This is a genomic window from Stappia sp. ICDLI1TA098, assembly GCF_054880955.1.
On the sequence record NZ_JBTZBT010000005.1, the window covers coordinates 1 to 217,736 of the forward strand.

190 protein-coding genes, 1 tRNA gene, 1 pseudogene and 3 riboswitches are annotated in these 217,736 nt (G+C 65.2%); of the genes and pseudogenes, 100 read left to right on the plus strand and 92 right to left on the minus strand.

The genetic code is table 11. From position 1 onward, the window contains the following. A protein-coding gene (locus tag ACSLUQ_RS19365) for an IS3 family transposase (protein ID WP_461809469.1) occupies nucleotides 1–1,112 on the minus strand; the annotation gives its coding sequence in 2 pieces (ribosomal slippage) (nucleotides 1–860 and nucleotides 860–1,112; 1,113 coding nt annotated over the 2 pieces). This gene is flagged as partial in the annotation. Nucleotides 1,113–1,177: 65 nt separating this feature from the next. Here ACSLUQ_RS19365 and ACSLUQ_RS19370 point away from each other — a divergent pair. Continuing rightward, nucleotides 1,178–1,483 carry a potassium channel family protein gene (locus ACSLUQ_RS19370; protein ID WP_461809470.1) on the plus strand — a complete coding sequence of 102 codons (306 nt, stop codon included), beginning with the start codon at nucleotides 1,178–1,180 and terminating at the stop codon, nucleotides 1,481–1,483. A gap of 518 nt (nucleotides 1,484–2,001) precedes the next feature. Then, nucleotides 2,002–9,135, plus strand: a complete 7,134-nt coding sequence (locus ACSLUQ_RS19375; protein ID WP_461809471.1) for a hypothetical protein — start codon at nucleotides 2,002–2,004, stop codon at nucleotides 9,133–9,135. A gap of 94 nt (nucleotides 9,136–9,229) precedes the next feature. On the opposite strand, the gene ACSLUQ_RS19380 is transcribed toward ACSLUQ_RS19375, so the two are convergent. The 3 genes from ACSLUQ_RS19380 to ACSLUQ_RS19390 are packed head-to-tail and all read right to left on the minus strand — an operon-like array spanning nucleotide 9,230 to nucleotide 12,407. Further along, complete coding sequence (locus ACSLUQ_RS19380) at nucleotides 9,230–10,270, minus strand: ABC transporter substrate-binding protein (RefSeq protein ID WP_461809472.1); 1,041 nt, start codon at nucleotides 10,268–10,270, stop codon at nucleotides 9,230–9,232. Nucleotides 10,271–10,311: 41 nt separating this feature from the next. Continuing rightward, a complete protein-coding gene (locus ACSLUQ_RS19385; protein ID WP_461809473.1) occupies nucleotides 10,312–11,733 on the minus strand; it encodes a sensor histidine kinase N-terminal domain-containing protein in 1,422 nt (473 codons plus the stop codon). 2 nt (nucleotides 11,734–11,735) lie between these two features. After that, nucleotides 11,736–12,407, minus strand: coding sequence for a response regulator transcription factor (locus tag ACSLUQ_RS19390; protein WP_417773697.1), 672 nt, complete (start codon nucleotides 12,405–12,407; stop codon nucleotides 11,736–11,738). A gap of 176 nt (nucleotides 12,408–12,583) precedes the next feature. Between ACSLUQ_RS19390 and ACSLUQ_RS19395 the strand changes: the two genes are divergently transcribed. The 13 genes from ACSLUQ_RS19395 (at nucleotide 12,584) to ACSLUQ_RS19455 (ending at nucleotide 26,912) form a co-directional block, all read left to right on the plus strand. Next, nucleotides 12,584–13,552, plus strand: coding sequence for a tripartite tricarboxylate transporter substrate binding protein (locus ACSLUQ_RS19395; RefSeq protein WP_417773593.1), 969 nt, complete (start codon nucleotides 12,584–12,586; stop codon nucleotides 13,550–13,552). Between the two features lie 96 nt (nucleotides 13,553–13,648). Beyond that, nucleotides 13,649–14,089, plus strand: a complete 441-nt coding sequence (locus tag ACSLUQ_RS19400) for a tripartite tricarboxylate transporter TctB family protein (protein WP_417773594.1) — start codon at nucleotides 13,649–13,651, stop codon at nucleotides 14,087–14,089. Nucleotides 14,090–14,096: 7 nt separating this feature from the next. Next, nucleotides 14,097–15,590, plus strand: coding sequence for a tripartite tricarboxylate transporter permease (locus ACSLUQ_RS19405; protein ID WP_417773595.1), 1,494 nt, complete (start codon nucleotides 14,097–14,099; stop codon nucleotides 15,588–15,590). After that, nucleotides 15,587–16,618: an AbrB family transcriptional regulator gene (locus ACSLUQ_RS19410; RefSeq protein WP_461809474.1), complete on the plus strand. Its 1,032-nt coding sequence runs from the start codon at nucleotides 15,587–15,589 to the stop codon at nucleotides 16,616–16,618. The genes ACSLUQ_RS19405 and ACSLUQ_RS19410 overlap by 4 nt, the downstream gene beginning before the upstream one ends. A gap of 178 nt (nucleotides 16,619–16,796) precedes the next feature. Beyond that, nucleotides 16,797–17,843, plus strand: coding sequence for a LacI family DNA-binding transcriptional regulator (locus ACSLUQ_RS19415; RefSeq protein ID WP_417773597.1), 1,047 nt, complete (start codon nucleotides 16,797–16,799; stop codon nucleotides 17,841–17,843). 104 nt (nucleotides 17,844–17,947) lie between these two features. Continuing rightward, nucleotides 17,948–19,405, plus strand: coding sequence for an FAD-binding oxidoreductase (locus ACSLUQ_RS19420; RefSeq protein WP_417773598.1), 1,458 nt, complete (start codon nucleotides 17,948–17,950; stop codon nucleotides 19,403–19,405). After that, nucleotides 19,398–20,894 carry a xylulokinase gene (locus tag ACSLUQ_RS19425; RefSeq protein WP_461809475.1) on the plus strand — a complete coding sequence of 499 codons (1,497 nt, stop codon included), beginning with the start codon at nucleotides 19,398–19,400 and terminating at the stop codon, nucleotides 20,892–20,894. Before ACSLUQ_RS19420 ends, ACSLUQ_RS19425 begins: the two co-directional genes overlap by 8 nt. Next, nucleotides 20,894–21,976, plus strand: a complete 1,083-nt coding sequence (locus ACSLUQ_RS19430) for an ABC transporter ATP-binding protein (protein ID WP_417773600.1) — start codon at nucleotides 20,894–20,896, stop codon at nucleotides 21,974–21,976. The genes ACSLUQ_RS19425 and ACSLUQ_RS19430 overlap by 1 nt, the downstream gene beginning before the upstream one ends. 46 nt (nucleotides 21,977–22,022) lie before the next feature. After that, a complete protein-coding gene (locus ACSLUQ_RS19435) occupies nucleotides 22,023–23,348 on the plus strand; it encodes an ABC transporter substrate-binding protein (RefSeq protein WP_417773601.1) in 1,326 nt (441 codons plus the stop codon). A gap of 81 nt (nucleotides 23,349–23,429) precedes the next feature. Beyond that, nucleotides 23,430–24,290: a carbohydrate ABC transporter permease gene (locus ACSLUQ_RS19440; RefSeq protein ID WP_417773602.1), complete on the plus strand. Its 861-nt coding sequence runs from the start codon at nucleotides 23,430–23,432 to the stop codon at nucleotides 24,288–24,290. Continuing rightward, on the plus strand, nucleotides 24,287–25,123 hold the full coding sequence (locus ACSLUQ_RS19445; protein ID WP_417773603.1) for a carbohydrate ABC transporter permease: 837 nt from the start codon (nucleotides 24,287–24,289) through the stop codon (nucleotides 25,121–25,123). The genes ACSLUQ_RS19440 and ACSLUQ_RS19445 overlap by 4 nt, the downstream gene beginning before the upstream one ends. Before the next feature lie 3 nt (nucleotides 25,124–25,126). Beyond that, nucleotides 25,127–26,182: a glycerol dehydrogenase gene (locus ACSLUQ_RS19450; protein WP_461809476.1), complete on the plus strand. Its 1,056-nt coding sequence runs from the start codon at nucleotides 25,127–25,129 to the stop codon at nucleotides 26,180–26,182. 40 nt (nucleotides 26,183–26,222) lie between these two features. Further along, complete coding sequence (locus ACSLUQ_RS19455) at nucleotides 26,223–26,912, plus strand: SDR family NAD(P)-dependent oxidoreductase (protein ID WP_417773605.1); 690 nt, start codon at nucleotides 26,223–26,225, stop codon at nucleotides 26,910–26,912. 17 nt (nucleotides 26,913–26,929) lie between these two features. On the opposite strand, the gene ACSLUQ_RS19460 is transcribed toward ACSLUQ_RS19455, so the two are convergent. The 11 genes from ACSLUQ_RS19460 to ACSLUQ_RS19510 all read right to left on the minus strand — a co-directional run bounded on the left by ACSLUQ_RS19460 (nucleotide 26,930) and on the right by ACSLUQ_RS19510 (nucleotide 36,420). Beyond that, a complete protein-coding gene (locus ACSLUQ_RS19460; protein ID WP_461809477.1) occupies nucleotides 26,930–27,415 on the minus strand; it encodes an L-2-amino-thiazoline-4-carboxylic acid hydrolase in 486 nt (161 codons plus the stop codon). Between the two features lie 77 nt (nucleotides 27,416–27,492). After that, entirely contained in the window at nucleotides 27,493–28,203 is a 711-nt protein-coding gene (locus tag ACSLUQ_RS19465; RefSeq protein ID WP_417773607.1) for an ABC transporter ATP-binding protein, read from the minus strand. Next, nucleotides 28,200–28,946 carry an ABC transporter ATP-binding protein gene (locus tag ACSLUQ_RS19470; RefSeq protein ID WP_417773608.1) on the minus strand — a complete coding sequence of 249 codons (747 nt, stop codon included), beginning with the start codon at nucleotides 28,944–28,946 and terminating at the stop codon, nucleotides 28,200–28,202. The genes ACSLUQ_RS19465 and ACSLUQ_RS19470 overlap by 4 nt, the downstream gene beginning before the upstream one ends. A 5-nt stretch (nucleotides 28,947–28,951) precedes the next feature. Then, entirely contained in the window at nucleotides 28,952–29,962 is a 1,011-nt protein-coding gene (locus tag ACSLUQ_RS19475) for a branched-chain amino acid ABC transporter permease (RefSeq protein WP_461809478.1), read from the minus strand. Beyond that, nucleotides 29,955–30,869, minus strand: a complete 915-nt coding sequence (locus ACSLUQ_RS19480) for a branched-chain amino acid ABC transporter permease (RefSeq protein ID WP_417773610.1) — start codon at nucleotides 30,867–30,869, stop codon at nucleotides 29,955–29,957. The genes ACSLUQ_RS19475 and ACSLUQ_RS19480 overlap by 8 nt, the downstream gene beginning before the upstream one ends. Nucleotides 30,870–31,016: 147 nt before the next feature. Next, on the minus strand, nucleotides 31,017–32,141 hold the full coding sequence (locus ACSLUQ_RS19485; protein WP_417773611.1) for an ABC transporter substrate-binding protein: 1,125 nt from the start codon (nucleotides 32,139–32,141) through the stop codon (nucleotides 31,017–31,019). Nucleotides 32,142–32,223: 82 nt separating this feature from the next. After that, complete coding sequence (locus ACSLUQ_RS19490; RefSeq protein WP_417773612.1) at nucleotides 32,224–32,733, minus strand: L-2-amino-thiazoline-4-carboxylic acid hydrolase; 510 nt, start codon at nucleotides 32,731–32,733, stop codon at nucleotides 32,224–32,226. Nucleotides 32,734–32,767: 34 nt separating this feature from the next. Further along, nucleotides 32,768–34,069: an NAD(P)/FAD-dependent oxidoreductase gene (locus ACSLUQ_RS19495; RefSeq protein ID WP_461809479.1), complete on the minus strand. Its 1,302-nt coding sequence runs from the start codon at nucleotides 34,067–34,069 to the stop codon at nucleotides 32,768–32,770. Nucleotides 34,070–34,160: 91 nt separating this feature from the next. Continuing rightward, nucleotides 34,161–34,637, minus strand: coding sequence for an Lrp/AsnC family transcriptional regulator (locus ACSLUQ_RS19500; protein ID WP_417773614.1), 477 nt, complete (start codon nucleotides 34,635–34,637; stop codon nucleotides 34,161–34,163). 259 nt (nucleotides 34,638–34,896) lie between these two features. Continuing rightward, complete coding sequence (locus ACSLUQ_RS19505; RefSeq protein WP_461809480.1) at nucleotides 34,897–36,030, minus strand: MFS transporter; 1,134 nt, start codon at nucleotides 36,028–36,030, stop codon at nucleotides 34,897–34,899. A gap of 87 nt (nucleotides 36,031–36,117) precedes the next feature. Continuing rightward, entirely contained in the window at nucleotides 36,118–36,420 is a 303-nt protein-coding gene (locus ACSLUQ_RS19510) for a hypothetical protein (RefSeq protein ID WP_461809481.1), read from the minus strand. A gap of 264 nt (nucleotides 36,421–36,684) precedes the next feature. On the opposite strand from ACSLUQ_RS19510, the gene ACSLUQ_RS19515 reads away from it, so the two are divergent. Both ACSLUQ_RS19515 and ACSLUQ_RS19520 read left to right on the plus strand, forming a co-directional pair. After that, on the plus strand, nucleotides 36,685–37,209 hold the full coding sequence (locus tag ACSLUQ_RS19515) for a putative pterin-binding protein (protein WP_461809482.1): 525 nt from the start codon (nucleotides 36,685–36,687) through the stop codon (nucleotides 37,207–37,209). A 4-nt stretch (nucleotides 37,210–37,213) separates the two neighbouring features. Beyond that, the gene (locus ACSLUQ_RS19520) at nucleotides 37,214–39,184 is read left to right on the plus strand and encodes a putative bifunctional diguanylate cyclase/phosphodiesterase (protein ID WP_461809483.1); all 1,971 of its coding nucleotides are present in this window, start codon (nucleotides 37,214–37,216) and stop codon (nucleotides 39,182–39,184) included. A 66-nt stretch (nucleotides 39,185–39,250) separates the two neighbouring features. Here ACSLUQ_RS19520 and ACSLUQ_RS19525 read toward each other — a convergent pair whose 3' ends face one another. The 3 genes from ACSLUQ_RS19525 to ACSLUQ_RS19535 form a co-directional block, all read right to left on the minus strand. After that, the gene (locus ACSLUQ_RS19525; RefSeq protein WP_461809484.1) at nucleotides 39,251–40,903 is read right to left on the minus strand and encodes a GMC family oxidoreductase; all 1,653 of its coding nucleotides are present in this window, start codon (nucleotides 40,901–40,903) and stop codon (nucleotides 39,251–39,253) included. Between the two features lie 59 nt (nucleotides 40,904–40,962). Continuing rightward, nucleotides 40,963–42,369, minus strand: a complete 1,407-nt coding sequence (locus ACSLUQ_RS19530; protein ID WP_461809485.1) for an aldehyde dehydrogenase family protein — start codon at nucleotides 42,367–42,369, stop codon at nucleotides 40,963–40,965. A 134-nt stretch (nucleotides 42,370–42,503) separates the two neighbouring features. Beyond that, nucleotides 42,504–43,472, minus strand: coding sequence for a helix-turn-helix domain-containing protein (locus tag ACSLUQ_RS19535; protein WP_461809486.1), 969 nt, complete (start codon nucleotides 43,470–43,472; stop codon nucleotides 42,504–42,506). 315 nt (nucleotides 43,473–43,787) lie between these two features. On the opposite strand from ACSLUQ_RS19535, the gene ACSLUQ_RS19540 reads away from it, so the two are divergent. The 6 genes from ACSLUQ_RS19540 (at nucleotide 43,788) to ACSLUQ_RS19565 (ending at nucleotide 53,039) form a co-directional block, all read left to right on the plus strand. Beyond that, complete coding sequence (locus ACSLUQ_RS19540) at nucleotides 43,788–45,170, plus strand: ABC transporter substrate-binding protein (RefSeq protein ID WP_461809487.1); 1,383 nt, start codon at nucleotides 43,788–43,790, stop codon at nucleotides 45,168–45,170. Continuing rightward, nucleotides 45,167–47,170, plus strand: a complete 2,004-nt coding sequence (locus tag ACSLUQ_RS19545; RefSeq protein WP_461809488.1) for an ATP-binding protein — start codon at nucleotides 45,167–45,169, stop codon at nucleotides 47,168–47,170. The genes ACSLUQ_RS19540 and ACSLUQ_RS19545 overlap by 4 nt, the downstream gene beginning before the upstream one ends. Beyond that, nucleotides 47,167–48,531, plus strand: coding sequence for a sigma-54-dependent transcriptional regulator (locus tag ACSLUQ_RS19550; RefSeq protein WP_461809489.1), 1,365 nt, complete (start codon nucleotides 47,167–47,169; stop codon nucleotides 48,529–48,531). The genes ACSLUQ_RS19545 and ACSLUQ_RS19550 overlap by 4 nt, the downstream gene beginning before the upstream one ends. A 171-nt stretch (nucleotides 48,532–48,702) precedes the next feature. Further along, nucleotides 48,703–50,058: an ABC transporter substrate-binding protein gene (locus ACSLUQ_RS19555; RefSeq protein ID WP_417773624.1), complete on the plus strand. Its 1,356-nt coding sequence runs from the start codon at nucleotides 48,703–48,705 to the stop codon at nucleotides 50,056–50,058. Between the two features lie 127 nt (nucleotides 50,059–50,185). Next, nucleotides 50,186–51,913, plus strand: a complete 1,728-nt coding sequence (locus ACSLUQ_RS19560) for an ABC transporter permease (protein ID WP_417773625.1) — start codon at nucleotides 50,186–50,188, stop codon at nucleotides 51,911–51,913. 7 nt (nucleotides 51,914–51,920) lie between these two features. Further along, nucleotides 51,921–53,039, plus strand: a complete 1,119-nt coding sequence (locus ACSLUQ_RS19565; protein ID WP_461809572.1) for an ABC transporter ATP-binding protein — start codon at nucleotides 51,921–51,923, stop codon at nucleotides 53,037–53,039. An 86-nt stretch (nucleotides 53,040–53,125) separates the two neighbouring features. Here ACSLUQ_RS19565 and ACSLUQ_RS19570 read toward each other — a convergent pair whose 3' ends face one another. From ACSLUQ_RS19570 to fmdA, 3 genes are all read right to left on the minus strand, one after another. Further along, nucleotides 53,126–53,428 (minus strand): FmdB family zinc ribbon protein, encoded by a 303-nt coding sequence (locus ACSLUQ_RS19570; RefSeq protein ID WP_417773627.1) that lies wholly within the window; start codon nucleotides 53,426–53,428, stop codon nucleotides 53,126–53,128. 72 nt (nucleotides 53,429–53,500) lie between these two features. Further along, a complete protein-coding gene (locus tag ACSLUQ_RS19575) occupies nucleotides 53,501–54,013 on the minus strand; it encodes an AmiS/UreI family transporter (RefSeq protein ID WP_417773628.1) in 513 nt (170 codons plus the stop codon). An 87-nt stretch (nucleotides 54,014–54,100) separates the two neighbouring features. Next, nucleotides 54,101–55,327: a formamidase gene (gene fmdA / locus ACSLUQ_RS19580; RefSeq protein ID WP_417773629.1), complete on the minus strand. Its 1,227-nt coding sequence runs from the start codon at nucleotides 55,325–55,327 to the stop codon at nucleotides 54,101–54,103. Nucleotides 55,328–55,693: 366 nt separating this feature from the next. On the opposite strand from fmdA, the gene ACSLUQ_RS19585 reads away from it, so the two are divergent. Further along, nucleotides 55,694–56,446 carry a response regulator gene (locus ACSLUQ_RS19585; protein ID WP_417773630.1) on the plus strand — a complete coding sequence of 251 codons (753 nt, stop codon included), beginning with the start codon at nucleotides 55,694–55,696 and terminating at the stop codon, nucleotides 56,444–56,446. Here the strand turns inward: ACSLUQ_RS19585 and ACSLUQ_RS19590 are convergent. Both ACSLUQ_RS19590 and ACSLUQ_RS19595 read right to left on the minus strand, forming a co-directional pair. Continuing rightward, on the minus strand, nucleotides 56,398–57,591 hold the full coding sequence (locus ACSLUQ_RS19590; RefSeq protein ID WP_461809490.1) for a sensor histidine kinase: 1,194 nt from the start codon (nucleotides 57,589–57,591) through the stop codon (nucleotides 56,398–56,400). The genes ACSLUQ_RS19585 and ACSLUQ_RS19590 overlap by 49 nt on opposite strands. Further along, nucleotides 57,588–60,215: an ATP-binding protein gene (locus ACSLUQ_RS19595; RefSeq protein ID WP_417773632.1), complete on the minus strand. Its 2,628-nt coding sequence runs from the start codon at nucleotides 60,213–60,215 to the stop codon at nucleotides 57,588–57,590. Before ACSLUQ_RS19595 ends, ACSLUQ_RS19590 begins: the two co-directional genes overlap by 4 nt. A gap of 264 nt (nucleotides 60,216–60,479) precedes the next feature. Between ACSLUQ_RS19595 and ACSLUQ_RS19600 the strand changes: the two genes are divergently transcribed. Continuing rightward, nucleotides 60,480–61,373: a LysR family transcriptional regulator gene (locus ACSLUQ_RS19600; RefSeq protein ID WP_417773633.1), complete on the plus strand. Its 894-nt coding sequence runs from the start codon at nucleotides 60,480–60,482 to the stop codon at nucleotides 61,371–61,373. A gap of 5 nt (nucleotides 61,374–61,378) precedes the next feature. Here ACSLUQ_RS19600 and ACSLUQ_RS19605 read toward each other — a convergent pair whose 3' ends face one another. The 7 genes from ACSLUQ_RS19605 to ACSLUQ_RS19635 form a co-directional block, all read right to left on the minus strand. Then, entirely contained in the window at nucleotides 61,379–62,827 is a 1,449-nt protein-coding gene (locus tag ACSLUQ_RS19605) for an N-acyl-D-amino-acid deacylase family protein (protein ID WP_461809491.1), read from the minus strand. Nucleotides 62,828–62,861: 34 nt separating this feature from the next. After that, on the minus strand, nucleotides 62,862–64,262 hold the full coding sequence (locus ACSLUQ_RS19610) for an amidase (RefSeq protein ID WP_461809492.1): 1,401 nt from the start codon (nucleotides 64,260–64,262) through the stop codon (nucleotides 62,862–62,864). A 67-nt stretch (nucleotides 64,263–64,329) separates the two neighbouring features. After that, nucleotides 64,330–65,562 carry an amino acid ABC transporter substrate-binding protein gene (locus tag ACSLUQ_RS19615; protein ID WP_417773636.1) on the minus strand — a complete coding sequence of 411 codons (1,233 nt, stop codon included), beginning with the start codon at nucleotides 65,560–65,562 and terminating at the stop codon, nucleotides 64,330–64,332. A 41-nt stretch (nucleotides 65,563–65,603) separates the two neighbouring features. Then, nucleotides 65,604–66,347 (minus strand): ABC transporter ATP-binding protein, encoded by a 744-nt coding sequence (locus ACSLUQ_RS19620; RefSeq protein WP_461809493.1) that lies wholly within the window; start codon nucleotides 66,345–66,347, stop codon nucleotides 65,604–65,606. A 2-nt stretch (nucleotides 66,348–66,349) separates the two neighbouring features. Beyond that, nucleotides 66,350–67,057, minus strand: coding sequence for an ABC transporter ATP-binding protein (locus ACSLUQ_RS19625; protein ID WP_417773638.1), 708 nt, complete (start codon nucleotides 67,055–67,057; stop codon nucleotides 66,350–66,352). 4 nt (nucleotides 67,058–67,061) lie between these two features. Next, nucleotides 67,062–67,943 carry a branched-chain amino acid ABC transporter permease gene (locus ACSLUQ_RS19630; RefSeq protein WP_417773639.1) on the minus strand — a complete coding sequence of 294 codons (882 nt, stop codon included), beginning with the start codon at nucleotides 67,941–67,943 and terminating at the stop codon, nucleotides 67,062–67,064. A 20-nt stretch (nucleotides 67,944–67,963) separates the two neighbouring features. Continuing rightward, a complete protein-coding gene (locus tag ACSLUQ_RS19635; RefSeq protein WP_417773640.1) occupies nucleotides 67,964–68,971 on the minus strand; it encodes a branched-chain amino acid ABC transporter permease in 1,008 nt (335 codons plus the stop codon). A 204-nt stretch (nucleotides 68,972–69,175) separates the two neighbouring features. Then, a riboswitch (cobalamin riboswitch) is annotated at nucleotides 69,176–69,399 on the plus strand. Nucleotides 69,400–69,512: 113 nt separating this feature from the next. On the opposite strand from ACSLUQ_RS19635, the gene metE reads away from it, so the two are divergent. Then, nucleotides 69,513–71,867 carry a 5-methyltetrahydropteroyltriglutamate--homocysteine S-methyltransferase gene (gene metE / locus ACSLUQ_RS19640; protein WP_461809494.1) on the plus strand — a complete coding sequence of 785 codons (2,355 nt, stop codon included), beginning with the start codon at nucleotides 69,513–69,515 and terminating at the stop codon, nucleotides 71,865–71,867. Between the two features lie 101 nt (nucleotides 71,868–71,968). Here the strand turns inward: metE and ACSLUQ_RS19645 are convergent, their stop codons facing one another. The 7 genes from ACSLUQ_RS19645 to ACSLUQ_RS19675 form a co-directional block, all read right to left on the minus strand. Beyond that, on the minus strand, nucleotides 71,969–73,090 hold the full coding sequence (locus ACSLUQ_RS19645) for a ribonucleotide-diphosphate reductase subunit beta (protein WP_417773642.1): 1,122 nt from the start codon (nucleotides 73,088–73,090) through the stop codon (nucleotides 71,969–71,971). A gap of 36 nt (nucleotides 73,091–73,126) precedes the next feature. Then, nucleotides 73,127–75,991 (minus strand): ribonucleoside-diphosphate reductase subunit alpha, encoded by a 2,865-nt coding sequence (locus ACSLUQ_RS19650; protein WP_461809495.1) that lies wholly within the window; start codon nucleotides 75,989–75,991, stop codon nucleotides 73,127–73,129. A 114-nt stretch (nucleotides 75,992–76,105) separates the two neighbouring features. After that, nucleotides 76,106–76,326: riboswitch (cobalamin riboswitch) on the minus strand. A gap of 154 nt (nucleotides 76,327–76,480) precedes the next feature. Beyond that, complete coding sequence (locus tag ACSLUQ_RS19655; RefSeq protein WP_417773644.1) at nucleotides 76,481–77,731, minus strand: ABC transporter substrate-binding protein; 1,251 nt, start codon at nucleotides 77,729–77,731, stop codon at nucleotides 76,481–76,483. Between the two features lie 67 nt (nucleotides 77,732–77,798). Next, on the minus strand, nucleotides 77,799–78,626 hold the full coding sequence (locus tag ACSLUQ_RS19660) for a carbohydrate ABC transporter permease (protein WP_417773645.1): 828 nt from the start codon (nucleotides 78,624–78,626) through the stop codon (nucleotides 77,799–77,801). After that, nucleotides 78,623–79,525 carry a carbohydrate ABC transporter permease gene (locus ACSLUQ_RS19665; protein ID WP_417773646.1) on the minus strand — a complete coding sequence of 301 codons (903 nt, stop codon included), beginning with the start codon at nucleotides 79,523–79,525 and terminating at the stop codon, nucleotides 78,623–78,625. The genes ACSLUQ_RS19660 and ACSLUQ_RS19665 overlap by 4 nt, the downstream gene beginning before the upstream one ends. Continuing rightward, nucleotides 79,522–80,613 (minus strand): ABC transporter ATP-binding protein, encoded by a 1,092-nt coding sequence (locus tag ACSLUQ_RS19670; protein WP_461809496.1) that lies wholly within the window; start codon nucleotides 80,611–80,613, stop codon nucleotides 79,522–79,524. Before ACSLUQ_RS19670 ends, ACSLUQ_RS19665 begins: the two co-directional genes overlap by 4 nt. Nucleotides 80,614–80,668: 55 nt before the next feature. Continuing rightward, nucleotides 80,669–81,301, minus strand: a complete 633-nt coding sequence (locus ACSLUQ_RS19675) for a TIGR00725 family protein (protein ID WP_461809497.1) — start codon at nucleotides 81,299–81,301, stop codon at nucleotides 80,669–80,671. A gap of 62 nt (nucleotides 81,302–81,363) precedes the next feature. Between ACSLUQ_RS19675 and ACSLUQ_RS19680 the strand changes: the two genes are divergently transcribed. Further along, a complete protein-coding gene (locus ACSLUQ_RS19680) occupies nucleotides 81,364–82,101 on the plus strand; it encodes a DeoR/GlpR family DNA-binding transcription regulator (protein ID WP_417773649.1) in 738 nt (245 codons plus the stop codon). Here ACSLUQ_RS19680 and ACSLUQ_RS19685 read toward each other — a convergent pair. From ACSLUQ_RS19685 to ACSLUQ_RS19715, 7 genes are read right to left on the minus strand one after another with little or no spacing between them, the layout of a single operon-like run. After that, the gene (locus ACSLUQ_RS19685; protein WP_461809498.1) at nucleotides 82,098–82,883 is read right to left on the minus strand and encodes an iron ABC transporter ATP-binding protein; all 786 of its coding nucleotides are present in this window, start codon (nucleotides 82,881–82,883) and stop codon (nucleotides 82,098–82,100) included. The two genes, ACSLUQ_RS19680 and ACSLUQ_RS19685, sit on opposite strands and share 4 nt — an antisense overlap. Continuing rightward, on the minus strand, nucleotides 82,880–83,851 hold the full coding sequence (locus ACSLUQ_RS19690) for an iron chelate uptake ABC transporter family permease subunit (protein WP_461809573.1): 972 nt from the start codon (nucleotides 83,849–83,851) through the stop codon (nucleotides 82,880–82,882). Before ACSLUQ_RS19690 ends, ACSLUQ_RS19685 begins: the two co-directional genes overlap by 4 nt. 19 nt (nucleotides 83,852–83,870) lie before the next feature. Continuing rightward, a complete protein-coding gene (locus ACSLUQ_RS19695; protein ID WP_461809499.1) occupies nucleotides 83,871–84,869 on the minus strand; it encodes an ABC transporter permease in 999 nt (332 codons plus the stop codon). A gap of 33 nt (nucleotides 84,870–84,902) precedes the next feature. Next, nucleotides 84,903–85,823 (minus strand): siderophore ABC transporter substrate-binding protein, encoded by a 921-nt coding sequence (locus ACSLUQ_RS19700; RefSeq protein WP_461809500.1) that lies wholly within the window; start codon nucleotides 85,821–85,823, stop codon nucleotides 84,903–84,905. A gap of 13 nt (nucleotides 85,824–85,836) precedes the next feature. Further along, a complete protein-coding gene (locus ACSLUQ_RS19705) occupies nucleotides 85,837–86,805 on the minus strand; it encodes an alpha/beta hydrolase (protein ID WP_461809501.1) in 969 nt (322 codons plus the stop codon). Further along, entirely contained in the window at nucleotides 86,802–87,095 is a 294-nt protein-coding gene (locus ACSLUQ_RS19710; RefSeq protein ID WP_461809502.1) for a DUF2218 domain-containing protein, read from the minus strand. The genes ACSLUQ_RS19705 and ACSLUQ_RS19710 overlap by 4 nt, the downstream gene beginning before the upstream one ends. An 8-nt stretch (nucleotides 87,096–87,103) precedes the next feature. Next, entirely contained in the window at nucleotides 87,104–89,284 is a 2,181-nt protein-coding gene (locus ACSLUQ_RS19715; protein WP_461809503.1) for a TonB-dependent siderophore receptor, read from the minus strand. 140 nt (nucleotides 89,285–89,424) lie between these two features. Between ACSLUQ_RS19715 and ACSLUQ_RS19720 the strand changes: the two genes are divergently transcribed. Further along, nucleotides 89,425–90,450 carry a helix-turn-helix domain-containing protein gene (locus tag ACSLUQ_RS19720; protein ID WP_461809504.1) on the plus strand — a complete coding sequence of 342 codons (1,026 nt, stop codon included), beginning with the start codon at nucleotides 89,425–89,427 and terminating at the stop codon, nucleotides 90,448–90,450. 13 nt (nucleotides 90,451–90,463) lie between these two features. Here the strand turns inward: ACSLUQ_RS19720 and ACSLUQ_RS19725 are convergent, their stop codons facing one another. Beyond that, nucleotides 90,464–91,492, minus strand: a complete 1,029-nt coding sequence (locus ACSLUQ_RS19725; RefSeq protein WP_461809505.1) for a glycosyltransferase — start codon at nucleotides 91,490–91,492, stop codon at nucleotides 90,464–90,466. A gap of 251 nt (nucleotides 91,493–91,743) precedes the next feature. Between ACSLUQ_RS19725 and ACSLUQ_RS19730 the strand changes: the two genes are divergently transcribed. The 11 genes from ACSLUQ_RS19730 (at nucleotide 91,744) to ACSLUQ_RS19780 (ending at nucleotide 103,926) form a co-directional block, all read left to right on the plus strand. Beyond that, nucleotides 91,744–93,282: a B12-binding domain-containing radical SAM protein gene (locus ACSLUQ_RS19730; RefSeq protein ID WP_461809506.1), complete on the plus strand. Its 1,539-nt coding sequence runs from the start codon at nucleotides 91,744–91,746 to the stop codon at nucleotides 93,280–93,282. 8 nt (nucleotides 93,283–93,290) lie between these two features. Beyond that, nucleotides 93,291–94,310, plus strand: a complete 1,020-nt coding sequence (locus ACSLUQ_RS19735; RefSeq protein ID WP_461809507.1) for a GHMP family kinase ATP-binding protein — start codon at nucleotides 93,291–93,293, stop codon at nucleotides 94,308–94,310. Nucleotides 94,311–94,326: 16 nt separating this feature from the next. Next, nucleotides 94,327–95,145 carry a transketolase gene (locus ACSLUQ_RS19740; protein WP_417773660.1) on the plus strand — a complete coding sequence of 273 codons (819 nt, stop codon included), beginning with the start codon at nucleotides 94,327–94,329 and terminating at the stop codon, nucleotides 95,143–95,145. After that, nucleotides 95,142–96,119, plus strand: coding sequence for a transketolase family protein (locus ACSLUQ_RS19745; protein WP_461809508.1), 978 nt, complete (start codon nucleotides 95,142–95,144; stop codon nucleotides 96,117–96,119). Before ACSLUQ_RS19740 ends, ACSLUQ_RS19745 begins: the two co-directional genes overlap by 4 nt. Nucleotides 96,120–96,137: 18 nt before the next feature. Next, on the plus strand, nucleotides 96,138–97,307 hold the full coding sequence (locus ACSLUQ_RS19750) for a DegT/DnrJ/EryC1/StrS family aminotransferase (RefSeq protein WP_461809509.1): 1,170 nt from the start codon (nucleotides 96,138–96,140) through the stop codon (nucleotides 97,305–97,307). A 53-nt stretch (nucleotides 97,308–97,360) separates the two neighbouring features. Then, on the plus strand, nucleotides 97,361–98,299 hold the full coding sequence (locus tag ACSLUQ_RS19755) for an NAD-dependent epimerase/dehydratase family protein (RefSeq protein ID WP_417773663.1): 939 nt from the start codon (nucleotides 97,361–97,363) through the stop codon (nucleotides 98,297–98,299). Nucleotides 98,300–98,347: 48 nt separating this feature from the next. Beyond that, nucleotides 98,348–99,550: an HAD-IIIA family hydrolase gene (locus ACSLUQ_RS19760; RefSeq protein ID WP_461809510.1), complete on the plus strand. Its 1,203-nt coding sequence runs from the start codon at nucleotides 98,348–98,350 to the stop codon at nucleotides 99,548–99,550. Continuing rightward, complete coding sequence (locus tag ACSLUQ_RS19765) at nucleotides 99,519–100,436, plus strand: class I SAM-dependent methyltransferase (protein WP_417773665.1); 918 nt, start codon at nucleotides 99,519–99,521, stop codon at nucleotides 100,434–100,436. The genes ACSLUQ_RS19760 and ACSLUQ_RS19765 overlap by 32 nt, the downstream gene beginning before the upstream one ends. Nucleotides 100,437–100,561: 125 nt before the next feature. Next, nucleotides 100,562–101,743, plus strand: coding sequence for an acyl-CoA dehydrogenase family protein (locus ACSLUQ_RS19770; protein ID WP_417773666.1), 1,182 nt, complete (start codon nucleotides 100,562–100,564; stop codon nucleotides 101,741–101,743). A gap of 32 nt (nucleotides 101,744–101,775) precedes the next feature. Next, on the plus strand, nucleotides 101,776–103,089 hold the full coding sequence (locus ACSLUQ_RS19775) for an MmgE/PrpD family protein (protein ID WP_461809511.1): 1,314 nt from the start codon (nucleotides 101,776–101,778) through the stop codon (nucleotides 103,087–103,089). A gap of 15 nt (nucleotides 103,090–103,104) precedes the next feature. After that, nucleotides 103,105–103,926 (plus strand): HTD2 family dehydratase, encoded by an 822-nt coding sequence (locus tag ACSLUQ_RS19780; protein WP_461809512.1) that lies wholly within the window; start codon nucleotides 103,105–103,107, stop codon nucleotides 103,924–103,926. Between the two features lie 32 nt (nucleotides 103,927–103,958). On the opposite strand, the gene ACSLUQ_RS19785 is transcribed toward ACSLUQ_RS19780, so the two are convergent. Together ACSLUQ_RS19785 and ACSLUQ_RS19790 are read right to left on the minus strand one after the other, a co-directional pair. Beyond that, nucleotides 103,959–104,897, minus strand: a complete 939-nt coding sequence (locus ACSLUQ_RS19785; protein ID WP_417773669.1) for a LysR family transcriptional regulator — start codon at nucleotides 104,895–104,897, stop codon at nucleotides 103,959–103,961. 148 nt (nucleotides 104,898–105,045) lie between these two features. Further along, a complete protein-coding gene (locus ACSLUQ_RS19790) occupies nucleotides 105,046–106,170 on the minus strand; it encodes a zinc-binding dehydrogenase (protein WP_461809513.1) in 1,125 nt (374 codons plus the stop codon). Nucleotides 106,171–106,366: 196 nt separating this feature from the next. Here ACSLUQ_RS19790 and ACSLUQ_RS19795 point away from each other — a divergent pair, with 196 nt between their 5' ends. From ACSLUQ_RS19795 to ACSLUQ_RS19830, 8 genes are all read left to right on the plus strand, one after another. Next, entirely contained in the window at nucleotides 106,367–107,329 is a 963-nt protein-coding gene (locus tag ACSLUQ_RS19795; RefSeq protein ID WP_417773671.1) for a cyclase family protein, read from the plus strand. Nucleotides 107,330–107,401: 72 nt separating this feature from the next. Next, nucleotides 107,402–108,691 carry an ABC transporter substrate-binding protein gene (locus ACSLUQ_RS19800; RefSeq protein ID WP_461809514.1) on the plus strand — a complete coding sequence of 430 codons (1,290 nt, stop codon included), beginning with the start codon at nucleotides 107,402–107,404 and terminating at the stop codon, nucleotides 108,689–108,691. 151 nt (nucleotides 108,692–108,842) lie between these two features. Next, nucleotides 108,843–109,748: a branched-chain amino acid ABC transporter permease gene (locus ACSLUQ_RS19805; protein WP_417773673.1), complete on the plus strand. Its 906-nt coding sequence runs from the start codon at nucleotides 108,843–108,845 to the stop codon at nucleotides 109,746–109,748. Nucleotides 109,749–109,759: 11 nt separating this feature from the next. Continuing rightward, on the plus strand, nucleotides 109,760–110,713 hold the full coding sequence (locus ACSLUQ_RS19810; protein ID WP_417773674.1) for a branched-chain amino acid ABC transporter permease: 954 nt from the start codon (nucleotides 109,760–109,762) through the stop codon (nucleotides 110,711–110,713). Then, nucleotides 110,710–111,459 carry an ABC transporter ATP-binding protein gene (locus ACSLUQ_RS19815; protein ID WP_417773675.1) on the plus strand — a complete coding sequence of 250 codons (750 nt, stop codon included), beginning with the start codon at nucleotides 110,710–110,712 and terminating at the stop codon, nucleotides 111,457–111,459. The genes ACSLUQ_RS19810 and ACSLUQ_RS19815 overlap by 4 nt, the downstream gene beginning before the upstream one ends. Next, nucleotides 111,459–112,133, plus strand: coding sequence for an ABC transporter ATP-binding protein (locus tag ACSLUQ_RS19820; protein ID WP_417773676.1), 675 nt, complete (start codon nucleotides 111,459–111,461; stop codon nucleotides 112,131–112,133). Before ACSLUQ_RS19815 ends, ACSLUQ_RS19820 begins: the two co-directional genes overlap by 1 nt. A gap of 4 nt (nucleotides 112,134–112,137) precedes the next feature. Next, entirely contained in the window at nucleotides 112,138–113,595 is a 1,458-nt protein-coding gene (locus ACSLUQ_RS19825; protein ID WP_461809515.1) for an aldehyde dehydrogenase family protein, read from the plus strand. A 10-nt stretch (nucleotides 113,596–113,605) separates the two neighbouring features. After that, on the plus strand, nucleotides 113,606–114,355 hold the full coding sequence (locus ACSLUQ_RS19830) for an SDR family oxidoreductase (protein ID WP_461809516.1): 750 nt from the start codon (nucleotides 113,606–113,608) through the stop codon (nucleotides 114,353–114,355). Nucleotides 114,356–114,479: 124 nt separating this feature from the next. Here ACSLUQ_RS19830 and ACSLUQ_RS19835 read toward each other — a convergent pair whose 3' ends face one another. After that, nucleotides 114,480–115,331 (minus strand): HpcH/HpaI aldolase/citrate lyase family protein, encoded by an 852-nt coding sequence (locus ACSLUQ_RS19835; protein ID WP_461809517.1) that lies wholly within the window; start codon nucleotides 115,329–115,331, stop codon nucleotides 114,480–114,482. A gap of 214 nt (nucleotides 115,332–115,545) precedes the next feature. Between ACSLUQ_RS19835 and ACSLUQ_RS19840 the strand changes: the two genes are divergently transcribed. The 16 genes from ACSLUQ_RS19840 (at nucleotide 115,546) to ACSLUQ_RS19915 (ending at nucleotide 130,521) form a co-directional block, all read left to right on the plus strand. Next, nucleotides 115,546–116,691, plus strand: coding sequence for a CaiB/BaiF CoA transferase family protein (locus ACSLUQ_RS19840; protein WP_417773680.1), 1,146 nt, complete (start codon nucleotides 115,546–115,548; stop codon nucleotides 116,689–116,691). Nucleotides 116,692–116,711: 20 nt separating this feature from the next. Continuing rightward, a complete protein-coding gene (locus ACSLUQ_RS19845; RefSeq protein ID WP_417773681.1) occupies nucleotides 116,712–117,449 on the plus strand; it encodes a class I SAM-dependent methyltransferase in 738 nt (245 codons plus the stop codon). A 111-nt stretch (nucleotides 117,450–117,560) separates the two neighbouring features. Further along, on the plus strand, nucleotides 117,561–118,004 hold the full coding sequence (locus tag ACSLUQ_RS19850; RefSeq protein ID WP_417773682.1) for a DUF2948 family protein: 444 nt from the start codon (nucleotides 117,561–117,563) through the stop codon (nucleotides 118,002–118,004). A 69-nt stretch (nucleotides 118,005–118,073) separates the two neighbouring features. Further along, a complete protein-coding gene (hisD, locus tag ACSLUQ_RS19855) occupies nucleotides 118,074–119,369 on the plus strand; it encodes a histidinol dehydrogenase (protein ID WP_417773683.1) in 1,296 nt (431 codons plus the stop codon). A gap of 128 nt (nucleotides 119,370–119,497) precedes the next feature. Then, nucleotides 119,498–119,974 (plus strand): UPF0262 family protein, encoded by a 477-nt coding sequence (locus tag ACSLUQ_RS19860; RefSeq protein ID WP_461809518.1) that lies wholly within the window; start codon nucleotides 119,498–119,500, stop codon nucleotides 119,972–119,974. Between the two features lie 8 nt (nucleotides 119,975–119,982). Continuing rightward, nucleotides 119,983–120,432 (plus strand): arsenate-mycothiol transferase ArsC, encoded by a 450-nt coding sequence (locus ACSLUQ_RS19865; RefSeq protein WP_417773685.1) that lies wholly within the window; start codon nucleotides 119,983–119,985, stop codon nucleotides 120,430–120,432. A gap of 114 nt (nucleotides 120,433–120,546) precedes the next feature. Beyond that, on the plus strand, nucleotides 120,547–120,765 hold the full coding sequence (gene infA / locus ACSLUQ_RS19870) for a translation initiation factor IF-1 (RefSeq protein ID WP_013653834.1): 219 nt from the start codon (nucleotides 120,547–120,549) through the stop codon (nucleotides 120,763–120,765). Nucleotides 120,766–120,840: 75 nt separating this feature from the next. Further along, nucleotides 120,841–121,479 carry a Maf-like protein gene (locus ACSLUQ_RS19875; protein ID WP_417773686.1) on the plus strand — a complete coding sequence of 213 codons (639 nt, stop codon included), beginning with the start codon at nucleotides 120,841–120,843 and terminating at the stop codon, nucleotides 121,477–121,479. 148 nt (nucleotides 121,480–121,627) lie between these two features. Next, nucleotides 121,628–122,434 (plus strand): SDR family NAD(P)-dependent oxidoreductase, encoded by an 807-nt coding sequence (locus ACSLUQ_RS19880; protein WP_461809519.1) that lies wholly within the window; start codon nucleotides 121,628–121,630, stop codon nucleotides 122,432–122,434. A 50-nt stretch (nucleotides 122,435–122,484) separates the two neighbouring features. Next, on the plus strand, nucleotides 122,485–122,721 hold the full coding sequence (yacG, locus tag ACSLUQ_RS19885; protein WP_417773688.1) for a DNA gyrase inhibitor YacG: 237 nt from the start codon (nucleotides 122,485–122,487) through the stop codon (nucleotides 122,719–122,721). A 131-nt stretch (nucleotides 122,722–122,852) separates the two neighbouring features. Continuing rightward, entirely contained in the window at nucleotides 122,853–123,683 is an 831-nt protein-coding gene (locus ACSLUQ_RS19890) for a FecR family protein (protein ID WP_461809574.1), read from the plus strand. A 172-nt stretch (nucleotides 123,684–123,855) separates the two neighbouring features. Beyond that, nucleotides 123,856–125,481, plus strand: a complete 1,626-nt coding sequence (locus tag ACSLUQ_RS19895; protein ID WP_461809520.1) for a bifunctional metallophosphatase/5'-nucleotidase — start codon at nucleotides 123,856–123,858, stop codon at nucleotides 125,479–125,481. Between the two features lie 230 nt (nucleotides 125,482–125,711). After that, nucleotides 125,712–127,112: a tetratricopeptide repeat protein gene (locus tag ACSLUQ_RS19900; protein ID WP_417773690.1), complete on the plus strand. Its 1,401-nt coding sequence runs from the start codon at nucleotides 125,712–125,714 to the stop codon at nucleotides 127,110–127,112. Between the two features lie 78 nt (nucleotides 127,113–127,190). Continuing rightward, nucleotides 127,191–129,971, plus strand: coding sequence for a FecR family protein (locus ACSLUQ_RS19905; RefSeq protein WP_461809521.1), 2,781 nt, complete (start codon nucleotides 127,191–127,193; stop codon nucleotides 129,969–129,971). Between the two features lie 188 nt (nucleotides 129,972–130,159). Further along, nucleotides 130,160–130,235 (plus strand) — tRNA-Phe (locus tag ACSLUQ_RS19910). 127 nt (nucleotides 130,236–130,362) lie between these two features. Continuing rightward, nucleotides 130,363–130,521 carry an integrase core domain-containing protein gene (locus tag ACSLUQ_RS19915; RefSeq protein ID WP_461809575.1) on the plus strand — a complete coding sequence of 53 codons (159 nt, stop codon included), beginning with the start codon at nucleotides 130,363–130,365 and terminating at the stop codon, nucleotides 130,519–130,521. 10 nt (nucleotides 130,522–130,531) lie between these two features. Here the strand turns inward: ACSLUQ_RS19915 and ACSLUQ_RS19920 are convergent, their stop codons facing one another. The 4 genes and pseudogenes from ACSLUQ_RS19920 to ACSLUQ_RS19935 all read right to left on the minus strand — a co-directional run bounded on the left by ACSLUQ_RS19920 (nucleotide 130,532) and on the right by ACSLUQ_RS19935 (nucleotide 133,812). Continuing rightward, a complete protein-coding gene (locus ACSLUQ_RS19920; RefSeq protein ID WP_461809522.1) occupies nucleotides 130,532–130,957 on the minus strand; it encodes a pseudoazurin in 426 nt (141 codons plus the stop codon). Nucleotides 130,958–130,970: 13 nt separating this feature from the next. Continuing rightward, a pseudogene (locus ACSLUQ_RS19925) lies at nucleotides 130,971–131,672 on the minus strand (ABC transporter ATP-binding protein); the annotation flags it as partial. Between the two features lie 59 nt (nucleotides 131,673–131,731). Further along, nucleotides 131,732–132,796: a FecCD family ABC transporter permease gene (locus ACSLUQ_RS19930; protein WP_417773834.1), complete on the minus strand. Its 1,065-nt coding sequence runs from the start codon at nucleotides 132,794–132,796 to the stop codon at nucleotides 131,732–131,734. Next, nucleotides 132,793–133,812: an ABC transporter substrate-binding protein gene (locus tag ACSLUQ_RS19935; RefSeq protein ID WP_417773833.1), complete on the minus strand. Its 1,020-nt coding sequence runs from the start codon at nucleotides 133,810–133,812 to the stop codon at nucleotides 132,793–132,795. The genes ACSLUQ_RS19930 and ACSLUQ_RS19935 overlap by 4 nt, the downstream gene beginning before the upstream one ends. Nucleotides 133,813–133,949: 137 nt before the next feature. Beyond that, a riboswitch (cobalamin riboswitch) is annotated at nucleotides 133,950–134,145 on the minus strand. A 233-nt stretch (nucleotides 134,146–134,378) separates the two neighbouring features. On the opposite strand from ACSLUQ_RS19935, the gene ACSLUQ_RS19940 reads away from it, so the two are divergent. Next, a complete protein-coding gene (locus ACSLUQ_RS19940; RefSeq protein ID WP_461809523.1) occupies nucleotides 134,379–135,557 on the plus strand; it encodes a GGDEF domain-containing protein in 1,179 nt (392 codons plus the stop codon). Between the two features lie 210 nt (nucleotides 135,558–135,767). Here the strand turns inward: ACSLUQ_RS19940 and ACSLUQ_RS19945 are convergent, their stop codons facing one another. The 11 genes from ACSLUQ_RS19945 to ACSLUQ_RS19995 all read right to left on the minus strand — a co-directional run bounded on the left by ACSLUQ_RS19945 (nucleotide 135,768) and on the right by ACSLUQ_RS19995 (nucleotide 148,082). Continuing rightward, complete coding sequence (locus tag ACSLUQ_RS19945; RefSeq protein WP_461809524.1) at nucleotides 135,768–137,342, minus strand: ABC transporter substrate-binding protein; 1,575 nt, start codon at nucleotides 137,340–137,342, stop codon at nucleotides 135,768–135,770. A 41-nt stretch (nucleotides 137,343–137,383) separates the two neighbouring features. Next, on the minus strand, nucleotides 137,384–138,472 hold the full coding sequence (locus ACSLUQ_RS19950) for a DUF917 domain-containing protein (RefSeq protein WP_461809525.1): 1,089 nt from the start codon (nucleotides 138,470–138,472) through the stop codon (nucleotides 137,384–137,386). Continuing rightward, on the minus strand, nucleotides 138,469–139,587 hold the full coding sequence (locus ACSLUQ_RS19955; protein ID WP_417773829.1) for a DUF917 domain-containing protein: 1,119 nt from the start codon (nucleotides 139,585–139,587) through the stop codon (nucleotides 138,469–138,471). The genes ACSLUQ_RS19950 and ACSLUQ_RS19955 overlap by 4 nt, the downstream gene beginning before the upstream one ends. Further along, nucleotides 139,580–141,142, minus strand: a complete 1,563-nt coding sequence (locus ACSLUQ_RS19960; protein ID WP_461809526.1) for a hydantoinase/oxoprolinase N-terminal domain-containing protein — start codon at nucleotides 141,140–141,142, stop codon at nucleotides 139,580–139,582. Before ACSLUQ_RS19960 ends, ACSLUQ_RS19955 begins: the two co-directional genes overlap by 8 nt. 31 nt (nucleotides 141,143–141,173) lie before the next feature. Beyond that, nucleotides 141,174–142,850, minus strand: a complete 1,677-nt coding sequence (nikE, locus tag ACSLUQ_RS19965) for a nickel ABC transporter ATP-binding protein NikE (RefSeq protein ID WP_417773827.1) — start codon at nucleotides 142,848–142,850, stop codon at nucleotides 141,174–141,176. 3 nt (nucleotides 142,851–142,853) lie between these two features. Next, nucleotides 142,854–143,726 (minus strand): ABC transporter permease, encoded by an 873-nt coding sequence (locus ACSLUQ_RS19970; RefSeq protein WP_417773826.1) that lies wholly within the window; start codon nucleotides 143,724–143,726, stop codon nucleotides 142,854–142,856. Further along, nucleotides 143,726–144,754, minus strand: a complete 1,029-nt coding sequence (locus ACSLUQ_RS19975) for an ABC transporter permease (RefSeq protein WP_461809527.1) — start codon at nucleotides 144,752–144,754, stop codon at nucleotides 143,726–143,728. The genes ACSLUQ_RS19970 and ACSLUQ_RS19975 overlap by 1 nt, the downstream gene beginning before the upstream one ends. A gap of 259 nt (nucleotides 144,755–145,013) precedes the next feature. Beyond that, nucleotides 145,014–146,906, minus strand: a complete 1,893-nt coding sequence (locus ACSLUQ_RS19980) for a helix-turn-helix transcriptional regulator (protein WP_461809528.1) — start codon at nucleotides 146,904–146,906, stop codon at nucleotides 145,014–145,016. 67 nt (nucleotides 146,907–146,973) lie between these two features. After that, nucleotides 146,974–147,591, minus strand: coding sequence for a tripartite tricarboxylate transporter permease (locus tag ACSLUQ_RS19985; protein ID WP_461809529.1), 618 nt, complete (start codon nucleotides 147,589–147,591; stop codon nucleotides 146,974–146,976). After that, nucleotides 147,531–147,887, minus strand: coding sequence for a hypothetical protein (locus ACSLUQ_RS19990; RefSeq protein ID WP_461809530.1), 357 nt, complete (start codon nucleotides 147,885–147,887; stop codon nucleotides 147,531–147,533). The genes ACSLUQ_RS19985 and ACSLUQ_RS19990 overlap by 61 nt, the downstream gene beginning before the upstream one ends. A 21-nt stretch (nucleotides 147,888–147,908) precedes the next feature. Beyond that, nucleotides 147,909–148,082, minus strand: coding sequence for a hypothetical protein (locus tag ACSLUQ_RS19995; protein WP_461809531.1), 174 nt, complete (start codon nucleotides 148,080–148,082; stop codon nucleotides 147,909–147,911). Nucleotides 148,083–148,086: 4 nt separating this feature from the next. Here ACSLUQ_RS19995 and ACSLUQ_RS20000 point away from each other — a divergent pair, with 4 nt between their 5' ends. After that, entirely contained in the window at nucleotides 148,087–148,236 is a 150-nt protein-coding gene (locus ACSLUQ_RS20000) for a hypothetical protein (protein WP_461809532.1), read from the plus strand. A 42-nt stretch (nucleotides 148,237–148,278) separates the two neighbouring features. Here the strand turns inward: ACSLUQ_RS20000 and ACSLUQ_RS20005 are convergent, their stop codons facing one another. Further along, nucleotides 148,279–149,058 carry an IclR family transcriptional regulator gene (locus ACSLUQ_RS20005; RefSeq protein WP_461809533.1) on the minus strand — a complete coding sequence of 260 codons (780 nt, stop codon included), beginning with the start codon at nucleotides 149,056–149,058 and terminating at the stop codon, nucleotides 148,279–148,281. 154 nt (nucleotides 149,059–149,212) lie between these two features. Here ACSLUQ_RS20005 and ACSLUQ_RS20010 point away from each other — a divergent pair, with 154 nt between their 5' ends. The 11 genes from ACSLUQ_RS20010 to ACSLUQ_RS20060 all read left to right on the plus strand — a co-directional run bounded on the left by ACSLUQ_RS20010 (nucleotide 149,213) and on the right by ACSLUQ_RS20060 (nucleotide 160,926). Beyond that, nucleotides 149,213–150,751, plus strand: a complete 1,539-nt coding sequence (locus tag ACSLUQ_RS20010) for an ABC transporter substrate-binding protein (RefSeq protein ID WP_417773821.1) — start codon at nucleotides 149,213–149,215, stop codon at nucleotides 150,749–150,751. 106 nt (nucleotides 150,752–150,857) lie between these two features. Then, nucleotides 150,858–151,775, plus strand: coding sequence for an ABC transporter permease (locus tag ACSLUQ_RS20015; RefSeq protein WP_461809534.1), 918 nt, complete (start codon nucleotides 150,858–150,860; stop codon nucleotides 151,773–151,775). A gap of 3 nt (nucleotides 151,776–151,778) precedes the next feature. Continuing rightward, the gene (locus ACSLUQ_RS20020; protein ID WP_417773819.1) at nucleotides 151,779–152,663 is read left to right on the plus strand and encodes an ABC transporter permease; all 885 of its coding nucleotides are present in this window, start codon (nucleotides 151,779–151,781) and stop codon (nucleotides 152,661–152,663) included. Beyond that, nucleotides 152,660–153,535: an ABC transporter ATP-binding protein gene (locus ACSLUQ_RS20025; RefSeq protein WP_417773818.1), complete on the plus strand. Its 876-nt coding sequence runs from the start codon at nucleotides 152,660–152,662 to the stop codon at nucleotides 153,533–153,535. The genes ACSLUQ_RS20020 and ACSLUQ_RS20025 overlap by 4 nt, the downstream gene beginning before the upstream one ends. Next, complete coding sequence (locus ACSLUQ_RS20030; protein WP_417773817.1) at nucleotides 153,532–154,332, plus strand: ATP-binding cassette domain-containing protein; 801 nt, start codon at nucleotides 153,532–153,534, stop codon at nucleotides 154,330–154,332. The genes ACSLUQ_RS20025 and ACSLUQ_RS20030 overlap by 4 nt, the downstream gene beginning before the upstream one ends. Nucleotides 154,333–154,386: 54 nt before the next feature. Beyond that, entirely contained in the window at nucleotides 154,387–155,520 is a 1,134-nt protein-coding gene (gene menC / locus ACSLUQ_RS20035; RefSeq protein WP_461809535.1) for an o-succinylbenzoate synthase, read from the plus strand. A 327-nt stretch (nucleotides 155,521–155,847) separates the two neighbouring features. Next, on the plus strand, nucleotides 155,848–157,152 hold the full coding sequence (locus ACSLUQ_RS20040) for an ABC transporter substrate-binding protein (RefSeq protein WP_461809536.1): 1,305 nt from the start codon (nucleotides 155,848–155,850) through the stop codon (nucleotides 157,150–157,152). A gap of 109 nt (nucleotides 157,153–157,261) precedes the next feature. Further along, nucleotides 157,262–158,164, plus strand: coding sequence for a carbohydrate ABC transporter permease (locus tag ACSLUQ_RS20045; protein WP_417773814.1), 903 nt, complete (start codon nucleotides 157,262–157,264; stop codon nucleotides 158,162–158,164). Next, entirely contained in the window at nucleotides 158,164–159,048 is an 885-nt protein-coding gene (locus ACSLUQ_RS20050) for a carbohydrate ABC transporter permease (RefSeq protein ID WP_461809537.1), read from the plus strand. The genes ACSLUQ_RS20045 and ACSLUQ_RS20050 overlap by 1 nt, the downstream gene beginning before the upstream one ends. Nucleotides 159,049–159,070: 22 nt before the next feature. Next, complete coding sequence (locus ACSLUQ_RS20055; protein WP_461809538.1) at nucleotides 159,071–160,141, plus strand: ABC transporter ATP-binding protein; 1,071 nt, start codon at nucleotides 159,071–159,073, stop codon at nucleotides 160,139–160,141. A gap of 17 nt (nucleotides 160,142–160,158) precedes the next feature. Continuing rightward, on the plus strand, nucleotides 160,159–160,926 hold the full coding sequence (locus ACSLUQ_RS20060; RefSeq protein ID WP_461809539.1) for a DeoR/GlpR family DNA-binding transcription regulator: 768 nt from the start codon (nucleotides 160,159–160,161) through the stop codon (nucleotides 160,924–160,926). 69 nt (nucleotides 160,927–160,995) lie between these two features. Here the strand turns inward: ACSLUQ_RS20060 and ACSLUQ_RS20065 are convergent, their stop codons facing one another. The 15 genes from ACSLUQ_RS20065 to leuC all read right to left on the minus strand — a co-directional run bounded on the left by ACSLUQ_RS20065 (nucleotide 160,996) and on the right by leuC (nucleotide 176,786). After that, nucleotides 160,996–161,652 (minus strand): aspartate/glutamate racemase family protein, encoded by a 657-nt coding sequence (locus ACSLUQ_RS20065; RefSeq protein ID WP_417773810.1) that lies wholly within the window; start codon nucleotides 161,650–161,652, stop codon nucleotides 160,996–160,998. Further along, a complete protein-coding gene (locus tag ACSLUQ_RS20070) occupies nucleotides 161,649–162,422 on the minus strand; it encodes an aspartate/glutamate racemase family protein (protein WP_461809540.1) in 774 nt (257 codons plus the stop codon). The genes ACSLUQ_RS20065 and ACSLUQ_RS20070 overlap by 4 nt, the downstream gene beginning before the upstream one ends. Before the next feature lie 29 nt (nucleotides 162,423–162,451). Next, nucleotides 162,452–163,063: a cysteine hydrolase family protein gene (locus tag ACSLUQ_RS20075; protein WP_461809541.1), complete on the minus strand. Its 612-nt coding sequence runs from the start codon at nucleotides 163,061–163,063 to the stop codon at nucleotides 162,452–162,454. Next, nucleotides 163,060–165,132 carry a hydantoinase/oxoprolinase family protein gene (locus ACSLUQ_RS20080; protein ID WP_461809542.1) on the minus strand — a complete coding sequence of 691 codons (2,073 nt, stop codon included), beginning with the start codon at nucleotides 165,130–165,132 and terminating at the stop codon, nucleotides 163,060–163,062. Before ACSLUQ_RS20080 ends, ACSLUQ_RS20075 begins: the two co-directional genes overlap by 4 nt. Beyond that, nucleotides 165,129–166,865: a hydantoinase B/oxoprolinase family protein gene (locus tag ACSLUQ_RS20085; RefSeq protein WP_417773806.1), complete on the minus strand. Its 1,737-nt coding sequence runs from the start codon at nucleotides 166,863–166,865 to the stop codon at nucleotides 165,129–165,131. Before ACSLUQ_RS20085 ends, ACSLUQ_RS20080 begins: the two co-directional genes overlap by 4 nt. After that, nucleotides 166,862–167,761 (minus strand): isocitrate lyase/PEP mutase family protein, encoded by a 900-nt coding sequence (locus ACSLUQ_RS20090; RefSeq protein ID WP_417773805.1) that lies wholly within the window; start codon nucleotides 167,759–167,761, stop codon nucleotides 166,862–166,864. Before ACSLUQ_RS20090 ends, ACSLUQ_RS20085 begins: the two co-directional genes overlap by 4 nt. Nucleotides 167,762–167,764: 3 nt before the next feature. Next, nucleotides 167,765–169,180, minus strand: a complete 1,416-nt coding sequence (locus ACSLUQ_RS20095; protein WP_461809543.1) for an MmgE/PrpD family protein — start codon at nucleotides 169,178–169,180, stop codon at nucleotides 167,765–167,767. 12 nt (nucleotides 169,181–169,192) lie between these two features. Next, complete coding sequence (locus tag ACSLUQ_RS20100; protein WP_461809544.1) at nucleotides 169,193–169,891, minus strand: ABC transporter ATP-binding protein; 699 nt, start codon at nucleotides 169,889–169,891, stop codon at nucleotides 169,193–169,195. Continuing rightward, nucleotides 169,884–170,630, minus strand: coding sequence for an ABC transporter ATP-binding protein (locus tag ACSLUQ_RS20105; RefSeq protein ID WP_417773841.1), 747 nt, complete (start codon nucleotides 170,628–170,630; stop codon nucleotides 169,884–169,886). Before ACSLUQ_RS20105 ends, ACSLUQ_RS20100 begins: the two co-directional genes overlap by 8 nt. After that, nucleotides 170,630–171,598: a branched-chain amino acid ABC transporter permease gene (locus tag ACSLUQ_RS20110; RefSeq protein WP_417773802.1), complete on the minus strand. Its 969-nt coding sequence runs from the start codon at nucleotides 171,596–171,598 to the stop codon at nucleotides 170,630–170,632. The genes ACSLUQ_RS20105 and ACSLUQ_RS20110 overlap by 1 nt, the downstream gene beginning before the upstream one ends. Continuing rightward, a complete protein-coding gene (locus ACSLUQ_RS20115) occupies nucleotides 171,595–172,467 on the minus strand; it encodes a branched-chain amino acid ABC transporter permease (protein ID WP_461809545.1) in 873 nt (290 codons plus the stop codon). The genes ACSLUQ_RS20110 and ACSLUQ_RS20115 overlap by 4 nt, the downstream gene beginning before the upstream one ends. 78 nt (nucleotides 172,468–172,545) lie before the next feature. Further along, nucleotides 172,546–173,769, minus strand: a complete 1,224-nt coding sequence (locus ACSLUQ_RS20120) for an ABC transporter substrate-binding protein (RefSeq protein ID WP_417773800.1) — start codon at nucleotides 173,767–173,769, stop codon at nucleotides 172,546–172,548. Next, nucleotides 173,766–174,623 carry a GntR family transcriptional regulator gene (locus tag ACSLUQ_RS20125; RefSeq protein WP_417773799.1) on the minus strand — a complete coding sequence of 286 codons (858 nt, stop codon included), beginning with the start codon at nucleotides 174,621–174,623 and terminating at the stop codon, nucleotides 173,766–173,768. Before ACSLUQ_RS20125 ends, ACSLUQ_RS20120 begins: the two co-directional genes overlap by 4 nt. Nucleotides 174,624–174,713: 90 nt before the next feature. Beyond that, nucleotides 174,714–175,337, minus strand: a complete 624-nt coding sequence (gene leuD / locus ACSLUQ_RS20130) for a 3-isopropylmalate dehydratase small subunit (protein WP_461809546.1) — start codon at nucleotides 175,335–175,337, stop codon at nucleotides 174,714–174,716. Between the two features lie 12 nt (nucleotides 175,338–175,349). Beyond that, nucleotides 175,350–176,786: a 3-isopropylmalate dehydratase large subunit gene (gene leuC, locus ACSLUQ_RS20135; RefSeq protein ID WP_461809547.1), complete on the minus strand. Its 1,437-nt coding sequence runs from the start codon at nucleotides 176,784–176,786 to the stop codon at nucleotides 175,350–175,352. 134 nt (nucleotides 176,787–176,920) lie between these two features. Here leuC and ACSLUQ_RS20140 point away from each other — a divergent pair, with 134 nt between their 5' ends. Together ACSLUQ_RS20140 and ACSLUQ_RS20145 are read left to right on the plus strand one after the other, a co-directional pair. Then, nucleotides 176,921–178,315 carry an FAD-dependent oxidoreductase gene (locus ACSLUQ_RS20140; protein WP_461809548.1) on the plus strand — a complete coding sequence of 465 codons (1,395 nt, stop codon included), beginning with the start codon at nucleotides 176,921–176,923 and terminating at the stop codon, nucleotides 178,313–178,315. A 93-nt stretch (nucleotides 178,316–178,408) separates the two neighbouring features. Then, a complete protein-coding gene (locus tag ACSLUQ_RS20145) occupies nucleotides 178,409–180,280 on the plus strand; it encodes a glucosamine inositolphosphorylceramide transferase family protein (protein ID WP_461809549.1) in 1,872 nt (623 codons plus the stop codon). Here the strand turns inward: ACSLUQ_RS20145 and ACSLUQ_RS20150 are convergent. Together ACSLUQ_RS20150 and ACSLUQ_RS20155 are read right to left on the minus strand one after the other, a co-directional pair. Further along, nucleotides 180,168–181,196, minus strand: a complete 1,029-nt coding sequence (locus tag ACSLUQ_RS20150; RefSeq protein WP_461809550.1) for a hypothetical protein — start codon at nucleotides 181,194–181,196, stop codon at nucleotides 180,168–180,170. The two genes, ACSLUQ_RS20145 and ACSLUQ_RS20150, sit on opposite strands and share 113 nt — an antisense overlap. Before the next feature lie 99 nt (nucleotides 181,197–181,295). After that, nucleotides 181,296–181,871 (minus strand): DUF2585 domain-containing protein, encoded by a 576-nt coding sequence (locus tag ACSLUQ_RS20155; protein ID WP_461809551.1) that lies wholly within the window; start codon nucleotides 181,869–181,871, stop codon nucleotides 181,296–181,298. 192 nt (nucleotides 181,872–182,063) lie between these two features. Between ACSLUQ_RS20155 and ACSLUQ_RS20160 the strand changes: the two genes are divergently transcribed. The 5 genes from ACSLUQ_RS20160 (at nucleotide 182,064) to ACSLUQ_RS20180 (ending at nucleotide 187,926) form a co-directional block, all read left to right on the plus strand. Then, nucleotides 182,064–183,698: a peptide chain release factor 3 gene (locus tag ACSLUQ_RS20160; RefSeq protein ID WP_461809552.1), complete on the plus strand. Its 1,635-nt coding sequence runs from the start codon at nucleotides 182,064–182,066 to the stop codon at nucleotides 183,696–183,698. Nucleotides 183,699–183,873: 175 nt separating this feature from the next. After that, a complete protein-coding gene (locus ACSLUQ_RS20165) occupies nucleotides 183,874–184,383 on the plus strand; it encodes an NUDIX hydrolase (protein ID WP_461809553.1) in 510 nt (169 codons plus the stop codon). A gap of 64 nt (nucleotides 184,384–184,447) precedes the next feature. Further along, complete coding sequence (locus tag ACSLUQ_RS20170; protein WP_461809554.1) at nucleotides 184,448–185,935, plus strand: inorganic phosphate transporter; 1,488 nt, start codon at nucleotides 184,448–184,450, stop codon at nucleotides 185,933–185,935. Nucleotides 185,936–186,028: 93 nt separating this feature from the next. Continuing rightward, the gene (locus ACSLUQ_RS20175; protein WP_461809576.1) at nucleotides 186,029–187,360 is read left to right on the plus strand and encodes a DUF2157 domain-containing protein; all 1,332 of its coding nucleotides are present in this window, start codon (nucleotides 186,029–186,031) and stop codon (nucleotides 187,358–187,360) included. Beyond that, on the plus strand, nucleotides 187,357–187,926 hold the full coding sequence (locus tag ACSLUQ_RS20180; RefSeq protein WP_461809555.1) for a GDYXXLXY domain-containing protein: 570 nt from the start codon (nucleotides 187,357–187,359) through the stop codon (nucleotides 187,924–187,926). Before ACSLUQ_RS20175 ends, ACSLUQ_RS20180 begins: the two co-directional genes overlap by 4 nt. Nucleotides 187,927–187,958: 32 nt before the next feature. Here the strand turns inward: ACSLUQ_RS20180 and ACSLUQ_RS20185 are convergent, their stop codons facing one another. Together ACSLUQ_RS20185 and ACSLUQ_RS20190 are read right to left on the minus strand one after the other, a co-directional pair. Further along, complete coding sequence (locus ACSLUQ_RS20185; protein WP_417773788.1) at nucleotides 187,959–189,779, minus strand: ABC-F family ATP-binding cassette domain-containing protein; 1,821 nt, start codon at nucleotides 189,777–189,779, stop codon at nucleotides 187,959–187,961. A 149-nt stretch (nucleotides 189,780–189,928) separates the two neighbouring features. Further along, nucleotides 189,929–190,657: a FadR/GntR family transcriptional regulator gene (locus ACSLUQ_RS20190; RefSeq protein ID WP_417773787.1), complete on the minus strand. Its 729-nt coding sequence runs from the start codon at nucleotides 190,655–190,657 to the stop codon at nucleotides 189,929–189,931. 264 nt (nucleotides 190,658–190,921) lie between these two features. Between ACSLUQ_RS20190 and ACSLUQ_RS20195 the strand changes: the two genes are divergently transcribed. Continuing rightward, complete coding sequence (locus ACSLUQ_RS20195) at nucleotides 190,922–191,641, plus strand: L,D-transpeptidase (RefSeq protein WP_461809556.1); 720 nt, start codon at nucleotides 190,922–190,924, stop codon at nucleotides 191,639–191,641. 101 nt (nucleotides 191,642–191,742) lie between these two features. Here ACSLUQ_RS20195 and ACSLUQ_RS20200 read toward each other — a convergent pair whose 3' ends face one another. Next, on the minus strand, nucleotides 191,743–192,444 hold the full coding sequence (locus tag ACSLUQ_RS20200) for a GntR family transcriptional regulator (RefSeq protein WP_417773785.1): 702 nt from the start codon (nucleotides 192,442–192,444) through the stop codon (nucleotides 191,743–191,745). Between the two features lie 184 nt (nucleotides 192,445–192,628). Between ACSLUQ_RS20200 and dctP the strand changes: the two genes are divergently transcribed. The 5 genes from dctP (at nucleotide 192,629) to ACSLUQ_RS20225 (ending at nucleotide 198,497) form a co-directional block, all read left to right on the plus strand. After that, nucleotides 192,629–193,633 carry a TRAP transporter substrate-binding protein DctP gene (dctP, locus tag ACSLUQ_RS20205; RefSeq protein ID WP_417773784.1) on the plus strand — a complete coding sequence of 335 codons (1,005 nt, stop codon included), beginning with the start codon at nucleotides 192,629–192,631 and terminating at the stop codon, nucleotides 193,631–193,633. 154 nt (nucleotides 193,634–193,787) lie between these two features. Then, entirely contained in the window at nucleotides 193,788–194,276 is a 489-nt protein-coding gene (locus tag ACSLUQ_RS20210) for a TRAP transporter small permease subunit (protein WP_461809557.1), read from the plus strand. Beyond that, nucleotides 194,273–195,589 (plus strand): TRAP transporter large permease, encoded by a 1,317-nt coding sequence (locus ACSLUQ_RS20215; protein WP_417773782.1) that lies wholly within the window; start codon nucleotides 194,273–194,275, stop codon nucleotides 195,587–195,589. Before ACSLUQ_RS20210 ends, ACSLUQ_RS20215 begins: the two co-directional genes overlap by 4 nt. Beyond that, nucleotides 195,586–196,977 (plus strand): malonyl-CoA decarboxylase, encoded by a 1,392-nt coding sequence (locus tag ACSLUQ_RS20220; protein WP_461809558.1) that lies wholly within the window; start codon nucleotides 195,586–195,588, stop codon nucleotides 196,975–196,977. Before ACSLUQ_RS20215 ends, ACSLUQ_RS20220 begins: the two co-directional genes overlap by 4 nt. Next, nucleotides 196,974–198,497: a malonate--CoA ligase gene (locus ACSLUQ_RS20225; RefSeq protein WP_417773780.1), complete on the plus strand. Its 1,524-nt coding sequence runs from the start codon at nucleotides 196,974–196,976 to the stop codon at nucleotides 198,495–198,497. Before ACSLUQ_RS20220 ends, ACSLUQ_RS20225 begins: the two co-directional genes overlap by 4 nt. Nucleotides 198,498–198,584: 87 nt before the next feature. Here the strand turns inward: ACSLUQ_RS20225 and ACSLUQ_RS20230 are convergent, their stop codons facing one another. Together ACSLUQ_RS20230 and ACSLUQ_RS20235 are read right to left on the minus strand one after the other, a co-directional pair. Further along, the gene (locus ACSLUQ_RS20230) at nucleotides 198,585–199,187 is read right to left on the minus strand and encodes a rhodanese-like domain-containing protein (protein ID WP_417773779.1); all 603 of its coding nucleotides are present in this window, start codon (nucleotides 199,185–199,187) and stop codon (nucleotides 198,585–198,587) included. Nucleotides 199,188–199,310: 123 nt separating this feature from the next. Beyond that, entirely contained in the window at nucleotides 199,311–201,143 is a 1,833-nt protein-coding gene (locus tag ACSLUQ_RS20235; protein WP_461809559.1) for a methyl-accepting chemotaxis protein, read from the minus strand. Between the two features lie 292 nt (nucleotides 201,144–201,435). Here ACSLUQ_RS20235 and ACSLUQ_RS20240 point away from each other — a divergent pair, with 292 nt between their 5' ends. After that, nucleotides 201,436–202,920, plus strand: a complete 1,485-nt coding sequence (locus tag ACSLUQ_RS20240; protein WP_417773777.1) for a helicase HerA domain-containing protein — start codon at nucleotides 201,436–201,438, stop codon at nucleotides 202,918–202,920. A gap of 30 nt (nucleotides 202,921–202,950) precedes the next feature. Here ACSLUQ_RS20240 and ACSLUQ_RS20245 read toward each other — a convergent pair whose 3' ends face one another. Both ACSLUQ_RS20245 and ACSLUQ_RS20250 read right to left on the minus strand, forming a co-directional pair. Continuing rightward, entirely contained in the window at nucleotides 202,951–203,151 is a 201-nt protein-coding gene (locus ACSLUQ_RS20245; protein WP_417773776.1) for a hypothetical protein, read from the minus strand. After that, the gene (locus ACSLUQ_RS20250; RefSeq protein ID WP_461809560.1) at nucleotides 203,148–203,720 is read right to left on the minus strand and encodes an Lrp/AsnC family transcriptional regulator; all 573 of its coding nucleotides are present in this window, start codon (nucleotides 203,718–203,720) and stop codon (nucleotides 203,148–203,150) included. Before ACSLUQ_RS20250 ends, ACSLUQ_RS20245 begins: the two co-directional genes overlap by 4 nt. 351 nt (nucleotides 203,721–204,071) lie before the next feature. Between ACSLUQ_RS20250 and ACSLUQ_RS20255 the strand changes: the two genes are divergently transcribed. Both ACSLUQ_RS20255 and ACSLUQ_RS20260 read left to right on the plus strand, forming a co-directional pair. Beyond that, on the plus strand, nucleotides 204,072–205,349 hold the full coding sequence (locus ACSLUQ_RS20255) for an APC family permease (RefSeq protein ID WP_461809561.1): 1,278 nt from the start codon (nucleotides 204,072–204,074) through the stop codon (nucleotides 205,347–205,349). A gap of 119 nt (nucleotides 205,350–205,468) precedes the next feature. Beyond that, nucleotides 205,469–206,599, plus strand: coding sequence for a calcium:cation antiporter (locus tag ACSLUQ_RS20260; RefSeq protein ID WP_417773773.1), 1,131 nt, complete (start codon nucleotides 205,469–205,471; stop codon nucleotides 206,597–206,599). A gap of 67 nt (nucleotides 206,600–206,666) precedes the next feature. Here the strand turns inward: ACSLUQ_RS20260 and ACSLUQ_RS20265 are convergent, their stop codons facing one another. Next, a complete protein-coding gene (locus ACSLUQ_RS20265; RefSeq protein WP_461809562.1) occupies nucleotides 206,667–207,842 on the minus strand; it encodes an NnrS family protein in 1,176 nt (391 codons plus the stop codon). Nucleotides 207,843–207,998: 156 nt separating this feature from the next. Between ACSLUQ_RS20265 and ACSLUQ_RS20270 the strand changes: the two genes are divergently transcribed. Together ACSLUQ_RS20270 and ACSLUQ_RS20275 are read left to right on the plus strand one after the other, a co-directional pair. After that, nucleotides 207,999–208,229 carry a DUF1858 domain-containing protein gene (locus tag ACSLUQ_RS20270; RefSeq protein WP_461809563.1) on the plus strand — a complete coding sequence of 77 codons (231 nt, stop codon included), beginning with the start codon at nucleotides 207,999–208,001 and terminating at the stop codon, nucleotides 208,227–208,229. A gap of 111 nt (nucleotides 208,230–208,340) precedes the next feature. Next, nucleotides 208,341–208,655 carry a DMT family transporter gene (locus tag ACSLUQ_RS20275; protein WP_461809564.1) on the plus strand — a complete coding sequence of 105 codons (315 nt, stop codon included), beginning with the start codon at nucleotides 208,341–208,343 and terminating at the stop codon, nucleotides 208,653–208,655. Nucleotides 208,656–208,680: 25 nt separating this feature from the next. Here ACSLUQ_RS20275 and ACSLUQ_RS20280 read toward each other — a convergent pair whose 3' ends face one another. Then, nucleotides 208,681–209,382 (minus strand): Crp/Fnr family transcriptional regulator, encoded by a 702-nt coding sequence (locus ACSLUQ_RS20280; protein ID WP_417773769.1) that lies wholly within the window; start codon nucleotides 209,380–209,382, stop codon nucleotides 208,681–208,683. A 168-nt stretch (nucleotides 209,383–209,550) separates the two neighbouring features. Between ACSLUQ_RS20280 and nirK the strand changes: the two genes are divergently transcribed. The 5 genes from nirK (at nucleotide 209,551) to ACSLUQ_RS20305 (ending at nucleotide 215,163) form a co-directional block, all read left to right on the plus strand. Further along, the gene (gene nirK, locus ACSLUQ_RS20285; protein ID WP_417773768.1) at nucleotides 209,551–210,672 is read left to right on the plus strand and encodes a copper-containing nitrite reductase; all 1,122 of its coding nucleotides are present in this window, start codon (nucleotides 209,551–209,553) and stop codon (nucleotides 210,670–210,672) included. Between the two features lie 75 nt (nucleotides 210,673–210,747). Then, entirely contained in the window at nucleotides 210,748–211,581 is an 834-nt protein-coding gene (locus ACSLUQ_RS20290) for an SUMF1/EgtB/PvdO family nonheme iron enzyme (protein WP_461809565.1), read from the plus strand. A gap of 177 nt (nucleotides 211,582–211,758) precedes the next feature. Next, the gene (ccoG, locus tag ACSLUQ_RS20295) at nucleotides 211,759–213,273 is read left to right on the plus strand and encodes a cytochrome c oxidase accessory protein CcoG (protein ID WP_461809566.1); all 1,515 of its coding nucleotides are present in this window, start codon (nucleotides 211,759–211,761) and stop codon (nucleotides 213,271–213,273) included. 132 nt (nucleotides 213,274–213,405) lie between these two features. After that, on the plus strand, nucleotides 213,406–213,843 hold the full coding sequence (locus ACSLUQ_RS20300; RefSeq protein ID WP_461809567.1) for a pseudoazurin: 438 nt from the start codon (nucleotides 213,406–213,408) through the stop codon (nucleotides 213,841–213,843). A 117-nt stretch (nucleotides 213,844–213,960) separates the two neighbouring features. Further along, a complete protein-coding gene (locus ACSLUQ_RS20305; RefSeq protein WP_461809568.1) occupies nucleotides 213,961–215,163 on the plus strand; it encodes an NnrS family protein in 1,203 nt (400 codons plus the stop codon). Between the two features lie 48 nt (nucleotides 215,164–215,211). On the opposite strand, the gene ACSLUQ_RS20310 is transcribed toward ACSLUQ_RS20305, so the two are convergent. Beyond that, nucleotides 215,212–215,706 (minus strand): Rrf2 family transcriptional regulator, encoded by a 495-nt coding sequence (locus tag ACSLUQ_RS20310; protein ID WP_461809569.1) that lies wholly within the window; start codon nucleotides 215,704–215,706, stop codon nucleotides 215,212–215,214. 101 nt (nucleotides 215,707–215,807) lie between these two features. Between ACSLUQ_RS20310 and ACSLUQ_RS20315 the strand changes: the two genes are divergently transcribed. Continuing rightward, nucleotides 215,808–216,272, plus strand: a complete 465-nt coding sequence (locus tag ACSLUQ_RS20315) for a carboxymuconolactone decarboxylase family protein (protein WP_461809570.1) — start codon at nucleotides 215,808–215,810, stop codon at nucleotides 216,270–216,272. Nucleotides 216,273–216,482: 210 nt separating this feature from the next. Here ACSLUQ_RS20315 and ACSLUQ_RS20320 read toward each other — a convergent pair. Further along, a protein-coding gene (locus ACSLUQ_RS20320) for an IS3 family transposase (RefSeq protein WP_461809571.1) occupies nucleotides 216,483–217,672 on the minus strand; the annotation gives its coding sequence in 2 pieces (ribosomal slippage) (nucleotides 216,483–217,414 and nucleotides 217,414–217,672; 1,191 coding nt in all). Between the last annotated feature and the right edge of the window lie 64 nt (nucleotides 217,673–217,736).

Consider the following 217,736-nt stretch of genomic DNA (forward strand, 5'->3'; position numbering starts at 1 on the left):
CGCGAGCGAGCGGAGCGGCAGATCCCGTTTCGGGTTCAAGGTGTCGGCATATTCGGTCGGGGTCAGCCAACCGAGCCGGGAATGTGGGCGGTTGAGGTTGTAGTCGTTCCTCCAGGCCTGAAGAGTTGCTCGGGCGTGCGAGAGCGACGGGAACAGCGTTTCGTTCAGCAGTTCGTCCCTCAGCCGGCCGTTGAAGCTCTCGATGAAGCCGTTTCGCATGGGCTTTCCCGGCGCAATGTAGTGCCAGTCGATCTGCATTCGATCAGCGAAGCTCAGGATGGCGTTCGAGGTGAACTCGGTCCCGTTATCGCTGACCACCATCTTCGGCTTGCCGCGCCGCGCCAGGAGCGCTTCCAGTTCGCGGGCTACGCGAAGACCCGAGAGCGATGTGTCGGCGACCAAGGCCAGACACTCGCGGGTGCAGTCATCCACGATTGTCAGGACCCGAAAGCGCCGGCTGTCGGTCAACTGGTCCGAGACGAAGTCGAGCGACCATCTCTCGTTCGGGGCCATGGGGATCAGCATCGGCCGCCTTGTGCCCATTGCCCGCTTCCCGCCACCTCGTCGACGTACCGACAGCTTCTCTTCCCGGTAGATGCGGAACAGGCGCTTATGATTGACCACATGCCCTTCGCGGCGCAGCAGGACGTGTAGCCGTCGATAGCCGAACCGTCGCCGCTCATGGGCAATCGCCTTCATCCGCTCGCGCAGAACCACGTCGTCGGTTCTCCTGGTCTGATAGCGCATCGTCATGCGGCAACAGCCAAGGATCTTGCACGCCCGCCGCTCGCTCATTCCAAACGCGATCTGGAGATGTGCGACGGCCTCTCGCTCGACGGCGGGCGTCACCATTTCTTTGACAGAAGGTCTTTCAGCGCAGCGTTGTCGAGCATGCTGTCAGCAAGGAGCCTCTTCAGCTTCGCATTCTCATCTTCCAGCGTCTTCAGCCGCTTCGCCTCGCTGACGTCCATGCCGCCATACTTGGCTTTCCACTTGTAGATGCTGGCGTTGCTGACGCCGTGCTTGCGGCACAAATCCGCAACCGGAACACCGGCCTCGTGCTCCTTCAATATGCCTATGATCTGTTCTTCGGAAAACCGGTTGCGCTTCATCTCTGGTCCTTCTCGTCGGGCCAGAGCCTAATTCAAACTGGATTAATTCACTGGGGCAACGTCACTTGCTGCTGGTATCGTCGACGCTGCTGTATATGGTCGAGGCCGCTGGCCAGCCGGAAGCGTTCGGGAGTATTCCGCGGGCGATGTGGTGGTCGATCGCGACGCTGACGACTGTCGGATATGGCGACGTCGCGCCGCAAACCGCTCTTGGGCAGGTCCTTGCGGGCATTACCGCGATCACCGGCATCGGTCTGATCGCCATGCCGACAGGTATTCTCGCAGCCGCATTCTCGGACGCCATTCAGGCGCGGCGGCGGCAGTCGGCGGTCTCCGACGAGGGGCGGGAGGAGCGCGAGCGGCTGTCGTGAAGCTGTCGTTGGAGCAGCGGATTTTGGCGAGACATCGGCAAGCACCTGCGCGGGCACCGCAGCCCCTGAGGGCACTCCAGGAAATCGACGCTGGAGCGCTGTGTTCATAGCCGGAAATGTCCGGACTTGTTGTGGTTCAATAAGGTTTTACGCTACGTCGGATTGTTAATATTTCATATACTATGTTTATTTTTATAATATATCTTTCAGTATCACGAGCAACTGAAAGATATATTTCATTGCGCGAATCATCTGATCATTTAGTGATGATATGGGGTGCGTGAGGTTGCGTTCAGCGACGCGCGGACCTGGGGCAGTTGGGCATCACATCGGGTCGTTCTTCCGAGGCGCCTCGCCACGGCCGCCGGCCATCCGGCTGGCTGCGAAGCGAGGCCGCGGGGCGGGCGGGCGTGTTTGCGCTGCCGGCTCGAGATGTTCAGATCAGGGGTTCAGTCATGCCGTTTTTTGCTCGCCTCCCGCGCTCCCTCTCCGCCGGAAGGGCCGCCTCGGGCATTGGCTTGCCGCTTGCGGTCGCACTGCTCTCGGCAACGGCGCTGACGCCGGCCGAAGCCCACTGCCACAGCTCAAACGAGGTCGAGACCTGCACCGGCGATCTCAACACCGGTCCCATCAAGCACACCGACGGCGGTGTCGAGAACTTGACTGTCAGCGGACTGACGGTCGACTACCTCGCGCCATCGGGGACAACCGATCCGCTGATCTGGCTCGATATTCCGGCGGTCACGCCGGAAAACAAGAAGGACTGGTGGGGCAAGGACGGCCCCGACGGTCACGCGCTTCAGGCGACCATCAGCCTCGACAACGGCTATTCGATTAAAGCGGTTTCCGGCATCGAGACGCTGAGCCACGGCTCGACCGGCAATGACGGCGAATATGTCGAGCATTTCGACAAGCACACGACCGGTGGCAACGCCGGCGACGGCGGTAAGGGCGGCGCCGTGACGCTGACGCTGAAGTCGGCCGGCGGCGGCGGCAAGATCGGTGCGCTGGAGGTCTCCGGGGGCGATAGCGACTCCTTCGCTATCAAGGCCGGGTCGTTTGGCGGAACCGGCGGCGACGGTGGCAAGGCGCGTGCCAAGGGCGGTCTGAAGGACGCGCAGGGCGGCGAGGGCGGCCGTGGCGGCGATGCTGGCACGGTGTCCGTCACGCTCACGGACGATCATTATTTCACCTATGACGGTGCCGGCATCGGCATGATCGTGCTGTCGCACGGCGGCATGGGCGGAGACGGCGGCGAGGCCGAGCTGGACACCTGGGGCGATCAGGACAACGCCCACGGCGGCGTCGCCGGCAATGGCGGCAATGGCGGCACGGTGACCGTCGCGGCCGACTCCGAGAACAACTCGATCACCACCAGCGGCACCTATGGCGTTTTCATCGCCAGCGTCGGCGGCGATGGCGGAACCGGCGGCGCGGCCGAGGACGGGCACACCTATCCGGGCGCAGGCGGCGATGCCGGCAATGGCGGCACGGTAAACGTGACCCTCAGCACAACGGTCAAGAACACCAAGGTTGGCGAGACCTACGGCGTCTATGTCAAGAGCGCCGGCGGCTTCGCCGGCGACAGCGGCGACGGCTCGGGCGGCATCACCAGTCATTCCGGCAAGCCGGGCGAGCCAGGTGCAGCGGGCGATGCGTCGCTCACGATGACGAATTCCTCGATCGAAAATGCGTCCACGGGCAGCTCGGCGAGTTCGGACGATCAGTCCTACGGCATTCTGGTGCAGAGTGTCGGCGGCATGGGCGGTGACAGCGGCAAGGCCACAGGTGGCGTCGCCACCTATGGCGCCAAGGGCGGCAGCGGTGGCGCGGGGGCGAGCGCGACGGTCGATCTGACGTCCACGACCATCACCATGCATGGCGACTACGGCACCGGCGTGCTGGTGCAGAGCGTGGGCGGCGGCGGCGGTGTCGCGGGCAAGACCGGCGGCGTGGTGGCCATGGCGGCGTCCGGCGGTGCCGGCGGTGTCGGCGGCAAGGCTGGCGGCTCGCTCAAGAATACCACGATCAATACCGACGGCGATCATGCCTACGGCGTCCAAATCCAGAGCATCGGCGGTGGCGGCGGGGCGTCGGGGTCGGCGGCCGGCGTGGTGGCGGTCGGTGGCACTTCGGGTGGCCTCGGCGGCGACGCCGGTGATGTTTCGATCACCGTCGACAACGGCATGGTGACGACCAAGGGCGATCACTCCGACGGCTTTTCTCTTGCCAGCATCGGCGGCGGCGGCGGACAGGCCTCGTCCTCCTCCGGTCCCATGGCGATTGGCGCCGATGGCGGCGGAGCCGGCAACGGTGGCGCCGTGACGCTGACGGGGGCGGGTTTCGGCGTCAAGTCGAGCACCTCCGGCCGCCATTCGGATGCGGTGTCGCTGAAGTCCATCGGTGGCGGCGGCGGTGATGGCGCCGGCACGTTCGAGCTGTTCGGGAACTTCTCGTCCCATGTCGGAAGCAGTGGCGGCTCGGGCGGTTCCGGTGGCGATATCTCCTACACCGGTACGGAGTTCGACGACCTCTCCACCACGGGGGATCATTCGAACGGCTTGTCCCTGCTCTCGATTGGCGGCGGCGGCGGCAAGGGCGGCAACATCGTCACCATCAGCCTGGGCGCGGAGCTGAACAACGTCCAGTCTGTCAGCGTCGGCGGTTCGAGCGGCAACCTGAACCATGGTGGGAACATCACCAACACGACCGTCGCCGGCAGCATCCACACCAGCGGGGCTTCGGCTTCCGGCGTGCTTGCGGCCTCCGTCGGCGGCGGTGGCGGCTCGGTCGGCTCCAGCTATGACTTCACCGTCGGCACCAAGTTCGGCTCGAGCTCGAACCTGGGCTCGTCGCTCGGTTCGGGCGAGGACACGGGCGGCGATGGCGGCACGGTGACACTCACCTCCAACGCCGACATCACCACCGAGGGGGATCATTCCGACGGCATCCTGGCCGCCTCGATCGGCGGCGGCGGCGGCAAGGTCGGCAACATCGTCGATGGCACGGTCGGCATGGACTTGCCGAACTTCAGCTCCAGCACCGGCGCCAGCGCAGGCGGGGGCGGCAACAGCGGAGCGGTCAACGTGACGCTGGCGCATGTGGCCAGCTCGGCCGACGGCAGCCCGATCGGCGACATCGTCACCAAGGGTCACCATTCGGCCGGCGTGCTGGCGATGAGCCTGTCGGGCGGCGGCGGCAAGACCGGCAACACGATCACCGGCGGCGTCGACACCAATATCGGCGTGGCGAGCTACGGCCAGAACGGCGGCGCGGCTGGCAAGGCCGGCGCGGTGACGGTCACGACGGCGGTCAACGTGTCGACGGAGGGGGACTTCTCGTCCGTGATCGAGGCGCTCAGCGTCGGCAATTCCGGTGGCCATGGCGGCCTGGTCGTCAACGGCAACATCTCGCTCGTCGAGGCCAATTTCACCCAGGGTGGGGCGGGCGGCAAAAGCGGCACGGCCGGCACGGTCGATGTCACCAACACCGGCACGCTCAAGAGCACCGGCGGCTGGTCGGCGGGTGTTCTGGCGCTCAGCGTCGCCGGCTCCGGCGGCGCGGGCGGCACGACCATCGCTGGCAACGTCTCCATGGGCAACATTTCTGCCGCCGTCGGCGGTGGCGGAGGCGATGGCGGGAACGCATCGAAGGTCACCGTGACCAACGAGGGCACGATCTCGACCGCTGGTGAATATTCGGCCGGCATTCTCGCCGCCTCCATCGGCGGTCATGGCGGCGCGGCGGGCACCACGGTCAATGGAACCATCACGGCCGGCGAGGTCGCTGTCGGCGGCAATATCACCATCGGCGGCGACGGCGGCGAGGGCGGCGTGGCCGGGGCGATCCAGATCAACAACAAGAAGGGCGCGGTGATCGTGACGGCGGAGAAGGCCGCCACGGGCATTCTCGGCCTGTCGCTTGGCGGCAGCGGCGGCGTCGGCGGCTCCAACTACTCCATTGCCGGCTCGGGCGGTGAGTATTCGGCCACCATCAGCGGGTCCATCGGCGGCTCGGGTGGCGACGGCGGCAAGGCCAACACGGTCACCATCCAGAATGACGGCACGATCGTCACGCAGAAGGTCTTCTCCGACGCGATCCTGGCGCTGTCGATCGGCGGCAATGGCGGCAAGGGCGGCGACAGCTACGCGATCTCCGCCGACTATTCGAGCGCGGGCAGCTTCAATGCGTCGCTGAGCATGGGCGGTGATGGTGGGTCCGGCGCCGTCGGCAACAACGTCAGCGTCACCAACACGGGCGTCATCGCCGTTGGCGCGTCCTCGGCGGCGGGTATTCGCGCCTTGTCCGTCGGCGGCAATGGTGGTGTCGGCGGCGGCGGTGTCGCGGCCTTCGGTACGGTTGCCAACAACTCCGGCGGAGACAGCAAGTCGCTTTCGGTCAAGAGCGAGGTCGGTGGCCATGGCGGCACCGGCATGGATGCCGGGACGGTGACGGTCACCAACAGCGGCACCATCACCGCCGACATCTGCTCGGTCGTCAAGCTCTCCTCCTGCGCGTCGACGCCGAGTTCTGCCCCGGGCGCGTCCGGGTCCGGCGACGATGACGACGACAAGAAGTTCGACCCGACCAAGTTCTTCACCTCGGTCGGCATCTCCGCGCAGTCGGTGGGCGGCGGCGGCGGCGCTGGCGGCGATGCCGGCTCCTATGCGGTCGGCTACACCTACACGCCGAAGAACATCGAGGAAGCCAAGAAGTTCTCGCTCGAGATCACCATCGGCGGCTCCGGCGGGGCGGGCGGCGACGGCAACACGGTCAATGTCGGCAACACCGGCACGATCCGCACGGCGGGTCTGGCCAGCTACGGCATCTTCGCCCAGTCGGTGGGCGGCGGCGGCGGCTCGGGCGGCAACGGTTCGCCCGGTCTCGAGGGCTGGCTCGCGGAGATCTACGAGGACTACGAGAAGATCAATCAGGTTCTCGAGAGCTACGAGACGATCAAGAACATCTACAAAAAAGAATGGAAAGAGATCTTCCTGGAGTCCTGGAAGTTCGATATGGGCGGCGAGGGCGGCGGCGCCGGCAAGGGCGGCGACGTGATCGTCTCCAACAGCGGAACGATCATCACCGACGGTGATTCCGCGACCGCCATCTACGCCCATTCGGTGGGCGGCGGCGGCGGCGCCGGTGGCGATGGCTCGATGGGCGGCATCACCTCGATCGCGCTCTCGGGCTCGGCCGATGCCGGCAGCCATGGCGGCAAGGTCACTGTCGACAATTACGGCCAGATCACCACCAGCGGTGACGGCGCGATGGGCATCTATGCCCAGTCGGTCGGCGGCGGCGGCGGCACGGCCGGCGATGTCGAGGGCTCGATCATTGAGAATATGGATTCGATCGTCGAGGTCCTGGGCTACAACATCTTCGGCGGCACCGGCGCCGGCGCTGGCAAGGGCGGCGATGGCGGCGATGTGACCGTGACGCTCCACAAGGGCAGTTCCATCACCACGACCGGCGAGAACGCCCATGCGGTCTGGGTGCAGTCGGTCGGCGGCGGCGGCGGTGCGGCCAGCTGGTACGGGCTCGGCGACGACAAGTCGACCGACGTTGTCGGCAGCAACGGCGCGGACGGCAAGGGCGGCCTGGCCAAGGTCACCGTCGATGGCACGATCGACGTCAGCGGCGAGGGCGCGCACGGCGTCTTCGTGCAGTCGGTCGCAGGCGGTGTTGCCGACTATGGATCCGGTGGTGCCGAGATCAACGTGAGCGGCACCATCACGGCCAAGGGCAAGAACTCGCGCGCGATCCTCGTTCACACCGCGGACGCGGCAAGCGACGAAGACGAGATGGGGGTCGCCAACATCACCATCGAATCCGGTGGCTACGTCGGGGTTACCGACGAGGGCGCCTATTCGGCAATCGGTTTTGTTGGCGGTCATTCGATCTACAATTCCGACCACTCACTCAAGATCTCGAACAAGCTGACCAACCACGGCACGCTCTCCTCGACCAACGTGGCGCTGCAGACCGATGGCAAGCACTCTCTGCAGTTCGAAAATGACGGAACATTCTATGGCCGGATGGATTTCGGCTCCTCCAGCACCATGCGCAATGCGGTCACCAACTTGGCCGGCGGCGTGATCAATCTCGGCAACTCGCAACTGGGCACAAGCGAGTACTCGACCTTCGTCAACTCGGGCACGCTGAAATCGGGCTGGAACAATGACACCCGCCGCATGACGGTGCATTCCGGCGGCAGCTTCACCCAGACCTCGACCGGCACGCTGCTGTTCGACGTCTCCAAGGACGAGACCCAGGCGGGCGCCTTCACCCTGGACTTTGCCAAGGGCGGCGCGCTCGACGGACAGCTTGCCTTCAACTTCGGCAACACGCTCGCCAACGGCGCGAGCGGCTCCTTCGATGTGGCGACGCTGACGGCCGGCAGCGGGTCCAGCTTCGACACCTCCAAGCTCGGCGTGCAGTCGGGTGGCGCGGTTGCCTACACCTGGTCGAAGGCGACCAAGTCCGACGGCGACCACCTGACTCTCGGCTATTCGGTCGACTATTCCGGCGATGCCACCGGTGCCACGCTGACCCAGAACGCGCGCACCTTCGGGCAGTTCTTCGCCGGCGTGAGCCAGCAGGTGGGGAGCCTCTCGACCGAACAGCAGGAGATCCTGGATGCGCTGGGCGCGCGCATCCTCAACGCAAGCAGTTCGGCCGAACTGTCGTCGGTTTACGAGGAGCATCTCCTCGACGAGGCCGCGACGGGTGTGACCAAGGCGCTGTCGACCACCCAGGCTGTGCACACGCTGCTGCAGAGCTGCCCGGTGCTTGATCCTGCCGATCCAATGGGCTTCTACCGCCAGCGCGATTGCGCCTGGTTCGAGGCGCTGGGCAGCATCTCGCATCAGGACGGCACCTCGTCGCGCCCGAAGACGGATGAATCCACGCACGGTTTCGCCGGTGCGATCCAGAAGGAGATCGCCGACGGCCTGTTCCTGGAGATCGGCGGCCAGCTCGAGAAGGTCTATCTCAGTGGCGCCAACTTCAAGCAGGACGGCACCCGCGTGAGCGGCGGCTTCGCGCTGAAGCAGGAAGTCGGCAACCTGACCTTCGCCACCAGCTTCGCCGGCGGCTTCTATGATCTCGACCACGCGCGCGTCTACAATGGCGGCGGCGGACTGGCCACGGCGACGGCCGACGTCAAGGGCGGCTTCGTCTCGGCCGAGGCGCGCATCGAGGCGGTGTTCGAGGCTCATGGCTTCTACGCCAAGCCCAAGGTCGGCCTCGGCGTGTCGCATGTCTGGCAGGACGCCTTTACCGAACAGGGGGCAGGCGGCCTTAACTGGCACACCAACGCGATCCGCCATACCGCCGTGCACACGCGGCCGTCGCTTGAGGTCGGAAAGGCGTTCCAGTGGGGCTCGTCCTCGGCGGTGGCCTATCTGCGCGCCGGCCTGACGGCTGAGTTGACCAATCCGGACGTGAATGTGCGCACACGGCTTGCCGATGGCGCGGCGCTCGGCAACCTGGATCTCACCGTCGGCAATGACCGCTTCGTGGCGGACCTTGCCGCCGGGCTCTCGGTCGACGTCAACGAACGGCTGAACCTGTCGCTGCTCGGGCAGACCAGCTTCACGTCCTCGTCCTACGGGGTGGGTGGCTACGCGCGGGCCAGCTTCAAGTTCTGAGGCCCGTGCCCGGATCTGGCACACCTGGACAAAAACCCCCGCCCGGCCTCCTGCCGGGCGGGGGTTTTCTTTGCCGGGCGCCGCAAGGGCTGGGTCAGCGGGATGGGCTCTCGATCTGCATGGAGGCGCTCCAGTCCGCGAGGAAGGACGCCTTCTTGAGGGTGTCGAGGTAGGTCAGCAGCCCGGGACCGATGCGGATCGGCAGCAGCGGCCGCCCCTCGGTCCGTAAGAGCCAATCCTGCGTTTCCGCGCCGGGTGCGCCGGCGAGAAGCGGCAGCATCGATGGCGAGGCGGCAATCGCCGCTTGCCCCTCCGGCGACAGCAGGAAGTTGATGAAGGCGACCGCCGCGCGCTTGTTCGGAGCGGTTTCCGGGATGAAGGCGGTGCGCGTCATCACCAGCGTGTAGTCGTCGAGCAGATAGAGGCCGAGCCGCTTGTCCTCCCGCGCCTTTCCAAGCGCGTAGGAGCCGATCATGTTGTAGCCGTAGACCAGTTCCCCGCTCGCCACGCGTTCAAGGACCTCGTTGGTGCAGCAGAAGGTGCGAACCCGCGCCCGGCCAAGGGATTCAGCCAGACGGGAGAACTGATACCCGCGCTGCGCGTCCTGGGTGGCGAAGAGATAGCCGACGCCCGACAGGCTGACATCGTAGGTACCGATGCGCCCGCGAAAGAACTCCGGATCGTCGCGGATCATGCCGGCGAGTTCCGAGCGGGTGTGCGGCAGGGGCCGGTTGGCGAAGGCGCGCTTGTTGTAGGTCATCACCACCGGCTCCCAGGTGAAGCCATAGAGCTCGCCGCGCCACTGTGCCCAGTCGGGCAGGGTGTCGGCGTTGGGCGGGCGAAAGGCGAAGGCCATGCCGCTGTTCACCAGCTTGGCCTGCAGATCCATCGATGAACTGATGACGACGTCGGCGGCTGCACTTCCCGTGGCGATGGCCGCGTAGAGTTCGCTGGTGTTGAACTCGACATACTCGACCCGGACGCCCGGGTAGGCGGCCTCGAAGCGTGAGATCACCTCGGTGACCGCCGTGGTGTCGGTGGCGCTGTAGATGCGCAGCACCGTCTCGGCGTCTACGGGCGCTGCCGTCAGAACGGCGGCGCAAGCCCCCAGAATGAGGGCTGCGATGGCTTTCATGCGGGTCTCCTCCCCCGTGCACCGGTCTTTTTTGCCGGTTTTTAGTCCGGCCCTTCGGCCGGCATGTCCAGTTCGACGCGCAATCCGCCGAGCCGGCTCTCCCCCAGCGTCAGCCGTCCGCCGTGGCTGCGGGCGACCGCGCTGACGATGCTGAGGCCGATGCCGGATCCTCCCCCGGCCCGGTTCAGCGAATAGAAGCGTTCGACGACCTTCTCCCGTTCCTCCTCGGGAATTCCCGGCCCGGAATCGTCCACTGATATTCGCACCGCCGGCCTGCCGTCGAGGTGCGTCGGCGCCATGCCGATGTCGATCCGGCTTTCCGCCGGTCCGTGCCGGGCGGCGTTGTCCAGCAGGTTGCGCAGCGCCTCGCGCAGCGCGACCGGGTCGGCGACCAGCGTGGCACTGCCGGCAGGCAGTTCGTCGTGCAGCACGGCGATGTCGATCCCGCCAGTCTGCGGGTTGCGCAGGAATTCCTCGACCGCCGCGCGGATCAACGGCATCAACTCGATGCGCTCGACCGGACCGTCGATGCCGCGATGCGTGACCATGGCGTGGGACAGGAGCTGGTTGGTGAGGCGGATGGTCCGCGTCGCCTGCTCCGAGGCCCGCTCGAGGCGCTGGCGCATCCGCTCCGGGTCGTCCTGTTCGGCGGCCATCTGAAGCTGCCCCTGCAAGGCGGCGAGGGAGGTTCGCATCTGGTGGGCAACATCGGCGATGAACGACTGCGCGTGCTCCTTGCTGGCGACGAGACGCAGCATGAAGTCGTTGATGGCGCCGATCAGACCCTCCACCTCGCGTGGTGGCTGGGCGTCGAGCGGTGTCATGTCGGCGGGCTCGCGGCCACGGATATCCGCCTCGATGCCGGACAGCGGAGCCATCGCCCGGTTGATGCCAAGGCGCATGAAGAACAGGCCGATGGCGGCGATGGCGACCAGTCCGGCCACCCCCTTGGAGAACAGGTCAAGCTGCATCTCGTCGCGGGCGATGCGGGTGTGGCCGAGCTGGAGCAGGATCCAGTCCGGCCCGGTCGGCTCGATGATGAGCTTGCCCTGGAGGATGAAGCGGGCGGTCTCGCCGCTGTAGGGCGCGTCGAAGAACCGGGGCTCGTCGGCGGTTCGCGCGCCTGAGGGAAGCGGCAGGTCGGGCGCGCCGGTCAGCGTCTGTCCGCCAAGGCGGAAGATCCGGTAGAAGACACGGTCCTCCTTGGCGAGGCCGACGATCTCCAGCGCGGAGGAGGGGATGTCGATGGTCAGGCCTTCGGGCGTCGGCGAGACACGCTCCAGGATGGCGATGGCCGAGCCGGCGAGAAGCAGGTCATAGGTCTGGTTGGCGGCGTTGCGGGCATAGCTCCATAGGCCGATGGACAGCACCGCCAGGATGACGAGAAACCCCGCGGTCATGCCGATCGTCAGCCGTCGGCGCAGGGAATAGGGCGCCGTGCGCACCTCGCTCGCGCCCGGCATCGTCAGTCGTCCCGCGCATTCGCGATATAGCCCAGCCCGCGGATGGTCCGGATCGTGAAGTCGGCGCCGTCGAGCTTGCGGCGCAACCGCGTCATCGTCTGTTCGACGGCGTTCAGCGTCGGCGCCTCGTCAAAGGTGTAGAGCTTGTCGGCGACCTCCTCCTTCGACAGCACGCGGCCGATGTTGCCGATCATCACCTCGAGCAATTGCACTTCGCGATGGCGCAGGTCGACATCGGCGCCGTCGACGGTCGCCCGCTTGGCGGCGCGGTCGAAGGCGAAATTTCCGGCCAGGAAGAGGTTGCTCGATTCCCCGGCGCGACGCCGTGCGAGGGCGCGGCAGCGCGCGGCGAGCTCGCGCAGGTCGAAGGGCTTGACGATGTAGTCGTCGGCGCCCGCATCGAGGCCGACCACGCGGTCGTCGATCTCCGAGCGCGCGGTGAGCAGCAGGACCGGGGTGTGATCGCCGTTCAACCTGAGCTGGCGCAGGATCTCGAAGCCGTTGCGGCCGGGCAGATTGACGTCGAGAAGGATCAGGTCGAAGGACTTGTAGCGGAGCAGCTCGCCAGCCTGGGTGCCGTCGGACTCGCGGTCAATGGCATGCCCCTCGCCGCGAAAGCGATCGATGATCGCTTCGGCCAGTTCGTCATTGTCCTCCACAAGAACGATCCGCATGGACATTGATTAGTCCATCGCCGGAAGCGCGGGAAGCAAAACCCGCCTGCAACCGGCCCTTGTCAGCGTCGCGTCAGCGACGGGTCAAGCTCCGGTCAGCCGCGCCGCATAGTCTCATGCTCCACGCCAGCCGCCGGCCTTGTCGGCAGCTTGCGTGCGATCATTGGGAGGAACACATGAATCTCGTAAAAACCGCGGCCGCGGCGCTTGTCGTCGCCGGCCTGAGCGCTCCTGCGTTCGCCTTCGACATCGAGAAGCCCGAGTGCATCGCGCCGGCGCAGCCGGGCGGCGGCTTCGACCTGACCTGCCGTGTCGCGCAGACCGGCCTGAAGGCGGAATTCGACAAGCCGATGCAGGTCAGCTTCATGCCCGGCGGCATTGGCGCCGTCGCCATCAATCTGTTCAACACCACCCGCACCGACGATCCGAACGCCATTGTCGCCTTCTCGTCCGGCTCGCTGCTCAACATCGCCACCGGAAAATACGGCGAGTGGACCGAGAACGACGTGCGCTTCCTTGCGACGGCCGGCGCGGACTTCGGCGCCGTGGTGGTGCGCGCGGACAGCCCCTTCAAACAGCTTTCCGACCTGATGGATGCGGTCAAGGGGGATGCTTCGTCCGTCGTCTTCGGCGCCGGTGGTTCGGTCGGTTCGCAGGACTGGATGAAGGCGGCGCTGCTGCTGCGCTCCATCGAGCAGGACCCGAAGAAGATGCGCTACGTCGCCTTCGACGGCGGTGGCGAGTCCATCGCGGCGCTGCTTGGCGGCAGCATCCAGGTTTACATGGGCGACGTCGGCGAGATGGTTCCGCATCTGGATGCCGGCAAGCTGCGCATCCTTGCGGTGATGTCGGACGAGCGTCTGCCGGAGCCCTTCGCCGAGATCGCGACCGTCAAGGAGCTTGGCTATGACGCCGAGTGGACCATCCTGCGCGGGTTCTACATGGGCAAGAATGTCTCCGACGAGGCCTATGACGCCTGGGTCGCGAAATTCAAGGCCGCCTACGCGAGCGAGGAGTTCGCCAAGCTGCAGCACGAGAAGGGTCTTCTGCCGTTGAATCTTGCCGGCGCCGAGCTCGACGCCTCGGTCAAGCAGCGCATCGCGACGCTGCGCGAGATCGCCCGCGACGCCGGCCTGATCCAGTAGTCGGCCGGTTACTACGGCACGTCCCGACGACAGGCCGGTGGCGGCAGGCGCATCGCGCGCCGCCGCCGGCCGCTCGCGCGGGGAAGGGAGGACACCATGGCAGACCGCGTCTTCGCGGGCGCGTTCCTCGTGATCGCGCTGCTCTACACCTACATCGCCTTCACCATCATCAAAGCGCCTTTCCAGTACGATCCGCTGGGGCCGGAATCCTGGCCGCGTATCATCGGCCTGGCTGCCTGTCTGTGCGCGCTCTACCTGATCCTTCGCCCCGACGTGGAGAAGCTGTCGACATCGCTGTCCACGGTCGGCCGCCTGGCACTGGTCGTGGTGCTGCTGCTCGCCTATGCGCGGCTTTACGAGCCGCTCGGCTTCCTCGTCGCCACCTGGGTGTTCGCAGCCGTCTTCGGATGGCGGCTCGGGGCGACGCCGGGCAGGGCGATCGCCTTTGGCGGCGTCACCGGCGTTGTCGGCTATTTCGTCTGCACCCGGCTTCTCGAGCTGAACCTGCCTGCCGGCCTGCTCAACCACATTCTGTGAGGCACCCATGGACGCTGTCATCTCCGGGCTCTCGGCGGGCTTTGCCGTTGCCTTGCAACCCTTCAACCTGTCCCTCGTGCTGATCGGCTGCTTCGCCGGCACGCTGATCGGATCGCTGCCGGGCATTGGCCCGATCAATGGCGTGGCGATCCTTCTGCCGATCGCCTACGGCCTTGGCTTTCCCCCCGAATCCGCACTGATCCTGCTGGCTGGCATCTATTATGGTGCCGAATACGGCGGGCGGATCTCCTCTATCCTGCTGAATGTTCCAGGCGACGCCGGCGCGGTGATGACGACGCTCGACGGAAATCCCATGGCCAAGCGCGGCGAGGCCGGGCGGGCGCTGTCGCTGTCGGCCGTCGCCTCCTTCATCGGCGGCACCTTCGCCGTCGTTCTGATGTCGCTGAGCGGGCCGGCGCTGGCCGCCTACGCCGTGACCTTCTCGCCGTCGGACTATGTGGCGCTGATGGTCTTCGCCTTCGCCAGCCTCGCCTCGCTGGTTGGCAGCAATCCGGTCAAGACCCTGCTTGCCGCCCTGATGGGTCTGATGCTCGCATCCATCGGCATCGATGCGAACACCGGCATCGCGCGCTACACCTTCGGCATCCCCGACATTCTCGCCGGCATCGACTTCCTGGTGGTCGTCATCGGCCTGTTCGGCATGGCCGAGCTCATCCATCTGGTCGAGCAGCAGGTGACCGGGCGGCTGAAGCCGCTTGCCATAGACAAGAGCTTCGTCTCGCTGAAGGATCTTGCCTTCACGAAGTGGACCATCCTGCGCGCGTCGATGATCGGCTTCTTCATCGGCATCCTGCCGGGCACGGGTGCTTCGGTCGCTTCCGCGGTCGCCTATGGCGCGGAAAAGCGGGTGGCGAAGAACTCGGAGAACTTCGGCAAGGGCGACCTGCGCGGCCTGGCCGCGCCGGAGGCGGCCAACAATGCAGCGGCCGGCGGGGCGATGGTGCCGATGCTCACCCTCGGCATCCCCGGTTCGGGCACGACGGCGATCCTGCTCGGGGCGCTGCTGCTGTTCAATGTCACGCCGGGGCCGATGATGTTCGAGCAACGCCCGGAGATCGCATGGGGCCTGGTCGCCTCCATGTACATCGGCAATCTGGCGCTGCTGGTCATCAACCTGCCGCTGGTCGGGCTCTTCGCCCGCATGCTGACGATCCCGCAGCAATACCTGACGCCGCTGATCGCGGTGCTGGCCTTCATCGGCGTCTACTCGGTCGTCAGCAATCCGCACGATCTCTACATGATCACGCTGCTCGGCGTGTTCGGCTGGATCCTGCGCAAGCTGGACTTCTCGCTGGCACCGGTGATCCTCGGCTTCGTGCTCGGCAGTCTCTTCGAGGACAACCTGCGCCGGGCGCTTTCGATCTCCGCCGGAGACTGGTCGATCCTGCTCAACTCGTGGAACAGCATCGTGCTCTACATGCTGGCCGCGCTGGTAGTGATCCTGCCGCTGTGGCTCGGCCGGCGGAAAGCGCGCTCGTGACGCGGGACGGTGCCCGCGGCCTCGCCGTCGCCCTCGCCGCCGGCCTTGCCGGCGCCGGGGGCGCGACGCTGGTCGGGGTGCCGGCCGCAGCGCTGATCGGCAGCACAGTCGCGGTCACACTGGCGGCGTTTCTGCGGCTTCGTCCCGCGATACCCGGGATGCTGCGCAATGTGGCGTTCCTGGTGATCGGCGTGACACTGGGGGCGGGCGTCACGCCGCATTTCCTGTCGGATATCGCCAACTGGCCAGTGAGCCTTGCCATGCTGGCGGTTACCATGGCCGGGGTGATGGTCGTCTCCGGCGCGCTGCTACAACGGGGCTACGGGCTCGATCCGGTGACCGCACGGCTTGCCACGTCGCCGGGCGCGCTCAGCTACTGCCTGTCGCTCGCAGCCTCCGGCATCGGCGACCTGCGGGCCGTGATGGTGCTGCAGAGCCTGCGCCTGCTGGTGATCACGCTGCTCTTGCCGCCGATCATCGCGGTGGTCGGTGCCGGTCCCGACGCGGCCGGCCTTCACAGCCTTGGCGAGATCGGATATGGCGCGTCCGCACTGATCCTTGCCGTTGCCTTCGTCGCCGGCCTGGTTGGCGAGCGGGTCAACCTGCCGGCGGCCTATCTTCTCGTCGGCCTGACGATCAGCGCCGCGACCCATGCCGCCGGCCTCGTCGAAGGCCGGTTGCCGGTGCCGCTCACCTTCCTCGGCTTCACGGTCACCGGGGCGGTGATCGGGGCGCGGTTCAGCGGGCTGACGCGCCAGGAGCTGTCCCGGCTCGGCAGTGCCGGCCTCGCTGCCGCGTCGGCCGCGCTGGCCATTTCGGCCGTCGCAAGTCTGCTCACCGCCTGGATCGTCGGTCTGCCGTTCGGCCAGGTGTGGGTGGCCTTCGCGCCGGGGGGCGTCGAGGCGATGTCCTCGATGGCGCTTTCGCTCGGCTACGATCCGGTCTTCGTGGCGACGCATCACGTCTTTCGCATCGTGGTGCTGATCGCCGTCATGCCCCTCCTGCTGCGTTTCGGCACCGGCAAGTGATCTTGCCGGCCCCGCGCGCCGTCGGTCGGTCGGGGGCGCCGACGGCAGCATTCGCGGTTTAGCTTGCCCGGCGGCGGGCGATTGGGCAATTTCGTCGCTTCGATGACGGCGGCGTGTCGTGCGGTCGGACCGCCGCGACAGCCGTCACCAGACCAGATCTCGATCAAGACCGGACGGAATGACCAAGGAAACGCCTGTTGCGCCGCGTTCGCGCAACACCACCTTGCGGGACGTGGCGAAGGCGGCGGGCGTGGATGTGTCCACCGTGTCGCGTGTCCTGAAGAACGACAAGGACGTGCGGACCAGCGCGGAGACGCGCCAGCGCATCATCGACGCGGCCGAGAGGCTGCAGTACCGGGCCAATCCGCTTGCGCGCGCGCTGAAGACGGCGCGTTCGCGCACGCTGCTCATCGTCGTGCCGCAGATCGAGAACCCGGTTTTCGCCTCCGCCATCCTCGGTGCGGAGGCCGAGGCGCGGGAGAGGGGCTATGTCCTGCTCGCCGCCTATGAACAGAACGGGCCGGCGGCGAACGTGCTGGAACGGGTCTCCCAGTCCAGCCTCATCGAAGGCGTGATCATTGCCAGCTTCGACGAGGATGACGGCCTGCGCCAGAGCATCGCGGCGATCAACCGCCCCTATGTGGTGATCAACCGCATCCTGCCGGGCGACGTGCATTGCGTCGCGGTCGACACCTGCGCGGCCAGCGCCATCGGTGTGCGCCACCTGCTCGAATTGGGGCACCGCCGGATCGGTCATCTCGCCGGCCGGCTGGGGCGGTTCAACGGCAACGCCCGCCGCCAGGGCTGGGAACAGGCGATGACCGCCGCCGGGCTGGTCGCAGATCCCGACCTTGTGGCGGAGGCCGGCTATGATCCGGCGCGGGTGCCGGCCGCCGTCGAGGCGCTGCTGGCGCAAGGGGCGACGGCCATCCACGCCGCCACGCTGCTGACCGGCGCGGCGACCATCGCGCATCTGCACCGCCTCGGCCTCGACGTGCCGGGCGACATTTCCGTGGTCACCCTGCATGACGACCTGCTGGCCCGCGTCGTCTTCCCCGAAATCACCACGGTCGGGCTGCCAACCCATGAAATGGGACGCGAGGCGGTTCGAACCCTTCTGGCGCAGCTCGAGCCCGAGACGGCCGATGCCGCTGCGTCTCCCGCGCTTTTGCTCGCCCCCGGCGACCTTGTGGTCCGAGGCTCCGCCGCTCCCCTGTCAATTTAGGTATTGACGCCACCCCGGTATTGCGTTTTCTATCTGAACAAACGTTTGCTCAATTGGCTGGTCGCGCTGGTTTGCGCCGCCGAAGTCGGGAAGGGAGGACCATTGTGAGCAGTGAAACGCGGTTCGCGGAGTTTGCGGACATTGTCGGGGCGGACAACATCCTTGCGGGCGAGGACGACCGCAGGCGCTATGCCCACGATAAACTGCCCTATGCGAATTTCCGGGCTCGCGCCGGTGCTCTGGTCGGCACATTGCCGGGCGTGGTGCTGCGCCCGGGATCGGCTGAGGAAGTGCAGAAGATCGTGCGTACGGCCGGCGAAGCGGGTGTCGCGCTCATTCCTTACGGCAGCGGATCGGGTGTCCTTGGCGGCACCATCCCGCTCGGGGAAGAGGTGATGATCGACATGCAGCGCATGGACCGGATCCTCGAGATCGACCATGAGAACGCGCTCGTCACCGTCGAGGCCGGCATGAACGGCGAGGCTTTCGAGGCGGAACTCAACGAAAAGGGCTACACGGCCGGCCATCTGCCCCAGTCGCTGACCATCTCCACCATCGGCGGCTGGGCCGCCTGCCGCGGCGGCGGTCAGGAATCGAGCCGCTACGGCAAGATCGAGGACATCGTCGTCGGCATGAAGGCCGTCCTGCCGGACGGGCGCATGCTCGAGGTGCGTCCGCTGCCCAAGCGTGCCACCGGCCCCTCGATCCGCGATCTTGTCGTCGGCAATGAGGGCACGCTCGCGATCATCACCGAACTGACCTTGCGCCTGTGGAAGCTGCCCGAGGCGGAGGAGATCATCGTGCTGGCCCTTCCAGACCGGCAGGCGGCGCTGGGCCTCGCCCGCCGGATCATGCAGGCGGGCCTGCATCCGCGCATCGTGCGGCTTTACGACGAGCGGGAAACCGCGTCGCGCACCGAGGGCATCGCGGCTTTCGCCGACCGGCCGGTGATGGCCAACATCGTGGTCTGCGGCGAGCCCGGAGTGGTGGCGGCCGAGGCGGCACTGGTGCGCTCCTTCGCTGCCGAGGCGGGCGCCGTGGAAACGGAAACCCGGCCCTTCGACGACTGGCGGGCCAGTCGCTACAAGTCCATCAGCCAGCAATGGCAGGACAAGGGCTTCTACAACGACACGATCGAGGTGACCGTGAACTGGTCGCGCGCCTCTGCACTCTATGAGGCGATCCGCGAGCAGGTGCCGGCGATCCATCCCGAGGCGCATTTCAGCGCCCACTGGTCCCACGTCTATCCGGAGGGCGTGTGCCAGTACATGACCATCCGCCTGCCGCAGATGCCGCAGGAAGAAGCGCTTCCGCTCCATGCCAGGCTCTGGAAACTCCTTGAGGGCGAGACGCTTGCCCATGGCGGCTCCATTGCCCACCACCACGGCAGCGGCCTGTTCCGCGGCCCCTGGATGGACGGCGAGCTGGGCGTCGGCATGGACATCCTGCGTGCGGTAAAGCAGGCCATCGATCCGCAGAACCTGTTCAATCCGGGCAAGCTCGGCCTGCCGGCGCGCGACGGTTCCATCGACCCCTATCGCGACAGGGGGGATCATGCCTGATCCTTTGCTGCTGGGCATCGACCTTGGCGCGGGTTCGCTGAAATCGACGATCACGGATGGCGCCGGCAGGGTGCATGGCGCCGCCTCCGCCGCCGTCGAGACGCTCGCCCCGCACGCCGGCTTCAGCGAGCAGGACCCGCTTGGCTGGCGCGCCGCGATGATCGGCACCCTGTCTCAGCTTTGGCGGCAGGGCATCGATCCGGCGCGCATCGCCGGCATCGCCTTCACGGCGGGCGCGCATACCCACGTTCTGGAGGATGGCGAGGGCCGCATCCTGCGGCCGGCGATCATGTGGAACGATCAGCGCTCGGGGCGGCAGGTCGCTGCCCTGCGCCAGTCGCACGGGCCCCGGATCCTGGAGCTCTCGGGCAATCTGGTCAGCGCCACATGGACGCTGCCGCAACTTGTCTGGGTGCGCGAGAACGAGCCGGACGTCTTCGCCCGGATCCGGCGCGTGCGTCCGGCCAAGGACTGGCTGCGCCGGCAGGTCGACGGCAGCGACGCGACCGACATCACCGACGCATGGGGGCTGATGCTGGCCGATGCCGTCGGTGGTGGCTGGTCGGAGGAGCTCTGCTGCCTTGCCGGGATCGATCCGTCCGTGCTGCCGCCGGTGGTCGCCTCGAGCGCGGTGACCGGCGCGGTCACGGCGGCGGCGGCCGAGGCGACCGGGCTTCGGCAGGGAACGCCGGTCATCTGCGGCACCTCCGATACCAACGCCGAGACCTTTTGCGGCGGCATGACCCGGCCCGGCCTCGGCTCGCTGAAACTGGCCACGGCGGGAACCGTGTCGACCCTGACGCCAGCACCGGCCTTTTCCGAAAAGGTCATCCACTATCCCCATCTCGTGCCGGGGCACTGCTACACGATCCTGGGCACCAACTCCTGCGCCTCGGCGCACCGCTGGCTGCGCGACACCCTGTTCGGCGCCATCGGCTTCGACGGCATGGACCAGGCGGCGCGCGCGGTGCCGCCGGGCAGCGACGGGCTGCTCTTCCATCCCTATCTGAACGGCGAGCGGAGCCCTTACTGGGATCCGGATCTCAGGGCGTCCTACGTCGGCCTGGGCTTTGCGCATGGGCCGGGACATTTCGTGCGCGCGCTCTATGAGGGCATCGCCTTCAGCTTGCGCGACTGCCTGGAGGTGCTGCGCGGCCTCGACATGGGCTTCGAGACGGCGCGCCTCGTCGGCGGCGGCACGCGCAGCGAGCTCTGGCAGCAGATCATCGCGGATGTGACCGGACTGGTGATCGAGATCCCGCGCGAGGGAGACGCCTCCTTCGGCGCGGCGCTGATCGCCGGGCTCGGGGCCGGCGTTTTCGCCGACACGCAGGCGGCAGCCGCGGTGATCGATGTCGCCGCCACGCGCCGTCCGCAGGCGGATGCGGCCGCGCGCTACGAGGAAGGGTTCGCGCTCTACCGGGAAACGAAGGAAGCGCTGACGGCCGTCAACCACCGCATCGCGGCGGCCGGCAGGGGAGGGAACTGATGGCGGAAGTGAGCCTGCGCGGCCTGCGCAAGACCTACGGCTCCGTGACGGCGGTCGAGGGCGTCGACCTGGACATCGCCAAGGGCGAGCTGATCGTGCTGCTTGGTCCTTCGGGCTGCGGCAAGTCGACGACCCTGCGCATGGTCGCGGGTCTGGAGAGCATCTCGGGGGGGAAGCTCTTCATCGGCACGCGCGACGTGACGCAACTGGAGCCGAAGGATCGCGACATCGCGATGGTGTTCCAGAACTACGCCCTGTATCCGCACAAGACGATCCGCGCCAACCTCGGCTTCGGCCTGAAGATGCGCGGCATCGACACGCAGGGGACGCAGCAGCGGGTCGAGGCGGTCGCCGAGATGCTGGGGATCACGCATCTGCTCGAGCGCAAGCCGCGCCAGCTCTCCGGCGGCCAGATGCAGCGCGTTGCCCTCGGCCGGGCGCTGGTGCGCGACCCGGCCGTGTTTCTTCTCGACGAACCGCTGTCGAACCTGGACGCCAAGCTGCGCGTGCGCATGCGCGAGGAGATCGCGCTGCTCCAGAAGCGGATCGGCAAGGCGATGATCTACGTCACCCACGACCAGACCGAGGCGATGACCCTTGCGGACCGCATCGTCATCATGCGCGACGGCCACGTCCAGCAGATCGGCGCCCCGCTCGAGGTCTACGACCGGCCGCAGAACGTCTTCGTGGCCGGCTTCATCGGCTCGCCCGAAATGAACATCTTCCCGGCGGAGGTCCGGGACGGACGCCTGTGCATGGGGCCGTCGGCGGACATGTCGCTTGCCGCGCCGTCCGCGGCGCCGCGCGGGCCGGTCATCGCCGGGGTGCGGCCGGAGGCGCTGCGCGTCGCCGACCAGGGGCTGCCCTTCGTCGTGCGGGCGGTCGAGCAACTGGGATCCCAGACCCTGCTGATCGGCCGCGTCGGGGACCTGCAGCTTCGCGTCATGGAGGAACGACGCGACGACATCCGCGCGGGAGACACGGTGGCGGTATCGGGAGACGTCGCCGCGATCCATCTCTTCGACCGGGAGACAGAACAGCGACTGGCATTGTCCGCCTCTGCGGAGCCGGCGCGGAACTGACTGCAACCACCGCGGCGGAGGACGCGGGGCAACTTGGGAGGAGACTATGAAGAACTCGGGGAATTCACGGCTTATCACCCGGCGTCAGACCCTGCGCGGTGCGGGCGCTCTCGGTCTTGGAATGGCGCTGTCCGGCCTCGCCGCGCCCGCAATTCGCGCCCAGGGCCGAAAGGAGATCCGCTTCCTGAACTGCGAGACGGGCAAGGACACGCTCGCCTTCTTCGACAGGATCGCCAAGGAGTATCAGGAGAAGACCGGCATCGAGGTGCGGATCGATTCCGTGCCTCTTGGCGAGAGCTTCACCAAGATCACCAACGGCATTCGCAGCGGCACGCCCTATGATATCGCCAATGTCGGCTTCATTGGCCATGTGCTGCTGCTGGCGGACCAGGGCCAGATCGTTCCGCTGAACGAACTCACCGACCCGTACGAATGGGGAAACAACATCCTCTTTCCGATGGACGGCAAGGTCTACTGGTATCCCTTCGACTACAACCTTTCGGTGATCTACTACCGCAAGGACCTCTACGAGCAGAACGGCCTGTCGATGCCGAACACCTGGGACGAGTTCGTCGCCAACTGCCAGGCGACGATGGCAGGCCGGCGCAAGGGCTGCCTGTTCCCCATCGGTTCGAATGGCGCGACCAACTGGATGTCGCTGGCCTTCATGTGGGCCGAGGGCGTCAAGCTGTTCGACGACCAGTGGAATGTTGTTCTCGACGCCGAAGGCATGAAGTCGAAGGCCGCCGCCTATCTCGACTTCATGGAGCAGCTCTATCCGACCATGCCGCCGGGGGCCATCCAGGCCGACTATGCGACCGTTCTGTCGAATGTCGTCGGCGGCAGCGTCGCCCATGGCCCCTATGCCGGGCGTGTGCTCGAGGTGGCCGAACGCGACAATCCGACGGTCGCCGAGAACCTCGGCATCATGCCCTACATGGACAGCACCGGCCGCAACAAGGCGGTCAGCCACGGCTACGACGGCTGGGTGGTCCTCAAGACCGACAACACCGACCCGGCCATGGAGTTCATGCGCTGGCTGACCACGGAGCGCCTGATCGACTTCCTGCACACCGCGCCTGTCCACTTCCAGCCGACGCGGCTGGACATCTACGACAATGACCGCTGGCGGGACAACGCGCTCATCCGCAAGTACGCCGACCAGATCGAGGTCATGCGCAAGATGGTCACCGACGAAGCCATGCTGGTTACCTCCGTCGACACCCAGGGGCCGCGGCCGGACATTCGTCCGGGCAAGGTCTTCGAGGCCTTCGTCATGCCGGAGATGATCCAGGACAAGCTCATCAAGGGCATGTCGTCGACGGAAGCGGTCGAGCGCGCGGCGGCGCGGATGCGCGAACTGGTGAACTGATCCACGGCCTTTCGCCGATGCCATCGCGAAGGCGGCGCGCGTTGCCGCCTTCGCTTTCCCGATTGCGAGAAGGGTGGACGAATGACCCGCTGGATGCTGCCGGCCTTTTTGGCCGTGGGCGTGATCGTGACCTTGACGCTGATCGTCGGCCCGGCGCTTTACGCCGTGTCGCTCAGCTTCTTCGACATGCCGTCGCTGACCTCCGACCCGGTCTGGGTGGGGTTGGCGAAATACCATGCCGTGCTGATGAGCGCGGAATTCTGGAACGCCCTGTGGAACGGCATCGTCTACGCCGGCCTGGCGATCGTGCTCCAGGTGGTGCTCGGCATCGGCTTCGCGCTTATCCTGCATCAGCCGTTCCGTGGCCGGGCGCTGGTGCGAGGGCTGGCGTTTCTTCCCTATCTGCTGCCGACGGTGATCGCGGTACTGACCTTCAAGTGGATGGTCGACGGATCGCTCGGCATCGTCACCATCCTCATGGACGACTGGGGCCTGCCGCCGATCTACTGGTTCGAGACCGAGCAGGCCGCGATGATCTCGGTGATCCTCGTGTCGGTATGGCTGTGGACGCCGTTCGTCACCACGACCTTCCTTGCGGGACTGCAGACCGTGCCGACGCAGCTCTACGAGGCGGCGCGTGTCGACGGGGCCGGTCCGATCCGCCGCTTCTTCCACATCACGTTGCCGATGCTGCGGCCGATCCTGACGGTCATCGTGCTGTTGCGCGGCGTGTGGATGTTCAACAAGTTCGATGTCATCTGGCTGACCACGGGCGGCGGGCCGCTCGGGGCGACGGAGCATCTGCCGATCCTGTCCTATCGCACCGCCTTCGCGCTCTATGACATCGGCAGCGGCGCCGCCATCGCGACGATCTCCTTTCTGTTCCTGTCGCTCGCCGTCTTCCTCTACTTCCGCGCCTTTCCCATGGAGGACGATGCATGACATCCGCAGCTCCCCGGCCGGTCGCGCGCATCGGCCTCTATATTGCGGCGTTCGCCATCGCGATCTACAGCGCCTTTCCGATCTACTGGATGGTGTCCTCTTCCCTGCGCCCGACGCAGGAGATGCTCACCAATCCGACGCTCGTGCCCTCCGAGCTGACCTTGCGCTACTACTATAGCCTGCTCGCGCAGACCGATTATCCGCGCCAGTTCCTCAACAGCCTGATCGTCGCCGTCTCCACCGTGGTGTTGACCATGGTCCTGTCGGTGATGATCGCCTATGGCGTCACGCGCCAGAGGATCAGGGGCAAGAAGGCGATCATCGCCGGCATGCTCTATGCCTACATGTTCCCGCCGCTGCTGCTTGCCATCCCGCTCTATGCGATGTTCACCAAGGTCGGGCTCAACGACACGCTGTTTTCGCTGGTCGTGTCGCATCTGACCATGACCATGCCGCTCGGCGTCTGGTTCCTCTGGGGCTTCTTCAAGGCGATGCCCTTCGAGCTGGAGGAGGCGGCGATGGTCGACGGCTGCACCAGGCTCGGCGCGTTCCTGCGGGTGGTGCTGCCGCTGTCGGTTCCCGGCCTGGTCACGGTGGCGATCTTCGCCTTCCTGCTGTCGTGGACGGATTACACCTTCGCGCTGGTGATGATCGGCTCGGATGTGAACAAGACGGTTCCTCTCGGGCTTGCGTCTATGATCGGCGCCTTCGACCTGCGCTGGGGCGATATCATGGCCGGGTCGACGCTGATCGCGATGCCCCTGTTCGTCGCCTTCATTCTGCTTTCCCGGTATTTCGTGCAGGGCCTGACGGCCGGCGCGGTGAAAGGATAGGTCATGGCCTTGCGTATTCTCGGAGCCCCGCAACGCTATGTTCAGGGGCCCGGCGCGATCGACACGCTCGGTGCCGAGGTCGAACGCCTGGGGGGCGGCCAGGTCGCCATCGTCATCGATCCGGTCGCAGCCGATCTGCTCGGTGCGCGCATCGCGCGGTGTCTGCCGCGGGCGCGGCTGCTGCCTTTCGGCGGCGAGTGCACGGCGGCCGAGATCGAGGCCCAGGCGGCGGAAATCGGCGACGCCCGCCTGATCCTCGGCATCGGCGGCGGCAAGGCCATCGATACCGCCAAGGGGGCGGCGATCCTGCGCGACCTGCCCGTCGGAATCGTCCCCACGATCGCCTCCAACGACAGCCCGACAAGCCACATCGCCGTGGTCTACAGCGCCGATCACGTCGTTGAGGGTGTGCGCCACATGCGGGCGAACCCGGCGCTCGTGCTGGTCGACACCGCCGTCATCGCCTCAGCGCCCCGCCGCTTTCTGGCAGCCGGCATCGGTGATGCCATGTCGAAGCCCTACGAGCTTGCCGGGGCGCTTGCCGGCGGCGGTCTCAACTTCTTTGCCGGGACGCCGACGGAGCTGACGCGGGCCATTGTCGCGCGCGCAGGCGCCATCCTCCTGGAGGATGGCGCGCAGGCGATGGCGGCGACGGAGCCCGATGCCGCCTTCGAGCGGGTGGTCGAGGCGACGATCCTGCTCAGCGGGCTCGCATTCGAAAGCGGCGGGCTGTCCATCGCCCATTCCATGGTGCGCGGCTTCTCGGTCATGCCGCAGCTGGCGCATCTGCTGCATGGCGAGATGGTGGCGCTCGGCACGCTGACGCAGCTTGCTGCCGGGCAGGGGGACACGGCGGAGATCCGCCGTCTCGCGGTCTTCTTCCGGCGCATCGGGCTGCCGGTGTCGCTCGCCGCCTTCGGGTTGGGCGAGGCAGCGGATCTGCGACGCATCGCCGAGGTTTCGCTGACCGCTCCCTATGCCGGCAACTACATGCGCCAGCTCGGGCCGGACGACCTGGTCGCGGCGATGCGCGACCTCGAGGCCCATGTCGGAGGCTAGACGGCGGCACGCCGCGACAACGGACGGGAAAGGCTGCGGAATGCGCAAGGTGATCGTGACCGGCGGGGGAACCGGCATCGGGCGGGCGACGGCCGAGTGCCTCGCCGCGCGCGGCTGGGACGTGATCGCGGCGGGGCTGGAGCGGGACGATGCGTTGTCGCCGGACGTCTCCTTCGTCGAGTGCGACATCACCGATGAGGCGGCCCGCGACAGGCTGTTCGTTTCCACGCCCGCTTTGCACGGCCTGGTCAATTGCGCCGGCGTGATCCGCTTCGATGCGGAATGGGACGCGGCGACCTTCGAGAAGGTGATGGCGATCAATGTCGGCGGCAGCTTCGCCGCCGCGACGGCGGCGTTGCCGGCGCTGGAGCGAACCGGCGGCGCCGTTGTCAACATCGCGTCGATGTGGAGCTGGTTCGGCAATGGTGCCGCTCCGGCCTATTCGGCCAGCAAGGGAGCGGTGTCGTCGCTGACCCGCTCGCTCGCGGTCGCCTGGGGCGGACGCGGCGTCCGGGTGAACGCTGTTGCACCGGGCTGGGTCGACACCCGGCTCTCGGCGCGGGCGAAGGCGGACCCGGTTCGCGGCCCCCGGATCGCCGCGCGCATTCCGCTCGGGCGCTGGGCTCAGCCGGGCGAAGTCGCCGCCGTGATCGCCTTCCTGCTGTCCCCGGACGCGTCCTATGTGCACGGTGCCATCGTACCGGTCGACGGCGGCTATTTGGCCGCCTGAGCGCCTGGCCCCGGGTCTCAGTCGGCCGCTGCTTTCAGCCGGTAGCGGAAGTCGCAGTGACTGGCGCCCTTCATGATGGTCTGGGTGCGCGTCAGCTCCATCTTCGGATTGTAGCCGATGCAGAAGTCGCCATCACGGTTGCACGACAGCAGGTGCCCGATGTCGCCGAGACCCATCTCCTTGTACATTTCCGAGTAGCGACAGCGGGTGACGTTGAAGTCGAGCTTGTCCGTGCCCTCGTCGAGCACGTCCATCTCGAGCGCTCCGTCCATCTTCCAGAGCGGCAGCAGATCGGCGAAGTCCTTGAGGTTCGGCTCATGGTCTTCCTTCTCCCGGAAGTCCTTGCCCTGGGCGATGGCCGAGTTCGATACCGCCTCGCCGATCACGGCCTCCGCCTCGGCACGGCCGTGCCGCTCGACGAGGACGTCGAACACGCATTTGAGGATCTGCGCCTCGATGCGGCGCTTCTCGATCATCGGAAGGGGCGCTGGGGTCTGTGTCATGGTGTCGTCCTTTCGCATCTGGGTGTCGCGTCGCGCGGCGGCCTGGCGCGGGGTGTCGGCGGGCAGGGTTCGGCGCCTCAGGCGCCAGCGACATGCCCGCCCAGATAGGCGTCGGCGACGCGGCTGTCGTTGGCAAGCTCGCTTGCCGTGCCTTCCATCAGGATCCGCCCTCCCTCGATGACGGCGGCCCGGTCGGCGATCCGCAGCGCCGCCTTGGCATTCTGCTCCACGATCAGGATCGCGTAGCCCTCGGAGCGGATCTGCTCGACAAGATCGAAGATGAAGCGGACCAGCAGCGGGGCAAGGCCCAGCGACGGCTCGTCGAGAAGGAGCACCTTGGGCTTGCGCATCAGCGCACGGCCAATGCACAGCATCTGCTGTTCGCCGCCCGAGAGTGATCCCGCACCCTGCCGCAATCGCTCCTTCAGCTTGGGAAACAGCGTCAGCACGTGGTCGAGCTCCTGGGTTCCCAGAGGCCCGCCGCCGATCGTCAGGTTCTCCAGCACGCTCATGTTGGAAAAGATCTGGCGGCCTTCGGGCGCCTGCAGGATGCCGCGCTCGACGATCTGGTTGCTCTTCAGGCCGACGATGTTTTCCCCGTCGTAGCGGATCTCGCCGCCGGTCGGGTGGTAGATGCCGGAGATGCAGCGCATCAGGCTGGTCTTGCCGACGCCGTTGGCGCCGAGGATCGCCAGGATCCCCTTGTCCGGCAGGGCCAGCGTGATGTCGTGCAGGATGTCCTGGACACCGATCCTCAGCGACAGGTTTCTGATCTCGAGAACGTTCACGCGTCCACTCCCAGATATGCTTCCAGGACCTCCTGGTTCTGCCGCACGAGCGCGGGCTCGGCGTCGGCGATCTTCTTGCCCGAGGCCAGCACCACGATCCGCTCGCAGATGCTCATGACAAGGCCCATGTCGTGTTCCACGAGCATGACCGTGAGGCCCTCGCCGTGCAGGTCCTTGACGAAGGTGGCAAGCTCGGCCGTCTCTGAATCGTTGAGCCCCGCCGCCGGTTCGTCGAGGATCAGCAGGTCCGGCTTCATCGCCAGCGCGCGCGCGATCTCCAGATACTTGCGCTTGCCGTAGGCGAGGTTCGCCGCCAGCTCGTTGGCGTATTCGGTGAGGCCGACCTTTTCCAGCGCTTCCCAGCTGCGCTCGGAGATCTGCTTCGCCCGCTTCGATCCGGCGGTGATCGCCTGCCAGGGGCTCTGGCCGATGGCCCCGACGGCCCCGACCGAGACATTGTCGAACACGGACATGTTGGGGAACACGCGCAGGTTCTGGAACGTGCGGGAGATGCCGCGATGGGCGATGGCGGCCGGCTTCAGCCCGCTGATCTTCTCGCCCCGGTAGCGGATTTCTCCCGAGGAGACCGGGGTGAATCCGGAGATCAGGTTGAAGAGCGTCGTCTTGCCGGCGCCGTTCGGGCCGATCAGGCCGATGAGCTCGCCCTCGCCGACGTGCGTGGTGACGCTGTCGACGGCCATCAGGCCGCCGAAGCGCCGGGACACGTTGTCCACTTCCAGCATGGCCGTCATTTCCAGCCCACCTTCTGCTTGTCGGGCGCGCTCTGCCAGGAGCCGTTCAGCCGGCGGCGGACGAAGTCGAGCGCCGGCACTTCGCCGAAGAGGCCCTTCGGCAGATACAGGATCGAGCAGAACAGCACGACGCCGACGATGATGTTGCGGATGTCGCCGACCGAGCGCAGCGCCTCGGGCAGCAGGATCAGCAGCAGTGCGCCGATGATCGCGCCGGGAATGGAGCCGAGCCCGCCGACCACCACCATCGCCAGGATCAGGATCGATTCCGAGAAGTCGAAGTCGACCGGCGAGATGTAGCCCGTCGTATAGGCCCAAAGCGCCCCCGCGATCCCGGCGAAGAAGGACGAGATCATGAAGGCCTCGATCTTCAGCCGCACGGTGTCGATGCCCATGGCGTCGGCGCACTGGTCGTCCTCGCGCAGGCTGCGCAGGGCGTTGCCGTAGTAGGAGTGGCTGAGCCTGTGGATCACCCAGATCGAGGCGGCGACGATGACGGCGACGACGAAATAGGTGCCCGTCTCGCTGTCGATGGCATAGCCGAAGAGGTCGATGCCGGTGAACATGATCACGCCGTTCGGGCCCTTGGTGACGGCCACCCAGTTCTGCAGGACCAGGAAGATCATCTGCCCGATGCCGAGCGTCGCGACGGCGAAGTAGATGCTCACGAGCCGCATGGTCGGTAGCGCCACCACGAAGGCGACGGCCGCCGCGCCGATCCCGGCCATCGGCAGGCCGATGGCGAAGCCGATGCCGTGGTCGGCACCCGCGAGTGCGGCGATATAGGCGCCGATGCCGTAGAAGGCGGCGTGGCCGAGATGCAGCAGGCCGGCGATGCCGGTGACGAGCTGCAGCGACACGGCAAGCAGCGAGAAGATCAGCGCCAGCGTCGCGATCTGGTAGAGATACCCTTGGCCAAGCCAGGCGAGCAGGGCGGGCAGGGCGGCGAAAACCACCGCCAGGATGACGAGCTTCAGGCCCGCCGATTGGAAGTTGATCCTAGACACGTTCCCTCCTTGCTCCGAAGAGCCCCTGCGGGAAGAACACCAGGGTGACGATGAGGAACAGATAGGCCACCATGTCCGCCCAGACGGACGACACGAAGGTGGTCGACATGCTCTCGGCGATGCCGAGCACGAGCGCCGAGATCACCGCGCCGGGGATCGAGCTCAAGCCGCCCATGACCATTGCGACGAAGGCCTTGATGCCCGGGATGAAGCCCATCGCCGGGAACACCGCGCCATAGTAGAGGCCGACCAGGATGCCGGCGAGCGCACCCATCATCGAGCCGATCACGAAGGTGATGACGATGGTCCGGTCGGTGTTGATGCCGACGTATTTCGCGCCGAGCGGGTTGTTGGAGACGGCGCGGATCGACAGGCCGATGGCGCTGTAGCGCAACAGGTACTGAAGACCGCCCAGCATCAGCGCCGACACGACGAAGATGATGATGTCGCCGTTGACGATGGTGATCGGTCCGAGCTCGATCGGCTTGTTGATCAGATAGGCGATGTCGATGGTCTGGAACTCCGAGCCGAACAGGAGCTCCATCGCCTCGCGGGCGATGATCGACATGGCGAGCGAGGACATCAGCGTCGCCTCGCGCATGGCGCGTGACTTGAGCGAGGCCTCGTCGGAGAATCTTCGGAAGGGCCGGAAGGCGAGCCGCTCCAGCCCGAAGCCGGCGAAGGCACCGACCGCCAGGACGATGAAGACCACGATCAGGAACGGCGGGCCGAAGGCGGCGATCGCCATGATGCCGGCGAAAGCGCCGATCGTGTAGACCTCGCCATGGGCGAAGTTGACGACGTTGAGCACGCCGAAGATCAGCGTGAAGCCGATGGCCATGAGGGCGTAGACCATGCCCAGCGACACGCCGATCGTCAGCTGTTGCAGATAGTATGGATCAAGCACGGGGTCTGTCCTGGCAAGCGAGGAACACGGGAACCTTGCGCTGCGGGCACACATCGTGCGTGCCCGCGAATGCGTGTCGGTCTGCGAAGTTCGGCGCGCGGCCCAACTCCCGGGCGGCAGGATTGCCCGCCCGGGAGCGCGTCGGGCTTACTTGACCGGGACGAAGGTGCCGTCGGAGACGGTCGCCTTGGTCAGCTGCTTGATGGCCTCGCCGTCGGCGTCGAAGGAGGTCACGCCGGTGACGCCGGGATAGTCCTTGGTCTTGGCCAGCTCGTCGCGCACGTTCTGGCGGCTGACGTCGGGATAGGCGCGGGCGACCGCCTCGAGCATGATGTTGACCGCGTCGAAGGCCTGGGCCGGGAACTGCCCGGGCTCGGCTCCGTTGCGCGCCGCCTTCCACTCGCTGACGAACTTCTGGACGTTCTCGTCATCGCTGTTGGGCAGGAAGGTCGCCGTCAGGTACAGCCCCTCGGCGGCCGGGCCGGCGAGCTCGACGAGCTTCTGGTTGTAGGCGGCCGAGGTCGAATAGACCGGGGTGTCGACGCCAAGCTGCTGCATCTGCTTCAGGAACTGGGCGCCGTCCTCATAGAAGAAGCCGGTGTAGATGGCGTCGGGCTTGGCGCGCTCGATCTTCGTGATGATCGAGCGGAAGTCCGGCAGGCCGCGGTTGAAGAACTCGGTGAACACCACCTCGCCGCCGTTGGCCTTCACCTTGTCGGCGAAATCCTTGACCACCGACTGGCCCCAGTCGGTCTGCTCGGCGATCACCGCGATCTTCTTGTAGCCCTGCTCGTTCATCCAGTCGGCGTTGAAGACGCCTTCCTGGGCCTGGGTGGTGATGTTGCGGAACTGCCATTCGGAGATCTTGGCGAAGTCCGGGTGCGAGGCGGTCTGGCTGAGCTGGGCCATTCCGGCGCGCTTGTAGACCTGGGCGGCGGCCATCGACACGGTCGAGGTGAAGTCGCCGAGCGCTGCGACGATGCGCTTGTCGTCGACGAACTTGCGGGCGATCGTGACGCCTTCCTTGGCGTCGGACCGCGAGTCCTCGAAGATGATCTCCACCGGAACCTTCAGCTTGCCGGAGGCGGCGAAATCCTTGAGCGCGATCTCCGCGGCGGTCTTGAAGTCCTGGCCGTACTGGGCGGTGTTTCCGGTCAATGGCAACTGGTAGCCGAGATAGATCGTGTCCTGGGCATGGGCCTTGACGGGCAGGGCGGCAAGTCCGGCAGCGCCGAGGACCAGTGCGAGCCAGTTTCTGCGTGTCACGTTCATGTGATCATCTCCGTTGTCTGGACGAATGTGTTGTTGTCGTTCGTGAGACCGGCCGGCCCCGCGCCGGGGCCGCCCCTTTTTGTCAGCCCGCCGCCGGGCCCGGCTCCACCTTCAGCAGGCAGCAGCCGATCTTTCCCTTGGACCAGGTCTCGCCCTTGAAGGTGAACCCGGCCTCGGTGAAGAGCCCGCCGTCGATGGCGCCGGCGGCCTTGCACAGGTGCTCCAGATCTTCCTCGTTGCGGCCGTCCGCCGCCCAGGTGTCCTTGAGCGGACAGCGATGGAACTGGATCTCCAGGCCGTCGTCGTCGCACTTGCGGATTTCGGGGGCGAACATCTCGGGCGCGCAGGGAATGCCGCCGATGAACGCCTCCTTGAGGCCGGGCAGATTGTCCGGGCCGAGGTGGGCGAACTTGCCGCCCATGTCCTTGCCGAGGCGACGGGTCGATTCCCCGATCAGCTCGACAGCGCGTTCCGCACCGAAGGCCTCGCGCAGCACGTCGAACATGTGCGCATAGGCGCGGGCGCGCATCGCGAAGGCGCCCTTCAGCATCTCCAGGGTGACGACCGGCTCGCTGGAAGTGTTCTTTGTCATTGGATGGGGTCCTCTTGCTTGTCGTTGTTTGCGGTCAGTCGCGCCCGTCGCGCCAGCGGTACAGCGGAAGCATGACCGGAGGAGCGACGGACTTGATCAGGCCGTGAAACGGGATTGGCTTGGGGTCGGACATGGGCAGGGCGAGTTCGGACGCCGGACGACCGGCGATGGCCTCGGCGAGTTCCCGCCCGAGCGAGATCGACAGGGCGACGCCGCGCCCGTTGCAGCCCGCCCAGCACCAGAAGTCGGGGCCGAGCTGCGAAATGAAGGGGAAGCGGTCCTCGGTCATGCCGATGAAGCCGTTCCAGACGAAATCGAACTTCGGCGTGCCGAGGACGGGAAAGGCCTCGGCGAGCCTGCTGCCGACCAGAGCCTTGAGCCGCTCCGGGCCGTTGAGGGTGCACACCAGCGCGCCGCCGGTGACGAGGCGGTTGCGTTTGTCGAAGCGGAAGAAGCGCAGGTCGCCATGGGTGTCGGAGACCGCTTCGCGGCCGGGGATCACGACCTTGCGCTGCTCCTCGTCGAGCGGTTGCGTCGCCATCTGCCAGGAAAGCACCGGCACCACAGAGCGCGCCACCCTGGGCGAGAGCGTCGGCTCGAGTTGCCCGGTATAGGCATTGCTCGCCAGCATCACGGAGCGGGCGACCAGCGTCGCGCCGTCCTTCGTGCGCAGGTGCCACTTGCCATCCTTGCGCTCCACGGTCGAAACCGGGCTGTGCTCGTGGAGCGTCGCGCCGTGCTTCTCGCAGGCCGCGGCGAGCCCGCGCGCCAGCGCCAGCGGGTTGATGTGGCCGCCGGTCGGATTGTACATGCCGCCGAACCACTGGTCCGACCCGACCACGCGCGCGGATTCCGCGCGGTCCAGCAGCCGGCAGGGAGAGCCGCGCTTTGCCCAGGCTTCGACGCGCCTGGCACTGAGCCGCATGCGGCTTTCCCGGTGGGCGGGCTGGAACCAGCCGGTCTGCTCGCCCTCGCAGTCGATGCCTTCGGCGCGGGCGGTGTCGAAGAGATAGGAGGCACTGTCGCGGATCAGCGCGACGAAACGCTCGCCGGTCTCGCCGAATCTCTCCTCGATCGCGTCCGGCTCGGCCGCCGTCATCGTCGGGATCACCTGGCCGTTGTTGCGTCCCGAACCGCCGTAGCCGACCTCCATTCCTTCCAGCACGGTGACCTTCTGGCCCGCGCGCGCCAGATGCAGCGCCGTCGACAGGCCGGAGAAGCCGCCGCCGATCACCGCGACGTCCGTCTCCGCCCGGCCCCGCAGCGCCGGCGCCGCCGTTCTGGCGGGGGCCGTTGCGGCCCAGAGTGAGGTCGAGATCTGCTTGCTGGAAAACATTCGCGGCGTCCGGTTTGGAAAGTGTCGGGTGAGACGGGCATTCGGTGGCGCGGCGCGGGGCTATCCGGGCTTCCGGGTGCGCGCCTTTTCTTCAGCGGGTCGGGTCTCCCGCCTCGAGCGGCAGCTTCGCGCTTCGCTTGATCTGTTCCATGGAGAAGCAGGAGGTGACATCGTTCAGTTCGATAAGGTTGATGAACTTCTTGTAGAAGGCGTCGTAGGAGGAATTGTTCCTCGTCACGACCTTCAGGATGTAGTCGTATTCGCCCGCCAGCCGGTTTACTTCGACAATCTCGGGGAACAGACCCACGACCTCGTTGAATTTCTCAAGCCATGCCGTGTTGTGCTGATTGGTCCGGACCATCACGAAAACCGTCAGGTCGAGGCCGATCTTGCTCTGGTTGAGAAGCGTTACCCGGCCATCTATATATCCCTCCCGCTCCAGCTTCTGCAGACGACGCCAGCAGGGGGTCGACGACAGCCCGATCCGCTCCGATATCTGAGCTACTGATAGGCTAGCATCATCCTGAATGACAGAAAGTATTTTTCTATCAAACTCGTCAATTTGCATATTTCGTACCCCATCTGATTATTTTTTTAGTATGGGCATCCTACAAAATCGCGAATTTATGTCTATTGGAGAATGTGCTTCCTAAAGTTCGCCTGCTGCGCAACCCGCCCGCAACCGCTTTCCGGCCGGTTGTGTCTGCCTCGCAAGTGAGCATGCCGTGAAATGCGGCATCTGGTAAGAACTCGCAGGGATACACCGCGGCTGCACATTGGCACCTTTCCCGAGGTGGGGCGGGCCTGCGCGGCGTTGGTCCGCGCCGTCAGGCCCGGGTGGCGGTGCGCGCCAGGAGGGGCACTGCCAGCATCAGGACGGCGATGATCCAGAATGCCGTCGGCAGATCGGCTGAGCGGGAGACGAGGCCGACGGCCGCTGGCCCGAGCAATACGCCGGCATAGCCGGTGGTGGTGACGGCCGCGACGGCGAGACCCGAGGGCATGACCTTCTGGTGTCCGGCGATGCTGAAGAGCACCGGCACGATGTTCGAGGCGCCGAGGCCGATCAGGGCGAAGCCGGCCATCGCCAGCGCCGGCCAAGGCGCGGTCAGGAGCAGGGCGATGCCGGCAACGGTCGTCAGGCCGCCGCCAAGCAGGATCCTGCGGTTTCCGGCGCGCGCGACGATGCGATCGCCGGTGAGGCGACCAAGCGTCATGGCGCTGGCGAAGAGCATGTAGCCGAGCCCGCCCTCGGACTTGTCGACGAGCCCCATGCCGACCGCGAGCAGCGCGCTCCAGTCGAGGATCGCGCCTTCGACGAGGAAGGTGATGCCGGCCAGCGCGGCGACGAGCAGGACGATGCCGCGCGGGGCGACGAAGGTCGGCGCGTCTCCGCCGCGTGCCCTGAGCAGACGCGGTCCGGCAAGCACCATCGCCGCCAGGGTGAGCACGCTGCAGCAAAGCGACGCCGTGAAGGGCGTGAGCCCTTGCGAGAGCAGCAGCGTCATGCCGCCCGCGCCAACGAAGCCGCCGACGCTGAACATCGCGTGGAAGCCGGACATCAGCGGCCGGTCGGCATCCCGTTCGACCTCGACCGCATGCACGTTCATCGCCACGTCGATGGCTCCCAGCGCCGCGCCGAAGGCGAAGAGCGTGATGCCAAGCAGACGCGGGTCGGCAACGAGGGCGAGCAGCGGCAGGATGGCGACAAGGGCGAAGCCGCCGGTGAGGATTATCGGCCGGCTGCCGAAGCGGGCGCTGACCCATCCCGTCACCGGCATGGCGACGATGGAGCCGATGCCCAGGCAGAGCAGCAGGAGGCCGAGCGCGCCATCGTCGACCCCCGCGTTTGCCTTTGCGAAGGGCACGAGCGGCGCCCAGCAGGCGACGGCGAAGCCGGCCGCGAAGAAGGCAAGGCGGGTGGCGAGCCGAGTTTCCGGCCGGTTGGACGAGGTCTGCATGGAGGTGCCTTGAGGAAGAGGGAGATCAGTCGTCGGCGGGGACGGCCATCAGGACACGGTTCCCCGCGGCGACCGGAATGGGGTTCGTCACGACGCGCCGGCCTTGTTCGCCGGCAGGCATTCGGCAAGACACAGGTTGGTGCCGCCGGTGTCGAGGAACGGCGTCTCGTGTGCGCTGGCGGGGATGCGCATGGCGGGCGCCATCGCCCGCTTGCGCTCTGTGGTCTCGTCGTTTCGCCTCCCAAACGGCCTCGATGCCGGCCAAAGCGGCAGCGCGCCGCCGTAGGCACGCTGGCGGATGCCCGTCTGCGCAAGTGCGCGCAGATCGCGCCGGAGCCGGTTGGCGATGGCGTTGCGGCGGTCTGGCGGGAGGGGAAATGAAACACGCATAATCGTGCATGATCACGAAAAACCATGCGATGTCCAGCCCTCGGAACGGGGCTTGCCAGTGCGAGCGCGCGCCTTGCGTGCTATGGCGGAGCCAATCGCCGGGGAGGCATGAAGTTTGAGTGCCGTTGCGTCATTATGCGGTATTCGCCGGTGATGAATCAGGTTTATTAAACCTGATCGCCGACAGTGGATCGCAGGGGGCTTGTCCTCCCTCTTGAAGCGGCGCCCGCAGCGCCCGCCCGCACGCAGAAAAGGAGACGTATCGTGACTCAATTTCGAATTCTTGTCGCGATCTTGTCCGTTTTTGCAGTCTTCGCGGGCGTGGTTCGCGCGCCCGCCGCCGGGCTTCCCGCCTACAGCCCCCCGGCGGAGGCGGCGCAGGAGCAGATGAAGGCAACCATTCGCGTCGTCGGGAACGGGGCAACGCGCGATATTACGATCCGGGAAATCGAGCAGCTTCCAATGGTCGAGATCGAGGGCAGGGCAACCGCGGAAGAGGCGGTGTCCCGGTTCCAGGGGGTGCTTCTGTCCGATCTTCTGAAGGCGCTTGGCGGCGGCGACGCCCCGGCCGTGACCTTGCGTGCCTCGGACGGATATGCCGAGGAGGTGCCGCGCGGCGACTGGGAGCGCTGGCCTCTGGTGGTTGCGACCCGGCTCGACGGCAAGCCGTTGAGCGTGCGCAGCCGGGGACCGGCGCGGCTGATCTATCCCACTGTCATTTATCAGGAGCTCTACGATCACGTCTATGTTGATCGCAGCGTCTGGCTGCTTTCCGAAATCGGCTGGTGAGGCGATGATGAGGGCATCTGCCAAGCTGGTTCTCCGCCACCGGCGATATTCCTGGATACTTGGCATCATCTTTCTGTGTTTCGGATTTCTTGCCTCCCTTATCGTGATCAGGGGCGTCGAGACGCTGAAGAGCCCGCCGCCAGCCAACGGGCAGCAGCTTATTCGCCACATGCGATACACCTATGCAGAGATCGCGCGGGTCGAGACCTTTCTTGAATCCTTGAAATTCAACCCCTCTTCGGTGGACGCGCACCGGATGCTGTCCGATACGGCGGATCATCTGTATGTGCGCCTGGAGATGCTGCGCGGTCTGGCACGCGGTCCGATGGCCGATCCCCTGTCGAATGTTTCGGGCCTGACGGATACGCTGATGACCGGCCTCGACAAGCTGGTGAAGGCGGGGCGACCGATCGACGTCGGCACGGTCGACGAGCTGAGAGTCGTCAGTTCCCGGCTTTTGCGCGAGATCGGGGACTTCACGCGCAGCGTCGAGGCCGAGATCGACACGCTGTACCGTCAGCAGATCGAACAGTCCGCCAAGGCGCGCTATGAGGTGGTCGGCGGCGTTGCCCTTCTGCTTGTCCTCACCTCTATCTCGCTCGGCCTGTTCTATCGCAACCGGCTTGTCATGGAGGAGCTGCGCAAGGCAAACGGCCGTGACAGCCTGACCGGGCTTGCCAACAGGCGCGGCTTCGCCGAATGGGCGCATGAACTCGAGGCGCGGCCCGCTCCCCGACCCCACGCCCTGATGGTGTTCGATCTCGATCGCTTCAAGGCGGCGAACGACCGGTTCGGCCATGCCGCCGGCGATGCGGCGCTTGTCTCGGTGGCGGACTGGCTGGTCGCCGAATTCGCAGGGCGTGGCATCGTCGCCCGCTGGGGCGGAGACGAGTTCGTGGTCGCGGCGGAACTGTGCCCCGATGATCCCGCAGCGCTCGACACCCTGCTTGCCAGAAGCATTTCGGAGCCGACCGTCGTTGAATTCCAGGGAGAGGCCGTGGCGGTTGGCGTGAGCTGCGGCGTTGCCATGTGGCCCGCCGACGGGGCGACGATCGACGACGTCATGACGAACGCCGACGCCGCACTCTACGAGGCAAAGGACGCCGGGCGCGGCCGACTGGTGTTCTATGATGCTGCGATGGCGGGACGGCGCAGCCGCTCGGAAGCCCTGAGCCGGCGGCTTGAAAGCGCCATCGCCGGGCGCGAGCTTTTCCTTGAGTTCCAGCCGCAGTTGCGGATCTCGGACGGACGGCTTGTCGGTGCGGAGGCGCTGGTGCGCTGGCGGTGCGGCGAGACCGGCCGGGTGATCCCGCCCGACGAGTTCATTCCCGTCGCCGAGGAAAGCGGACAGATCTCCCAGATCGACAGGTTCGTGCTCGATGAAGCCTGCCGGATGGCGAAGGACCTGGCTCGCGATCCCGATGGCCCGCTCCGTATCGCGGTGAACATCTCCCCACAGAGCTTTCGCCGCGTCGATCTCGTCGATCAGGTGGCGGAAGCGCTGAGGCTCACGGGATTGCCGAGCCGCCTGCTCGAGGTCGAGATTACGGAACGGCTGCTGCTCAGCGACTGCGATCAGGTCATGAGCAACCTGGCGAAACTGGCCGAGCTCGGCGTTCGCCTCGCCCTCGACGACTTCGGCACCGGCTACTCGAACATCGCCTATCTGGCCCGCCTCAAGCCGGACGTGCTCAAGATCGACCGCTCATTCCTGCGCGAGGGCGACGAGCACACGCGGCGCAGCATTGTCACGGGCATCGTTCGTCTTGCGGAAACGCTCGGCGCGGAGACGGTCGTGGAGGGGGTCGAGACGGAGGACGATCTGAGCTTCGCGGCGGAGGCCGGTTGTCCCCTCGCGCAAGGCTTTCACATCGGCCGGCCGATGGTTGGCGACCTGCTTTTCGAGTTTCGCCGTAGCTTTGTCTATGCCTCCGACGATGACGGCCAGGTCCTGCGACTGAACAGCCATACCTGAGGGGCAGGCGAGGAGGGCGGGCGAGTTCGCCGCCCTCCTTGTTCTTCTCTTGCTTGCGGGCGCGCGTCAGCCCGCCAGGATCATGTCGGCGGCCTTTTCCGCGATCATGATCACCGGTGCGTTGGTGTTGCCCGAAGTCACAGAGGGCATGATCGAGGCATCGACCACGCGCAGCCCTTCGACGCCACGCACCTTCAGCCGGTCGTCGACGACAGCCATGTCGTCCTGGCCCATTTTGCAGGTGCCGCACTGGTGGTGGTAGGACATCACCGCGCTGCGGGCGTAGTCGGCAAGCTCCGCGTCGCTCTGCTTGTCCTCGCCCGGGTAGATCTCCCGGCCCTTCCAGTCGGCGAGCGCCGATTGCGCGGCGATCTCGCGGTTGCGGCGGATCGAGGTGACAAGCGTTGCCACGTCGTAGTCCGTCGAAAGCACCTTCGGGTCGATCTCCATCGCGGCTTCCGGATCGGCGCTGGTCAGGCGGATCTCGCCGCGGCTGGTCGGGTTGATGCCGGCGGCATTCAGCGTGAAGGCGTTCGGCGTCACGGCCTCCTGCTCGGGCGCATAATAGGGCACATGGAAGAACAGCGGCTGGATGTCCGGTCCCGGCCTGGCGTCGCTCGACTTCATGAACGCGTGGCCATGCAGCGGCTGGATCGACATGTCGGAGGGTGGCGGGATCTCCTTTGCGCCTTCCCAGATGACCGGAAGCAGCGTGTGGTCGTGCAGGTTCTTGCCGACGCCGGGAAGATCGAGCACGACGGGAACGCCGATGGCCTCGAGCTGATCCTTCTCGCCGATGCCGGACAGCATCAGGATGCGCGGGCTCTCGAGCGCTCCTCCGCTCAGGATGACCTCCTTGTTCGCCTTCACGGTGACGGTCTTGCCGGCCTGCATGTAGGTGACGCCGGAGGCGCGGCCGCCCTCGATCTCCGCCCGGTGCACCCGCGCGTTGGTGATCAGCGTCAGGTTCTCCCGCTCCAGCGCCGGCTGAAGGAAGGCGACGGCCGTTGAATGGCGCTTGCCGTCCTTCGTCGTCAGGTCGGTGTAGGCCACGCCCAACTGCGTCTCGCCGTTGGTGTCCTCGTTGAGCGGATAGCCGGCCTCGACGGCCGCCTCGACGATGGCCCTGGTCACCGGATGCGGCTCGAACTCGGAGGTGACATGCAGCAGGCCGCCAGCGCCGTGATAGGCGTTGGCGCCCTTGTCGTAGTCCTCTGACTTCTTGAAGTAGGGCAGAACGCTCTCGTAGTCCCAGCCCTCGTTGCCGAGCGCGGCCCAGCCGTCGTAGTCGCTCCGGTCGCCGCGCACGTAGATCATGCCGTTGAGCGAGGAGGAGCCGCCGAGCACCTTGCCGCGCGGCCAGAACAGCTTGCGGTCGTGGGCATGCTCCTGCGGCACGGTCTCATACGCCCAGTCGTATTCCGTGCGCCACAGCTCGATGAGGCGCATCGGCGTGGTGATCAGCTCGCTGGTGTCGGGACCGCCGGCCTCGATCAAGAGCACCGAGGCACCATCGGCCGACAGGCGGTTGGCGAGCACGCAGCCGGCCGAGCCGGCGCCGCAGACGATGTAGTCGTAGCTCTGCTCGTTGGCCCTGGCGGGGTTGATCGAGGCGCCCAGCAGCCCGTTGCCGAGCGAGAGCACGCCCGAGGCGACGATGGTGTGGCCGATGAACGACCGGCGCGTGAGCCCGGTCGGCGATTTCCGTTCTTTCTTCATGCGTTCCTCCCTTGAACGACGGTCGTTGTGCGAGGCCGCTTCCCCGGCGGCCCTCGCGGTCAGCTGAAGACGACCTGGATGTCGGTGTATTCGGCGAGGCCTTCCTCGCCGAACTCCACGCCGATCCCCGAGCCCTTGACGCCGCCGAAGGGCGCGTTGGGCTGGATCATGCCGTGTTTGTTGATCCACACGGACCCGCATTCCAGCCTCAGCGCCAGCTTGCGCGCGGCTTCGATGTCGCTGCTCCACACAGAGCCACCGAGACCGTTCGGGCTGTCGTTCGCGGCCGCGATGGCCTCTTCCACATCCGTGTAGCGGATCACCGGGAGGGCGGGGCCGAACTGCTCCTCATCGACGAGCGGATCGCCGTTCGCGAGCCCGCTGACAATGGTCGGCGGGAAGAACAGACCCTCGCCGGGCGTTCCGCCGATGAGCACCTCGCCGCGGCCTTTCGCGTCCTCCACGAGCCGCTTCACCTTGTCGAACTGCATCCGGTTCTGCACCGGCCCGAGGATGGAGCCCTCCGCCAGACCGTCGCCAACGGGCACGTTGCGGGCGTAGTCGACGAGCGCCTCGCACACCGCGTCGTGGATGCTGTCGTGAACATAGAGGCGCTTCATCGCCGCGCAGGTCTGGCCGTTGTTGAGGAAGGCGCCCCAGAAGAGCCCCTCGGCGATCTGCTTCGGATCGGCGTCGGGAAGCACGATGCCGGCGTCATTGCCGCCAAGCTCCAGCGTCAGGCGCTTCAGCGTGGCGGCGGCCGACTGCATGACCCTGGTGCCGGTCGGCCCGGAGCCGGTGAAGACGATCTTGCCGATGTCCGGGTGGGCCGACATCGCGCCGCCGAGGTTCGTCTCGCCGTCGTCGCCGGTGACGATGTTGACGACGCCGGCCGGCAGCACCTCGTTCATCAGCTCGACAAGCCGAAGCGTGGAAAGGGGCGTGTGTGGCGAGGGCTTGATGACGACCGTGTTGCCGGTGCGCAGGGCCGGCAGGATGTGCCACACGGCGATCATGACGGGGAAGTTCCACGGCGTGATGGAGCCGACGACGCCGATCGGCTTGCGGTGCAGTTCGACCCGGCCGGTGTTGTCGTCCTGGAGCAGCTTGACCGGCAGCGAGAGGGAGGCCGTATGCGCCGCCCAGGCCTGCGCGCCGCCGATCTCCCAGCGCGAGCCGAGACCGTTGAGCGGCTTTCCCTGCTCGAGCGTCAGCAGGCGGGCGAGCTCCTCGGCGTGTTCGCCGATCTTCGCCGTCACGGCCTCGCAGGCGGCTCTCAACTCGGCATCGGGAGTTTGCGACCAGGAGACGAAGGCCTGCTTCGCGGCGGCCACCGCCTCGTCGAGATCGGCGAGAGAGGCGTTCGGTGCACGTCCGGCGAGCGCGCCTGTCGACGGGTTGAACACATCGAAACGGGCGTCGACGGGATGCGGCTTTCCGGCGATGGTCAGGGTCGGTTCTGTCACGGGGTCGTCTCCTCCTGCTTGTGCGGCGCGGACCGGTGCGCAGGGTCCACGACACGCTTTCCCGTGACTATGGGGGCGGTGTTCCGGCAGGTCTTGGCGGATTGTGACAGCCGGATTGGACTATCGCGTCACGCTCAGGCACGACGGAGCAGGTCGCCGGGGGCCAGGCCGAAGCGGGCGCGGAAGACGCGGTAGAAATAGGAGAGGTCGTTGAAGCCGCAGTCGAAGGCGAGCATGGCGATCGAGGCGCGGCGGTTGTCGGCAGGAAGCGACTGAAGGCGCGACCACGCCACCTCGAGCCGCGCGGCGAGAAGCCGACCCGAGACCGTGTCGCCATTGCGGCCGAAAAGGCGCTGCAGCGTGCGCCGCGAGACGCCCAGGTCGCCGGCCAGTTCGTCCAGGCCGAACCGTGGGTCTGCGGCGCGCGTCGCGATGGCCCTGAGTGCGGCCTCATACATCGTGTCGTCACGCCGGTCGGTCGGTTTCTCCCTGGCGCTGAAATAGGCGCCCAGCAGGTTGAACAGGGCTTCGCTCAGCGGCGCCTCGGCCGCCTCGCCGCCCTGGACCATGCGTCCGATAACGAGCCGGAGCGCCTGGAACAGCGGATCCTTGCGGTCGATGCCGACACCGGTGGTGCAGGCCTCGCCCAGGCGGCGGACGGCCTCGTCTCGTGGAAGGTGCAGGGAAATCTGGCGCGAGCGAACGCCGGAGAAGATGAAGTCGGAGGGGTGCGTCGAATCCACGATGAACATGTCGCCGGTGGCGAGCCGGGTGCGGCTGTCGCCCTGGAGGATTTCGCAGTCGCCTTCTTCCTGAACCAGCAGGAAGAGGTGTTCCCCCGGATCCTGCCGGATCATGCGCGCGTCGCGCAGGATGCGGCGCGCATCGAGTGAGACGAAGGCGGTGTCGAAGCGACCGACGCGCCCCTGGCTCACGGCGCCATGGACAACCCCCGAGGAATGCGGCGACGGCTCGACGCTGAAGGCGCCGCATACATCGAAGAGCTGCCGGTTGTAGCTGTCGACCGGCAATGCGGCGTCCGCGAGGGGGCGGGCGCTGCTCCCGCCGGCGACGGCATGCAGGCGTGGGTCGTACTGCAACATTGGACTCCTCCCAAACCCCAATGATCGAGTCTGGCGATGGGAAAGCGAGCTCCCGAATTCACCGACCAGACGGTCGACTATAGTCTTGGGCCGGTTGGCGTCAAAGGGCAATCGGCGGTTGTTCGCGCGACGGGGCGGCGGATGTGCACGGCAGAGGGGAGCGGCTGGGCAGCCTATGGCGCTGACGCACCACCGCCGCTATTGTCTGCCCGCAGAAGCGGGGATATGCGCGCCGGGAGGCAAAGGGGCGCGGCCCTCGCAAGCACCAGCAAGGAAACTCGGGGGCTGCTGCATCCCGGGTTTCGGGAGGATGTCGTGCGGCGACCGCTGCTTTTCCGGCTTGCGGCCTTGTGCCTTGCCATGCTCGCCGCCGCGCCGGCGGACGCTGCCGGCGGGGACGCCTGCGGCCTGCATGTGCTGACCTCCTATCCCGAGAGTTTCTATGCACCCTTCGTCGAGGCCTTCTCGGCGCAGAGCAATGCCCGGGTCTGCGTCACCAACAAGAACACCATCGCCCTGATCCGGCATGTGCGCGAGCGCCGCAGGCCGGTCGCCGACGTGATCTGGGCAAGCTCGCCGGTTGCCTTTTCCGTGCTCGACACGCAGGGCCTGCTTGCGCGCCGTCTCGACCTGGTCGAACCGGCCGAGGCCTTCGGCGGCATCGCCGTCGATGCGCCCAACGGCACGCGCTTCGGCTTCGCGCTCTCCGAACTCGGCGTCATGTGGAAGCCGGAGCGGGTGGACCAGCCCGCGCCCGACGATCTGGCGGCACTGGCGCAGGGCCGGTTTCGCGGCCGCATCGGCATGTCCTCTCCGGCCCGCAGCGGCACGACCCACCTCTTCGTCGAAACCGTGCTGCAGAGGTTGGGCTGGCGCGACGGATGGGCGCTTCTTTCAAGGCTCGGAGGCAATCTGGCGACGGTTACGGCGCGCAGTTTCGGCGTTCGCGACGGCGTCGCCAACGACCGTTTCGCCTTCGGCGTGGGGATCGACTTTCTCGCCAAGGCGCGCGAACACGGGCAGGCGCCCATCGCCTTTCGCGCGCTCGTTCCGGGTCTGCTGTTTCCCGCGAGCGCGGCCCTTACCCTTGCTGGCGCGGACAACCCGCGCGCCTCCGGCTTCGTGGTCTTCCTGCGTTCCGAGATCGGCCAGAACCTGCTTCTGCGTCCGGCGATCGCGCGCATCCCCGTTCGCACCGGCCTGCGGGAGCGCGCGATGGGCGAGCGCGGGGCCGACGCCAGCACTGCCGAGGCACGGGCGGATGCCGTGCCGGTCTTCGACGCCGATCTTGCCGCCCGCAGGCTGCCGGTGGTCGCCGCGCTCTTCGACGAGATGATCACCTACCGGCATCTGGAGCTTGCCGAGCTCTGGTCGCAGATCGACCGATTGGAGGCGGATCCACGGTTCAAGACGATGGCCGAGGCCCGGGCGCTGGCCGGCGCGGCGCGGGGCCAGCTCGAGGCCGTTCCCGTTGCCTCCTTCATGTCGGACGCGGTCGAGCTTGCCGGCGAACTGGGACGCGGCGGCGGGCTCGGCACGCTTGCCTATTCCGGCGAGGGCAGCAATCTGCGGGACAGCTGGTCGCGCGATTTCGCCAGCCGTTTCCTCAAGGCGCGGGAGCTGGTCGCCAGGGCGGGCGCGCGTCTGGATGAAGGCGCGAGCGCCGACGAAGCCGAAACCGGAACATCCAGACCGTGACGCCGGATTTCACCTCGCTGAAGTCGAAGCTTCTGGCGGCGCTGGCTGCGGCGGCCGGGCTCGCGGTCGTGGCGACGCTGATCACCAATGTGACGCTGGGCAGCGTCGGGCGCACGGTCGCCGACCTTGCCTCCGACACCCTTGCGACATCGGCCGGCAGCGCCCGGCTTGCGGAAATCGGCCAGGCGATCCGTGTCGATGTGCCCGCGCTCGGCGATGCACGCACAAGATTCGACCGCGAGAACGCGATGCGCCGCCTCGATGGCCACTTCGCGGCCCTGCGCGACCAGCTTGCCGCTGGCGCCGGGCCGGCCGGCGGGTTTCCCGGCCTGACGCAGGTGCTAGCGGGGGTCGAGGCGAACGTCCTCGAGCTTGACCGCAACGTCTCGCGCCGCTTCCGCCTGGCCGAGGCACGCAAGGAGAGCACGGCCCGTCTCAACCGGCTGCATGGCGACTTCCTGCTGGAAATCGACCCGCTGCTGGTCGACGCGCAGTTCAACGTCCAGAGCGCGCTGGAGACCGGCGACGGGGCCGCCGTCGAGGAGCCTTGGCGACGCGGGCGCGTCGCGCGGGAAGTGCGCATGACCGAGGCCCTCGGACGGCTGCACGCAAGTGCCAACCTTGCCGTCGGCATGATGCTGCGCGGCGTCGGCGAGACCGACTTCCGGATGATCGAGAACCTGCGCGGCCGGCTCTCCGAGGCGGTGGAGGAGGGCAACACCAGTGCCGAACTCCTGACCGGGAACGCCAGCACCATCACGCTGCGCCAGATCTGGAGCGACATCGCCGGCTTCGCGTCCGGGCCGGACAGCCTGCTCGACCGTCGTCTCGCCGAAAGCGGCCTGCTGGCGCAGAGCATCCAGTTGCAGGAGACCAACAGCGCCCTGCTGAAGGAACTCGGCGACATCGTCGCCGGCGCGGTGCGCGAAACCGGCCGCAGGTCGAGCGCGGCCTCCCAGAGGATCGGCGAGATCATCGTCGGCGGCAGGCTCTTCAACGCCCTCGGCACGGCGGTGCTGCTGGCGCTGTTGGTGCTGTTTTCCTATGTCTTTGTGCGTGGCCGGCTGTTTCGCCGCCTGATGCAGGTGCTCTCCTCCATGCGCCGGATCGCCGCCGGCGAGACGGGGATCGAGGTGGCGGTCTCCGGGCGCGACGAGATCGGCCAGCTTGCCGATGCGGTGCGGCTGTTCCGCGACCGGTCGCACGCGCTCGACCTGCGCGCGCGGGAACTGCGGGAGACCAATGCCACGCTGACACATGAGGTCGCGCGCCGCCGGCAGGCGGAAACGGACCTGCGCGAGACCCAGGCGGAACTCGTTCAGGCAGCAAAGCTCGCAGCCCTTGGCCAGCTTTCCGCCGGCATCGCCCATGAGTTCAACCAGCCGCTGACCGCGATGCGCTCCTATGCCCACAACGCCATCCGCTATCTCGACCGCGAGGATGTGGAGAAATGCCGCGAGAAGCTTGGCGACATCGAGCGGCTGATCAAGCGCCTGTCGGCGTCGTCCAATCACCTGAAGACCTTCGCGCGCCGGCCGCAGGAGGTGCTGAGCCGGCATGACGCGATGGAGGTCCTGACAAACGCCCTGTCGCTGTTCGGCGAGCGCATTGCGCGCGAGGGCGTGCGCGTCGATATCCGCCACCCCGACCACAGCGTTCATGTGATGACCGAGCCTGCCCTACTTGAGCAGGTGCTTGTCAATCTCGTCAGCAACGCGCTCGACGCGATGGGCGATACGCCCGCGCCGGTGCTGAAGCTGAGGGTCAGCGAGACGGCCAAGCTTGCCCGCATCCGTGTCGAGGACAATGGCGTGGGGCTCGACGAGGCGACGCTGGGAAAACTGTTCGATCCGTTCTTCACGACGAAGCCCCCGGGCGAGGGGCTGGGTCTTGGACTTTCCATTTCCTACAATGTGATACGCGACCTGGGAGGGCGGCTGGACGTGAGGGCGAGAAAGGGAGGAGGCGTGATGGCGACCGTGGAGCTGTTCAAGTCATGAGTGCGGCGCAGGTGATCCTCGTCGACGACGAGGCGGAAATTCGCAACGCCTGGGCGGAAACGCTGGCGCTGGACGTCTATGAGCCGCGCGCCTTTGCCGACGGACGCGCCGCGCTTGCTGCGCTCGACGCCAATTGGCCGGGCGTTGTCGTCACCGATCTGCGGATGCCGGGCATGGACGGCATGACGCTTCTGGCCGCGGTTCAGGCGGTGGACGCGGACATCCCCGTCATCATCGTCACGGGGCATGGCGACGTGCCGATGGCGGTCGCCGCCGTGCGCAAGGGGGCCTATGACTTCATCGAGAAGCCGGCCGAGCCGGAGGCGCTTCTGGCCGTGGTCGAACGCGCCATGCGGATGCGTGCGCTGGTGCTGGAGAACCGGCGGCTGTCGCGCAAGGCCGGCGAGGCCTATGCCATCGACAAGCACCTGATCGGCAACAGCGAGGCGATGCGCCGGCTGCGCCAGCGGATCACGGCAATCGCGGCGGCCGACGTGAACACGGTCATCTATGGCGAGACCGGGTCTGGCAAGGAGGTCGTCGCTCAGGCGCTGCATCGGCTCGGTCCCCGGCAGGGCGGGCCTTTCGTTGCGCTCAACTGCGGAGCCTTGCCCGACACGCTGATCGCCAGCGAGCTTTTCGGCCACGAGCCGGGCTCCTTCACCGGTGCCGACCGGCGGCGCATCGGACGGCTGGAACAGGCCAGCGGTGGCACGCTGTTTCTCGACGAGATCGAGAGCATGCCCGTCGCCCATCAGACGCAGCTTCTGCGCGCGCTCCAGTCGCAGACCATCGAGCGACTTGGCGGCAAGGACGAGATCCCCATCGACGTGCGGGTGGTGGCGGCCTCCAAGGTGGACCTGGAAGCCGCATCTGCGGATGGTGGCTTCAGGGCCGACCTCTACTACCGCATCGCGGTCGCCAGTGTGTCGTTGCCGCCGCTTCGCGAGCGCGCCGAGGACATTCCCGTCCTCTTCATGCACTACGCGAGCCGCATGAGCCGGAAGATGAACGCGAAGCTGGCGGAGCCGGATCCGGGCTTTCTCGACGGGCTGCGCGAGAGGCGCTGGAAGGGCAACGTGCGTGAGCTTATCAACTTCGCCGACCGCTATGCGCTGGGCATTGGCGCGGAACCCGCCGCCGACGCCTTCGGCGCGGTTTCGACGCGCAGCCTGCCCGAGCAGATGGATGCCTTCGAGAAGCGGGTGCTGTGCGAGACGCTGGCGCGCACGAAGGGGCGCATCCAGGAAGCCGCCGATGCGCTCGGCATTCCCCGCAAGAAGCTCTATCTGCGCATGCAGCGCCACGGCATGGGGCGGGAGGAGTTTCTTGAGGAGGATCGCGTCGAAAGTGACACGTAATATCTCATGATTGGGTCAAAAATGACCCGCGAAACGCAAGCCGTCTCTCGTGAAACCTAACGAAAATCAATGATTTGGGCGAAATTGTGCGGGACGGCGCCACTTGGCGCGAAGGTTGCTCTGCTGTCAATGCGACACATTGGTCGCGACAGGCTTATTGGGAGGATCTTTATGCCTGAGAAAAAGACAAGCCGGCTGCGCAAGTTCGGTTTCGGTGCCGCGATGGCGGCGCTTCTGGCGTCCACGCCACTGCATGCGGCGGACGACAAGCTGGTCATCGTCACCTCGTTTCCCTCGGATCTGACGGACGTCTTCAAGACGGCCTTCATGAAGGAGAATCCGTCGGTCACCGTCGAGGTCGTCAACAAGAGCACGTCTTCGGGCGTGAAGTTTCTGATCGAGACCGCGCAGAACAACCAGACGGACATTTTCTGGGCTTCGGCGCCGGATGCGTTCGAGGTGCTGAAGGGGCAGAACCTGCTCACCAGCTACTCGAAAGAAGTGGAGGGCATCCCGGCGGACCTGAACGGCTATCCGATCAACGATCCGGACGGCAAGTATCTCGGTTTCGCGCTCTCCGGATACGGCTTCATGTGGAATACGCGCTACATGGAGGCCTATGGCCTTCCGGCGCCCAAGGAGTGGAGCGATCTCGAAAAGCCGATCTACCACGGTCATGTCGGCATCTCGGCTCCCTCGCGCTCCGGGACGACCCACCTGACCGTCGAGACCCTTCTCCAGGGCGAAGGCTGGGATGAGGGCTGGAAGACGCTGAAGGCCATCTCCGGCAACGCCAAGACGATCACCGAGCGCAGCTTCGGCGTGCCGGACGGCGTCAACAGCGGTTCCTTCGGCATCGGCATCGTCATCGACTTCTTCGGCTTCTCGTCGAAGGCGTCGGGCTTCCCGGTCGACTTCCACTACCCGAGCGTGACAGCGCTGGTGCCGGCGAACATCGGCATTGTCGCCAACTCGCCCAATGAGGGGCCGGCGCAGAAGTTCATCGACTTCCTGCTGTCGGAGAAGGGGCAGGCTCTGCTGTTCGATCCGAAGATCATGCGTCTTCCGGTCAACAAGAACGCCTATGGCAGCGCTCCCGAGGGACTGCCGAACCCGTTCGACGGATCGATCAAGACCGAAGTCAACTTCGACAGCGACATCTCCGAGAAGCGCTACAACGTCGTCAACTCGCTCTTCGACGTGATGATCACCTATCGTCTCGACGGCCTGCAGCAGGCGACGGCCGCCATCCAGGCGGCGGAAGCCGCCCTCGCGGATGCCGGCGGTGAGAACGCCGAGGCCAAGGCCCTGATCGAGCAGGCCCGCGGTCTTGTCGACGAGCTTCCGGTGAGCGCCGAGCAGGCGAGCGATCCGGAATTCAACGCGATCTTCAAGGTCAAGCGCAAGAAGGCCGACACCAAGGTCGAGGGCCGTCAGGCCGAGGTCGAGCAGCAGTGGGACGAAATGGTGGTGAACAACTACCGCAAGGCGATCGAACTCGCCGAACAGGCCCGCTCGATGCTCTGAGCAAGGCTCAGCCTGCCGCAGAAAACCCGTGAAAGAGGTGCCCCGCAAAGGGGCGCCTCCAGCCTGCCCGCTCCCGCGGGCAGGCGCGGGTGGCCTGCATGCTATCTCACCCGATGGAGCATCCCTCATGTCGTCCGCAGCTCTCCGGCGACCGGTGTTCAGCGTTTCCCTTGGCCCTTATGTCGTCGCGGGCCTTGTGTTGCTGTTCCTCGGAGCCTTTCTTGCCGTCCCGGTCCTGAAGGTCATCCAGGTCGCCTTTCAGGATCCGGCTTCCGGTGGCTTCACCCTGGTCAACTTCCAGGACTTCTTCGCCAGTTCGCTGTTCCGCCAGTCGTTCTTCAACTCGATATATGTGGCGTCGGTCTCGGTGGTCATCGCCACCGCGATTGCCCTGCCGCTTGCCTATTTCACGACGCGGTTCAATTTTTCCGGCTCGGTGATCATCCAGACGCTGGCCTTCGTGCCGCTGATCATGCCTCCGTTCATCGGCGCGGTCGCGATGCAGCTGCTCTTCGGTGCCAACGGCAGCGTCAATCTGCTTCTGCGCCAGTATTTCGGGATCACGATCCCCTTCATGGAAGGCCTGAACGGCGTCATCTTCGTTCAGAGCATCCACTATTTTCCCTTCATCCTGATCAACCTGTCGGCAAGCCTGCAGAACATCGACCGGTCGATGGAAGAGGCGGCGCAGATGCTCGGGTCGAGTGGGGTGCGCATGTTCCGCCGCATCGTCTTTCCGCTCGCCATGCCTGGCTACATCGCCGGTGCGTCGCTGGTCTTCGTCAAGGTGTTTGACGATCTGGGTACGCCGCTGCTGCTCAACGTCAACACGATGCTGGCGCCGCAGGCCTATCTGCGAATCTCCTCCGTCGGCATCTCCGATCCGATGGGCTACGTCATCTCCTGCATCCTGATCGTCTTCTCGATCTTCGCGATGTGGGTCTCCTTCCTGGGGATGCGCGGCAAGGATTACTCCACGACCCAGAAGGGCGGCGGCGGCCTGTCGAAGCGCGACCTGAGCACCCATGAGGCGGTGCTGTGCTACATCGTCGTGCTGTCGCTGCTCGCCATCGTGCTGGCACCGCATCTCGGCCTGCTGTTGCTGTCCTTCGGCACCGTGTGGTCCTTCGGCGTCCTTCCCGACGGCTACACCCTGGCCCACTACGAGACGGCGCTGACCTCGGCCTGGGGCTTCATCCAGAACACGCTGCTCTACGCCGGCCTTGCCGGGCTCATCGACATCCTGCTCGGCACGGCGATTGCCTATGTGGTTATGCGGACCAATGTCATTGGCCGCAAGTGGCTGGACTACATGGCTATCTCGGCCCTTGCCGTGCCCGGTGTGGTGCTCGGCATCGGCTATCTTCGGGTCTTCTACGGCGTCGAGATGCCGGTGACGGGCCAACCGCTCGCCACCTGGTGGGGCATCATCGTCATCGCGCTCGCCGTGCGGCGGCTGCCCTATGCGTTGCGTTCGTGCACCGCCGCGCTCCAGCAGATCTCGCCATCGCTCGAAGAGGCGGCGGAGAATCTTGGCGCGCCGAAGCTGCGCACCGTCCGGCGCATCGTCGTGCCGCTGATGGCGAGCGGCCTTGTCGCCGGCTTCGTCACCAGCTTCGCGACCGCCGCGGTCGAGCTGTCGGCGACGATCATGCTGGTGGCGAGCGAGCGCGACGCGCCGCTGGCCTATGGCCTCTATCTCTTCATGCAGTCGGCCGCCGGCCGTGGCCCGGGTGCCGCGCTCGGCATCATCGCCGTCATCATCGTCGGACTGGCGACCTATCTGTCGCATCGCCTCGTGGACAATGCACGCCGCAACCAGACGGCCTCGGGGAACAACGGGGGAGGACACTGAAATGAGCATGACAAAGACCGAGGCGGCTTCGACCGGCGGGGAGATCGGCAGCCGTGTCGAGCCGGTCGCCATCGACATTCGCGACCTGTCGCTTTCCTTCGGAAGCACCGAGGTGCTCAAGGGCATCGACCTGAAGGTCGAGCCGGGTGAGTTCTTCGCCTTTCTCGGCCCCTCGGGATCGGGCAAGTCGACGCTGCTGCGCGCCATCGCGGGCTTCGGCCCGACACCGCGCGGCAGCATCCTGCTCGGCGACCAGGATGTCGTCGGCCAGGCTCCCTGGAAGCGCAACGTGGGCATGGTGTTCCAGAGCTACGCGCTCTGGCCGCACATGACGGTCGCACGCAATGTGGCCTTCGGCCTCGATGAGCGTCGCGTGCCCAAGGCGGAAAGCACGGAGCGGGTGAAGGCGGCGCTGGAGCTCGTCGGCATGAGCCAGTACGCCGACCGCTATCCCTCCCAGCTTTCAGGCGGGCAGCAGCAGCGTGTCGCCCTTGCCCGAACGATCGTGGTTGAGCCGCGCGTGCTGCTGCTCGATGAGCCGCTGTCCAACCTCGACGCCAATCTGCGGGTGCAGATGCGCCAGGATCTGCTGAAGCTGCAACGCCGGCTCGGCATCACCACCATCTTCGTGACCCACGATCAGGAAGAGGCCAACACCATCTGCGACCGCATTGCGGTCATGGCGGATGGCGTGGTTCAGCAGGTGGGCAGGCCCGACGATGTCTACGACAATCCGACCAACGCCTTCGTCGCCAACTTCCTCGGCACCGCCAACGTGCTCGAAGGAACGGTGGAACGCGCTGGGAAGGGCGCCGTGTTTCGCGGAACGGGTGGTGTCTCGCTGCCCTGCGCCGACGACGCAAAGGCCGGCCCGGCGAAGCTCGTCGTGCGTCCGCAGAGCATCTCCATCGTCGAGGGCGGCGCGCCGTCCGGAGAGGATGCCGTGCTTGAGGGCGTGGTCAGCGCGGCCGAGTTCCTTGGCGGCATGATCCGCTACATGGTGGACGTCGCCGGCCAGACGCTGCTGGTCGATGAGCTTCACACCAAGGGCAGCGGGCGTCGCGAACAGGGCGAGCCGGTGCGCCTTAGGGTTCGCCACCGGGAAGCGGTGCTGATCAGGGGCTGAACAAAAAACGGCCGGGGCGTCCTGCGGGAGCGCCCCGGCCTGGCCGGTCCGGGAGGAGTTGGGGCCGGCGACCGGCGGGGATCGGGCTAGTGGCCGATCATCCATTTGTGCCGGGTCGGCGTGGGCTTCTTCGGTCCCACCTTGCACAGCGCGCAGCCGCAGCCGGCGAGATGCTTGCGGTTCACCACCTTGGGCTCGCTGGTGCTGGCATCGGAGCTGTTCAGCGCCCGGCGAAGTTTGGAATTCATCATGTTGAGCCGGGGAGCGGCCACATCGCGGGCGCTCGGTGCGCTGCAATCAGGACAGGCGCAGGCCTCGCCCGCGTTGCTCATCTTTTCCCAGCTGTCGAACGGTCCGCATTCTTCGCAGACGTAGTTGTAGAGAGGCATGGCTCGATCCAGGTCGTTTGTCCGTTGATGGGCAGCGGACGGAGAGCGACGTGTCCCCCCGTCCGCCAAGGGTCACATCATTCCGTCGAGAAGCAGGTAGCCTGGCATCCACCCCGTGACGATGCCCGCCACGAGGGTCAGCAGGGCGGTGGCCCTGAGGACCGGCTTCTGCAGGCCGAGCAGCAGGAAGTACATGAACCAGAGCACGGCCCAGATGGCCCAGTTAAGCCCGAGCCAGACCTCGCCGAAGGTCTGGGCGGAGGCAAGGCTCTGGGCGGCCACCGGCACCACGGTGATGGCCACGAACAGGCTGAACCAGCCAAGTCCGCGCCCGTCGACCGAGACGATGCGGTTGTAGGCCACCCAGAGATAGGTGGTGGTGAAGAGCAGCGTCAGCGCGCCGGCCTTCACGGAGGTCGCGTCGGCATTGGCGCCGAAGGCGGAACTCAGCGCGACGCCGAAGGTGACGACGCCGGAGACGACGTTGATGACGACGATTTCCCGATCCTGGATCTTGCCCATCAGCCAGAGGCCGTTGAGGAAGAGGACCGCGCCGACATAGAGCAGAGCGAAGCCGAGCAACATGGCTCATTCCTCCGAGTGAGGGTCCCGACCGGGGCGCTTGCGCCCCGGTCGGGACACCGGGATGGAACGGTGGTTCGCGGCCGAGCGTCAGCTCGTTTTCGCGACGTCGGCTCCAATTGCCTGCTTTATCGGACCCGACGCATTTGGCCGGATATCGAAGTCGAAGATGGCCGTCGGGATGGCGAGCGTCGCGCATACATTGGGGATGTCGACAATGCCGGCGATGCGTCCTTCGACTGGCGCGGTGCCCAGGATCATGTAGGCCTGCTCGCCCGAGTAGCCGAATTTCTTCAGGTATTCGATGGCGTTGAGACAGGCGCGCCGATAGGCGACATGGGCGTCGAGATAATACTGCTCGCCCGTGTGCTCATCGACCGAGATGCCCTCGAAGATCAGGTAGTCGTCGAAATGCGGATCGATCGGGCTCGGCTTGAAGATGGGGTTGATGACCCCGTATTTCGCCATGCCGCCCTTGATCACGTCGACGCTGATGTCGATCCAGCCGGCCATCTCGATGGCGCCGCAGAAGGTGATCTCGCCATCGCCCTGGGAGAAGTGGATGTCGCCCATGGAAAGGCCGCCACCCTTCACGTAGACGGGGAAATAGACCTTCGAGCCGCGCGACAGGTTCTTGATGTCGCAGTTGCCGCCATGCTCGCGCGGGGGAACCGTGCGCCATGCCTCGGCCGCCGCCTTGCGGGCCGCATCGCCCTTCATCTGCCCCATCAGCGCCGTGTCCGAATACGGAAGCGCGGCAAGCGGGGGCACCCGGTTCGGGTCTGTCGCGACGAGTTCCGCCTCGCGGCGGTTCGCCTCGGCGAGCAGCTTGTGGTCCGGCAGGCAGCCGATCAGGCCGGGGTGGATGATGCCGGGATAGCGCACGCCGGGAATGTGGCGCGAGGTGGTGTAGATGCCCTGGAAGTCCCAGCAGGACTTGCTGGCCTCGGGGTAATGTTCGGTCAGGAAGCCGCCGCCGTTCTCCTTGGCGAAGAGGCCGTTGAAGCCCCACTCGGAATCGGGCTTCGCACCGATATCGAGAATGTCGACGACAAGCAGGTCGCCCGGTTCCACGCCCTCGAAGCCGAACGGACCGCTCAGATAGTGGACGCGGGTAAGGTCGACATCTCGCACGTCATTGGCGCTGTTGTTGTTGCCGATCTGGCCACCGGTCCAGTCGTGGCACTCGACGCGGATCACCTCGTTGCGCTTGAAGGTGTCGATCATTGGAATGTCGGGATGCCAACGATTGTGCGTCTTGATCTCGTGGTCTTCCGGCGCCTTGTTCAGGTCGACCGAGAATACTGTCTTGGGCATGGTTTCCTCCGGTTATGCAGGCAGGGACGAGCAGGGGATGCTCTCCCGCTAGCGCGTGTCCCGTCTTCGGGCGGGCGCACGGCTGCACTTGCGGAGGTTAGGTGGCCATTGTAATTCCAGCGGCTCCGAACAGGGGCTTTCCTGTAATTTTTTGTAACTGGCGCGTGGTCGGACGTCGTGTGTCTGCACGGTCGCCGGAACCGGCTTGTCGCTTGAGATGCAAGGGAAAACCTTGCTTCCTGTGACGTTGGAGCCTGCAGACGCGCCCCGCGACGCATCGTCACTCCTCACCGGCCGCGCGTAAAGCGGCTGCGACTTTATCCGGGGTGCTCGACCCCCGTGCGCGAATGCGGCTATCGTTGTTTCATGCAGAGTGATGACACACGATCCCGCATTCTCGTGGTCGACGACGACCGGCTGCTTTGCAACTTCCTCCTCAAGTTCCTGACGGGGGAGGGTTTCGTCGTCGATTGCGCCAACGAGGGGCGCGAGATGCGCCGTGCGCTTGCCGACCGTCCCTTCGATCTCGTCATTCTGGACCTGACCTTTCCCTCCGGCGAGGACGGCGTGACACTCGCGCGCAACCTCAGGTCCCAGCACGACGTACCGGTCATCGTGCTGTCGGGAAAAAACTCCACCATCGACAAGGTCGTCTGCCTCGAGCTTGGTGCCGACGACTATGTAACGAAGCCCTTCGAGCCGCGCGAACTGCTGGCGCGGGTCAGGACGGTGCTCAGGCGCAGCCTGCGCCAGATCGACGTCGCCGCCGTCGAGGAGGCCTCGGAGGCGATCTATTGTTTCGCCGGCTGGCGGCTCGACCCGGCAAGCTATCAGTTGAGCTCTCCCGAGGGCGAGCCGATCCGGCTCACGAGCCAGGAGTTTCAGGTGCTGGCGGCGCTCGTGCAGCGGCGTGGACGCATCCTGTCGCGCGAGCAGATCCTGGAAATCGTCGCCAACCGGAACTGGACGCCCTACGACCGCAGCATAGACGTGCTGATCGGCAAGATCCGCCGCAAGCTCAACGACAATGTACGCGAAATGCAGTTCATCAAGACGGTCCGGGGCGTCGGCTACGTCTTTGCTCCCCCGGAGGGTGGCGTTGAAACAAGGGGCAGGTAGAGGCTCACTGTCGTTCCCGCGCCGGGGGCGCTGTCGATGCCGAGCCGCCCTCCGACATGGCGCAGGAAATTGTCGACCATCGGCAGGCCCAGGCCGCAGCCGGCTCCGGCGGGTTTCGTCGTGAACAGCGGGTCGAGTGCGCGCATCCGTACCGCCGGCGTCATGCCTTCGCCTGTATCCCTGATCGAGAGAACGCAGTAGTCCCCCGGCATCAGGCCCGCGGTGGCGGTCTCGGCATGCCGCCCGAGGTGCCTGCGTTCCAGCCGAAAGACGATCGTGCCGCCCTCCGGCATCGCGTCGCGGGCATTGAAGGCGAGGTTGAGCAGGCCGGTCTCGAGCTGTCCGTGGAGGATCTCGGCCGGGAAGGGCCCATCCTCCATCTCAAGCCGGATGTCGATCCGCTCTCCGAGCGTGCGCTCCAGCACGCGCACGATGCCCGGGAGTTCACGCGAAAGATCGACGCGTACGACGCTTTCCTCCGGCGGTTGACCAAACCGCAGCAGTCGGGTCGTCAGGTCCGTGCCGTTCGACACGGCGGCGAGCGCGTCGGAAACGAGGTCGGTGAGATCCTCATCGGATGAGACCCGCTCTTCCAGTAGCCGCAGGTTGCTCAGGAGAACGGCAAGTACGTTGTTAAAATCATGAGCGATGCCGCTGGTGAGCTGGCCCATGGCCTGCATGCGCTGCGCCTGGCCGAGGCGTTCCGCCGACCGCGCCTTGTCGCGCAGGAGCTGGATGCGTTCGAAACAGCGGTTCAGTGTGGCGAGCAGATCCTCGCTGTGAAAGGGCTTCATCAGGTAGTCGTAGGCACCGGCCTGAAGCGCCTCGACCGCCGTCTCGACCGATGCGTAGGCGGTGATCATGACGCAGACGAGGTCGGGATCGCTCTTGCGGAGCCGCCGCACCACATCGATGCCGTCGCCGGTGCCGAGGCGCACGTCGACAAGCGCCACCGCGACCGGCTCGCGCGCGAGACAGGCCAGCGCCGTGTCGCCGTCATGCGCCTCCACCACCCGATATCCCTCGAGTACGAGCAGGCCGGCCAGGCTTGCCGCGAAATCGGCGTCGTCGTCGACGATCAGGATGCTGCGTTCGACCGCAGGGGAAAGCGGCGTCGCCGCGCTGTCGCTGCCGGGCGCGTTCATGCTGCCTCCTCCGGCAGGATCAGGGTAATGCAGGATCCTTCGCCAGGCGCGGTTTCGAGCATCACCTCGCCGCCATGAGCCTCGACGATGCGCTTGACCAGCGGCATGCCGAGGCCGACGCCGAATGCCTTGGTGCTGAACAGCGGCTCGAAGACCCGCCCGATCACCTCATCATCCATGCCCGCGCCATTGTCGCTCACCGATAGCAGGACGCGGCGATGCGCGCGCCGTGTCGCCACGGTGATCCGCGTGTCGTGCCCGGGCATCGCCTCGCAGGCCTGAATGGCGTTGGTCAGGACATTCGAAAACGCCTGGCGCAGCCTTTCGCCGTCGGCCGTGACACGGCAGTCGGCGGCAAGGTCGAGCGCGATGGTGGCACGGGTCTTCTCGCTGAGTTCCGAGATCTGGGTTGCGACCCAGCGGTCGATCGAGAGCGGGGACGGGTTGAAGCTGTGTCGGCGCGAGAAGTCGAGCAGGTCCTCGATGATGCGCACGCAGCGCCATACGTTGCGCTGCAGGCGCTCCAGTTCGCCGGCGACGGGTTCGCCGCTGTCCTTGAGCGAGCGGCGCAGGATCTCGGTCGAGGTGGCGAGCGTGCCCAGCGGGTTGCGCAACTCGTGGCTGACGGTGGCCGTCACCTTGCCGATGGCGGCGAGCCGTTCGCTGTTGGCGAGTTCAAGTTGCGCCTGCTGGAGCTTTTCCATGGAGGCCATCAGGTCGCGCTCGGCCAGTTCCCGACTTTCCTGCGACAGCACGATCCACCAGGCGCCGATGCCCAGCAGCGGCAGCAGCGCCAGGAAGAGGTCGATCAGAAGGTTCTCGCTCTTGAGGTGGGGCTGTCCGGTGCCGGGCTCGATGAGCCGATAGGTCAGGAGCATGGCCGCCGCCGTGACGATGGCGAGCGAAAACAGCACGCCGCCGACCTTGAGCAGACGCTGGCGCGTGTGCGGGGCGATCTTGTCGCGCAGGCTGCGACCGACATAGTTCGCCCGGGACTCCTCCAGCGTGATGCCGGATGACTTGCAGACGTCATGGCAGTGGGAATCGAGGCTGCAGCACAACGAGCAGATCGGCCGCTGGTAGAACGTGCAGCGGACCATGTCCGGCCGCTCGTAGTCGACGCCACAGAGCTCGCAGCGCACCTCCAGCGCGCCCGCCTTGGCGACCGGCTCGGCCGGGCGGGCGATATAGGTGCGTCCGCGCGTGCCCACGCCGATGGCGATGGCACTGAGCAGCGACGAGACGAAGGCGACCGGAGCCGCATAGGCCTGCGCGATCTCGCCGAGCTCGCCGGTGAAGCAGATCACCGCGACCAGCGAGCCGAACGCCATCGAGCCGCAGCCGACGGGATTGAAATTCGGCAGGTAGGCGCGGCGGAACTCGGGGTAGGGCGGGCTGATGCCGATGGGCTTGAGGACGGCAAGGTCGGCGAAGATGGCACCGACCCAGGCTGCGGCGATGACCGAATAGACCGCGAGCACCAGCTCCAGCGTCTGGAAGATGCCGAGCAGCATCAGCAGCAGCGAGATCAGGATGTTGAACACAAGCCAGACCACCCGGCCCGGGTGGTAGTGGGTGACGCGGGAAAAGAAGTTCGACCAGGCAAGTGAGCCGGCATAGGCGTTTGTGACGTTGATCTTCACCTGCGAGATCAGCACGAAGACCGCCGCAGCCGCCAGCACGATGGCCTGGTCCGAGCTGACGTAGCCATAGGCCAGGATATACATGTGGATCGGCTCGAGCGCGGTTTCGCTCGACAGGCCGCTGGTGATGGCGACGGCCGCGAGGAAGCTGCCGCACAGGATCTTGAAGCCGCCGATGAAGATCCAGCCCGGGCCGGCGGAAATGACGGCGGCCCACCAGCGCACCCGGTTTTCGGGCGTCTTGTCGGGCAGGAAGCGGAGATAGTCGACCTGCTCGCCGATCTGGATGGACAGGGCGAAAAGTACGCCGAGCGCGGCGCCAAAGGACAGCACGTCGAAACCGCCGCCGGCATTGTGGAGGCCGGCGAAGGAAACCCACTCGCTCGCCGTTTCCGGATGTCCCAGCGCGATGGCGACAAAGGGCAGAAGCAGCATCGCGATCCAGATCGGCTGCGTGATCATTTGCAGTCGGCTGATCATCGTGATCCCCATGAAGGTGATCGGGATGATGACGAGCGAGGAGAGGATGTAGCCGAGCACGAGCGGCACATCGGCGAAGAGCTTCAGCGCCTGCGCCATGATCGCCCCTTCGAGGGCGAAAAAGATGAAGGTGAAGGTGGCGTAGATCAGCGACGTGATGGTCGAGCCGATGTAGCCGAAGCCGGCGCCGCGCGTCAGCAGGTCCATGTCGATGTTGTGCCGGCTCGAATAATAGGCGATCGGCAGGCCGGTGACGAAGACGAAGAGACAGGTGACGAGCACCGCCGGCAGGGCATTGGCAAAGCCGTAGCTCAGCGTGATCGCCCCGCCGATCGCCTCTAGCGCAAGGAAGGAAATGCCGCCAAGCGCGGTATTGGCGATGACAAACGGAGACCAGCGCCGAAAGGACCGTGCCGCGTAGCGCAGCGAGTAGTCCTCGAGCGTCTCGTTGGCGATCCAGGAATGGTAGGATCGCAAGGCTGGCAGATGCGGCAGGTCCATCAGCCGGTCAGAGGCGTGATGGGGTGCCGTCGTGCAGGTGTGATCCGTGTCATGGGACCGAGCGTCTCCCCCCGATGAGCTGCGCCGGTTGCGTGCTTTCTTGTTTTGCCGGGATCATAGCAGCATCCGGGGGCTCCGCTCCAGAGCGCGTATCTATCTCTGCACGGAGGAAACGGTCGCGCCGGGCGCACTCGCCGGTGTAGTGTGCCGCCGCGCCGTGCGCAGCCGCAATCCCGCCCGCACTCCGACGAACGTTCCGGCCCCATGAACCTGCGTCATATCGAGGTCTTCCACGCGATCCGGCTTGCCGGGTCGATCAACGCCGCCGCCGTCCGGCTCAATGTTTCCCAGCCGGCGCTCAGCCGCACGCTGAAACACGCCGAATCCCTGCTCGGTTTCAAGCTCTTCGACCGCGTGAAGCAGCGTCTCGTCCCGACCAAGGAGGCCGAGTTGCTGTTCGAGGAGGCGAAGGACGTGCAGGTCGCGCTTGACCGGTTCCGCGCGCTTGCCCGCAATCTCGGCCGCAATCCGGACAATGTCCTGCGCGTCGGCTTCCTGCCGAGCCTTGGTGTCGGGCTCGCGCCCCGCGTCATCTCGCGCCTGCCGCTGCATTGGGAAGGCTTCGAGCTGGAGGTGTTCACCCACCACTACGATGTGCTTGTCGAGCGGCTTCTGGCCTTCGACCTCGATCTCGCCGTCGCCTTCTCGATCGCGGAAATTCCGGGGGTGAACATCATGACGGTGGGCAAGATGCAGCTCACCTTTCTGGAGACCGATGATCCCGCCGTGCCGGTCGAAACGTCGGCGAAGCACCTGCGCGACATCGACATGGCGGACCTTGTCGGCCTGGAGCGGGAATCGCCGGTGGGCGTGTTCCTGCGCGCCGCCTTCGAGGGTGTTGGCGTGCCATATGAGCCGAGACTGTCGGTCCACACCTATTCCGTCGCCGCCGCGTGTGTCAGCGAGGGCATCGGCTGCGCCATCGTCGATGAGTTCTCGGCCCGCTTCACACGGGGCGTGCGGCTTCGCCCGCTCGAGCCGCCGCTCGAATTCACGATCACCGCGCTGACGGCGGAAAACCGCCCTCTGTCCAACGCCGAGGAAGTGTTCCTCAAGGTGCTGAAGGTCGCCTGCCGGGAACTCAATCCGTCCGCTTGATCTGCTCAGGCGGCGCCGCGCCGCAGGAAGCGGCCGCCGCGAGCACCCGTCACCTTGCCATCCTCGAGCACGGCAGTGCCGTTGACGAAGACATGGGCGATGCCGGCGGACGGACGGTCCGGTGTGTCGTAGTCGGCAAGGTCCAGCACCTCTTCCCGGTCGAAGGCGACAAGGTCGGCGGCGAAACCGCTTTGCAGCCGGCCGCGTCGGGCGATGCCGAAGACCTGCGCCGGCAGAGAGGTCATCTTGCGGATCGCCTCCTCCAGCGGCAGCACGTTGTCCTCGCGCACGTAGCGCCCGAGAACGCGCGGGAAAGTGCCCCACAGGCGCGGGTGCGACTGCGGCCCGGGAATGCCGTCGGAGCCGATCATGGTGCGCGGATGCGTCATGATGCGGCGGATGTCCTCCGGCGACATCTGGAAATAGACGCCCATGGCCGGGGCAAGACGGCGCGCGGCCTCTTCCTCGTCGCAGCCCATCTGCTCCGCCGCATGGGAGAGCTCCTTGCCGTTGAACTCGGGATGACTGCGGGAGTTGATGACGAGAATGCGCTCCGCGTGCCGCGTCAGCTCCGGCAGCAGCACGGTCGAGCTTGCCTCGTAGGGATAGACATCCATGGCGATGTCCTGATGGCGCAGCGCCTTGTCGATCATCGAGAGCGTGCGTTGCGAGCGGCCGTAGTTGTGCCGGCCGATGCACTTGTGGTGCGAAATCACGACCGGGACGCCGGCCTGGCGGCCGATGTCGATGGTCTCGCCGACGGCCTCCTCGACCTTGTCGCGCTCGTCGCGCATGTGGGTGACGTAGAGCGCGCCGGGAAAGGCCGCCAGCTCGCGCGACAGCGTCACGATCTCGTCCGTGGGAGCCGAGCGCGCGACCGGATAGGCAAGCCCCGTGCTGAGGCCGAGAACGCCGGCCTCGAGCGCCTCGCGCAGCAGCGCGCGCATTTTCTCGATCTCGGCCTGGCTCGCCGGAGCCTCCGTGTCCTCCATCGACATGGCGCGCAGCGTGCCGTGGCCGGCAAGGGCGGCGACATTGACGGCAACATTCGCCGCATCCACGGCCTGCCCGTACGCGGCGAAGCTGTCGAAACGATAGTCCTGAGGATCGCCGAGCAGGCCGAGCGGGGGCACCAGTCGCGGCGGGTTCTTGTAGGGAGCGAGGCTGATGCCGCAATTGCCGACGATGACGCTGGTCACGCCCTGCGTGATCTTCGGCTCCATGCCGCTGTCGTCGAGGACGGCCCGGTCGTCATGGGTGTGCACGTCGATGAAGCCGGGTGCGAGGCAGAGACCGCCAAGATCGCGGATCTCCTGGGCGTGCCAGTCGGAAACGTCGCCGACCGCGAGGATATGCCCGTCGCCGATTGCGACACCGCCGCGGACAGGCGGGCGGCCAAGACCGTCGTGGATCTCGGCGTTGGCAAGCAGCAGGTCGCAGGTGTTCTGGGGCATGAGGTTTCCTCCCGGTCGGGCGCGTGGTCGGATATCAGGCGGCAAGCCCCTCGGGCCGGCGCTTGTCCGCTGCAAGCAGCGGCTCCAGGGCCGAACCGAGCGCGAGCAGGCTTTCCTCGCCAAAGGGCTGGCCCATCAACTGGATGGCGAGCGGCAATCCCGCCTCGTTGAAGCCGGCGGGCAGCGACAGCGCACAGGCTCCGACGTAATTCGCCGGGCGGCCGAAGAGCGCCAGCGGCACGGTGGTCTCGTCGACCTCCGCAACCGGGACCGCCGCGAACGGCAGCATCGGGGTCAGCAGGCCGGCGAACGGGCGCATGAACTCGGCGTAGCGCCGCTTGGTCTCGCGGTAGTGGGCGAGCGTGGCGATATAGGTGTCCGCGCCGATGCCTTCGCCGGCGAGAATGCGCTTGCGGACATGGGGGCCGAACGGCCGCGCTTCGTCATGGATGTAGTCGCGGTGAACGGCAAAGGCTTCGGCGGCGATGATCTCGCCGTTGCGGCGGGTGAGGTCGTCGAAGTTGAAGGGCAGGGAGACCGGGACGAGCCTGACCCCGAGCGCGACGAGCGCCTCCTTGGCCCGTTCGAATGCGGCCTGCATGTCCGGCGAGAGCGCGATGGGGAAGTCATCCTCGCGCATGACCGCCACATGGAGGCCGTCGACCGACTGGCGCCGCCAGGCGCCTGCCTCGAGCAGGGGGGCGGCAAGCGTAGCGGGATCGTCCGGGTCGGGGCCGCTAAGGGCTTCCAGCAGCAAAGCCGCGTCTTCCGAGGTGCGTGTCATCGGCCCGACGGAATCGAGCGTGCCGGAGAGCGGGAAGCAGCCCTTGAGGCTGATGCGACCGTAAGTCGGCTTCAGGCCCGCAAGGCCGGTGAGGGCTGCGGGAATACGGACGGAACCACCTGTGTCGCTGCCGATCGCGGCCGGCGCAAGGCCGGCCGCGACGGCAACACCCGATCCGCTGGAAGAGCCGCCGGGAATGCGATGTGTTTCGCGATCCCAGGGGTTCCAGGGGGTTCCGCAGATCGGATTGGTGCCCCAGCCGCCAAAGGCGAATTCGACCATGGCGGTGCGGCCGATGGGGATCATTCCTGCAGCGAGAAGACGCTTCATGACCGTTGCATCGGTCGTGGAGCGCCGGCCGGACCACGCGGCGCTGCCCACGGTGCAGGTCTCGTCGCGCCAGTCGACGAGATCCTTCACCGCAATGGGCAGGCCGTGCAGCGGACCGTAGACAACGCCGGCGGCACGAAGCCGGTCGTGGCCTTCGGCCATGGCCATCGCCTTGTCAGCATCGACATGGACAAAGGCTCCCAGCGCCGCATCGTGGGCGGTGATCCGATCCAGGAAATGCGCAGTGATCCTGGTTGCGGTGAGCGACCCTTCTGTGAGGGCCTTGGAAAGCTCCGCAAGGGAGGCGAATGACAGGTCCATGTCCACTACTTCTTCTTTTGGGGGAGAGCTCCAGGCCCGGCGGCGAACCGCCGGGCCGGGCGCGTGATTACTTCCGCTCGGTCCAGGCCGGGATCGGGTAGATCGGCTCGGAGACCGCGACTTCCTTCGGCCACACGGTGACGAGACCCTTGCCCGGCTGAAGCTGGACAACGGGGAACGGCATCTTGAGCTGCATGCCGGTCTCGTCGATGGCGTAGGGGCCGGCGAGAACGGTGACGTTGTCGCTGAGCTCCATGGCTGCCTTCTTCAGGTCGGCTGCCTCGAGGCTGTTGGCCTTTTCGATGATCTCGCCGGCGATGACGCCCGCGCCATAGGCGAGGACGGTCTGGAAGTCCGGCTCATAGGAGACGTCCGGGAACAGTCGCGCATAGGCCTTGAGGAAGCCCTCGCGGTCGAGACCGGCCGTCACCTCCCAGTTGATCGTCGGGTGGAAGTTGGTGTGGCTGTAGATGTACTGGGCATCGTCGCCGATCTCGATGAACTGCGGCGTCGAGGCGTAGACCATGAACGTGAAGGGGAAATTCACGTTCATCTGGCGCATCTGGCGCACCATGGAGATGAGGTCGCCCTCATAGCTCGTCGGGAAGAACACGTCGGCGCCGGCGGCGCGCGCCTTCTGCAGCAGCAGGCTGAAGTCCTTGGTACCCTTGGGATAATCTTCCTTGAGCACGACTTCCATGCCGAGCTTCTTGGCAATGGCCTCTGCACCGTCGGCAAGGCCGGCGGGGAACGGCTCGTCGACGTTGACGATCGCGACCTTCTTGCCGCCAAGCGCGTGGGCGGCCTCGAGGCCGGCGCTCGGCATGCGCGACACCGGCATCTGGGTGGCGGAGACGATGTTCTTGAAGCCCTGGGCATAAAGGGCATCGGAGGCGGCCGACCAGATCACCATGAACTTGTCGAGGCGCTCGGTCACCGTCGCCGCCGCGGCACTCAGCGTCGAGCCGAAGGGCGCCATCAGCAGGTCGACGTTCTCGTTGGCGATCAGATCCTCGTAGACGCGGGCGACCATCTGCTTGTCGCTGCGGTCGTCGCGCTTGACCAACTCGACGAGACGCTTCTCGCCGTTGACGGTGAGGCCGCCATTGGCGTTGACCTCGTCCACCCAGATCTCGACGCCACGCACGCCCGACTGGGAGGCGAGGGCGAAGTTGCCGGAGGAGGAGACGGTCATGCCGATGCGGATCGGATCCGCGGCCTTGGCGGCGGTCATCGGCAGGACAAGGCTTGCGGCAAGCAGCGTGCCTGCCAGGAAACTACGCTTGGTGATGGTCCACATGATTGTCCTCTCTGGTTTTTTTGAGTTGGCGGATGGCGTCTTCAGACGTCGATCCGGTAGTTCATCCACTCGGCGACCATCTCCTTGAGCTGGCCGTCGGTGGCAAAATCCTCCCGGGTTCCCTCGGCTTTGTTGCGACCGAGCTCCAGGACGTGGAGACGGTCGGAGACGGCCGCGCATTGGCGGACGTTCTGGTCGACAAGGATGATGGTCGCGCCCTGGTCGGCCAGTGAGCGGGTCAGGGCGTAGATGTCCTTCGAGATCTTCGGTGCGATCATCGCCGTGGGCTCGTCGAGAAGGATCACCTTCGGATCGGTGACGAGCGCGCGGGCGATTTCCAGGAAGCGCTGCTGGCCGCCACTCATGGCGCTGGCCGGGCTGGAGCGGCGTTCCTTGAGGATCGGAAAGCGGTCGAAGATGCCGTCGATCGCCCGCTCGATGCGGGCCTTGTCCTTTCGGAAGGGCCAGCAGCCGAGCAGCAGGTTGTCGTGGACGGAAAGGTCCGCGAAGACACTGCGGTTCTGAGGAACGAAGGAGATGCCGGCGAGCGCGCGCTGAAAGGCCTTGAGGCCGGTGATATCGCGGTCGCCGAGCCGGATGCTGCCCGTGCGGGTCGACAGGAGACCGAAGATGGTCTTGAGAACCGTCGACTTGCCGGCGCCGTTCGGCCCGATGATGCCGGTCACCTCGCCGGGGCGGGCGTGCAGTGCCACGCCGTTGAGAACCGTGATGTCGCCATTGTAGGCGACGCTGATGTTCTCCATGCTGAGTTCAACGCCATCCATGATCAGGCTCCCAGATAGGCTTCGATGACGTCGGGGTTCTTCTGGATGGCGGCGGCGTCGCCTTCGGCGAGCACCTTGCCTTCGTGCATGACCAGAATGTTGTCGGACAGTTCGTAGACGGAGGTGAGGTCGTGGCTGACCAGCAGGACGGAACATCCGACCTCCTGGGGCATCTCGCGGATGATGCCGATCAGCAGCAGCGCAAGGCTCGGGTTGACGCCGGCGAAGGGCTCGTCGAGCAGCACAAGCTTCGGCTCCGCGACCATGATGCGGGCGAGTTCCAGCAGCTTCTGCTGGCCGCCGGACAACTCCTCCGCGTAGTTGTGGCGCAGCCGGTAGAGCTCGACCTTGTTCAGCCAGTGGGCGCTGAGCTCGGCGACCTCGGCGTTGCCGAGCCCCTTGCTCAGCAGGGCGACCGAGAGGTTTTCCAGCAGCGACATCTGCGGAAAGATGCGCGGCACCTGGAACGTGCGGCCAACGCCCTCGGCGAAGACGGCGTGGGGCTCCTTGCCGATCAGGCTCTTGCCGTCGAGCTCGATGGTGCCGGAGGTCGCCTGGTAGATGCCGTTGACGCAGTTGAGCATCGTCGTCTTGCCCGAGCCGTTCATGCCGAGCACGCCAAGGATGGAGCGGTCGGGGACGGTGAGGCTGATGCCGGCGAGAGCCGTTACGCCGCCGAAAGTCTTGATGAGGTTTTCGATTCTGAGCATGTCCTCACCTCTGCTTCTGGATGCCGAACAGGCCGGCGGGGCGGATGAGGATGACGGCGATCAGCAGCACGAAGCCGAGCAGCATCGCCACGGTTCCGCTGAAGAAGACCATCGCGGTCTGCTCCGCCAGGCCGAACAGGATGCCGCCGGCGACCGCGCCGATGGGGTGGCCGAGGCCGCCGAGAACGATCACGATGAAGCCGATCAGCGTGTAGTCCTGTCCGATGAAGGGGGAGAAGGAGGGGAAGATCATCGACACAAGGATGCCGGTGATGCCCGCCAGCCCCAGCCCGAGCCCGAAGGTCAGCGCCGAGAGATGATCGAGATCGACGCCGACGATCTGCACCGCGTCCCGGTTCATGATGATGGCGCGCAGCGCCTTTCCGGGCATGGTGCGATAGAGGAAGAAGGCGAGTGCCGCGGTGATGACGATGCTGACGGCGAGGCCGAGCAGCTTGGTCGTCGGCAGGATGACGTTGCCGAACATCAGGAACGGCGGCTCGAGCGAATAGTTGAGTGAGCGCGCGTCCGCCTCGAAGACGAGCAGCATCAGCGCGCCGAGCACGAGCGACAGGCCGAACATGACGAGCAGCGAGGCGTGCTCGGGGTCATTGGAGCGCGCGAGACGTTTCACGAGGATGAAATAAAGGCCGTAGCCGGCGGCGCCGAAAACGGCGAACACGAGCGGCATGGCCATCAGCGGCGAGAGGCCGAGCCAGGTCTGGGCGAAGAAGGCGCCATAGGCACCGAGCACGATGAACTCGCCATGGGCGAAGTTGACGACGCGCAGCACGCCGAAGATGACATTGAGGCTGACACCGATCAGCGCGTAGATCAGCCCGACGACGATGCCGTTCACAAGGCCTTGAAGCAGAAGGTCATTCATCTTTTTCAATCCTGTCAGGCTTACGGGATGAAGCGGCGGAAGCGCGAGAAGCGCTGCGCGAAGGCACCGACGATGCCGCGCGGCAGGAGCAGCATCAGGCCGATGATCACGAGCCCGAGAATGAGCAGGTTGAGGGTCGGGAACTGGCGCCAGATGAGCTGGTCGATGCCATAAAGCGCGCCCGCGCCGATAATCGGTCCGACGAGGAAGCCGAGCCCGCCCGCCATGGCATAGACGATGCTCTTGGCCGTCACGAGCAGGTTGAAGGAGGAGTCGAGGTCGATCGCGTTGGTGTACCAGGCCTCCACCCCGCCTACGAGCGCGGGGAACATGGCGGCCATCAGCCAGGCCTTGAGGCGGGTGCGCACGACGTTGACGCCGACAACCTCGGCTGCCTCGCTGTCATCGCGGATGGCGCGGAGCGCGACACCGAGGCGCGACATGGAAAGCCATGTGCCGGCGGCCAGCGCGCCGAGGAGAACGGCGAACATGGCGTAATAGGCGGCGACCGGATCATTGGCGCTGGACAGGATGAGGCCGAGGCTGCCGCCGGTGATCTCCGAAGGCATCAGCGAGATCGTCAGTTTCAGCGCCATCGCCAGAGCCAGGCTGACGATGCCGAAGTAGACGCCGCGCAGCTTCAGGGTCGGCGCGAGCAGCAGACCGAAGGCAAGCCCGGCGAGCGCAGCGCCGGCAAGAGCAACCGGAATCGGCAGGCCGAAACTCTTGTAGAGAGCACCGGTCGCATAGGCGCCAATACCGTAGAATGCGACATAACCAAAAGGCATATATCCGGCCATGCCGGCCACGAAGTTGAACGATGTGGCCATCGTAAGCCAGAGCATCATGTAGAACATGAAGGAGAGATTGTCCGTAAACATCGGCGCGGGCAGAAACGCGACGATGATTGCGGCAACGACTCCGGCCCAGATCAGGCGTTTGGTCCGGTTGGTGTTTTCCGGAAGCGATGAGGCGGCAATAGGCGGCCGTTCGGCCGCGATTTGCGGATCCGCTGACTGTTCTGACACTGTTGACCTCTGTCGATATTGCTTTTTTTTGAAGCGTATCCCGGTGCCCGGGTCCTGTCCTATCGCAATTACGCGAAACCTCATAACCTGATGACATAACTTTCCGGGGTTTGTGATGCTTCATGCGGCAGCTGGTGGTGCATTTCACGTCATATCAAGACATAAGCATGTCTTTATATCGCTTGACTTTGGCTGTCGCGAGGCCCACTCTTCGGGCGTCGTGGTTCTCTGGTCGTCGCGATGACGCCGGAGCTAAGAGGGAATCCGGTGCGCCTGTCCACGCGACAGGCAAGACCGGAGCTGCCCCCGCAACTGTGAGCGGCGAGCCGAAGTCCAATTCGCGTCACTGGAACCGCAGGGGTTCCGGGAAGGCCGGACGGAAGCGTTGACCCGTGAGCCAGGAGACCTGCCGCGACAAGATAGTCGTCCCTGGGCGGGGTGTCCCGGTGGTGCGCTTGCGCTTCCGTCGGCGACCTGTCGCGGAAGGTCATGGCATGCGTCCGCTCGGCCTTTGCCCCCAACACATTGGGGTTTGAAGCCGATGTCTCTACTTTCTCTCGCAGTCAGCACTCTTGGAGCGCCGCGGATCGGCCCGCGGCGGGAGCTGAAGTTCGCACTCGAATCCTATTGGTCCGGCAGGTCTGACGCGGCATCGCTGCAAGACGCGGCGGCCGGTCTGCGCGCCGCCAACTGGGCCCGCCAGCAAGCGCTTGGCGTGACCAATATTCCTTCCAACGATTTCTCGCTCTACGACCATGTCCTCGACACCAGCGTGATGGTCGGCGCGATTCCGGACGTCTATGGCTGGGAGGGCGGCGAGGTGCCGCTCGATACCTATTTCGCCATGGCGCGGGGCAGCCAGGGAGCAGGCGATCAGGCCTCCTGCGGTCATGGGCAGCGATCCGCAGGGACCGGCGTTCCCGCGCTCGAGATGACCAAGTGGTTCGACACCAACTATCACTACATGGTTCCGGAGTTCGCGGCCGGCCAGAAATTCACGCTCGCCTCGACCAAGCCGCTCGACGAGTATCTCGAGGCAAGGTCGCTGGGGTTTCAGACGCGGCCGGTCCTGCTTGGTCCCGTGACCTTTCTGAAGCTCGGCAAGAGCGCCGATCCGGGGCTCGATCCGCTGTCGCTTCTCGACGGCCTGCTCGATGTCTATGTGGAGCTTCTCGCCCGGCTCGCCGAGGCCGGCGCGGACTGGGTGCAGATCGACGAGCCATGCCTTGCGACCGACCTCGAGCCAGCGGCGCAGGACGCTTTTCGCCGCGCCTATGCCCGGATCGCCGGAGAGGTGCGGGGCCTCAAGGTGATGCTCGCCACCTATTTCGGCGCGCTTGGCGACAATCTTCCGCTTGCCGCGTCGCTCCCGGTCGCCGGTCTGCATGTCGACCTAGCGCGCGCGCCGGAACAGCTCGACCAGGTGCTGGAGAGCGTGCCAGCGGACACGGTCCTGTCGCTCGGTGCGATTGACGGACGCAACATCTGGCGCGCCAATCTGCCGGCGCTTCTCGACCGGCTCGAGCCGGTGGTCGAGGCGCGCGGTCTCGACCGGATCGAGATCGCCCCGTCGTGCTCGCTGCTGCATGTGCCGATCGATCTTGATCTTGAAACCGGTCTCGATGCCGACCTGAGGGACTGGCTTGCCTTTGCCGTGCAGAAGATGGACGAGCTGTCGACGCTCGGAAAGGCGCTGGTGAACGGACGCGACGCGGTTGCCGAGCGGCTCGCTGCATCCGCATCCGCCGTGGCGCGGCGCGCCTCGTCCGCCAAGGTGCACGATCCGGTGGTGAAGGAGCGGCTCGCCGCGATTCCCGCTTCGGCCAGCCGCAGGGCCAGCGCCTATGCGTCGCGGGCACGCCTGCAGCATTCGCAGTTCGGGCTGCCGTTGTTCCCGACGACGACCATCGGCTCCTTCCCGCAGACCGCGGACGTGCGCAAGGCGCGTGCCGCCCATGCCAAGGGTACGCTCGATTCCACCGGCTACGAAGGGTTCCTGCGCGAGGAGACCCGGCGCGTCATCCGCTGGCAGGAGGACATCGGTCTCGATGTGCTCGTCCACGGTGAATTCGAGCGCAACGACATGGTGCAGTATTTCGGCGAGCGCCTGTCGGGTTTCGCCTTCACGAAACACGCCTGGGTGCAAAGCTACGGCTCGCGCTATGTCCGGCCGCCGATCCTCTTCGGCGACGTCTCGCGGCCGAAGCCGATGACGGTTGGCTGGTGGCGCTACGCGCAGTCGCTGACGCAACGACCGGTCAAGGGGATGCTGACCGGTCCGGTCACCATCCTCAACTGGTCCTTCGTACGCGATGACATCCCCCGCAGCGAAACCTGCCGCCAGGTCGCGCTTGCGATCCGCGACGAAGTCGCCGATCTCGAGACGGCCGGCGCGCGGATGATCCAGATCGACGAGGCGGCATTACGCGAAGGATTGCCACTGCGGCATGCGGACTGGAAAGCCTATCTCGACTGGGCTGTCGGCTGTTTCCGCCTGGCGTCTTCGGGCGTCGAGGACGAGACCCAGATCCATACGCACATGTGCTACTCGGAGTTCAACGACATCATCGAGGCCATCGCGGCGATGGATGCGGATGTGATTTCCATCGAGACCTCGCGCTCGAAAATGGAGCTGCTCGATGCGTTCCAGGGGTACAGCTATCCGAACGAGATCGGGCCGGGTGTCTACGACATCCACTCGCCGCGCGTGCCGACGGTGCGGGAAATGACGAACCTGCTGATGCTCGCGCGCGAGCGGCTTTCCGATGCACAGCTCTGGGTCAATCCCGACTGCGGCCTGAAGACCCGCAAGTGGGACGAGGTGCGCCCGGCACTCGTGAACATGGTCGAGGCCGCCCGCCAGTTGCGCTCGCTTGCCCGGGAGGCGGCGGAATGATGGCCAAAGCGCCGCTCGCGGGACGTGCCGCCACCGCCTGACCGGCGATATCGCATGAACAGGGCCCGTGCCGGAGCGATCCGGCACGGGTTTTCGCTGTCTCAGTCCCAGGCGAGCGCGCCGCCGTTCTGGTACTCGATCACGCGGGTCTCGAAGAAGTTCTTCTCCTTTTTCAAGTCCATCGCCTCGCTCATCCAGGGGAAGGGATTGTCCGTCTCCGCAAAAACCGGAGAGAGGCCGAGCTGCGCGCAGCGCCGGTTGGCGATGAACTGCATGTACTGCTCGCAGGCAGCGGCATTCAGACCCAGGAAACCGCGCGGCATCGTGTCCCGTCCGTAGGACGCCTCCAGGTCGGCCGCCCGTTTCACCATGTCGCGCAATTCGTCCTGGAACGCCGGTGTCCAAAGATGCGGGTTCTCATGCCGGATCTGGTTGATCACGTCGATTCCGAAGTTCAGGTGAATGCTCTCATCGCGCAGGATGTATTGATACTGCTCGGCGATGCCGACCATCTTGTTGCGCCGTCCAAGCGAGAGGATCTGCGCGAAGCCGGTGTAGAACCACATCCCCTCGAAGACGACGTAGAAGGCGACGAGATCGCGCAGAAACGCCTGATCCGCCTCCGGCGTGCCCGTCTCGAACGAGGGGTCGTCGAGATGACGTGTGTACTCCAGCGCCCAGGCGGCCTTGTCGGTGATCGAGGGCACTTCCCGGTACATGTTGAACAGCTCGCCTTCGTCGAGGCCGAGGCTCTCCACGATGTACTGGAACGTATGGGTGTGCACCGCCTCCTCGAAAGCCTGGCGCAGCAGGTACTGCCGGCACTCCGGGTTGGTGAGGTGGCGGTAGATCGCCAGCACGATGTTGTTGGCGACAAGGCTCTCCGATGCGGCGAAGAAGCCAAGGTTGCGCTTCACCATCCGCCGCTCGTCCTCCGTGAGGCCGTCGCGCGACTTCCACAAGGCGATATCGGCCTGCATGGAAACCTCGGTGGGCATCCAGTGATTGTTGCAGCCGGAGAGATATTTCTCCCAGGCCCATCGGTACTTGAGCGGCAGAAGCTGGTTCACGTCGGCGCGCGCGTTGATCATGCGCTTTTCGTCCACCGTGACGCGGGCGGCCCCGCGATCGATGGCGCCAAGACCTGTGGCATCCGCTGCGGGAAGCGGCGAGGACGGGGCGGCGGGCGCGGCCGCCGTGCCGTTGTCTGACCAGTCGAGCATGTCTGTCTCCGTTGTCCGGTGTGTCTTGAGGGCCGCTTACTGGCAGGCTTCGCAGTCGGGATCGTCGATGGCGCAGGCCTGCACCTGTGTTGCCGGGACGGGGTCAAGCGGGGCGGACGCCGGGCCGCCGGCGGAGACGGCGTTGAGCTTGCCGTCCGTGCCCTTGAGGGTCGACTTCTCGACGTGAGTCGCGGAGCTGGAACGCAGGTAATAGGTGGTCTTCAGCCCGCGCTGCCATGCGAGCCGATAGGTCTCGTCGAGCTTTCGGCCCGACGGATTGGCGACATAGAGATTGAGCGACTGCGCCTGGTCGATCCACTTCTGTCGACGCGCGGCGGCCTCGATCAGCCATGATGCCTCGACTTCGAAGGCCGTTGCGTAGAGAGCCTTGAGATCATCGGGGATACGGTCGATCCTGCCGACGCTGCCGTCGTAGTACTTCAGGTCCGAGACCATGACCTCGTCCCACAGACCGCGTGCCTTGAGGTCGCGAACCAGTGCCGCGTTCACCACGGTGAAGTCGCCGGACATGTTCGATTTGACGAAGAGGTTCTGATAGGCCGGCTCGATCGACTGGGAGACGCCGCAGATGTTGGAGATCGTTGCCGTCGGCGCGATCGCCATGCAGTTGGAATTGCGCATGCCGACGCGCCTGACGCGCTCACGCAGGGAGTCCCAGTCGAGCCGGGAGGTGCGGTCGGGCACGAACCCGTCGCGCGCCTCCGCCAAGAGATCGAGGCTGTCGACGGGCAGGATGCCCTTCGACCACAGCGAGCCTTCGAAGCTTGCATAACGACCGCGCTCGGCGGCAAGCGCCACCGAGGCCGAGATCGCGTGGAAGCTCACGGCCTCCATGCTCCGGTCGGCGAAGTCGACGGCCTCCGGCGAGGCATAGGCGATGTGCTGGGCCTGGAGCGCGTCCTGGAAGCCCATGATGCCGAGGCCGACCGGGCGGTGGCGCAGGTTGGAGCGCCGGGCCTCCGGGATCGTGTAGAAATTGATGTCGATGACATTGTCGAGCATCCGCATCGCGGTGGCGACCGTGCGCGCCAGCCGGTCGTGGTCGAGACCGTCCGCGGTGACATGGGCGGCAAGGTTGACCGAGCCGAGATTGCAGACGGCGACCTCGTCCTCCGCCGTGTTCAGCGTGATCTCCGTGCAGAGGTTGGAGGAATGCACGACGCCGACGTGTCCCTGCGGAGAACGGATGTTGCAGGGATCCTTGAACGTGATCCAGGGGTGCCCCGTCTCGAACAGCATGGTCAGCATCCGCCGCCACAGGTCGACGGCCCGCACCTGCCTGAACACCTTGATCTCGCCGCGCGCTGCGCGCGCCTCATGGGCCTCGTAGGCGGTCTTGAAGGCAGGGCCGTAGAGATCGTGAAGCTCCGGCGTCTCGTCGGGCGAGAACAATGTCCAGGCCGCGTCGGCCTCGACACGCTCCATGAACAGGTCCGGCACCCAGTTGGCGGTGTTCATGTCGTGGGTGCGCCGGCGGTCGTCGCCGGTGTTCTTGCGAAGGTCGAGGAATTCCTCGATGTCGATGTGCCAGGTCTCGAGATACGCGCAGACCGCGCCCTTGCGCTTGCCGCCCTGATTGACGGCGATGGCTGTGTCGTTGGCGACCTTCAGGAAGGGAACGACACCCTGGCTCTCGCCGTTGGTGCCCTTGATATGAGCGCCGAGCCCGCGCACCTGCGTCCAGTCGTTGCCAAGTCCGCCGGAGTATTTGGCGAGCAGCGCATTGTCCCGGATCGCCTTGAAGATGCCGTCGAGATCGTCCGAGACGGTGGTCAGGAAGCAGGACGAGAGCTGCGGGTGGCGGGTGCCGGAGTTGAAGAGTGTCGGCGTCGAGGTCATGAAGTCGAAGGAGGAAAGAAGCCGGTAGAACTCGATGGCGCGGGCTTCCCGGTCTATCTCGTGCACGGCGAGCCCCATGGCGACGCGCATGAAGAATGCCTGCGGCAGTTCGATGCGGGTGCCGCGCGCATGCAGGAAATAGCGGTCGTAAAGCGTCTGCAGGCCGAGGTAGTCGAATTGCATGTCGCGCTCGGGCGCGAGTGCGGCGGCAAGAGTGGCGAGATCGAAGCGGGCGAGCTCCGGATCGAGAAGTTCCTCCTCGATGCCGCGTCGCACATAGGCGGTGAAATAGGCGCCGTAGCGTTCCGCCATCTCCGCCTGCGTCGCCTGGTCAGGGCGTCCGGCAAGGAACGACAACGCCTCGCGGCGCAGCTTGTCGTTGAGCAGGCGGGCGGAGACCTTGGCGTAGTTCGGCTCACGCTCGATCAGCGTGCGCGCGGCGAGGATCGGTGCCAGTGCCAGCTCGTCGGCGCTGATGCCGTCATAGAGATTGCGTCGCGTTTCGGCGAGGACCGTCTCGCTCGACACGTCGGCGAGTCCGCCGGTCGCTTCGCGGATGACGGTTTCGAGCCGGGCGTCGTCAAGGGCGACAAGGGTTCCGTCCGCCGAAGTCATGCGCAGGGCGGGCGGCGTGGTCATGGCCGGAGCCGTCGCGGCGCGCTCGCGCTCGCGTTCCCGCGCGCGCTCCTCGCGGTAGAGAACATAGGCGCGGGCGACCTTGTGGTGACCGCCACGCATCAGCGCCAGTTCCACCTGGTCCTGGACGTCCTCGATGTGGAAGGTGCGACCGGCCTCGCCACCGCGCGTCAGGCCGGCGACGACCTGCTCCGTCAGTCCCTCGACGATGTCGTGCACGCGGTGCGAGGCCGCGGAGCCGCTGCCCTCGATGGCGAGGAAGGCCTTCGACAGCGCCAGCGTGATCTTGGAGGCGTCGAAGGGCGTCACGGTGCCGTTGCGGCGGATCACCCGGCAGCCGGGATCGGCGGCCGGAACGGATTGAGCCCGGAGATCCGGACGTTCGGTTGCGATGGTCAGAGACATCGGCTTCAAACCCCAATTTATTGGGGGCAAAGGCCGAGCGGATGCAGGAGGAGGCCGCCGCGTGATGCAGCGACGATTGATCCATGCGATCCACCGGGACACCCCGCCCAGGGACGATACGTTGGTGTCACGGCAGGTCTCCTGGCTCGCGGGTCACAGCTTCCGTCCGGCCTTCCCGAAACCCTCAGGTTCCAGTGACGCGATAGGGACGTTGGCTCGTCGCTTACAGTTGCGGGGGCAGCTTCGGCCTTGCCGTCCCGATTCAGGACGGCGCACCGAATTCCCTCTTAGCTCTCGATCCTGAGAATCGAGAGACCATGACTACAAGATATGGTGGTTGAAGCCGGATCTTCCGTCAATTGATTGTGTTCGACCATCCAAGAGATTTTCTCGGTGGGAGCCTGGCGTGACGAAGCGTTGCCATAAGAAAAGGCCACGGCCGCTTGCGCGACCGTGGCCCCGTGATGCCGGGTCAGGGAGACCCCGGCCTCACTTCATGCCGAGCTGGACGCGCAGCGTTTCGGCAAGCTCCTTGATCGTCGCCTCGGGGTCGGCACCTTCGGTGACCTCGACCAGCGCGGCCGAGATAAGGTCGGTCACGGCGACGCCCTCGGTGCCCGGATAGGCGTACCAGGGGCCGGCGTAGTTCGCGATCTGGGTGTGGGCGACAAGCGCGTTCGGGTTCTTTTCATAGAACGAGCCGAGATAGGCCTTGTCCTCGATCACGATGGAGTTGGCCGGGGCATAGCCGGTCGATTCCACGATGATCTTCTGGCCTTCGGGGCCGGTCACGAAGGAGATGTACTCCCAGGCGGCCTTCTGCTTGGCCGCATCCTTGGTCAGCATGACGATGCCGGAGCCGCCGGTGGGGAAGTAGACCTTCTCCTTGTCCTCGGTGGCGATCGGCAGCGGCTTCACCGCGAGCGTGAAGGCATCTCCGGCGCCCTGCTCGAAGCGCGTCTGCAGCGAGGAGCTCTCGAACATGATGCCAAGCGTACCGGCCGGCAGCGCCTGGCGGGCGTCGCTGTCGGCGTAGGACTTCATGCCGCCTTCCTTGGCGAAGCGCTGGTAGAGGCGCGCAGCCTCGATGCCGGCTTCGCTGTCGAGGGTGATGTCGGTCTCGTCCTCGTTCATCGGGCGCCCGCCATAGGCGCCGAGCAGCGACTGGTAGCGCCAGTCGTGGCGGTCGATCCATACGCCGTCGATGTTGTCGCCAAGCGCGTTGATCTTGGCGGCGAGCTCGATCACCCCGTCATACGTGGTGGGGAAATCGTCCATCGAGCCGCCGGCTTGCTCGACCAGCTTGGGGTTGACGTACATCACCAGCGTCGAGGCGGACGTTGCAAGCGCGTGCTGCTGGCCCTTGAAGCTGCCGAGCGAGAGCAGGGCGGGCGTGTAGCCGGCCTTTGCGGGATCCTCGCCGAGGAAACCCTCCAGCGGCTGCGTCAGGCCGCGCTCCTGCAGGATGCGCCAGCGGTTGAGGCCGACATAGGCGACGTCCGGCGCGGTGCCGGCGACAGCCTCGCGCAGCAGGCGCTGGACGCCTTCCGGATAGCCCTCGGCGGCGCCGTCGAGGGTGACCTTGATGTCGGGATGCTTGGCCATGAAGGCATCGGCGAGCACCTTCTGCGTGTCCGCCCAGATGGTCGGAATCGCATAGTGCACGCGGATTTCGGTTTCCTGCGCGGTCGCGGCGGTGGCGGTGAGCGCGAAGGCGGCGGCGAATAGGGCACGTCTCATGCTTGACACTCCTTGTTGACGTTTCTGCACGCGCGGTTTTTCCCGCGTCTTTCGTGGTTCCCGCGTTTCAGCCCTTGAGCCCGCTTGCCGCGAGGCCCTGGGTGAACTTCCGCTGCGCCACCAGAAAGGCGATGACCAGCGGAGCGGTGATGATCACGGCCGCTGCCATCAGCGGGCCGACGTCGTCACCGGATTCCTCGTCCCGGAAGTAGAGAATGCCGCGCGGCGGAGTGGCGAGATGCGGATCGGTCGTGGCGATCAGCGGCCAGAACAGGTCGTTCCAGTGCGCGGTGACGGAGAAGATCGCAAAGGCGGTGGCCGCCGGCATGACAAGCGGGAAGGCGATGCGCCAGACGATGGCGGTCTCGCTCAGCCCGTCGACCCGGGCGGCCTCGAAGAGCTCCACCGGAAGCTGCGAGAAGGCCTGGCGAAACAGGAAGATGCCGAAGGCTGTGGGGACGAACGGCAGGATCAGCGCCCAGTAGGAGTTGAGGATGCCAGCCTGCGCGAAACCCAGGAAGATTGGGATCGCGGTGACGTGGAACGGCACCAGCAGTGCGGCCAGAACCAGCGCGAAGACGAGGCCGCGCGCCTTGAAGTGGCGCTGGGCGAGCGCATAGGCGCAAGGCACGGCGAAAAGGACCTGGAAGATCAGGATGCCGGACACCACGACCAGCCCGTTCCACAGGAACAGCGGCACGTCGGTGCTCGTCAGCGCGACCCAGAAGTTCTGCCATTCGATGCGCGACGGCAGGAGTTGCAGCTCGGCGGTAAAGATTTCGTCCCGGGGCTTGATCGACAGCAGCAGCATCCAGGCGAAGGGAAGCAGGATCGCAGCAGCGCCGAGAAGCAGAAGCAGTGTCGAGACGGCATGGCCTGTGAGCTTTCGGATCATCTGTAGTGCACCTTCTTTTCGACGACCCGGAGCTGGACGAAGGTCAGGATCAGCAGGAAGGCGAAAAAGACCATGGTGATCGAGCTCGCATAGCCTGCCTTGAAGTAGACGAAGCCTTCCCGGTAGAGCGCATAGACGAGGGTGTCGGATGCAAATGCCGGACCGCCCTTGGTCAGGGTCGCGACAGTCTCGAAGACCCGGAACGCATTGGTCGCGGTGACAACCAGGACGAAGAGCGTGGTCGGGCCGAGCATGGGCCACGTCACCGTCCAGAAGCGCGACCAGCCGCCGCCCGCGCCGTCGACTTCGGCTGCGTCATAGAGCTCCGGCGGAATGGCGACGAGCCCGGCCAGGAACAGAACCATGTTGTAGCCGACGGTCTGCCAGATGCCGATCGTGGCCAGCGTGTAGAGCACCAGGCCGCGGTCGCTGAGCCAGTTCTGCGGCTCGCCGCCAAGCGCGACGATGGCGTGGTTGACGACGCCGAGCGAGGGGTGAAGAACCATCTGCCAGGCGACCGACATGGCAACGAGCGTTGCCGCCACGGGCAGGAAGTAGATGGCCCGCAGCGCATGGGCGAGGCCGGGCGCCCAGCCGGTCATCCGGTGCAGCCCGAGAGCGACGAGCAGGCCAAGCCCGACCGAGGCCGGAATGACGATGGCCACATAGATCAGCGTGTTGGTGATGGCGCGGCGCCCGAGCGTCGAGCCGAAGAGCTTCGCGTAGTTCTCCAGGCCGACCCAGTTCAGGCTGGGCGCGCCGAACTGATAGTCGGAGAAGGACAGAAATGCGACGATGGCGACCGGCACGAAGATGAACACCACCATCGCAAGCGTCGCAGGCCCGGCAAGCCACAGATCGGTGAGCGCCTCGCGTCGGGCGATGGAAAGGCGGCTCATTGTCCTGCCTCGCGCCGTTTGCCGGAGGCGGCATCGAAGAGATGCACGCGCTTGTCGTCGAACCCGAGCCGTACGGTGGCTCCAGGAACTGGGATCTCGTAATCGCCGGGCGCCAGCGCGCGAAGCTCGGCTCCGCTTTCCGCCCGCAGCCCGAGGACGATCTCGGAACCGAGATACTCGGCCGTCTCGAGCCGCGCCTCTATCCTCCCGTCCGCCAGGGGCGAGAGATGTTCGGGGCGCAGGCCGACCAGCATTTCGCCGGCCGCCGGATGCAGCCCCGCCGGAGCCGTTCCCGGCTCGAAGAGGTTGATCGCGTTGGTGCCGATGAAGGCGGCGACGTCACGCGAGGCCGGCCGGTCGTAGAGGTCGCGAGGGCTGCCCGCCTGAGCGACCTGGCCGGCGATCATCACCACGATCTGGTCGGCCATTGCCATCGCCTCGGACTGGTCGTGGGTGACATAGACGAAGGGTCGTCCCGTGCGCTTGTGCAGGGCGACGAGTTCCGTCCGCATCTTGACGCGAAGGCGGGCGTCGAGATTCGACAGCGGCTCGTCGAGCAGGAAGAGAACGGGATCGCGCACCAGCGCCCGACCGAGGGCCACGCGCTGCTTCTGGCCGCCGGAGAGCTGCGCCGGCTTGCGCGCAAGCAGGGCTTCGAGCCCGAGCATGTCGGCCACGTCGGAGACCGCCTTGCGAATGCGCTCGCGCGCCGCGCCGCTCCCCGGTGCGAACCGGCCGAGGAACGGTGTGCGGCCGAGCGTCGTCAGATGGCGCATGGCAAGGGGGAGGGCGATGTTCTGCGCCACGGTGAGGTGCGGGTAGAGGGCGTAGGACTGGAAGACCATCGCCACGTTGCGCTCGTGCGCGGTCTTTCCGGCGACGTCGGTGCCTTCGAGCAGCACCTCCCCCGTGGTCGGACGGTCGAGCCCGGCCATGATCCGCAAGGTTGTCGACTTGCCGCAGCCCGACGCGCCCAGCAGCGCCGTGAAGCTGCCGGCCGGGATCGAGACGTCGATCCCGTCGAGGACCGTCTGGGGGCCGAAACGACGCGTGACGCCGCGCAGTTCCAGTGTCGTGGGTGTGACCATTGTGTTCGCCAGGTTTGTAAAGTTTCTTACATTATGCGGAGCGCGCGTGTAACTTTTATGACGAGGTCGCCATAGCCATCACATGTCCGGCGAGCCGCTCGACTGCGTCCTGCGGATCGCGTGCCATTTCAAGCCCTTCCACATCCGGCGCGCCCAGCAGGCCGATGACTGGCTTGGAGAAATGCAGGCCGTAGGCGATCTCCGAGAGCGTGCCGTAGGAACCGCCGACGGCGACCAGAACCGCGCAGGACTTGGCGATGATCATGTTGCGCGCCTCGCTCAGGCCAGTGGCGATGGGCAGGGCGATATAGTCGTTGGCACAACGCCAGTCATGGTCCGGAACCAGACCGACCGAAAGTCCTCCCGCCCCAAGGCAACCCTTGGCTGCAGCTTCCATCACGCCGCTCTTGCCGCCGCACATGACGGTGAGGCCGAGAGCGCCGAGCGCGGCGCCGATCTCTTCCGCGCCGGCGTATTGAGCATCCGTTGCCGCGCGTGGGCCGATAATGCCGACGGGCACCCGGCGCGCCTTGCCGCCGCGCGTCGCGGCAGCCAGCGCCTCGCGCGCCGAGACGTCCTTCGCCCCCGCTGGGAGATCGGCCGGCTCCCAGCGCCACTGCCAGGGATCCAGTCGCCCGGCGTCGCTGTGGACCGTGTCACCGGAAAGAAAATATCGCGTGTTACCCATTGGCCAGCTCCGATCGTTGATGTAAACTTTTTTACATTCAAATAGCGAAGCAGGACAAGACCATGAATCGCGGCGCCCCGCACTCGACCCTCAGCGCGCGGCAGCGGAAGATCCTGTCGCTGACGGAGCAGAACGGCTTCGTCACCATCGAGAGCCTTGCTGAGGAGTTCGGCGTTTCGGCGCAGACGATCCGCCGCGATATCATCGCGCTTGCCGACGCGGGCCGGCTGCAGCGGTTCCATGGCGGTGCGGGGCCCACCGAGACGTTACGGCTCGATCATGGTCAGAAGGAGCAGCTTTCCGTCGAGGACAAGGTGCAGGTCGCGCAGACGGCGGCGGCGCTGGTTCCCGACGGCGCAAGCGTCTTCCTCGATGTCGGCACGACGGTGGAAATGGCGGCCAAGGCTCTGAACGCGCGCGCGGGCTTTCGTGTCTTCACCAACAGCATGCGTGCCGCGCTCGCCTTCGATCCCTCCCGGCACGACGTCAATGTGCTCGGTCGCCGAGTCGCCGGTCGGGACGGCTCGCTTGTCGGTGAGGAGATCATGCTGGCTCTTCAGGGCCTGCGTCTCGACTATGCTCTGATCGGCTGTTCCGCGGTGGATGGCGAAGGGCGCGTGATGGACTTCGATCTGTCGAAGATCGCCGTCAAGAAGGCCGCGATGCAGGCGGCCGAAAAATCCCTGCTGCTCGCCGCATCGAGCAAGTTCGGCCGTTCCGCCCTGTCCACGATCGCCATGCTTTCCGACTTCGACATGGTGGTCGACAGCGGTCGCGAGCTCGAGGCCGGCACAGGCTAGGCGCGCAGCGTGTCGCTGTCCTGCGCCATGGAGTAGGTTGTCACCAACTGACCGCTCACCCGGTGAACTTCAATGGGCAGCCCGTAGATCGCTGAGAGCCTTTCGCCGGTGATCACGGCTTCGGGCGCGCCGTGGCAGGCGACGCGAGCGTCCTTCATGGCAATGATCGTATCGGAGAAATTGGCGGCGAGATTGATGTCGTGCAGCACGATGACGACCGTCTTGCCGTTTTCCCGCGCGGCCTTGCGCAGGAGATGCATCATCGAGACCGCGTGGCGGATGTCGAGGCTCGCCAGCGGCTCGTCGAAGAGCATGTAATCCGTGTCCTGACACAGCGCCATGGCCACGAAGGCGCGTTGACGCTGCCCTCCCGAGAGCTCGTCGAGATGGCGTTCGGCGAGCGCGCCGAGTTCCAGATGGGCGAGGGCCCGTTCGATGTGGGCATGATCATCCGGCCCGAGGCGGCCGCGCGAATGGGGGAAGCGGCCAAAGCCAACCAGATCGCGCACGGTGAGGCGGGTTGCGACGTGGTTGTCCTGCTTGAGAACGGACATGTGCCTGGAAAGCTCTTCACCGGGCGTTCGCGCCACATCGAGGCCGCCGACGCGGACCGTGCCCGTGTCCGCCGCCAGCAGCCGTGAAATGAGACCCAGCAGGGTCGATTTTCCCGCCCCGTTCGGGCCGATGATGCCGGTGACGCCTCCGCGCGGCAGTGTCAGCGTGACGTCGTCGACGACGGGCGTTCCGTCGTAGGCCTTGCTCAGCCCCTTGATCTCGATCACCGCGCAAGTCCTCTCAAAAGCAAGACAATGAAGAGCAGTCCGCCGGCGAACTCGATGACGATGCCGACAACGGCCTCGAGTCCGAGGATCCGTTCAAGCACGAGCTGCCCGCCGAGCAGGATGATGATCCCCACAAGGGCTGCTGCCGGCACGACATGCCGGTGCCGGAAGCCGGGGACCAGAAGGTAGGTCAGGTTCGCCACCAGCAACCCGAAGAAGCTCACCGGTTCGAAGGCGTTGAGCGGTCCGACGAGCGCGGTCGCGACGGAAACCTGGAGCGACACCAGCACGAGCACCAGCGCCACCTCGCGGCGGTGGTTCAGCCCGAGGTTGATCGCCACGTCGCGGCCGAGCAGCAACACGTCGAGACGGTCGCGCATGCGCCACAGCACCAGCGACACGAGGCCGATCAGCACGGCCGCTATGACAAGCAGGTCCGGCGCGACGCTGTTGAAGCTCGCGAAGAGCCGGTCCTGCAGCACGACGAATTCATTGGGATCGATCACCCGTTGCAGGAGCACGGTGATGCTTCGAAAAAGCAGGCCGAAGACGACGCCGACAAGCAGCAGGAGATGCAGGCTGCGGCGCTCACCGAGGAAAAGCCACCGGTAGAGCGCGAGCGAGAAGACAAGCATGACCACCGTCTCGACGGCGAACATCAGGCGCGGCTCGACGGTGGAGAGCCGATGCGCGCCGATGGCGAAGACGAGGCCGGTCTGCAAGAGGGCATAGAGCGCGTCGAAGCCCATGATCGAGGGCGTCAGGATGCGGTTGTTGGCAATGGTCTGGAAGATCACCGTCGAGATGGCGGTCGCCGTGGCGACGAAGCAGATCGCGGCCAGCTTGCGCCCGCGCAGAGCCAGAACGAACTCCCAGTTTCCGCGCACGCCAATGGTCATGAAGCCGACCGCGGCCACGGCCGCGAGGGCGGCGAGCAGCGCGATAACGACAACGGGGCGGGTCGTCAGGGCGGTCCGCAAGCCGGTCTCATGCCGCACGGGTCGCGTGCCTCAGCAGGAGGTGGAGGAAGATGGCGCTGCCAACGACTCCGAAGACCGTGCCGACCGGGATCTCGTAAGGGGCGACGATCAGACGGCCGATCATGTCGCAGGCAAGGACCAGTGCCGCGCCGGTCATGGCGATAACGGGCAGCGTGCGGCGCAGGTTGTCGCCCATGATCTGGCTGACGAGGTTCGGCACCACGAGCCCCAGAAACGGGATGGAGCCGACGGTGGTGACGACGATGGCCGAAACCATCGACACGATGACGAGGCCGGCGGACATGGTCTGCCGATGGTTGAGACCGAGGTTGCGGCTCATGTCGCCGCCGAGCCCGGCGATGGTGAAGCGGTCGGCGGCAAGATAGGCGAGCGCGGCCAGCGCGAAGGTCAGCCACAGCAGCTCATAGCGTCCGGCAATGACGACGGAGAAGTCGCCATGCCGCCAGGCGCCAAGTGACTGCATCATGTCGAAGCGGAAGGCGATGAAGGCGGTCAGCGATCCGATGATGCCGCCGAGCATGATCCCGGTAAGCGGCACCAGCAGCGGCGCATGAGGCGGAACCCGTCGCAGGAGCCGCAGGAAGAGCGCTGTGCCGGCCAGTGCGAAGAGCGCTGCGACCAGCGACTTGACGACGACCGGAGCACCAGGAAACACCATAAGCATGAGGAGCATGCCGAGCCCGGCGGATTCGACGGTGCCCGCCGTCGACGGCTCGACGAAGCGGTTGCGGGCAAGCAACTGCATGATCACGCCGGAGACAGCCAGGCTCGATCCGGCGAGAATGAGCGCGAAGGTGCGCGGAACGCGGCTGTCGAACAGCGCCTCCAGTGCGACCGCGCGCGTTTGCGGGTCGAGCAGGCTTTGCGGGGAAACGTCGGCGACGCCGATGAACAGGCTGGCGAGGGCCAGAAGCCCCAGCAGCGCCAGCCCGATTGCCAGGCGTTGCGTTGCCCGCCGCCGCTCCGCATTTCTTGGTTCACTCATGTCTTATGCCGTCAGGAGGGAATGCCACGGCCCTCAGTCGAGAGCGGCGGAGACCTCGTCCACCATGGTCTGCATCGCGGTGAGGCCGGTGCCGCCGAGGTACCAGGTGTCCGGCTGGAGATAGGTTACCTTGCCCTCCTTCCACGCCTTCGTCCGCCGCACGATGTCGTTGTCGAGCATCGCCTGAGCTGCCTGTCCCTTTTGTCCGATGGCGGCGTCGCGATCAACGACGAAGAGATGCTCTGGGTCGGCCTTCAGGATGAACTCGTAGGAGATCGCCTGCCCGTGGGTCGCCACGGCGAGATCCTTGACCGCCGGCTCCAGGCCGAACGCGGTATGGAGAATGCCGAAACGCGATCCCGGGCCATAGGCGCTCATGCGCCCGCCGGTCGTCAGGATGACGAGAGACGTGCCGGCGTCCTTCGCCTTCTCCCGCAGCGCGGCGACCGAGGTGTTCAGAGCCTCCAGCCGCTGCGAGGCTTCCGCTTCCTTGTCGAAGACCCGCGCGAGCGTCAGGACCCGCTCCTCGGCGCTTTCCAGATAGTGGTCGAGATCGGCGGAGACGTCGATGGTCGGGGCTATGGCCGACAGTTCGCGATACTTCGCGGCGGAACGGCCGCCAATGATGATCAGGTCCGGCGCCAGGGCCGCCACGGTCTCGAGATCCGGCTCGAACAGGGAGCCGATCTTTTCGTAGCGGTCCTCGTTGAATTTTCGCAGGTGCGCCGGCTTTACGCCGCTGGGCACGCCCTGAGGGTCGATGCCAAGCGCATCGAGCGTGTCGAGGGCTGCAAGATCGAAGACGAGCACGGTCTTCGGCGTGTCGGGCAGCGTGGCGACCCCCTGGGCGTGCTCAACGCGCAACTCCTCGGCCCGGAGCGTTCCCGGGATCATGGCAAGGACGCAGGCGGCGAGCGTCAGTGCCGCAGCGTGTCGTGCAAGCAGGGAGGTCATGTCTGTCTTCCGTTCATGGTCGAAGCGGTTGGTTCGCGGAGCAACCGAGTGCCGTTTCCACGGCATCAAGCGCCGCGACGATCCGGGCGGTCTGGTGGTTGCGTCCGGCGTATTCGCGGTAGGTCAGGCGCAGCTTGTCCGCGCCGGCGGCCTTCACGATGTTTGCCAGGGTCCTGGCGTTGGTGACCATCGCGTTGCCGGTCACCCATTTTCGGCGCGCCTCGATGCCGTCCTTCTGGCGCAGGTCCAGGGGGCTGAGGTCCTGCTCGGCGCCCCCGACCGAGAGGGAGAGGTGCGGCGGCACCGTGTCGGGGACACGGGAAGCCTGCAGGGAGGCTTTCATCTCCAAGAGCATGCGGCGGTCATTGACCCAGAGGGACGGGCTGCTCGCCACATAGCAGTCGAATGCGCCGGGAGCCGTGCGCAGTCTCTCGAGCACCATGAGCCCGCCCAGCGAGTGCCCGAACAGCGTCTCGCTTGCCACTGTGCCTCCTGCGATCTCTCGCACAAGCGGCTTGGCATCGCGCTCCAGCATCTCGAGGAACGCGTCGCCGCCTCCAAGCTCCGGCCAGGGCTCGCCGTTCGGTCGTTCGGGCATGACATGGGTCTCCGCCGCCGGCGTCATGTCATGGACCCGGCGCGCGATGGACGCGCGCCCGGGCGGATAGGCGATGGCGGCGACCATAACCGGCGGCAGTCCGGCCCTGGCCGCCGCCGCGTTGAGCGACCTGGCGATGTCGGTGAGAAGGGCGAAGCTCTCCTCGCCGTCGAAGCTGTAGAGGATCGCATAGCCCGCCGGCCCCGCCGGCTGGTCGGGCGACCAGACGAGCAGGCGAAGCGTTTCGCCGGAAACGGAGGAGGTCAGCGGGAGCTCGATCCCGCCTTCGATCCGCACGGGTTCTTGCGCATGACCGCCGACGGCCGCGGCGAGAAACGCCGCGGCCGCGAGGGCAAGGCCCGCGATGGGGTGTCTTGTGCTCATTCACGATCCGTTGGCTGCCAGACGATCTCGGGCTTTTCGCGCCAGGCGAACCGCTCGAGATGGTCGTGGACGACGAACTGGGTCCGGCGAAGCGTGTCCTGGGTGTCCGACGCGCATTCGATGTGCAGCACGTCATCCCCGGCCTTCAGGCGGCAGTCACCGAAGGGAAAGTCGACGGAGCCCTCGCTGGCGTCGAATGTGACCGAGACCTTGTGCGCGAAGTGCTTGCAGAGCTGCTGCAGGTAGCGCGACGCGTGCTGGGTCTCGACCCTGGCTTGCGATCCTGGCATGGGCGATCCTAGAACCTTGCCGACAGGCGGAATTTTGCCGCACGCGGCTCGCCGTAGAAGTTGAAGACCGAGGTGCCGCCGACGCGCGAGTAGTACTTCTGGTCGAAGACGTTGGTCACGTTGAGCGTGGCCTTCAGGTTGTCGTTGATGTTGTAGCCGGCCATCACGTCCGCCGTGGCATAGCCGGGCGCCTCGATGGTGACGCCCTGCGATACGCTCGAGAACGAGCTGAAGGCGCTGACGCCCGCGCCGACAAAGGCCCCCTCGAGTGCGCCGAAGCGGTCGTCGAAGGAGTATTTCGCCCAGAGCTGCAGCATGTGCTTCGGCGTGTAGGTGCTGAAGGTCTCGCCGGCGGAGGCGGCGTTCAGATACTGGCTGTAGGTGTAGGTGTAACCGGCCGTGACCTCGAGACCCGGAAGCGGAGAGCCGAAGGCCTGAAGCTCCACGCCCTGCACCTCGACCTCGCCCTGGGCGATGGAAGAACCCGGGTTCAGCGGATCGGAAATGGCGCGGTTGTTGTCGCGAAGATTGAAGTAGGAGAGCGACGTGGTGACATTGCCGTCGAAGAACTCGCCTTTCAGCCCGACCTCGTACTGACGTCCCTCGCGCGGGTCGAGGAGATTGCCGGATACATCCGTTGCCGACTGCGGCTGGAAGATCTCCGTGTAGCTCGAATAGGCCGACAGGAGGTCGTTGATGTCGAAGACGATGCCGGCATAGGGGGTCACATGGGCGTTGACCGACTGCTTGTTGGTAACGGCTCCGGTCGCCAGGTTCTTCGTCGTCGCGCCATACCACGTCAGCCGGCCGCCGCCGATCAGGGTCAGGCGCTCGATCGGCTTGACGCGCAACTGGCCGTAGACGCCGAGCTGGTCGGTCTGGGTGCCTGTGTTGACGGTGTAATTGACCACCGGATACGGCAGGTTGGTCTGCCAGTTGTAGATGTTCTGGTCGACCGTGATCGTTCCTGCACCCTGGTGCAGAGTGGCGTCCTGGTTGCGGTAGTCGGCGCCGAGGATGACATTGTGCTCCTGGCCGAAAAGCTCGAACGGCTTGCTCACGTGGGCATCGACCGAAAGCGCGTCCGACTTGTACTTGCGGGCGAGCCAGCGCGAGTCCGATGTGTCGCCGCCGCCGGAAACAATGTCGCCGTTCGAGGCGACATAGCCATTGGCCCAAGCGTACATGAAGTCGACGTCCGTGACCTGATAACGGGCGGAAACCTTGGCGTGCCCGCCGTCATCGAACTTGTGCTCGACCTCGCCGATGTAGTCGGTGACGCTGTTGTCGAAATTGTTCCAGTCGGCGCCCGTGAAGGTCGAGCGGTCGAGGTTCAGCAAGGTGCCGTCCTGTGCGGTCGGCAGTCCGTTGAACGGGGTGATATCGCGGACCTGATGGCTGATCGAAAGCGTCGCCGTGGTGTTTGTGCCGATATCGGCCTGTATCGTGCCATAGGCGACGCCGACGCCGTTCGTCACTGTGTCGACGAAGCCGTCCTCGCTCTCGAGCACACCGACGAACCGGCCGCGCACGGAGCCGGATTCATTGAGCGGCCCGGTGATGTCGATTTCACCGCGCTTGTCGGCCCAGGACCCGAAGGCGCCGTCGAAACGCGCCTCAAAGTCGCGTTTGGCCTGCTTCAGGCGCATGTTGATCGTGCCCGCCGGTTCCCCCGTTCCGCCGAACAGGCCGGAGGGACCATGCAGGATCTCCACGTGATCGACGATGGCCATGTCCGGCTGGGTGCCATAGACGCTCGAAAGCGGTGCTGACAGGCCGTTGAAGTAGAGAGAGTCGAATTCGAAGCCGCGGGAGAACAGGCTTGAGCGGCCATTGTCATTGTTCAGAACGACGATGCCGGGCGTGTCGCGGAGTGCCGTGTCGAGTGAGGTGTAGCCGCCATCGTCCAGCCTCTCCCGTGTCAGGACTGTCGTCGTCTGCGGGATCTCGCGAACCGACATCACGTCCTTTTCGCCAACGCTGATGAGGTTCGTCGTGTAGCTGTTGCTGTCGTCTGTCTCGTAGCTCGCGCCCTCGATCACGATGCGGTCAAGTGTCGTCGCTCCGCCATCCTGGGCGAACGCTGGGCCGGCAAGCCAGACGCCAATGAAGGTGGACGCCAGCAGGGCGCTGCTGGAGCGCACCAGCACACCGCCCGGACGCATCCGGCAGGTCTTTCTCGTAGCCATCTGTACCCCCATACACCGTTCGGCCCTGTTCGCCGAACGTAAACTTGATGAAAACATTCATGTTTGTTAGTGAAGGCGGGAACGACGCGCCAGCGCCCTTTCTTTGAGGAGGCGTCAAAGATGTTTGCAGGAGCGGCGGCGTGCACGAAAGGCGGCTTCAGGTGGCGACCGGTTTCAACATCAAGGACAGCGACGTGCTGGCGACGGACCTCAGCGAACATGCGACGCTGACCGGTCCGGGCTTTCAGCTCCTGCGTCCTCTCATGGCCTCTCCGCAGGCGATCCTGCACGGCGATCACCGTATCGCGCGGCTGCGCTCGGGGCTCAGCATCCACACGTCGGATACCGTTACACTTCAAGATGTTACCACGGTCGTCGAGCAGCCGGCCGGCCTGACGGTGATGGTCTTTCTGTCCGGGACCGTCGACGCCACGATCGGTGGGGTGCCGCTCGACGTGGGGCGGCGCGCGGACGAGCCCGTGCGCGGGGTGATGATCTCGAGGGCGCGGGCGGATCGATTCGTCCGCCACGCCCGCAAGGGCGACCGTATGCGCAAGGTGACCGTCACCGTCTCTCCTGCCTGGCTGGGCGAGAGCGGCTTCGACGGCACGGCGGATCGGCAGACCCTTCAGGCGTTCTGTCGCACCCATCTGGCGCGTGTCGACTGGGTGGCGAGCCCGGCGTTGATCGCCATCGCGGAGCAGATGCTGCATCCGCCGGAGAACGGTATTTATCCCGAGCATCTCTATCTGGAGAGCCGGGCCCTAGATCTTTTGGCGGAGGCTTTTGCGGCGTTGGCGGCGCGTGGGCGGGCGAAACCGCTGGCGCAGCTTTCACCGGTGGACGCGCGACGTCTTCAGGCAATCGAGGAGAACATGCAGGCGGCCGATGCCGAGGGCCTGTCGATCGAGCAGCTCGCGCGGCTCAGCGGTGTCAGCGTCAGCAAGATGCAGCGGCTGTTCCGGCTCGCGCATGACATGACGGCCTCGGAGTTCATTCGCCGTCGCCATCTGTTGCGCGCGCGCCAGTTGCTCGAGCGGGAGGGCGTGAGCGTTGCCGTTGCCGCCGACGTGGCGGGTTACGCAAGCGCCGCGAATTTTGCCACGGCCTTCCGTCGAGAGTTCGGCCTGTCTCCGCGCGAGGCGCGCAAGAGCGCGAAGGGGTGAGGCGCGACCCTCTTCAGGGCTTTATAAACAGCCCCAGTGCGCGGGAAAGCAACGGCTGAAGCGGCTTCAGGCGGAAAAGACGGGTGAGTGCGATCATCGCCTTGAGCCGTGTGCTGCCGATACGCCCGATCTCCCTGCCTTCGGCGTCTCGCCAGATATGCGCCTGTCCGGACGCAAGCAGCCTGCGACGGTAATCCTTGCGCGCCTCATTGTAGACGTCGACCCAGGAGCCGACCTGGTTGCTGACCTGGTGCTGACCAGGATGCTTGCGGCCGAAGTTGGCGAGTTCATTGAGATACAGCGGCAGATAGCCTTGCTTGATGAATTCGAAATGAAAGTCGAGGACAGGGTCGATCCCTTCCAGCAGCGGCTCCTTTTTCTCTCCAAGCATGATCGAGCGGAAGACATCGGCGCGCACGACATAGCTCAGTTCGGAAAAGTAGGAGATCCATTTTCCGTCGTCCGTGATCCACGGCAGGAGCCACTGCCGCTTCTGGGCGATGGGGTATTTCTTGCGAAAGTTCGGCGGATAGAACGAGCGGCGCAAGGTGCCGTCCGTCTCCATGTTGGCGCTCGCTCCCCAGATCAGGGACGTCTCCGGATCGGCTTTCAGCGCCGCCACCGCATGGGACAGCCAGTGCGGTCCGAGATAGCCGTCGGTCGACGTCATGAAGGCGATGTATTTGCCTCTGGCCGCGCGGGTCGCCCGCTTGACGCCGTCGGCACGTGACCGATCCGCTCCCTCAAGAACCGTGAGCTCGGGATATCGAGCCATGATTTCCAGGGATCCATCGGTCGAACCGCCATCGGCGACGATCACCTCGATATTGACATCGCTCTGGAGCAGGATTGTCTTGATGGCCGTTTCCAGATGATCGGCGTTGTTTTTGTTGAGGAACAGGATCGAGATCAGCTCGGAAGACATGTTGCTGCTTTCTTGGCTTCCCGAGCGCCGCACGTGCTCAAGCCGACTCTGGAACGGGGCAATCGATAAAAAGGCCGGTGCAAATTCAATTCGCCATGAGGGGAATGTGCAATTCACCGAGCTCTTGGTTGCACGATCAACGCGTCACCTGCAAGCACGATCCGTGCTATCTGAAGGCGCTTGTGCAGCGATGCCGACAGGGACGGAAGTGTATGACTTCATTGCTGACGGGCTCGCACACCGGCGGTTTTGCCGCCGTCTGGTGGGTTGACTGTGCAGCTGGTTGTTGCGACACGCTAGCTGTCCGACGCCTGATTTGCCGCAACGGTCACCGGATCGTGGGGAGCGGTGCCGAGAAGGAAGATTGAATGAACAGAAAGCTCGACCTGCTGATCGTCAATCCGAGTTCTGCCGCCAAGGCTTATCAGGATCTGGCCAAGGTCTATGCAGCGATCGAGCCTCCGACCTGGGCTCTGTTGCTGGCCCAGTCGATGCGGAGCAAGGGACACGGCGTCGCCATACTCGACTGCGACGCGGAGAGACTGTCCCTTGAAGAGGCGGCCGAGCGTATTGGCGATGCCGACCCCCGCGTGGTGCTCTTCTGCGTCTATGGCCAGAATCCGAATTCCGGCACCACGAGCATGATTGGCGCCACCCTGCTGGCCGAGGCGGCGAAGAACGAAGCACCGGAGCGGACCGTTGCTTTCGTCGGCTCTCACACAAGCGCGCTTCCGCGCGAGGTGTTGGCCTATCCCTTTGTGGATGTGGTGCTCCTCAATGAGGGCGTTTACGCGCTCGACAATCTGCTGAAATCGGATCTTGGGAGCGACCTGCCCGCCATTCGCGGCATCGGCTGGAAGTTGCGCGACGGTGGTGGCGCGGCGCGCCAGGTCATCAACCCGGCGGAGCGGGTGGTGCCCAATGAGCTGATGGATCAGGACCTTCCCGGCTATGCCTGGGACCTGTTGCCCTATCGCGAGAAGCCTCTGGATCTCTATCGTGCGCATTTCTGGCACGCCGGCTTCGATCACGACAAGCGAACGCCATTCGCCGCGATCTACACCTCCCTGGGGTGCCAGTTCGCCTGCAATTTCTGCATGATCAACATCGTGAACCGCACCGACGCGGACGACGATGTCGACGCATCGCACTCCAGGGGCATGCGGTTCTGGAGCCCTGAGTTCATGCTTGCCGAGATCGAGAAGCTGGCGGGCATGGGGGTCGAGACGCTGCGCCTGTCGGACGAGATGTTCTTTCTCAACCGGCGCTACTACCATCCGCTGCTGACCGGCATCATCGAGCGCGGGCTGGACCTCAACATGTGGGCGTATTCACGTGTCGACACGGTGCGCAAGGATCGCCTCGAACTGTTCAAGAAGGCGGGCGTGAACTGGCTGGCGCTCGGGATCGAGGCAGGGAACCAGGTCGTGCGCCAGGAGGTGTCGAAGGGCAGCTTCAAGGATGTGAACATCCGCGAGATCTGCGGCACGATCCAGGACAGCGACATCAATATCATCAGCAACTACATCTTCGGCTTTCCCGAGGATACGCAGGAGACGATGCAGGAGACGCTGGATCTCGCCCTCGAACTCAACACCGAGATGGCGAACATGTATCCGTGTCAGGCGCTGCCCGGCAGCCCGCTCTACACGCAAGCGCGGCGGGAAGGGTGGGACCTGCCCGACAGTTACGAGGCCTTTGCGTTCCTGTCCTATGATGCAAAGCCCCTTGCGACCCGCCACTGCAGCGCGGCAGAAGTGCTGCGGTTCCGCGACGATGCCTGGCAGACCTATTTCACCAATCCCGACTATCTCGATGTCGTCGAACGCCGCTTCGGCGCGCAGCAACGGGCCAACGTCGAGGACATGACGAAGATTCGCCTTAAGCGCAAACTGCTGGGGGATTGAGCCGCGGCATGATCATCACCCGCACGCCCTTCCGGATTTCCTTCTTTGGAGGAGGTACCGATTTCCCGCCCTGGTTCATCGAGAATGGCGGTGCGGTGATCTCGACCACAATCGACAAGTATTGCTATATCACCTGTCGATATCTGCCGCCGTTCTTCGAGCATCGGCACCGGATCGTCTATTCGAAGATCGAGAACGTCCAGCGGATCGAGGAAATCCAGCATCCCGCGGTTCGCGGCGTTCTCTCCGATCTCGGCGTGGTCGAGGGCATCGAGATCCACCACGACGGCGACCTGCCCGCCCGTTCGGGGCTGGGCTCCAGTTCGTCCTTCACCGTCGGTCTGTTGCACGCCATCAATGCGCTCGAGGGCCGCATGTCGAGCAAGCAGGGGCTGGCCGAGAGCGCGATCCGCATCGAGCAGGACGTTCTCGCGGAGAATGTCGGTTGCCAGGACCAGATCGCCGTCGCCCATGGCGGCTTCAACCGCATCGATTTTCTCAAGGGCGGAGGGCACGAGGTTCGGCCTGTGGTCTGCACGCAGGACCGGCTCGCAGCGCTCGAAGGTCGCCTCATGCTTTTCTTCACCGGCGTGAGCCGCTTCGGATCGCAGGTCGCCGCCAAGCAGGTCGCCAACATCGGCAAGAGCGGCGCCAATCTGGAGCGCATGCGGGAGCAGGTCGACACGGCCGTTGGCATTCTCTCCAACCCGTCCGCCGACATGGATGACTTCGGCCGCCTTCTGCATGAAGCCTGGCAGCTCAAGAAGGGGCTCTCCGACAGCATCAGCACCGCCATGATCGACGAGATCTATGCCCGGGCGATGACCGCAGGCGCCATTGGCGGCAAGATTCTCGGGGCCGGCGGCGGAGGTTTCATTCTCTTCTTCGTGCCGCCGGAAAGGCGTCGCGACGTTGCCAGGGCACTCGACGGCCTGACCCATGTCCCCTTCCATTTCGAGCGAGACGGAAGCCAGGTCGTGTACTACAAGCCCTCTGACGGGCCGTTGCGCCCCGGTCATGCCGGTTGATGCGAGGAACAGCCACATGCTCAACGACCTGACACATCTGGCCGACAAGGCCGCCTGGGTCTGGCGTCAGACGCTGGAGATCCATGCGCGCGCGCCGGAAACGCGCATTGCCTCATCGCTCTCGCCCATCGAGCTTTTCGTCACCCTCTACTACGGCGAGGTTCTGAAGCAGTTCCCCAAGGATCCGCTGAACCCGGAGCGCGACCGGCTGATCATCAGCAAGGGGCATGGCTCGATCTGCATGTATCCGATCCTCGCCGATCTCGGCTTCTTTCCGGTCGAGGAACTGCAGAGGGTGTGCAAGGCCGGGGGCTTTCTCGGCGGCATTCCCGATCCGGTGATCCCCGGCTACGAGACGGTGAACGGCTCGCTCGGTCACGGGCTCGGCGTGGGGACCGGCATGGCGCTGGGTTCGAAGCGCGGGGCAACCGATCGCAACGTCTTCGTGCTCTGCGGCGACGGCGAGTTGCACGAGGGATCGAACTGGGAAGCGATCATGTTCGCCGGCCATCATGGCCTCGACAACATGCATCTCCTCGTCGACGACAACGCCATCGCGATGCTTGGCCGCACCCATCAGATCGTGGGGCATGGAGACCTCGCCTCCAGGCTGGAGAGCTTCGGCTGGGAGACGGTTGTGGTCGACGATGGCCACGACGTGACGAAACTCTATCCCGCGCTCATGGACATGAAGGCCCGGCGCAAGGGAAAACCCAAGGCGCTTGTTGCCAAGACAATCAAGGGACGCGGCGTGCCGGGCGTGGAGGACATGCCGCTTGCTCACGTCATGGCGCCGCGGCCCGAGGTCCTTGCCAGCCTGTTGGAGAGAGAATGACCCTCGCAGCAGTAAAGCCGATGGCCATGCGCGATGCGCTTTTGTCGCGCATTCGCGACGCCATGGCGGATGATCCGACGATTTTCTTCGTGACTGCCGATTTCGGCTCGCCCGTCATCGACGATATCAGCACGCGTTTCGCGGACCGCTTCGTCAATGTGGGCGTCGCGGAGCAGAACCTGATCAATGTGAGCGCCGGCCTGGCGCTCGAAGGCTACAACGTCTTCGCCTATGCGATCGCCCCCTTCATCACGATGCGCTGTCTCGAGCAGATCCGCGTCAATCTTTGCCTGCTCTCGCAGGTGCGCAGCATGTCCGTGACGCTGATCGGCGTCGGCGCGGGCTACAGCTATGTCGTCTCGGGTCCGACGCACCAGTGCTACGAAGACATCTCGATCATGCGCTCGCTGCCTGTGGTGGGACTGTATTCGCCAAGCGACCATCTGGAGGCGGCGGCAACGTTCGATACGTGCCGCGAGCCCGGTATTCGCTACCTGCGGCTCGACGCACAGGTGCTGCCGCCGCTCGACGAGAATGGCGCCGCGTGGCGCGCCGACGGTTTCCGGCTGTTGCGTGACGGGGCCGCGGTGTCCAGCGGCGGCAAGACCGTCGCCCTGGTTGCCACCGGCTACATGACCCACACCGCTCTTGCCGTCGCCGATGCGCTGGCTCAGCGGGGTGTCGGTGCGGTGCTGGTCGATCTGGTCGATATCACGGGTGTCGACCGCGATGCGCTTGCGCGCAAGCTCGCAGGGGGCGACCTGATCGTGTCGATGGAAGAGGGCTTCGCCGGTCGCGGCGGCGTCGATGCGGTTATCAGCGGGCTGATCCGCGAGGCGGCCATCGAAACGCGCTTCCTGCCCATCGGCGTGCCGCCTGAATACAGTTTCGAGCTCGGCACCCGCGTCGAGCTTCATGATCGCATCGGCATCGGTGCGGACGCCTGCCTGAGGCGTATTCTCGAGCTTCTCTAACGCGAGATCGTTACAGCCATGAAATACCCCCTGATGCGGAACAACTTCGAGCGGGAAGACCTCGATCTTGTCATCGAGCACCTGCGGCAGGACGATCCGAAGCTCACGCACGGCCCCAACGTCAAGGCATTCGAGGAGGAGTGGTCGGACTGGCTTGGGGTGAAATACAGCACCTTCGTCAACTCCGGGTCCTCGGCCAATCTCCTGACGCTCTCGATCTTGAGGACGAAACATCCGGAAGCGGGCGAAATCATCGTTCCGACGCTGACCTGGATCTCCGACATCGCGGCCGTGCTGCAGTGCGGTTTCACGCCGGTCTTTGTCGATGTCGATCCCAGGACGCTGTCCATGTCGACGCAGGGCATTCTCGACAAGATCACCGAGAGGACCCGCGCGGTGTTCCTGACCCACGCGCAGGGCTTCAACGGGCTCACCGACGCGCTGCTGGTCGAACTCGAGCGACGTGGCATTCCGCTTATCGAGGATGTGTGCGAGTCCCACGGCGCCACGCACAAGGGGCGTCGCGTCGGCTCCCTTGGCTGGGTGTCGAACTTCTCCTTCTATTACGCGCACCACATGAGCACGATCGAGGGCGGGATGATCTGCACCGACGATCCCGAGGTGCATCGGGCGGCGCGGATGTTCCGTTCGCACGGCATGCTGCGTGAAGTGGGCAACGACACCTATCGTGACGAGATCGTCGCCAGCGAGCCGGAACTCAACCCGGACTTCATCTTCATGTATCCGGCATACAACTGCCGGAATACGGAGATCGGCGGCATCCTGGGGCGCAGCCAGCTCAAACGTCTTGATGCCAACAATCTTCGCAGGACGGAGAACTTCCTCCGTTTCCTCGATCGCATCGATGCCACGCGGTTCCGCACCGACTTCGAGACCGAGGGGTCTTCTAACTACGCCTTCAACCTCATCCAGACGGACGCGGACCGGGAGTTTTCCGGACGGCTGATGGGACGGATGCGCGAGGAGGGGATCGAGTTCCGGCGTGGGAGCGCCGGCGGCGGCAACCAGCTTCGCCAACCCTACCTGCGCGGCATCGTGCCCGAGGGGGCGTACAAGGATTATCCGCAGACCGAGCACATCCATTTCTTCGGCTATTACATCGGCAACTTCCCCCAACTTTCGCTTGCCGAAGTCGACGATATCACCCGCATCCTCAATGCTGTCTGAGGTTATTGGCGGACGGCCGCGCAGCGGCAACAAGATGATGAAAGGCTGATCCCTTGGCTGAACATATTCTCGTCACCGGCGGTGCCGGATATCTCGGCTCGACCATGGTCCCCATGCTGCTTGACGCCGGCTACAAGGTTACCGTTGTCGACAACTTCATGTTTCGACAGTCGAGCCTGAACCAGCTTTGCCACAACCCGAATTTCGAGGTGGTGCGCGCCGATATCCGCAGCGAGGAGGAGATGCGTCCACTCTATGCGTCGGCGGATATCATCATCCCGCTTGCCGCCTATGTCGGCGCTCCGCTGTGCAAGGCGGATCCGGTCGGCGCCACGACGGTCAACCACGATGCTGTGCTGATGATGCTGGACAATGTGTCGCCAGACCAGGCGGTCCTGATGCCGACGACCAACAGCGCCTACGGCACCGGCGACGAGAACAACTTCTGCACCGAGGAATCCCCGCTGCGGCCGATCTCGTCCTATGCCATCGACAAGGTGGCGGTCGAAAAGCGCCTCATGGAGCGGACGAACTCGATCAGCTTCCGCCTTGCCACCGTCTTCGGCATGTCGCCTCGGATGCGGCTGGACCTGCTCGTCAACGACTTCGTCTGGCGCGCTGTCAACGACCGGTTCCTGGTGCTGTTCGAGGGGCACTTCAAGCGCAACTATATCAACGTGCGTGATGTAGCCCGTGCCTTCCTGCACGGCCTGTCGAATTTCGAGTCCATGAAGGGTGAGATCTACAATGTCGGCATGTCCGACGCCAACCTGTCCAAGATCGAGCTCTGCCAGGCGATCAAGCGGCATTTGCCGGACTTCTATTTTGTAGAGGCCGATATCGGCAAGGACCCGGACCAGCGCAACTACATCGTCTCTAACGAGAAGATCGAGCGCACGGGATATCGCCCCGAAGTGTCGATCGACGCCGGCATCGAAGAGCTGATGAAAGGCTTCCGGATGATCCGCAACTCGGTCCACGGCAACGTCTGATCGGTGACCGCAGGGCCTTGTGAGGGCCCCCAAATGGACGAGGCTTGGATGGCGAAGGCACCGACACAGGCCGTGATTTTGGCGGGCGGGCTCGGCACCCGGCTTGGCGAGGTGACGAAGGTCACTCCCAAGCCTCTCGTGCCGGTGCTCGATGTGCCGTTCCTCCATCACCTGATCGGCAATGTCGTCCGCCATGGCTTTACCGATATCGTGCTGCTGTGCGGCTACATGGCCGAGAAGTTCGACGTTCTGACCGAGCCTGGCGTCTTCGGGGAGGCGACGGTTCGGCTGTCGATCGAACCGCCCGGCCTGCTCGGAACGGGCGGGGCGGTGCGGCACGCCGCGCCGCTGCTCGATGAGCGATTTCTGCTCATGAACGGCGACACGTTCTTCGACATCAACCTGCTCGATCTGTGCACCGAGCCCGGCGATGGCGCCTGGATGCGCATGGCGCTGCGGCGAGAGCCGGCCGCCGGCCGCTACGGCTCCGTTGCGCTCGAAGATGGTCGTGTCACGGGGTTCGACGCATCTGCGCAGGATGGCGACGGGCTTATCAACGGCGGCGTCTACTGTATGGACCGCCGGGTGCTCGGCGAGATCGGGCCTGGCGCGTGCTCCATCGAACGCGATGTGTTTCCCGTGCTGGCCAGGGCGGGGCGGGTCGAGGGGCGTGTCTACGAGGGCAGGTTTCTCGACATCGGCGTTCCCCTGGACCTGGCGCGCGCCGATGGCTTCGTCGAGGCCGTTCGGACCCGTCCGGCGGCCTTTTTCGACCGCGACGGTGTTCTCAACATCGACCACGGCTATGTGCACAGCGCCGACCGTCTTGATTGGGTCGATGGCGCGCGCGAGGCGGTGAAGGCGCTCAATGATGCCGGTTACTACGTCTTCGTCGTCACAAACCAGGCGGGCGTTGCCCGCGGGTACTACGGGCGCGAGCAAGTCGAAGCCTTCCATCGACACCTGAACGAGGACCTCAGGAATATTGGTGCGCATATCGATGCGTTCGAGTATTGTCCATTTCATCCTGAGGGGATTGTTGAGGAATTTTCTTTCCCGTCTCGGCGACGGAAGCCAGAGCCGGGGATGTTGCTTGATTTGATTGAATGTTGGCCAGTTAAAAAGTCCGGTAGTTTTCTGATTGGAGACAGGGAAACGGACCTGGAGGCGGCGCGTGCCGCAGGTGTGAAGGACTTTCTTTTCCCAGGCGGAGACCTTTTTGCTTTCTGCAAAAATCTGCGGTTGGTGTGACGAGCTATCCTCTCGGTGTTTAGGGCTGCTGTCCGTCAAGCTTTTGCGTGACGTATGGAAACTGCGTGCGCTTCAGGCATTGAAAGAGGGTGGAATGGGCGGCATCAATATGCGTTGGTTGAAGCGGGGAGGTGCGCTTCGCGTTGCAAGCTGGATTGCCTCTATCCGGGTTCCTCATTCCCTGCTGCGGGCAGCAAGGATCAGCGTCAATCAGGCGAATCCGGAACGCGACGCGGCAATGCGCGCGATGATCGGGCAATATTTCTCCAGTTCCGCGTCGTTGCTCGAGATCGGATCGTGGTTTGGCGAAGGGTCGACGCGCATCTGGCTCGACGAACTGCCCTCCGGCTCCGATCTGATTTTGCTCGATCGCTGGGACTCTTATGTTTCCGCGGAGGACCTGGGCAAGGGCAGTGCCGGCTATGCCGGTATGGACCGGTTCCATCGGCCGGCCTTGATCAACACCGTCGATGTCGTGGACGCTCATCCGCGCCGGCACGAGATCGACGTCTCGATCATTCGATCCGAAACACGCCGGATAGGCAGGTTTCTCGAGAACGCGGCATTCGACGTGATCTATATCGATGGCTCGCACTATCACGATGATGTGGTCGCCGACATCGAGTTCGCCAAGAAGGCGATCAAGACCGGGTTCGGCATCATCTGCGGCGACGATCTCGAGATCCTGCCTGATGCGGAGGTCATCGAACATGCCCGGCGGTTCAAGGAACGCGATTTCGTTGCCTATGGAGACCGGCATTTTCACCCGGGCGTCGCTCTTGCCGTTGCCGAGCAGTTCGGACGCGTGAACATGAAGGACGGGTTCTGGTGGGTGTTCTGCCGCAATGGCGTGTTTGAGGCGGATGGCCCCGATCGGCAAGTCTGACGTGCCTGGGCTATAGCCCGGGCTTTCAGCCATAGCTCTGCGTGATACCCTCAAGAAGCAAAAGACATTTCCCCCGGACGGCGAGACCTGCGATTTTGCCGCCATGACAATTTCCGGGGACCAACATGGAAGCTTTTGATCCGACCGCCGAATATGCCTCCATCCGCGAGGGTGTGGCCAAGGTCTGTGCCGCATTTCCCGGCGAATACTGGCGCGATCTCGATGCGCGCCGTGCCTATCCGAAGGATTTCGTCGACGCGCTCATTCGCGAGGGGTATCTCGCCGCCATGATTCCGGAGGAATATGGCGGCTCGGGCCTCAATCTTTCGGCTGCCGCGGTCATCCTCGAGGAAATCCATCGCAACGGCTGCAACGCCGCCGCCTGCCACGCGCAGATGTACACGATGGGCACCGTGCTGCGGCACGGCAATCCCGAGCAGAAGCAGAAGTACCTGCCCGGCATCGCTGACGGATCGCTCCGCCTGCAGGCCTTCGGCGTCACCGAGCCGACCAGCGGCACGGACACGCTCTCCCTGCGCACGACCGCGCGGCGCGACGGTGACGACTATGTCGTCAACGGCCAGAAGATCTGGATTTCGCGCGCCGAGCACTCAGACCTCATGGTTCTGCTGGCCCGCACGACGCCGCGCGATCAGGCAAAATCGCGCACCGACGGTCTTTCGGTGTTTCTCATCGACCTGCGTGAGCTCAAGGGCAATGGTGTCGAGATCCGCCCGATCCGCACCATGATCAACCATGCGACGACGGAGATCTTCTTCGACAACGCGCGCATTCCCGCCTCCAGCCTGATCGGCGAGGAAGGCAAGGGCTTCCGTTACATCCTCTCCGGCATGAACTCGGAGCGGATCCTGATCGCCGCGGAATGCATCGGCGACGCCAAGTGGTTCATCGAGACCGGCTCCGCCTATGCCAAGGAAAGGGTCGTCTTCGGTACGCCGATCGGCCAGAACCAGGGCATTCAGTTCCCGCTGGCGCGGTCCTACGCGCATATGCTCGCCGCCGAGGCCATCGTCTATCGCGCGGCTGCCATGTATGACGCCGGGCACAATCCGGGGGTCGAGGCGAACGCGGCGAAGATGCTTGCCGCCGATGCGAGCTGGGAGGCGGCCGAAGCCTGCCTCCAGACCCACGGCGGCTTCGGGTTCGCCGAAGAGTACGATGTCGAGCGCAAGTTCCGCGAGGCGCGCCTCTATCAGGTTGCTCCGATTTCCACCAACCTCATTCTCTGCTTCATCGCCGAGCAGGTGCTGGGGCTGCCCAAGTCCTATGGTCCGACCAAGGGCTGAGACCCGCAGATAAACGGCGACTGGGAGGAGACATGAGCGCCATCGACCGGATACTCGATCTTGCGGCCATGGAGCGCGGGGACATTCGCGACTCCGCGCTCGCCATGGCCCGCCTGTCGCTCTTCGACTGGCTCGCCTGCGGTCTCGCCGGCGTCAATGAGCCGCTGGCGGAAAAGCTCCGGGAACTTGCCGCGGCGGAGGGCGGTCGCGCCTGTGCCACGCTGTTCGGTGGCGGCCGCGTGCCCGCCCGCATGGCAGCGCTGGTCAATGGCGCCACCAGCCATGCGCTCGACTATGACGACACCCATTTCGCCCACGTCGGTCATCCATCCGTCGCCATCTATCCGGCGGCGATGGCGGTGGCGGAGGAGCGCGGGCTGTCGGGTGCGGCGCTGGCGGAGGCCTTCCTGATCGGCGCGGAGGCCTCGGTGCGGATCGGACTGGCGCTGGGGGCCGCGCATTACAACCGTGGCTTTCACCAGACGGCGACGGCCGGCGCCTTCGGTGCAACGGTCGCCGCCGGCCGCCTCATGGGCCTGTCGCGCGATGCCATGCGGGTCGCCATCGGCCTTTGCGCCACGCGCGCCTCGGGCCTCAAGTCCCAGTTCGGCACAATGGGCAAGCCCTATAACGCCGGTATCGCCGCCTCGAACGGCGTCGAATGCGCGACCCTTGCCGCGCTCGGCTTTACCTCCTGCGACGATGGCCTGATGGACCCCCAGGGTTTTGTTGCAACCCATTCCGACACGCCCGACGGCGATGCGATATCGAGCGCGCCGCCGCAGACGCGGTTCCTCTTCGAGGACATCAAGTACAAGCTCCATGCCTGCTGCCACGGTACCCACGCGATGATCGAGGCTCTGGCACGCGCGCGCCGTGAGGAGGGGGTAGGGCTTGGCGACGTCGCCGCCTTCCGCCTGCGCACCAATCCGCGCTGGCTGTCGGTCTGTGATATCGCTCATCCGCGCACCGGTCTTGAGGTCAAGTTCAGCTACCGCTGGCTGGCCGGCATGACCCTGCGTGGCGACGAAACGGCAAGCGACAAGGCCTATCGGGATGCGCTTTCGGCCGATCCCGAGCTGATTGCCTTTGGCGAAAAGGTCACGGTTGCGGGTGATGACAGCGTGAGCGACATGCAGGCGGACGGGGTTCTCGTGCTGAGCAACGGCCGCGAGGTTACTGTCTCCCACGATCTTGCCGCACCCATCCCGCCGGACATTCTGGAGGCCGGGCTGAGGGCCAAGGCGGCGGCGCTTGTCGGCGTGCGCGGTGAGCATCTCTGGCGGGCCGTTTCCGGGCTCGACGACATCGGCGCGCGCGACCTTGCCCGCACCATTGCGAACTGAAACGAAGAGGTCGGCATGAGCGACTACGCCGAGTGGATCGGCCGTGCCATCGAGCGCAGCGAGCCTGTTACCGAACGCATGATCGAGCATTTCCGGGTGACCCTTGCGGGTACGCGCGCGTCACTCGATGTGTTGCCCGGGTTTCACTGGTGCCTGGCACCGGATGCGGTCGAGCCACAGGACTTCGGCCGCGACGGTCACCCGCGCACCGGCATCTTCCTCCCTGCGCTGCCGCTGCCCCGACGCATGTGGGCGGGCGGCGAAGTGGTCTGGCACGGCAATCTGGCGCAGGGCGAGATCGTCAAGCGCATATCGACGATCCGCGATGTGACCTTCAAGCAAGGGAGAAGTGGCCAGCTTGGCTTCGTCACCGTCGACCATGCCTATGAGGTGGATGGCGAGGTGCGGATCAGCGACCGGCAGGACATTGTCTACCGCGACGACCCCAAGCCCGGCGCTGCACCCGCGGCGGCACCCGCAGAGGTATGGCAGGCGCTTCGAAGCTGGCGGATCACCCCGACGCCGACACTGCTCTTCCGCTATTCCGCTCTGACCTTCAACGGCCACCGCATTCACTACGACCAGCCTTATGTGACCAAGGTGGAAGGCTATGACGGTCTTGTGGTGCATGGCCCTCTGCAATCGACCTGGATGCAGAATCTGGCGACCGACATTCTCGGCCGGTTGCCGGCATCCTTTGCCTATCGCGGTCTGTCGCCGCTCACGGTCGGGCGTCCTGTCACTGTCGAGGCGCGCGAGGTCGAGGGCGGCCTGGAGATGCGGGTCCGGCGCGATGAGGACGGCGTCGTCACCATGCAGGGAATGATCACGGCCTGACGTGTCGGCGTGGGAGGCCGGCCGGCACCGTTTCAGGCGTCGACCAGCCGGCCTTCCCATATGCCGCGCCGCACCAGGTCGCGGGCAACTTCCAGAGTGATCTTTTCCACGGCGCGGCAGGCCCGGCTCATGGCGCGCGCCGGCTTGGAGACCAGATAGACCGGCCGCGAGATCGTCGGCTCGACGATCGGCGCCTTCAGAAGCTCGCCGCGCGCGACGAAATCATGCACCGCGGCGGGCGCGAAGATCGTGTGGCCGGAGCCGCGCGCGGCCAGCTCCTTGATCTGCGTCATCGCATCCATCTCTATGACGACATTCAGCGAAACGTCGCAGGCCGAGGCGTGCCGCTCGATGGTCTTGCGCAACCCGTGCGAGGGGCCTGGCAGGATCATTTCCAGACCTTCCAGCGCGCGCATGGGCACCGGCGCCCCCGGCGGCGTGTCGAGTGGCCAGGTATCGGGCGCGGAAAAGAAGAAGAGCTGCTCGTCGAGCATGTGGATCACGCGGAAATGCTCGACCTTCTCCAGATCGTAGAGAAAGCCCATGTCGACGGTCTCGTCCTCGATCCAGCTCTTGATGTAGCCGCTCATGGCCTCGATGGCGCGCAGCCGCACCTCCGGCAATTCGACGCGCACGGTCTCCGCCAGCGGCACGGACATGACCATCGACACCGAAGGCGGCATGCCGAAGCTGACCTTTCCGCGCGTTGCGCCGCTCAGGTCGCGCATCTCCGCGACGCAGCGCTCCATGCTGGCGCAGATCTCGCGGGCGTGGGCAACGAGCAGGTGTCCCTCGTGGGTCAGCACCGTGCCGCGTGGCGAGCGCTCGACAAGCTGGACACCGAGCTCATGTTCCATCCGCTGCACATATTGCGAAAGCGATGGTTGCGCGACGCCGATAGCCTGGGCCGCGGCTGAAAGCGACGGGGCCTCGGAGATGGCGATGAAATAGCGTAGGTGGCGGATATCCATTGTCGCCGGCATGTCTGGAGGATGGGGCGATCTCGTTCGGGCAGTCTGCCCGTGCGAACCGTGTCACGGGCCTTTCGTGATGAAAGGCAGGAAGCCGCATCCGGCAGCCGTGCGGGAGGATGCCCGCTGACTGCCGGATGCGGGCGGGTCAATCGAACTCGACGATCTGGCGGATGGCGGTGCCATTGTCGAGCCTGTCCATGGCGAGGTTGATGTCGCCGAGCTTCAGCCTATGGCTCAGCATCTTTTCGACTGGCAGAAGGCCGCGCTTGTGCAGGGCGAACATGCGCGGCAGGTCGCGCTGGGGGACACAGGAGCCGATGAAGCTTCCCTTGAGCGAGCGTTCCTCTGCGGTCAGTTTCAGCGCATTGAGCGGCATGCGGTCGGTCGGGGAGGGCAGTCCGGCCGTGACCGTTGTGCCGCCGCGGCGGGTGATCTCGAAGGCTGTTTCCAGCGCCCGAACCGACCCGGCCAGCTCGAAGGCATAGTCGACGCCGCCGCCGGTCAGGTCGCGGACGGCTTCGACGGTGTCTCCATCCGCCTTGATCGTATGGGTCGCGCCCATCGTCAGGGCCGTGTCGAGCTTGTTCTGGAAGGGATCGACCGCGACGATCTGGCCGGCGCCCGCAGCCGCCGCCCCCAGGATCGCGGCAAGTCCGACCCCGCCGAGGCCGACGACGGCGACCTTGGACCCCGGCTTGATGTGGGCCGTGTTGAAGACGGCTCCCGCTCCCGTGAGCATGGCGCAGGAAAAGAGGGCCGACAGATGCGGCGAGATGTCCGCGTCGGCCTTCACCAGTGAGGGGCGCGCCACGACGGCATGGGTTGCAAAGGCGGAGACGCCGACGTGGTGGTTGACCGGCCTTCCGTCGATCGACAGGCGGCGGCTGCCGGTCATCAGTTCGCCCACGGCATGGTGCTTGGCCGCGGCCTCGCAGAGGGCGGGCCGGCCTTCGGCACAGGGCGTGCAGTGCCCGCAACCGGGTGCGAAGATGCAGACGACGTGGTCGCCGGGCGCAAGATCGTTGACGCCTGCGCCGACTTCCTCGACGAAGCCGGAGGCTTCGTGGCCCAGAACCATCGGAACCGGACGTGGGCGGGTGCCGTTGATCACGGAAAGATCGGAATGGCAGACGCCGGCGGCGGCGATGCGGATGAGCACCTCGCCCGGGCCGGGAGGTGCAAGATCCACCTCGCGCACGCTGAGCGCGCGTGCTTCGGCGAAGTTCTCCTTGATTCCGTCCCGTTCAAGGACTGCGGCTGTAATCTTCATTCGGTTCCTCCCGTACCCGGTTTCCCGCGTCTGAGCGCGGCTCCCTCTGCATTTCTTAGGATGGATAGCCATTTTCGGTCTATCGAAACCATGTTGATATAGGAATATGTTATAGCCGGGTGCTTCGCAAATTATTGGTGCGGGGACAGGCGAGTTCATAGGCTCCACGTATCCGAAATGCTCTGGGAGGAAGCAGATGGATACTCTTAAAAGCACGGTGGTTGCGGTCGGCTTGTTGATCGCCTCGACCTGTCTCGCGCAGGCCGACGGAGCTGCTGCGGACTGGACCAGCTCCAAATGGGGCAAGGACGACCAGATCGGCGCGGCGAACCTGATGACGCCGGAGCGCGTCAAGGCCGCATCGCGGCTCGTCGACAAGGGCAAGGTCTACAGCCTCGGCATGATCGTCGGCAGCGACACGCCGGCCTTTCCGCCGCGCAGTCTGTCCGTCACCGTTCTCCAGCCCAACCAGATCTCCAACAGCGGCATGGGCGAGAACGCCTTTACCTACAACGATGACATCTTCATGGGTTGGCTGGGCATCGGCCCGCAGATCGACGGTCTTGGCCATGCCGGGATCGATCACACCTACTATAACGGTCACAAGGACAGCGACTTCGCCAAGGCCGCCGGCCTGACCGAACTCGGCCTGCACAACCTGCCGGGCCTCGTCGGACGTGGCGTCATGCTCGACATGGCGAAATTCTACGGCGTCGATATGGTCGCGGAGGGCAAGGCCTATACCGCGGACGACATCAAGGCCGCCGCGCAGAAGCAGGGCGTCGAGCTGCGCGAGGGCGACGTCGTGCTCTTCAACTCCAACTGGATGAACCTACTCGACGGCGACAATCCGGATGCCAAGCGTTTCGGCGCGGCCGAGCCGGGCGTCGGCGTGAGCGGCGCGGAATATCTCGCCGACATCGGCGTGATGGCGGTCGGCGCCGATACCTGGGGCATGGAAGTCGTACCGGCGGAGAAGGAGGGCGAGGCGTTTCGTGCGCATCAGATCCTCCAGCCGCAGAACGGCATCTACATCCTGGAGAACATGGACACCCGCGAACTGGCGAAGGACGGGGTGCACGAGTTCCTGTTCGTGCTCGGCCAGGCCCGCCTGAAGGGGGCCGTGCAGATGATCATCAATCCGATTGCAATCCGCTGACGGCAGAGGCCGCAGCGAAACGGAAGATGCGGGCGAGGAGGTGTCGCCTGCGTCATTCTTGGGAGGAAATCCATGAAAAAGCTTCTTCTTGCCACCGCGGCGATGGTTGCCGTGCCGTTCGCGGCTCTTGCCGCCGAAAAGCCGGCCGAGCTCAAGGTCGGCGTCACCACGTTCCTGACGGGCCCGGCGTCCGTCTTCGGCGTTCCGGCGCGCGATGCCGCCGAGATCCTCGTCGAGAAAATCAATGCCGAGGGGGGCATTGCCGGCGTGCCGGTGAAGCTCTCCTTCATTGACGAGGGGGCCGGCGCCGAGGCGCTGACCTCCGAATACCGCCGCCAGGTGGAAAGCGAGGGTGCTCACGCCATGCTCGCCTCGATCTCGTCTGGCAACTGCCAGACGCTGGCCCCGCTCGCCGAGGATCTCAAGGTCGTCAATCTGATGTGGGATTGCGGAACGCAGAAGATTTTCGAGGAAAACAAGTACAACTATGTCTTCCGCACCCAGGCGAACGCAACGCCTGAGATGCTTGCGACGGTTGTTTACCTTCTCAAGACCCATCCGGACTTCAAGACTATCGCCGTTGTGAACCAGGACTACGCCTGGGGTCGCGACAGCTGGCAGATCTTCTCCACGGCGCTGAAGGCGATGAAGCCGGACGTCGAGATTGTCGGCGAGTTCTTCCCCAAATTCGGCGCGCCGGATTTCTCCACCGAGATCTCGCGTCTTCAGGCTCTGCAGCCGGACGTGATCCTGTCGACCTCCTGGGGCGGCGATCTCGACACGTTCATCCAGCAGGCGGCACAGCGTGGCCTGATGAACACCTCGACCTTCGTCATCCCGCTCGCCGAGAGCTCGCTTGAGCGCCTCGGATCGACGCTTCCGGCCGGTCATATCGTCGGCGCGCGTGGCGACCATTATTTCCTGCATCCCGAGCGTCGCGACGACGCGGACTTCAAGGAGTTCATGGCCACGTTCGAGAAGAAGACGGGGGCACACGCGATCTATCCGGTCTTCCACATGTCGCAGGCCATCGCGGCCCTGAAGACCGCTTACGAGAAGGCCGCGGACGCCAAGGGCGGGGAATGGCCGGGTGAGGACGAGGTGATCACGGCGCTTGAGGGGCTGACCTTCCAGGGCCTGGGTCGCGAGGTCACCATTCGCGAGGATCATCAGGGCATCGAGGCGCAGCTTCTCGGCACCAGCGTCCAGAGTGGTGACTATCCCTTCGCCACCCTTGGAAACATCATGATCTTCGACGGTGAGGGCCTCACGGCGCCGGTCGGCGAGGAGTCGGTCGCCTGGGTCAGCAAGCTGACGCCCGACTTCATCAACGGCGTCAAGGTCGACACCTACGAGAAGTAAGCGATGACGACCGGGGGCGGGACATCGTGTGCCGCCCCCGATCCAGCATCCAGGCGATGCCTCGCGCCGCGGCGGCGCAGGCAGATGGCGCCGAATACCGTCCGTCCCGAAACCCGCGCCGAACGGCACCTCTCGCGCTGAATGGACACACATGAATCCGACCCTGTTCCTTCTGGCCCTGTTCGACGGCGTCGCCTATGCGGCGCTTGTCTTCATCGTGGCCGTCGGGCTCACGCTGATCTTCGGCGTGATGCGCATCCTCAACGTCGCTCACGGATCGCTCTACGCGGTTGGCGCCTATCTCACCGTGTCGCTGACCGGTTACATGCTGGCGCTCGGCTTCGCGCCGGTCTTCGCCTTTCCGCTGATGCTGGTCTCCGCCATCCTTGTCGGCGTCCTCATCGGTGGGCCGATCGAGTGGCTGTTGCTGCGGCGGATCTACAACAAGCCGGAAGTGCTCCAGCTTCTCGTGACCTTCGCCGTCTTCATGATCCTTGAGGACGTGCAGCGCTTGGTTTGGGGCACGCAGCCCTATTTCCAGGCCGCTGTGCTTCAGGAACTGGGGCGGGTCACGATCTTCGGCGTCACCTACATGGCCTATCAGCTCATCCTGCTACCCGTGCTGGCGCTGGTGCTTCTCTTCGGGCTGCGCTTCTTCCTGCGCCACACCATCGTTGGAAAGCTGATCCTGGCGACGACCGAGGACCGGGAGGCGGCCCAGTCCATCGGCATCGATGCGGACAAGGTGTTCCTGCTCACCTTCATTGTCGGCGCGTCGCTCGCCGGCCTCGGCGGTGCGCTGGCCTCGCCAACGACGTCGATCCTGCCTGGAATGGGCGCCGACATGATCGTGCTGTCCTTCGCGGTGGTCGCCACCGCCGGACTGGGCCAGATCGAGGGCGCGGCCTTCACCGCGCTGCTGATCGGGCTCGGCCGGTCCTTCGCGGTCTACGTCTGGCCCGAGACCGCGGTTCTCGTGCCCTATCTCATCATGCTCCTCGTTCTGCTGGTGCGCCCGGAAGGGCTCTTCGGCAGCCCGACGGCGCGCAAGATCTGAGGCCGGGACGCATGTCGCTTCGCAAACTCCTGCCGCTCCTCGCGGTCATCGTGGTGGCGCTGGTGCCTTTCGCCGCGCCGTCCATGCAGCTTCTCGTAAACCTTGCACTTGCCAAGGGGCTGGCCGTCGTCGGTGTCACCGTTCTGTTGCGCGCCGGCCAGGTCTCCTTCGGTCACGCGCTCTACTTCGCCATCGCAGCCTACGGCGGGGCTTTCCTGTCGGCGACGATGAACGGCGCTGATCTCTTTCTCGTGCTGCTCGTCTCGGTCGCCGGCGCAGCCCTGTCCGGCCTGATCGTCGGCCTGTTCGTGGTCCGCTACCGGGGCATCTTCTTCGGGATGCTCAATCTCGCGTTCTCCATGATCTTCTGGTCGATCCTGGAGAAATTCTACCATGTGACGGGAGGTGCCGACGGCATCCGCCTGCCGCGACCGACGGTGCTCGGCATGGCAATGGAGCGCGGGCCCTTCGAACTCCTGCTCTTCTATCTGACGCTGGTTCTGGCCATCCTGCTCGGCTGGTTCACCATTCGCTGGTTCGCCTCGCCGCTCGGTCAGCTTTTCCAGACAGTCAAGACCAACGAGACGCGGCTCCAGTATCTCGGCGTGTCACCTCAGCGCACCCTTCTTGTCGGGTATGTCCTGTCGGCCGTGCTGTGCGGTACCGGCGGCGTGCTGATGGGGATTGCCCAGGGCGTTGTCACGCCTGAGTTCTCATGGTGGATCCGTTCCGGCGAGATGGTCTTCGTCGCCGTGCTCGGGGGAGCCGGCTCGGTGCCGGGCGCCTTCATCGGGGCGCTCATCTATGAGATCGTGCGCACCTATGCCTCCGCCTTTGCCGGCGATATCTGGCAGCTTCTGCTCGGCGGCTTCCTGCTTCTCATCATTCTGTTCGCCCCCGGCGGCGTCATTGGCATCTATGAAAGCGCGCTGAACCGCCTCACCGGCAAAGGGAGGACCCAATGAGCGCACCTCTTCTCGAAGCCCGCGATCTCCAGATCCGGTTCGGCGGCGTTGTCGCCGCCGACGGCGTCTCGCTGACGGTGGAGCGCGGCAAGAACCTTGCGATCATCGGCCCCAATGGTGCCGGCAAGACCACCTTCCTCAACATCTGCACGGGCTGGATCAAGCCGAGCCGCGGCAAGGTGTTCTTCGAGGGCAAGGATGTCACGCCCCTGCCGCCGCGCCGGATCGTTCGTCTCGGTGTGGCGCGCGCTTTCCAGATCCCGCAGCTCTTCACCGAGCATACGGCCCTGGAGAACCTGCTTATCTCCGTCGCCGCCCGCGAGGGGTTGATGAACCCTCTGCGCAATCTTCACGAAGTGAAGGAACGGGCGGAGATGATGCACCTGCTGGACATGATGGGGTGCGCGGATGTCGCGGACCGTCCCGTCATCGAGCTGTCGGAAGGCCAGCGCAAGCTCATCGACATTGCCGTCGCGCTGGCGCTGAAGCCGCGCCTGTTGCTGATGGACGAGCCGACCTCGGGCGTCGCGTCCTCGGAGAAGTTTGCCGTCATGGAAACATTGGTGAAAGCGCTCGGCGAAGCGCAGGTCACCTCCGTCTTTGTCGAGCACGACATGGGCATCGTCTCGCGCTACGCCGATGAGGTGGCTGTCTGGGCAGCCGGAAACGTGCAGATGCGGGGATCTCCGGCCGAGATTCTCGCGCATCCCGACGTGATTCGGGATGTGATCGGGGAGGCCGTGTGATGCTGGATCTCGAAAACCTGGATGCCAGCATCGGCATCATCCCGATCCTGCGCAGCGTGACCTTCTCCATCGAGGCGGGCGAGACTGTCGCGCTGATCGGCCGCAACGGTGCGGGTAAGACCACTCTGCTGCGGTCGATCATGGGCTTTACCTCCGTCTCCGGCTCGCTCCGTTTCGCGGGAGAGGAGATTTCCGAGCTGCGTCCGGCAAAGCGTCCGGGGCTCGGCATCGGCTATGCGCCCGAGGACCGGCGGTTGTTCTCGGCCTTCACCGTTGAGGAGAACATCTTGCTGCCAGCGCAGGTCGCCCGCCTCGACCAGGCCGAAACCCGCCGCCGACTTGATCGGGTCTATCACATCCTGCCGGAGCTCAAGGAGATGGGCGGCCGGCCGGCCGGCAACGTCTCCGGCGGTCAGGGCAAGATGGTCGCTCTCGGGCGAGCTCTGATGCTCGGCACCAAGCTCGTCATGCTCGATGAGCCCTTCCAGGGGCTCGCGCCGGCTCTGGCGCTTCGCTACGCGGACGCGCTCAAGGCGTTGCGCGATGCCGACCGCACCGTTGCCCTCGTCATCACCGAATCCAACCCCTCTCTGTTGCGCGGCTTCGCCGGGCGCACGCTCGTGATCGAGCGCGGGGAAGTCTCCGAAGGCTCCCTGGAGCACGAAAGGACCTGAACCGATGAAAATGCAAAGCATCCGACTGCCCGATCCCTTGAACCTGATCGGCGGCAGGTGGATACCTGCGACCTCGGGGCGGGAAATGGATGTCCGTTCGCCCATCGACGGCGAGGTTTTCACCTCGATCGCCGACTCCGGTCCCGAGGATGTCGATGCCGCCGTCGCGGCGGCGCGCGCGGCCTTTGACGGCGGCGCCTGGTCGAAGCTGACGGCGGCAGAACGCGGCCGGCTGATGCTGCGTCTTTCCCTCCGCATCGAGGCCGAGGCCGAGGCCCTCGCCCTGCTCGAGACCCGCGACAACGGCAAGCCGCTTCGTCAGGCGCGCGCCGACATGCTGGTGACGGCCCGCTACTTCGAGTTCTACGGTGGCGCGGCCGACAAGGTGCATGGCGAGGTGATCCCCTTTCTCGCCGGCTACAACGTCGAAATGCACCGCGAGCCGCATGGCGTCACCGGACACATCATTCCCTGGAACTATCCGGCGCAGATGTTCGCCCGCTCGCTCGCCCCGGCGCTGGCGATGGGCAACGCCACCGTTCTCAAGCCGGCCGAGGACGCCTGCCTGACCGCGCTCCGCATTGCAGACCTCGCGTGCGAGGTCGGCTTTCCGGATGGGGCGATCAACGTGGTCACGGGGCGCGGCGAGGTCGCCGGAAAGGCGCTCTCGGAGCATCGTGGCGTCGATTTCATGTCCTTCACCGGTTCGCCGGAGGTGGGTGTCCTGATCCAGGTTGCCGCGGCGAAGAACTTCATTGGCTGCACGCTGGAGCTTGGCGGCAAGTCTCCGCAGATCGTCTTTGCCGACGCGGACCTCGAGGCGGCCTATCCGGTGATTGTCAACGCGATCATCCAGAACGGCGGGCAGACATGCTCCGCCGGCTCGCGCATCCTCATCGAACGCGGGATCTTCGACGAGGTGATGGCCGAACTGACCCGCCGCTTCGAGGGGATCGTCACCTCCGATTCCTCGAGCGAGGATGCCGTTCTCGGGCCGCTTATCTCCGCCAGACAGAAGCAGCGCGTCGAGCGCTATATCGATGAGGCCGACGCTCCGCTCGTTGCCCGCGGCAAGCTGGCCGGGGACGCCCCGCAGGGCGGCTATTATGTCCCCGCCGCGCTCTTCGGTCCCTGCGACCCCAGATCCAGGATCGCGCAGGAGGAGGTCTTCGGTCCCGTGCTCTGCGCCATCCCTTTCGAGGATGAGGCGGATGCGATCCGCATTGCCAACGATACGGAATACGGCCTGGTCGCGGGCTTGTGGACGCGCGACGGTGGTCGCCAGCAGCGTCTTTCCAAGGCGATGCGCTGCGGTCAGGTCTTCATCAATGGCTACGGCGCCGGTGGTGGCGTCGAACTGCCCTTCGGCGGGGTGCGCAAGTCCGGTCACGGGCGGGAGAAGGGCTTCGAGGCCCTGCACGAGTTTTCCCGCATCAAGACCATCGTCAACAATCACGGCTGAGGAACAGATCATGAGACTTTCAGGAAAAACCGCCCTCGTCACGGGTGCCGCCTCGGGCTTCGGCAAGGGCATCGCCGAGACCTTCGTGCGCGAGGGCGCCAAGGTCGCGATTGTCGACATGAACGGCGAGGGAGCGAAGGCCGTCGCCCGCGAACTGGGCGATGCAGCCATTGCGGTCACCTGCGATGTGACCGAGGGCAAGCAGGTCGCCGATGCCGTGGCGGAAACGATCAAGGCCTTCGGCTCGCTCGACATTGTCGTCAACAATGCCGGCTGGACCAATCCGAACAAGCCGTTGATGGAGACAGATGAGGCGACCTTCCGCAAGATCTACGACATCAACGTCCTGTCGATCTTCCACATGACCAAGACCTGCGTGCCGGTGTGGGAGAAGCAGGGCGGCGGCGTCATGATCAATGTCGGTTCCACCGCCGGCATTCGTCCGCGCCCCGGTCTCACCTGGTACAACTCGTCGAAGGGCGCGGTGAACCTGATGACGCGCAGCCTCGCGGTCGAGCTGGCGGCCAAGAAGATCCGGGTCAACGGCATCGCGCCGGTGATGGGCGTGACTGGCCTTCTCGAGCAGTTCATGGGCGTGCCGGACACGCCGGAAAACCGCGAGAAGTTCATCGCCACGATCCCGATGGGACGCCTTTCCGAGCCGCGCGACATCGCCAATGCGGCGCTCTATCTCGCCTCGGATGAAGCCGATTTCATCACCGGCGTGATCCTTGAGGTCGATGGCGGTCGCACCATCTGACCTGCCGCCTGTTCCAGTGGACCGGGGGTGTCATAGCCCCTGGGGAGATCCGCAACGACGCCCACCCGTAAGCGTGTTGCGGGTGGGATTGTCTCTTGCCAGAGCGGCGAGGGGTGGCCGGCCGTCAGGCGATAGCCGCCTCATGGGCCGCGAGCCTGTCGAGGATTTGGCGGGCGCGAATGACAACCGGTGCATCGACCATGGCGCCGTCGACCGCCACCGCTGCGGTCCCGTCGCCGGCGGCGTCCACGATTCTTCTCGCCCAGGCTGCTTCCTCGGGGGAGGGGGCAAAGCCTGCCCGCGCCGGACCGATCTGGGCGGGATGGATCAGCAGCTTGCCCGCGAAGCCGTAACCCACCGCATGACGGCAGTCGGCCTCGATCAGCGCGGCGTCGCGAATGTCGGTGGTGACGCCGTCGATGGGGGCGGCCTGTCCGGCAAGCCGTGCTGCAAGAGCAAGCGCGAAACGCGCATGGGCCAGCGTCTCGCGCTCATGCGCGATGCCGAGGTCTGCGGCAAAGTCGATAGAGCCGAAGGCGATCCTCCGGCTCGCCCGGGCGATCTCATGGGCGGCGGCAAGGCCGCTGGCGCTTTCGACCAGGGCAATGACGCCCGCCCCGGCGCGCCGCGCCGCGTGCTCAAGGCTGAGCGCATCCTCCGCCTTGGCGACGACGACACCGGCAAGCGGCAATTCGGCGCAGGCTGCGAGGTCCTGGTCGTGCCAGGCCGTGCCGGCCGCGTTGACACGCACCAGCAGCGGCACGTCCGGGGAGAGATCCGCGAGCGCCCTGGCAAGGCCCGCGCGGGCCTCGTCCTTTGCCGACGGAGGAACCGCGTCCTCCAGGTCGATGATCACGGCGTCCGCACCGGCGGAAAGCGCCTTGGCAAAACGCTCGGGCCGGTTTCCGGGCACGAAGAGCGGCAGCGCGATCGTATCGAGAGCGGCGGAGACGGCGTCCGTTCGTCCTTTGGTCATCTTGAGAATCCTCTCCTGTCGTGACACGGGAGAGTGCTCAGCCGGCGGCACGCTGGCAAATAGCCAGTTCGAAGTGCGCTCATAGACCGGTGTTATGGCATCTTGCCGCTGCAAAGGCATAGCTTGAGGCAATAGCCGCGGGGCAACCCCACTATTACTCAGGCATCTTCCCGTCGGGCATACTTGCGGCACAGGAAATGGAGTCGCCTTTACAATGCCTTCTGATCTCGCCGGATTGCTTGTTGTGTCTGTGGAGCAGGCTGTCGCCGCGCCCTATCTGTCCGGGCGGCTTGCCGAAGCCGGCGCCCGTGTCATCAAGGTCGAACGGCCGGAAGGCGATTTCGCGCGCGGCTACGACCATCTTGTTCATGGTGAGAGCGCCTATTTCGTCTGGCTCAACAGGGGCAAGGAGTCCATCTGCCTCGACCTGCGCGAGGAGAACGACAAGACGCTGCTGTCGAGCCTGATCGCGCGCGCCGATATCTTCATCCAGAATCTGGCGCCCGGCGCGATCGACCGCCTCGGTTTCGCGCCCGACAGGTTGCGCGAGGCGAACCCGCGCCTCATCACCGTGTCCATTTCCGGCTATGGCGATGATGGGCCGTTCCACGACCTCAAGGCCTATGACCTCCTGGTGCAGGCCGAAAGCGGCCTCTCGGCGATCACCGGAAACGCGGATGGATCGGCGCGGGTGGGCGTGTCCGTCTGCGACATCGCCGCCGGCATGACGGCGCATCAGTCCGTCCTCCAGGCGCTGTATGCGCGCGAGCGAACAGGCGAGGGGCGCCATATCGCGGTCTCCCTGTTTCATGCGCTCGCCGACTGGATGAACGTGCCCTACCTTCAGTTCGCCTATGGCGGCAAGGCACCGGAACGCAACGGGCTCAACCACCCGACCATCGCCCCCTATGGCGCCTACTCTGGAAGCGATGGCAAGGACGTGCTGTTCTCGATCCAGAACGAGCGCGAGTGGGCGATCTTCTGCCGCGAGGTGCTCGGTCGGCCGGAGGTGGCGAGCGATTCCCGCTTCGACAGCAACTCGAACCGGGTGGCGCATCGCGCCGACCTAGATGAAATCATCGCGGATGTCTTCAGCACTTTCCCGCGTGACGAGATCGCCGACAAGCTGAAGAAGGCGCGCATCGCCTTCGGGCGCGTCAGCACGATGGAGGATGTTGTCCGCCACCCGCAGAATCGCTACGTCGAGGCGGACACGCCGAGCGGCCCGGTGCGTCTTCTTGCTCCCGGCGCGCTGGTCAATGGCGCCTCGCCGGAGTTCGGCGCGGTCCCGGCCCTTGGGGCGGACACCGACCGCGTTCGCGCGGAGTTCGCCGGCGCCGGCGAACGCAGGCAGGCATGATGCCGGAGGGAGCTCGTTCCATGACAACAGACATTGCTCCGGCGCTGGATGAGGTTGCCACTGCGCAGGTCCGGGTTCCCCAGACCAACGAACGTCTTCTCGATCTCTTGAAGCGGGAGCGGGCGGAAACGGTGCTTGACCTTGGGTGCGGCCATGGTGCGCTGTCGGGCTTGCTCGCTGACAACGGCTACCGTGTGACTGGCATAGATCCCGACTGGACGGCCGTCGCGACCGCGCGCGACAAGGTTCCGGCAGCTCGTTTCGAGGCGGCGACGGCGGAAAATCTTCCCTTCGCCGATGATAGTTTCGACGCGGCGACCTTCGTCAATTCCCTGCATCATGTTCCGGTTCCGGTGATGACAAAGGCGCTCGACGAAGCGCTTCGGGTGCTCCGTCCGGGCGGAGCGTTGGTTATTGTCGAACCGCTGGCGAGGGGGACCTTCTTCGAGGTGATGCGTCCGGTCGAGGATGAGACCGCGATCCGGGGAGAGGCGATAAAGGCCCTCGAGGCGCGCATCGCACGCGGCGACTGCCTGCTCAGGGAGCGGGTCGTCTATGACCGGCATTCGACATTTGCGGCGCTCGAGGGGTTCATCGACTATCTGGTCGCCGTCGACCCCTCGCGCCGCGCCGTGGCGGAAGCAAGGCGGGAAACGCTTTGCGAGCTGTTCATGCGGCATGGCGTGGAGACGCCGGAAGGGCGTGCCTTCGTGCAGCCGCTGATGCTGGTCCATCTGGAGGCGCCTGCCAGGGCGTGAGTTCGCGGTTGCTTTGCAGCGTGAAATCATTACGTAAGGTGGACGGTCCCGTGTCCCGGACGCGGACGCGACGGGCCGCGTGACAACCACCGAGCGGGACACGCAGGACCAATGGATCAGCTCAGACTAGCCGCGCTTGACGCCGAGGATCTCGCCGTGATTTCGGCCCAGGTTCAGGATGCGGTGCTGAAGGTCGGCGACATCCGTTACTTCGCCAAGGACGGACATCTGGTCGTCGCAATGAACCGCTTCGCCTGGGACAGGCTTTCGGCGAAGCCGCGTCGTGAGGAGATGGAGCGCCGCCGCGCCGCTCTCTCGTTCGCCGGCGCCAGCGACCTCAAGGCCAAGAATATCCGACAGGATGCCAAGGATGCGATCCTGTCGCTTCTGGCGGTGACCTTCACGCCCGAGGGCGACGAGCCATCCGGCCGCGTGGAGCTGGTCTTCGCCGGTGGCGCCAGCCTGTCGTTCGCGGTCGAATGCATCGAGGCGCAGCTTTCCGACCTCGGCGCGGCGTGGTCGACCGAGCATCGTCCCGAGCATTCGCTCGACTGATCCTTCCCTTTCTGACAGACCATGCGGCGACGTCCACGGGGCCAGCCGCGAAACGACCGGAGCGATCCCTTGGTTCTTCGCCTGTCCAGCAACGGCCCGGATTTCGCGGCCCGGTTCAAAGAGCTTCTGGAAAGCAAACGCGAGGCGTCGAGCGATGTCGACACCGCCGTGCGCGACATTCTCGCAGACGTGCGCGACAATGGCGATGCGGCGCTGCTTCGCTACACGGAGCGCTTCGACCGGCTGCCGGCTGCCAGTGTTGCGGAACTGACCGTTTCCGAGGCCGAGATTGCCGCCGCGCTTGAAGAGATCGACGCCGATACGCTGGCGGCGCTTGTTCTCGCCCGTGATCGGATCGCCTCGCATCACGCCCGCCAGATGCCGGCGGATGACCGTTATACGGACCCGATCGGCGTCGAGCTTGGCTCGCGCTGGACGGCAATCGACGCGGTTGGCCTCTATGTGCCGGGGGGAACGGCGAGTTATCCCTCGTCCGTGCTCATGAACGCCGTTCCGGCTCGCGTCGCCGGCGTGTCGCGCATGGTCATGTGCGTGCCGAGCCCGGACGGCAAGCTCAATCCGCTTGTGCTTGCAGCCGCCCATCTCGCCGGTGTCACCGAGATCTACCGAATCGGCGGGGCGCAGGCGATCGCGGCGCTTGCCTATGGCACCGAGAGCATTCGTCCCGTGTCGAAGATAGTTGGCCCGGGCAACGCCTATGTGGCGGCGGCCAAGCGCCGGGTGTTCGGCACCGTCGGCATCGACATGATTGCGGGGCCGTCCGAGATCCTCGTTGTTGCGGACGGGGAGAATGATCCGGACTGGATCGCCGCAGATCTTCTTTCCCAGGCCGAGCACGACGTCAGCGCGCAGTCGATTCTGATCACCGATGACGCTGGTTTTGCGGACGCGGTGGAGAAGGCGGTCGCGCGCCACATCGAGAGCCTGCCGCGCAAGGACGTTGCCGGGCCGAGCTGGCGCGATTTCGGAGCGATCATCCAGGTTTCTTCGCTCCAGGAAGCACCGGCGCTGGTCGATGCCATCGCGCCGGAGCATCTTGAGCTGGCAGTCGCCGACCCCGAGGCCCTGTTCGAGCGCGTTCGCAACGCTGGCGCGGTCTTCCTCGGCCGTCATACGCCGGAGGCCATCGGCGACTACATCGGCGGGTCGAACCACGTGTTGCCGACGGCGCGCTCGGCACGTTTCTCGTCAGGGCTTTCGGTGCTCGACTTTGTCAAGCGCACGTCGATCCTGCGCTGCGATGCCCAGACCCTGCGTATCCTGGGGCCTTCCGCGATCCGCCTGGCCCAAGCGGAAGGGCTCGATGCCCACGCGCGGTCGGTCTCGATTCGCCTCAATCTCTAGTCGGGAGGCCCGCCGCACTTGTCGTGGCCGGTGTCGTCGCGTTAGGTGTTGGTTCTGAGGAGAGGCGTCGCCATGGCGGCGGCGGCGATCCGGCGACGGTATGAGCGATGGCGGCAGTTGAGGATACCATGGAACGTTCGGCGGCGCGGCTCGTCGGCGTCGATCTCGACGAGGCATCCATTGCCCGTTCGACGCCTGATATCGAACACGAGCGGGCGGTCGCGATCTATGACCTGATCGAGGACAATGTCTTCGAGCCCGTTGGCGCAGAGCCCGGGCCCTATGTGCTTCATCTTTCAATGGTCGAGAAGCGCCTCGTCTTCGCCGTGGCGCGGCAGAGCGGCGAGGACGTTGTCACGCACATTCTTTCGCTGTCGCCGCTGCGCAAGGTGGTGAAAGACTATTTCCTTATCTGCGAGAGCTACTTCGAGGCCATCAAGATGGCAACGCCGAGCCAGATCGAGGCGATCGACATGGGCCGACGCGGGGTGCACAACGAGGGCTCGCAAATCCTGATGGAGCGGCTTGAGGGCAAGATCCACGTCGATCTCACGACAGCGCGGCGGCTCTTCACGCTGGTCTGTGCGTTGCACTGGAAAGGCTAGATCGAGGCATGGGGCCGGGAGTGGCGCCTGGAGCCGTGCTGTTTGCCTGCGGCATGAATGCCGTGCGCTCTCCCATGGCCGCGGCAATCGTCGGGCAATTGTTCCCTGGCCGGGTTTATGTGCGCTCCTGCGGCGTGCGCGCCGGCGAACCCGACCCTTTCGTGGAAGCGGTGATGGCCGAGATCGGCTGCGATCTTGCCGATCATCGGCCCAGGACGTTCGAGGAACTGGACGAATCCGGCTTCGACCTGGTGATCACGCTTGCTCCCGAAGCGCACCATAAGGCGCTTGAAATGACACGCACCGAGGCGGTCGACGTGGAATACTGGCCGACACCCGATCCGACCCTGACGACAGGGTCGCGCGCGCAGATTCTCGATGGTTATCGCGCCACCCGCGACCTGCTGATGACGCGGATCAAGAAGCGCTTTGGATGGACCGCCGTGCCGGGTGGCTGAGTGGCCGGTTCCCGCCGCTCCCGAAGCGCATCAGGCACGCAAATCTGTGTGTTCCCTTTCTTCATGCGATCCGCTAGGTTCGCCGCCAACTCCGAACATCAATCAGGAATCCATATGGCTAAGGAAGAAGTCCTCGAATTTCCGGGCGTGGTCACCGAACTGCTGCCCAACGCGACTTTTCGCGTCAAGCTGGAGAACGACCACGAGATCATCGCACATACGGCCGGCCGCATGCGCAAGAACCGCATTCGCGTGCTTGCAGGCGACCGCGTTCTGGTCGAGATGACCCCGTATGACCTGACCAAGGGTCGTATCACCTATCGCTTCAAGTGATTCTGAAAGCTGCCGCTTTGCGCCGCCGCCAGCCGACCGAGAGGTCGCGATCCGATGACCGCCGCTGACACACCCATGCCTTCCGCAAAGATGCCGCTCGTGCTGGCTTCGGGCTCGCCGCGCCGGCTTGCGCTGTTGCAGCAGATCGGCATCGATCCGGACACGCTCCTGCCCGCCGACATCGACGAGAGCCCGCGCCGTGGCGAGACGCCCCGTGCGCTCGCCCAGCGGCTCGCCCGTACCAAGGCCGAGGTGGCGCGCCGCGCCGCCGACCGGGTGGAGGCGAATGTCGACGGGCTGGTGCTTGCCGCGGATACCGTGGTTGCCGTCGGCAGCCGCGTGCTGCCGAAGGCGGAGAGCTTCGAGGAGGCGGAAGCCTGCCTCCAGCTGCTGTCTGGACGCGGGCACCGGGTTTATACGGCGGTTTGCGTCAGTGCGCCGAAGGACGTCATCCGTCAGCGTCTCGTCGAGACCCGCGTGCGCTTCAAGCGCCTGTCGCGGGTGGAGATCGCGGCCTATCTTGCCAGCGGCGAGTGGCGCGGCAAGGCGGGGGGGTACGCCATCCAGGGGCTTGCCGGGGCGTTTGTCGTCAAGCTGGTCGGCTCGTATTCGAATGTTGTCGGCCTTCCGCTGCACGAGACGGCAAACCTGCTTGCCGGCCTGAAGTATCCGTTGCTCGATGCCTGGAAGGATCCGGCGAGCATTCGCCCCTGATCCTCTTCGTCGCCAGGTTGCTCGATTTTCGGAAGTTCCCGTAAAAATCGTGCTTCGCTCTTGGTTTCTCACGTCTTTTCCTGTCATGATCCGACCGACATCGCGCCGGGAGGGCGTGAAGGAAGACTGAGGAACCCGGGAGGAGTGAATGGGAGGACGGCTTGAGGGCAAGTCGGCGCTGGTCATTGGTGCGGGGTCTATCGGACCCGGCTGGGGCAACGGCAAGGCGACAGCGGTGCTGTTTGCGCGTGAGGGCGCGCGTGTCGCATGTGCGGACATCAATCTTGATGCGGCCGAGGAAACGCGGGCGCTGATCGAGGCTGAGGGCGGCACGGCCATCGCACTGAAATGCGATGCGACGCGCAGCGCGGAGGTGGCCGACACGGTGGCGCGAACGGTCGAGGCGTTCGGAGGGCTTCATGTTCTCGACAACAACGTCGGCATTGCCGAGGTCGGGGACGTGGTCGAGCTTGAGGAAGCTGTCTGGGACCGCGTCAACGCGGTCAACCTGAAGAGCATGTTTCTCGGCATGAAACACGCGATCCCGGCGATGCTGGCAAGCGGCGGCGGTGCGATCGTCAATATCTCGTCCGTCGCATCGATCCGCCATATCGGCGTCGCCTATTCCGTGTATTCCGCGACCAAGGCGGCGGTGAACCAGCTCACCAGCGCAACGGCCATCGACTACGCCGCGCGCGGCATTCGCGTCAACGCCGTCTTGCCGGGGTTGATGAAGACGCCGATGGTGGAGAATTCGACCGGCCTCGCTTCGGCCTATGCGGACGGCGACGTCGAGGAGATGTGGCGGCGACGGGATGCCCAGGTGCCGATGGGACACATGGGAGATGGCTGGGACGTGGCGAATGCCGCCCTCTTCCTCGCCAGCGACGATGCCCGCTACATCACTGGCCATGCTCTGGTCGTCGACGGCGGGCTGACACAGAAATACAGTTGAAACGCCGCGCGCCGGCGATCTCGTCGGCGCGCGACACAGGATGGAACCGTATGACCAGCGACGACACCTCGAAGGGCGCAACGCGCCCCGCACGCCCGTGCCCCGAATGCAGCAAGCTCTCGGTCGAGCAGTTCTATCCGTTCTGCTCGAAGCGCTGCGCGGACGTTGATCTCAACCGCTGGCTTTCCGGCTCCTACGGTGTTCCCGTGGTGGAGCTCGAGCCGGAGGATCTCGCGGAACTTGAGGCGCGTCAGAACGAGGAGCAGGGCGGGGGCGCGCGCGACTGATACTGCCGTTGCGTCTTGCGGGACTTTCTGCGGAAATGTGATGCGCGTCACCGCGCGGATTCGCCAGGTGGTGCAATCTGGGCCATTGATCCGCCACGAGGGCGTCCAGTCATCGATCGGAGAACGTCGTGATGTTTCGCCACTCCAGTCTGGTTGCAGCCGTGATTTCCGCGTGTGTTCTGGCAATGCCGGCCCGCGCAGACGGGGTTGGTGTCGCGAGCGCCGTCAACCAGAACGCCACGGGCCAGGTTGGCGGAGGGGCCTTGCGGACGATCCGCATCGGCAAGGCGGTGTTCAGCGGCGAGCGCATTGCGACCGACGGCAAGGGCCGTGTTCAGGTGCTTCTCGCCGACGGCTCCAATTTCATGGTCGGTCCCAATTCCAGCCTGGTCATCGATGAATTCGTCTACCGTCCGGCCGCAGGCCAGGCCAAGCTGGTGGCCACCTTCGGCCGTGGCGTCGCGCGCTATGTCGGCGGCAAGATCTCCAAGAACCGCGGCGGTGTGACGATCCGCACCCGCCAGGGCACCATCGGCGTACGCGGCGGAATGACCAACCTCGTCGACCAGGGCGGCCCCATCGTCTTCTCCTTCCTCTATGGCAAGGACCTCACGTTCGTCGGCCGCAACGGCAAGACGGTGCGGGTGTGGCGCTCGGGCTATTCGGTCTTCGCCAACGGCGGCAGCGGCAGAAGCGGGCGCACGCCGAGCGACATCCTCAACGCAGCCGCCCGGGCGTTCAAGGGCGGTGGCGGCGGGCCGCGGCCGACCGATGAGCAGCTTCGGCGGTTCGCGCTCGGCAATTCCGCCTTGCCGCCCAGGCCCGGTTCTCCGATCCCTCCGCCTGTGATCACCTCGGTCGGAACGCCCGTGCCAGGCACCTTCATCGACTATGACTTTGCAAACTCGACACGCCTCATGGGAAGGCCGACGGGCACCTGCGTGACCTATCCGAGCTGCTAGGCGCGGGAACGGGGCGGGGCTGCTGCCCCGTTTCCTATCGGTGCATGGGGGGTAAACGCCGGTTGCGACGGTTTGCGCAAGCTGGCAAGGTCCTGACGCAAGGTCTGTTTCCTGGGCCGGGCGATGGACGATGGGCGCCCGCGCGATGGCGGGTCGTGGGGAGATGACGGCGATGCGACATCGGGAATTGAAGACGGGACTTGTGGCGCTCGGCATGCTTGCCGGACTAGGGATCGGCGCCGCGCAGGCAGACTTCTCTCTCACGATCCTGCACATCAACGACCTTCATTCCCGGCTTGAGCCGATCAACAAATACGACAGCACCTGCAGCGCCAAGGAAGACGCGGAAGGCAAGTGCTTCGGTGGCATCGCCCGCATCAAGGCAAAGATCGACGAGCGCCGGGCGGCGCTCTCGCAGGCCGGCCGCAATGTGATCACGCTAGACGCCGGCGACCAGTTCCAGGGCTCGCTTTTCTACACAACCTACAAGGGCGCGGCCGCTGCCGAGTTCATGAATGCCATCGGTTTCGACGCCATGGCGGTTGGCAACCATGAGTTCGACGATGGGCCCGAGGGGCTTTCCGCCTTTCTCGACAAGGTGAAAGTGCCGCTCCTGTCCGGCAATATCGACGTGGAGAACGAGCCGACGCTGAAGGGCCGCGTGTCGGGGCCGCTGATCCTTGAGTTCGGCGGCGAGCGCGTCGGCATCGTCTCGGTTCTCGCGGAGGACACCGACGAGACGTCCTCGCCGGGGCCGAATGTTAAGTTCCTGCGCGCTGAGACCTATCTCAAGGGGGCGGTCGAGGGATTGCAGGCTGCCGGCGTCGACAAGATCGTGGCGCTCACCCATATGGGGCTGCCGCGCGACATGGAGATCGCCACCCGGGTGCCCGGCATCGACGTCATCGTCGGCGGTCACTCGCACACGCTCCTGTCGAACACCGAGAAGGGGGCGGCGGGCCCTTATCCGGTGCTGGTGCAAAACCCGGCCGGAAAGCAGGTTCCCATCGTCCAGGCCTATGCCTATGGCAAATATCTGGGTGAACTGGAGATCGTCTTCGACGACGACGGCAACGTCACCTCGGCGAACGGAAATCCGATCCTGCTCGACGTCTCTGTCGCCGCCGACAAGGATATTACCGCCCGGCTGGGCGAGCTTTCCAAGCCGCTTGAGGAAGTCCGCACCAAGGTGATCGGCCGCACCGATGCCGAGATCGACGGATCGCGCGACACCTGCCGCGCGCAGGAATGCTCGATGGGCGATCTGGTGGCCGACGCCATGCTCGACCGCGTGCGTCCCCAGGGCGTTCAGATCGCGATCCAGAACGGCGGCGGCCTGCGCGCCTCCATCGATGCCGGCGAGATCACCATGGGTGAGGTGATCTCCGTCCTGCCGTTCCAGAATACGCTCGCCACGTTCCAGCTGAAGGGCAGCGACGTGATTGCGGCACTCGAGAACGGTCTTTCCAAGGTCGAGGAGGGGGCCGGCCGCTTCCCCCAGGTCGCCGGCATCCGCTTTTCCTGGACGCGGGCGCGCAAGCCCGAAGACGGCCGCGTCGTCAGCGTCGAGGTGGAGACGGAAGGCGGCTGGGAGGCACTTGATCCCGACAAGACATATGGCGTCGTTTCCAACAACTACATGCGTGGCGGTGGCGATGGATATCGTGTGTTCGCCGATGCGGGGCAGAATGCCTATGACTACGGCCCTGGACTTGAAGTCGTTGTCGCAGACTACATCGCGGCAATGAGCAATGGCTTCAGTCCCGCGACCGATGGACGGATCCGTGAGGTGAAGTAGGGTCGATATCCCTGCGGAAGCTTAATATATATGCAGTTGAACGACTGTTGCGCGGCTTGTTGTGTCGGCTGCGCAACAGATCGTGGGAAATACGAACCCGGCTCGTGTGAGGCGCGGGACTCGCGTTGGTTGCCTGACGTAAATTCCGCAAGGTCGATGCAAGGGCATCCAGACCCGGAGCATTCTCCCGATCGTTGGTGATGGTCGAAGGAGTTTTCGGAGGGTATCACGTGAGATTGGGGCGCAATGCTGCGCGCGTTCTGGCGCAGGCTGCGGTGCTTGTGGCGCTGGTGCCGGTTCCCGGCTCTGGCGCACATGCGCAATCCGCGGGGCCTGCCGCCGTCGACGCGATAGCGAGTCGCTCCGACGCGGTCTCCCGAGCGGATCTGCAGGCGCGTCAATCCGAGCTGCTCGGCGTCATGCTGCGTGATCCGTCAAATCTCGACATCGCCTTCGAATACGCAACGGTTTCCGCTGCGCTCGGCGATTATGAGGCCGCGATCGGCACTTTCGAGCGGATGCTGATCTATGCCCCTGGCCTGCCGCGCATCCAGCTCGAGCTTGGCGTTCTCTACTTCCGTCTTGGCTCTTTTGATGCTGCGCGTTCCTATTTTCAGTCCGCTCTTCAGGCCGACAATGTGCCACCGGAGGTCGCGGAGCGGGTCAACACCTTCCTCACCGCAATCGACACGGCGGAAAACCCGGCGAAGTTCACAGCGACGGTCATGACCGGTATCCGCTGGCAGTCGAACGCCAATGCCGGTCCTGGCGGCCGACAGGTCACGCTGAACGGGTTGCCGTTCCTGCTGGACGATACCGCCATCGGTCGCCCCGACTGGAACGTCTTCATCGCCGGAAACGCCCATTTCGCTTATGACCTCGGCAATCAGGGTGACCTTCTGGAAGCGGATCTCCTGTTTTATGGCGGCCGGTATTTCGATGCGACGCGGCTCGATACCGAGCTTGCCGAGCTGACCTTCGGTCCGTCCTTCAACCTGGCCCGTTTCAACATCGACAACGCCCGGATCGGCTTCTACGGCATCGCCGGAGGCGTCCGGCTCGACGATGCCAACTATTCCGGTGCGCTCGGCTTCGGCACGCGGTTCGCGATCCAGCCGGATTCGCGGACCGCGCTGACTTCCAAGCTGGAGTACCGGCGGCGCTGGTATCGCGACACCGCCACCTATCCGACGGTGAGCAACCGCGACGGCTACCAGATCGCGGGGCAGACGACCTATGCCTATGCGTTCGACCGCAACTGGTCCTTCCGCGGCTTCGTGATGGGTGACTATGAGCAGGCGGCCGCGCACTTCGAGGAGAGCTGGGAGCTTGGCGCTGGCATCGGGGCGACCTACCGCTTTGCATCGCCCGTGGCAGCGCTTTCCGGAGCCTGGTCGCTCGATGCCGAAACCGGCTATATCCGTCGGGAATACCGCGCGCCCGACCCTTCGGTGAACCCGTCCAGCGCGGAAACCGACAACGAGTTCTGGCTGCGCGGTGGCCTGACCGTGCCGATCCGTTCCGACATCGCCGTGGCGCTGACCACCGAATTCCGGCGGCTGCAGTCGAACTACCCGACCCGGGATTATTCCAACACGTCGGTGATGATGAGCGTCGTCAAGGCGTTCTGACCTGACGGGGCAGTGGAAAGCGCCAGGACCCGTTCTCGCATCAGCTTTCGGGCCGCTTGGGCGCAATGAGGACATGAAATGAGCCGTCTGCCGGTCTTGGCCGCATCGCTTGCATGCGTTGTGCCCGCTCTCGTCGGTGCCGGCGACAGCGCGATCGCGCGCGATGATATCGGCATCGCGGCGGCGGTGAACCAGCAGGCGACCCGCACGCCCCCCAGCGCGGCGACGCGCACCGTCGTGCTTGGCGACACGCTGATCTTCCGCGAGCGCGTCGAGACGCGCGGCGAGGGGCTGGTGCAGATCCTGCTGCGTGACGGATCGACCTTCACCGTGGGTGCCAACTCCGATCTCGTCATCGACGAGTTTGTCTATGATCCGAGCGCCGGTTCCGGCAGGCTCGTTGCCTCCTTCGGCAAGGGGGTTGCCCGCTTCGTCGGCGGCAAGCTCAGCAAGAGCGTCGGCGGGGTGACCGTGAAGACGCCCGTTGGAACCATCGGCATTCGCGGCGGTATCGCCAATCTCAGCGTGGCAGGCAATGCCGGCCGTTTCTCGCTGCTTTTCGGGGACGAACTCAGCTTTACCGGCCCGGGCGGGCAGCGCGAGAGGATATTCGAGCGTGGCTATACGCTCGCTGTCGAAGCGTTCTCGGCAGCCTCCCTTCGCGCCGTGGTGCGGCGGACGACGGCCGACGATATCAGCGGCGTGCAGAGGCAGCTCTCCGGGCGGCCCGGTCAGACGGGCGGGACAAGCAATCCGCCGACGGAACAGGCCATCGGTCGATCCCGGATCGGTCAGGCGAATTCGGGTCGCGCGGTCACCAATGTCGCGCCGCGCCCGAAGCCGCACGTCGTTGTCTCCACGAACCTTGACGACCGCGACCGTGTGCTCGGTGAGATCGCCAGCCGGGCCAACAGGGACCGGATCGACAACGGCGGCAGTGATCATCCACAAGGCCTTGCGGTGCGGGTGCTGACGAGCGGCAGTTCCTATGAACCTCTCGATTCCGGCGTCGTGGTGACGAACCCCGGCGCGCAGGAACTCCTTGGCGGTTCGCCAGCGACGGACAGGACCATCGTCTTCGTGCCCAACGGGACGTTGACGGAGATGACCGGGACGATCGACGGCGAGACGCTGACCATTCCCATTCCCTCCGGCGGGCAGTCCGTGTTCAGCGCCGTGACGTCCGCAGCGCGCTCCGTCAACGGAACGGTCTATCGCCGTGGAGACGACTTCATCGCCTTTGCCTATTTTCCCGAAATCTCGCCCTCGGTGCTGGGGTTTAACAACCCGGTCCTCGGAATCTGGGGAACCCGGACCATGGCCGCCGATGTTGAAATGGCGGCATCGGGCGACCCGGAGATCCGCACCTACAAGCTTTCCGCCGATCCGCTGCAAGCAACGCGGCTCGGCGTCGAGCACAAACTCTATTTTCTCAACCCGGCAGCTGCCGATCTGCTCGGAGCGGCGTTCCTGTCCGGCGTGCGGACCAGCGACATGCTCGTCATAGCCAACCAGGATGTGACGCTCGTCGACCCTCGCTATCTGGTCGCTTCCATGGGAATCTCCGGTTCAGGCGAGGACCAGAAGTCGGCGATCAGCGTTTCCGCGGGCCTCTTCTCTTCTGACGGCGAGGGCGGTCTGCAGATCAAAGGTTCGCGACGGGGAAGCTACCGCGCCTCGGCCTATGACCCCTCGGTTCTCTATGCCGGTCCGGTCTCCTCCATCGCCTCGTCGGCGGGCGCGCATGTCTTCGGCCCGAACGGCGAGAACTTCGTCATCGGATATGATCCCGACACACTGGACGCTGGCGACGACAATTCCGCCGTCCGTCCGCTGCCCTATCTGTCGGAGGAAGCGAGCCACGGTGGCTACGTGCACGTCGGCGACTACCAGTATGACACGCCGACAATGGAGTTCTTCCGGTCCTCGCGCACGCTCAACGGCTACGCGGCCGGGATGATGGAATCGAAAACCACCGGCGGTGTGCCGGTCCCCTTCTGGTCGCAGAGCGCCGACGATCTGGTTCTGGTCACTGATGCGAGCGAGAACTCCGCTGGCGCGTCGATCCGCGTCGGCGACAACTTCGGTCACGATCCCGGACTTGCCGGGCTGGTCCTCGGGTTTGGCGACAGCCTGCTGACGTCGTCAGTCGATGGCGCGTCCGCTTTCATCGACAATGACCGTTATGCCCTGACCCACAATCGCGGTGAGACTTTCGCCATCAACGATGCCGACGACATCATCGTGCCGGATCAGAATCCGCGCAGCTACATGATCCCCTCGACACTTGTCGCCGGCGCCGACACAGACCTCTTCGCCGGAACGCCCCGCTGCACCTGCTCCTTCCTTGAGTGGGGTTACTGGGGAACCCGGTTCCGCGGCGAGGATGAAACGGTCACCGGATCCGATTCCAGCCGGCGAGACTACATTCATCTGGGCACATGGGCGGCCGGCAATGTCACGACCAACGCAGCGCTGCCGACGGCGGGCACGGCCAGCTACACCGGCCATGCGGTGGGCAGCGTCGCCAGGCAGACGGTCGACGGGACGGCACAGTATCTGGCGGCCGGCAGCTTCGCCATGACCTATGACTTCGCGTCGCGGGTCGGCTCCAGCAGTATTTCCGGCTTCGACGGGCGCGACTTCACCGGGGTGGTCGGTGGTGCCAGCGGCGCGCCGGGCGATCTCAACAGCTTCTCCGGTGCGTTGAACCAGACCGGCGGCGATGTGTCCGGCACCCTGACCGGCGCCTTCGTGGGCGGTCCCGGGGGCGTTGCACAAGGTGTGGTTGGCAGTTTCGGGCTGGAAAACACGTCGGGAACGTGGAGTGCGACCGGCGTCATTGTCGGTCAGCAATAGGGCGGATCGGCGCCATTCGGCGGCCGGCAGGGTCATTGCGGCGGGAGCTTGGCGGGAGCGCCGTCAACGCTGCCGGCAGGCGTTTCAACCGCTTGTGCAAAACTTTGCCGGGACGGCTGGACAGGCCAGTTTCCAGCCTCTATAAGACCGGCAATTCAAGGCGTTGCGACGTTTGACGCAGGCCCTGTGCCCAGGTAGCTCAGTTGGTAGAGCAGCGGATTGAAAATCCGCGTGTCGCTGGTTCGATTCCGGCCCTGGGCACCACTTATCTTCTTTAAATCGCTAGATATTTTGTCGGGTGGCATGTTGAGTGCCTCGCGATTTGACGCTGTTTTCAGCTCGCATTGAAAGTGTGTGTTTGCCGGGCGTTCAACTGCAAGCTCCGGGCGAAATGTCTGAATGCCCACCGGTCCCGAGTCTTGCCGACGCTCGCGGAAAGCTGGAGGGTTGGCGTCGGCACTACAACGAGGACCGGCCCCACGGCGCGATCAGATACATCGTCCTGATCGCCATGCATTTTCCCGATGACGCTGCCGGCCGGTCGTCGTGATGAGCGAGGCTCACTTGCCGCTGGTGGCGAGGATTGCCTCGAACCTTGTTCTGGCGCGGCGCGGCAGGTCCTGCGGGATATCTTGCGCCCGCGCCTCGACGTCGCCGACTGTGATCAGCATGACCATGCCCATCGCGTAGTGCGGCGAGCACTTGATGCCGTAGATCCCCGGCGCGTCGAGGCGGATGGTGATTTCCTCGTCGATCTTGCCGATGAACGGCTTGGCGCCAGCCGGCAGCATCTCGGGGATAGAGGCCGCGTTGTGGCCGCGCTGCGCAGCGATGAAGCGGACGCTGTCGCCGGGGGTGAGCGCGAGCATGGCCGGTTCGTAGACCATCGGACCGCTCGCGCCGCGGCTCAGCATGCGCACCTCGTAGGTTTCCGCCGAAGCGGTGGAGACATTCATGATCATGGCGAGAGCCAGAAGAAATCTCATCGGGACACCTGTTTCAGATTGCCTTGCGAAACCGCATCAAGGGAGGGGAACCTGGCTCTGGCGACAGGAAGGTCGCCTCGACCCCGAAGACCGCGCGCAGCCGGCCTTCGGTCAGGACCTCGGCGGGAGAGGCGCAGGCGATCAGGCGACCCCGGTCCATCATCGCAAGCCGGTCGCAGGCCATTGCCTGATTGAGGTCGTGAAGCGCGATGGCGACCGTGACGGGAAGGCCTCGTACCAGTTCGAGGATCGAGAGCTGGTGGCGGATGTCCAGATGGTTGGTCGGCTCGTCCAGCAGCAGGATCCGGGGTTCCTGCGCCAGCGCGCGCGCGATGTGGACCCGCTGCCTTTCTCCGCCCGAGAGCGTGTGCCAGAGACGGTCGGCAAATGCGCTCATCTCGACCGCTTCGAGAGCGTCGGCGACCCTGGCGTCGTCCTGCCGGCTCCAGGGCCGCAGCGCGGAGAGGAAGGGGGTGCGGCCCAGTTCGACGGCATCGCGCACGGTGATGCGGTCGGTTGTCTCCGCCTGCTGTTCGACCAGCGCCAGCCTTTGCGCGAGATCGCGCGGCTTGATCCGCCGAACCGGCGCGCCATCCAGCGTGACCTGCCCCGCGTTCGGCGCGCGCAGCCCGGCGAGGCAGCGCAGCAAGGTGGATTTTCCCGATCCGTTCGGACCGATCAGGCCGAGGCATTCGCCCGGGCGGACGGTCAGAGAAACATCGTGCAGGATGCCGGTCCCGTGGACCGACACACAGACATTCCTGGCGGAAAGGATCATTGTCGACGGCTCCCGCGAACCAGGATGACCGCGAAGGCGGGGGCGCCGACGAGCGCGGTGATGACGCCGATGGGCAGCACCTGGCCCGGCACGAGGATGCGCGAAAGAACATCGGCGGCGATCAGGAAAACCGCGCCTGCCAGTGCCGAGGCAGGTATCAGGCGGTGGTGTCGCGTGCCGGCCAGGAACCGCATGGCGTGGGGAATGACAAGTCCGACGAAGCCGATGGCTCCGACCTTGGACACCATGACGCCGGTCATCAGCGCGGTGACGCAAATCAGGATGCCGCGCACCGGGCGCACGGCGATGCCGAGCGAGGCCGCGCTGTCGGCGCCAAAGGTGAAGGCATCAAGCGCGCGCCGATGCCAAAGGCAGACGACAAGCCCGAAGAGCGCGGCGGCCACGGCCATGCCGACATCCTCCCAGCGGATGCCGGACAGATTTCCCATGAGCCAGAACATGATGCCGCGGGCCTGTTCGGCATTCGCGGATTTGGCGATGATGAAGGCGGTGAGTGCATTGAAGAGCTGAGAGCCGGCGATGCCCGCCAGAATGATCGCGGCGGCGGCCTGGGTTGCACGGCCGCCACCGGAGCCGCCGGAGGAGAAATGAGCCAGAAAGACCACCAGTCCGAATGCGGCGAGCGCCCCGATCAGCGCGCCGCCCGACAGGCTCACCGCACCGGCGCCGAAGCCGGCGACGGAGACAAGGACGGCACCGGTCGAGGCTCCGGCGGAAAGCCCCATCAGGTAGGGTTCCGCCAGCGGATTGCGCAACAGCGCCTGAAGCACGACGCCGGTCAGGGCCAGTCCGGCACCGCAGGCGGCGGCGACGATGGCCCGGCTCAGGCGATAGCTCCAGATGATGCCCTCGTCGATGCGATCGACAGGGTAACCCGCATCCCACAACCGGTTTGCCAGACTTTGCAGGACGGTTGAAAAAGGGATGTTGGTCTCGCCAATCGCCGTGCCGAGCAGGATCGCCGTCAGCAGCACCGGCGGCGTCAGCCAGAGCCAGGGAAGGCTCCGGCGACGGTAGAGAGGCAGGGCGGCCTCGCTCATTCGGCGAAGCTCTGGTCCGCAAGAGCCCTGGACAGGGCATCCAGCCCGTGGATGGTGCGCAGCGTGGCGCTCATCGCATGGGCATCCATCCGGATGATGCGGCCCTTGCGCACGGCCGTCATCTGGCTGGCGACCGGGTCGTTGCGCAGGAACTCGAGCTTCTTCTCGATGTCGTCGGCGGGAAAGCGACGGCGATCCATGTAGGCAATGACGATCACGTCCGGGTCGGACTTGGCAATGCTCTCCCAGCCGACTGTCGGCCATTCCTCATCCGATTCGATGACGTTGCGGATCCCGAGCTTGGACATCATGTAGCCTGGTGCCCCCAGCCGCCCGGCGACATAGGGATCGATTTCCAGATCGGCGGACGAAAACCAGAAGACGGCGGACAGGTCGTCGGGCAGGTCGAGCGCGCCGGCGCGTGCAATCGCCTCGGCTTCCCGGGCCTTCAGGTCGGAGACGAGGGTTTCTCCGGCTTCCTGAACATCGAAGATCGCCGCCAGCTCGCGGATGCCCTTGTAGACCGAGGCGGTCGAGAAGGCTCCGACCCGCGTTCCGTCGCCGCCGGTCGAATTGTCCTTGGTGTCGCAATCCGCGGGAAGGATGTACGTCGGAATGCCCAGGTCGTGGAACATTTCGCGCGTACCGACAATGCCAGCCTCGCCGACGTGCCATTCGTATTGCGCGGCGACGAGGCCGGGCTTCTTCGCGACCACGGTTTCGAAGCTGGGATCATTGTCCGCCAGCCGCTCGATCCGCGCGTTCGCCTCCGCGAACTCCGGCAGCACCGGGTTGAACCACACCGCGGTTCCCGTGACCTTGGGCGCAAGCCCCAGGGAATAGAGGATCTCCGTTGCCGACTGGCCAAGGGTCACCGCACTTGCGGGAGCCGCATCGAAGGTAATCTCCAGGCGGCAGTTGGTCAGCGTCAGCGGATAGAGGGTTGCCTCGGCCTTGGCCGGCGAAACGATTGCAAGGGCAGCGACTGCGCCGAGGGCGCGGAGAATGTGGCTCATCTGGTCTTTCCCGTCAGACGGAACGGGCGGCGCAAGACCAGGGTTCGGATCCCCACGGCATCCGAACGGGGACGAAACCTGTCCCGATTGTCCAAGAAACCATGTCGTGTCCTTTCCCCGAGGCACCCCGCCCGGTCGTGTTGAAACCCGTGTCGGCAGGTCTCCTGACTGACGGATCGACGCTTTCCCCGCCTTCCCGGACCTTCTGGCCCAGTGGCATATCTGGAGAGAGCTCACCGCCTACAGTTGCGGGGGCAGTTCCGGTTCCCTGTTGTCACGCAGGGGCGGATTCCCTTTTCATTCTCGAAAGAAACCGACGTCGCCACTAAGACCATGACCTACGCCCCCGGTCAATCTGCTTGAGCCGACACCATCGACGGTTGCGCTGCGACACGCCGAGATTTTGGCTTGATTTTCGTAAATTTGCCTCGGTATTTGTAGTGACTTGTTCAGGGCGGCGGCTTATCAGACAGGGCAGTTGGGCATGCATGGGGGGCAAGCCATGACAAGCGGCGTCGGGCGAGATCGCCCGGATGCGGCAAGGGCCTGACAGTTAAAGAGCCTTCATGACTCTCGATTTCACGACGCTCTATGTCGTCATCCTGCTGAATTCAATCGGCATCGCCGTCGTATGGGCCGGTGTCGCCATTTCCTATCCGAAACTCGTGGCGGCGCGGTTCTGGTTGGCGGCGCTGGTCTGTACGAGCTTTGGCGGGATCATGCTGTTCATCGAGGCCGCCGAGAGTGCACGTTTCTGGACATTCCTCGGCATTGTCGCCATCGGCCTGGGCTATAGCCTGATCTGGCAGGGGGTACAGGTCTTCCTCGGGCGCTCCGCGCGGTGGCCGCTGGCCATGGCCTACATGACGGCCTGCGTGATTGCCCTCGCGCTAGCAGGCGACACCAGGGCAGGGCAGAACGCCGTCTTTTCCGCGATCCAGATACCTCCGATGATCTTCAGCGCACTGGCGCTCAAGTCGGATGAGAGCCTCGGGCTGGGGACCAGGGTGGCGCTTGTCGCCGCCGGCATCGCGCTCTGCGGGCAGTCGGTCGAGGTGATTTCCAATCTGATGCGCGTCGCAGGCTCGCTTTCCGACGAAGAGTATTTCTCCTTTGCGGCCTGGCTGCTCATGGCGACGATCATCGGCACCAGCACGCTCAACTTCGGCTTCCTGCTGATGGCCATCGATCGGCTCAATTCCGAGCTGGTGGCCCTCGCGACGCGCGATGATCTCACGGGACTTCTCAATCGTCGCGGCATGCGCGACCGCACGGCGATGATCGCCAAGCGGGCGAAGCGCCAGGGGGAGAAGGTTTGCGTGGTGATGATCGACCTCGACGGCCTCAAGGTGATCAACGACACCTACGGTCACGGCGCGGGTGATGCCTGCCTCGTTCATGTCGCCGGGCTTGCGAAGGGCATGCTGCGGCCGGCGGATGTGCTGGCGAGGCTGGGGGGAGACGAGTTCGCCGTGCTGCTGCCGGTCCGTGAGGTTGACGAAGCGGAAGGTTTCGCCGAGGCGCTTGCGCGGCTCGTGTCATCGACACCTGTCATTCACATCGGCGTTGTCATCGAGACGTCCGTCAGCGTCGGCCTCAGCGTCTGGGATCCGGCAAGCGGCAAGCAGCTTTCGGACCACCTGCAGGATGCGGACGCGGCTCTCTACGAGACCAAGCGGAGCGGCCGGAACGGCTATTCCGTCTATGATCCGCTTCGCGACGCTTCGGTGCCCACAGCGACCTGAGAAAGACGGATGGCGGCGGGAGCCGCCGACCGAAGCCCCCTCACCGAAGCGCCCCAGAGATGCCTGTCTGCCGTTGCCCCTTCGGGACGTCGGCGGATGCGCGGCGAGGCACAAAAAAGACCCGCCGCGACTTGGCGCGACGGGTCCGAGTTGGCCGGGCAGAACCGGCTCGATCATCCCTGGGGGAGAGGGATTCCTGAAACGGCTGGATTACTTGGCTTCGCAATCCCACCACATGTGGGCGAAGTCGTAGTCCCAGCTCTGCATCGGCACCTGGTAGTAGCCCTTGAGGCAACTGTTGGCGGCGATGCGCTTGTTCTGGGCAAGCAGGAACACGTCGGACTGACGCTCCTGAAGCCGGACCTGAAGATCCTTGTAGATCTCGTTGCGCGGACCGGTTTCGACCGTCTCGCGGGCCTTGTCGATGAGAGCGTCGATCTGCGGATCGTCGACCCAGCTCATCGAGGACCAGGTGCCCTTGGCCTTCGAGTGATACTGGACGAAGAAGACCGAGTCCGGAGACGGATACGTCGGGCCGTAGAAGACCTGCGTCACGTTCGGCGTCGTCTCCGGCGAGGAGGCAAGTTCGGTGATCCGGTTCCACGGCTCGGGTCGAAGGTCCACGTCGAAGCCGATGGAATCGAGCGTAGCCTTGAACAGCAGGCCGATCTCTTCCTCGAATGCGGTCTTGGCGACATAGACGTGGGAGAGCTTGACCGGGCCGCCATCGGCGTATTTCGACTTTTTCAACTCCTCGGCCGCCTTCTCGAGATTGAACTCGGGCGCGGGAAGGTCGTTGTCGTAGGCGTCGGCGAAGGCCGGGGCGAGCGGGCCCTTGAGTTCGCTGCCCGGATAGATGACCTCGCGGATCGTCGCATAGTCCATCGCGTAGGCGATGGCGCGACGGATGTGCACGTCATCCGTGGGAGGACGCTGGTTGTTGAGCTTCAGGTAGAAGCCGGTCGCCGTGTCGACGGACAGCACGTGGTAGTCGTCGAGCTTGTCGATCGCCTCATAGGTCTCGCTGCCCTGGTACTGGGAGGACATGCCGAGTTCCCCGCGGGTCGCAAGCGCCTTCACGGTCGCTTCGTCGCGGGTGACGATGAAACGCAGTTCATCGATCGGCCGCCCCTTTGTCCAGCCGCTGTGGTAGCCGTCGTAGCGCGACAGCGTCATGCCGGAGCCGCGCGTCCAGTTGTCGAGCTTGTAGGGGCCGGCGCCGGAGGGCTTGTCGGCGAGGAAGGTCTCGCCCCATTCGCCGTCGTTCTGCTCCTTCACCAGATCGGAGTTGACCACGAGGATCAGCGGCGTCGAGGCGATGAAGGGAGAGTGGACGCGGTTCAGCGTGATTTCGACGGTGCGTTCGTCGACGGCCTTGACGTTTTCGGGCTTGATCAGCTCGGCGAAGAGATAGGCGGGTCCCTCGTTGAGGGCGATGAGGCGCTGCAACGACCAGACCACATCCTTGGCTTCGACCGGCGAACCGTCCTGGAAGGTCGCGCCGTCCTTGAGCTTGAACGTGTAGGTCTTGCTGTCGTCCGAGATTTCCCAGCTTTCTGCCAGCTGCGGCACGATCTTTCCGTCGCCGTCAACGGTGGTCAGGGCGTCGTAAAGGTTCACGATCGCCATGTATTCCGTGTAGTCGTTGACCTTGGCCGGGTCGACCGTGCCGAAGATCTGCACGGTGTTGACGGTAAGCGAGACCTTGTCCTGGGCGAAGGCCGGGGTGGCGGCGAGTGTGGTGGCGGCAAGCAGTGCGATGCCGGTGCTCTTGAGGCAATTCATCACGGAGTCCTCTGCTGGTAGCAATTCGACGGCTGTCCTTCTCAGCGGGACAGCTCCTTGATGGGCACATAATCGTGCGGGTAACCGAAGTAGCCTGGGCCGACGAGATCGAGGCCGGCGGGCGTCGACCATTGCGGGTCGCACGCGAGCCCGATCAGGGTGACGGCAAGGCCGAAGCGGAGCTGCTCGGTGGTCACCGGCAAGCCGCCGTCCGCGTCGACGCCGCAGATCAGGTCCGGGGTCACGGCAAGAAGGCGGTCCTGGTCGTCGGAGGCGATCAGGTACTCGTTCTGGAAGTTGACCGTGAAGGTGCGGCCCTCGTCCTCGTCCATGCCCTTGAAGATCGCCTTGCCGCGTGCAAAGCCGCCCTCGGTGCGCCGCTCGATGTCGACGACGCGTCCGGTGAAGAGCTTCCGGCCGTCGAGCCGACGGATCAGCGCCTCGGCCGGATTGCGGTTCGCCCTGCGTTCCGAGGCGATGGTTTCGCCGATTTCCTTGATGAGCGACATCGTGTTGCGCAGGATGCCGCGCTTCATTTCAGCGCCGGTCATCGGGTAGAGCGCGACCAGCGCGGCACCGCCCATCTCCACCGTCTGGCAACGGGCGAGCCGCTCGGTCCATCGGTTGGAGATCGCCTTGAGCACCGAGCTGTTGCCCTTGTCGTCGGCCAGCACCATCGGTGTGGCTTTGATGTCGTGCATGGTGAAGCTCACCATCTGCAACTCGGGGAAGGCGCGGCCCATGCCGTCGCCGTCGACGAGCGGCAGCCCGGTCGCGGCGGCGACCGCGTAGGGAATGGTGGAGTTGAGCCCGCCGGCCTCGATGCATACCAGCGCGTCGGCCTTGCGGCCGAGGTAGGCCTCGAGCTGCTCCAGCGCCTCATGCGCCTCGCGGCCGTTCGGCAGTTTCTCCAGCATCACCGTCGGAGCGCCCATCATGCACACCGGGACGCAGAGTGCGTCGTCGGCGACCGCGTCGGGCGGGATCACGGTGACGGGCCCGTGCGCGGCGATTGCCGCCTGCGCCATCAGTTTGCCGATGTAGGGATCGCCGCCACCACCGGTGGCCAGGAAGGCCCCGCCGAGCGCGATCGCCTCCATGTCCGAGGATGAGACGGAGAAGGAGCTCATGACGCGCTTCCCTTGCCGCTGGCCCGCATCGGGCGCCAGGTGAGGTCGGTGAAGCCGAACCCTGTCGGGCCGACCACCTCAAGCGCTTCCGGCGAGCGCAGAAGCGGATGCGAGGGCAGGGCGAGCACGGCGACGCGCTGGCCGTAGCGCAGCATCTCGGTCGTGATCGCCTCGCCGGTATCGATGTCGAGGATGACGATCAGGTCGGGGACGATCACCTCGACTTCGCCGTTGCGCGAGAAGACGAGGTTCTCGTTCTGGATCAGCACCGAGGCGGTGTCGTTCTCGTAGCTGTCGAAGCCCGAGAGGATGGCTTCGCCGGTGACGAAGCCTCCGCGCAGGTGGCGCTTCAGGTCATTGATCTTGCCGCGGAAGACGACCGTTCCGTCCTCGCTGTCGCACACGGCGCGGATCGGATCGGTGTTGCTGCGCCGTGCCTCCAGAACCGCGTTCCCGAGCGAGATCGCCTTGGTGTAGGAGTCCGGGATCGAATACTGCTTGACGAAAGCGCCGGTCATCGGCGCGCTTGCCAGCACCGAGGAGCCGCCCTGGGCCACGACACAGGCGCGTGCCATGCGTTCATGCCACTTTTCCGAAACCGCGTGGTCGAAGATCACCACGTTGCCGTGCAGGTCGCACATCACCGATGGCGTCGAGCGGTGGCCGTAGATCGAATAGGTGGTCATCTGCATCTCGGGGAAGGCGCGGCCCATGCCGTCGCCGTCCACCACCGGCAGGCCGGCCATCGCCGCCACGATCAGCGGCTCCATGGAATTCTGTCCGCCGATCTCCTCGCAGGCGATGGCGTCGACGCGGATGCCGAGGCGCTCCTCGAGAGCCCGCACGCAGCGAAGGCCCTCGCGCCCCTCCTTGATGCGTTCGAAGGAAACGAGCGGCGCGCCGATGCCACCAAGCGACACCACCTTGGCGTCGTCGGGCAGCTCCGCGAGCGGCAGGACCTTGAGGTCGAGACCCTCGCGCAGGGCCTGGCGCGCGCGCAGCTTGCCGATGTACGGATTGCCGCCGCCGCCGGTGCCGAGGATGCCGGAGCCGATCTCCAGAGCATCCACCATGGCCTCGTCGAGGGCCCAGGTCTTGGAGGTCACGTCAAGCATTGATGCCTCCCATCTCGCCCACGACCTTGACGTGGATGCGCGTGGCGTTGCCCGGCAGATAGGCGAGCGGCACGTCCTCGCGCTCGATGGTCTCGATGGTCTCGGCGACCGCGCCGGCGGCGATTGCCTTGGCGCGCGCCTCGTCCTCGGCCTGCTTCAGGCAGGTCTCGCGTGTCAGGCCGTTCTCCAGGGCGAAGATCCGGTCGACCTCGCCGCTGATCTGCGCGATGGCCGCGCCGACCGCGTTGGCGACGGCGAAGTTCTCCGGACGGATGACCTCCAGATCGCCGAGACGGTCCGGCATCAGGATCGAGCCGCCACCGACGGCGATCACCGGGATCGGATCGGGGGAGATGCGGCTGCGTTCGACGCCGCGCTCGAGGATGGCGGTCATTTCGGCACGCGCTTTTGCCAGCACCTGCGGATCGATGGTCTTGACCGCATCGGGGGTGCTGCCGACATGCGCCTCGCCAAGGGCAACGACGATGTCGGTCGCCGTCATCGTGCGTCCGCCGAAGACCATGGCTTCCTTCGAGATGCGATAGCCGACGGACTGCGGGCCGACGGTGACGGAGCCATCCTTTGCCTCGCGCACGAGCGAGCCGCCGCCGAGGCCGATGGAGAACACGTCGGGCATGCGGAAGTTGGTGCGCACGCCGCCGATGTCGACGACGGTCGCGGCCTGGCGCGGGAAGCCGTGCTGCAGCGCGCCAATGTCCGTGGTGGTGCCGCCGATGTCGACGACGATACCGTCACGCACGCCTGTGAGGAACGCCGCGCCGCGCATCGAGTTCGTCGGACCGGAGGCAAACGTCAGCACCGGGAACTTCTTCACCGTCTCGGCGGCCATCAGCGTGCCGTCGTTCTGGGTGATGAAGAACGGGCAGTCGAGGCCGGCGGAGGCAAGCGCGTGACCGAAGGCGTCGACCGTCCGGTCGCTGAGCGCCAGCAGGCTCGCGTTCATGATCGCGGCGCTTTCGCGCTCCAGCAGACCGATGCGGCCGATGTCGCTCGACAGCACGACCTGAAGGTCCGGGCAGTTGCGGAGAAGGCGCTCGCGGGCGACCTCCTCCATGTTGCGGTTGATGGGGCTGAAGACGGAACTGATGGACGCCGCGACGATCTTCTTTGCCTTGATGTCGTCTGCGATGCGGTCGATTTCGTCCAGGTCGAGCGGCGCGATCTCGCGGCCGTCGAATTCGTAACCGCCGCGCACCATGTAGCCATGTCCGCCCGCGGCTTCGCGCAGGTCGTCCGGCCAGTCCACCATGGGCGGCAGGCAGGCGGTCGCCGGCAGACCCAGGCGGATCGCCGCGACCGGGTTGATGTGCTTGCGCTCGATCACGGCATTGGTGAAATGCGTCGTGCCGATCATCACGTTGCCGATCCGGGCGCGGTCGACGCCGGCCTTCTGGATCACAGCCTCCAGCGCTTCCAGCACGCCACCGGTGACGTCTTCCGTCGTCGATGCCTTGACGCCGGCAAGGACGTTGCGCCCCTGCATGATGACCGCGTCGGTGTTGGTGCCACCGACATCAATTCCAAGACGATACATCGGTCTCTCTTTCCGTTGCGTAGCTGATGGCTCAGGCGACCGCGTCGACGAGGTAGCGCTGGCGCTCCTCGAGGCTGACGCGGGGCTTTTGCCGTTCTTCTTCCTCGGTCATCACCGGAACGGCGGCGATGAGCGCGCGGGTATAGGGATGCTGGGGATCTGCGAAGACGTCGCGCGGTTCGCCGCTCTCGACGATTTCGCCCTTCAGCATGATGGCGATGCGGCTGCAGAAATTGCGCATCAACGAAAGGTCGTGGGAGATGAAGAGGAACGTCAGGCCCAGTTCGTCGCGCAACCGCGTCAACAGGGCGATGACGTTCTTCTGGACAGACACGTCGAGCGCCGATGTCGGCTCGTCGAGAACGACGATTTCCGGTTCTGCGGCAAGCGCGCGGGCAATCGCCACGCGCTGCTTCTGGCCGCCGGAAAGCTCGTGCGGATATTTCGCGATGAAGTTCTCGGGCAGATCGACCTGCGTGAGCAGCTCGCAAATGCGTTTCTGCGCGGCCTCGCCTCGGATGCCGGCGAAGCTCAACGGCACAGCCAGCGTCTGGCCGACGGTGCGCTTCGGGTTCAGCGAAGTGCCCGGGTTCTGGTAGACGATCTGGATGCGGTTGCGGCGTTGCGCGGCGGTGCGGGCGTCGAGCGGAGCGCCGTCCATGGAAATCGTGCCGCCGGTCGGCCGCACTAGCCCCATGATCATGCGCGCGACCGTCGTCTTGCCGGAGCCGGATTCCCCCGCAAGGCCGAAAATCTCGCCCTTGCGGACAGATATCGTGGCGTTGTTCACCGCTACATGACGCGATCCCTTGCCGAGAAGCGGCCGGCTCTCGAACACCTTGGAAACGCCGGACATCTCCACGATGGGAGCCCCGTCGGAGGCGGGCTGATCGGTGACGCTGTCGCCGTAGAGCGGCGGGATCGCCTCGACCAGTTCGCGCGTGTAAGCCTGCTGCGGCCGGTGGAACAGGTCCGTCAGCCGCCCGTGCTCGACGATCTCGCCGTGGCGCATAACGTAGATATCGTCGGCCATCTGGCGCACGACGCCGAGATTGTGGGTGATCATCAGCAGCGACAGGCCGTTGTCCGAGACCAGCCTGTTGATCAGCTTCATGATCTCGTCCTGGGTGGTCACGTCGAGCGCGGTTCCAGGTTCATCCGCGATCAGCAGGTCGGGCTGGTGAAGCAGCGACAGGGCGATCAGCACGCGCTGGCGCATTCCGCCGGAAAGTTGCGTCGGATAGGCATGGAACACCCGCTCCGGATCGGAGAGCTGCACCTTGCGCAGGACGTCGAAGATGCGCGCCTTGCGGTCTGCGAAGGACGCCCGCACGCCCATGCGCGCATCGGCGAAGCGCATCACGTCGTCGAGGTGCCGGCCGATGCGGAACACCGGATTGAAGGAGGAAAGCGGGTCCTGCATGATGATCGAGAAGGCCGTGCCCTTGAGCCCTTCGCGACGCGCCGGCGGCATGGCGAGAACGTTCTCGCCCCGGTACAGGATCTCTCCGCCCTCGACGTCGGCGTTGCCCGGCAGCGTGCCGAGGATCGCCTTGCTGGTCACCGATTTTCCGGAACCTGTCTCGCCGATAAGCGAGACCCGCCCGCCCTCGGGGATGGTCAGCGCCACATCCTTGAGGATGTGCTGGCGCCGTCCATAGGTCCGGAAGGCGACGTTGAGGTCCTTGATCTCGAGGAGATTGGTCATGGCTCAGACCTCCACGTCGAACATGTCGCGCAGGCCGTCGCCCAGCAGGTTGAAACCGAGCGTGGCATAGAAGATCGCGAAGCCCGGTCCGAGCACCTCCCACCACATTTCGGGAAGGAACTGGCGGCCGTCGGCGACCATCGAGCCGAGATCCGGCGTTGGCGGCTTCACCCCGAGACCGAGGAAGGAAAGCGTCGCGCCGAAGAGGATGACGAAGGCGGCGTCGAGCGTGGTCTTGACGGAGATCACCGAGACGCAGTTCGGCAGGATCTCGCGCGTCAGGATGTGCCAGTGGCTGGCGCCTGCAAGGCGCGAGGCCTCGACAAAATCCTCTGCCGCGACCGACTTCGCGACCCGGTAGACAAGGCGTGCATGCCAGGTCCACCACAGCAGGGTGATCGCGATCATCGCGTTGACCAGGTTCGGCTCCAGCACGTTGCCGATGGCAAGCGCCATGACCAGCGGCGGGATCGCCAGCATGACGTTGGTGAAGCCGGTGATCGTCTTCTCGATCCATCCGGTGAAATAGCCGGCGAGCAGGCCAAGGGCCGTGCCGACGGGAACCGCGATGCCGAGCACGCCGACGACGAGCAGCAGCGAGACGCGGAAGCCGAAGACAACGCGGGACAGGATGTCGCGACCGACCTTGTCGGCGCCGAGCAGGTAGGTCCAGTCCGGAGACGCGTGGCGGGCGCGGAAATTCACCACCGCGCCGGCGTGATCGGGAAAGGGGGCGATCAGCGGTGCGAAGATCGCGATCAGGATGACCGAGAGCACCATGAGCGCACCGATCACCGCGGCCGGATTCCGCGAGAAGCGGTACCAGGCCATGTAGCGCGGGGAGAGGGCTTCCTGACTGTCGTTGGCAAGCGCCATCAGCGTTCCTCCTTCAGGCGCAGGCGTGGGTCGAGCATGAGCAACATGAGGTCGATCAGGATGTTGGCGACAACGAAGAAGACGCCGGAAACGAGCACCACGGCCATCACAGCGTTGAGGTCCTTCTGGAGGATCGCCTCAAGCCCGTAGGACGCGAAACCGCCCCAGGAGAAGACCATCTCAACGACGAAGGCGTTGCCGATCAGCGATGCGAACTCGAGGCCGAGGATGGTGAGCGGGGCGATCGAGGAAAGCTTCAGCAGATAGCGGAAGACGATGACCCGGTCCGGCACGCCGAAGGACTTCAGCGTCAGCACATGGTCGCGACGCTGATGCTCGATCATGGCCGAACGGGTGATCCGGGTGATCTGGCCGATGCCGGACATGGCCAGCGCCAGAGCCGGGAAGAGGAGATGGCGCAGCGCGTCGACGAAGACATCCATGCGACCGGCCAGCAGCGAATCGATCAGCAGCAAACCTGTCGGCCCGTGCGGCACGGCAAGGTTCTGGTCGATGCGCCCCAGAAGCGGCCAGTCGGAAAGAAAGTGCGCGGCGAAGAGCTGGAGCAGGATCGCGAACAGGAAGCTCGGCATCGTCACGCCGACGATGGAGAAGAAGCGGCCCGAGTTGTCGATCCACGAATTGCGGTGCCGGGCGGTGACGACGCCGAGTGGTACGGCAATGGCGATCATGATGATCACCGTGACCAGGACCAGTTCCAGCGTCGCGGGAAGCAGGGAGGCGATCTCTCCGCTGACCGCCTTGCCGGAGATCAGCGATCGGCCGAGATCGCCATGCAGGCCGTTCCACAGATAGCTGGCATATTGCTCGATGATCGGTCGGTCGAGCCCCATGGAAAGCCGCATGGCATCGACCTGCTCCTGCGTGGCGCTCGGTCCCAGGGCGATGCGTGCGGGGTCGCCCGGCACGACGCGGGCGAGAATGAAGATCATCAGCGAGAGGACGAAGAGAACCCCGATGAAACCCAGGACTCTCTTCAAAAGCAGAAGCAGATAGCTCGATCCCATCGACTGTTCGCTCGTCTCCAGAGGGTCGGCGGCGCTGGGCGCTCGCGCTTTCAACCCATCTTGAAGGGGGATGCAGGCAGCACACAACAAGTCATACGAATAGGTTTTTTCATAATTGGTATAGGTTTTGTGCTCGCAAAACCACGCAGACCTATCCCGTTCCGACCGTGTGATCGGGAGCGTGCGGCCTGATCTCGGGACCGTTTCGGCCGTCTGATCTCGGGACCGTTTCGGCCGTCTTGGGGCTGATGCAAGAAGGTCAGGAAACCCAGCCGAGTGCCCGGGCGGCGGCGATCGCCTCGCCGCGCCGGCGGCACCCCATCTTGCGGTAGGCATTGGACAGGTGGAACTTCACCGTCACCTCTGAAATCCTCATCTGGCGGGCCACGAACTTGTTGGTGCCGCCCTCGGCAACGAGCCTCAGCACGCGGAGTTCCTGCCGCGTCAACGGCGTGCGCTCCGCATCGCCCCCGGAAAGCCGTGCCTTCAACTGGCGAGCGGCCGTGCGCCGTTCGGAGGACGACATGACATGCGAGGCGATTCGCTTGTCGCCGATCAGGGTCTCGAACAGGCCGGCATCGCCGAGCAGATGGGCGTGGATGCCGAGCTGGGCGACCGATTCCAGAACGTTGGCGAGTTGGCGTCGCGCTGTGGAAATGTCCCGATCCAGACGGGCGAGGTATGCCGCCCAGAGCTGAAGCCGGCCGCGGTTGCGCTCGCCAACATTGTCGTTGCGCAGCAGGGCGGCAATCTGGTCGCGCAGCAGCGGCCGGTTGGGCACCTGCTCGATCAGATGGCGCAGCCAGCCCATCGCCAGATCGATCTCCATCGGGTCCACGAGCCGGGTGAGCGCCTCTTCCGCGCTTTCGATCCATGTCAGGTTGATGCGCGACTGGACGGACATCATCCTGTCTGCCGCGTTCTGCCAGCGCCGCGCCCGCTGCAGAACGTCGACCTCGCGCATGGTGATGGCGAGATTGAAGCGGCGCGAGCGCCATTCCTGCACACGCCATCGGTCGAGGAAGGTGAGGGCGGCGCCAAGCCCTATCTGTTCCAGCAGGAGCTGACTGCCGGCCGCCAGCGCCGGTTCGACGATGCTCGGCCAGATCTCGCCATAGGCGAACTGGTCGAACTCCTCGTTGATGAACCGCAGCAGCGCGCTTGTGTCGCCGTCCTCGAAGGCAATGATCGCCTCGATCATGGTGAGTAGGCGCCAGTCGGCTGGTGTCTCGAAGGTGACCCGCTCAAGCGCGGCGCGGGCACCCGTGAGCGCCGAGGACGCATCGCGCATGCGACCGCGCTGAAGCGCGACCAGGCTTCTGTGCAGCTCGACATAAAAGACCAGCAGATGGGCTTCCGCCAGACGGTAGTGGTGCTGCGCCCGGTTCGCCAGCTCCTCGGCGAGGGCGAGTTCATGCCGGTCGATCGCGCAGGTCAGCATCGCGTTGTAGAAGCCGCCGCGATGCAGGTGGTCGTCGACAGCGAGTTCGCCGAGCAACGCGAACAGCCGCTGACGCATCTGCTGGGATATCGGCGCGTCCTCGTAGATTGCCATGACGAAGCGGAAGACGCGCAGACTTGCGGGAAAAGCCTTGCTGAACGTACCGGTTTCCAGCGACAGGAAACCCGAGCCGAAGCGTTCGCCCATCATGTGCTGCGCGCGGCTGATGTTGCCGGACTTGAGCGCGTGCATGGCCGACGCGGCGATCAGCACCTCGTTCTCGGTCACCATTTCAGGGGGGAAGCCGTTCAGGATCTCGAGACAGATGTCGAGGCCGTAAAGGTGGATGAAGTAGAACCCGCCGACCTTGCGAAAGAGGGCCGCCGCCTCCTCGTACTCGCCGACGGCCTGGAAAGCGCGGATCGTCGTGAGCACGGCGGGCAAGTCACGTATCTCGACGCCCTCCGCGCTGTTGCCGTCGAAAACGGAGAGCAGAAGAGCCTTTTGCTGGGGCGAGGGGATCGTCAGCTGCCCGGTCGCTCGGTTCACCCGCACCGTGCCGGGGAGACAGCGTGCCAGGCTGAGGGACAGCGGCTGACCGGCGTCCGGCAAGCCTGTGTCGTCGGCGCGGCAGACGCGTTCGAGCAGATCGCGCTCCGCCTCCGGCAGCAGGGCAAGCAATTCGCCGATCATTGCTGCCGCTGTCGTCATGTGCCCCTGTCGCGTCCTTCGTTTCGTGCTGGCGCGACCCCGGGAGTAGTCCTCGAACGGACCTTTATCAAGACAGGGTGCCGGAGCCGTCCTTTGTCCGGGCGCGGCCTCGCCGGGACTTGACCAGCGGCCAGACGATCAGCGCCAGCGTTGCGAGCGCGAGGACGGCGGAGATCGGCTGCGTGACGATGGGTGTCCAGTCGCCCCGGCTGAGAAGCAGGGCGCGGCGGATGTTCTGCTCGGCCATCGGCCCGAGGATGAGGCCGAGGATGATCGGGGCGAGCGGCACCTCGACCTTTTCGAGGACGTAGCCGACCAGTCCAGCCGTGAGCATCACCCAGAGATCGACGGTCCGACCGTTGATCACATAGACGCCAACGGCCATGAGCACCAGGATCGCCGGCACGAGAAGAACGCCGCGCCGCCGCTGAACCTGCGCGAAGACGCGGGTTGCCGCCGCGCCGCCGACGAAGAAGATCGACACCGAGGTGATGAGCATCTGCACCATGAACCCGCCGACAAGGCTGGGGCTCTGGTTGAAGAGCTGCGGCCCCGGCTGGAGCCCTTGGATTATCAACGTGCCAAGGACAAGGGCGGCGATCACATTGCCGGGGATGCCAAGGGTCACGGCGGGGCCCATCGAGGCGGCGTTGTCGGCGTTGTTGCCGCATTCCGCCGCCGCCACGCCTTCCACGCGTCCCGTGCCGAAGCTTTCCGGATCCTTGTCGGCGACCTCGGCCAGCTGGAGCACCGGCGCAGCGCGTAGAGGCCGAGGAGAATGACAATCAGGTCGAGACCCGAAAGCAGCCACGGTTCGCCGAAGGTGTAACGCGGGATGCCGTCGTTGCCGTAGGTGTACTTCCCCGGGTTGTCCGCCAGCGCGGCAAGAAACGCGGCGCCCGCCTTGGCCGGGAAGTCAGGCTTGACGCACAGCGTGTAGACCGTCTCCGAGGTGGAGGCGACGGGGGTGAAGCTGTTCATGTCATAGGCGACGGGCTGAACCTACGGGACCGTCGTGATCGGGCTGTTCCAGGTCACCAGCAGCTTGTAGCTGTCCGGCTTGGCCGACATGAACCACGTCACGCCCGCCGAGCCGCCGCCACCGGCGATGTTCATGATGGCGATGGAGGCGTCCAGTTCCTTCTCGAGCAGCTTGGCGAGCTTGCGGGCGGACACATCCGTGCCGCCGCCGGCAGGAGCCGGGACGACCATCTCGATGGCGCGGTTGGGGTATGAGGGGCTTCTGTCCTCCGCGCGCGACGCCTTCGATGATGCGGCCGCGGTCGAGCGCCTCTACGGTCTGTCCACATCGCGCAGCGCCGCCGGCTGACAAGCGCGGCTTTGAACGATCAGCGGTGGCCGGCCGAGGTGGCTATTGCTGCGTGAAGTTCGAGGAGATGGCGCGGGCGGTTTCGGTGATTGCCGGGACGAGTTCGGTCTCGACCCGCTCCGGCGTCCAGTCTGGCATGTAAACTGGAATGCTGATCGCGGCGATGGCCTGTCGGTTCGGCCCGATCACCGGTGCGGCGACCACGATCTCCTGCAGAAGCAATTGCTGGACTGAAATGACATAGCCGCATCGACGTGCCTTCTCCACCCGGCCGCGCACCTCGTCGGGGTTGCGGCAGGTGAAGGCGGTGACAGGATCCGGCATGCCGTTTGCGAGGAGCCGGTCCAGCACGCTGTCTTTTGAAAACGCGGCAATGGCCTGTCCCACGGCTGTGACGACGGCCGGCTGACGCACGCCGATCAGCATGTTGTCGAAGGCGATGGCCGTGTGCGGAATGCGCGCCTTGTAGACCACCTCGCAGCCGTCGAGGATGCCGAGATTGACGGTGGTGTTGAGGCTGCGGCTCGCCTCCAGCATGCGCGGCATCGCCCGTTCGAGCAGCCTGTCGTGGATGAGATAGGCATACGCCAGGTCCAGCATCTTCAGGCCGGGCGCGTAACGACGGGTCTTTTCGTCCCTGTCGAGGTAGCCGAGCGCGTGAAGCGTGTAGGTCAGCCGCTGGGCGGCACTCTTCTCCAGCCCCGTGCGTTGCGTGATTTCGGTCAGGCTCAGCCCCTCGTGGGTTCCACGAAAGACCTGCAGAACCCGAAGTCCCTTCTCAAGGGTAGCGGATAGCACCTGTGGACGGTCGGGTTCGGACATCAGATCGATCTTCTCCAGCAAATCCTGATCTCAGCGTCTCTGTGCTCTTGACAGGAGGCAAGGCTATCAAATTAAATAGTACCCATCAATATCAAATAATGATAATCGCAAGCGAAAAGCGATGATGTTGTCTGACTGAAAAGGGGAATTGCAGATGATGATCCTGAGGAAGAATGCCGGCCTGTTGCTTGCCGGTGTGCTGATGACACTTTCCATGCCGGCGTTGGCCGGTCCGGATGACAACAGCCTGACGTGGTCCGGGGCCAAGGAGGTCGCGGCCGTCGATCCTTACTATGACACCTCCCGCGAGGCGATCGTGCTTGCCCAGCACGTCTACGACGGTCTGGTCTACTGGAATCAGGAGACCGAGACGTTCGAGCCGCTGCTTGCCAAGTCCTTCCGGCAGGTCGACCCGACCACCTGGGAATTCGAGCTGCGCGATGACGTCAAGTTCCACGACGGCAGCAGCTTTGGCCCCGAGGATGTCGTCTATACGTTCAACTTCATCACGGATCAGGCGAACGGCGTTCTCAACTACGGCGATATTCGCTGGCTGAAGGGGGCCGAGCAGACGGGCGACCATACGATCCGCCTGCATCTCAACGAGCCGTTCCCGGCGATTCTCTCCAATCTTGCACTTGTGTTGCCGATCCTGCCCGCGGGGCACTTCGACGCCGCCGAGACCGCCTCGGACGGCTCCAAGCGCTATGCCGCCGTCAAGCCGGTCGGTACCGGTCCTTATAGGGTCGCCGAGCTCAGCCAGGGCGATACGGTGGTGATGGAGGTCAATCCGGACTACTTCGCCGACAGCCCCAAGGGCACCCCGAAGATCGAGACCATCACCTACCGCACCGTCTCCGACGCTTCGGCCCAGGTGGCCGAGCTGATGACGGGCGGCATCGACTGGATCTGGGGATTGAGCAACGATCAGGCGGCAGCCCTTGCCGCGGCGCCGCAGATCACCTCGGTCAACGCGCCGACCATGCGCATCAGCTACCTGACCTTCGACCTGAAGGGCACCAGCGGTACCGATGCCTTCACCAAGCTCGACGTGCGCCGCGCGGTTGCGCATGCCATCGACCGCGGCCGCATCGCCAAGTTCCTGATGGGCGAGAACAGCGAGGTCGTGAACGCTGCCTGTCATCCGGTCCAGTTCGGCTGCACCAATGACGTCATGTCCTATGACTACTCGCCGGAGAAGGCGAAGGAGCTCCTGGAAAAGGCCGGCTATTCCGGCGACATCGAGGTCAACATGGTTGGCTATCGTGACCGTGAGGTCACCGAGGCGATCATGGGCGATCTGAGCAAGGTCGGTATCAAGTCCAACCTGCGCTGGATGAAATACGCCGCCGCGCGCGAGCTCATCGTTGACGGCAAGGCCCAGGTCGCAAACATGACGTGGGGCTCGTCCTCTATTCCCGACGTGTCGGCGATCACCAGCTACTTCTTCGGCGGCGGCCCGGACGATCCCGCCAACGACGAGCAGGTTCAGGCGTCGATCCGCAAGGGCGATCTCTCGTCCGATCCGGATGAGCGTCGCGCGGCCTACAAGGAAGCGCTGCAGCGCATCGCCGAGGAGGTCTACTGGCTGCCGCTCTTCACCTACACCAAGAACTACAGCTTCAATTCGCAGCTCGATTTCGCCCCGACGGCGGATGAGCTGCCGAAGTTCTACGCCACAAGCTGGAAGTGACCGCACGGGCGGGCGGGGCGATGCCCCGTCCGCCCGACGTCCTTTGCGCGTCTCCGTTCGCCGTCCGTATGCGACGGGCGGTTGCCCCCGATATCTGGAAAGCTTCATGCTTCGCTTCACCCTGAAGAGGCTGGTCATCGCGCTGCTGGTGGCGCTGACCGTCTCCGCCTTCAGCTTCGGGCTCATGTTCGCCTCGGGCGATCCGGCGGTCGCCATCGCCGGCGAGGGCGCGACCCAGGCCGACATCGACGTTGTTCGGCAGCGCTTCGGCTTCGATCGGCCGATCCTCGTGCAATATGGCAGCTGGATGGCCAGAGCCGTTTCCGGCGATTTCGGCGACAGCTTCTATTTCAGCAAGCCTGTGGTCGATCTGCTGGCCGAGCGACTGCCGGCGACCGCGACACTTGCCGCGCTCGCGATTACGCTTGCCGTTGTCATGGCGATCCCGCTTGGAATGCTCGCGGCCGTCTTTCAAAACCGTTTTCCCGACCGTCTGGCCTTGGCCATCGGCACCATCGGGCAGGCGACGCCGAGCTTCTGGCTGGCGTTGATGTTCATCTGGTTCTTCGCGGTGAAACTCCATCTTCTGCCTGTTTCCGGGTCGAAGACGCTGGCCCACTTCGTGCTGCCGGCTGTTGTGCTCGGCTATTATGCCGTGCCCTCGATGCTGCGCCTGTGCCGTGCCGGCATGATCGAAGCGTTGCAGTCGGATTATGTGCGAACCGCCCGGGCCAAGGGGCTGCTGCCCAACCAGGTGCTCTTCGGCCATGCCATCCGCAACGCGGTGCTGCCGGTGATCAGCGTCGCGGCGGTGGAGTTCGGTTTCATTCTCGGCGGCTCGGTCGTCGTGGAAAGCGTCTTCAGCATCAAGGGCGTTGGCCTGCTTGCCTGGGAGAGCATCGCCCGCAACGACTTTCCCACGATCCAGGCGATCATCCTGCTCTACGCCATGATCTACGTGTGGCTGACATTCCTGGCGGACATCGTGAACGCCTGGCTCGACCCGCGCATCCGAGTGAGCTGACCCATGACAGACACAGCCATCTCCCCCGGGCTCTCGCCGCGCCAGATCCTGCTGCGCCGGGCCCGTAGTCACCCCGGCCTGGTTATCGGCGGCACGATCATCGCCCTTCTTGTCTTCGTTGCGCTCGCTGCGCCGCTGCTCGCGCCCTACGATCCCAACGCTCAGGACCTGGCCAGCCGCATGGTGCCGCCGGTCTGGGCGGAGAACGGAAGCTGGGCACATGTGTTCGGCACCGACGCGCTCGGCCGCGACTATCTTTCGCGCATTCTCTACGGAGCGCGGGTTTCTCTGCTGATCGGACTGTGCGCCGCCATCGGCTCCGGGCTCATCGGCACGACGCTGGGGCTCGTGGCCGGATACTATGGCGGCAAGGTCGACGCGGTGGTGACATTCGCCATCTCGACGCGGCTGGCGTTGCCCGTGGTGCTCGTGGCGCTTGCCATCGTTTCGATCTACGGCGGCCGTCTATGGATCGTCATCGCGGTGCTGAGCCTCCTGCTCTGGGATCGTTTCGCGGTCGTCATCCGCGCGGCGACCATGCAGCTGCGCTCGCGCGAGTTCGTCACTGCCGCCCTTGCCATGGGCAGCAGCACCCCGCGCATTCTCCTTGTCGAGCTGCTGCCCAATCTGCTCGGACCTCTGCTCGTCGTTGCCTCGCTGGAGGTCGGCCACGCGATCCTGCTTGAATCGGCGTTGTCCTTCCTCGGTCTGGGCGTGCAGCCGCCAACTCCCTCTTGGGGACTGATGGTGGCGGAGAGCAAGGGCATGGTGTTCTTCGACGCAAGGCTGATCGCCCTGCCGGGTGCCGCCATCGCCATCACCGTTCTCGCAGTGAACCTGATCGGCGACGGCCTGCGCGATGTTCTCTCGCCGGAGGGCCGGGCATGAGCGGGCAGGATGCCAAGGCGGATCCGGTGCTCCGTGTCCGCAACCTCAACGTCACCATCCCGACCCACGACGGCGAGCTGCCGGCGGTGCGTGGCGTCGACATCACCGTGGAGCGCGGACGCACGCTCGGCATTGTCGGTGAAAGCGGATCGGGCAAGTCGATCACCTCGCTGGCGATCATGCGGCTGCTCAATTCCCGCATCCGCGTCGAGGCGGACGAGATGCGTCTTGCCGGGCTCGACCTTTCCGGCCTCGGGGAGCGGGAGATGGCCGATGTCCGCGGCGACCGGCTGTCGATGATCTTCCAGGAGCCGATGACGGCGCTGAACCCGGTGCTGACCGTTGGCCGGCAGTTGCGCGAAACTTATCTCAGGCACCGTTCCGCCTCGCGGCGCGAGGCGGAGGAGCGCGCGGTTTCGCTGCTCGAGCGGGTCGGCATTCCACAGGCGGCCGACCGGCTCAGGGTCTATCCGCATCAGCTTTCCGGCGGTCTGCGCCAGCGTGTCATGATCGCCATGGCGCTGATGTGCGAGCCGGAGATGATCATTGCCGACGAGCCGACCACGGCGCTCGACGTGACCGTGCAGGCGCAGATCCTGGAATTGCTCGCCGATCTCCAGAAGGAGCGGGGACTGGCCATGATCTTCATCAGCCATGACATCGGCGTTGTCTCTCACATCGCCCACGAAGTGCAGGTGATGCACGGCGGGCGCACGGTGGAGCGCGGCGAGGTGAACGAGCTCCTGTCGCATCCAACGCATCCCTACACGCGCGCGCTTCTGTCCGCGGTGCCGCGCCGCGGCATGCGGTGGGGGCGTGACACGCTTGGCGCGGTCACCTGGGACGAGAACGGCGAGGGAGCGGAATCATGAGGGAAGCCCTTATCCAGGTGCAGAACGTTTCGCGTGTCTTTCCGCTCGACAGCGGCCTGTTCGCACCGGCGCGAACCCTGAAGGCGCTCGACGACGTTTCGTTCGACCTACGACGTGGCGAAGTGCTGGCAGTGGTCGGAGAGTCCGGCAGCGGCAAGAGCACGCTGTCGCGTATCCTGCTCGGCCTCGACCGGCCGACCGAGGGGCAGGTGCTGGTCGAGGGGACACCCGTGACCCGGATACCGCGTCGGAAGCTCGCACAGAAGGTGCAGCCGGTTTTCCAGGATCCCTATTCCTCGCTGAACCCGCACATGACCGTGCGCCGCATCATCGAGGCGCCGTTGGTCATCAACCGTTCGGCCGGAGCGGCGGAGCGGCGGCAGCGGGTGAAGGATCTGCTCGACATCCTGCGCATGCCGCAACGCATGATGGACGCCTATCCGAGCCAGATGTCGGGCGGCCAGCGGCAGCGTGTCGCCATCGCCCGCGCTCTGATCTCACGGCCGGAGATCGTGATCTGCGACGAACCGACCTCGGCGCTTGACGTCTCCGTCCAGGCACAGGTGCTGAACCTGCTGATGGAACTCAAGGCGGAGTTCGATCTCACCTATCTCTTCATCTCTCACGATCTCGCCGTCGTCGAATACATCGCCGACCGGGTCGCGGTCATGCAGGGTGGCCGGCTGTTGGAATTGGCTGGCGTCGACGAGATCTTCTCCGCACCGAAGACGGACTATACGCGCCGGCTGCTCGCCTCGGCCCTGACCGTACCGAGCCTCGCCGGCCCCGCAGGCTGAACGCTCCCTTCGCTCTCCCGCCCCTTTCCGGAATACCCAGTCCTCGAGGAAACGATGACAACGACACCTTCCGCCGGCACGCGTGCGCCCCTTCGCATCGACAGCGCGTCGCTGCGCCTTGTGAACCTTCCGCTGATCACGCCCTTCACGGTCTCCAACAGCACGGCCTATGACAAGACCTTCCCGCTGCTGGTCCTTCGCAGCGGTGATCTCGAGGGCATCGCCGAGGGCGTCGTCGATCCGCATCCCGACTATCTGGACGAGACCATCTCCGGGTCGCTCGGCTGCCTGCGCGACACGCTGCTGCCGCTTGTCGTCGGCAAGAGCTTCGAGAACCCGACAGCGCTGGAAGCCGTGCTGCGGCCCTGGCGCGGTCACTACATGACCAAGGCGCTGATCGAGATGGCGTTCTGGGACCTGTGGGCCAAGTCCCTCGACCTGCCGCTGAAGAGCGTCCTCGGCGGCACCGGCGACGCCGTCGATGTCGGCGTGTCACTCGGCATCGACGGCATTGCCGAGACGGTCGAAAAGGCACGCGATCACGATGCGCTCGGCTACAAGCGGGTGAAGCTGAAGATCATGCCGGGCCACGACGTCGAACTGGTCGCGGCCGTGCGCAAGGCGCTTCCGCGCGCCAAGTTGAGTGTCGACGCCAACACAGCCTATACGCTCGCCGACCTGAGGCACCTGAAGAAGCTCGACGCCTTTGGTCTCGAGTATATCGAGCAGCCGCTGGCCTACGACGATCTCAACGATCATGCCTTCCTGCAGCGTCATATCGAGACGCCGGTCTGCCTCGACGAGAGCATTCGCACCGCCGAGCAGGCGCGCAAGGCGATGGAGATGGATGCGACGCGGGTCGTCAACATCAAGGTCGGTCGCGTCGGCGGCTATCTGGAATCGCGCCGCATCCACGATCTGGCCGCGGCCTGGGGCGTGCCGGTGTGGTGCGGCGGCATGCTGGAATCCGGCATTGGCCGGGCGCACAACATCCATCTCTCGACCTTGCCGAACTTCCGCAAGCCGGGCGATACCTCAAGCTCGAGCCGCTATTTCACCAAGGATATCGTCAACGAGCCGCTGGAGGCGCGCGACGGGCGCATGCCGGTGCCGCAGGGGCCCGGAATTGGCGTGACCCTCGATCATGCCTTCCTCGCGACAGTGACGTCGATGTCCGAGGAGTTCTGATCGAGCAAGGCCCCATCGCAAGCTCGACCGGCCCCGCCCGCGGTTCGCACCGCTGGCGGGGCTTTTTTGTTCGCGTCAGATGGGAAGAGGGGGCATTCGTCACAAAACTGTTTTGGAAGTTGACGATATTGAAATCCGAATTCGTCAACTCCTTCACATGAAGGCCCGCAGCCGACTGCGGCGAAACCATCTCATAGGGGTGAGATTTCGCTGAAGTCGCTGAATTAAAGTGCTTTCTCTGCCTTTTCCCTGGGCGCAGAGGCGGTGCTGTGTGGCCTGTACATGCGTGGTCTTGCGAATTTCCACAAGCTCATGGAGGTCTCTCGCATGAAATCCACAAATTCCGGCATTTCCCGCCGCCATCTCCTCGCGCTCGGCGCGGCAGCTCCTCTCGCCGGCATGATGTCGGGCGTGATCCGCCCGGCCATGGCCGCTGGCAAGACCAAGCTCCAGTTCATGTACCCGGTCGGCGTTTCCGGCGATATCAACAAGATCATCTCCGGCATGATCGCCAACTTCAATGCCGAGCACCCGGACATCGAGGTCGAGGCTGTCTATGCCGGCAGCTACGACAACACCGAGCAAAAGGTGATCACCAGCCTGGGCGTCGGCGAGCCTCCCGCACTTTGGCTGCCGATCAATTCCGCGCTCCAGACCTTCCTCGGCCTCGACGCGCTTGAGGATGTCACGGACCTGGCCAAGGGCGACGACATCTATCAGGATTTCCTGCCGGGGTTCCTGAACACCTGCGTGTCCGACGATCGCCTCTACGGTCTGCCGTTCCAGCCCTCCACACCGGTGCTCTACTACAACAAGGACGCCTTCCGTGCGGCCGGCATCACCAAGGCGCCGGACACCTGGGATGAGCTTCTCGAGACCGCCAAGGCGCTCGCCATCCGCGAGAACGGCGAGCTCAAGCGCTGGGGCCTGATCATCGGCGGCGGCTGGCACGACTGGATGTTCGAGTGCTACTGCCGTCAGAACGAGCTTGTGCCGTGGCAGAAGGACAAGGTCCTGTTCGACCGTCCCGAGGCGATCGATGCGCTTGAGTTCTGGGTGAAGATGGTCGAGGCAGGCGTCATGGCGCCCGCGTCCACCTGGCAGGGCTCGGCCAACGACTTCATGGCCGGCAGCACGGCGATGCTCTACCACTCGACGGGCTCGCTGACCAACCTGCGCACGTCGGCGCCGTTCGACGTGGGTGTGGCCTTCATGCCGAAGAACAAGACCTACGGCGCTGCCCAGGGCGGCGGTCCGCTCATGATCGCCAAGAACCAGACCGACGCCCAGAAGGAAGCCAGCTGGACCTTTGCCCGCTGGATGACCAACACCCAGAACCAGGCGTCCTGGAGCAAGGCAACCGGTTACCTCGCGGTGCGCAAGTCCTCCTGGGAATCCGAAGAGATGCAGAGCTATCTGCAGGAGGTTCCGGCTGCCAAGGTGGCCCTCGACCAGGCCGCCTATGCCGGCGCATTCCTCCAGGTCCCGGGCTACCACCGTGTGCGCGAGTATCTGAAGAGCGCGCTGGACCGCACGCTTGCCGGCGAGATCAAGCCGGATGTGGCGCTGAAGGAAGCCGCCGCCAGCTCCAACCGCGAGATCGAGCGCATCCTGCGTCGCCAGAAGGGCTGACTTGCCTTCACCTCGCCGATAGTGGCGCGGGCTCTCGCGAGCCCGCGTCCGTCTCCCGTTTGCGGGGCCCGAGCCCTGATGGCTCCCGCCCGACCCGAGGACACCCGCCATGACGCCAGGCGTCGCCCGCGCGCGCCGGAACGAAGCGCTTCTTGCCTACGCGCTGCTCTTTCCCTCGCTCGTCTTTCTCGGCCTCTTCACCTATTGGCCGATCATGCGCTCCTTCTGGTTCAGCCTGCACGACGTGATGCTCGGCGATCCGCGGATGTTCTGGATGGGGGCGGAGAACTATGTGCGGCTTCTCGACGACGGGTTGTTCTGGAAGGTCTTCGCCAACACCGCCTTCTACACGCTGACGACGATACCCCTGTCCATCGCCGTCGCGCTGCTTCTGGCGGTGGCGCTCGACAGCAAGCTGCGCGGCATGGCGGTCTACCGCTCCGCCTTCTTCTACCCGGTGATGATCCCCTCGGTCGCCGCCGGCATGGTCTGGGTGTTCCTCTATGCGCCGGGCTACGGACCGGTGAACGAGGCGCTGACCGCGATCGGCCTGCCGCGTCTCGACTGGCTCTACGACAGCAAGTGGGCGCTGCCGGCCATCGTCCTGATGAGCATCTGGAAATACTCCGGGTACTTCATGTTGATCCTGCTGGCCGCGCTCAAGCTGGTGCCCTCTGATCTCTACGAGGCCGCGCGCCTCGATGGGGTGAGCGCGCCGCAACAGCTCCTGCACATCACCATTCCACTTATCTCGCCGACGCTTTACTTCGTCATCGTGATCGGCCTGCTGCACAGCTACCAGATCTTCGACTACGTCTATGTGATGACGCAGGGCGGTCCCGCCGACGCGACCAATGTTCTGACCTTCTACATCTACCAGAACGGCTTCCAGTATCAGGACATCGGCTACGCCTCGACGCTGGCGAACACGCTGCTCGTCTTCGTGCTGGGACTGATCGGCATCGTCGCCGCGACACTCGGCCGGCGCGTGCACTACATGGGAGAACGCTGATGACCGCGACCCCGCTTGTCGCGCCCTCGGCAAAGGCCGACGTCGCGCCACGCCGCCCTTCGGCAATGAAGCGCTTTCGGCAAGGCTGGCTCCATCTGGTCATGATCCCGGTCGCGATCCTCTGGTTGAGCCCGCTGGCATGGATCGTCCTTACCTCGCTGAAGACCCGGTCGGAGGTTTTCGACCCCGAGGCCGGGTTCCTTCCCGCTGTCCTCAACTTCGCCAACTATCCGGCAACGCTCGCCGTGGCCCCCTTTGGCACCTATCTCGTCAACTCGGTCATTGTCACGGGCTCCATCCTGGCAGCCCAGCTGGTGACGATCACGCTGGCCGCCTATGCCTTCGCGCGACTCGAGTTTCCCTTCAAGAGGGTGCTCTTCACCCTGTTCCTGCTGCAGGTGATGTTCCCGATCTATGCGATCTTCCTGACAAATTTCGTCACGCTGCGGGAAATCGGGCTCATCAACACCCTGCCGGCGATGATCGTGCCCTTTGTGGCCTCGGGCTATGGCACCTTCATGCTGCGCCAGTCATTCCGTCAGGTTCCCTCGGAGCTTTCGGATGCTGCCCGGCTCGACGGGTGTGGTCATTTCGGCATTCTGTGGCACGTGTACCTGCCGCTGGTGCAGCCGACGCTGATCGCCTTTGGCATCATCTCCGTCGTAACGCACTGGAACGACTACATGTGGCCGCTGCTGGTCACCAACTCCGACAGCGTGCGCACCTTGCCCATCGGGCTTGGGCTGCTTGCCAAGTCGGACAGCGGCGCGGACTGGACCCGACTGATGGCCGGCACGACCATCGTCGTCTCGCCGCTGCTGCTCCTCTTCGTGATCTTCCAGCGCCGATTCATCGACAGCTTCATGCATACCGGCGTCAAGTGATGCCCCATCCGGAGTCCGTTTCATGGCCACCGTCACGTTGCAGAACGTCTGCAAGTCCTACGGCAACCGAAAGACCGTCCACGACGTCAACCTGACCATCGAGGACAGGGAATTCATGGTGCTCGTCGGCCCGTCCGGCTGCGGCAAGTCGACCACGCTGCGTATGGTCGCCGGGCTTGAGGACATCACCTCGGGCCGGCTCCTGATCGACGGGCGCGACGTCACCGAGGCGGCGCCGCAAAAGCGCGACATCGCCATGGTGTTCCAGTCCTATGCGCTCTACCCGCACATGACGGCCTGGCGGAACATGGCCTTCGGTCTGATGAAGACGACGCGGCTTTCGAAGTCCGAGATCGACAAGCGGATCCAGGAAGCAGCGGAGATCTTGAATATCACGGACCTTCTCGACCGCAGACCGAAGGAACTCTCCGGCGGAGAGCGCCAGCGCGTCGCCATCGGGCGGGCACTGGTGCGCCAGCCCAAGGTGTTTCTCTTCGATGAGCCGCTGTCCAACCTCGACGCCAAGCTGCGCAATCGCATGCGCAGCGAGTTGAAGCGCCTGCATCAGGAACTGGGTCTGACGGTGATCTATGTGACCCACGACCAGATCGAGGCCATGACGCTCGGCAGCCGTGTGGCGATGATGTCCGAGGGCGCGCTCCAGCAGGTCGGCGCGCCGATGGAGATCTACATGCAGCCGGCCAACACTTTCGTCGCGACCTTCATCGGCTCACCCGAGATGGGGCTTGTTCCCTGCCGCAGCGAGAAGGGGGGCGCGCTGCATCACGTCGCCTTCGGCGCGCCGCTGGCGTTTGGCGGGGCCAAGCTTCCCGACGACGTCATTCTCGGCATTCGGCCCGAGGAGGTGCGTTTCACCCGCGAACGCGGCATGGCGCGCGCCCGGGTGGAGAGCACCGAGTTGATTGGCGCGGAAGCGGTCGTCGAGGTGATGCTGGGCCAGGACCGGATAACGGTGCGCAGTGCCGTCTCCGACGCGCCGGAACCGGGCTGCGATGTCGGCCTCGACTTCGATCTTGCCCGCGCCAGGCTCTTTCATGCCGGCACGGGACAGGCTATCGACCTCAGGGGATAGGCTGGAGGAGCGAGGTCATGGCGACCACCGCGAGACAGAACCAGATCCTCTCGCTGCTGAAGGTGAGAGGCAAGGCGGCTATTTCGGAGCTCGCCGAACATCTCGAGGTTTCGGACGAGACCGTCCGTCGGGACCTGAAGGGGCTTTCGGCAGACGGGCTTGTGGAGAAGTTTCACGGCGGCGTGCGCTTGTCGCTTCCGCGTACCGAACCGCCCTTCGAGCGCCGACTGCGCGAGGCAACCGATGCCAAGCGCCTGATTGCCGCGCGCGCCGCCGCCTTCATTCGCGAGGGCGCGACCGTGCTGCTCGACAACAGCTCGACCGCCTGTTTCCTGGCGCGCGAACTTGTTCACCGTGAACCGATGACGGTTCTGACGATCTCCCTGGAGATCGCGCAGATCTTTGCCGCCGCCGCAACCCGACACCGGGTCATCCTGCCCGCCGGCGAGTTGCGCGCCGAGGATCGCACGATCACGGGAAACAGCACGATCGAGTTCTTGTCGGACTTCACTCCGAGCTATTTCGTCATGTCTGTGGTGGCGGGGTCGGATCGCGGGTGCCAGGACTTCGACTTGTTCGAGGCGGAATTCAAGCGGGCGATGATGCCGCGCGCCGACCAGACGATGTTGCTGATGGACAGCAGCAAGTTCGGCAAGTCCGGCCTGATACACGTTTGCGACTGGTCGAGGGTCGACGTGCTTGTCGCCGACGCGGTGCCGCTGGAAGTGGCGACCAATTTCGAGCACGGGCATCTGTTGCTGGCGGACGGCAGCGGAGAGGGGTGACCCCTCTCCGCCGTGGCGCACGTGGCACCGGATCTTGGTGCCCGATCCGGTCGATGGGGCTGGGCGCCGTCAGGCACCGCCGATTTTGCGTATGAGATCCGGCTTGCGCATTTCCGGTTCCGGATAGGCGCGCCGGCTGTGCGTGAGACCGAGGCCGACGAGGCTTTCGGCAAGCTTCACTGCCACGGGAAGCGGACGCACGAGCGGGACATGCGCTGCGCCCGAAGCAAGCGTGGCCGCAGTGCCGGCAAGCACCACCGCGTCGCTCGACGCGGCGCGCATGGCGATGTCCTCGGCGCTGGACACCTCGAAAACCCCGGAGCAATTGCCCAGGAGGCCATAGTCATGCACGAGCCGGCCGGCGCGGTTGAAATCGCGCGACGTGGCAAGCACGGAGAACCGGCCCGACAGGCTCATCGCGTGGAGCATCGAGCAGCGGCCGGCCGGGGCCACCGGGATCGAGAGCAGAGAGCGCAGCGCCGGAGCGCCGTAGTCGCCGAAGTCGGCCAGCGCCACCGCGTCGAAGCCTTCGGCTTCCGCGTCCTGGCCGGCGGCCATTACCGCAAGGTCCGCGAGCGCCCAGTCATGGGCGCCGACCGGTGGGGTGGAGACAAGAGGTACGCCGCGAACGACGATTTCGGTCGCTGCATCGGCAGCCGCCCTTGCCGCGTCGGTCTCGGCTGAGAGCTCGAGATCCTGCGGCACGAGAACGAGAATACGGGTCATTTCGCGCCTCCCGAAAGCGTGTCGGCGATTTCGCCCATGCGCGCCAGCCGTTCGGTGGCGACGGAGGAGGGCGCCGGATAGCTGGCCCGGCTGTGCGCGAGATTCAGCTTGATCGCGGCGTCGGCCAGCCGGTAGGTGAGCGGGCCCGGATTGATGATCGGCACGGGCAGACGCTCGGCCAGCCAGGCGTGGGCTTCGTGCATGGTCGTGGAGCCAAGCATGATCACGTCGGCGCCATCCTCGGTGACGCATTTCATGGCCGCGTCGTAGAGGGCGGGAAAGAACTCGTCCTCCTTGCCGGCAAGCAGGCTCTGGTTGTTGGGCTGAAGCCCGGCTGAGCGCACGGAGGCGAGCTTGTGGGCGATGCCGAGCTCGGCCACCGTCTTGCTGTAGAGGTGACGCCAGCGGTCCCACATGGCGAGCACGGAGAACTTCTCGCCCAGCATCAACGCGGTTAGCATCGCGTGCCGACCCGGTGCGATGACCGGGATCGACAGCACCGAGCGCAGAGCTGACATGCCGGAATCGCTCACCGTGTCGATGCACACCGCGTCATAGCCGTCTGCCTCGGCAGAAAGGCCGGCCTCGAGGATGCCTATGTCTGCGAGCACGGAATCCTGCTGGCTGACGTAGTTGACGGGTGCGATGCGCACGGGCTTGAAGTCGAACTCGATCCCGTCCCCGAGCTCAACCGCGTCGAGCTGCGCCTTGCGCTTCTCGAGGTTCTCCGCGCTCATCGGGAAGGGAACGATCACCAGGACCTTTGCCAAACTTTCCTCCTTGAAGTCTCTTTCCGGTCTTAGCCCGGGAATTCCTCGGTGATTTCCGCGACGGTGGCGACACGGCAGACAGGCTTGAGCGCCGCGATCGCCGTGTCATGCGTTTCTTGCGAGAAGGCCGCGCTGCCGTCGGACAGCACCGTCACGTCGAAGTCGCGCACATGGGCGTCGCGGACCGTGGAGGCGACGCCGCCGTTGGTGACGATGCCGCAGACGATGAGCTTGCGGATGTCGCACTTGCGCAGCACCCACTCGAGCCGCGTCATGTAGAACGCTGAATAGGCCACCTTCTCGACCGAAAGGTCGGCGGGGGCGAGTTCGTCGACGAGAGCGTGTCCCCAGCCGCCGGGCACGAAATCGCCCTTCTTCAGGAAGGGGCGCAGCTCTTTCAGATGCGGCGAGATCAGCGGCTCGCCGTTCTTGGCTGGGACCAGCGTGAACTGGGTCGAGATAATCCAGCCTCCGGCAGCGCGGATGCGGTCGACAAGCGGCGCCAGCCGCGCGGGCAGGGCGACGATATCGGCCGCGCCCTGTCCCGCCCGCCCGTAGGCGCCGTCCGGGTGCAGAAAGTCGTTCTGGAGGTCGACGACGACGAGGCCGGTGTTGGCGGCGGGGATCTCTTCACGCATCATTTGCGCTCCATGATGATGTTTCCAAGTTCGTCGACGCGTGCCTTGAGGTCGGGATCCACCAGAACGGTGGCGTCCGGCTGCTCGAGAATGGCCGGACCGGAGATCTCGGCACCGACGGGAAGGTCGAGGCGGGCGTAGATCATCGTGTCGTGCCATCCGCCGTCGAACCAGACAGGGCGTGTGCCGATCCGCGCCTTGTCGAGGGAGCAGTCGTCGCCGGGAGCCAGGGTCTTCAGATTGAACTGCGGGCGACGGCCGATGGCCGAGGTGCGCAGGTTGACGATCTTTGCGGTCAGCCCCGGCAGAAGGCGGCTGAACGAGGCCTGATAGGCCTTGTCGAAGGCCGCCTGGACGACGTCACGGGTAACGCCGGTGGTGCCCGTCTCGATCGTGACCGGCAGCGGCACCGACACCGTGTGGGTCTGGCCGATATAGTGCATGTCGAGCTCGAACACGATGTCGATCCGGTCCATCTGAAGCCCGGCGTCCTCGACGACCTGGCGCGCTGCGGCGGCTTCCGCGATCATGCGGGCGTCGAGCGCGTCGGGATCGAGTGCGTCGACCGTGAGGTTCACGGTCTGGACCTGATCGTGACGGATGTCGGCAATGACGCAGCCGAGCGCGGAATTGATGCCCGGATAGCGCGGAACGAGCGCTGCCTGGAGCCCGACGTCCTTGATGAGAGCGCCCGCATGGAGCGCCCCGCCGCCGCCGAAAGGCACGGCGACAAATTTCGCCGGGTCGTGGCCGCGCTCGATGGAGACGAGACGGATGGCACCGGCCATGCGCCCGTCGGCGACGCGAACGATGGCTTCCGCCGCCTCCATGACGCCAAGGCCCGTGGGTTTTGCCACATGCTCCTCGATCGCCGCCTTGGCAGCTTCGACGTCGAGCCGCGCCAGTTTGCCGCCGATGGGGCGCTCTGCATTGATGCGGCCGAGCACGATGTTGGCATCGGTGAGGGTCGGGCGCGTGTTGCCCTGACCGTAGGCGACCGGCCCCGGGCGGGAGCCGGCACTTTCCGGCCCGACCTGGAGCAGGCCGCCGGCGTCGACATGGGCGATGGAGCCGCCGCCAGCGCCGATGGTGGTGATCTCGATCATCGGCGTGCGCACCACGAGGCCGAAGTCGATGGTGGTCTGCGCCGCCAGCGAGGTCTCGCCGTCGACCACGAGCGACACATCGAAGGAGGTGCCTCCGAGGTCGCCGGTGATGATGTTGGGGAAGCCGGCTGCCCGGGAGATGGCGGCCGCCGCGATCACGCCGGCGGCCGGGCCGGAGAGTGCGGTGCGCACCGGCAGCTTGCGGGCGGTGTCGGTCGACATGACGCCGCCGTTCGACTGCACGATGTGGAAGCGACCGGTGAACTTCTCCGCGTTGAGTGCGGCGGAGAGCTTGCCGAGATAGCCGCCGACGACCGGTTGCAGATAGGCGTTGAGCGCGGTCGTGGAGGTGCGTTCGAACTCGCGTATCTCCGGCAGGATCTGCGCCGAGCAGGCGATGTTGTCGTTTGGCCAGACCGCCCGCACGGCCTCGAGCGCGGCAAGCTCGTTCTCGGGGTTCGCGTAGGCGTTGATGAAGACGATCGCGATCGCCTCGGCGCCCGCCGCAAGCGCTGCCTTGGCAGCCGCGGTCACGCCGTCCGTATCCAGTGCCTCGTCGACGCTGCCGTCGGCGAGCACGCGCTCGCGCACCTCGAAGCGCAGGTCGCGCTCGATCACCGGTGTGAAGTCGCCCCACAGGCCCCAGGTGTTGAGGCGGTCGCGGCGACGCATTTCGAGAACGTCGCGGAAGCCCCGGGTGGTGATCAGCGCGGTGCGAGCGCCCTTGCGCTCCAGCAGCGCATTGGTGCCAACCGTCGTGCCGTGGACGATGGAGCCGAGATCGGCGATGTCGCCGAAGGTCTTCAGCCCCTCGAGGAACCCGGTGGCCTCGTCGCCGCGGTTGGAGGAGACTTTCGCGGTCCGGAACCGTCCCGCGGCCTCGTCATAGTAGAACAGGTCGGTGAAGGTGCCGCCGACATCGACGCCGACGACGGCACCGCCACTGGTGGTGAACTGGTTGGTCATGCGGCAGCTCCTTTGCGCAGTTGCCGGGTTTCGTTCTGGTCGACCTGGCCATCGGCACCAAGGGCGACGCCATAGAGCGTGCGCGCAGCCTCGCGGGTGACGAAACCGAGGCGCACGTCGCGGGCAACCTTGTCGGCGGGGCGCGTCATTGGATCGCCGAAGCCGCCGCCTCCGGGCGCCTCGATGCGGATGCGCTGGCCCGGACGGACGCGAACATCGGTGATCTTGGAGGCCAGCTCCGGCGACTTGTCGCCCTCGTCCGATTGCCAGACGAAGCGGTTGAGCGCAGCCGGGCCGCCGCCTGCGACGCCGAGCGGCGGATAGATGCCGCGTTCGCCGAGCAGGAACACATCCGCGTTGGTCATTGTCTCCAGTTCATAGATCGCGCCGACGCCGCCACGGTGGTACCCGGCTCCGGCGGAATCGGGCCGCAGCGCCCATTGGGTGAACTTGACCGGGTAGGACGCCTCAAGGATTTCCGCCGGCGGAATAGTCGCCATGGAAATCGGATTGTTGGCATGGTTGAGCCCGTCGCTTTGCGGATTTCCGCCAAGTCCGCCGCCGAAGAAGGAGAACATCACGTAGCGCGAGCCGTCATCGCGGTAGCCGGCAACCGACAAAGCGTTGATTGTGCCAAAGGGGCCGGCGGTGGCGCGCGCGGGATCCGCCTGGGCGAGCGCGCCGAAGACGACGCCGATGACGCGCAAGATGGTTTCCGTGTAGCCGCCCACGGGCTTGGGCGGCTTGACGCCGAGAAGCGTTGTCGCGGGAATGTTGAAGGTGATCGGACGGAGGCAGCCGGCATTCGCCGGAACGGAGGTGAAGACATGCTTCAGCGCCACATAGCAGCAGGCGGCGGCGGTTGAATAGGCGATGTTGAGCGGGCCGGCGCAGGGAGCGGACGAACGCGAGAAGTCGAGCGTCATCTCCTCTCCCCGGATCGTCAGATCGAGGGCGATTGTCAGCTTGTCTGGCGTGATGCCGTCGTTGTCGAGATAGTCCTCGAACGAATAGCAGCCGTCGGGCAGCGCGCGGATCTCCTCGCGCATCATCGCCTCGGCGCGGTCGGAGAAGGCGTCGAAGGCTGCCGAAACGGTGCCGTCGCCATAGCCGTCGAGCAGGTCCGCGAGGCGCCGCTCGCCGAGGTCGAGGGCGTTGAGCTGGCCGTTCAGGTCGCCATAGTTGGATGCTGGTACCCGCGAATTTGCGGCCAGAATGTCGAGCAGGTCGCGGTTGATGACGCCCTTCGTGATCAGTTTCACCGGAGGAATGCGGACGCCTTCCTGGAAGCTCTCCGTCGCCTTGGCATTGAAGCCGCCGGGCACGTTGCCGCCGATGTCCAGCCAATGGCCGACCGAGGCGATCCAGCAATAAAGCTTGTCATCGCGGAACACCGGGCGCACGAGGCGGAAATCGTTGAGGTGCGTGCCGCCGGCGTAGGGATCGTTGAAGAGATAGGTGTCTCCGGGCGACAGGTCGCCGTCCTCCGCCACCTTGTCGATAACCGCCTTCACGGCGAAGGCCATGGCGCCGACGAAGATCGGCAGCCCGCGCGTGCCCTGAACCAGCGTCGCCCCGGTCTCGGCGTGGTAGAGGCCGTGGCAGGCATCGCGCGCCTCGGCGATGATCGGATTGAACGCGGAGCGGTAGAGCGTCGCGTCCATCTCGTCGGCGATCTGCTCGAGACGACCGTTGAGAATGGCGAGCGTTACGGGGTCGAGCGTCGTCGTCATTCCGCGTCACCTTTCATGGAAGAGGCTTGCGCCGCCCCGTATTCCTCATACTGCCGGCCGGTCTCGAGCATGGCCGGTGTGCCGATCAGCTCGTTCAGCTCACCGAACTGGAACATGTTGTCGGCGAAGGGCGCATTGGTGCCATTGGCGAACAGCGAGGCGTAGTAGGCCTGCGCGGTGCGGGCGAGGGCGCGTACAATGCCGCCGGGGAAGATGACGATGCTGAAGCCCATCTCGCCAAGTTCGGCTGCTGTGAACATCGGCGTGTTGCCGCCCTCGACCATGTTTGCAAGCAGCGGCAGCCGGCCGCCGAGAGACTTGCAGATCTCCGCGAGTTGCTCGGACGAGCGCGGCGCCTCGACGAAGAGTACGTCGGCGCCGGCATCGGCATAGAGCGAGGCGCGCTCTATGGCGCGCTCGTAGCCTTCAACTGCGACCGCGTCGGTGCGCGCGACGATCAGAGTATCCTCGCTTGCCCGCGCATCGACGGCAGCCTTGACCTTGCCGACCATCTCGGCGGCCGAAACCAGCGATTTGTCGCTGAGGTGCCCGCAACGCTTGGGCAGCGTCTGGTCCTCAAGCTGAATGGCACTGGCGCCCGCGCGCTCGAAGGTCTTCACCGTGCGCTGGACGTTGAGCGCGTTGCCATAGCCATTGTCTGCATCGACAATGATCGGCGTCTCGACCCGCTGGCGGATCAGGGCGATGGTCTCGGCGACCTCGTTCATGGAGACGAGGCCGATGTCGGGCCGACCGAGCTTGGTGTAGGCAATGGCCGCGCCGGAAAGATACAGCGCGGAGAAGCCGGCATCGGTGGCAATCGAGCCGGTCAGGGCATCATAGATACCCGGAGCGACGATCGGCTTGCCGCCGGCAAGTTGGGACTTCAGGGTCATTTCTTATCGATCCTTGATCGCGGGTTCGGTCAGGAGACCGTTCAGGCCCGTAAGGTTTTCCGCCGTGTCGATCGTTTCCACGGCGGCGTGCACGCGTTCGGCATGGGTCTCGCCCCAGACCGGGGTGGCAAGGTCGCGAAACTTGGCCCGCACCTCGTCGGCGGTGAAGGGATCAACCGCATCGCCGCGGTTGGTCAGCGTCTCGCCTGAAAGCACGCGCCCATCCCGAAGGCGGACGGTGACGGCGGCCGGGCGCATGGCCGGCAGCAGGGCGGTGTAGTCGGCGTGCTCGCGCACCCGGACAATCCTTGCAAGGCCGCGAATGCGCGCATCCGACAGCGACGGCTCGCGGAAGGCGTGAACCGAGGCTTCGCCATTGACCAGCGTCGTGGCAATGGCGAAGGGCAGGGAAAACCTGGCAGCGAGGACATTGTGCGGTTCGGGACCGTCGAGCTGTGCGGCCATCGCATATGTCGCCACCTCTATGGACTCGATGGCTTCGGGCGCGAGTGTTCCGTTCTCGGCAACGAGCCGCACCACCACGTCGAGGGCTGCATGGGTGAAGCGACACGCCGCATGACGCTTGAAGTAGTTGCGCTCGATTTCGAAGCGCGTTCCCAGTTCCTCGGTCATTCCCGCCGGAGAGAAGCCCTCGGCGAGGATCGAGCCGTAGACGCTGCCAACGCAGTCGCGCTCGCCGGTGAAGCCGCTGGCGACGAGGTCCCAGGCGGCCATGCCGTTGCGGTTGGAGAGACCACAATAGCTGTTGCGGGCCGTCGCTCCCTCGAGCATGGCGCTGAGGCTTGCGCCAACGCTCATGGTCGCGGCGACGTTGATCGTCTCCGCGAGCCGGGTCTCGTCGGCGCCTTCCAGCAGGGCGGTGGCGAAGGCCGCGCCGATGGTGCCCCATGTGCCGTGCGGATGAACGCTGGGACGCAGGCGGCAGGCCGCTCCGACGCGCGCGCCAATCTCGTAGCCTAGAATGAAGGCGGTGAGCAGCTCCGCGCCGCTGCGGCCGTTGGCCAGCGCGGTGGCCAGGGCCGCGGGCAGGACGTGAATGCCCGGATGTCCGCGTGCGAACTGATTGCCCTCGTCGAGTTCCAGTGCGGTTCCAGCGATGCCGTTGACGAAGGCCGCGTCGTCTCCACGCAGCGCGACACCGGCGCCGATGGCCGCAACCTCGCCCCGGCCGCGCCGGGCGAGGCGGCCGGCGAGCGCTGCGTTCTCGGTCTCCTGCATGCCGGCGGCCATGGCTCCGATGCAGTCGAGCATGACCAGTCTGGCCTGGGCGAGCAGCGACGGCGGCAGTTTGTCGACGGAAAAGCCGGTCGCGAAACGGGCCCAATGCGCCAGCCAGTCCGGCCGGGGTTCGGCAAGAAGTACGGAGGCGGGCACGAGGCCCGGGGAGGTCGTGGACATCGCTTGTCTCCCTTACAATCCGAGATAGGCGCGCTTGAGATCGGGATCGGCGGCGATGTCGGCGGCTGTGCCGGACATGATCACCTCGCCGTTCTCAATGATGTAGGCGCGGTTGGCGATCTCAAGCGACTGCACGACGTTCTGTTCGACGAGCATGATCGGCAGTCCTTCCGCGTTGAGCCGCCGGATCAGCGTGAACATTTCCTCCACCAGAAGCGGGGAGAGGCCGAGCGAGGGCTCATCGAGAATGAGGAGCTTCGGCTCGGCCATCATGCCGCGTCCGATGGCCAGCATCTGCTGCTCACCGCCCGAGAGCGTGCCCGCCGCCTGGGCGGAGCGTTCTCTGAGGCGGGGGAAGACCTCGTAGACATGAGCAAGGTTGCGCGCCCGGCTGGGACGCGCACGCCTGTAGCTGCCGAGTTCGAGGTTCTCTTCGACCGACATGTTGGGGAAGATCCGCCGGCCCTCGGGCACATGTATCAGGCCGGCGTCGACCGCGGCTATGGGCGAGCCGCCAAGCGTTGCGCCATCGAGGGCGATGCTGCCTGATGTGACCGGCAACATGCCGGAGAGCACCTTGTTGAGCGTCGTCTTGCCGACGCCATTGGCGCCGAGCACGGCGACGATCTCGCCACTGGCGACGGAAAGATCGATGCCGCGCAACACCTCGACCGCGCCATAGCCGGCGCGCAGGTCCTTGACCTCAAGCATGTGCTTCTCCCAGCTTCGCCATCCGTTCCGCCGCACCTTTTCCGAGATAGGCTTCGATCACGGTCGGGTCGTTGCACACCTGTGCCGGCGTGCCCTCGGCGATGAGCGCACCCTGTGCCAGCACATGAACCTGCTCGCACAGGTTCATCACCGCCTGCATGACGTGCTCGATCATCAGGATCGTCACCCCGTCGTCGCGGATCGCGCGGATGACGGGCACGATGTCGCGGATCTCGGAAGGATTGAGACCGGCGAGAACCTCGTCGAGCAGCAGCAGCTTGGGCTCGGTGGCAAGCGCGCGGGCAAGCTCCAGCCGCTTGCGCCCCGCCACGGTGAGGCTCGAGGCCGGAGCCTCCAGCTCCCTCTCGAGGCCGACGCGGACGGCGACCGCGCGCGCCCGTTCGACCGCGTCCTCCGTCTTGCGGTGGCGCAGGTAGGCCCCGACGGTGATGTTCTCCAGAACGTTCAGCCCGTTGAACGGCTGGACGATCTGGAAGGTGCGGGCGATGCCAAGTTCGGCGCGCTGGTGGGGGTGGAGCGCGGTGATATCGCGCTCCGACCATGAAATCCGCCCCGCGCTTGGCTTCAAGAAGCCGGCGATGATGGCAAAGAGCGTCGTCTTGCCGGCGCCATTGGGGCCGATCAGTCCGGTGATCGAGCCCTTGCCAACCCCGAAGGAGGCATTGCGCACGGCGACGAGGCCACCGAAGCGCATGGTGATGTCATCGACGCCGAGCATCATGAGGCAGCTCCCTTGGCAAGGCGCGGCGTGAAACGGCGCAGGAGGCCGAGCACGCCGCCGGAGGCGAAGGCCACGACCAGGATCAGCACAACGGCGAAGACGATGAGGTCGATACCCGGCAGGCGACCGGCGAAGCTCTTGGTCAGCTCGCCAAGCCCATGCAGGGTGAAGGCGCCGATGAGCGGGCCGAGCACGAGGCCGCGTCCGCCGACCATCGGGGCGAGCAGCGCCTCGATGGAGATCCACACGCCGAAGGCGATGGTGGAGTCCACGTAGAGGAAGTTCTGCACGTAGAGCACTCCGGCAGTCGCCGTCATCGCTCCCGACAGGCTGATTGCCTTGAGTTTCACCTTGAGCACGTCGACGCCGAGTGCGCGGGCCGCGTCCTCGTTTTCGCGCACGGCGACAAGCTGCGCGCCGAAGCGTGAGTTGGCGATGGCGCGGCTGATGACCAGCCCCGCGAAGACGAAGCCGAGCGCCAGCCAGAGGAAGGCCCCGCGGTCGGCGAACTGCATGTTGGCGAAGCCCGGGTCGAGCTTGAGCAACAAGCCGGCCGCGCCACCGGTCATCTCCGAGGAGTTGGCCAGGATGCGCGCGAGTTCGGCAAAGGCGAGGGTGATCAGCGCGAAGTAGGAGCCGCGCAGTCCGGCCCGGAAGCTGAGGAAGCCGATGACGAAGCCGACCGCCGCTCCCGCGCCCATCGCCGCCACCAGCGCCACCCAGGCGTTGACGCCGAAGTGCGACTGGAGGATCGCATTCGTATAGCAGCCGGTGCCGAAGAACACCGCGTGGCCGAAGGAGGTCTGGCCGGCGACGCCGCCGAGCAGGTTCCACCCCTGGGCGGCCAACGCGATGATCAGCGTCAGCACCATGAAGTTGGCCATGCTGTTGGAATGGAAGAGAGTCGGGACGAGCGCGAGCGCGACCGTGACGACGACGATTGAGAGATATCCCCGGGCCATCATGCTTTCGCTCCGAACAGTCCGGTAGGCCGCAGCAGCAGCACCAGGATGAAGATGATGAAGATGCCGATCTGTCCGAGGCTCTCGCCCAGCACCAGGCCGCTGACGCTCTCCACGACGCCGATCAGGAGGCCGCCGACCATGGCGCCGGGGATCGAGCCCATGCCGCCGAGCACGACGATTGTGAAGGCGATGTTGATGAAGGCGCCGCCGACGCGCGGATTGACGTAGAAGGTCGGCATCAGCAGGCCTGCAGCGATGGCCAGCGCCGCGCAGCCTAGCCCGAAGGTCAGCGCGTAGATGTGCCGCACATCGATCCCCATCAGGCTGGCGCCGAACTTCTCCTTGGCGACCGCACGGATGGCCTTGCCGGCATCCGTACGGCTCATCACGAACCAGAAGAGCGCGGTTACGGCGAGCGATCCGGCGAAGCCGACGAGCTTGGGTGTGGAGATGAGGAACGGCCCCGCCTCGACGACGGAGAACGAGAAGTCGGAGGAGATGGCGCGCGTGTCCGAGCCGAAGCCGGCCAGCAGGGCGTTCTCGATAAAGATCGACAGCCCAAGCGTGATCAGCAGGATGTTGCCTTCGTCGCCCTTGGAGGCAGGGCCGATGACGAAGCGCTGGAGGCCATAGCCGAGCCCGAAGAAGACGGGAGCCAGAACGAGGATCGACACGTAGGGGTCTACGCCGAAGAGGACGTTGAGGCTCCAGACCGCGAACATGGCACTGGCGAGCAGCGTTCCGTGCGCGAAATTGATGATGTGGAGGACGCCGTAGACCAGCGTCAGGCCGAGGGCGATCATCGCGTAGATGGCGCCCGTCAAAAGCCCGTTGATCATCGCCTCGATGATAATGATGGGAGAGTACATGTTGCGTTCCGCTGCCTGGAGTACGGCGACGGATCGCGGATCCGGCCATGTGGCCGGGCCCGCGATCCTGTGGCGACGTCAGCCGTTGGCGGGGAAGATCGGCTTGGCGTTGGAGAACTCCTCCGGATAGACGACGCGAATGTCGCCCTCCTGCACCTGGGTCGAGACCGGCGCCGCGCCTGTGTTCTGTCCGTTGACGAACTTGGTCGGGCCATAGGGCATCAGGTGATCGGAGAAGGTCGAGCTCGCGAGGGCCTCGATGATCTTGCCCCGATCGCTCGAGGCCGCGCGCTCGATGGCGTCGGCGAGAAGCGCCACGCAGGAGTAGTTGAGCGGCGTGTTGTAGTTGTAGGTCGAGCCCTGCTTCTCGACGCGCTCCTTGAGAAGCTGCGACTTCTTGCTGCGCGGATCCGGCCAGTGGTTGCAGTCCATGATACCGTTGGCGGCTTCGGGGAACTCGGCGACGAAGCGGCGGTTGGAGGCGGCTCCGTTGAGAACCGCGTAGACGCCCATCGGGCGCACGCGCTGCTGCTGCATGGTGCGGGCGAGGAGAACCGTCTCTCCGTAGTAGGTGCTCGGAATGACGAGGTCCGGCTTCAGCGAGCGCAGGCGAAGCGCGACGTTCGACAGGTCGCGCGACGGCGTCGGAATGGCGATCTCCTCGACGATCTCGAAGCCGTACTTCGGCAGTTCCGTCGACATCAGCTTCGCGAGGCCGGAACCGAACAGGCCATCCTCATGGACGAGCGCGACGGTCTTTGCCGGCTTGCCGGCGGCCTCGTTGATGCGAACGAGATTCTCGATTGCCGTCTTGGTGCAGATCGAGAAGCCCGGCGCGAAGCGGAACGTGTTCTTGAGACCGCGGCTGATGATCTGGTCGGAGACGCCGACGTCGACGATATAGGGCAAGTCGTAGCGCGAGGCAGCCTGCGAGGCGGCCAGGGCGATCGGCGAGGCGAAGCCGCCGACAACGGCGACGACGCCCTCTTCCTGCATGCGTTCGACTTCCTGGGCACCAGCCTCGGGGGTGGAGCGGGCGTCGCCGAAGATCATCTCGATCTTGGCACCACCGAGCGATTTGATGCCGCCAGCCTCGTTGATGTCGGAAATGGCAAGTTCGGCGCCGAGCCGGCCGAAGCCGCCGTCTTGCGCCAGGGCGCCGGTCACGGGCTGAAGAATGCCGACCTTGATCGGTGCGGGTTCTGCGGCGCGCAGCACGCCGGGTGCCGCAAGCGTGGCGAGGGCGGCGGCGCCGCCCTTCAGGATGGTTCGGCGTCGGATAGATGTTTCAAGAAACTTCATGGCTTGGTTCTCCTCGAAGGTGATGGTTTTTCCGCGCCGGTCTTCTTCTTCTTGTTCTTGGCGTTCGGTGTGTTCCGGCTTGCAAGCCGAAAGGTGTCGGCCGCTTTCCAGCGACGGGCGCCGTCGTCGCCCGTGCGCGTCAGCTCCATGTTGAAAGAGTAGCGGTCGGGCCGGTAGAGGGCCTGCAGATGCTCGATGCCACGGCCGTTCTCTTCGAAGACGACGCGCGTCATCGATAGCAGTGCGGCGCCGATCTCCAGATCGAGCGCGGAGGCGACCTCCGGCCCGGCGAGCGTGGCTCCGATGATCTGCTGCGCCTTGTCGGCGACCAGTCCGGAACGCTCGAGCAGCTCCAGAAGCGGGGTCGAGGCAAGATCGCTTTCCGAATAGGAGATGCCGATCCGCTCGGGAACATGGGTGACGAGGTAGGAGAAGGGCTGCCCGTCGATCAGGCGCACGCGGATCGACCGTTGCAGCCGCTCGTTCGGCTCGAGCTTCAATTCCTCGGCCATCGCCGGAGTGGCGTTCACATAGGAAAAGGAAATCAGCCGCACGTCCGTCTGCCGACCCATCTCGACGAGATGCGACAGCGCGTTGGCAAGGTCCGCCACGACCGGCATCTGCGCCGGCTTCGCGCTGACGAAGGTGCCGGATCCCGGCCGTCGCTCGATCATGCCGTCGCTGGCAAGCTTGTCGAGCGCGCGGCGCACGGTGACGCGCGAGACGCCGTGCTCCTGGGCAAGGTTGGGTTCACTTGGCAGGCGGGCGCTGTCGGCAACCTCGCCGCTCAGTATCTGCTCCCTGAGCAGGAGATAGAGACGACGTGCCTTGAGGGGTTCGATCGCGGCGGACATGTCCTTCTCTCCTGTTTTATGCTTAAGACATGTTCTGTCTTATTGAGAATACAGATCGCATAGTTTGTCAATGTCGTGACATCTGAAATTTCAAGGCGCGTCCGGCTGTCGCGGCACGAGCCAGGGACGTGCCGCCGCGTCGCGCTCCTGAAAGGAAGCGATCTCGGCGGCGTGGCTTTTTGTCAGGTCGATGTCATCCCAGCCATTGAGCAATTTCGTGCGCCAGACTGGATCGATGCGGAACGACACGGACAGTCCGCCGATGTGGATGCGGGTGGCCTGGAGATCGACGGTCGCCGCCAGCGTGCCGTCCTGCAGGGCGCGGAGAAGGACCTCTCCGTCCTCTTCCGAGACCGTCGCCGGCAGCAGGCCGTTGTTGACCGAGTTGGATGCGAAGATGTCGCCGAAGGACGGGGCGATGACGCAGGCGATGCCGTAGTCGACCAGCGCATAGACCGCGGCCTCGCGTGATGATCCGCTGCCGAAGTTGCGGCGGGTGACCAGAATTCGCGCGCCGGTCCTGTCGGGACTGTTGAGCGGGCAGTCGGCCAGTGCGTGGCCCTGCGTGTCGAAGCGCAGATCGTGCAACAGATAGTCGCCATAGCCATCGGCCCGTGATCGCTTCATGAAGCGGGCGGGAATGAGCTGGTCCGTGTCGACGCTCGACAGGGGCAGCGGGCAGGCGGTGGCGGTCAAGGTCGTGAAGGGCTGCATGGCGGGCTCTCCTCAATCCTGTGGAAGCTTGCGTGCGCCGACCAGCGGGCGCATGTCGGCGAGATGACCGGTGACGGCGGCCGCCGCCGCCATGGCCGGGGACATCAGGTGGGTGCGGCTGCCGGGCCCTTGCCGGCCCCGGAAATTGCGGTTGGTCGTTGACGCGCAACGCTCGCCAGGGGGTACGAGGTCGCCGTTCATGCCCACGCACATGGAGCAGCCGGCATCAACCCATTCCAGTCCAGCATCGCGGAAGATGCGGTCGAGGCCTTCCTCCTCCGCCTGGCGTTTCACAGGCGCGGATCCTGGGGAGACCAGGCCTGGCACCCTCGCCTTGTGTCCCGCCAGCACGGCCGCCGCCGCCCGCAAATCCTCGATGCGGCTGTTTGTGCAAGAGCCGATAAAGACCCGGTCGACGGCAATGTCGGTAAGTTTCTGCCCGGCGATAAGCCCCATGTAGTCGAGCGCCTCGCGGACGTGCGCCGCGCGGGCAGGATCGGAAATTCGGTCGGGGTCGGGCACTGTGCCGGTGATCGGCGAGGCATCCTCCGGGCTGATGCCCCAGGTAACGACGGGGGCGATTTCGCTGCCCGCCAGACTCACCTCCCGATCGAAGGGGGCATCCGTGTCGCTCGCAAGCGTCAGCCAGTGCGTCGTCGCCTGTTCGAAAAGCGCGCCGGACGGCGCGTAGGGACGGCCGCGCAGGTAGTCGATAGTGGTCGCGTCGGGAGCGATCATGCCGCAGCGTCCGCCCGCCTCGATCGAGAGGTTGCATAGTGTCAGGCGGCCTTCCATCGAGAGCCCGGTGATGGCGTCGCCGGCATATTCGATGGCATGGCCGGCGGCACCGTCCGCGCCGATGCGGGCAATGATCGACAGCGCGATGTCCTTGGCCGAAACGCCTGGCGAAAGCTTGCCGTCGACCGTGATGCGCATCCGCTTCGGCTTTTTCTGCCACAGGGTCTGCGTCATGAGAACGTGGGCAACCTCGGAGGCGCCGATCCCGAAGGCGATGGAGCCGAAGGCGCCATGGGTGGCGGTATGGCTGTCGCCGCAGACGATGGTGAGGCCGGGAAGCGTGATTCCCTGCTCAGGGCCGACCACATGGACGATACCCTGCGCTGGGTCGTCGAGACCGAAGAGCCGTAGGCCGTGATGGCGGGCATTGCCTCGCAACTGTTCGATCATGCCGCGGATCGCCGGGTCGACCTTCGTCAGGTCATGCGTGCGTGTGGGGACGTAGTGATCCTCGATGCCGAAGGTGAGGTCAGGGCGAAAGACGGAGGCGCTGCGCTCCTTCAGCCTGTTGAAGGCGTGAAACGAACCTTCATGCAACAGGTGCCGGTCGATCCACAGCAGGCACTGCCCGCTGTCGCCTTCCGTGACCACGTGGCTGTCGAAGACCTTGTCGAAAAGCGTCCTGGCTCCCGATTGCCCTGGCTTGGCCATGCCTTGCTCCTTCCCCGGCTACGCACCGAAATTAGCGCACGACGCGCTGTCTGAATCAAATCTTGTTTTAAAAGTAATACAGATTATTGTTTTCGAAAAACGTCAGGTAGCTGTCTGAAGAGGGTGAAGGTCGCATGTCACAGGTGTCCCGGGTCGAGGGGAAGGAGTTTGAGTTCGAGGTTCCGGTGGTCATTGTTGGCGCCGGTGCGGCGGGTCTTGTTGCGGCCCTTGCCGCACACGAGGCCGGGGCCGACGTGCTGGTCCTGGAGCGAGATCCGCTGCCGCGTGGCTCCACGGCGCTGTCTGCAGGGCTGATACCCGCCCCGGGCACCCGCTTCCAGAAGGCGGCCGGCATCCAGGACAGTCCAGAGCTTTTCGCGCGCGATATCATGGCCAAAGCCCATGGCGAGCCCGATGCGGGTCTGGTCTCACTTGTGGCCGAGACCGTTGGGCCGGCGATCGAATGGCTCGCCGACCGGCACGGGCTGAATTTTTCGGTAATCGAGGATTTCACCTATCCTGGCCACTCGGCGCGACGGATGCACGGGCTGCCTTCGCGGTCCGGTGAGGAACTGATCGACGCGCTGCGACAGGCGGTAGAGAACGCTGGCATCGAGGTGCTGTGCGATGCCCATGTGACCGATCTCTATGCCGATGGAAGCGGCCGCGTGCGCGGTCTGGCCTTCGCCCGTCCCGACGGAACGCTGGATGAGGTCGGTTGCGCTCGCCTCGTCCTGGCCTGCAACGGCTATGGCGGCAACAAGGCACTGGTCGCTGAACACATTTCCTCGCTGTCCGGCGCGCTCTACTTCGGCCACGAGGGAAACCAGGGCGACGCACTGGTCTGGGGCGAGGCGCTGGGCGCTTCGACCCGGCATCTCAATGGCCATCAGGGTCATGGCTCGGTGGCGCATCCCGCCGGTATCCTGATCTCCTGGGCGACCGTCACCGAGGGGGGCTTTCAGGTGAATAGCGCGGGTGAGCGGTTTTCCAACGAGGCGAAAGGCTATTCCGAGCAGGCGGCGGAAGTGCTGCGCCAGCCCGCTGGCCTTGCCTTCACCGTCTTCGATGCGCGCATTGCCGGCATCGTTCGTCAGTTCGAGGACTACCGGCGGGCCGAGGCCATGGGCATCGTCTTGTCGGGTGCGAGCCCGGAAGAGCTGGCCGAGCGGATGAACGTTCCGGCGGCAGCCCTGAAGGAGAGCTTCGCCGACGTCGCGCGGGCCAAGACGGAGGGCGTGGTCGACCGATTTGGCCGGAGTTTCGAGGGCGTCGCGCAGCTCCAGGCGCCCTTCCATGCGGTACGGGTGACGGGGGCGTTGTTCCACACACAGGGCGGTCTCGTGGTCGACGAGACAGCGCGCGTCATCGGACAGGGAGGCGAGGCGCTGCCCAACCTCTATGCCGTCGGCGGGGCCGCTTGCGGGGTCTCGGGAAATGACGCTTCAGGCTATCTGTCCGGCAACGGTCTGCTCACGGCCGTTGCCCTCGGTCTTGTCGCCGGTCGGGCCGCGGGAACGCAGGGCTAGCAGGACTGGCGTCGCCTTGCCCCTTTTCCTTGCCTTGGCCTTGTCCGGCGTGGTCAAAGGCCTCAAGTGAAATTGGGCCGGGTAGCGCGGAACATGACAAGCACAGGCAGGACCGGTGCCGGGACGAATTGCACGATAGCGACCGGCTCGGACGCGCGTTTCGCCCGCACGCTCTTTCAGCTTCTGGCGAACCTGAAGCGGTACCGTGTGTGCGAGAGCGCCCGCGTCCTCGTTTACGATCTTGGCCTCTCGAATGAAGACCGCGCCTTGATCGCGGCCCGCTTCCCCTTCGCCGAGGTCATTCGTTTCCCGTTTGCCGACCACCCGCCGCATGTGGCGGTTGCGGCGGGCACCTATGCCTGGAAGCCTCTGGCCATTGCCGACGCGGCGGAGCGTTTTGGCGGGCACCTCTTCTGGTTCGACAGCGCGACGCTCCTTCGTGCGGATCTATCCGAGCCACTGTCGGTTCTGGCCCAAAATGGCAGCTACACGCTGAAGGGGCAGGCGAACCTGAGCGAGCGCTGCCTGCCGGAGGTTCTGACCTATCTGCGGGTGGAGCCGGAGTTCTTCGACCGGCAGATCCGGATCGGCGGGCTGCTGGGGTTCGATCTGGAGCGGGCAGCGGTGCGACGGCTTGTCGAGGACTGGGCCCGGCTTGCAGGTGATCCGCTTGCCTTCCGCCCGGCGACGCCCCGCCACAACGCCGACCAGACGGTGCTGACCATCCTGCTCTTGAGGGCAGAGGCCGCGGGCGATCTGGTTCTCAATGGCGACGACGTCGACATTTCCTCGCCCCAACCGATACGCTGGGCGAGCACGCGCAACAAGATCACCCCGGACCGTCCATCCTGGACCGACCCGCTGCAACGCCTCTGGCATCGGCTCTACAAGGCGGGAGATCGGGCCAACCTGCGCTGGCAGGACTTTTATCGCCGGCGTTTGCTCGGCCTGCATCGCCTTCCCAAGGAGCATTTTCAGGTTTTCGTCATGCGCTCCGGCAACATCCGGCCAACGGCTGTTTCCGCACCTGCATTCAGCTATTACGCGGACCCGTTCCTGCGCCGGATCGATGGGCGGCTATGGCTTTTCGTCGAGGAATTCGAGTATCTCGAGCAACGCGGACGTCTGGTTGCCATGGAACTGGACGAGGCGTTGAAGCCGGGTCCGCCGGTGCCGGTGCTGCCGATCCGCGAACATGCGTCCTATCCCTTCCTGTTCGAGGTCGGCGGCGTGCTCCACATGTTGCCGGAGACCTGCGCCATGGGCGCGCTCGATCTTTACCGGTGCGAGCGGTTTCCCGACAGATGGCGCCGCGTGCGTCGGATGAAGGGGAGCACGAATGCGGTGGATGCGGTGATCTTCGAGGAGGGCGGCGGCTGGCGCCTTGTCCTGTGCGAGAGGCCGGAAGGAGCAGACGGCGCACGTACGCTTGCAGTCTACCATATGGACGATCCGGTGACGGGCGGTCTTGTCGCCGATCCGGTCAATGCAAAGGGGATCTTCGCCGACGGCTCGCACGGGCTCGGCCGGGGCGCCGGAGATGTCTTCGCCGACGCGGAGGGACCCATGCGGGTCATGCAGAACAACCGGAGCTACTACGGCCAGGCGGTGGAGGTGCGGCGCATCGGCCTCGACGCCGACGGGGCCTATCTGGAAACTCCGGTCGGCGATGAACACCCGCTTGCTGAATTCGCGCGACTGACTTCACCGCATCACGTCTCGATGGCGGGCGATTGTGTCGCCTTCGATCTTCGCACCCGGCTGGGATTCGTCTCGGGCATTCCCTGGCTTGGGCGCAAGCTGAGTGGGCTGGACCCCGCGGCGAAGCGTTTCCTGTCCGGCGAACGCGCGATTACGGACGCGCTTGCCCGGCTTCTGCCGGAGCTTGTTGCCCAGGTGCGCCCGCTCGACGGGAAGCCGCAGCATGACCTCCGACTGTCCAGCGGTCTGCGAGATGGCGGATGACGATGGTGTTGTTGCGGCGTTCCGGCGTTCCCTCTCCCCTGTTGACGAGGCCGAGACTCGACGCGCGGTAGTGTTCCCGCCGGCTCCACTGCTGGAAGCCGGCGCGCTTCGCCGGAACCACGAACTTGCGGGCGCGGCAGAAGCCCGAAATCCATACGTCATCAACGAAGAACGCCTCGCGCGGGGCACCCTCATGCGCGAGCATCGCCTGAAGTTCCGGGAAGAAGCGCGGACGCACCAGATAGCCTGAGAACCCTTGGAGGATGTCAATCTCGAAGGGTTTGCGCAGGCGGCGAGCGCGCACCGGAGCTGGCGGTTGCAGGTAGAGATTGCTGCGGATCGTCGTTGGCCGGTCGATAAAGTCCTCCGGCACCACCCAGCCCGACAGGCCGAAGGCGCTGTCAGGATCCGCGTCGGCCGCCGCCGCGAGCGTTTCGAGGAAGCGTGGCGGATAGATGCGGTCGTCGTCGACCACGACGACGGGGGCGTCGGCTTCAACGCAGGGGAGGGTCGGAAAGAGCTTTGTCGCCGGGCCGGAGTCATCGCAGCGCACGATCTTGACCGTTTCGAGTTTCTCGAGCCATGAGGGGATCTCGTAGGCGCAATCCTCGCGGCGGGAATGATGAGGCACGTTGAGGCGGATTTCGGCCGGTGCCAGCGATTGGTCGAGCAAGCTCTTCAGCGTCATGTCGAGAAGGCCGATGCGGCTCGGGATCGTTGTCAGCGTCACGACGAGCGGGCTCTTCGCGCGCGCCGCCACCTTGCGGTCGAGATCGCCAAGGTCCGCGCGCGCGAGGCGCGCGGCGCGGATCATGTCGGCAACCAGCGTCTCCCCCTCGAAGAAATCATGAGCGGCGATGGCAGTCGCGGCCCCACCGCAGATCGCGGCAAGGGATAGAGGGACGATCAGGGACATCGAGACAGATCCGCCTGTTGAAGAGGGGCGGACAGTCGCCGGGGCGCTCCGACGTGTCAAGACACGCGGCGAGGCGCGGGGCTGAGCGTCCGGTGCTGCTCAGATACCTGCGGCCGACTGCCAGTCCCGGATCGCGTCGAGCGGCCAGACGAGCATGATGACATTGAGGGTGAGATTGTCGCGAATGACCGCGGCGACGACAATTTCCATGGCGAGCGCCAGCACGACGGTCAGCCACACAGGCAGGCGCAGCGCCAGCCAGAACCCGACCAGCATCCAGATGACGTCGAACACGGAGTTGAGAACACTGTCGCCGGTGTAGCCGACCGCAATGGTCGCCTCGCGGTAGCGGTCGATGATCCAGGGGCTGTTCTCGAGGATTTCCCAAGCGGCTTCGATGACGATGGAGCCGACCGCCCGCCATCCCATGGAAAGGCGCGGCGTTGCCAGATGGAAGAGGCCGTAGAACAGCATGCCGTGGATGATGTGGGAGAAGGTGTACCAGTCCGAGATGTGCTGGGAGTTGTCCGAGGAAGTGACATCTCCCGTCCACAACTTGACCTCCCCGCAGGTGCAAATCGGCACGCGGCCCATGGCAAGCAGGATTGCGGCGGTGAGCGCGAGCAGGGCGACCGCTGTCGCGAGGGGGGCAAGCGTCTTTCCGGTCGGCTTCATCTGGCTTTTGTCTCCGGCGGCGGGCAGGGGCGGCAAGCCATAGCGTGGCCGGCGCGCTGCGGCAATCCGCATCCGCTCTGGCGTTTTGGCCCCGCTTCCACTAGATCTCTGCGCGAAGCAGCGCCCTGCCGGCTCGGCGGGCTGCGCCACGAATTCCAGAACGCCAGGCCCAGATGCGGCCAAGGAGACGGCATGAGCCTGACCGATACGCAAAGCCCGGCCGCCACCGGCGGCGCGGACACGCCCTATCTTTCCCGGCGAACCTTCGCCATCATCTCGCATCCGGATGCGGGCAAGACCACGCTGACGGAAAAGTTGCTGTTTTCGGGCGGCGCCATCCGTGCAGCCGGGCAGGTGCGCGCGCGAGGCGAACGCCGCCGCGCGCGTTCGGACTGGATGAAGATCGAGCAGGAGCGCGGCATCTCGGTGTCATCCTCCGTGATGACCTTCGAGCGCGACGGCATCACCTTCAACCTGCTCGACACGCCAGGTCACGAGGACTTCTCCGAGGACACCTATCGCACGCTGACGGCCGTCGACGCGGCGATCATGGTCATCGACGCCGCCAAGGGCATCGAGACGCAGACACGCAAGCTCTTCGAGGTTTGTCGGCTGCGCGACATCCCGATCATCACCTTCGTCAACAAGATCGACCGCGAGGGCCGCCATCCGCTGGAGGCGCTCGACGAGATCCAGGAAGCGCTTGCCCTCGACGTGTCGCCGATGACCTGGCCGGTGGGCATGGGCTCTGACTTCTTCGGCGTCTACGACTGGCGCAACAAGCGCTTCCTCACCTCCAGCGAGGGGCGCGGTCAGCGCTTTGACACCGTCCGCGAGGTCACAGGTCTCGACGATCCGATCCTCACCGATACGGTTTTCGAGAACGTGATGGCGGAACTGGAGGAGAACGTCGAACTCGGCGCGGAAGCCTATCCGGCCTTTGACCGCGAGGCCTTTCTCGAGGGTCATATGACGCCTGTCTTCTTCGGGTCGGCGCTGCGCGACTACGGTGTCGAGGAGATCATCGAGTTCATCGCCGGCTTTGGCCCGGCGCCGCATGCGCAGCCGGCGACCCTGCGGGTCATTCGGCCGGACGAGCCCAAGGTGACCGGCTTCGTGTTCAAGGTGCAGGCCAACATGGACCCCAAGCACCGCGATCGCATCGCTTTCGTGCGCTTGTGTTCGGGCACCTTCAAGCGCGGCATGAAGCTGAAGCATGTGCGCGCGGGCAAGACCATCGCGGTTTCCGCCCCGATCTTCTTCTTCGCCGAGGAGCGCGAACTCGCCGAGACGGCCTATCCCGGCGATGTCATTGGTGTACCCAACCACGGTCAGTTGCGCGTCGGCGATACGCTCAGCGAGGGCGAGGAGATCCACGTCACCGGACTGCCGGCCTTCGCGCCCGAGGTCCTGCGGCGCGTGCGCCTCAGCGACACGATGCGCGTCAAGCAGATGCGTCAGGGCCTGATGGATCTCGCGGAAGAGGGGCTTGTGCAGATCTTCAAGCCGCAGATCGGCTCGAACTGGATCGTCGGTGTCGTCGGCGTCCTGCAGCTTGACGTGGTGGTTGACCGTCTTTCTACTGAATACAGCACCGATATCGGTTTTGACCCTGTTCCCTACAGCACGGCGCGTTGGGTCGAGTGCGACGACGAACTTGTTCTGAAGAAGTTTCTCGAGACGAATCGCGGTAGCCTTGCACAGGATCGCGATGATCGACCCGTATTCCTCTTCAAGAATGCTTGGGAAGTTTCCTACATCGGTGAGAAAAATCCTGATATTCGCTTCCGTGAAACCCGCGAAATCGTTCATTTCCCTGAGAGTTGACGGTTTTCGGAACGTGGGTCACGCGCAGGATTCGCGGAGTGAGGCGTAATATGTGCGCCTTTCACTTGCGGATTCACCTAGATTGAACTATCTAGAAGATCGATTGCACAGCTTAGCTGGCGCAATTGATTCCGCCAACTCCCGTTTCGACTTAATGAGCAGGAGGGCTCATGTCGTGGCCCTTACCGACGCCTCCTTTCCGAAGCTGACCCTCCGGCTCGACCGCGTGCTGGAGACGCTACGGCTGTGGCTGGGTGGAAAGCCGTGCGCCGTGCAGGTCGCGGCATTGCCCTGGCGTCGGCGTTTGGATGGTGGTGTTGAGATTCTGCTGGCAACCAGTCGGGATACAGGGCGTTGGGTTCTGCCCAAGGGCTGGCCGCACAAGAAGCTGTCGCTTGCTGGCTCCGCCGCACAGGAGGCCTGGGAAGAGACGGGGTTCACCGGCGTCATTGGCGAGCGTGCGCTCGGCAGTTTCTTCTATCTCAAGGGCCTCGACAACGGCCTGGACCGTCGCGTGCGGGTGCAGGTGTTCGCGTTGCGTGTGAGCGGGCAGGCCGATGACTGGCCGGAGAAGGGACAGCGCGAGATGCGCTGGTTCCGCCCGGAAGAGGCTGCGGGCTTTGTCCAGGAGCCTGAGCTTTCCGCGTTGCTGCGTAACAAGGCTGTCTTCGAACGGCTGGTATGATGCAACGGTTTGCCTGCAAGCGGAGCGGGCCGTTCTCCCGACTTGCCTGCAGCCGGAATTCGCAATGACCCTTCACAAACCCCGCCGAACCACCCTCGACAAGGATCTCGACAAGTTCACCTATGTCGAGGAGGCCACCGCATTCCTGTCGCGCTCACGTATCGCGCTGGGAGTGGGGGCTCTGTTTCTTGTCGCCACGACGGCGGCCGGGGCGGTCTTCTTTTCCGGTCATCCGCATGTCCTGATGCTGACGCTGGCGCTGGCTATCGGTGGCTACATGGCGCTGAACATCGGCGCCAATGACGTCTCCAACAACATGGGGCCGGCAGTTGGCGCGCGCGCCATGACGATGGGGGGCGCATTGCTCCTGGCCGCGGTCTGCGAGGCCGCCGGCGCGCTTCTGGTCGGCAGCAATGTGGTTGCGACGATTTCCTCCCGCTTGCTCGATGTCTCCGCATTCTCCTCGCCTCCCGCCTTCGCGCTGGCGATGATGAGCGCGCTCGTCGCCGCCGCCGTCTGGATCAACGTTGCGACGCTGATCGGCGCGCCGGTCTCCACCACCCACGCGGTGGTCGGCGGCGTCGTCGGGGCAGGCATCGGCGCGGCGGGCACTGTCGCGGTGGAAACCGGCACGCTGGTTGCCATCGCCTTTTCCTGGCTGGTGACGCCGGTGATCGGCGGCATCTGCGCCGCCTTGCTGCTTGCGGCCATCAAGGCTGGAATTTCGGAGCGTGAAGACAAGATCGGTGCCGCGCGGTGCTGGTTGCCGGTGCTTTTCGGCGTGATGTCGGGAACATTCGTGCTCTATCTCCTGACTGTCGCTCCGCCCGCGAACCTGGACCTGTCCTCGTCTGCCTCCGCCGGTCTTGCCGCATTGGCGGCGCTATGCGGCGGCGGGCTATCGGTTCCGCTGGTTCGGGCAAGCGCACGGGGGTTGGAGAACCGCAACCAGTCCCTGCGTCAGCTCTTCCGCGTGCCGCTGATCGCGGCGGCGGCGATCCTGTCTTTCGCGCATGGCGCCAACGACGTCGCCAATGCGGTCGGTCCGGTTGCCGCGATCTTCACGGCTCTTCAGTTCGCGCCTTCGGCGTTGCCGGGCGGCTCCGGCCTTCCAGTGCTTGCCATTGCTGCCGTCGGCATATCGTTTGGCATCATGCTTTTCGGCCCCCGGCTGGTGCGCATGGTCGGCGAGCGCATCACCCGGCTCAATCCGATTCGAGGTTTCTGCGTGGTGCTTGCCACCGCATCGGTCGTGCTTGTGGCAAGCGCGCTTGGCCTGCCGGTCTCCTCGACTCATATCGCCGTCGGCGCTGTGTTCGGTGTTGGCTTCTTCCGCGAATGGTCGACCAACCGCGCCAGAGTGCGCAGTGTGATCGGGATGGAGCCGGAGGCGAACGTCGGTTTTCGGCGTCGTTGGCGGCGGGAAGCTGCTGATATGCGGCGGCGCCGTCTGGTGCGTCGCGCCCATGTTCTGACCATCGTCACCGCTTGGATGGTGACCGTTCCGGCAAGCGCTCTTCTGGCCGCCGTCATCCATTATCTGCTTGCGTGAACCCGACACCAGCCGCAATTTTGACGCGTTCCCGACAGATGGAATGGCCATGGACAGCAGGAGGGGCTCGTTATTTCGACATATAGCAAACGCCTGAGCACCGACCTCGCACGCTGGGTCGACGAAGGATGGGTGGATGCGGAGGCGGCCAGCAAGATCCGCGCTGATCTTGCCACGCGACAGACGGGCGGTTCTCGCCTGCCGTCGCTTCTGGGGGCCGTGGGCACGATTTGCCTGGCGCTCGCGCTTGCCGCCTTCGTTGCCTCGAACTGGCCGGCAATCCCACGTCCGGTGAAGCTGGTCGGCATTGCCGCGTTGCTCCTGGGTGCGCATTGGCTGGCGGCCTTCGCCGCCTCGCGCGGCCGGCGGATCCTGGCCGATCTTCTCACGGTTTTTGCGACACTCGTCTTCGTCTGCGGCATGGCGCTCGTCGGGCAGATGTATCATCTGCCCTCCGACTGGTCGGGCGGGGCGCTGCTTGTGGCGTTCGGCGCGCTTGCAGCGGCGTGGGCCTGCGCCTCGCGCGGCAGCCTTGTCGTCGCCTCGATCGCGGCGACCTGCTGGCTGATCTGGATCGACGAGCATCCGCATCTGACGCTTCAGGCCGGCGGCATCGCGCTGGCGCTGCTTGGCGCCACCGGTCTTCATGTCGTCCGCCATCCCTCCTTTGCCGGCCGCTGGGCAGTGCTGTTTCAGGGGCTGGCGGTCTACGGCTGGCTCGTGCTTGCCACCGCAACGGACAGCAGCTGGTCCCAGGATACGGAATTCGTCGTGCTCGGCCTTCTGGCTCCGGTTGCGCTTGGTGCGCTGCTGACGCTTGCCGGGCGCGTCGGAGTGCAAGGTTTTCTGCCGCGTCGGCGTGAAGGAATGATCGGCGAGGTGTCCGCCTTCGCCGCCTCCGCGTCCTCCTTCGGCGTTTTGATTCTGGCCGGTGTCGTCTGCCTGACGCTGCTTCTCGCGCTCATCGACGAGTTCAACATGAGCGGCTTGATACTTCCCGCCATACCGTGGCCGGTCTGGGCGGCATTCGCGATAGCGGCCGCTGCCGCCGGTGCGTTGCTGTCGCACCGGGCAATCGAGAACCAGGCGTTCGCCGTCGTCGGAGCCGTCGCGCTCGCCGTGGCGGTGCCGTGGGTCTTTCTCTATATGCCTGATTTTCTGGTGTTGAACGGGGCAGCGACGTTTGCCGCCGCCATCGGGCTGACGGTTGTCGGCACGCTCATTTCCTCGCGCGCTTGGAGCGCCTTTGGCAATCTGGCCATCACCGTCTGCCTGTTGCTACTGCTCTACGAGACCGTGGGGTCGCTGCTCGACCAGTCGGTGTTCTTTCTCGTCGCGGGCACAGTTCTTGTCATCGCGGCATTCGTGATATCGCGACGCCTGCGCAAGCCCCGAGCCGTGGAAACGGGGGAGGAAAGCCAATGATCGCGAAAGATCGAAAGGAGCGCCGCCTCTCGCCGTGGATCCTCTGGAGCATTGCGGCGCTCGTGCAGCTCGCATTGATCGCTCTTCCGCTCGGAGAACGCCTTTTTGTTCACGCCATGGGAGCGGAGGTGACGCTCGCGTTGCGTCCGGTCGACCCGCGTGACCTGCTGCGCGGCGATTATGTGATCATCAATCTCGAAATCGAGCGGGTTGAACTGCCCGCCGACCGCCAGTCCCGCGGGACGCCTCAGGTGGGGGATACGGTCTGGACCTTGGTCGAGCCGGACGGGCAGGGCGTTTTTCGCGCCGTCGACGCCCTGTCCGAAGAGGCCCCTGCCGGCCGCATCGCTCTTCGTGGTGTCGTGCGCCGTGTTGCGGACGTCAGGACACTGATCGTCGACTACGGGATCGACGCGTTCTTCGTTCCGGAGGGCGCGGGGCTTGAGATCGAGCGAGCGGAACGCGACAGCGTGCGTCTGGTCGTGGCCGTCACGGCCGATGGGTCGTCTGCCCCGCTGCATCTCGTTTCGAACGGCGAGGTGCTGCTGAGCGACGGCGCCTTCTAACCGACGACAGCAGCACAATGGCGGGTGGGCCTTTAGCCCGCCTCGCCTGCGGCCAGCATTTCCAGCTCGAGCCAGGCGTCCTCGGCCTCCGTCAGCCGTGTCTCGGCTGCAGCGAGAGAAGCCATCAGCCTCTCGAACCGCTTCGGGTCCTTGGCGAACATGTCCGGGTCCTCAAGTTCGGCCTGGATCTTCGCGATCTCCTTGCCGAGCTTCTCGATTTCGCCGGGCAGCGACTTGAGCTGATGCTGCTGGGTAAAGCTCAACGCGGACTTCTTTTTCTGCGGCACCTGCTTGGCCTCGCCGCCGTCCTTGCGCTTGTCCTCGGAGCCGCCACCGTTCGCGCGCTGCTTTCGCGCGGTCACGCCGGCGCCCCGCTGTGCCAGCATGTCGGTATATCCGCCTGCGTATTCCCGCCACAGGCCGTCGCCTTCGGCAAAGATCACCGAAGAGGCGACCCGGTCGAGGAAGTCTCGATCATGCGAGACCAGAAGCACGGTGCCTGGATAGTCGGACAGCATTTCCTGCAGGAGATCGAGCGTCTCAAGATCGAGGTCGTTGGTCGGCTCGTCGAGCACGAGAAGATTCGAGGCTCGGGCAAGGGCGCGCGCCAGCATCAGCCGACCGCGCTCTCCGCCCGACAGCGCCGAAACGGGTGTGCGCGCCTGCTCGGGAGAGAACAGAAAGTCCTTCATGTAGGAGACGACGTGACGCGGGCCGTCGGGCAGCATCACCGTGTCGCCGCCCGATCCGGTCAGGACCTCGGACACCGTGTCGTCGTCCTTCAGGGAGGCGCGCCCCTGATCCATGGTCACCATCGTAAGGCCCGTGCCGATGACCACCGATCCGGTGTCGGGTGCGAGCTCGCCGGTCAGCATTTTCAGCAGCGTCGTCTTGCCTGCACCATTGGCGCCGACAAGCCCGACCCTGTCGCCGCGCAGGATGCGTGCTGAGAAATCGCGAACCACCGGTCCGCCGCCGAAATCCTTCGAGATGCCGGTCGCCTCGATGACGCGCTTCCCGGACACCTCCGTCTCGCCGATGTTCAGCTTGACCGTTCCCTGGGGGCCGCGATGGTCCCGCTTCTGGGCACGCAGGTCGGCAAGTTCGCGCACACGGCGCATGTTGCGCTTGCGCCGAGCGGTGACGCCGTAGGTCATCCAGTGCTCTTCGCGCTTGATCTTCTGCGCGAGCTTTTGCTGGTCCCTTTCCTCCTGCTCGAACACCTCGTCCCGCCAGGCCTCGAAATGAGCGAACCCCTTGTCGAGACGACGCGCGACGCCGCGATCTATCCACACGGTGGCGCGAGTCAGGTCGGAGAGAAAGCGCCGATCATGGCTGATGAGCACAAGGGCGGACTTCATCGAGGAAAGCTCTCCCTCGAGCCATTCGATGGCCGGCAGGTCGAGGTGGTTGGTCGGCTCGTCGAGAAGCAGGATGTCCGGCTCCGGGGCGAGCGTGCGCGCAAGCGCAGCGCGGCGCTTCTCGCCGCCGGAGAGAGACACCGGGTTTTCCTGGCCAGTGAGGCCCAGAACCTCCAGCAGATATTGCGCCCGGTAGGGATCGTCGCCAGGGGCGAGACCCTCGGTGACGTAGTCGAGCACATTTGCGTGACCGGCGAGGTCCGGTTCCTGCGGCAGGTAGCGGATGGTGCGTCCCGGTTGCACGAAACGGTCGCCCGCGTCGGCCTCGATCAGGCCGGCGGCGATCTTGAGCAAGGTTGACTTGCCGCAGCCGTTGCGCCCGACAAGCCCGATGCGGTCACCTTCGCCGACCTGCAATTCGGCCGAGGTGAGAAGCGGCGTGCCGCCGAAGGTAAGGGCGATATCGCGGATGTGGAGCAGCGGAGGAGCCATGGAGTCCGTTTCGTGGTCGTGAAAGGCGAAAGGCCGCCGCCCCATCTTCGCGACGGGACGCGGCCACCGCGCGCATTGGTAAGAGAGGACGGGCCGGCAGACAAGCCGTGCGTCGCAGGCGCAAGGGTTTCCCGCGCCGGTTTATGGCGTCAGGCGAGGGCGCGGGCCTTCGTCAGGATGGCCCGGGTCATGCCCATCAGTTGAGCCATGGCCGAGCGGGCGGCATCCGCGTCGCGCGCTTCGATCGCCTCGAGCACCCGTGCGTGCTCCTCAAGCGGCAGCCGCGCGGTGATCGTCGGGTCCGAGGTGATCTCGATCAGCGCCCGCAGCGCGTTCTCGATGCAGGCGCCAAGGCCGGAAATGAGCGCGTTGTCGCTTGCTGCAAGAATCAGGCGATGAAAGCGCACGTCGGCGTCGAGGGTGACCGGCGTGCGCGCACCGTCGGCACTGCCCATCGCCTCGAGCGCCTCGCGCATTTCCGCGATCTGCCGGGCGCTCGCGTGGTGCGCGGCGAGCGCGGCTGCTTCCGGCTCGACAAGATCCCGAACGGCAACGAGTTCGCCGAGGAACGTGTGCTGAGCCACCACCTTCCGCCGCCAGGTGAGCATGTCGCCGTCGAGAAAGTTCCAGTCCACCTGCGGGCGAACGCTGGTGCCGTGCTTCGGACGGGAAGCAATCAGGCCCTTGCCGACGAGCGTCTGCATCGCCTCGCGCAGGCAGGTGCGGCTGACGCCAAATTCCGCGAGAAGCTCTGCTTCGGTCGGCAGCGTCCTGGCGGACGGATAGGTCCCATCGAGGATGCGGATCGCGATGGTTTCCGCGACCGCGGACTTGAGCGTTGCACGTCGCGCGGTGCTGCCGGCAGGGCGAAAGGTCATGGTGTCGGGTGCCGTAAAGGGATCAGGGATGCAGCCTTTGGCCATCGCCCGCCACAAATCAAGCCCAACCGGCCAGCCGGCTCATGGATGCACGCAAGACGCGGGGTTTTCCGCCGCCGATGCGGTATCTCGGCAACAGCGGTGGGAGATCGCGCGTTGGATGCGCACTCGGCGCGGTCAGGCGTTTCGTCGCACTCGCACTTGTCGAAAGGATCGGCTAGAAGGGCAATTGGGCGAGGCGTTTTTTCTCTTGGAGCGATGTGCATGGGTTCCAATTCCGAGGATGGGTCCGGCAGTGCGGTGCTGACGCGCCGCAGTCTGATCATCGGCTTGCCGATGCTGCTGGCAGCCTGCCAGTCGACAGGCGGCGCGACGACGGCGCTCACCGGCTCGTCCAGTAAACCTCCCCTTCCGGGCGAGGATTTCGACTACGCGGCCGCTTATGCCGCGCGCACGGATTATGATTTCAAGATCCCGGCGATCCCCTACAAGAAGTTCGACCGCAAGTACTGGCGCCAGGTCGTTGACTACAAGGGTGGTCAGCCGGCTGGAACCGTTGTGGTCGATCCCTATTCCAAGTTCCTGTACCTGACGCTTCCCGGCGGCAAGGCGTTGCGCTACGGCATCGGTGTCGGCAAGGCGGGTTTCGCATGGTCAGGCGACGCCAAGATCCGCGTCAAGCGCGTGTGGCCGCTCTGGCGCCCTCCGCGGGAGATGATTGCCCGCAATCCTGGCCTTGAGAAATACTGGAAGGATGGCTACCCACGCGGTCCGCAGAACCCGCTCGGCGCGCGCGCCCTCGATCTTTGGCAGGGGAGCAAGGATACGCTCTACCGGATCCACGGTACCAAGGATCCGTCGAGCATCGGCCGCAGCGTGTCATCCGGCTGCATCCGCATGTGGAACCAGGATGTGATGGACCTGTTCGAGCGCGTGCCGACGCACACCCGGGTCGTTGTCCTGAGCAAGGCCGGGTCCTCCTGATACGTTGGACCTGCTTTGCATGACGCCAAAGGCGCGGTCACCGGGAGTGGCCGCGCCTTTTTGCATTTCCGGCGGTTCGTTTGGCCGGGGATTTTGCGGGCTCAAGACCCGTCCGTACCATTGATACCGGTCTTGCCGGCTGCGGCGAGAGAGGCCACGAAGTCGTTGAAGCGCTCGCCCTGGATAAGGATGTGGGCACGCATGGCCGCTTCCGCGCCGGCGGCGTCTCCGGCAAGAAGGGCGTCGACGATGGTCTGGTGCTCGGAAAAGGAATTGTGCACACGGTTGCGCACCCGCAGCTGAAGGCGACGATAGGGCTTCAGCCTGTTTTGCAATGCGCGGGCCTGTTCGGCCAGAAAGCCGTTGCCGCTCAAGCGGTAGATGGTGTGATGAAAGCGTTCGTTGGCGCCGAAATAGGCGTTGGGCTCGCCCGAGGCGGCGGCCGTCTCGCATGCCTCATGCACGGCGACGAGTTCCGCGCTTTCGGCTGGCGACATGCGCCGTGCAGCCAGTCGGCCGCACATGCCCTCGAGTTCCGCCATTACCTCGAACATCTCGATCAGTCCGGGAATGCCGATCTCGCGGACGAAGGCGCCGCGTCGGGGCCGGATCTCGATCAGACCGGAGGCGGAAAGCTCAATCAGTGCTTCGCGGATAGGTGTGCGCGAGACCGAGAAGCGGGTCGCGAGCGAGACTTCATCGAGACGGGTGCCAGGCGGGTAAACACCAACGGCAATGTCGTCCTCCAGCGCTTCGCGCAGTGCCTTTGCCGTTCTCGTGGCGGCTTTCGAAGGGGCGGTCATGGCATCCATGGGGCAAAGATATGCAACTCGATCTCTCTTGTATACAAAATCCGTTGACTTGGATACCTGCCGCATGGTTGCCTTGAGGAACGACCGGGGGAGAAGCGCGAAACACAAGCGCCGTTGCCGGACGAACGTTTCAACCCGGCGGTGGGAGATCGTCGGGTGTCGAAGGGAGGACGACATGCTGAAGACATTCACCAGGACTGCGCTTGCGCTGACGACTGCGCTCGCGCTTGCAATTCCCGCCGCCCAGGCGGCCGACGTGAAGCTCAAGGCCTCGCACCAGTGGCCGGGCGGCAAGGGCGACGTGCGCGACGAGATGGTCCAGATTCTTGCCCGCGAGGTCGCCAAGGCCGATGTCGGTGTCGAGATCGTGGTCTATCCGGGGCAGTCGCTGTTCAAGGCGCGCGAACAATGGGGGGCCATGACCAAGGGGCAGCTCGACATTTCGGCTTTCCCGCTCGACTACGCCTCAGGCCGCCATCCGCAATTCTCGGCGACGCTGATGCCGGGCCTCGTGCGCAACCACGACCGCGCCGCCCGTCTCAACAGCTCTCCGTTCATGGGTGACATCAAAAAGATTGTGAACGATGCCGGCGTGGTTGTCATTGCCGATGCCTGGCTTGCCGGCGGCTTCGCCTCCAAGAAGCAGTGCATCACCTCGCCTGAGAGCATGAAGGGGCAGGTGACGCGCGCTGCGGGTCCGGCTTTCGAGCAGATGCTGGTCGGTGCCGGTGGCTCGATTGCCTCGATGCCGTCCTCGGAGATCTATACCGGCCTTCAGACCGGTGTTCTTGACGCCGCCAACACCTCGTCCGGATCCTTCGTGTCCTATCGGCTCTACGAGCAGACAACCTGCCTGACGGCACCGGGCGCCAATGCCCTGTGGTTCATGTATGAGCCGATCCTGATGTCCAAGCGCAGCTGGGACAAGCTGAGCAAGGAACAGCAGGACGCGCTGATGGCGGCCGGGAAAGTGGCGGAGACCTATTTCGCTGCCGAGGCCAAGGGGCTCGACGACAAGATGATCAAGGCGTTCAAGGACGCCGGCGTCGAGGTCGTGGAAATGAGCCCGGAGAACTATGACGCCTGGCTCGCGATCGCCAAGGAGACTTCCTACAAGAACTTCTCCGAGAACGTGCCCGGTGGCGAGGAGCTCATCGCGAAGGCGCTGGCCGTTGATTGATCGAACGCGAGCCCCCGACGGCAACCCTGCCGTCGGGGGCCGCATTCTTCCTGCATCGGCGCTCCGTCCGGAGCGCGTCCCGTCGCCGACCGGCGGCTTCCCTGCGGCGCGCCTTGAATCCGCTGGCGCGCGAACGAGCTGGAAGCAGATTTCGATGACAGCAGCGTATGTTTCTCTCATATCGGCGATCTCGCGCCTGCTTGGCCTTGTCGCGATGTGCCTCACCGGGTCGGCTGCCCTGGTCGTGACCCACATGGTGATTGTTCGTTACTTCCTGAATGGGTCGACGGTCTGGCAGACCGAATATGTGATCTACTCGCTGGTCGCGGCGACCTTCCTCGGCTCGCCCTATGTGCTTCTGCAAAAGGGGCACGTGAATGTCGACCTGCTCCAGCTTCAGGCTTCTCCGGGTCTCCGGCGGCTGATGCAGACGGTGTCAGGTCTTGTGGGCGTCGCCTTCTGCGCGCTTCTGGCCTGGTCGGGCTGGCTCTACTTGCACGAGGCGTGGGTCTATGACTGGACCACGGATTCAGTCGCGCGCATTCCGCTGTGGATCCCGCTCTTCCCGTTGCCGCTGGGTATCGGCGTGCTGGTGCTTCAGTACCTCGCCGAGATCATCAAGATCTACGGAGGTGTCGAATGACCCCGATGCTCTGGGGCGCGCTGGTCCTCGCCGCGCTGCTTGTCTTTCTCGCCATGGGCGTCCCCATCGCTTTCGCGCTCGGCTTCGTTTCCATCGCCGTGCTCATCCTCGCCGACGGCTGGGGCAGCCTCAGCATACTCGGCGAAACCTTCTTCGGCGGGCTTGCCTCCTTCAGCCTCGTCTCGATCCCGATGTTCATCCTGATGGGCGCCGCGGTCGCCTCGTCGCCGGCAGGCAAGGACCTCTACGAGGCGCTCGATCGCTGGCTCAATCGGATTCCGGGTGGCTTGGTGCTCTCCAACCTGGGGGCATGCTCGATCTTTGCAGCGCTTTCCGGGTCGTCGCCGGCCACCTGCGCCGCCATCGGCAAGATGGGCATCCCGGAGATGACCAAGCGCGGCTATCCCAACGAGATCGCTGCCGGGTCCATCGCCGCCGGCGGCACGCTCGGCATCCTGATTCCGCCCTCCCTGACGATGATCGTCTACGGTATCGCCACGGAGACATCCATCGGCCGGCTGTTCCTGGCCGGGCTGCTGCCGGGCTTCATGCTGACCGTGCTGTTCATGGTCTGGACGATCTACGACTGTCACCGTCGCGGCGTCGGCCTCGATATGCTCGGCCGGCGCTTCTCCTTCCGAGAGCGCTTCGAGGTGCTGCCGCGAGTGCTGCCATTCCTGGCCATCATCGTGGCGATCCTCTACGTGCTCTACGGCGGGCTCGCGACGCCATCGGAGGCGGCCGGCGTCGGGGCGTTGCTGTGTCTCGTCTTCGTCGCGGTGATCTACCGTCTGTTCCGTCCCTCGCTCTATGCCGGTCTCTTCCGCGACACGCTGAAGGAAAGCGTGATGATCATGATGATTATCGGCGCTTCCGAACTCTTCTCCTTCGCGCTGTCGTCGCTGTTCATCACTCAGACCATCGCCGGATGGATCGCAGCCCTCGACGTCAACCGCTGGGTGCTGATGGCGATCATCAACGCCTTCCTGCTCTTTGCGGGGTTCTTCCTTCCGCCGGTGGCGGTGATCCTGATGACGGCGCCGATCCTGCTGCCGATCATCATTCAGGCTGGGTTCGACCCCTATTGGTTCGCGGTTATCCTGACGATCAACATGGAAATCGGCTTGATCACGCCGCCGGTGGGGCTAAACCTGTATGTGATCAACGGGATCGCTCCGAATATCACCCTCGGGGAAGTCCTGCGCGGCTCGATGCCCTATGTGGGCTGCATGGTGGTCGGGATCCTTCTTCTCTGCCTCGTGCCCGAGATCGCGCTCTGGCTCCCGAATCTTCTGATGGGACCCGGCCAATGAGCAGTGGCAGTTTCTTCAATGACCTCCTGTCCTCGATCGCGGAGCAGGGGCGCCAGCTTCTCGATCTCAGGCGTGAGCGCACGCCAAGTGGCCACGGGCTCGGCGACCTGTGCGAGGCGCTCATCTCCGGGCGTGGCGAGGCCTCCGGCGTCGCGCTGGCCCGCGATGTGCTGACGAGCTACGCGACGCTCGTCCCCGAGGAGCGCAAGATATTCTTCGGCGAGCTTCACGCGCGGTTCGGCGTCGACGAGCAGCGTGTCGCCGAAGCCGCGCGCGCGGTGCTCGAGACCCCGGGCGATGATGCGCTTCTGCGCCAGCTTCATGCAGCTTCCGAGCCGCGCCGGCAGGAACTGATCCGGCGTCTCAACCTCTCACCCGGCGGCACCACGGCGCTGGTGCGGATGCGCAAGGACCTGCTCGCGATGATGCGCGAGATGCCGGAGCTGCGCGATGTCGACAAGGATTTCGAGCATCTGTTCTCGTCCTGGTTCAACCGTGGCTTTCTCGTCATGCAGCGGATCGACTGGTCGACACCGGCCGCGATTCTTGAGCGGATTATCCGCTACGAGGCGGTGCACGAGATCCACGGCTGGGATGACCTGCGCCGGCGCATCGCGCTCGCCGACCGCCGGCTCTACGCATTCTTCCATCCCGCGCTCGTCGACGATCCTCTGATCTTTGTCGAGGTGGCGCTGCTGCGCGCGATTCCAGAGGCGATCCCGCCGATCCTTGCCGAGACGCGGCCTGAGTTGCCGGCGCATGAAGCGACAACAGCGGTCTTCTACTCGATCTCCAACTGCCAGGAGGGGCTGCGCGGCATTTCCTTCGGCAATTTCCTGATCAAGCAGGTGGTTGAGGAACTGCGCCGCGACCTGCCTAACCTGAAGACCTTCATCACCTTGTCGCCGATGCCGGGCTTCAGGACGTGGCTATCCTCTGCGGTCACGGACGGGGAAGGGGTGGCAGTGAAGGCGTTGCCGGCCTCCTTCCGCGAGGCTCTGTCGGCGCCCGACGCGGACGCGGCCATCGCCGGCCTGCTCGCCGACGAGACGCAGGCCGAGGAACTGCGTGAGCCGCTGCGTGCGCTGGCCGCCCACTATCTCGTGCGCGAAAAGGGACGGGGCAATCGACCGCTCGATCCCGTCGCCAGGTTCCACCTCGGCAATGGCGCGCGTCTCGAGCGCGTCAACTGGGATGCCGATCCCTCCGCCAACGGCCGCCGCCAGTCCTTCGGCGTGATGGTCAACTATCTTTACGATCTCGGTGAGATCGAAAGGAACCACGAAGCCTTCGCGGCGACTGGTCACGTTGCCGCCTCCAGCGGCGTGTCCCGCCTCCTGAAGGCCGTGCCAGAACCAAGAAAACAGACACCGGACCCGGTTGCATGACACAGCAGAACCACCTTTTTTCTCAGATCCGCTCCGCCATCCGTGATGGCGACGCGCTGTTCCTGGAGACCCCGGACGGCACGCGTCTCACCTATGACGGGCTGATCGCGCGCTCCTCCGCCTTCGCCAATGCGCTGGTTGCCATGGGCGTCAAGCCTGGCGACCGGGTCGCGGTGCAGGTGGAAAAGACGCCCGAGGCCCTGATGCTCTATCTCGGCACGGTGCGTGCCGGTGGCGTCTTCCTGCCGCTCAACACCGCCTACACGCCGGCGGAAGTGGCGTATTTCGTCGGCGACGCCAAGCCGGCGCTGGTTGTCTGCGATCCGGCGCGCGCCGATGCCATCGGCCCCATTGCCGAACAGAGCGAAGCGCGTCTCGAAACGCTTGGTGCCGATGGCAAGGGCTCGCTGCGAGATGCCGCCGACGCGGCCTCCGAGACCTTCGAGGATGTCGCGCGCGGAGCGAACGACCTGGCCGCGATTCTCTACACTTCCGGCACGACGGGGCGCTCCAAGGGCGCAATGCTGTCTCACGAGAACCTTGCCTCCAACGCGCGGGTTCTGGTGAAGGAGTGGGAGTTCACATCCGACGACGTGCTCCTGCACGCGCTTCCGATCTTCCACACGCATGGTCTTTTCGTCGCCACCAATGTGACGCTGCTTGCCGGCGGCTCGCTGCTGTTTCTTGCGAAATTCGATCTTGCCGAGATCCTGCGGCTGATGCCGCGCGCAACGGCGCTGATGGGGGTGCCAACCTTCTATGCCCGCCTGCTCGGCAGCGACGCGTTCACCCGCGAGCTGGCTGCGCACATGCGTCTGTTCGTCTCCGGCTCGGCACCGCTTTCGGCAGAGGTTCACAAGGCTTTCAGCGCACGCACGGGACACGCCATTCTCGAGCGCTACGGCATGACCGAAACCAATATGAACACCTCGAACCCCTACCGGGGCGACCGGCGACCGGGAACCGTCGGGTTCCCGCTGCCGGGCGTCGAGCTGCGCATCGCCGATCCGGAGACGGGCAAGGTGCTGGCGCAGGGCGAGGTCGGGGGCATCGAGGTGAAGGGCCCCAATGTCTTCCAGGGCTACTGGCAGATGCCGGAGAAGACCGCATCCGAGTTCCGGGTCGACGGCTTCTTCATCACCGGCGACATGGGCCGCGTCGATGAGCGCGGTTATGTCTCCATCGTCGGGCGGTCGAAGGACCTGATCATCACCGGTGGTTTCAATGTCTATCCGGCCGAGGTCGAAGCGGTGATCGACGAGATCGAGGGCGTGGCGGAAAGCGCGGTGATCGGTGTGCCCCATGCCGACTTCGGCGAAGCGGTCGTTGCCGTCGTCGCGCCCCACAAGGGCGCGAATCTCGATCCGGACCTGATCGTTGCACCGCTGGCCGACAGGCTCGCCAAATTCAAGCAGCCCAAGAAGGTCTATGTGGTCGACGAACTGCCGCGCAACACGATGGGCAAGATCCAGAAGAACGTGCTGCGGGATCGCTTCAAGGAGACGTTCTCCGCCGCCTGAGCGGTGCAGAGACAAAGGCGGACCTGAGAAAAGGGGCGGGGGCTTTGGGCACCTCGCCCTTTTTCGCATTGGCGAAACAAAATCGCCCTAGAACATGTTCTCGACGGTGGTCAGGCCGAGGACAATCCAGTCCTGCATGCCGCCGCGATAATAGTGGATCTTCTCGGGCGGAAAGCCCTCGCGAACCATCGCCTTGATGGCGGTGGGGCTCTGCGGGCAGGCGGGGCCGTTGCAGAAGGCGAAGACCTCCAGCGCCCCGGAACAGTCCCACTTGCCCTGTTCACCCGAGCAGCCGAGCTCATCGAGGCGCATCGCGACCTCGGTGTAGGGAATGTGGATCGAACCCGGAATGGTGGCCTTCACGCGCCATTCCGTCGTGCGCATGTCGACGACCCGGGCGTTTTCGTCGCCCAGCGCTGCGAGAACCTCCAGCTCGCCGGCGGGATGCACGCCTGGCACCGGAATGAGCGGCTGCAGCACACCGCCGATGAGCTGCATGTCGTTGCGCGTGCGGGTGATGTCGACCGGCCCGTCCTCGGTCTCGATCGTCACCGACGTGACGTCCGGCGTGATCTGCAGTGCATCCTCGGCGGAGGCCGGGGCAAATCCGGCCCCGAGCCAGAGCCCCAGCCCAAGGGCAAACAGGCAAGCGTTGTGCCGCGTGGGTGCGGGCATGCGGGTCGTCTTCATGAAATCATCCTCCCGAACGGGCCAATTCTGTCGGCCTCTGAAAACAGATTGATGATTTCGAATGTGAAGACAAAGCGCAAGTCGCAAAAGCGACGAGCCTCTTGCGCGCCTGACACGGGGTTCTCAGCCTGCGGCTGCCCGGACAGGTGCGGTGGTCGCATGGGCGCAACCCCTGCCGTGCGCGTGAGACGACGACGGCTTGCGCCGGTCGTCCGCGACACCGCCGGCTGCGAACATCTGCGAAAGGGCTGCCAGCGCGGTCAGCACGTCGCGGCTTGCCTTGTCGAGGTCGTGGAGATGCGCGGCGGTTTCTTGCGCGTTGCCGGCGGCATGAGACTCAAGAGCGGCCTTTGCCGCCAGGTGCACGCGCTGGTGCGGATCCTGGATCGCCTTGTAAGCGGGGTGGCGACGCACCGCTTCGCTGTCGATGGAAGCATACCACTTGCCGAATCGGCAGGCGTGATGATCGGGCACGTCGCCGGCCGACCAGTCGTCGCGTCCGATGACCGTGTCGATCACGCGCTTCTTGAACAGCACGTGATCGATTTTCGCCATCTCGCACATGGACCTGTTCGAGCTGTCGTTGAACCACTTCTGCGCATCCTGGGCGAAGCGGTCGTTGCTCTGCTGCAGCGTCGTGCTCATCTCGACGAGTTGCCGGTCGTTCTCCGCCGCGAGATCGGCGACGCCATTGATGCTCTCGGCGATCTCCTGGCTGGAGTGCTTCTGCTGCTGCAGGATCTGGGAGATTTCCTTCATGCGCTCGGACACTTCGCCGATCTGCGAGCTGATCGTATGCATGCGTTCGTTGGCGCCCTCGATCGTCTTCTGGCCGCGCGTCACCGCCTCGCTCGAGCTGGCGATGGCTTGCTGCGTGGTCGTCATGCCTGCTCGCAGCGCGCCGATGCGCTGGGTGATGTCCTCGGTCGCCCGTGCTGTCTGCGACGCCAGCGTCTTGACTTCACTGGCGACAACGGCGAAGCCCCGGCCGGCCTCGCCCGCGCGCGCTGCCTCGATGGTCGCGTTCAGCGCCAGCAGGTTCGTCTGGCTGGCGATGCTCTCGATCACAGACAGGAATTCCCCGATCTGCTCGGAGGCCTGCTGCAGGTCGGCGAGGTTGTTCGCGCTTTCCTTGGCTGTCGCGGCAATGTCGCTCATGCACTGCGAAACGTCGTCCATTGCGCTCAGGCCGTGGGCCACCGCCTCGTTGGTAGCGTCGGCCTGGTGCGCGGCGCTGTCGCTGTTGGCGGCGATCTGTTCGACGGAGGTGACGAGTTCCGTCGCCGCCGCCGAGATCGCCTGGCCACTCTCGCGGGCGCGCTTGGTGTTGCGAGAGAAGGACGCCATGCCGATCGCAACATCGTTGATATCGGAGACCGTGCCGGCGAGGCTGCGCAGTGCGGTGAGCTGGTTTTCCTGCCGGTTTTCCTCGGCCTGCTGCTGCAGAACGCCGGTCTCATAGGCGTCGTAGGACACGATCATGTCGACGAAGATGCGTCCGATCAGAACCTGGAGCGCGGCGGCAAGCCGGCCAGGCTGAAGCGGGTAGGCGCCGGCGAGCGCGGGAATCGCATCGACGAGAAGCCGTCCGTACGCGGCAAGATACCATTTCGGCTCGAGGCCGATGCGCACATGCGCCTCACCCACCAGCTTCGAGCGGTCCGCCGTGCTGCGGCCCAGCTTATTGGTGAAGATGTGGTCCCAATGGTCGACCTGCGCGGACTTCAGGCGCGGAACGGCCTTGCTGACATCGCCGAGCTTCTCGCGAAGCTCCTTGTTCTTGGTGATCGCGCCGTAGAAGGCGTCGAGAATCTGCGGGAGAGCCGGGCGCACCTTCTGCCAGACCGCCTTGCTTTCCGCCGTGTTCCGCCCCTCGATACCGAGAAAATGCTCGATCTCCCTGGAAAGGGCCTCGAACGAGGAAGAGGAGGGGTTTTCGGCGGGGGAGGTGGTCATTTCGGCATCTTCCATAATTGCGCTGTGCCTCCGGCTTATCGGTAGACGCGTAAACGACAGGCTAACAAAGCGATTAAAGGTTTGTGACGTAAGGGTAATTTGTCGATAGGGCACCCTCTCCGCGTCCTGCTGCCAAAGCGGTGTGGCAGTTGCCTGCGGACTTGCATCCGCCGCCTCAAAAGGGGAAAACGTGTGCGGCCTCCTTGCCCCGCGAGGACGCGGTTTCGCTGCGCCCCGCTTTGTGGCACTCAGAGGCCGCCACCGCCATCCAAGCACGAGATCAGCCGAGCGAATGACAGTCACGATCGACATGGGAGAGCTTATGGGCGCGGGAATGTCCGGCCCGTGCTGCTTCGATCTCGAGGAACTGCTCGCGACCCGACTGCTCGTCCAGGGCAATTCCGGTTCTGGCAAGTCCCACCTGCTGCGGCGGTTGCTTGAGCAGAGCGCGGCCTGGGTGCAGCAGGTGATCGTCGATCCGGAAGGGGACTTCGTCACCTTGTCCGACCGCTTCGGCCATGTGGTCGTCGACGCGGCGGCGAGCGAGCGCGACCTTGCGGTCATCGCGGCGCGCGTTCGTGCGCATCGAGTGTCTGTCGTGCTCAATCTCGAGGGTCTCGACCCCGACCGCCAGATGAAGGCGGCGGCGGTGTTCCTCAACGCTCTTTTCGAGGCGGACCGCGACCATTGGTACCCGGTGCTCGTGGTCGTGGATGAGGCGCAGCTCTTCGCACCCGCTGCTTCCGGCGATACGGGTGAGGACGCCCGCCGCGTCTCGCTCGGGGCCATGACCAACCTCATGTGTCGTGGCCGCAAGCGCGGGTTGGCCGGCGTCATCGCCACCCAGCGGCTGGCGAAGCTGGCCAAGAACGTTGCCGCCGAAGCCTCCAACTTCCTCATGGGGCGGACGTTTCTCGACATCGACATGGCGCGCGCCGCAGACCTTCTCGGCATGGAGAAGCGTCAGGCGGAAGCCTTCCGCAATCTCGACCGGGGTCATTTCGTCGCCCTCGGTCCGGCGGTATCGCGCCGGCCAACGCAGGTCCGCATCGGCGTGGTCGAGACCGTCGGCCGGGGAGGTGGGCCGAAGCTGACACCGCTTCCGCAGGGGCGGCCGGAGGAACTGCAGGACCTGCTCTTCCAGCCGGCGTCGCATGTCGAGCGGACGGAGGCCGAGCGGCCGCCCGTTCAGGAGACCGTCCCCGCATCCGAGGTGCTTGAGCGGCTGACCCGGCAGGCCACGGCGCGCGAGGCGCTTGAAACGGCCGCGCCGAGGGATGATGCTGCGCTCGACCAGGCGGTCGATGCGATCATCGCGGAACTTCTCGGCGATCCCGAAGCGGCCTTCCAGCCGGTCGCGGCGCTTTACCAGGATTTTCAGGTCCGCTGCCGGATTGCCCGGCTGCCGGGCAGGCCGCCGGATCTGGCGGCTTTCCGCCAGCGGGTGGCGCTGGCTCGGGCCGGCGTTGAGGCGACCGATCTCGATCCCGAGGTGTGGGCCAACGCGGAGACGGTCGCGGCAAGCCTGCCTGAGGAGATGCGCGGCGTCTACCTTCTGCTTGCGCGCTCGGCGTTGAAGGGGGAGCCCTGCCCATCGGACCAGGACATCGCGACAGCCTATGGAACGCGGTCGCCCGGGCGTGCGCGCTGGCTTCTCACCCATATGGAAGAGCAGGGATTTATCGTCTGCGCCAACGACCTGCGCGGCAACCGCATCGTCACGCTGATCGATCTAGACTGCCAGACGGCAGCTCATGGCACCCGTGCATTGCTCTGAGGGCAGGCACCGGGTCGTCGGAGACCCTTGCTATTGGACGGAGTGGCGCGTGACGCGCGGCACGGCGTCGGTGGGAATTGCCGCGACCACCTCAAGCGAGGCCTTCATGCCGTTCTGCTGCATGTAGTCACCGATCAGGCTGAGCGCCTGGTCGACATCCCCTTCGAAGATGCAGCGATTGATCTCGGTGGAGATGAGGACGAAGGAATTCGCTTTCGTTTCTGTCTTCACATTACGCCCTCCGGCATTGCGTGGATCGTGCGATCCGCTTCTTCGTCCTCGGCCACGACACTTGCCATTCCGCTTGCCGCGGGCGTTGTGCGGTGTCGCCATTGGCGCAGGATCATCGCCGTCGACAGCGATTGCACTTCCGGATGCCTGGCCAGCCGGTCGCGAACCTCCTCCAGCGTGCCGTCGGGAGCGCAGCGGACGAGCAATGTCATGTCGGTTTCGCCTGCAATCGACCAGGCGCCGATAATCTCCGGCCAGGAGCGAACGGTGTCATAGACCGTCTTGCAAAACGGGCGTTTCAGCTTCAGGTGGAAGAACGCAGTCTCACCCTCGGAGCCTGCGGCGGTGCGCCCGGCGACCGCATCTGCGAGCTTGATGGTGAACGTCTCGATGACGCCCTTCTCCAGCAGGCGATCAATGCGGTTCTTGACGGTCATGCGCGACACATCAAGCAGCCCGGCAAGCTCGGTGTAGGACCGGCGGGCATCTTCCTCAAGCAGATGAAGCAGTTTCCTGTCGAGGGGGGACAGTACGATGTCCGCACGGGCATTTCCGTTGGATCCGGTCATATTGCTTCCCGATATGCAACCGATACGCGAATTTTTTCGCATTTCGATAGCTATTTGTCAAATCGCAAGATATCGCCTTTCGGTTTGTCTGACTATCCAGAGAGCAGGGCTTTTGCGATTGCGTTGAGGACGCGAGAGGGAGACGCGACCGGGTTCGCCGCAGCGGAAGTCCGCTGTCCGATGGGGTCTGGGCGCTTCGTGTCTGGCAAGCGGCGGCCGTTCCCGCAAGTTCGGCAATACAGCCCGGGCAACCGGGAAAGGCCGTTGCGCCGCGCGGATTGTTCGCGAAGGGGACTGCGCGCACCCGTTCAGACGCTCGCGGCCCGCACGCAATGCGAGAATGAGGCAGGAATGTCCGGACTTCGCCATCCCCTGACAGTTCCCCGGGGCATCGCCTTGATGATGAACATCGTCATCGGCGCGGGACTTCTCGCGCTGCCGGGCCTGGCCGTGCGGCAGGCGGGGGACCATGCGTTCCTGGGCTGGGTGCTCTGCGCGCTGGCCTCGCTGCCCTTGCTGGGCGCCTTTATCCTCCTCGGCCGGCGCTATCCGAACGCCGGTGGCATCGCCCATTATGCCGATGTGGGCTTCGGCCGGCGCGGCTATGTCGCCGCCTCCTTCCTGCTGTTGGGTGCCGTCCTGTTCGGCTTGCCGTCGATTGCGTTAACGGGCGGGCATTATCTGGCGGCGCTCACAGGCTTGCCGCCCTATGCGACGGGCCTGATGCTTCTCGCCTGCGCAACGCTCCTGCATCTCGCCCCCAGCGAAGCGGTCTCGCGGGTCAACTCCGTGATGGCGGTGACGATCACGCTGGCAGTGGTCGGTCTGGCCATCGCCGGTCTTGCCTTCGCCGGGACAGCGGCGGATGGCGGCGCGCAGGGCGGCGTCGGTCCCCTGATCCCGGAGGAAATCAGCCTTTCGCGCGCCGCAGCGCCCTTCATGATGCTGTTCTTCGCCTTCACTGGCTGGGAGATCGCGGCGAACACGGCCGAGGAATTCCGCAATCCTCGGCGGGATTTTCCACTGGCGATGCTCGCCTCCTTCGCCGTGACAGTGGCGCTCTATCTCGCCATTGCCTACCTCGCGCAGCGGCTGGACCTCGGTGGGCGCTACGAGACGGCCTTTGCCACCATCGCTCGGGCAAGCCTGGGCGCGGCCGGAGAGACCGCGGTGGCGCTTCTGGCGGGCACGATCATCCTGGCCAATCTCGCCGGAGCGATATGGGCGGTCTCGCGCCTTGTCTTTTCCCTTAGCCGCGAGGGCGTTCTGCCGGAGGTCTTCGCCCGGACGCGGGGCGGCTCGCCCTGGGTGGCGGTCATGACGACCGCGCTGGCGCTTGCCGCGGTGATCGGCGCCAGCGGCGCGGGGCTCTTCCGGCTCGACTGGATGCTGGCGCTTTCGGGCCAGAACTTCCTGATCCTTTACGGCGTCGCTGCGATGGCGCTGTTCCGGGTCGGACGCAATCTCCTGGAAAGGATGCTGGCCGTCGGCGTCGGCCTGCTGGCGCTTGCTCTCGTGCTGGCACAGGGGCTCGCGATTGCCTATCCGCTCGCTTTGGTCGCGCTTGGCATCCTCGTCGCGGAATTGCGCGCCGGACGCCTTGCGCCCTCATCCGCGCCCTTGCCCTGAGGACGGGCTTTCGCCGCGAAAGACCAGCGGGCAGGCAGACCTTTACAGTTTCGTCATGCCGCATGGCTAAAGCTCGCTCTTAAAGGGCGCAACGGCGCGCGGATTCAGGAAGGGGCTCCATGACTGGCGAAAGCAGCGGCACGACCAAGGCGGTGGCGGGCGCGCCAGGGCATCCGGTCGCCACCTGGAAAGGACTGGCAAGCCTTGCTCTTGCCTTCGTGCTGGTCGCTGTCGAGCAGTTGCACCTCGTCGCAGAGGAGAGCGTATTCTTCATCGTTCCTGCCGTTCCGCTGCTGATCATCTCCGTCTTCGGGGCGGTGCATTATGCCGAGATTGTCTCGGCGCGGTTCGGACAGCCGTTCGGTTCCATCGTGCTTGCCACCGCGGTGACGGTGATCGAGGTCTCGCTGATCATCTCGATGATGATGGCGCCCTCCGAGGGAGATACGACAATTGCTCGCGACACCGTCTTCGCGACGCTGATGCTTGTCCTCAACGGCATCATCGGTCTCAGCCTGCTCATTGGCGGCATCCGGCACAAGGAGCAGCTCTTCCGAAGCCACGGCGCGATTGCCGCCTTCAGCGTGCTCGGCGCGCTTGCGGTGCTCGCTCTTGCGCTGCCGAATTACACGACGGCGGTCGCCGGGCCGTTCTACTCGCCGGTACAGCTCATCTTCGTGGCTGTCGTTTCGGCGATCCTCTATGCCACCTTCCTGTTCGCCCAGACCGTGCGCCACCGTGCCGATTTCGTCGATATGGACGACGAGATACTCGAAGGTACGCATATGCCGACCAAAAGGCAGGCGGTCCTGAGCGGGGTGTTGTTGGTGATCGCGCTCGTCGCCGTCATTCTGCTGGCGGAAGCGCTGGCGCCGGGTATTGAGCATGGAGTCGCGAGCATCGGCTTCGCCGATGCCTTTGTCGGCGTCATCATCGCCGCCATCGTGCTGTTGCCCGAGGCGCTCACGGCTCTGCGCGCCGCCGCGGACAACCGGCTTCAGACCAGCCTCAACGTCTCCACCGGATCCGCGTTGGCCAGTATCGGCCTGTCGATCCCGGCGATCGCCATTGCGTCGCTTGTGACGCACAAGAACCTGACGCTGGGCCTCGATACGGAGCACGTCCTGTTTCTGGCGCTGACGCTCTTCATCGGCACGCTGACGCTTGCAAGCGGTCGCACGACGATCGTCCAGGGGGCTGTGCATCTGGTAATCTTCGGCAGCTTCCTGCTCGTCGCTGCCGTTCCGTGACGCCGCTTCCGGGCGGATACGCGGCATAGGTCTTCTTGCTCAGTCACCTCGCTCTGTGGCGCTTGGGTCATTGACTTCGGCCGTGCGCGAGTGCGAGCGCAAAGAGGAGGAAGGCAACGCTCCACACGGTTGCCCCGGCGATCAGCAGAACCGGCATGTGCTCGGGGAGCAGCGGTGCCGCGACACGTAGCGTTGCACCCAGATTGACCGCGACGAGAGCAATGGCGGCAAGTCGCCCGCTGGCCTTGCCGCCAGGACCCCGGTGCACGGCAAGGCGGGACATCACCGCAAGCGTCATGCAGCCGATGGCTCCTGCCGTCATGGCATGGAGTGCCGCGTCCGGCGGCGCGAGCGACAGCGGCTCGGCCGCGGCTCCGGCAAGCAGGGTGCCGGCCACAAGCCAGGCATAGCCGGCGTGCAGCGCCAGAATATCGGCCCTGCGAAGCAGCCACCCCCGCCAACGCGCGAGGCGCAGGGCCTGGAGCAGGCCGGCGATGGTCATGGTGGCCGCCGAGGCGGAGCTGAGCGGCGAGGCGACCCACACCGCGAGCGCCAGGCTTGCGATCAGCAGGACGATCACGTCGAACCGGCCGTAGGGCACGGGCACACGGTCTGCGCAGCGTCCCGCAAGGCTGTTGCGTGTCAGGCTCGGCACCAGCCGACCGCCGACGGCAGAGATCAGCAGCATCGCGACCGCCACCCCGCCCCTGGCGAAGAGTGCTGCGACCTCGGGATCGAACGCGAACACGCGGTGCGCCGCCGCCGCCGCCGCAATGACGGGAAACAACGCCAGTCCGTGGCGGGATTGCCCGGGCCGGCGATGGCGCGCTTCGCGCCAGAGCACCGCGGCGACCGCGAGGGGAAACAGGCTCTCGGCAACAATGGCTGGAACAAGCGGGCTTGCGAGCGGAACCAGCCGGCCAAGCGCCCAGAGCAGCACAAGCCCCGCAAGAGGCAGTCCCTGGGTCGGCAGCTTGCCGGACCAGTTGGGCGTGGCTGCAAGCAGGTAGCCGGCCATGATCGGAGGAACAAAGCCAAAAACCATCTCGTGAGCGTGCCATATGGCGGCCGGCATGCCGGCGATGGTCGCAATGCCGGTCAGGTAGATCCAGATCCAAAGAGGAATGGCTGCTGCGGCAAACAGCGAAGCGGCGGCGAAAAGCGGACGAAATGCGACCGCGAACCACCACCCGCCGATGTTTGCGCGTGTTTCCTGTCCGCGTCGGAAGGTGGCGGTTGCCATCAGGGCTCTCCCGGTTGGCGCGGGACGCTGCGCCCGCGCGGATCTTTGAAAGGTCCCGTTTAGCCCGCCCGATGGCTGTCTTCGTTGCGCGGGGACAAAGAACGGCAGAGAAAACGGGTGTAGCGATGGAGCCTGCAAGCTGCGAGGAGCATTCGAATGGTCAGGAAAAATCTGCTGCCGATCGGCGCTGAAACCATCGTTGGCGAGCTCATGGCAACGCACAGCGCGACGATCGCCGTCTTTCTAAGTCACCGCATGATGTGCGTCGGCTGCCCGGTCGCGCGTCTTCACGACCTCGAAGAGGCCTGCCGCGAGCACGGTGTCGCGCTCCCCCGGTTCATCGAGGATCTCAACCTGGCGGTGGCGCGAGGGGAGGGGGCCCTCTGAGGCGTCGCCACCTCTTGCCAGGCGGTGAAGGGTGGTTTATCTGCTGGCGGAGAGGACGACCTCCACCCATGGTGGGTATAGCGCTCGGGACGGCCCGCATACGGGGATGCTATGTCCTGGGGTCTTCTGTTCGTTGCCGGCCTGCTTGAGGTCGTCTGGGCCTATGCGATGAAGCAATCGCAAGGTTTCACCCATCTTCCCTCCACCTTGGTCATGATCGTTGCGATGGTGGGCTCGTTCGGCCTGCTCGCGCTTGCGATGCGCGATCTCCCGCTCGGCACCGCCTATATGGTCTGGACGGGCATTGGAGCCGTCGGCGCCTTCTGCGTCGGCGTGTTGTTTTTGGGCGAGGCAATCTCGCCGCAGCGTGTCGTGGCTGCCCTGCTCATTATTGCCGGCATCGTGACGATGAAGCTGTCGCACTAGGGAAGCCGCAGGGCGCTCCGCTCCGCTAGGTCTGACGTTCTGCGATCATGAAAAGCTTGTGAGCATCGCACACGACAACCTTCTTGCGCGCGCTGGAGACGAGGCCCTTGCCCTCCCAGGCTGTCATTACCCGGCTGACGGTGTGTAATGTCGTTCCGGTCATCTCGGCAATGTCCTGCCGGGTTACCGGAAAATCGATCAGGATGCCGTCCTCGGTTTTCCGCCCGGCCTGATTGACGAGCCTCAGGAGCGCATGCGCGACGCGTCGCTCGACTTCCTCCGTCGAGAGTTCGCGAATGCGGGTGTGGGCGTCCTGCAGTCTCTGACCCACCGTCTGCAGCGCGTTCATCGCGAGCACGGGGCTTCTGGCGATGAAGCTGTCCCACTGGCTCGACGGCCAGACCAGCGCGATGCTGTCCGTGACCGCAAGCGCTGTCGCTGGATAATCCGTGCGCCGCATCGCCTTGGCGATGCCGAAGATATCGCCGGGGCTGACGTGGCGGACCACCACCTGCTGGCCGTTCGGTGTCGTCTGCACGACCTTGAGTCTGCCGTGCAGTAGCGCGAAGAACTCCTTCGCCTCAAATCCCTGCTCGAAGACAGAGGCGCCGGGCGCGAAGCGTCGCGACACGGCCATCGCCAGAACAGCGTCGAGATCTTCCTCGCCCATCGATTGGAAGATCGTGAGGTCGCGGATCAGCGAGCGGTCGAGATTCCCTTGCGGCATGTGTAATCTCCCGTAAGGGTTCCTTGCAGTTTCTGTTCCCGGCAACGGCACTTCCTGAGAAATACGGGCCGAATGTCGATCTTGTTTGCGTTTTCTCAAATAGGGAAACCGCGACGTGGTGTTCAGTCGTGGCGTCGATAACGACCGACGACACGAAAGGACACAGCCATGATCACCCGCCGCACCGCACTCATCGGCACCGCCGCAGCTGCACTTCTGGCTGCCACCCCGGTTGTCGCCGAGGAGGCTCGGACAGTCAGCTACACCGGTCCGGACAAGAGCGCCGACACGCTCGAGCATGTCAAGGCCAAGCTCCTGCGTCCGCCGTTCGTCATGGAGCATGATCAGGTTGCGACAGGCGCTCCGAAAGTGGTCGAGTTCACCATGACCATTGAGGAAAAGACGGTTGTCGTCGACGACGAAGGCACGACCTTCCAGGCCATGACCTTCGATGGATCGATGCCCGGTCCCACCATGGTGGTGCACGAGGGCGACTATGTCCAGCTGACGCTGATCAATCCCGAAGCCAACTCGATGCCGCACAACATCGATTTCCACGCCGCCACAGGCGCTCTGGGTGGCGCGCAACTGACGCTCGTCAATCCGGGCGAACAGGCGACGCTGCGCTTCAAGGCGACCCGCACCGGCACCTTTGTCTATCACTGCGCCCCTCCGGGCATGGTTCCCTGGCATGTGGTCAGCGGCATGAGCGGTGCTCTGATGGTACTGCCGCGCGACGGGCTCAAGGACGGCGACGGCAACCCGGTCCGCTATGACCGCATCTATACCATCGGCGAGTTCGACCTCTATATCCCGCGGGACGAGGACGGCAACTACAAGACCTATGAGAGCGCTGGCGATGCTTTCGCCGATACCATCGAGGTGATGCGCGGCCTGATCCCGACCCATGTCGTCTTCAACGGCGCCAAGGGATCGCTGACTGGCGACAACGCGATGAAGGCGAAGGTCGGCGAGACGGTGCTCTTCATCCACAGCACTGCCAACCGGGACACCCGTCCGCACCTGATCGGTGGCCATGGCGACTGGGTCTGGGAGAACGGCAAGTTCGCCAACCTCCCGCAGCGTGACCAGGAGACCTGGTTCGTGCGCGGCGGCAGCGCGGCAGCGGCGCTCTACACCTTCCTGCAGCCGGGCATCTACGCCTATGTCAACCACAACCTGATCGAGGCGGCCGAACTCGGAGCGACGGGGCATGTCACGGTCGAGGGCGACTGGGACGACGACCTGATGACACAGATCAGCGCACCCGGTCCGATTGTTGTCCAGTGAGGTGGTGGTTGGTCAATTGAAGGCAGGGCTGCCCCGCGGTGGGGCGGCCCAACCCTCCGCGAAAGGCGTCCTGCCATGGAACCGCGTTTCATTCGAACACTTGCCTGCCTGTTGGTATCCATCGCGCCCGTGACAGCGCTGGCCGGTGAGATCGAGCTCCCCGAGCGCGTGCGCATCGAGGGTGTGCGGGTTGAATACAGGCAGCCGGGCGAGTTCCTGAAGGGCGAGAGAGCGGTCAATGGCGCCCTCGTCACGCTGGTGGCGGATGAGCCGTTCGAGATCATGAAGCGGCAGGTAACTGCCGGAGAGTACCGGCTTTGCGTCGAGGATGGGGCGTGTGTCGCGCTCGCTTCCGACCAGGCAGCGGACCTGCCGGTCGTCGGTGTGAACTGGGACGATGCGGTCGCCTACGCTGAATGGCTGAGCCGCAGGACCGGCGATCGCTGGCGCTTGCCGAGCGATGTCGAATGGGCGCTTGCCGCCGGATCGCGCTTTTCCGACGACGCGTTCCAGGGTGTTGACGATCCCGCCAACCCCGCCCTCCGGTGGTTGCAGGAATATCAGGAAGAGGCAGCCCGGGCGCGTGCGCCCAACCCTCATCCTCGTCCGCTCGGCAGTTTTGGCGTCAATGAGAACGGTCTCTACGACCTGTCCGGAAACGTCTGGGAATGGACAAGTACCTGCTATGTGCGAACCCGCATCGACCCGCAAACCGGCGCAATGACGAGCCACGAGAACTGCGGCGCACGGATCGCGGAGGGGAGCCACCGCGCCTATATGACGGCGTTCATCCGCGACCCGAAGGCCGGGGCCTGCTCGGTCGGCATTCCGCCCTCGAACCTCGGCATCCGGCTGGTGCGCGAGGAGCCGGGCGCCTTCAGTCGCCTGCGTAGCTGGATCGGGCTTTGAGGTATCGCCTCCGCCGGCGGTGCGCCGGATCGCTTTTCAGTTTGTTCCAGCACAAAGAAGTGGCGGCGAACGTTTCCTAGTGTGGTCTCCAGCACTTTTGGAGACCGGTGCCCCCCGTTTTACCACCGGTCCCCGTCGCGGCCCTCCTTGCGGATGGCCCCGGCCGTGGAGACCCGAATGACCTATATCCCCGCAGACTTCCTGAAAACCGAAGCCGTGGCCGCCACGCTGCCGGCCGCGTCATCGACTGCGGCGGCGAGGCCGACGCGTCGCAGAAAGCCGGTTGTGCGCCCGCCCGCCCAGACGGGCGAGCCGGTGGTGCCGCAGTCGGTGTCCGGTTTCTATCGGCGCCTCAAGTGGGCGATGGTCGTCCTCTGCCTTGCGGTCTACTACAGCGTGCCGTTCCTGCGCTGGGATCGCGGGGCGGAACTTCCGGGGCAGGCGGTGTTGTTCGACCTCGCGCATGTTCGCTTCTTCCTCTTCGCTCTCGAGATCCGCCCGCAGGAGCTCTACTATCTGACGGCGGTTCTGGTCGCCGCGACGATCATGCTGGTGCTCACCAACGTGATCGCCGGACGTATCTGGTGTGGCTATTTTTGCCCGCAGACGGTTTGGACGGACCTTTACTTGCTGACGGAGCGCTGGCTCGAGGGCGACCGCCGGGAGCAACTTCGGCAGATGCATCTGCCGATGACTGTCGGCCGGGTCCTTCGCAAGAGCCTCAAGCATGTGATCTGGCTTGCCATCGGCGTCGGCACGGGTGGAGCCTTCGTGCTTTATTTTGTCGATGCGCCGACATTCATCACCCAGGCGCTTGCGGGCGAGGCCTCGGCCGCCGCCTATGGTGCCATTCTCACGTTGACGCTCACGACCTATGCACTGGCCGGCTTCGCGCGCGAGAAGATGTGCACCTACATGTGCCCTTGGCCCCGCCTGCAGGGCGCCGTCTGGGATGAGGATGCCTTCGTCGTCGCTTACCGCGACTATCGCGGTGAAGAGCGGATGTCGGTCAAGAAGGCGGCTGCCGCACGCGCTCTTGGCGAGCCGGCCGGCGATTGCGTTGACTGCATGGCTTGCGTCCAAGTCTGTCCGATGGGCATCGACATTCGCGAGGGGCCGAATCTCGCCTGCATCAACTGCGGACTGTGTGTCGATGCCTGCGACTCCACCATGTCGAAGGTCGGCCGCGAGCGCGGGCTCATCGACTATGAAGCCTGGACCAACATCGAGCGCGGCCGCTCCGGTTCGGCGCGCAAGCCCGTCCGCTTGGTCAGGCCCAAGATCGTAGCCCTCACGCTGGCGCTGGTCGCGATCCTCGCGACGGTTGTTGTTTCCGTCTCGACCCGCTCGACGATCTCGATGACGGTCGCGCACGAGCGCAATCCCATCGCCGTGGCATTGTCGGAGGGGCGCATTCGCAACGCCTATGAGATTCGCCTGTCGCGTGTCTCGCAGGGTTCGGGCGGGCTTCGTCTCGAGGTGAATGGACAGGCGCCGCTGGTGCTCGGCGTGGTCGGTGAAGGCAAGTTCGACGACGGGATCGCGGTGATCCCGCTTGAGGCGGGCCAGTCACGCCAGCTTCGCGTCACCGTCGCGGGAACTCCCGACCTCGCGGGTGACCTGACGTTTGCCCTGATTGACGAGGCGAGCGGTGACCGCGTCGAGATCGTCAACTTCTTCAAGCTGCCCTGACCTTTCAAGTCGCCCCGAGTTTGCGCTCGCACAACGTTCGCAAAGGCGCGGGGCGCTAGACAGAAAGGGAAGGGGCTTTGCGAGCCCGCCCCCGCGGGAAAGCCCCCCGGAAACCAAATTCGGAGCAGGAAGATGAACAGGATCAGGATTTTCACCCTTGTGCTCGCCACCGGTCTCGTCGCGATGATGGGCGTGGCTCAGGCTGCGGAGCACGAAGTGAAGATGCTCAACAAGGGGGCGACGGGCGTCATGGTTTTCGAACCCGACCTCCTTCAGATCGCCCCTGGGGACACCGTTCGCTTCGTGTCGACCAATCCGGGTCACAACGCCGAGACGATCAAGGGCATGATCCCGCAAGGCGCGGAGCCCTTTGCCGGCAAGATGAGCAAGGATGTGACGGTGACCTTCGACACCCCGGGGGTCTACGGCATCAAGTGCAAGCCACATTTCGCCATGGGTATGGTGGCGGCGGTCGTCGTCGGCGAGCCGGTCAATCTCGCCGAGGTAAAGGCGGTGAAGAACCCTGGCCGGGCAGGCAAGAAGTTCGAGACCCTGCTCGGCGGTCTTTGATCCTTCGGCAAGGGCCGGGCGCATGAGCCCGGTCCTTCCGCTGAAGACGGCAGTGACGGGCATTTCGCCGTGCCTGCCGTCTTGTTCCACTCCACGAAACGCTCGAGGCATCACCCAATGTCGCAGGCCCTCCCGCACGCCGACCGTGCTGCCTTCCGTTTCGCCGATGCCTATTGGCTCTCCGGCGGCTTCCGGCCGTTCTTCTTTCTCGGCGCCATCGCAATGGTCGCGAGCATACTGGTGTGGCTCCCGGTATTTTCCGGCAGTCTTGAAGTGCCAACCCGTTTCCTGCCGGTTGAATGGCATGTCCATACGCTGCTTTTCGGCGGAGTTTCGGCAATCATCGCGGGATTTGCGCTGACGGCGGTCAGCAACTGGACGGGACGGCCGTTGGTAAGCGGAGGCTTGCTGTTCGCGCTCGTTGTTCTGTGGGTGATCGGCCGCGTCGCCGTCTCGACGTCCGCTCTGCTCGGCCCCTGGCTTGCCGCGGCCCTCGACATGCTTTTCCCGCTGGCACTGGTCTTTGTGTTTGCACGCGAGGTGATCGCCGGGGGGAACTATCGCAACCTGCGCATTGTCGCTCTGGTCGCGGTCTTTGGCCTGACAAATGCCTGCTTCCATCTGGAAAGCGCGCTTGCCGGCGCCGCCGATCATTCACTCCGCGCGGCCGTGGCCGTCGTGCTGGCCATGATCATGCTTGTGGGTGGCCGGATCATTCCGGCTTTCACGCGAAACTGGCTGATGATGCGTGGCAGCGACCGGCTTCCCGCGTCCTTTTCGCGCGTTGATGGCGGTGCCATGCTTATGTCCGTCATTGCCCTGGGAAGCTGGATTGCCTGGCCGGAGGCGGGCGCAACCGGCGTACTTCTTGTCCTCGCAGGCCTTGCCAACAGCGTGCGCGTTGCTCGCTGGCGTGGCCTTGCCACCCGCAGCGAGCCGCTGCTCTTCGTGCTGCATGCGGCCTATGCCACGATTCCCGCCGGCTTCCTGCTGGTCGGAGCCGGCGTGCTCGGCGTTGCCGCGATCGACCCCTTGGCCATGGTGCATGTGTGGACAGCCGGCACGGTGGGGATGATGACGCTTGCGGTCATGACACGCGCAAGCCGGGGACACTCCGGCAGGGGACTTGTCGCCGGTCGGCTGGAGCTGGCGATCTTTGTGCTGGTTTTCGCAGGCGCGCTCGCCCGGGTGCTCGCCGGTTTCGTCCCGCAGGAGGCGATGCCTCTGTTTCACGGCGCGGCCGGCTGCTGGTCGCTCGCCTATCTGCTCTTCGCGGCAGGCTATTTCCCCATGCTTTTCCTGCGCCCGCGCCACGGCTGAACCGCAAGGCGACAGCTTCGGAAAGGGGAGGGGCGAAAGTGGGAGGGCTTAACGCTGCGCGTTTTGCACGAAAGCGGAGATGGCTTCCTTGTTGCGTTCGTCAATCAGCGTCTCCCCGTCACGCACCAGGTCGGCGAGCGTTTGAACACGGAGGGCGTCCCGCCAGGCGTCTTCCGCCGCCAGCATGCGCGATTTGATGAAGCAGTCTGTTTTGTACGCGCAGGGGTCCTTGGTCTGTTCAGGGCCACGACGTCGGATTTCACGGCAAAGGAAGGCGGGTTCACGACCGTCAATGGCTTCCACAATGTCGAGCAACGTGATGCTCGCCGGTGCGCGCGACAGCCGATAGCCGCCACGCGGACCCGGCAATGCCCTGACCACTCCGGCTGCCGTCAGGGCGCGAAGGTGCTTGAGCAGGTAGGTCTCTGAAACGCCGTGAAGTTCGGCCAGGCTCTTGCCGGGGAGAACCTTCCCGTCCGGCAGGCCGGTGAGCACCAACGCGCAGTGCAACGCAGCCTCGACCCCATCGCTCAATCGCCTCATTCAGTTTCTCCCACCTTCCGCGGTTCATGAGGGTTGCATCCGCTAATCATGGATATAATATATCCATGATTAGCGGTAAGCCGATATCTGAAGGACCTGTCATGCAACCCAGACTCAACATCGCGCAACGCGCCCCCGAACTCTACCGCGCCGTCGCGCAGTTGGATGGGGTGGTGAAGAAATCCGGCATCAGCAGTCGCTTGCTGCATCTGGTCAAGCTGCGCGCCTCGCAGATCAACGGATGCGCGTTCTGCGTCGATCTGCACGTCAAGGAAGCCCTCGCGGACGGGCTGGATCCGCAAACGCTGCATCTGGTGTCGGTCTGGCGTGAATCTCCCTTTTTCGACAACAGGGACCGCGCCGCGCTGGAATGGACCGAAAGCGTCACGTTGATTGCTCAAACGGGTGTTCCGAACGCTGCATTCGATGCAGTTCGCTCCGTTTTCTCCCAAACCGAAGTCGCGCAACTGACCATAGCCATAGGCACGATAAACATCTGGAACCGAATTGCGGTCAGTTCTCGGCTTGTGCACCCGGTTCCCGAGGAAGCGCAGCTTGAGGCGTGACAGGGGGCAAGGGATAGGTCCGGGCTGAGATGTCGTGAGAGCCAGGGCAAGGGGCTGGGGGCAAGCTTGGCTGCTGAAGACATTTGAGCCGCGATTGCACGCGCGGAGGGGGCAATGTTCTGCTCGCGCCGGGAAAACCTGCTTTTCGTAGTCTCGCTTGCAATGGCATGATTGTTGGACGCAGCTCCCCGCTGACGTTGCCCCCAAGTTTTATCCAGTTTGACGGAGACTCTGGCGGTGGGTTTGGCCGATATGGCCGGGGCTATTGACGGGGTCTGACGCGGAGCTCGCGAGCGAGCGGAGCGGCAGATCCCGTTTCGGGTTCAAGGTGTCGGCATATTCGGTCGGGGTCAGCCAACCGAGCCGGGAGTGTGGGCGGTTGAGGTTGTAGTCGTTCCTCCAGGCCTGAAGAGTTGCTCGGGCGTGCGAGAGCGACGGGAACAGCGTTTCGTTCAGCAGTTCGTCCCTCAGCCGGCCGTTGAAGCTCTCGATGAAGCCGTTTCGCATGGGCTTTCCCGGCGCAATGTAGTGCCAGTCGATCTGCATTCGATCAGCGAAGCTCAGGATGGCGTTCGAGGTGAACTCGGTCCCGTTATCGCTGACCACCATCTTCGGCTTGCCGCGCCGCGCCAGGAGCGCTTCCAGTTCGCGGGCTACGCGAAGACCCGAGAGCGATGTGTCGGCGACCAAGGCCAGACACTCGCGGGTGCAGTCATCCACGATTGTCAGGACCCGAAAGCGCCGGCTGTCGGTCAACTGGTCCGAGACGAAGTCGAGCGACCATCTCTCGTTCGGGGCCATGGGGATCAGCATCGGCCGCCTTGTGCCCATTGCCCGCTTCCCGCCACCTCGTCGACGTACCGACAGCTTCTCTTCCCGGTAGATGCGGAACAGGCGCTTTTGAATGACCACATGCCCTTCGCGGCGCAGCAGGACGTGTAGCCGTCGATAGCCGAACCGTCGCCGCTCATGGGCAATCGTCTTCATCCGCTCGCGCAGAACCACGTCGTCGGTTCTCCTGGTCTGATAGCGCATCGTCATGCGGCAACAGCCAAGGATCTTGCACGCCCGCCGCTCGCTCATTCCAAACGCGATCTGGAGATGTGCGACGGCCTCTCGCTCGACGGCGGGCGTCATCATTTCTTTGACAGAAGGTCTTTCAGCGCAGCGTTGTCGAGCATGCTGTCAGCAAGGAGCCTCTTCAGCTTCGCATTCTCATCTTCCAGCGTCTTCAGCCGCTTCGCCTCGCTGACGTCCATGCCGCCATACTTGGCTTTCCACTTGTAGATGCTGGCGTTGCTGACGCCGTGCTTGCGGCACAAATCCGCAACCGGAACACCGGCCTCGTGCTCCTTCAATATGCCTATGATCTGTTCTTCGGAAAACCGGTTGCGCTTCATCTCTGGTCCTTCTCGTCGGGCCAGAGCCTACTTCAACCTGGATTAATTCACTGGGGCAACGTCA

What these genes read in the sequence shown, in the direction of transcription:
- ACSLUQ_RS19380 (WP_461809472.1), bottom strand. Translation starts at nt 10,270, where the DNA reads ATGAAAGCCATCGCAGCCCTCATTCTGGGGGCTTGCGCCGCCGTTCTG.
- ACSLUQ_RS19385 (WP_461809473.1), bottom strand. Translation starts at nt 11,733, where the DNA reads ATGCCGGGCGCGAGCGAGGTGCGCACGGCGCCCTATTCCCTGCGCCGA.
- ACSLUQ_RS19390 (WP_417773697.1), bottom strand. Translation starts at nt 12,407, where the DNA reads ATGCGGATCGTTCTTGTGGAGGACAATGACGAACTGGCCGAAGCGATC.
- ACSLUQ_RS19395 (WP_417773593.1), top strand. Translation starts at nt 12,584, where the DNA reads ATGAATCTCGTAAAAACCGCGGCCGCGGCGCTTGTCGTCGCCGGCCTG.
- ACSLUQ_RS19400 (WP_417773594.1), top strand. Translation starts at nt 13,649, where the DNA reads ATGGCAGACCGCGTCTTCGCGGGCGCGTTCCTCGTGATCGCGCTGCTC.
- ACSLUQ_RS19405 (WP_417773595.1), top strand. Translation starts at nt 14,097, where the DNA reads ATGGACGCTGTCATCTCCGGGCTCTCGGCGGGCTTTGCCGTTGCCTTG.
- ACSLUQ_RS19415 (WP_417773597.1), top strand. Translation starts at nt 16,797, where the DNA reads ATGACCAAGGAAACGCCTGTTGCGCCGCGTTCGCGCAACACCACCTTG.
- ACSLUQ_RS19425 (WP_461809475.1), top strand. Translation starts at nt 19,398, where the DNA reads ATGCCTGATCCTTTGCTGCTGGGCATCGACCTTGGCGCGGGTTCGCTG.
- ACSLUQ_RS19430 (WP_417773600.1), top strand. Translation starts at nt 20,894, where the DNA reads ATGGCGGAAGTGAGCCTGCGCGGCCTGCGCAAGACCTACGGCTCCGTG.
- ACSLUQ_RS19435 (WP_417773601.1), top strand. Translation starts at nt 22,023, where the DNA reads ATGAAGAACTCGGGGAATTCACGGCTTATCACCCGGCGTCAGACCCTG.
- ACSLUQ_RS19440 (WP_417773602.1), top strand. Translation starts at nt 23,430, where the DNA reads ATGACCCGCTGGATGCTGCCGGCCTTTTTGGCCGTGGGCGTGATCGTG.
- ACSLUQ_RS19445 (WP_417773603.1), top strand. Translation starts at nt 24,287, where the DNA reads ATGACATCCGCAGCTCCCCGGCCGGTCGCGCGCATCGGCCTCTATATT.
- ACSLUQ_RS19450 (WP_461809476.1), top strand. Translation starts at nt 25,127, where the DNA reads ATGGCCTTGCGTATTCTCGGAGCCCCGCAACGCTATGTTCAGGGGCCC.
- ACSLUQ_RS19455 (WP_417773605.1), top strand. Translation starts at nt 26,223, where the DNA reads ATGCGCAAGGTGATCGTGACCGGCGGGGGAACCGGCATCGGGCGGGCG.
- ACSLUQ_RS19460 (WP_461809477.1), bottom strand. Translation starts at nt 27,415, where the DNA reads ATGACACAGACCCCAGCGCCCCTTCCGATGATCGAGAAGCGCCGCATC.
- ACSLUQ_RS19470 (WP_417773608.1), bottom strand. Translation starts at nt 28,946, where the DNA reads ATGCTGGAAGTGGACAACGTGTCCCGGCGCTTCGGCGGCCTGATGGCC.
- ACSLUQ_RS19485 (WP_417773611.1), bottom strand. Translation starts at nt 32,141, where the DNA reads ATGAACGTGACACGCAGAAACTGGCTCGCACTGGTCCTCGGCGCTGCC.
- ACSLUQ_RS19490 (WP_417773612.1), bottom strand. Translation starts at nt 32,733, where the DNA reads ATGACAAAGAACACTTCCAGCGAGCCGGTCGTCACCCTGGAGATGCTG.
- ACSLUQ_RS19495 (WP_461809479.1), bottom strand. Translation starts at nt 34,069, where the DNA reads ATGTTTTCCAGCAAGCAGATCTCGACCTCACTCTGGGCCGCAACGGCC.
- ACSLUQ_RS19500 (WP_417773614.1), bottom strand. Translation starts at nt 34,637, where the DNA reads ATGCAAATTGACGAGTTTGATAGAAAAATACTTTCTGTCATTCAGGAT.
- ACSLUQ_RS19505 (WP_461809480.1), bottom strand. Translation starts at nt 36,030, where the DNA reads ATGCAGACCTCGTCCAACCGGCCGGAAACTCGGCTCGCCACCCGCCTT.
- ACSLUQ_RS19510 (WP_461809481.1), bottom strand. Translation starts at nt 36,420, where the DNA reads ATGCGTGTTTCATTTCCCCTCCCGCCAGACCGCCGCAACGCCATCGCC.
- ACSLUQ_RS19520 (WP_461809483.1), top strand. Translation starts at nt 37,214, where the DNA reads ATGATGAGGGCATCTGCCAAGCTGGTTCTCCGCCACCGGCGATATTCC.
- ACSLUQ_RS19525 (WP_461809484.1), bottom strand. Translation starts at nt 40,903, where the DNA reads ATGAAGAAAGAACGGAAATCGCCGACCGGGCTCACGCGCCGGTCGTTC.
- ACSLUQ_RS19535 (WP_461809486.1), bottom strand. Translation starts at nt 43,472, where the DNA reads ATGTTGCAGTACGACCCACGCCTGCATGCCGTCGCCGGCGGGAGCAGC.
- ACSLUQ_RS19550 (WP_461809489.1), top strand. Translation starts at nt 47,167, where the DNA reads ATGAGTGCGGCGCAGGTGATCCTCGTCGACGACGAGGCGGAAATTCGC.
- ACSLUQ_RS19555 (WP_417773624.1), top strand. Translation starts at nt 48,703, where the DNA reads ATGCCTGAGAAAAAGACAAGCCGGCTGCGCAAGTTCGGTTTCGGTGCC.
- ACSLUQ_RS19560 (WP_417773625.1), top strand. Translation starts at nt 50,186, where the DNA reads ATGTCGTCCGCAGCTCTCCGGCGACCGGTGTTCAGCGTTTCCCTTGGC.
- ACSLUQ_RS19565 (WP_461809572.1), top strand. Translation starts at nt 51,921, where the DNA reads ATGACAAAGACCGAGGCGGCTTCGACCGGCGGGGAGATCGGCAGCCGT.
- ACSLUQ_RS19570 (WP_417773627.1), bottom strand. Translation starts at nt 53,428, where the DNA reads ATGCCTCTCTACAACTACGTCTGCGAAGAATGCGGACCGTTCGACAGC.
- ACSLUQ_RS19575 (WP_417773628.1), bottom strand. Translation starts at nt 54,013, where the DNA reads ATGTTGCTCGGCTTCGCTCTGCTCTATGTCGGCGCGGTCCTCTTCCTC.
- fmdA (WP_417773629.1), bottom strand. Translation starts at nt 55,327, where the DNA reads ATGCCCAAGACAGTATTCTCGGTCGACCTGAACAAGGCGCCGGAAGAC.
- ACSLUQ_RS19585 (WP_417773630.1), top strand. Translation starts at nt 55,694, where the DNA reads ATGCAGAGTGATGACACACGATCCCGCATTCTCGTGGTCGACGACGAC.
- ACSLUQ_RS19590 (WP_461809490.1), bottom strand. Translation starts at nt 57,591, where the DNA reads ATGAACGCGCCCGGCAGCGACAGCGCGGCGACGCCGCTTTCCCCTGCG.
- ACSLUQ_RS19595 (WP_417773632.1), bottom strand. Translation starts at nt 60,215, where the DNA reads ATGGACCTGCCGCATCTGCCAGCCTTGCGATCCTACCATTCCTGGATC.
- ACSLUQ_RS19600 (WP_417773633.1), top strand. Translation starts at nt 60,480, where the DNA reads ATGAACCTGCGTCATATCGAGGTCTTCCACGCGATCCGGCTTGCCGGG.
- ACSLUQ_RS19605 (WP_461809491.1), bottom strand. Translation starts at nt 62,827, where the DNA reads ATGCCCCAGAACACCTGCGACCTGCTGCTTGCCAACGCCGAGATCCAC.
- ACSLUQ_RS19610 (WP_461809492.1), bottom strand. Translation starts at nt 64,262, where the DNA reads ATGGACCTGTCATTCGCCTCCCTTGCGGAGCTTTCCAAGGCCCTCACA.
- ACSLUQ_RS19615 (WP_417773636.1), bottom strand. Translation starts at nt 65,562, where the DNA reads ATGTGGACCATCACCAAGCGTAGTTTCCTGGCAGGCACGCTGCTTGCC.
- ACSLUQ_RS19620 (WP_461809493.1), bottom strand. Translation starts at nt 66,347, where the DNA reads ATGGATGGCGTTGAACTCAGCATGGAGAACATCAGCGTCGCCTACAAT.
- ACSLUQ_RS19625 (WP_417773638.1), bottom strand. Translation starts at nt 67,057, where the DNA reads ATGCTCAGAATCGAAAACCTCATCAAGACTTTCGGCGGCGTAACGGCT.
- ACSLUQ_RS19630 (WP_417773639.1), bottom strand. Translation starts at nt 67,943, where the DNA reads ATGAATGACCTTCTGCTTCAAGGCCTTGTGAACGGCATCGTCGTCGGG.
- metE (WP_461809494.1), top strand. Translation starts at nt 69,513, where the DNA reads ATGTCTCTACTTTCTCTCGCAGTCAGCACTCTTGGAGCGCCGCGGATC.
- ACSLUQ_RS19645 (WP_417773642.1), bottom strand. Translation starts at nt 73,090, where the DNA reads ATGCTCGACTGGTCAGACAACGGCACGGCGGCCGCGCCCGCCGCCCCG.
- ACSLUQ_RS19650 (WP_461809495.1), bottom strand. Translation starts at nt 75,991, where the DNA reads ATGTCTCTGACCATCGCAACCGAACGTCCGGATCTCCGGGCTCAATCC.
- ACSLUQ_RS19655 (WP_417773644.1), bottom strand. Translation starts at nt 77,731, where the DNA reads ATGAGACGTGCCCTATTCGCCGCCGCCTTCGCGCTCACCGCCACCGCC.
- ACSLUQ_RS19660 (WP_417773645.1), bottom strand. Translation starts at nt 78,626, where the DNA reads ATGATCCGAAAGCTCACAGGCCATGCCGTCTCGACACTGCTTCTGCTT.
- ACSLUQ_RS19665 (WP_417773646.1), bottom strand. Translation starts at nt 79,525, where the DNA reads ATGAGCCGCCTTTCCATCGCCCGACGCGAGGCGCTCACCGATCTGTGG.
- ACSLUQ_RS19670 (WP_461809496.1), bottom strand. Translation starts at nt 80,613, where the DNA reads ATGGTCACACCCACGACACTGGAACTGCGCGGCGTCACGCGTCGTTTC.
- ACSLUQ_RS19675 (WP_461809497.1), bottom strand. Translation starts at nt 81,301, where the DNA reads ATGGGTAACACGCGATATTTTCTTTCCGGTGACACGGTCCACAGCGAC.
- ACSLUQ_RS19680 (WP_417773649.1), top strand. Translation starts at nt 81,364, where the DNA reads ATGAATCGCGGCGCCCCGCACTCGACCCTCAGCGCGCGGCAGCGGAAG.
- ACSLUQ_RS19695 (WP_461809499.1), bottom strand. Translation starts at nt 84,869, where the DNA reads ATGAGTGAACCAAGAAATGCGGAGCGGCGGCGGGCAACGCAACGCCTG.
- ACSLUQ_RS19700 (WP_461809500.1), bottom strand. Translation starts at nt 85,823, where the DNA reads ATGACCTCCCTGCTTGCACGACACGCTGCGGCACTGACGCTCGCCGCC.
- ACSLUQ_RS19705 (WP_461809501.1), bottom strand. Translation starts at nt 86,805, where the DNA reads ATGAGCACAAGACACCCCATCGCGGGCCTTGCCCTCGCGGCCGCGGCG.
- ACSLUQ_RS19710 (WP_461809502.1), bottom strand. Translation starts at nt 87,095, where the DNA reads ATGCCAGGATCGCAAGCCAGGGTCGAGACCCAGCACGCGTCGCGCTAC.
- ACSLUQ_RS19715 (WP_461809503.1), bottom strand. Translation starts at nt 89,284, where the DNA reads ATGGCTACGAGAAAGACCTGCCGGATGCGTCCGGGCGGTGTGCTGGTG.
- ACSLUQ_RS19730 (WP_461809506.1), top strand. Translation starts at nt 91,744, where the DNA reads ATGAACAGAAAGCTCGACCTGCTGATCGTCAATCCGAGTTCTGCCGCC.
- ACSLUQ_RS19735 (WP_461809507.1), top strand. Translation starts at nt 93,291, where the DNA reads ATGATCATCACCCGCACGCCCTTCCGGATTTCCTTCTTTGGAGGAGGT.
- ACSLUQ_RS19740 (WP_417773660.1), top strand. Translation starts at nt 94,327, where the DNA reads ATGCTCAACGACCTGACACATCTGGCCGACAAGGCCGCCTGGGTCTGG.
- ACSLUQ_RS19745 (WP_461809508.1), top strand. Translation starts at nt 95,142, where the DNA reads ATGACCCTCGCAGCAGTAAAGCCGATGGCCATGCGCGATGCGCTTTTG.
- ACSLUQ_RS19750 (WP_461809509.1), top strand. Translation starts at nt 96,138, where the DNA reads ATGAAATACCCCCTGATGCGGAACAACTTCGAGCGGGAAGACCTCGAT.
- ACSLUQ_RS19760 (WP_461809510.1), top strand. Translation starts at nt 98,348, where the DNA reads ATGGCGAAGGCACCGACACAGGCCGTGATTTTGGCGGGCGGGCTCGGC.
- ACSLUQ_RS19770 (WP_417773666.1), top strand. Translation starts at nt 100,562, where the DNA reads ATGGAAGCTTTTGATCCGACCGCCGAATATGCCTCCATCCGCGAGGGT.
- ACSLUQ_RS19775 (WP_461809511.1), top strand. Translation starts at nt 101,776, where the DNA reads ATGAGCGCCATCGACCGGATACTCGATCTTGCGGCCATGGAGCGCGGG.
- ACSLUQ_RS19780 (WP_461809512.1), top strand. Translation starts at nt 103,105, where the DNA reads ATGAGCGACTACGCCGAGTGGATCGGCCGTGCCATCGAGCGCAGCGAG.
- ACSLUQ_RS19785 (WP_417773669.1), bottom strand. Translation starts at nt 104,897, where the DNA reads ATGGATATCCGCCACCTACGCTATTTCATCGCCATCTCCGAGGCCCCG.
- ACSLUQ_RS19790 (WP_461809513.1), bottom strand. Translation starts at nt 106,170, where the DNA reads ATGAAGATTACAGCCGCAGTCCTTGAACGGGACGGAATCAAGGAGAAC.
- ACSLUQ_RS19795 (WP_417773671.1), top strand. Translation starts at nt 106,367, where the DNA reads ATGGATACTCTTAAAAGCACGGTGGTTGCGGTCGGCTTGTTGATCGCC.
- ACSLUQ_RS19800 (WP_461809514.1), top strand. Translation starts at nt 107,402, where the DNA reads ATGAAAAAGCTTCTTCTTGCCACCGCGGCGATGGTTGCCGTGCCGTTC.
- ACSLUQ_RS19805 (WP_417773673.1), top strand. Translation starts at nt 108,843, where the DNA reads ATGAATCCGACCCTGTTCCTTCTGGCCCTGTTCGACGGCGTCGCCTAT.
- ACSLUQ_RS19810 (WP_417773674.1), top strand. Translation starts at nt 109,760, where the DNA reads ATGTCGCTTCGCAAACTCCTGCCGCTCCTCGCGGTCATCGTGGTGGCG.
- ACSLUQ_RS19815 (WP_417773675.1), top strand. Translation starts at nt 110,710, where the DNA reads ATGAGCGCACCTCTTCTCGAAGCCCGCGATCTCCAGATCCGGTTCGGC.
- ACSLUQ_RS19820 (WP_417773676.1), top strand. Translation starts at nt 111,459, where the DNA reads ATGCTGGATCTCGAAAACCTGGATGCCAGCATCGGCATCATCCCGATC.
- ACSLUQ_RS19825 (WP_461809515.1), top strand. Translation starts at nt 112,138, where the DNA reads ATGAAAATGCAAAGCATCCGACTGCCCGATCCCTTGAACCTGATCGGC.
- ACSLUQ_RS19830 (WP_461809516.1), top strand. Translation starts at nt 113,606, where the DNA reads ATGAGACTTTCAGGAAAAACCGCCCTCGTCACGGGTGCCGCCTCGGGC.
- ACSLUQ_RS19835 (WP_461809517.1), bottom strand. Translation starts at nt 115,331, where the DNA reads ATGACCAAAGGACGAACGGACGCCGTCTCCGCCGCTCTCGATACGATC.
- ACSLUQ_RS19840 (WP_417773680.1), top strand. Translation starts at nt 115,546, where the DNA reads ATGCCTTCTGATCTCGCCGGATTGCTTGTTGTGTCTGTGGAGCAGGCT.
- ACSLUQ_RS19845 (WP_417773681.1), top strand. Translation starts at nt 116,712, where the DNA reads ATGACAACAGACATTGCTCCGGCGCTGGATGAGGTTGCCACTGCGCAG.
- ACSLUQ_RS19850 (WP_417773682.1), top strand. Translation starts at nt 117,561, where the DNA reads ATGGATCAGCTCAGACTAGCCGCGCTTGACGCCGAGGATCTCGCCGTG.
- ACSLUQ_RS19860 (WP_461809518.1), top strand. Translation starts at nt 119,498, where the DNA reads ATGGAACGTTCGGCGGCGCGGCTCGTCGGCGTCGATCTCGACGAGGCA.
- ACSLUQ_RS19865 (WP_417773685.1), top strand. Translation starts at nt 119,983, where the DNA reads ATGGGGCCGGGAGTGGCGCCTGGAGCCGTGCTGTTTGCCTGCGGCATG.
- infA (WP_013653834.1), top strand. Translation starts at nt 120,547, where the DNA reads ATGGCTAAGGAAGAAGTCCTCGAATTTCCGGGCGTGGTCACCGAACTG.
- ACSLUQ_RS19875 (WP_417773686.1), top strand. Translation starts at nt 120,841, where the DNA reads ATGCCTTCCGCAAAGATGCCGCTCGTGCTGGCTTCGGGCTCGCCGCGC.
- ACSLUQ_RS19880 (WP_461809519.1), top strand. Translation starts at nt 121,628, where the DNA reads ATGGGAGGACGGCTTGAGGGCAAGTCGGCGCTGGTCATTGGTGCGGGG.
- yacG (WP_417773688.1), top strand. Translation starts at nt 122,485, where the DNA reads ATGACCAGCGACGACACCTCGAAGGGCGCAACGCGCCCCGCACGCCCG.
- ACSLUQ_RS19890 (WP_461809574.1), top strand. Translation starts at nt 122,853, where the DNA reads ATGTTTCGCCACTCCAGTCTGGTTGCAGCCGTGATTTCCGCGTGTGTT.
- ACSLUQ_RS19895 (WP_461809520.1), top strand. Translation starts at nt 123,856, where the DNA reads ATGCGACATCGGGAATTGAAGACGGGACTTGTGGCGCTCGGCATGCTT.
- ACSLUQ_RS19905 (WP_461809521.1), top strand. Translation starts at nt 127,191, where the DNA reads ATGAGCCGTCTGCCGGTCTTGGCCGCATCGCTTGCATGCGTTGTGCCC.
- ACSLUQ_RS19915 (WP_461809575.1), top strand. Translation starts at nt 130,363, where the DNA reads ATGTCTGAATGCCCACCGGTCCCGAGTCTTGCCGACGCTCGCGGAAAG.
- ACSLUQ_RS19920 (WP_461809522.1), bottom strand. Translation starts at nt 130,957, where the DNA reads ATGAGATTTCTTCTGGCTCTCGCCATGATCATGAATGTCTCCACCGCT.
- ACSLUQ_RS19930 (WP_417773834.1), bottom strand. Translation starts at nt 132,796, where the DNA reads ATGAGCGAGGCCGCCCTGCCTCTCTACCGTCGCCGGAGCCTTCCCTGG.
- ACSLUQ_RS19935 (WP_417773833.1), bottom strand. Translation starts at nt 133,812, where the DNA reads ATGAGCCACATTCTCCGCGCCCTCGGCGCAGTCGCTGCCCTTGCAATC.
- ACSLUQ_RS19940 (WP_461809523.1), top strand. Translation starts at nt 134,379, where the DNA reads ATGACTCTCGATTTCACGACGCTCTATGTCGTCATCCTGCTGAATTCA.
- ACSLUQ_RS19945 (WP_461809524.1), bottom strand. Translation starts at nt 137,342, where the DNA reads ATGAATTGCCTCAAGAGCACCGGCATCGCACTGCTTGCCGCCACCACA.
- ACSLUQ_RS19950 (WP_461809525.1), bottom strand. Translation starts at nt 138,472, where the DNA reads ATGAGCTCCTTCTCCGTCTCATCCTCGGACATGGAGGCGATCGCGCTC.
- ACSLUQ_RS19955 (WP_417773829.1), bottom strand. Translation starts at nt 139,587, where the DNA reads ATGCTTGACGTGACCTCCAAGACCTGGGCCCTCGACGAGGCCATGGTG.
- ACSLUQ_RS19960 (WP_461809526.1), bottom strand. Translation starts at nt 141,142, where the DNA reads ATGTATCGTCTTGGAATTGATGTCGGTGGCACCAACACCGACGCGGTC.
- nikE (WP_417773827.1), bottom strand. Translation starts at nt 142,850, where the DNA reads ATGACCAATCTCCTCGAGATCAAGGACCTCAACGTCGCCTTCCGGACC.
- ACSLUQ_RS19970 (WP_417773826.1), bottom strand. Translation starts at nt 143,726, where the DNA reads ATGGCGCTTGCCAACGACAGTCAGGAAGCCCTCTCCCCGCGCTACATG.
- ACSLUQ_RS19975 (WP_461809527.1), bottom strand. Translation starts at nt 144,754, where the DNA reads ATGGGATCGAGCTATCTGCTTCTGCTTTTGAAGAGAGTCCTGGGTTTC.
- ACSLUQ_RS19980 (WP_461809528.1), bottom strand. Translation starts at nt 146,906, where the DNA reads ATGACGACAGCGGCAGCAATGATCGGCGAATTGCTTGCCCTGCTGCCG.
- ACSLUQ_RS19990 (WP_461809530.1), bottom strand. Translation starts at nt 147,887, where the DNA reads ATGAACAGCTTCACCCCCGTCGCCTCCACCTCGGAGACGGTCTACACG.
- ACSLUQ_RS20005 (WP_461809533.1), bottom strand. Translation starts at nt 149,058, where the DNA reads ATGTCCGAACCCGACCGTCCACAGGTGCTATCCGCTACCCTTGAGAAG.
- ACSLUQ_RS20010 (WP_417773821.1), top strand. Translation starts at nt 149,213, where the DNA reads ATGATGATCCTGAGGAAGAATGCCGGCCTGTTGCTTGCCGGTGTGCTG.
- ACSLUQ_RS20015 (WP_461809534.1), top strand. Translation starts at nt 150,858, where the DNA reads ATGCTTCGCTTCACCCTGAAGAGGCTGGTCATCGCGCTGCTGGTGGCG.
- ACSLUQ_RS20020 (WP_417773819.1), top strand. Translation starts at nt 151,779, where the DNA reads ATGACAGACACAGCCATCTCCCCCGGGCTCTCGCCGCGCCAGATCCTG.
- ACSLUQ_RS20025 (WP_417773818.1), top strand. Translation starts at nt 152,660, where the DNA reads ATGAGCGGGCAGGATGCCAAGGCGGATCCGGTGCTCCGTGTCCGCAAC.
- ACSLUQ_RS20030 (WP_417773817.1), top strand. Translation starts at nt 153,532, where the DNA reads ATGAGGGAAGCCCTTATCCAGGTGCAGAACGTTTCGCGTGTCTTTCCG.
- menC (WP_461809535.1), top strand. Translation starts at nt 154,387, where the DNA reads ATGACAACGACACCTTCCGCCGGCACGCGTGCGCCCCTTCGCATCGAC.
- ACSLUQ_RS20040 (WP_461809536.1), top strand. Translation starts at nt 155,848, where the DNA reads ATGAAATCCACAAATTCCGGCATTTCCCGCCGCCATCTCCTCGCGCTC.
- ACSLUQ_RS20045 (WP_417773814.1), top strand. Translation starts at nt 157,262, where the DNA reads ATGACGCCAGGCGTCGCCCGCGCGCGCCGGAACGAAGCGCTTCTTGCC.
- ACSLUQ_RS20050 (WP_461809537.1), top strand. Translation starts at nt 158,164, where the DNA reads ATGACCGCGACCCCGCTTGTCGCGCCCTCGGCAAAGGCCGACGTCGCG.
- ACSLUQ_RS20055 (WP_461809538.1), top strand. Translation starts at nt 159,071, where the DNA reads ATGGCCACCGTCACGTTGCAGAACGTCTGCAAGTCCTACGGCAACCGA.
- ACSLUQ_RS20060 (WP_461809539.1), top strand. Translation starts at nt 160,159, where the DNA reads ATGGCGACCACCGCGAGACAGAACCAGATCCTCTCGCTGCTGAAGGTG.
- ACSLUQ_RS20065 (WP_417773810.1), bottom strand. Translation starts at nt 161,652, where the DNA reads ATGACCCGTATTCTCGTTCTCGTGCCGCAGGATCTCGAGCTCTCAGCC.
- ACSLUQ_RS20075 (WP_461809541.1), bottom strand. Translation starts at nt 163,063, where the DNA reads ATGATGCGTGAAGAGATCCCCGCCGCCAACACCGGCCTCGTCGTCGTC.
- ACSLUQ_RS20080 (WP_461809542.1), bottom strand. Translation starts at nt 165,132, where the DNA reads ATGACCAACCAGTTCACCACCAGTGGCGGTGCCGTCGTCGGCGTCGAT.
- ACSLUQ_RS20085 (WP_417773806.1), bottom strand. Translation starts at nt 166,865, where the DNA reads ATGACGACGACGCTCGACCCCGTAACGCTCGCCATTCTCAACGGTCGT.
- ACSLUQ_RS20090 (WP_417773805.1), bottom strand. Translation starts at nt 167,761, where the DNA reads ATGACCCTGAAGTCCCAACTTGCCGGCGGCAAGCCGATCGTCGCTCCG.
- ACSLUQ_RS20095 (WP_461809543.1), bottom strand. Translation starts at nt 169,180, where the DNA reads ATGTCCACGACCTCCCCGGGCCTCGTGCCCGCCTCCGTACTTCTTGCC.
- ACSLUQ_RS20100 (WP_461809544.1), bottom strand. Translation starts at nt 169,891, where the DNA reads ATGCTTGAGGTCAAGGACCTGCGCGCCGGCTATGGCGCGGTCGAGGTG.
- ACSLUQ_RS20105 (WP_417773841.1), bottom strand. Translation starts at nt 170,630, where the DNA reads ATGCTCGGCGTCGATGACATCACCATGCGCTTCGGTGGCCTCGTCGCC.
- ACSLUQ_RS20110 (WP_417773802.1), bottom strand. Translation starts at nt 171,598, where the DNA reads ATGATGGCCCGGGGATATCTCTCAATCGTCGTCGTCACGGTCGCGCTC.
- ACSLUQ_RS20115 (WP_461809545.1), bottom strand. Translation starts at nt 172,467, where the DNA reads ATGTACTCTCCCATCATTATCATCGAGGCGATGATCAACGGGCTTTTG.
- ACSLUQ_RS20120 (WP_417773800.1), bottom strand. Translation starts at nt 173,769, where the DNA reads ATGAAGTTTCTTGAAACATCTATCCGACGCCGAACCATCCTGAAGGGC.
- ACSLUQ_RS20125 (WP_417773799.1), bottom strand. Translation starts at nt 174,623, where the DNA reads ATGTCCGCCGCGATCGAACCCCTCAAGGCACGTCGTCTCTATCTCCTG.
- leuD (WP_461809546.1), bottom strand. Translation starts at nt 175,337, where the DNA reads ATGCAGCCCTTCACGACCTTGACCGCCACCGCCTGCCCGCTGCCCCTG.
- leuC (WP_461809547.1), bottom strand. Translation starts at nt 176,786, where the DNA reads ATGGCCAAGCCAGGGCAATCGGGAGCCAGGACGCTTTTCGACAAGGTC.
- ACSLUQ_RS20140 (WP_461809548.1), top strand. Translation starts at nt 176,921, where the DNA reads ATGTCACAGGTGTCCCGGGTCGAGGGGAAGGAGTTTGAGTTCGAGGTT.
- ACSLUQ_RS20145 (WP_461809549.1), top strand. Translation starts at nt 178,409, where the DNA reads ATGACAAGCACAGGCAGGACCGGTGCCGGGACGAATTGCACGATAGCG.
- ACSLUQ_RS20150 (WP_461809550.1), bottom strand. Translation starts at nt 181,196, where the DNA reads ATGTCCCTGATCGTCCCTCTATCCCTTGCCGCGATCTGCGGTGGGGCC.
- ACSLUQ_RS20155 (WP_461809551.1), bottom strand. Translation starts at nt 181,871, where the DNA reads ATGAAGCCGACCGGAAAGACGCTTGCCCCCCTCGCGACAGCGGTCGCC.
- ACSLUQ_RS20160 (WP_461809552.1), top strand. Translation starts at nt 182,064, where the DNA reads ATGAGCCTGACCGATACGCAAAGCCCGGCCGCCACCGGCGGCGCGGAC.
- ACSLUQ_RS20170 (WP_461809554.1), top strand. Translation starts at nt 184,448, where the DNA reads ATGACCCTTCACAAACCCCGCCGAACCACCCTCGACAAGGATCTCGAC.
- ACSLUQ_RS20180 (WP_461809555.1), top strand. Translation starts at nt 187,357, where the DNA reads ATGATCGCGAAAGATCGAAAGGAGCGCCGCCTCTCGCCGTGGATCCTC.
- ACSLUQ_RS20185 (WP_417773788.1), bottom strand. Translation starts at nt 189,779, where the DNA reads ATGGCTCCTCCGCTGCTCCACATCCGCGATATCGCCCTTACCTTCGGC.
- ACSLUQ_RS20190 (WP_417773787.1), bottom strand. Translation starts at nt 190,657, where the DNA reads ATGACCTTTCGCCCTGCCGGCAGCACCGCGCGACGTGCAACGCTCAAG.
- ACSLUQ_RS20195 (WP_461809556.1), top strand. Translation starts at nt 190,922, where the DNA reads ATGGGTTCCAATTCCGAGGATGGGTCCGGCAGTGCGGTGCTGACGCGC.
- ACSLUQ_RS20200 (WP_417773785.1), bottom strand. Translation starts at nt 192,444, where the DNA reads ATGACCGCCCCTTCGAAAGCCGCCACGAGAACGGCAAAGGCACTGCGC.
- dctP (WP_417773784.1), top strand. Translation starts at nt 192,629, where the DNA reads ATGCTGAAGACATTCACCAGGACTGCGCTTGCGCTGACGACTGCGCTC.
- ACSLUQ_RS20210 (WP_461809557.1), top strand. Translation starts at nt 193,788, where the DNA reads ATGACAGCAGCGTATGTTTCTCTCATATCGGCGATCTCGCGCCTGCTT.
- ACSLUQ_RS20215 (WP_417773782.1), top strand. Translation starts at nt 194,273, where the DNA reads ATGACCCCGATGCTCTGGGGCGCGCTGGTCCTCGCCGCGCTGCTTGTC.
- ACSLUQ_RS20220 (WP_461809558.1), top strand. Translation starts at nt 195,586, where the DNA reads ATGAGCAGTGGCAGTTTCTTCAATGACCTCCTGTCCTCGATCGCGGAG.
- ACSLUQ_RS20225 (WP_417773780.1), top strand. Translation starts at nt 196,974, where the DNA reads ATGACACAGCAGAACCACCTTTTTTCTCAGATCCGCTCCGCCATCCGT.
- ACSLUQ_RS20230 (WP_417773779.1), bottom strand. Translation starts at nt 199,187, where the DNA reads ATGAAGACGACCCGCATGCCCGCACCCACGCGGCACAACGCTTGCCTG.
- ACSLUQ_RS20235 (WP_461809559.1), bottom strand. Translation starts at nt 201,143, where the DNA reads ATGACCACCTCCCCCGCCGAAAACCCCTCCTCTTCCTCGTTCGAGGCC.
- ACSLUQ_RS20240 (WP_417773777.1), top strand. Translation starts at nt 201,436, where the DNA reads ATGACAGTCACGATCGACATGGGAGAGCTTATGGGCGCGGGAATGTCC.
- ACSLUQ_RS20250 (WP_461809560.1), bottom strand. Translation starts at nt 203,720, where the DNA reads ATGACCGGATCCAACGGAAATGCCCGTGCGGACATCGTACTGTCCCCC.
- ACSLUQ_RS20255 (WP_461809561.1), top strand. Translation starts at nt 204,072, where the DNA reads ATGTCCGGACTTCGCCATCCCCTGACAGTTCCCCGGGGCATCGCCTTG.
- ACSLUQ_RS20260 (WP_417773773.1), top strand. Translation starts at nt 205,469, where the DNA reads ATGACTGGCGAAAGCAGCGGCACGACCAAGGCGGTGGCGGGCGCGCCA.
- ACSLUQ_RS20265 (WP_461809562.1), bottom strand. Translation starts at nt 207,842, where the DNA reads ATGGCAACCGCCACCTTCCGACGCGGACAGGAAACACGCGCAAACATC.
- ACSLUQ_RS20270 (WP_461809563.1), top strand. Translation starts at nt 207,999, where the DNA reads ATGGTCAGGAAAAATCTGCTGCCGATCGGCGCTGAAACCATCGTTGGC.
- ACSLUQ_RS20275 (WP_461809564.1), top strand. Translation starts at nt 208,341, where the DNA reads ATGTCCTGGGGTCTTCTGTTCGTTGCCGGCCTGCTTGAGGTCGTCTGG.
- ACSLUQ_RS20280 (WP_417773769.1), bottom strand. Translation starts at nt 209,382, where the DNA reads ATGCCGCAAGGGAATCTCGACCGCTCGCTGATCCGCGACCTCACGATC.
- nirK (WP_417773768.1), top strand. Translation starts at nt 209,551, where the DNA reads ATGATCACCCGCCGCACCGCACTCATCGGCACCGCCGCAGCTGCACTT.
- ACSLUQ_RS20290 (WP_461809565.1), top strand. Translation starts at nt 210,748, where the DNA reads ATGGAACCGCGTTTCATTCGAACACTTGCCTGCCTGTTGGTATCCATC.
- ccoG (WP_461809566.1), top strand. Translation starts at nt 211,759, where the DNA reads ATGACCTATATCCCCGCAGACTTCCTGAAAACCGAAGCCGTGGCCGCC.
- ACSLUQ_RS20300 (WP_461809567.1), top strand. Translation starts at nt 213,406, where the DNA reads ATGAACAGGATCAGGATTTTCACCCTTGTGCTCGCCACCGGTCTCGTC.
- ACSLUQ_RS20305 (WP_461809568.1), top strand. Translation starts at nt 213,961, where the DNA reads ATGTCGCAGGCCCTCCCGCACGCCGACCGTGCTGCCTTCCGTTTCGCC.
- ACSLUQ_RS20310 (WP_461809569.1), bottom strand. Translation starts at nt 215,706, where the DNA reads ATGAGGCGATTGAGCGATGGGGTCGAGGCTGCGTTGCACTGCGCGTTG.
- ACSLUQ_RS20315 (WP_461809570.1), top strand. Translation starts at nt 215,808, where the DNA reads ATGCAACCCAGACTCAACATCGCGCAACGCGCCCCCGAACTCTACCGC.